General features: G+C 61.6%; 215 protein-coding genes, 1 tRNA gene, 6 pseudogenes and 3 riboswitches (2 of these 225 cut by a window edge). Of the genes and pseudogenes, 108 read left to right on the forward strand and 114 right to left on the reverse strand.

What is annotated here, in order from left to right:
• The 4 genes from RHEC894_RS11140 to RHEC894_RS11155 form a co-directional block, all read right to left on the reverse strand.
• Positions 1–14 carry the 5' end (the start) of a CTP synthase gene (locus RHEC894_RS11140; protein WP_085738940.1) on the reverse strand. Its footprint begins 1,615 nt before the window's first position, so 14 of the gene's 1,629 nt are visible here — the first part of the coding sequence; the start codon lies at positions 12–14; the stop codon falls past the left edge of the window.
• A gap of 144 nt (positions 15–158) precedes the next feature.
• Positions 159–689 (reverse strand): preprotein translocase subunit SecG, encoded by a 531-nt coding sequence (gene secG / locus RHEC894_RS11145; protein WP_085737307.1) that lies wholly within the window; start codon positions 687–689, stop codon positions 159–161.
• A gap of 138 nt (positions 690–827) precedes the next feature.
• Positions 828–1,598 (reverse strand): triose-phosphate isomerase, encoded by a 771-nt coding sequence (tpiA, locus tag RHEC894_RS11150; RefSeq protein ID WP_085737308.1) that lies wholly within the window; start codon positions 1,596–1,598, stop codon positions 828–830.
• 137 nt (positions 1,599–1,735) lie between these two features.
• Positions 1,736–2,635 (reverse strand): phospholipase, encoded by a 900-nt coding sequence (locus RHEC894_RS11155; protein ID WP_085738941.1) that lies wholly within the window; start codon positions 2,633–2,635, stop codon positions 1,736–1,738.
• Between the two features lie 222 nt (positions 2,636–2,857).
• Between RHEC894_RS11155 and parE the strand changes: the two genes are divergently transcribed.
• The 3 genes from parE to RHEC894_RS11170 all read left to right on the forward strand — a co-directional run bounded on the left by parE (position 2,858) and on the right by RHEC894_RS11170 (position 7,619).
• A complete protein-coding gene (parE, locus tag RHEC894_RS11160) occupies positions 2,858–4,945 on the forward strand; it encodes a DNA topoisomerase IV subunit B (RefSeq protein ID WP_085737309.1) in 2,088 nt (695 codons plus the stop codon).
• Positions 4,946–5,146: 201 nt separating this feature from the next.
• On the forward strand, positions 5,147–6,286 hold the full coding sequence (locus RHEC894_RS11165; RefSeq protein WP_085738942.1) for an esterase-like activity of phytase family protein: 1,140 nt from the start codon (positions 5,147–5,149) through the stop codon (positions 6,284–6,286).
• 115 nt (positions 6,287–6,401) lie between these two features.
• Entirely contained in the window at positions 6,402–7,619 is a 1,218-nt protein-coding gene (locus tag RHEC894_RS11170; RefSeq protein WP_085737310.1) for an AI-2E family transporter, read from the forward strand.
• An 18-nt stretch (positions 7,620–7,637) separates the two neighbouring features.
• Here the strand turns inward: RHEC894_RS11170 and RHEC894_RS11175 are convergent, their stop codons facing one another.
• Positions 7,638–8,096 (reverse strand): GNAT family N-acetyltransferase, encoded by a 459-nt coding sequence (locus RHEC894_RS11175; protein WP_085737311.1) that lies wholly within the window; start codon positions 8,094–8,096, stop codon positions 7,638–7,640.
• Between the two features lie 128 nt (positions 8,097–8,224).
• On the opposite strand from RHEC894_RS11175, the gene RHEC894_RS11180 reads away from it, so the two are divergent.
• Entirely contained in the window at positions 8,225–8,656 is a 432-nt protein-coding gene (locus RHEC894_RS11180; protein WP_010065220.1) for a hypothetical protein, read from the forward strand.
• A gap of 35 nt (positions 8,657–8,691) precedes the next feature.
• Here RHEC894_RS11180 and RHEC894_RS11185 read toward each other — a convergent pair whose 3' ends face one another.
• From RHEC894_RS11185 to RHEC894_RS11205, 5 genes are all read right to left on the reverse strand, one after another.
• Complete coding sequence (locus tag RHEC894_RS11185) at positions 8,692–8,985, reverse strand: type II toxin-antitoxin system mRNA interferase toxin, RelE/StbE family (protein WP_085737312.1); 294 nt, start codon at positions 8,983–8,985, stop codon at positions 8,692–8,694.
• Positions 8,982–9,290, reverse strand: a complete 309-nt coding sequence (locus tag RHEC894_RS11190; protein ID WP_085737313.1) for a type II toxin-antitoxin system RelB/DinJ family antitoxin — start codon at positions 9,288–9,290, stop codon at positions 8,982–8,984. Before RHEC894_RS11190 ends, RHEC894_RS11185 begins: the two co-directional genes overlap by 4 nt.
• 74 nt (positions 9,291–9,364) lie before the next feature.
• Positions 9,365–10,507 carry a DUF2336 domain-containing protein gene (locus RHEC894_RS11195; RefSeq protein WP_085737314.1) on the reverse strand — a complete coding sequence of 381 codons (1,143 nt, stop codon included), beginning with the start codon at positions 10,505–10,507 and terminating at the stop codon, positions 9,365–9,367.
• 108 nt (positions 10,508–10,615) lie between these two features.
• On the reverse strand, positions 10,616–11,227 hold the full coding sequence (locus RHEC894_RS11200; protein WP_085737315.1) for a flavin reductase family protein: 612 nt from the start codon (positions 11,225–11,227) through the stop codon (positions 10,616–10,618).
• Positions 11,227–11,811 carry a nitroreductase gene (locus tag RHEC894_RS11205; RefSeq protein ID WP_085738943.1) on the reverse strand — a complete coding sequence of 195 codons (585 nt, stop codon included), beginning with the start codon at positions 11,809–11,811 and terminating at the stop codon, positions 11,227–11,229. The genes RHEC894_RS11200 and RHEC894_RS11205 overlap by 1 nt, the downstream gene beginning before the upstream one ends.
• A 113-nt stretch (positions 11,812–11,924) precedes the next feature.
• On the opposite strand from RHEC894_RS11205, the gene RHEC894_RS11210 reads away from it, so the two are divergent.
• Complete coding sequence (locus RHEC894_RS11210; RefSeq protein ID WP_085737316.1) at positions 11,925–13,025, forward strand: hypothetical protein; 1,101 nt, start codon at positions 11,925–11,927, stop codon at positions 13,023–13,025.
• Positions 13,026–13,168: 143 nt separating this feature from the next.
• Here RHEC894_RS11210 and thrS read toward each other — a convergent pair whose 3' ends face one another.
• The 7 genes and pseudogenes from thrS to RHEC894_RS11235 form a co-directional block, all read right to left on the reverse strand.
• Positions 13,169–15,175, reverse strand: a complete 2,007-nt coding sequence (thrS, locus tag RHEC894_RS11215; RefSeq protein ID WP_085737317.1) for a threonine--tRNA ligase — start codon at positions 15,173–15,175, stop codon at positions 13,169–13,171.
• Between the two features lie 141 nt (positions 15,176–15,316).
• The gene (locus RHEC894_RS11220) at positions 15,317–17,209 is read right to left on the reverse strand and encodes an SEL1-like repeat protein (RefSeq protein ID WP_245339518.1); all 1,893 of its coding nucleotides are present in this window, start codon (positions 17,207–17,209) and stop codon (positions 15,317–15,319) included.
• A 120-nt stretch (positions 17,210–17,329) separates the two neighbouring features.
• Positions 17,330–17,461 (reverse strand): annotated as a pseudogene (locus tag RHEC894_RS33895) (hypothetical protein); the annotation flags it as partial.
• A pseudogene (locus RHEC894_RS33900) lies at positions 17,441–17,916 on the reverse strand (hypothetical protein); the annotation flags it as partial. The pseudogenes RHEC894_RS33900 and RHEC894_RS33895, both read right to left, overlap by 21 nt.
• A gap of 156 nt (positions 17,917–18,072) precedes the next feature.
• Entirely contained in the window at positions 18,073–18,600 is a 528-nt protein-coding gene (locus RHEC894_RS11225; protein WP_085737318.1) for a DUF1697 domain-containing protein, read from the reverse strand.
• Positions 18,597–19,010, reverse strand: coding sequence for a membrane protein insertion efficiency factor YidD (gene yidD, locus RHEC894_RS11230; protein WP_085737319.1), 414 nt, complete (start codon positions 19,008–19,010; stop codon positions 18,597–18,599). The genes RHEC894_RS11225 and yidD overlap by 4 nt, the downstream gene beginning before the upstream one ends.
• A 5-nt stretch (positions 19,011–19,015) precedes the next feature.
• Positions 19,016–19,462, reverse strand: a complete 447-nt coding sequence (locus RHEC894_RS11235) for an iron-sulfur cluster assembly scaffold protein (protein ID WP_010067392.1) — start codon at positions 19,460–19,462, stop codon at positions 19,016–19,018.
• A gap of 309 nt (positions 19,463–19,771) precedes the next feature.
• Between RHEC894_RS11235 and folE the strand changes: the two genes are divergently transcribed.
• The 3 genes from folE to RHEC894_RS11250 all read left to right on the forward strand — a co-directional run bounded on the left by folE (position 19,772) and on the right by RHEC894_RS11250 (position 21,943).
• Entirely contained in the window at positions 19,772–20,386 is a 615-nt protein-coding gene (gene folE / locus RHEC894_RS11240) for a GTP cyclohydrolase I FolE (protein WP_085737320.1), read from the forward strand.
• Between the two features lie 25 nt (positions 20,387–20,411).
• Complete coding sequence (gene hisI / locus RHEC894_RS11245) at positions 20,412–20,864, forward strand: phosphoribosyl-AMP cyclohydrolase (protein WP_085737321.1); 453 nt, start codon at positions 20,412–20,414, stop codon at positions 20,862–20,864.
• 116 nt (positions 20,865–20,980) lie between these two features.
• Positions 20,981–21,943, forward strand: coding sequence for a patatin-like phospholipase family protein (locus tag RHEC894_RS11250; RefSeq protein ID WP_085737322.1), 963 nt, complete (start codon positions 20,981–20,983; stop codon positions 21,941–21,943).
• 66 nt (positions 21,944–22,009) lie between these two features.
• On the opposite strand, the gene RHEC894_RS11255 is transcribed toward RHEC894_RS11250, so the two are convergent.
• Both RHEC894_RS11255 and RHEC894_RS11260 read right to left on the reverse strand, forming a co-directional pair.
• Positions 22,010–22,444 carry a CBS domain-containing protein gene (locus tag RHEC894_RS11255; RefSeq protein WP_085737323.1) on the reverse strand — a complete coding sequence of 145 codons (435 nt, stop codon included), beginning with the start codon at positions 22,442–22,444 and terminating at the stop codon, positions 22,010–22,012.
• A 92-nt stretch (positions 22,445–22,536) separates the two neighbouring features.
• Positions 22,537–23,328: a rhomboid family intramembrane serine protease gene (locus RHEC894_RS11260; RefSeq protein WP_085737324.1), complete on the reverse strand. Its 792-nt coding sequence runs from the start codon at positions 23,326–23,328 to the stop codon at positions 22,537–22,539.
• A 263-nt stretch (positions 23,329–23,591) separates the two neighbouring features.
• Between RHEC894_RS11260 and RHEC894_RS11265 the strand changes: the two genes are divergently transcribed.
• The 8 genes from RHEC894_RS11265 to RHEC894_RS11300 all read left to right on the forward strand — a co-directional run bounded on the left by RHEC894_RS11265 (position 23,592) and on the right by RHEC894_RS11300 (position 30,378).
• A complete protein-coding gene (locus tag RHEC894_RS11265) occupies positions 23,592–24,236 on the forward strand; it encodes a PAS domain-containing protein (protein WP_206427851.1) in 645 nt (214 codons plus the stop codon).
• 124 nt (positions 24,237–24,360) lie between these two features.
• On the forward strand, positions 24,361–24,972 hold the full coding sequence (locus tag RHEC894_RS11270; RefSeq protein WP_085737326.1) for a PilZ domain-containing protein: 612 nt from the start codon (positions 24,361–24,363) through the stop codon (positions 24,970–24,972).
• 265 nt (positions 24,973–25,237) lie between these two features.
• On the forward strand, positions 25,238–26,212 hold the full coding sequence (gene pip, locus RHEC894_RS11275) for a prolyl aminopeptidase (protein ID WP_010068614.1): 975 nt from the start codon (positions 25,238–25,240) through the stop codon (positions 26,210–26,212).
• Positions 26,213–26,256: 44 nt separating this feature from the next.
• Positions 26,257–26,529, forward strand: a complete 273-nt coding sequence (locus RHEC894_RS32385) for a hypothetical protein (protein ID WP_125460958.1) — start codon at positions 26,257–26,259, stop codon at positions 26,527–26,529.
• Between the two features lie 48 nt (positions 26,530–26,577).
• Positions 26,578–27,183 carry a transglutaminase-like cysteine peptidase gene (locus tag RHEC894_RS11280; protein ID WP_085737327.1) on the forward strand — a complete coding sequence of 202 codons (606 nt, stop codon included), beginning with the start codon at positions 26,578–26,580 and terminating at the stop codon, positions 27,181–27,183.
• 357 nt (positions 27,184–27,540) lie between these two features.
• Complete coding sequence (locus RHEC894_RS11285) at positions 27,541–28,287, forward strand: hypothetical protein (protein WP_089152711.1); 747 nt, start codon at positions 27,541–27,543, stop codon at positions 28,285–28,287.
• A 157-nt stretch (positions 28,288–28,444) separates the two neighbouring features.
• Positions 28,445–29,989, forward strand: coding sequence for a serine hydrolase (locus RHEC894_RS11295; RefSeq protein ID WP_085737329.1), 1,545 nt, complete (start codon positions 28,445–28,447; stop codon positions 29,987–29,989).
• A gap of 113 nt (positions 29,990–30,102) precedes the next feature.
• A complete protein-coding gene (locus RHEC894_RS11300; protein WP_085737330.1) occupies positions 30,103–30,378 on the forward strand; it encodes a hypothetical protein in 276 nt (91 codons plus the stop codon).
• Between the two features lie 159 nt (positions 30,379–30,537).
• On the opposite strand, the gene RHEC894_RS11305 is transcribed toward RHEC894_RS11300, so the two are convergent.
• The 4 genes from RHEC894_RS11305 to RHEC894_RS11320 all read right to left on the reverse strand — a co-directional run bounded on the left by RHEC894_RS11305 (position 30,538) and on the right by RHEC894_RS11320 (position 33,883).
• Positions 30,538–30,975, reverse strand: a complete 438-nt coding sequence (locus RHEC894_RS11305; RefSeq protein ID WP_085738944.1) for a DUF1489 family protein — start codon at positions 30,973–30,975, stop codon at positions 30,538–30,540.
• Positions 30,976–31,036: 61 nt separating this feature from the next.
• A complete protein-coding gene (locus RHEC894_RS11310; protein WP_085737331.1) occupies positions 31,037–32,440 on the reverse strand; it encodes an L-serine ammonia-lyase in 1,404 nt (467 codons plus the stop codon).
• Between the two features lie 316 nt (positions 32,441–32,756).
• Complete coding sequence (locus tag RHEC894_RS11315) at positions 32,757–33,167, reverse strand: SgcJ/EcaC family oxidoreductase (protein WP_085738945.1); 411 nt, start codon at positions 33,165–33,167, stop codon at positions 32,757–32,759.
• A gap of 275 nt (positions 33,168–33,442) precedes the next feature.
• Positions 33,443–33,883: an Rrf2 family transcriptional regulator gene (locus RHEC894_RS11320; protein ID WP_085738946.1), complete on the reverse strand. Its 441-nt coding sequence runs from the start codon at positions 33,881–33,883 to the stop codon at positions 33,443–33,445.
• Between the two features lie 133 nt (positions 33,884–34,016).
• On the opposite strand from RHEC894_RS11320, the gene RHEC894_RS11325 reads away from it, so the two are divergent.
• Both RHEC894_RS11325 and RHEC894_RS11330 read left to right on the forward strand, forming a co-directional pair.
• A complete protein-coding gene (locus RHEC894_RS11325; RefSeq protein ID WP_085737332.1) occupies positions 34,017–34,781 on the forward strand; it encodes a DUF599 domain-containing protein in 765 nt (254 codons plus the stop codon).
• Positions 34,781–35,770 (forward strand): DUF1624 domain-containing protein, encoded by a 990-nt coding sequence (locus tag RHEC894_RS11330; RefSeq protein ID WP_085737333.1) that lies wholly within the window; start codon positions 34,781–34,783, stop codon positions 35,768–35,770. The genes RHEC894_RS11325 and RHEC894_RS11330 overlap by 1 nt, the downstream gene beginning before the upstream one ends.
• A gap of 136 nt (positions 35,771–35,906) precedes the next feature.
• Here the strand turns inward: RHEC894_RS11330 and RHEC894_RS11335 are convergent, their stop codons facing one another.
• Positions 35,907–36,299, reverse strand: coding sequence for a MerR family DNA-binding transcriptional regulator (locus tag RHEC894_RS11335; RefSeq protein WP_085737334.1), 393 nt, complete (start codon positions 36,297–36,299; stop codon positions 35,907–35,909).
• A 64-nt stretch (positions 36,300–36,363) separates the two neighbouring features.
• Complete coding sequence (gene mgtE / locus RHEC894_RS11340; RefSeq protein WP_085737335.1) at positions 36,364–37,779, reverse strand: magnesium transporter; 1,416 nt, start codon at positions 37,777–37,779, stop codon at positions 36,364–36,366.
• A 240-nt stretch (positions 37,780–38,019) separates the two neighbouring features.
• Here mgtE and RHEC894_RS11345 point away from each other — a divergent pair, with 240 nt between their 5' ends.
• From RHEC894_RS11345 to RHEC894_RS11355, 3 genes are all read left to right on the forward strand, one after another.
• Entirely contained in the window at positions 38,020–38,514 is a 495-nt protein-coding gene (locus RHEC894_RS11345) for a peptide deformylase (protein ID WP_010067960.1), read from the forward strand.
• Positions 38,515–38,632: 118 nt separating this feature from the next.
• Positions 38,633–39,142, forward strand: a complete 510-nt coding sequence (locus RHEC894_RS11350; protein WP_010067961.1) for a BON domain-containing protein — start codon at positions 38,633–38,635, stop codon at positions 39,140–39,142.
• Positions 39,143–39,460: 318 nt separating this feature from the next.
• Complete coding sequence (locus tag RHEC894_RS11355) at positions 39,461–39,826, forward strand: hypothetical protein (protein ID WP_010067941.1); 366 nt, start codon at positions 39,461–39,463, stop codon at positions 39,824–39,826.
• A gap of 59 nt (positions 39,827–39,885) precedes the next feature.
• Here RHEC894_RS11355 and RHEC894_RS11360 read toward each other — a convergent pair whose 3' ends face one another.
• Positions 39,886–40,530, reverse strand: a complete 645-nt coding sequence (locus tag RHEC894_RS11360) for a methyltransferase (protein WP_010067940.1) — start codon at positions 40,528–40,530, stop codon at positions 39,886–39,888.
• A 152-nt stretch (positions 40,531–40,682) separates the two neighbouring features.
• Positions 40,683–41,402, reverse strand: a complete 720-nt coding sequence (gene lipB, locus RHEC894_RS11365) for a lipoyl(octanoyl) transferase LipB (RefSeq protein ID WP_085737336.1) — start codon at positions 41,400–41,402, stop codon at positions 40,683–40,685.
• 184 nt (positions 41,403–41,586) lie between these two features.
• Between lipB and RHEC894_RS11370 the strand changes: the two genes are divergently transcribed.
• The 8 genes from RHEC894_RS11370 (at position 41,587) to RHEC894_RS11405 (ending at position 48,274) form a co-directional block, all read left to right on the forward strand.
• Positions 41,587–41,671, forward strand: a tRNA-Leu gene (locus tag RHEC894_RS11370).
• A 97-nt stretch (positions 41,672–41,768) separates the two neighbouring features.
• Positions 41,769–42,719: a DMT family transporter gene (locus RHEC894_RS11375; protein ID WP_206427852.1), complete on the forward strand. Its 951-nt coding sequence runs from the start codon at positions 41,769–41,771 to the stop codon at positions 42,717–42,719.
• A 97-nt stretch (positions 42,720–42,816) separates the two neighbouring features.
• Complete coding sequence (locus tag RHEC894_RS11380; protein ID WP_085737338.1) at positions 42,817–43,521, forward strand: hypothetical protein; 705 nt, start codon at positions 42,817–42,819, stop codon at positions 43,519–43,521.
• A gap of 115 nt (positions 43,522–43,636) precedes the next feature.
• A complete protein-coding gene (locus RHEC894_RS11385; RefSeq protein WP_085737339.1) occupies positions 43,637–45,646 on the forward strand; it encodes an acetyl/propionyl/methylcrotonyl-CoA carboxylase subunit alpha in 2,010 nt (669 codons plus the stop codon).
• Between the two features lie 93 nt (positions 45,647–45,739).
• Entirely contained in the window at positions 45,740–46,867 is a 1,128-nt protein-coding gene (locus RHEC894_RS11390; protein ID WP_085737340.1) for an S-(hydroxymethyl)glutathione dehydrogenase/class III alcohol dehydrogenase, read from the forward strand.
• A complete protein-coding gene (locus tag RHEC894_RS11395) occupies positions 46,867–47,340 on the forward strand; it encodes a GNAT family N-acetyltransferase (RefSeq protein WP_085737341.1) in 474 nt (157 codons plus the stop codon). The genes RHEC894_RS11390 and RHEC894_RS11395 overlap by 1 nt, the downstream gene beginning before the upstream one ends.
• Before the next feature lie 10 nt (positions 47,341–47,350).
• Positions 47,351–47,818 carry a YaiI/YqxD family protein gene (locus tag RHEC894_RS11400; RefSeq protein WP_085737342.1) on the forward strand — a complete coding sequence of 156 codons (468 nt, stop codon included), beginning with the start codon at positions 47,351–47,353 and terminating at the stop codon, positions 47,816–47,818.
• Between the two features lie 141 nt (positions 47,819–47,959).
• Positions 47,960–48,274, forward strand: a complete 315-nt coding sequence (locus RHEC894_RS11405; protein ID WP_085737343.1) for a multidrug efflux SMR transporter — start codon at positions 47,960–47,962, stop codon at positions 48,272–48,274.
• A gap of 40 nt (positions 48,275–48,314) precedes the next feature.
• Here RHEC894_RS11405 and RHEC894_RS11410 read toward each other — a convergent pair whose 3' ends face one another.
• The 7 genes from RHEC894_RS11410 to crcB all read right to left on the reverse strand — a co-directional run bounded on the left by RHEC894_RS11410 (position 48,315) and on the right by crcB (position 53,956).
• Positions 48,315–48,707, reverse strand: coding sequence for a DoxX family protein (locus tag RHEC894_RS11410; RefSeq protein WP_085737344.1), 393 nt, complete (start codon positions 48,705–48,707; stop codon positions 48,315–48,317).
• Between the two features lie 140 nt (positions 48,708–48,847).
• Positions 48,848–50,380, reverse strand: coding sequence for an acyl-CoA carboxylase subunit beta (locus RHEC894_RS11415; RefSeq protein WP_085737345.1), 1,533 nt, complete (start codon positions 50,378–50,380; stop codon positions 48,848–48,850).
• A gap of 147 nt (positions 50,381–50,527) precedes the next feature.
• The gene (locus RHEC894_RS11420; protein ID WP_085737346.1) at positions 50,528–50,986 is read right to left on the reverse strand and encodes a hypothetical protein; all 459 of its coding nucleotides are present in this window, start codon (positions 50,984–50,986) and stop codon (positions 50,528–50,530) included.
• A gap of 66 nt (positions 50,987–51,052) precedes the next feature.
• Complete coding sequence (locus RHEC894_RS11425; protein ID WP_085737347.1) at positions 51,053–51,838, reverse strand: ATP12 family chaperone protein; 786 nt, start codon at positions 51,836–51,838, stop codon at positions 51,053–51,055.
• A gap of 9 nt (positions 51,839–51,847) precedes the next feature.
• Positions 51,848–52,501, reverse strand: a complete 654-nt coding sequence (locus RHEC894_RS11430) for an HAD-IA family hydrolase (RefSeq protein ID WP_085737348.1) — start codon at positions 52,499–52,501, stop codon at positions 51,848–51,850.
• Complete coding sequence (locus tag RHEC894_RS11435; RefSeq protein WP_085737349.1) at positions 52,498–53,490, reverse strand: RluA family pseudouridine synthase; 993 nt, start codon at positions 53,488–53,490, stop codon at positions 52,498–52,500. The genes RHEC894_RS11430 and RHEC894_RS11435 overlap by 4 nt, the downstream gene beginning before the upstream one ends.
• 88 nt (positions 53,491–53,578) lie before the next feature.
• On the reverse strand, positions 53,579–53,956 hold the full coding sequence (gene crcB, locus RHEC894_RS11440) for a fluoride efflux transporter CrcB (protein WP_085737350.1): 378 nt from the start codon (positions 53,954–53,956) through the stop codon (positions 53,579–53,581).
• A 121-nt stretch (positions 53,957–54,077) separates the two neighbouring features.
• On the opposite strand from crcB, the gene RHEC894_RS11445 reads away from it, so the two are divergent.
• Positions 54,078–54,344 (forward strand): hypothetical protein, encoded by a 267-nt coding sequence (locus tag RHEC894_RS11445; protein WP_010064965.1) that lies wholly within the window; start codon positions 54,078–54,080, stop codon positions 54,342–54,344.
• Between the two features lie 82 nt (positions 54,345–54,426).
• On the opposite strand, the gene RHEC894_RS11450 is transcribed toward RHEC894_RS11445, so the two are convergent.
• Both RHEC894_RS11450 and RHEC894_RS11455 read right to left on the reverse strand, forming a co-directional pair.
• A complete protein-coding gene (locus RHEC894_RS11450) occupies positions 54,427–55,440 on the reverse strand; it encodes a copper chaperone PCu(A)C (RefSeq protein ID WP_085737351.1) in 1,014 nt (337 codons plus the stop codon).
• 72 nt (positions 55,441–55,512) lie between these two features.
• Positions 55,513–55,893: a hypothetical protein gene (locus RHEC894_RS11455; protein WP_085737352.1), complete on the reverse strand. Its 381-nt coding sequence runs from the start codon at positions 55,891–55,893 to the stop codon at positions 55,513–55,515.
• A gap of 158 nt (positions 55,894–56,051) precedes the next feature.
• Positions 56,052–56,141: riboswitch (glycine riboswitch) on the forward strand.
• A gap of 3 nt (positions 56,142–56,144) precedes the next feature.
• A riboswitch (glycine riboswitch) is annotated at positions 56,145–56,225 on the forward strand.
• A 76-nt stretch (positions 56,226–56,301) separates the two neighbouring features.
• Here RHEC894_RS11455 and gcvT point away from each other — a divergent pair.
• The 5 genes from gcvT (at position 56,302) to RHEC894_RS11480 (ending at position 62,733) form a co-directional block, all read left to right on the forward strand.
• The gene (gene gcvT, locus RHEC894_RS11460) at positions 56,302–57,438 is read left to right on the forward strand and encodes a glycine cleavage system aminomethyltransferase GcvT (protein ID WP_085737353.1); all 1,137 of its coding nucleotides are present in this window, start codon (positions 56,302–56,304) and stop codon (positions 57,436–57,438) included.
• 23 nt (positions 57,439–57,461) lie between these two features.
• The gene (gene gcvH / locus RHEC894_RS11465) at positions 57,462–57,824 is read left to right on the forward strand and encodes a glycine cleavage system protein GcvH (protein ID WP_085737354.1); all 363 of its coding nucleotides are present in this window, start codon (positions 57,462–57,464) and stop codon (positions 57,822–57,824) included.
• On the forward strand, positions 57,824–60,688 hold the full coding sequence (gene gcvP / locus RHEC894_RS11470; RefSeq protein WP_085737355.1) for an aminomethyl-transferring glycine dehydrogenase: 2,865 nt from the start codon (positions 57,824–57,826) through the stop codon (positions 60,686–60,688). The genes gcvH and gcvP overlap by 1 nt, the downstream gene beginning before the upstream one ends.
• A 562-nt stretch (positions 60,689–61,250) precedes the next feature.
• A complete protein-coding gene (locus tag RHEC894_RS11475; RefSeq protein WP_085738947.1) occupies positions 61,251–62,288 on the forward strand; it encodes a GH25 family lysozyme in 1,038 nt (345 codons plus the stop codon).
• A 139-nt stretch (positions 62,289–62,427) separates the two neighbouring features.
• A complete protein-coding gene (locus RHEC894_RS11480; protein ID WP_010066077.1) occupies positions 62,428–62,733 on the forward strand; it encodes a flagellar basal body rod C-terminal domain-containing protein in 306 nt (101 codons plus the stop codon).
• A gap of 60 nt (positions 62,734–62,793) precedes the next feature.
• Here the strand turns inward: RHEC894_RS11480 and sufA are convergent, their stop codons facing one another.
• The 8 genes from sufA to RHEC894_RS11520 form a co-directional block, all read right to left on the reverse strand.
• On the reverse strand, positions 62,794–63,186 hold the full coding sequence (gene sufA / locus RHEC894_RS11485; protein WP_085737356.1) for a Fe-S cluster assembly scaffold SufA: 393 nt from the start codon (positions 63,184–63,186) through the stop codon (positions 62,794–62,796).
• Between the two features lie 93 nt (positions 63,187–63,279).
• The gene (locus RHEC894_RS11490) at positions 63,280–63,660 is read right to left on the reverse strand and encodes an SUF system Fe-S cluster assembly protein (RefSeq protein ID WP_085737357.1); all 381 of its coding nucleotides are present in this window, start codon (positions 63,658–63,660) and stop codon (positions 63,280–63,282) included.
• Between the two features lie 12 nt (positions 63,661–63,672).
• Positions 63,673–64,914: a cysteine desulfurase gene (locus RHEC894_RS11495; RefSeq protein ID WP_085737358.1), complete on the reverse strand. Its 1,242-nt coding sequence runs from the start codon at positions 64,912–64,914 to the stop codon at positions 63,673–63,675.
• Positions 64,915–64,926: 12 nt separating this feature from the next.
• Entirely contained in the window at positions 64,927–66,201 is a 1,275-nt protein-coding gene (sufD, locus tag RHEC894_RS11500; protein WP_085737359.1) for a Fe-S cluster assembly protein SufD, read from the reverse strand.
• A gap of 24 nt (positions 66,202–66,225) precedes the next feature.
• Complete coding sequence (sufC, locus tag RHEC894_RS11505; RefSeq protein WP_085737360.1) at positions 66,226–66,981, reverse strand: Fe-S cluster assembly ATPase SufC; 756 nt, start codon at positions 66,979–66,981, stop codon at positions 66,226–66,228.
• Between the two features lie 104 nt (positions 66,982–67,085).
• Entirely contained in the window at positions 67,086–67,427 is a 342-nt protein-coding gene (locus RHEC894_RS11510) for a GIY-YIG nuclease family protein (RefSeq protein WP_085737361.1), read from the reverse strand.
• Positions 67,428–67,485: 58 nt separating this feature from the next.
• The gene (sufB, locus tag RHEC894_RS11515; protein ID WP_085737362.1) at positions 67,486–68,955 is read right to left on the reverse strand and encodes a Fe-S cluster assembly protein SufB; all 1,470 of its coding nucleotides are present in this window, start codon (positions 68,953–68,955) and stop codon (positions 67,486–67,488) included.
• Between the two features lie 168 nt (positions 68,956–69,123).
• Complete coding sequence (locus RHEC894_RS11520) at positions 69,124–70,290, reverse strand: cysteine desulfurase family protein (protein WP_010067787.1); 1,167 nt, start codon at positions 70,288–70,290, stop codon at positions 69,124–69,126.
• A gap of 216 nt (positions 70,291–70,506) precedes the next feature.
• Here RHEC894_RS11520 and RHEC894_RS11525 point away from each other — a divergent pair, with 216 nt between their 5' ends.
• Entirely contained in the window at positions 70,507–71,184 is a 678-nt protein-coding gene (locus RHEC894_RS11525; protein ID WP_003568896.1) for an alpha/beta hydrolase, read from the forward strand.
• A 141-nt stretch (positions 71,185–71,325) separates the two neighbouring features.
• Positions 71,326–72,501 carry an acyltransferase gene (locus RHEC894_RS11530; RefSeq protein WP_085737363.1) on the forward strand — a complete coding sequence of 392 codons (1,176 nt, stop codon included), beginning with the start codon at positions 71,326–71,328 and terminating at the stop codon, positions 72,499–72,501.
• A gap of 58 nt (positions 72,502–72,559) precedes the next feature.
• Here RHEC894_RS11530 and RHEC894_RS11535 read toward each other — a convergent pair whose 3' ends face one another.
• Positions 72,560–73,678 (reverse strand): anhydro-N-acetylmuramic acid kinase, encoded by a 1,119-nt coding sequence (locus RHEC894_RS11535; RefSeq protein ID WP_085737364.1) that lies wholly within the window; start codon positions 73,676–73,678, stop codon positions 72,560–72,562.
• 129 nt (positions 73,679–73,807) lie between these two features.
• Here RHEC894_RS11535 and tyrS point away from each other — a divergent pair, with 129 nt between their 5' ends.
• A complete protein-coding gene (gene tyrS / locus RHEC894_RS11540) occupies positions 73,808–75,064 on the forward strand; it encodes a tyrosine--tRNA ligase (protein WP_085737365.1) in 1,257 nt (418 codons plus the stop codon).
• A gap of 82 nt (positions 75,065–75,146) precedes the next feature.
• On the opposite strand, the gene RHEC894_RS33360 is transcribed toward tyrS, so the two are convergent.
• Positions 75,147–75,419, reverse strand: a complete 273-nt coding sequence (locus RHEC894_RS33360; protein ID WP_085738948.1) for a hypothetical protein — start codon at positions 75,417–75,419, stop codon at positions 75,147–75,149.
• A gap of 198 nt (positions 75,420–75,617) precedes the next feature.
• Here RHEC894_RS33360 and RHEC894_RS11550 point away from each other — a divergent pair, with 198 nt between their 5' ends.
• On the forward strand, positions 75,618–77,279 hold the full coding sequence (locus RHEC894_RS11550; protein WP_085737366.1) for an alpha-amylase family protein: 1,662 nt from the start codon (positions 75,618–75,620) through the stop codon (positions 77,277–77,279).
• Between the two features lie 7 nt (positions 77,280–77,286).
• Here the strand turns inward: RHEC894_RS11550 and RHEC894_RS11555 are convergent, their stop codons facing one another.
• Positions 77,287–80,688, reverse strand: coding sequence for an AsmA-like C-terminal domain-containing protein (locus RHEC894_RS11555; RefSeq protein WP_085737367.1), 3,402 nt, complete (start codon positions 80,686–80,688; stop codon positions 77,287–77,289).
• Positions 80,689–80,813: 125 nt separating this feature from the next.
• Here RHEC894_RS11555 and RHEC894_RS11560 point away from each other — a divergent pair, with 125 nt between their 5' ends.
• The 5 genes from RHEC894_RS11560 to RHEC894_RS11580 all read left to right on the forward strand — a co-directional run bounded on the left by RHEC894_RS11560 (position 80,814) and on the right by RHEC894_RS11580 (position 85,646).
• On the forward strand, positions 80,814–81,287 hold the full coding sequence (locus tag RHEC894_RS11560) for a peroxiredoxin (protein WP_085737368.1): 474 nt from the start codon (positions 80,814–80,816) through the stop codon (positions 81,285–81,287).
• Entirely contained in the window at positions 81,284–82,111 is an 828-nt protein-coding gene (locus RHEC894_RS11565) for a ferritin-like domain-containing protein (RefSeq protein ID WP_085737369.1), read from the forward strand. The genes RHEC894_RS11560 and RHEC894_RS11565 overlap by 4 nt, the downstream gene beginning before the upstream one ends.
• 106 nt (positions 82,112–82,217) lie before the next feature.
• The gene (locus RHEC894_RS11570) at positions 82,218–83,537 is read left to right on the forward strand and encodes a peptidoglycan DD-metalloendopeptidase family protein (RefSeq protein ID WP_085737370.1); all 1,320 of its coding nucleotides are present in this window, start codon (positions 82,218–82,220) and stop codon (positions 83,535–83,537) included.
• Positions 83,538–83,694: 157 nt separating this feature from the next.
• Positions 83,695–85,212, forward strand: a complete 1,518-nt coding sequence (locus tag RHEC894_RS11575) for a DEAD/DEAH box helicase (RefSeq protein WP_085737371.1) — start codon at positions 83,695–83,697, stop codon at positions 85,210–85,212.
• A gap of 8 nt (positions 85,213–85,220) precedes the next feature.
• A complete protein-coding gene (locus RHEC894_RS11580) occupies positions 85,221–85,646 on the forward strand; it encodes an NUDIX domain-containing protein (protein ID WP_010066023.1) in 426 nt (141 codons plus the stop codon).
• On the opposite strand, the gene RHEC894_RS11585 is transcribed toward RHEC894_RS11580, so the two are convergent.
• A complete protein-coding gene (locus tag RHEC894_RS11585; RefSeq protein ID WP_085737372.1) occupies positions 85,647–85,964 on the reverse strand; it encodes a TfoX/Sxy family protein in 318 nt (105 codons plus the stop codon).
• Between the two features lie 34 nt (positions 85,965–85,998).
• Positions 85,999–86,457, reverse strand: coding sequence for a flavin reductase (locus RHEC894_RS11590; RefSeq protein ID WP_085737373.1), 459 nt, complete (start codon positions 86,455–86,457; stop codon positions 85,999–86,001).
• Positions 86,458–86,741: 284 nt separating this feature from the next.
• Here RHEC894_RS11590 and RHEC894_RS11595 point away from each other — a divergent pair, with 284 nt between their 5' ends.
• From RHEC894_RS11595 to RHEC894_RS32980, 6 genes are all read left to right on the forward strand, one after another.
• The gene (locus RHEC894_RS11595) at positions 86,742–87,824 is read left to right on the forward strand and encodes a branched-chain amino acid ABC transporter substrate-binding protein (RefSeq protein ID WP_085737374.1); all 1,083 of its coding nucleotides are present in this window, start codon (positions 86,742–86,744) and stop codon (positions 87,822–87,824) included.
• A gap of 64 nt (positions 87,825–87,888) precedes the next feature.
• Positions 87,889–88,566 carry a ribulose-phosphate 3-epimerase gene (gene rpe / locus RHEC894_RS11600; protein WP_085737375.1) on the forward strand — a complete coding sequence of 226 codons (678 nt, stop codon included), beginning with the start codon at positions 87,889–87,891 and terminating at the stop codon, positions 88,564–88,566.
• Positions 88,563–89,288, forward strand: coding sequence for a DUF2259 domain-containing protein (locus tag RHEC894_RS11605; RefSeq protein ID WP_085737376.1), 726 nt, complete (start codon positions 88,563–88,565; stop codon positions 89,286–89,288). Before rpe ends, RHEC894_RS11605 begins: the two co-directional genes overlap by 4 nt.
• 10 nt (positions 89,289–89,298) lie before the next feature.
• Positions 89,299–89,784, forward strand: a complete 486-nt coding sequence (locus RHEC894_RS11610; RefSeq protein ID WP_085737377.1) for a hypothetical protein — start codon at positions 89,299–89,301, stop codon at positions 89,782–89,784.
• 152 nt (positions 89,785–89,936) lie between these two features.
• Entirely contained in the window at positions 89,937–91,238 is a 1,302-nt protein-coding gene (gene purB, locus RHEC894_RS11615) for an adenylosuccinate lyase (RefSeq protein WP_010069378.1), read from the forward strand.
• A gap of 109 nt (positions 91,239–91,347) precedes the next feature.
• Positions 91,348–91,524, forward strand: a complete 177-nt coding sequence (locus RHEC894_RS32980; protein ID WP_010069379.1) for a hypothetical protein — start codon at positions 91,348–91,350, stop codon at positions 91,522–91,524.
• Positions 91,525–92,218: 694 nt separating this feature from the next.
• Here the strand turns inward: RHEC894_RS32980 and RHEC894_RS11620 are convergent.
• Together RHEC894_RS11620 and RHEC894_RS11625 are read right to left on the reverse strand one after the other, a co-directional pair.
• A complete protein-coding gene (locus RHEC894_RS11620) occupies positions 92,219–92,683 on the reverse strand; it encodes a low affinity iron permease family protein (RefSeq protein ID WP_010069380.1) in 465 nt (154 codons plus the stop codon).
• 122 nt (positions 92,684–92,805) lie between these two features.
• Positions 92,806–93,609, reverse strand: a complete 804-nt coding sequence (locus RHEC894_RS11625) for a DUF2189 domain-containing protein (protein WP_085737378.1) — start codon at positions 93,607–93,609, stop codon at positions 92,806–92,808.
• 176 nt (positions 93,610–93,785) lie between these two features.
• Here RHEC894_RS11625 and RHEC894_RS11630 point away from each other — a divergent pair, with 176 nt between their 5' ends.
• From RHEC894_RS11630 to RHEC894_RS11660, 7 genes are all read left to right on the forward strand, one after another.
• Positions 93,786–94,340 carry an alpha/beta hydrolase gene (locus RHEC894_RS11630; protein ID WP_085738949.1) on the forward strand — a complete coding sequence of 185 codons (555 nt, stop codon included), beginning with the start codon at positions 93,786–93,788 and terminating at the stop codon, positions 94,338–94,340.
• Between the two features lie 97 nt (positions 94,341–94,437).
• Positions 94,438–96,735, forward strand: a complete 2,298-nt coding sequence (locus RHEC894_RS11635; protein ID WP_085737379.1) for an EAL domain-containing protein — start codon at positions 94,438–94,440, stop codon at positions 96,733–96,735.
• Positions 96,736–97,023: 288 nt separating this feature from the next.
• Positions 97,024–97,788 (forward strand): phosphoribosylaminoimidazolesuccinocarboxamide synthase, encoded by a 765-nt coding sequence (gene purC / locus RHEC894_RS11640; protein WP_003568927.1) that lies wholly within the window; start codon positions 97,024–97,026, stop codon positions 97,786–97,788.
• A gap of 15 nt (positions 97,789–97,803) precedes the next feature.
• Positions 97,804–98,046, forward strand: coding sequence for a phosphoribosylformylglycinamidine synthase subunit PurS (gene purS / locus RHEC894_RS11645; protein WP_085737380.1), 243 nt, complete (start codon positions 97,804–97,806; stop codon positions 98,044–98,046).
• A gap of 44 nt (positions 98,047–98,090) precedes the next feature.
• Positions 98,091–98,645 (forward strand): RNA 2'-phosphotransferase, encoded by a 555-nt coding sequence (locus RHEC894_RS11650; protein WP_085737381.1) that lies wholly within the window; start codon positions 98,091–98,093, stop codon positions 98,643–98,645.
• The gene (gene purQ, locus RHEC894_RS11655) at positions 98,642–99,313 is read left to right on the forward strand and encodes a phosphoribosylformylglycinamidine synthase subunit PurQ (RefSeq protein WP_085737382.1); all 672 of its coding nucleotides are present in this window, start codon (positions 98,642–98,644) and stop codon (positions 99,311–99,313) included. Before RHEC894_RS11650 ends, purQ begins: the two co-directional genes overlap by 4 nt.
• A 31-nt stretch (positions 99,314–99,344) precedes the next feature.
• Entirely contained in the window at positions 99,345–99,740 is a 396-nt protein-coding gene (locus RHEC894_RS11660; RefSeq protein WP_085737383.1) for a hypothetical protein, read from the forward strand.
• Positions 99,741–99,764: 24 nt separating this feature from the next.
• Here RHEC894_RS11660 and RHEC894_RS11665 read toward each other — a convergent pair whose 3' ends face one another.
• Complete coding sequence (locus tag RHEC894_RS11665) at positions 99,765–100,022, reverse strand: DUF1127 domain-containing protein (RefSeq protein WP_085737384.1); 258 nt, start codon at positions 100,020–100,022, stop codon at positions 99,765–99,767.
• Positions 100,023–100,103: 81 nt separating this feature from the next.
• Between RHEC894_RS11665 and RHEC894_RS11670 the strand changes: the two genes are divergently transcribed.
• From RHEC894_RS11670 to RHEC894_RS11685, 4 genes are all read left to right on the forward strand, one after another.
• Positions 100,104–101,522: a PLP-dependent aminotransferase family protein gene (locus RHEC894_RS11670; RefSeq protein WP_085737385.1), complete on the forward strand. Its 1,419-nt coding sequence runs from the start codon at positions 100,104–100,106 to the stop codon at positions 101,520–101,522.
• A 121-nt stretch (positions 101,523–101,643) separates the two neighbouring features.
• Positions 101,644–102,222, forward strand: coding sequence for an acyloxyacyl hydrolase (locus tag RHEC894_RS11675; protein WP_085737386.1), 579 nt, complete (start codon positions 101,644–101,646; stop codon positions 102,220–102,222).
• Between the two features lie 170 nt (positions 102,223–102,392).
• Positions 102,393–104,624 (forward strand): phosphoribosylformylglycinamidine synthase subunit PurL, encoded by a 2,232-nt coding sequence (gene purL / locus RHEC894_RS11680; protein ID WP_085737387.1) that lies wholly within the window; start codon positions 102,393–102,395, stop codon positions 104,622–104,624.
• Positions 104,625–104,643: 19 nt separating this feature from the next.
• A complete protein-coding gene (locus RHEC894_RS11685) occupies positions 104,644–104,877 on the forward strand; it encodes a BolA family transcriptional regulator (protein ID WP_085737388.1) in 234 nt (77 codons plus the stop codon).
• A 197-nt stretch (positions 104,878–105,074) separates the two neighbouring features.
• Here RHEC894_RS11685 and RHEC894_RS11690 read toward each other — a convergent pair whose 3' ends face one another.
• A complete protein-coding gene (locus RHEC894_RS11690) occupies positions 105,075–106,241 on the reverse strand; it encodes a hypothetical protein (protein ID WP_085737389.1) in 1,167 nt (388 codons plus the stop codon).
• 165 nt (positions 106,242–106,406) lie between these two features.
• Here RHEC894_RS11690 and RHEC894_RS11695 point away from each other — a divergent pair, with 165 nt between their 5' ends.
• The 5 genes from RHEC894_RS11695 (at position 106,407) to RHEC894_RS11715 (ending at position 110,383) form a co-directional block, all read left to right on the forward strand.
• Complete coding sequence (locus RHEC894_RS11695) at positions 106,407–106,658, forward strand: hypothetical protein (protein ID WP_010062797.1); 252 nt, start codon at positions 106,407–106,409, stop codon at positions 106,656–106,658.
• A 184-nt stretch (positions 106,659–106,842) separates the two neighbouring features.
• Entirely contained in the window at positions 106,843–107,178 is a 336-nt protein-coding gene (grxD, locus tag RHEC894_RS11700; protein ID WP_085737390.1) for a Grx4 family monothiol glutaredoxin, read from the forward strand.
• Between the two features lie 140 nt (positions 107,179–107,318).
• The gene (locus RHEC894_RS11705) at positions 107,319–108,524 is read left to right on the forward strand and encodes a multidrug effflux MFS transporter (RefSeq protein WP_085738950.1); all 1,206 of its coding nucleotides are present in this window, start codon (positions 107,319–107,321) and stop codon (positions 108,522–108,524) included.
• Positions 108,525–108,558: 34 nt separating this feature from the next.
• On the forward strand, positions 108,559–109,839 hold the full coding sequence (locus RHEC894_RS11710; RefSeq protein WP_085737391.1) for a multidrug effflux MFS transporter: 1,281 nt from the start codon (positions 108,559–108,561) through the stop codon (positions 109,837–109,839).
• 70 nt (positions 109,840–109,909) lie between these two features.
• Complete coding sequence (locus RHEC894_RS11715; protein WP_085737392.1) at positions 109,910–110,383, forward strand: GNAT family N-acetyltransferase; 474 nt, start codon at positions 109,910–109,912, stop codon at positions 110,381–110,383.
• 96 nt (positions 110,384–110,479) lie between these two features.
• Here the strand turns inward: RHEC894_RS11715 and RHEC894_RS11720 are convergent, their stop codons facing one another.
• From RHEC894_RS11720 to RHEC894_RS11765, 10 genes are all read right to left on the reverse strand, one after another.
• Positions 110,480–111,304 (reverse strand): inositol monophosphatase family protein, encoded by an 825-nt coding sequence (locus tag RHEC894_RS11720; protein ID WP_085737393.1) that lies wholly within the window; start codon positions 111,302–111,304, stop codon positions 110,480–110,482.
• A 41-nt stretch (positions 111,305–111,345) separates the two neighbouring features.
• On the reverse strand, positions 111,346–112,173 hold the full coding sequence (locus RHEC894_RS11725) for an inositol monophosphatase family protein (protein ID WP_085737394.1): 828 nt from the start codon (positions 112,171–112,173) through the stop codon (positions 111,346–111,348).
• A gap of 48 nt (positions 112,174–112,221) precedes the next feature.
• Entirely contained in the window at positions 112,222–113,094 is an 873-nt protein-coding gene (gene ttcA, locus RHEC894_RS11730; RefSeq protein ID WP_010069314.1) for a tRNA 2-thiocytidine(32) synthetase TtcA, read from the reverse strand.
• Positions 113,095–113,153: 59 nt separating this feature from the next.
• Entirely contained in the window at positions 113,154–114,083 is a 930-nt protein-coding gene (locus RHEC894_RS11735; RefSeq protein ID WP_085737395.1) for a glutaminase, read from the reverse strand.
• Between the two features lie 72 nt (positions 114,084–114,155).
• Positions 114,156–114,773 carry a 30S ribosomal protein S4 gene (gene rpsD, locus RHEC894_RS11740; RefSeq protein WP_004676212.1) on the reverse strand — a complete coding sequence of 206 codons (618 nt, stop codon included), beginning with the start codon at positions 114,771–114,773 and terminating at the stop codon, positions 114,156–114,158.
• Between the two features lie 225 nt (positions 114,774–114,998).
• On the reverse strand, positions 114,999–116,510 hold the full coding sequence (locus RHEC894_RS11745) for an ATP-binding protein (RefSeq protein WP_085737396.1): 1,512 nt from the start codon (positions 116,508–116,510) through the stop codon (positions 114,999–115,001).
• Between the two features lie 128 nt (positions 116,511–116,638).
• Positions 116,639–117,439 carry a glutamate racemase gene (gene murI, locus RHEC894_RS11750; protein WP_085737397.1) on the reverse strand — a complete coding sequence of 267 codons (801 nt, stop codon included), beginning with the start codon at positions 117,437–117,439 and terminating at the stop codon, positions 116,639–116,641.
• On the reverse strand, positions 117,420–118,250 hold the full coding sequence (locus tag RHEC894_RS11755) for an RNA methyltransferase (RefSeq protein ID WP_085737398.1): 831 nt from the start codon (positions 118,248–118,250) through the stop codon (positions 117,420–117,422). The genes murI and RHEC894_RS11755 overlap by 20 nt, the downstream gene beginning before the upstream one ends.
• 4 nt (positions 118,251–118,254) lie before the next feature.
• Positions 118,255–120,294 carry an FUSC family protein gene (locus RHEC894_RS11760; protein WP_206427853.1) on the reverse strand — a complete coding sequence of 680 codons (2,040 nt, stop codon included), beginning with the start codon at positions 120,292–120,294 and terminating at the stop codon, positions 118,255–118,257.
• A 120-nt stretch (positions 120,295–120,414) separates the two neighbouring features.
• Positions 120,415–120,945: a hypothetical protein gene (locus tag RHEC894_RS11765; RefSeq protein WP_085737400.1), complete on the reverse strand. Its 531-nt coding sequence runs from the start codon at positions 120,943–120,945 to the stop codon at positions 120,415–120,417.
• A gap of 189 nt (positions 120,946–121,134) precedes the next feature.
• On the opposite strand from RHEC894_RS11765, the gene RHEC894_RS11770 reads away from it, so the two are divergent.
• From RHEC894_RS11770 to RHEC894_RS11780, 3 genes are all read left to right on the forward strand, one after another.
• Complete coding sequence (locus RHEC894_RS11770) at positions 121,135–122,346, forward strand: NADP-dependent isocitrate dehydrogenase (protein WP_003586206.1); 1,212 nt, start codon at positions 121,135–121,137, stop codon at positions 122,344–122,346.
• Between the two features lie 70 nt (positions 122,347–122,416).
• The gene (locus RHEC894_RS11775) at positions 122,417–122,863 is read left to right on the forward strand and encodes a GNAT family N-acetyltransferase (RefSeq protein WP_085737401.1); all 447 of its coding nucleotides are present in this window, start codon (positions 122,417–122,419) and stop codon (positions 122,861–122,863) included.
• 68 nt (positions 122,864–122,931) lie between these two features.
• Positions 122,932–123,558: a glutathione S-transferase family protein gene (locus tag RHEC894_RS11780; RefSeq protein WP_085737402.1), complete on the forward strand. Its 627-nt coding sequence runs from the start codon at positions 122,932–122,934 to the stop codon at positions 123,556–123,558.
• A gap of 46 nt (positions 123,559–123,604) precedes the next feature.
• On the opposite strand, the gene RHEC894_RS11785 is transcribed toward RHEC894_RS11780, so the two are convergent.
• From RHEC894_RS11785 to recA, 3 genes are all read right to left on the reverse strand, one after another.
• On the reverse strand, positions 123,605–124,456 hold the full coding sequence (locus tag RHEC894_RS11785) for an AraC family transcriptional regulator (protein WP_085737403.1): 852 nt from the start codon (positions 124,454–124,456) through the stop codon (positions 123,605–123,607).
• Between the two features lie 376 nt (positions 124,457–124,832).
• Positions 124,833–127,487 carry an alanine--tRNA ligase gene (alaS, locus tag RHEC894_RS11790; RefSeq protein ID WP_085737404.1) on the reverse strand — a complete coding sequence of 885 codons (2,655 nt, stop codon included), beginning with the start codon at positions 127,485–127,487 and terminating at the stop codon, positions 124,833–124,835.
• Positions 127,488–127,641: 154 nt separating this feature from the next.
• The gene (gene recA, locus RHEC894_RS11795; RefSeq protein ID WP_085737405.1) at positions 127,642–128,730 is read right to left on the reverse strand and encodes a recombinase RecA; all 1,089 of its coding nucleotides are present in this window, start codon (positions 128,728–128,730) and stop codon (positions 127,642–127,644) included.
• Positions 128,731–128,959: 229 nt separating this feature from the next.
• On the opposite strand from recA, the gene RHEC894_RS11800 reads away from it, so the two are divergent.
• On the forward strand, positions 128,960–129,904 hold the full coding sequence (locus tag RHEC894_RS11800) for a carbohydrate kinase family protein (RefSeq protein WP_085737406.1): 945 nt from the start codon (positions 128,960–128,962) through the stop codon (positions 129,902–129,904).
• An 88-nt stretch (positions 129,905–129,992) separates the two neighbouring features.
• The gene (locus RHEC894_RS11805) at positions 129,993–130,919 is read left to right on the forward strand and encodes a pseudouridine-5'-phosphate glycosidase (RefSeq protein WP_085737407.1); all 927 of its coding nucleotides are present in this window, start codon (positions 129,993–129,995) and stop codon (positions 130,917–130,919) included.
• Between the two features lie 257 nt (positions 130,920–131,176).
• On the opposite strand, the gene RHEC894_RS11810 is transcribed toward RHEC894_RS11805, so the two are convergent.
• Positions 131,177–133,780 (reverse strand): PAS domain-containing sensor histidine kinase, encoded by a 2,604-nt coding sequence (locus RHEC894_RS11810; RefSeq protein WP_085737408.1) that lies wholly within the window; start codon positions 133,778–133,780, stop codon positions 131,177–131,179.
• Positions 133,781–134,080: 300 nt separating this feature from the next.
• Here RHEC894_RS11810 and RHEC894_RS11815 point away from each other — a divergent pair, with 300 nt between their 5' ends.
• On the forward strand, positions 134,081–135,142 hold the full coding sequence (locus RHEC894_RS11815) for a flagellar biosynthetic protein FliO (protein WP_085737409.1): 1,062 nt from the start codon (positions 134,081–134,083) through the stop codon (positions 135,140–135,142).
• Positions 135,143–135,543: 401 nt separating this feature from the next.
• A pseudogene (locus RHEC894_RS11820) lies at positions 135,544–136,119 on the forward strand (DUF1062 domain-containing protein); the annotation flags it as partial.
• Here the strand turns inward: RHEC894_RS11820 and dksA are convergent.
• A pseudogene (gene dksA, locus RHEC894_RS11825) lies at positions 136,105–136,518 on the reverse strand (RNA polymerase-binding protein DksA); the annotation flags it as partial. The pseudogenes RHEC894_RS11820 and dksA overlap by 15 nt on opposite strands.
• Before the next feature lie 276 nt (positions 136,519–136,794).
• On the opposite strand from dksA, the gene RHEC894_RS11830 reads away from it, so the two are divergent.
• From RHEC894_RS11830 to RHEC894_RS11845, 4 genes are all read left to right on the forward strand, one after another.
• On the forward strand, positions 136,795–137,289 hold the full coding sequence (locus RHEC894_RS11830; RefSeq protein ID WP_085738951.1) for a histidine phosphatase family protein: 495 nt from the start codon (positions 136,795–136,797) through the stop codon (positions 137,287–137,289).
• 77 nt (positions 137,290–137,366) lie between these two features.
• Positions 137,367–138,842 carry a YcjX family protein gene (locus RHEC894_RS11835; protein ID WP_085737410.1) on the forward strand — a complete coding sequence of 492 codons (1,476 nt, stop codon included), beginning with the start codon at positions 137,367–137,369 and terminating at the stop codon, positions 138,840–138,842.
• On the forward strand, positions 138,839–139,918 hold the full coding sequence (locus RHEC894_RS11840) for a TIGR01620 family protein (protein WP_085737411.1): 1,080 nt from the start codon (positions 138,839–138,841) through the stop codon (positions 139,916–139,918). Before RHEC894_RS11835 ends, RHEC894_RS11840 begins: the two co-directional genes overlap by 4 nt.
• A 210-nt stretch (positions 139,919–140,128) precedes the next feature.
• Complete coding sequence (locus tag RHEC894_RS11845) at positions 140,129–140,680, forward strand: hypothetical protein (RefSeq protein ID WP_085737412.1); 552 nt, start codon at positions 140,129–140,131, stop codon at positions 140,678–140,680.
• A 69-nt stretch (positions 140,681–140,749) separates the two neighbouring features.
• On the opposite strand, the gene folK is transcribed toward RHEC894_RS11845, so the two are convergent.
• Genes folK through folP form a run of 3 tightly spaced genes read right to left on the reverse strand, consistent with a single transcriptional unit; the run spans position 140,750 to position 142,492 of the window.
• Entirely contained in the window at positions 140,750–141,268 is a 519-nt protein-coding gene (gene folK / locus RHEC894_RS11850; RefSeq protein WP_206427921.1) for a 2-amino-4-hydroxy-6-hydroxymethyldihydropteridine diphosphokinase, read from the reverse strand.
• Entirely contained in the window at positions 141,261–141,626 is a 366-nt protein-coding gene (gene folB, locus RHEC894_RS11855; protein WP_003569012.1) for a dihydroneopterin aldolase, read from the reverse strand. The genes folK and folB overlap by 8 nt, the downstream gene beginning before the upstream one ends.
• A complete protein-coding gene (gene folP / locus RHEC894_RS11860; RefSeq protein ID WP_010068786.1) occupies positions 141,623–142,492 on the reverse strand; it encodes a dihydropteroate synthase in 870 nt (289 codons plus the stop codon). Before folP ends, folB begins: the two co-directional genes overlap by 4 nt.
• A 101-nt stretch (positions 142,493–142,593) precedes the next feature.
• On the opposite strand from folP, the gene RHEC894_RS11865 reads away from it, so the two are divergent.
• Complete coding sequence (locus tag RHEC894_RS11865; RefSeq protein WP_085737414.1) at positions 142,594–143,220, forward strand: DUF922 domain-containing protein; 627 nt, start codon at positions 142,594–142,596, stop codon at positions 143,218–143,220.
• A 385-nt stretch (positions 143,221–143,605) separates the two neighbouring features.
• Here the strand turns inward: RHEC894_RS11865 and RHEC894_RS11870 are convergent, their stop codons facing one another.
• Both RHEC894_RS11870 and RHEC894_RS11875 read right to left on the reverse strand, forming a co-directional pair.
• Positions 143,606–143,926, reverse strand: coding sequence for a 2Fe-2S iron-sulfur cluster-binding protein (locus tag RHEC894_RS11870; protein WP_085737415.1), 321 nt, complete (start codon positions 143,924–143,926; stop codon positions 143,606–143,608).
• 222 nt (positions 143,927–144,148) lie between these two features.
• On the reverse strand, positions 144,149–144,532 hold the full coding sequence (locus tag RHEC894_RS11875) for an Hpt domain-containing protein (protein WP_085737416.1): 384 nt from the start codon (positions 144,530–144,532) through the stop codon (positions 144,149–144,151).
• 463 nt (positions 144,533–144,995) lie between these two features.
• Here RHEC894_RS11875 and RHEC894_RS11880 point away from each other — a divergent pair, with 463 nt between their 5' ends.
• Positions 144,996–151,973: a hypothetical protein gene (locus tag RHEC894_RS11880; protein ID WP_085737417.1), complete on the forward strand. Its 6,978-nt coding sequence runs from the start codon at positions 144,996–144,998 to the stop codon at positions 151,971–151,973.
• A 122-nt stretch (positions 151,974–152,095) separates the two neighbouring features.
• Entirely contained in the window at positions 152,096–152,656 is a 561-nt protein-coding gene (locus RHEC894_RS11885; RefSeq protein ID WP_085737418.1) for a cysteine hydrolase family protein, read from the forward strand.
• Between the two features lie 45 nt (positions 152,657–152,701).
• Here RHEC894_RS11885 and RHEC894_RS11890 read toward each other — a convergent pair whose 3' ends face one another.
• On the reverse strand, positions 152,702–153,451 hold the full coding sequence (locus tag RHEC894_RS11890) for an aminoacyl--tRNA ligase-related protein (protein ID WP_085737419.1): 750 nt from the start codon (positions 153,449–153,451) through the stop codon (positions 152,702–152,704).
• Between the two features lie 365 nt (positions 153,452–153,816).
• Between RHEC894_RS11890 and RHEC894_RS11895 the strand changes: the two genes are divergently transcribed.
• Positions 153,817–154,692 carry a D-alanyl-D-alanine carboxypeptidase family protein gene (locus tag RHEC894_RS11895; RefSeq protein ID WP_085737420.1) on the forward strand — a complete coding sequence of 292 codons (876 nt, stop codon included), beginning with the start codon at positions 153,817–153,819 and terminating at the stop codon, positions 154,690–154,692.
• A gap of 14 nt (positions 154,693–154,706) precedes the next feature.
• On the opposite strand, the gene RHEC894_RS11900 is transcribed toward RHEC894_RS11895, so the two are convergent.
• The 5 genes from RHEC894_RS11900 to RHEC894_RS11920 form a co-directional block, all read right to left on the reverse strand.
• Positions 154,707–155,960, reverse strand: coding sequence for a sensor domain-containing diguanylate cyclase (locus RHEC894_RS11900; protein WP_085737421.1), 1,254 nt, complete (start codon positions 155,958–155,960; stop codon positions 154,707–154,709).
• Between the two features lie 147 nt (positions 155,961–156,107).
• Positions 156,108–156,719 (reverse strand): ABC-type transport auxiliary lipoprotein family protein, encoded by a 612-nt coding sequence (locus RHEC894_RS11905; protein WP_085737422.1) that lies wholly within the window; start codon positions 156,717–156,719, stop codon positions 156,108–156,110.
• A gap of 22 nt (positions 156,720–156,741) precedes the next feature.
• A complete protein-coding gene (locus RHEC894_RS11910) occupies positions 156,742–158,112 on the reverse strand; it encodes an MlaD family protein (protein WP_085737423.1) in 1,371 nt (456 codons plus the stop codon).
• Between the two features lie 8 nt (positions 158,113–158,120).
• Positions 158,121–158,966 (reverse strand): ABC transporter ATP-binding protein, encoded by an 846-nt coding sequence (locus RHEC894_RS11915; RefSeq protein ID WP_085737424.1) that lies wholly within the window; start codon positions 158,964–158,966, stop codon positions 158,121–158,123.
• Position 158,967: 1 nt separating this feature from the next.
• Positions 158,968–160,152: an MlaE family lipid ABC transporter permease subunit gene (locus RHEC894_RS11920; protein WP_085737425.1), complete on the reverse strand. Its 1,185-nt coding sequence runs from the start codon at positions 160,150–160,152 to the stop codon at positions 158,968–158,970.
• 85 nt (positions 160,153–160,237) lie between these two features.
• Here RHEC894_RS11920 and dgcA point away from each other — a divergent pair, with 85 nt between their 5' ends.
• Positions 160,238–161,221, forward strand: coding sequence for an N-acetyl-D-Glu racemase DgcA (gene dgcA / locus RHEC894_RS11925; RefSeq protein WP_085737426.1), 984 nt, complete (start codon positions 160,238–160,240; stop codon positions 161,219–161,221).
• On the opposite strand, the gene RHEC894_RS11930 is transcribed toward dgcA, so the two are convergent.
• Both RHEC894_RS11930 and RHEC894_RS11935 read right to left on the reverse strand, forming a co-directional pair.
• Positions 161,173–162,393, reverse strand: a complete 1,221-nt coding sequence (locus RHEC894_RS11930) for an MFS transporter (protein ID WP_085737427.1) — start codon at positions 162,391–162,393, stop codon at positions 161,173–161,175. The two genes, dgcA and RHEC894_RS11930, sit on opposite strands and share 49 nt — an antisense overlap.
• 164 nt (positions 162,394–162,557) lie before the next feature.
• Positions 162,558–163,397: a UDP-2,3-diacylglucosamine diphosphatase gene (locus RHEC894_RS11935; protein ID WP_010068423.1), complete on the reverse strand. Its 840-nt coding sequence runs from the start codon at positions 163,395–163,397 to the stop codon at positions 162,558–162,560.
• Positions 163,398–163,644: 247 nt separating this feature from the next.
• Between RHEC894_RS11935 and RHEC894_RS11940 the strand changes: the two genes are divergently transcribed.
• Complete coding sequence (locus RHEC894_RS11940; protein WP_085738952.1) at positions 163,645–163,977, forward strand: hypothetical protein; 333 nt, start codon at positions 163,645–163,647, stop codon at positions 163,975–163,977.
• A gap of 277 nt (positions 163,978–164,254) precedes the next feature.
• The gene (locus RHEC894_RS11945) at positions 164,255–165,004 is read left to right on the forward strand and encodes a phosphoglycerate mutase family protein (protein ID WP_085737428.1); all 750 of its coding nucleotides are present in this window, start codon (positions 164,255–164,257) and stop codon (positions 165,002–165,004) included.
• A gap of 124 nt (positions 165,005–165,128) precedes the next feature.
• Here RHEC894_RS11945 and RHEC894_RS11950 read toward each other — a convergent pair whose 3' ends face one another.
• The 5 genes and pseudogenes from RHEC894_RS11950 to RHEC894_RS11970 form a co-directional block, all read right to left on the reverse strand.
• Positions 165,129–165,740, reverse strand: a complete 612-nt coding sequence (locus tag RHEC894_RS11950; RefSeq protein WP_085737429.1) for an ATP-dependent Clp protease proteolytic subunit — start codon at positions 165,738–165,740, stop codon at positions 165,129–165,131.
• Positions 165,741–165,787: 47 nt separating this feature from the next.
• Positions 165,788–166,159, reverse strand: a complete 372-nt coding sequence (locus RHEC894_RS11955; RefSeq protein WP_085737430.1) for an SRPBCC domain-containing protein — start codon at positions 166,157–166,159, stop codon at positions 165,788–165,790.
• Positions 166,156–166,470, reverse strand: coding sequence for a metalloregulator ArsR/SmtB family transcription factor (locus RHEC894_RS11960; protein ID WP_010066762.1), 315 nt, complete (start codon positions 166,468–166,470; stop codon positions 166,156–166,158). Before RHEC894_RS11960 ends, RHEC894_RS11955 begins: the two co-directional genes overlap by 4 nt.
• 181 nt (positions 166,471–166,651) lie before the next feature.
• Positions 166,652–169,803, reverse strand: a pseudogene (locus tag RHEC894_RS11965) (efflux RND transporter permease subunit).
• Between the two features lie 5 nt (positions 169,804–169,808).
• On the reverse strand, positions 169,809–170,987 hold the full coding sequence (locus RHEC894_RS11970; protein WP_206427855.1) for an efflux RND transporter periplasmic adaptor subunit: 1,179 nt from the start codon (positions 170,985–170,987) through the stop codon (positions 169,809–169,811).
• A 232-nt stretch (positions 170,988–171,219) separates the two neighbouring features.
• On the opposite strand from RHEC894_RS11970, the gene RHEC894_RS11975 reads away from it, so the two are divergent.
• On the forward strand, positions 171,220–171,780 hold the full coding sequence (locus tag RHEC894_RS11975) for a TetR/AcrR family transcriptional regulator (RefSeq protein WP_085738954.1): 561 nt from the start codon (positions 171,220–171,222) through the stop codon (positions 171,778–171,780).
• A gap of 97 nt (positions 171,781–171,877) precedes the next feature.
• Here the strand turns inward: RHEC894_RS11975 and RHEC894_RS11980 are convergent, their stop codons facing one another.
• Positions 171,878–173,317: an FAD-binding oxidoreductase gene (locus RHEC894_RS11980; protein WP_085738955.1), complete on the reverse strand. Its 1,440-nt coding sequence runs from the start codon at positions 173,315–173,317 to the stop codon at positions 171,878–171,880.
• 243 nt (positions 173,318–173,560) lie between these two features.
• On the opposite strand from RHEC894_RS11980, the gene RHEC894_RS11985 reads away from it, so the two are divergent.
• Positions 173,561–175,873 carry an NADP-dependent malic enzyme gene (locus RHEC894_RS11985; protein WP_085737431.1) on the forward strand — a complete coding sequence of 771 codons (2,313 nt, stop codon included), beginning with the start codon at positions 173,561–173,563 and terminating at the stop codon, positions 175,871–175,873.
• A 131-nt stretch (positions 175,874–176,004) separates the two neighbouring features.
• Here RHEC894_RS11985 and RHEC894_RS11990 read toward each other — a convergent pair whose 3' ends face one another.
• A complete protein-coding gene (locus RHEC894_RS11990; protein WP_085737432.1) occupies positions 176,005–176,538 on the reverse strand; it encodes a ribonuclease H in 534 nt (177 codons plus the stop codon).
• Positions 176,539–176,829: 291 nt separating this feature from the next.
• On the opposite strand from RHEC894_RS11990, the gene RHEC894_RS11995 reads away from it, so the two are divergent.
• On the forward strand, positions 176,830–177,921 hold the full coding sequence (locus tag RHEC894_RS11995) for a DUF2865 domain-containing protein (RefSeq protein ID WP_085738956.1): 1,092 nt from the start codon (positions 176,830–176,832) through the stop codon (positions 177,919–177,921).
• A gap of 30 nt (positions 177,922–177,951) precedes the next feature.
• Here RHEC894_RS11995 and bluB read toward each other — a convergent pair whose 3' ends face one another.
• The gene (gene bluB, locus RHEC894_RS12000; RefSeq protein WP_085737433.1) at positions 177,952–178,641 is read right to left on the reverse strand and encodes a 5,6-dimethylbenzimidazole synthase; all 690 of its coding nucleotides are present in this window, start codon (positions 178,639–178,641) and stop codon (positions 177,952–177,954) included.
• A gap of 41 nt (positions 178,642–178,682) precedes the next feature.
• Positions 178,683–178,870, reverse strand: a riboswitch (cobalamin riboswitch).
• A 174-nt stretch (positions 178,871–179,044) separates the two neighbouring features.
• On the opposite strand from bluB, the gene RHEC894_RS12005 reads away from it, so the two are divergent.
• The 4 genes from RHEC894_RS12005 (at position 179,045) to RHEC894_RS12020 (ending at position 184,615) form a co-directional block, all read left to right on the forward strand.
• Positions 179,045–180,451, forward strand: coding sequence for an MFS transporter (locus tag RHEC894_RS12005; protein WP_085738957.1), 1,407 nt, complete (start codon positions 179,045–179,047; stop codon positions 180,449–180,451).
• Positions 180,452–180,697: 246 nt separating this feature from the next.
• Positions 180,698–182,572, forward strand: a complete 1,875-nt coding sequence (locus tag RHEC894_RS12010; RefSeq protein ID WP_085737434.1) for a HAMP domain-containing methyl-accepting chemotaxis protein — start codon at positions 180,698–180,700, stop codon at positions 182,570–182,572.
• Between the two features lie 62 nt (positions 182,573–182,634).
• Complete coding sequence (locus RHEC894_RS12015; RefSeq protein WP_085737435.1) at positions 182,635–183,216, forward strand: cache domain-containing protein; 582 nt, start codon at positions 182,635–182,637, stop codon at positions 183,214–183,216.
• Positions 183,217–183,547: 331 nt separating this feature from the next.
• Positions 183,548–184,615, forward strand: a complete 1,068-nt coding sequence (locus RHEC894_RS12020; protein WP_010066404.1) for a 3-deoxy-7-phosphoheptulonate synthase — start codon at positions 183,548–183,550, stop codon at positions 184,613–184,615.
• Between the two features lie 234 nt (positions 184,616–184,849).
• Here RHEC894_RS12020 and RHEC894_RS12025 read toward each other — a convergent pair whose 3' ends face one another.
• A complete protein-coding gene (locus tag RHEC894_RS12025) occupies positions 184,850–185,416 on the reverse strand; it encodes a hypothetical protein (RefSeq protein ID WP_085737436.1) in 567 nt (188 codons plus the stop codon).
• 407 nt (positions 185,417–185,823) lie between these two features.
• Here RHEC894_RS12025 and RHEC894_RS12030 point away from each other — a divergent pair, with 407 nt between their 5' ends.
• Positions 185,824–186,252 carry a hypothetical protein gene (locus tag RHEC894_RS12030; RefSeq protein WP_245339520.1) on the forward strand — a complete coding sequence of 143 codons (429 nt, stop codon included), beginning with the start codon at positions 185,824–185,826 and terminating at the stop codon, positions 186,250–186,252.
• A 97-nt stretch (positions 186,253–186,349) separates the two neighbouring features.
• Here RHEC894_RS12030 and RHEC894_RS33365 read toward each other — a convergent pair whose 3' ends face one another.
• From RHEC894_RS33365 to RHEC894_RS12050, 3 genes are all read right to left on the reverse strand, one after another.
• On the reverse strand, positions 186,350–186,538 hold the full coding sequence (locus tag RHEC894_RS33365) for a hypothetical protein (RefSeq protein ID WP_245339467.1): 189 nt from the start codon (positions 186,536–186,538) through the stop codon (positions 186,350–186,352).
• A 716-nt stretch (positions 186,539–187,254) separates the two neighbouring features.
• Positions 187,255–188,085: a TolB family protein gene (locus tag RHEC894_RS12045; RefSeq protein WP_010066900.1), complete on the reverse strand. Its 831-nt coding sequence runs from the start codon at positions 188,083–188,085 to the stop codon at positions 187,255–187,257.
• Between the two features lie 42 nt (positions 188,086–188,127).
• A complete protein-coding gene (locus tag RHEC894_RS12050) occupies positions 188,128–189,807 on the reverse strand; it encodes an NAD+ synthase (protein ID WP_085737439.1) in 1,680 nt (559 codons plus the stop codon).
• Between the two features lie 190 nt (positions 189,808–189,997).
• Between RHEC894_RS12050 and RHEC894_RS12055 the strand changes: the two genes are divergently transcribed.
• Positions 189,998–190,528, forward strand: a complete 531-nt coding sequence (locus RHEC894_RS12055) for a DUF1003 domain-containing protein (RefSeq protein ID WP_085737440.1) — start codon at positions 189,998–190,000, stop codon at positions 190,526–190,528.
• On the opposite strand, the gene RHEC894_RS12060 is transcribed toward RHEC894_RS12055, so the two are convergent.
• Entirely contained in the window at positions 190,525–190,923 is a 399-nt protein-coding gene (locus RHEC894_RS12060) for a GFA family protein (RefSeq protein ID WP_085737441.1), read from the reverse strand. The genes RHEC894_RS12055 and RHEC894_RS12060 overlap by 4 nt on opposite strands.
• 298 nt (positions 190,924–191,221) lie before the next feature.
• On the opposite strand from RHEC894_RS12060, the gene RHEC894_RS12065 reads away from it, so the two are divergent.
• On the forward strand, positions 191,222–193,057 hold the full coding sequence (locus RHEC894_RS12065; protein ID WP_085737442.1) for an ABC transporter ATP-binding protein: 1,836 nt from the start codon (positions 191,222–191,224) through the stop codon (positions 193,055–193,057).
• A gap of 57 nt (positions 193,058–193,114) precedes the next feature.
• Here RHEC894_RS12065 and RHEC894_RS12070 read toward each other — a convergent pair whose 3' ends face one another.
• Positions 193,115–194,488 (reverse strand): 3-deoxy-7-phosphoheptulonate synthase class II, encoded by a 1,374-nt coding sequence (locus RHEC894_RS12070; protein ID WP_003579666.1) that lies wholly within the window; start codon positions 194,486–194,488, stop codon positions 193,115–193,117.
• A gap of 255 nt (positions 194,489–194,743) precedes the next feature.
• Between RHEC894_RS12070 and RHEC894_RS12080 the strand changes: the two genes are divergently transcribed.
• Positions 194,744–196,027, forward strand: a complete 1,284-nt coding sequence (locus tag RHEC894_RS12080; RefSeq protein WP_085737443.1) for a pilus assembly protein TadG-related protein — start codon at positions 194,744–194,746, stop codon at positions 196,025–196,027.
• A 15-nt stretch (positions 196,028–196,042) separates the two neighbouring features.
• Here RHEC894_RS12080 and gor read toward each other — a convergent pair whose 3' ends face one another.
• Positions 196,043–197,428: a glutathione-disulfide reductase gene (gene gor, locus RHEC894_RS12085; RefSeq protein ID WP_085737444.1), complete on the reverse strand. Its 1,386-nt coding sequence runs from the start codon at positions 197,426–197,428 to the stop codon at positions 196,043–196,045.
• 454 nt (positions 197,429–197,882) lie between these two features.
• Here gor and RHEC894_RS12100 point away from each other — a divergent pair, with 454 nt between their 5' ends.
• Complete coding sequence (locus tag RHEC894_RS12100; protein ID WP_085737445.1) at positions 197,883–198,101, forward strand: hypothetical protein; 219 nt, start codon at positions 197,883–197,885, stop codon at positions 198,099–198,101.
• Between the two features lie 46 nt (positions 198,102–198,147).
• On the opposite strand, the gene RHEC894_RS12105 is transcribed toward RHEC894_RS12100, so the two are convergent.
• The 3 genes from RHEC894_RS12105 to rpiA all read right to left on the reverse strand — a co-directional run bounded on the left by RHEC894_RS12105 (position 198,148) and on the right by rpiA (position 199,814).
• Positions 198,148–198,432, reverse strand: a complete 285-nt coding sequence (locus RHEC894_RS12105; RefSeq protein ID WP_085737446.1) for an acylphosphatase — start codon at positions 198,430–198,432, stop codon at positions 198,148–198,150.
• A 101-nt stretch (positions 198,433–198,533) separates the two neighbouring features.
• A complete protein-coding gene (locus tag RHEC894_RS12110; protein ID WP_010069517.1) occupies positions 198,534–199,100 on the reverse strand; it encodes a DUF2059 domain-containing protein in 567 nt (188 codons plus the stop codon).
• A 15-nt stretch (positions 199,101–199,115) separates the two neighbouring features.
• Entirely contained in the window at positions 199,116–199,814 is a 699-nt protein-coding gene (rpiA, locus tag RHEC894_RS12115) for a ribose-5-phosphate isomerase RpiA (protein WP_010069516.1), read from the reverse strand.
• Positions 199,815–200,084: 270 nt separating this feature from the next.
• Between rpiA and RHEC894_RS12120 the strand changes: the two genes are divergently transcribed.
• On the forward strand, positions 200,085–200,795 hold the full coding sequence (locus RHEC894_RS12120; RefSeq protein ID WP_010069515.1) for an HAD family hydrolase: 711 nt from the start codon (positions 200,085–200,087) through the stop codon (positions 200,793–200,795).
• A 312-nt stretch (positions 200,796–201,107) separates the two neighbouring features.
• Here the strand turns inward: RHEC894_RS12120 and RHEC894_RS12130 are convergent, their stop codons facing one another.
• Entirely contained in the window at positions 201,108–203,018 is a 1,911-nt protein-coding gene (locus tag RHEC894_RS12130; protein WP_085737447.1) for a murein L,D-transpeptidase, read from the reverse strand.
• Positions 203,019–203,088: 70 nt separating this feature from the next.
• A complete protein-coding gene (locus tag RHEC894_RS12135; RefSeq protein ID WP_125460960.1) occupies positions 203,089–203,355 on the reverse strand; it encodes a hypothetical protein in 267 nt (88 codons plus the stop codon).
• A gap of 61 nt (positions 203,356–203,416) precedes the next feature.
• Here RHEC894_RS12135 and fumC point away from each other — a divergent pair, with 61 nt between their 5' ends.
• On the forward strand, positions 203,417–204,808 hold the full coding sequence (gene fumC, locus RHEC894_RS12140; protein WP_085737449.1) for a class II fumarate hydratase: 1,392 nt from the start codon (positions 203,417–203,419) through the stop codon (positions 204,806–204,808).
• Between the two features lie 318 nt (positions 204,809–205,126).
• Here the strand turns inward: fumC and RHEC894_RS12150 are convergent.
• Positions 205,127–205,954: pseudogene (locus tag RHEC894_RS12150) on the reverse strand (VCBS domain-containing protein).
• Between the two features lie 258 nt (positions 205,955–206,212).
• Between RHEC894_RS12150 and RHEC894_RS12155 the strand changes: the two are divergent.
• Positions 206,213–207,820: a fumarate hydratase gene (locus tag RHEC894_RS12155; protein ID WP_085737450.1), complete on the forward strand. Its 1,608-nt coding sequence runs from the start codon at positions 206,213–206,215 to the stop codon at positions 207,818–207,820.
• Between the two features lie 155 nt (positions 207,821–207,975).
• Here RHEC894_RS12155 and RHEC894_RS32985 read toward each other — a convergent pair whose 3' ends face one another.
• A complete protein-coding gene (locus RHEC894_RS32985; protein WP_164517685.1) occupies positions 207,976–208,140 on the reverse strand; it encodes a hypothetical protein in 165 nt (54 codons plus the stop codon).
• Positions 208,141–208,489: 349 nt separating this feature from the next.
• Here RHEC894_RS32985 and RHEC894_RS12160 point away from each other — a divergent pair, with 349 nt between their 5' ends.
• Positions 208,490–209,557 carry a GGDEF domain-containing protein gene (locus RHEC894_RS12160; RefSeq protein WP_085737451.1) on the forward strand — a complete coding sequence of 356 codons (1,068 nt, stop codon included), beginning with the start codon at positions 208,490–208,492 and terminating at the stop codon, positions 209,555–209,557.
• Here the strand turns inward: RHEC894_RS12160 and RHEC894_RS12165 are convergent.
• From RHEC894_RS12165 to RHEC894_RS12175, 3 genes are read right to left on the reverse strand one after another with little or no spacing between them, the layout of a single operon-like run.
• Positions 209,545–209,772: a hypothetical protein gene (locus RHEC894_RS12165; protein WP_085737452.1), complete on the reverse strand. Its 228-nt coding sequence runs from the start codon at positions 209,770–209,772 to the stop codon at positions 209,545–209,547. The genes RHEC894_RS12160 and RHEC894_RS12165 overlap by 13 nt on opposite strands.
• Complete coding sequence (locus RHEC894_RS12170) at positions 209,739–210,350, reverse strand: pyridoxamine 5'-phosphate oxidase family protein (RefSeq protein WP_085737453.1); 612 nt, start codon at positions 210,348–210,350, stop codon at positions 209,739–209,741. The genes RHEC894_RS12165 and RHEC894_RS12170 overlap by 34 nt, the downstream gene beginning before the upstream one ends.
• Before the next feature lie 36 nt (positions 210,351–210,386).
• Complete coding sequence (locus tag RHEC894_RS12175; RefSeq protein ID WP_085737454.1) at positions 210,387–211,361, reverse strand: alpha/beta fold hydrolase; 975 nt, start codon at positions 211,359–211,361, stop codon at positions 210,387–210,389.
• A 47-nt stretch (positions 211,362–211,408) separates the two neighbouring features.
• Between RHEC894_RS12175 and RHEC894_RS12180 the strand changes: the two genes are divergently transcribed.
• The gene (locus RHEC894_RS12180) at positions 211,409–211,876 is read left to right on the forward strand and encodes a MarR family transcriptional regulator (RefSeq protein WP_085737455.1); all 468 of its coding nucleotides are present in this window, start codon (positions 211,409–211,411) and stop codon (positions 211,874–211,876) included.
• A gap of 38 nt (positions 211,877–211,914) precedes the next feature.
• Here RHEC894_RS12180 and RHEC894_RS12185 read toward each other — a convergent pair whose 3' ends face one another.
• From RHEC894_RS12185 to RHEC894_RS12195, 3 genes are read right to left on the reverse strand one after another with little or no spacing between them, the layout of a single operon-like run.
• Positions 211,915–212,277 carry a pentapeptide repeat-containing protein gene (locus RHEC894_RS12185; RefSeq protein ID WP_085737456.1) on the reverse strand — a complete coding sequence of 121 codons (363 nt, stop codon included), beginning with the start codon at positions 212,275–212,277 and terminating at the stop codon, positions 211,915–211,917.
• 13 nt (positions 212,278–212,290) lie between these two features.
• Positions 212,291–213,481, reverse strand: coding sequence for a low temperature requirement protein A (locus RHEC894_RS12190; RefSeq protein ID WP_085737457.1), 1,191 nt, complete (start codon positions 213,479–213,481; stop codon positions 212,291–212,293).
• 28 nt (positions 213,482–213,509) lie between these two features.
• Positions 213,510–213,884: a DUF971 domain-containing protein gene (locus RHEC894_RS12195; protein WP_085738959.1), complete on the reverse strand. Its 375-nt coding sequence runs from the start codon at positions 213,882–213,884 to the stop codon at positions 213,510–213,512.
• A 136-nt stretch (positions 213,885–214,020) separates the two neighbouring features.
• Between RHEC894_RS12195 and moaA the strand changes: the two genes are divergently transcribed.
• Positions 214,021–215,067 (forward strand): GTP 3',8-cyclase MoaA, encoded by a 1,047-nt coding sequence (gene moaA / locus RHEC894_RS12200; protein ID WP_085737458.1) that lies wholly within the window; start codon positions 214,021–214,023, stop codon positions 215,065–215,067.
• Between the two features lie 211 nt (positions 215,068–215,278).
• Here moaA and RHEC894_RS12205 read toward each other — a convergent pair whose 3' ends face one another.
• Positions 215,279–216,064, reverse strand: a complete 786-nt coding sequence (locus RHEC894_RS12205) for a class I SAM-dependent methyltransferase (RefSeq protein ID WP_085737459.1) — start codon at positions 216,062–216,064, stop codon at positions 215,279–215,281.
• 115 nt (positions 216,065–216,179) lie between these two features.
• Here RHEC894_RS12205 and RHEC894_RS12210 point away from each other — a divergent pair, with 115 nt between their 5' ends.
• From RHEC894_RS12210 to RHEC894_RS12220, 3 genes are read left to right on the forward strand one after another with little or no spacing between them, the layout of a single operon-like run.
• Positions 216,180–217,316, forward strand: a complete 1,137-nt coding sequence (locus RHEC894_RS12210) for an ABC transporter substrate-binding protein (protein WP_010067303.1) — start codon at positions 216,180–216,182, stop codon at positions 217,314–217,316.
• Positions 217,317–217,322: 6 nt separating this feature from the next.
• Positions 217,323–218,393, forward strand: coding sequence for an iron ABC transporter permease (locus tag RHEC894_RS12215; protein WP_085737460.1), 1,071 nt, complete (start codon positions 217,323–217,325; stop codon positions 218,391–218,393).
• On the forward strand, positions 218,387–219,139 hold the full coding sequence (locus RHEC894_RS12220) for an ABC transporter ATP-binding protein (protein ID WP_010067091.1): 753 nt from the start codon (positions 218,387–218,389) through the stop codon (positions 219,137–219,139). Before RHEC894_RS12215 ends, RHEC894_RS12220 begins: the two co-directional genes overlap by 7 nt.
• Positions 219,140–219,487: 348 nt before the next feature.
• Here RHEC894_RS12220 and RHEC894_RS12225 read toward each other — a convergent pair whose 3' ends face one another.
• The 4 genes from RHEC894_RS12225 to RHEC894_RS12240 form a co-directional block, all read right to left on the reverse strand.
• Positions 219,488–220,438 carry a sugar-binding transcriptional regulator gene (locus RHEC894_RS12225; protein WP_085737461.1) on the reverse strand — a complete coding sequence of 317 codons (951 nt, stop codon included), beginning with the start codon at positions 220,436–220,438 and terminating at the stop codon, positions 219,488–219,490.
• Between the two features lie 21 nt (positions 220,439–220,459).
• The gene (locus tag RHEC894_RS12230; protein WP_085737462.1) at positions 220,460–221,926 is read right to left on the reverse strand and encodes an FGGY-family carbohydrate kinase; all 1,467 of its coding nucleotides are present in this window, start codon (positions 221,924–221,926) and stop codon (positions 220,460–220,462) included.
• Between the two features lie 68 nt (positions 221,927–221,994).
• Positions 221,995–222,951: a transketolase family protein gene (locus RHEC894_RS12235; RefSeq protein WP_085737463.1), complete on the reverse strand. Its 957-nt coding sequence runs from the start codon at positions 222,949–222,951 to the stop codon at positions 221,995–221,997.
• Positions 222,951–223,760, reverse strand: a complete 810-nt coding sequence (locus tag RHEC894_RS12240; protein WP_085737464.1) for a transketolase — start codon at positions 223,758–223,760, stop codon at positions 222,951–222,953. Before RHEC894_RS12240 ends, RHEC894_RS12235 begins: the two co-directional genes overlap by 1 nt.
• 210 nt (positions 223,761–223,970) lie before the next feature.
• On the opposite strand from RHEC894_RS12240, the gene RHEC894_RS12245 reads away from it, so the two are divergent.
• From RHEC894_RS12245 to RHEC894_RS12255, 3 genes are all read left to right on the forward strand, one after another.
• Positions 223,971–224,951 (forward strand): ABC transporter permease, encoded by a 981-nt coding sequence (locus RHEC894_RS12245; RefSeq protein WP_085737465.1) that lies wholly within the window; start codon positions 223,971–223,973, stop codon positions 224,949–224,951.
• A 116-nt stretch (positions 224,952–225,067) separates the two neighbouring features.
• Entirely contained in the window at positions 225,068–225,997 is a 930-nt protein-coding gene (locus RHEC894_RS12250) for a sugar ABC transporter substrate-binding protein (protein WP_003540275.1), read from the forward strand.
• A 28-nt stretch (positions 225,998–226,025) separates the two neighbouring features.
• On the forward strand, positions 226,026–226,939 hold the 5' portion of the coding sequence (locus RHEC894_RS12255) for a sugar ABC transporter ATP-binding protein (protein WP_085737466.1). 565 nt of this gene lie beyond the right edge of the window; 914 of the gene's 1,479 nt are visible here — the first part of the coding sequence; it begins with the start codon at positions 226,026–226,028; its stop codon lies off the right edge, out of view.

Consider the following 226,939-nt stretch of genomic DNA (forward strand, 5'->3'; position numbering starts at 1 on the left):
ACGTATCGCGCCATGGGATTCACCGGATACCTTTTCAAAAACGATTCCACCAGCCCCAAAAATTCTTTTCCGGAATTTTCGGAGCGTGGCGCAGGAATCTGAACAAAAGAAAACCGGCAGACCCTGGGGCCTGCCGGCGGTTTATGTCAAAGCCCGGTTTATTGTGCCGTCGGGACGCCGGAAGGTTGAGCCGGCGCCGGCGTCGCGGCCGGAGCTGCAGGCGCAGTCGCCGCCGGAGCGGTGGTCGTCGCCGGTGCAGTGGCAGCCGGAGCCTGAGTTGCCGGAGCCGTCGTTGCAGGAGCTTGGGCGGCGGGAGCCTGCGGCGCGGGCGTTGCCGCCCCGCTGCTCGGAACGCCGTTGCCGGCCGGCGGATTTGCCGGGGCCTGAGCGCCGCCGCCGAGCGAATCAAGAATGCCGTTGCCCTGGCCGCCTGTTGCCGGAATGCGGTCGAGAATGTCGCTCGGGCGGCCTTCGTAACGCGTCAGAATGCCGAGGCCGAGCGAGGTCAGGAAGAACAGGGTCGCAAGGATCGCGGTCGTACGCGTCAGCGCATTGGCCGTGCCGCGGGCCGACATGAAGCCCGAACCACCGCCGATGCCGAGGCCGCCGCCTTCCGAACGCTGGATGAGCACGACGCCGACGAGGGCGAGCACGATCATGAGATGAATGACAATCAATACGGTCTGCATGGGTCCAGTCCTGCCCGCCTGGAGACGGACAAAGTTAAGAATTCTGGCGGCTCTTTACATGAGGCTTTCGTCTATTCCAAGCCCTTCGGCCCAGAATACGCCTTGGAACAAACGAATAAACTGCGAATGAACAATGCCTCAGGCGAGCAGCGCCTCATAAGCCCGGTAAATGGCGAGGAAGTCGGAGGCTTTCAAGCTCGCCCCGCCGATCAGCGCGCCGTCGACATTGGCAATGCCCATCAGTTCGGCGGCATTGGCCGGCTTGACCGAGCCACCATAGAGCAGACGCATCTTGCGGCCTTCATCGCCGAAGCGGGCCACAAGCTCGGCGCGCATGAAGGCATGCGCCTTTTCCACGTCGCCTGATGTCGGCGTCACACCGGTGCCGATCGCCCAGATCGGCTCGTAGGCGATGACGGTGTTCTCGGCGGTGGCGCCGTCCGGAACCGAAGCGGAAAGCTGGCGCTTGATGATGTCGAGGGCCTGCCCGGCGCGGCGTTCGTCCGCCGTCTCGCCGATGCAGATGATCGCCGTCAGGTCGGCGGCAAAGGCTGCTTCCGCCTTGGCGCGCACCAGATGATCCGTTTCGGCGTGGTCCGTGCGCCGCTCGGAATGGCCGACGATGACATAGGTGCCGAAAGCATCGGCGATCATTTCGGCAGAGATGTCGCCGGTATGCGCGCCGGAGGCCTTCTGATGGCAATCCTGCGCGCCGATCGAAAGCGGGCTGTCGGTGCAGAGCGCCGTCGCTACGTAGAGCAGCGTCGTCGGCGGGCAGATCAGCGCCTCGACCTTATCGGCGAGCGGCGGGCGCACGCCCTCGGCGATCGCCTTGATCTGATCGAGGGAGGCACGCGTGCCGTTCATTTTCCAATTTCCCGCCACGAGCGGTCGCACGTCAGGTGTCATGCCGGCCTTCCCAAAATCTGTCTATGCCTGCGGCAATATCAAAAGCTTGCGGCAAAGAAAAGCATTATGCCCCTGACGTAACGGGAATAGCTGCGATCGCGTGCAGATTTCTGCCAAAAAACGATGGGCAGCACGCTTTAGCCGGCGAGAATCCAGTTCAACACCCTGCGCCAGTCGATCATCCGGATCGGCGTTCCGTGGTTTCCGGTCTGAAACAGCGTGAAGCGCGCCGGGTATTTTGCCTTGTGCAGGCTTTCGAACAGCGCCTGCTGATCGCTCGCCGCATAGACCGGGTCACGGCTGCCATGGGCGAACCACAGCGGCAGCTTCGCCTTGTAGAAGGCGCTCCTGGTAAAATCGGGATCGGTGACACCGCTCATGATAAGCATGCCCTTCAGCCGCTTGACGCTCTCGCCGTCACGCGCAACGCCCCAGCAGACCTGGCTGCCCATCGAGGCGCAGGAAAGGATGATCGGCCGGCCCGGCGATTGGGCGCTGGCATAACGGATGAGGCCGGTGATCGCGGCAACGCCGTTGCTGTCGAAGCTCCTGACCGTCGGCGAATAATAGACGCCGCCATTGCCGGCGACGAGATTTTTCAGCCGGTTGAAATTGCCGCCGAAACTGTAGTCGTTGGCGCCCAGCCGGCGGTCGCCGTCGCGACCATGGATGAAAATCACCGTGAAGGCGGCATTCTGAGCCGGTCCCACCCTGGTGACATCGAGCTTGATGCCGTCGAGCGACAGCGTCTCGTCGGCCTGGCTTTTACGGATGCCGAGCGCCACATATTTCTGCTGCACCCGCTTTTGCGGGATCTGGTCGCGGCCGTTGATGTCGCGCATCTCGTCATAGTCGATGACCTCGAAATCGCCGTCGTCGCTTGTCTGCAGCACAGTCTGTTTCGAGAACAGATCGTCCTTGAAAGCTGGCAGCGCATCGCCCGCCTGCGCCGGTCCGCCGGCGGAAAACGCGGCTACGGACAGCAAAAAGGCCGCAATTGCTGATATAACGGTGCAATGACTTGTGGACATTCGCATGCGGATGGTTTCCTGAAGCCTGCCGCCGCTTGCCATTCCGCGCCCGGCAACGCAAATCATGTATGAAAAGCCCCGCCAAAACGGGCGGTGTCGCGTATAGAGGTGCTTTCTGGCAAAATCTGCCTGATTCGCAAACGTGACATGAAATGCGGTGATTTTGGGTCGGCGGAGGATGCAAGCCCCAAGCCTGACCCAAGACAGGATGAAGATCTGAACGGCTCCATGGACGATAGCAACGACCTCTTTTCCGCAGTGCCCCTCTCTGACAAACGCGAGGAGGCACAAAAGCCTGCCGTGCCGAATGAACGGCCGCCCGTCGCTGTCGCGCCGGCCCCTGCCCCCTCGGCGCCTGCGCGTCCCGCCCCCGCCGCGTCGAACGCGGATGAATACGGCGCCTCGTCGATCCGCGTTCTTGAAGGCCTCGAGCCGGTGCGCATGCGCCCGGGCATGTATATCGGCGGCACCGATGAGAAGGCGCTGCATCACCTCTTTGCCGAAGTCATCGACAACGCGATGGACGAGGCGGTCGCCGGACACGCCAATTTCATCGAGGTCTATCTCGACCTCGCCGGTTACCTTACCGTCTCCGACAACGGCCGCGGCATCCCGGTCGAAAACCATCCGCAGGTCCCGGGCAAATCGACGCTCGAAGTCATCATGACCAAGCTGCATGCCGGCGGCAAGTTTGACGGCAAGGCCTACGAGACCTCGGGCGGCCTGCATGGCGTCGGCGTCTCGGTCGTCAACGCGCTCTCCGACGACCTCGAGGTCGAGGTGGCGCGCAACCGCAAGCTCTACCGCCAGCGCTTCTCCCGCGGCCTGCCGCAGGGCGGGCTGGAAGAGCTGGGCGACGTCCACAATCGCCGCGGCACCCGCGTGCGTTTCCATCCCGATCCGCAGATCTTTGGGGATCACATGAAGTTTGACGCCGCCCGGGTGTTCCGGATGGCGCGCTCGAAGGCCTATCTGTTCGGCGGCGTCGAGATCCGCTGGAGCTGTGAGCCGGGTGTTTTGCCCGAAGGCTCCGAGGTGCCCGACAAGGCCGTCTTCCATTTCCCCGGCGGTCTGAAGGATTATCTTCAGGCGACGATGGGCAAGGAATTCACCGTCACCCGCGAAATCTTCGCCGGCAAGACCGAGAAGGTGAGCGGCCACGGCTCGATGGAATGGGCGATCACCTGGTATGGCGGCGATCCGCAGGTCCATTCCTACTGCAACACCATCCCGACCCCTGAAGGAGGCACGCATGAGGCGGGCCTCCGCATCGCGCTGACCAAGGGCCTGAAGGCCTATGCCGAGCTGACGCAGAACAAGCGCGCCGCCCAGATCACCACCGATGACGTGATGATCTCGGCCGTCGGCATGCTGTCGGTCTTCATCCGCGAGCCCGAATTCGTCGGCCAGACCAAGGACAAGCTCGCGACCGTCGAGGCCCAGCGCATCGTCGAAAACGCGCTGCGCGACCCCTTCGACCACTACCTTGCCGACAATCCGAACGAGTCGGCCAAGCTGCTAGACTGGGTGATCGAGCGCGCCGAGGAGCGCCTGCGCCGCCGCAAGGAAAAGGAAGTCAACCGCAAGACCGCCGTGCGTAAGCTGCGCCTGCCCGGCAAGCTCGCCGATTGTTCGCAGAACACCGCCGAAGGCGCCGAACTCTTCATCGTCGAAGGTGACTCGGCAGGCGGTTCGGCCAAGCAGGCGCGCAACCGCGCCAACCAGGCCATTCTGCCGCTGCGCGGCAAGATCCTGAACGTTGCCAGCGCCGGCCGCGAAAAGCTTGGCGCCAACCAGCAGCTTGCCGATCTCATCCAGGCGCTCGGCTGCGGCACACGCTCGAAATACCGGCAGGAAGACCTGCGCTACGAGCGCATCATCGTCATGACCGATGCCGACGTCGACGGCGCCCACATCGCCTCGCTGCTCATCACCTTCTTCTATCAGGAGATGCCGGAGCTGGTGCGCGGAGGCCACCTCTTCCTCGCCGTGCCACCGCTCTACAAGATCACCCAAGGGGCGAAATCCGCCTATGCCCGCGACGACAATCATCGCGCCGAGCTTATGCAGACGGACTTCAAGGGCAAGGCCAAGGTCGAGATCAGCCGCTTCAAAGGTCTCGGCGAGATGATGCCCGCCCAGCTCAAGGAAACCACCATGGATCCGTCCAAGCGCACCCTGCTCAAGGTGCTGATCGACGAGGTGGATTTCGAAGGCACCCGCAGCGCCGTCGACGATCTGATGGGCACCAAGCCGGAAGCCCGCTTCCGCTTCATCCAGGAACGCGCGGCCTTCGCCGAAAACCTCGATATCTAAAACATGCTGATAGCGCGCCGAACTGTGAGATAGACAGGTTCGGCGCGGCCCGAATTTTAGCATCGATGATTTCACGGAACTGACGAAGAACCGTAACAACTCCGTTAAACAACCGGCGCATGAAGCGGTCGGCGTGCGGCCTCCTCCGGGAGAAGCGCCCGCGCCGGTTCGACCGTTTTCAACCCTTTGCCGGATTTTGTCATGACCAAGCGTTTTCTCACGACTGCCGCTTTCGTTCTCCTGTCCAGCACCGTCGCCGCCAGCGCCACCGACATCGGCGCCACCTTCGAGACCGCCTGCCCCTTCGGCGATTGCGCCGCCGGCATTTCGCTCTGCTATCTCGGTGAATTCGTCATCCCGAGCGGCCACATGGAAAACGGCGTCGAATTCGGCGGCATATCAGGCCTCGATTTCGATGCCGCCACCGGCCACTATATCGCCATCAGCGACGACCGCTCGGAAAGAGCCCCGGCCCGCTTCTATGAACTCGACGTCGATGTCGATGCGGCGGGTCTCAAGGGTGTTTCGGTCGTCAAACAGGTCACGCTGAAGGATAAGAACGGCGAGCCCTTCGCCGCCAGGACCGTCGATCCGGAATCGATCCGCCTCGGCAAGGACGGCATCTATTGGGGCAGCGAAGGCGATGGCAAAGCGCTGCTGCCGCCCTTCATCCGGGTCGCTGCACCGGATGGTTCGTTCGTGCGCGAATTCAAGCTGCCGGAAGGCTTTGCGCCGACCGCCGATAGGTCGACCGGCATCCGCGACAACCTCGCCTTCGAGGATCTCGCTGTCGCGCCCTCCGGCGATGTTTTCGTCGGGGTCGAGGCTGCACTCTTTCAGGACGGCCCCAACCCCTCGCTGACCACGGGCAGCCTGTCGCGCATCATCCGCTACGACGGCGCCACCGGCGAGCCGAAGGCTCAATATGTCTATCCGGTGTCGCCGATCCCGCAGCCCGCCACCAAACCCGACGGCGGCAATGACAACGGCATGTCTGAAATGCTTGCGCTTGACGATCACCGCCTGCTCGCTGTCGAGCGTAGCTATGCGCAAGGCTTCGGCAACACCATCAAGATCATGATGATGGATCTGACCGATGCCACCGATGTCTCGGCGATCGCTTCCCTTGCCAAAAACGACCAGCACGTCGTCCCCGCCCGCAAGAGCCAGATCCTCGATCTGAGGGCGATCGGCCTGGTCCCCGACAATATCGAGGCGATGTCCTTGGGCAGGGCCAAGGATGGCAGCGACGTTCTCATTCTTGGTTCGGACAACAATTTCTCGGCCGCTCAGAAGACGCAATTCTACGCCTTCAAGCTTCTCAGGCGTCCGCAGCAGTAAGACATTGTCTCTGACGGCCGAATAGCGACGCTTTGTATACGCTTTCACGGTGCGCACCTTGAAACCGCGGGGGTGATGGCCCATAACCAGAGTACAAGAAAAAGAAGAGGCGCGCGTGGGTGTATTCGACCGTCAGAAAAGCAATCATGAACCGCGATGGCTCGGATCGTCGGCGCCGACACGCACGCCGCTGATACCCTCCATCTCGGCGGCACGCTGGCTGCTGGTTCTGATCGTCGCGGCCGGCGTCTACTTCTTCTACGGTTTCCTCGTACCGGTGCTTGCGGCTCTCGTCATCGGCTTCGCCAGCTGGCCGCTCTACCGCAAGCTTCTTGCCCGCGTCGGCGGCAATACGACGATCGCCGCGACTATCGCCATCATCATGATCATCACCTTCCTGGTCATCCCGATCGGGCTGGCGGTCACCTATACGACGGGTGAAGTGCGCAACTGGGTTGCCTGGACAATCCATGCCAACCGCGCCGGCGCCCCGACACCCGACTGGATCGTCGCGCTGCCCTGGGCGGGCGCCTATCTCGATGAGGTCTGGACCAAATATATCGGCAGCCCCGGCGCTCTCGGCGAGGTCATCCAGGCCGTCAGCGGCGCCAATATCGGCAACATCTACCGTGCCGTGCTTGCCGCCGGCGGTGGCGCCTTCCATCTCCTGCTGACGCTGCTCTTCATGCTGATCGCGCTGTTCTTCGTCTATCGCGATGGTCTTTCCTTCTCCAAGCAGATCGATATGCTGGGCGAGCGCATTCTGCCGAACCGCTGGGAGCGCATTTCCCGCGTCGTGCCGGCAACGATCAGCTCCACCGTCATGGGCATGACGCTGATTGCGATCGGCGAAGGCATCGTGCTCGGCCTCGCATACTGGATCGCCGGCGTGCCGTCGCCGGTGACGCTCGGCGTGCTCACAGGCGTGATGGCGCTGATCCCGGGCGGCGCACCGCTCTCCTTCACGCTGGTCTCGGTCTATCTGCTGGCGAGCGGCTCACATGTCGCCGGCATCGGTCTCTTCGTCTGGGGTACGGTCGAACTCTTCATCGTCGACAAGACGCTGCGGCCGAAGCTCGTCGGCGGGCCGATCAAGCTGCCCTTCCTGCCGACTTTTTTCGGCCTCGTCGGCGGCGTCAAGACGATGGGTTTCCTCGGTCTCTTCATCGGCCCGGTGCTGATGGCGCTGATCGTCGCCATCTGGCGCGAATGGATCCACGAGGCCCGCAATGCCGACAAGAGCGAGGCGGGACCGCAGATCCTTATCGACGAACAGGCGCAGCCGCCGTCGCCCGGAACGCCGAAAACGCTTCCCCGTATCGCTGAAGGCTGAACCGGCCTTCGTAAACCGTCATCCCAGCCGTTTTTCCATGAACAGGCTGAGCGGATCCGGCAGATAAGCGCCGAAGGCTTCGATGTCCTGGTAACCGTATTTGCGGTAGAGAGCGATAGCCTCGGGCTGGTAGATCCCGGTTTCGAGCCGGATCGCCGTCAGCCGCTTTTCCCCAGCGATCGTTTCAAGCGCATTCATCAGGCCGCTGGCGATCTTGAGCCCCCTCGCCTCGGGATCGACGAACATCCGCTTGATCTCCGCCGTGCCGTCGCCGGCCTCGACCAGCGCGCAGCAGCCGACGATCGCATCGCCGTTGCGCGCGACCAGGAAGCTGACCGAAGGCTTCTCGAGCAAGGAGAGGTCGACCAGATGGTTGCTCTCGGCGGGATAGAGCGACCCTGCATAGGCATCGGAAAGATCGAGAAGGCGGACGACGCCGTCCTGACGAGGCGGCTCCAGGGCGATGGTCACGGACATGCGGGCTCCCAATGCTTGCGAGACTCAATTTTTGCCTGACATGACGAAGAGTTAATGCTCTTGCCTTCATTCGGTTGGAATTGCGCCGTCTAAGGCGATGACATGCTCAATAGCCAAGGAGGCAAAATATGCAAGCGGTGCTGATCGCGATGACCATTCTCGGTTGCGACGATTCCGTCAGCCAATGCAATTATGTCGCGACGGTCGACAAGCACTGGGAAACGGTTGCCGCCTGCGATGCCGAGGCCGAACGCCGTCTGAAGGCCTATGCCAACGTCAATTACCCCTCGGTGATCGCCGTGTGCGAAGCGCCGAAAGCCCTCGCTGCCGCCGAACCGCCGAAGCCTGCGCCCTTGCCCACGTCCGCGCCCGAAATCGCCACCGCCGCACCCGAGGCTGCCGAAGAGCCGGTTGGAACGTTTGCCAGCTTTGCTGAAAATATTGCCGGCCAGGTCCGCGCGCATATTCCGTCGGGCAAAAGCGTCAAGGAGACGCTCTCCAAACCGGTACACTTCGTATCCGCCAGCTATTCCTGGGTGGTGACGCGGCTGAACGACTGACCTCCCTGGTCTTTCCACTTTCGCGCCGTGGCGCTCTATTCGGTAGAAATGTCCTCAGGCCAGATTTGAGCGCCATGGAGGACACGAAGGATGCGTATCCTGTCTTCGAGCACAATGTAGGCGGCTATGTAAGGCGTGTTTGGGATTACCAGTTCACGTATGCCTGCGATTCGTCCCTGCCTTCCGCTCTCTGGGAAATCGACGAGCCGCCGGACAGTAAGAGCGATTTTCTGATCGACGTGAACGGCAGCGCTTGGATTTTCGGCTTCAATGTAAGCGAAAATATTGTCTCGGTCGGATAGGGCATGTCTTGCCCAGACAAGCCTCACGATCCGGTCACCTGACTCTTTCGAAGAGCCGTTGCCCGTCGCTTCTCAAAGCTAGCCTCGACCTCGTCATCATCAATATCCGGTCGCGTATCGTTAAGAGCCTCGAGCACCTTGCTTCGAAACCATACATCGTAGGCTTCGCTGTTGGAGATGAGCTCCAGCGGAAGAGCTCCTTCATTGGCGGTGCGGGTGAGCAGAATGCGCACGACGTCCGATACAGTCAGCCCCATATTTTCCAGAACAGCCGTGGCGCGGTCCTTGACCGCCGCATCTATGCGCGTTTGGACAAGTGCGTTTGATACCATGACAGCCTCCATGAACGCCGGTTATTGTAATGCAATTGAATGACAAGCGCCAGTGAAAATGGCATCAGCTCAAGTTAGGCCGCCGCAAGCGCCGCATAGACGCGGGCCGATTGCCGTTGTTCGGCGACACCAAGCTTTTCCACCATGTCGAGCAGTTCGCCGACGGCGCCATGCGCCTCGTAATGGCGGAATTTTTCGAGAAGACGGCCGCAGATCGTGCCGGTCACGCTGCCCGGGGCTTTTCTGGCGGCGTCGCGCCACAGCATCGTCGCGTCGACGAAGATGATGCTGATGTCTCTCGGCAAGCCGGCCGATTCGTAGAGGGCGCGCACCGCATGCATGCGGCCTGTTGCCAGGATCGAACGCGCCCGGCGCTCGCCGCAGCCTGTGAGATCGACGATCGCCCCGGCAAAGAAATCCACTTTGCCGGCGCAGAGCGCATGCATCAGGAAGGACGGTGTCAGCCGGCCGTTGACGCGCAGATGCTGGACGAGGTCGGGTATCTCGCGCGGCGCGATGTCGCCGGCAATCGAAACGATGGCTGCCTCGGTCGCCTCGCGGCTGATGCGCTGAAGCCGCTGCAAGCCGATCGCCGCCTGCGCGAGCGGCAGCCCGACCAGCGCATTGCTGACATGCTGGGTGAGCAGTTGCCGGGCATCGGCGGGAAGATCGCTGCGGTCGAGAAGCAGGTTGCGGATGTCGCAGCAATCGCCGAGCCGCTCGGCGATCCGTTTCAGGGACTGGCTGGGGATCACGGCGCCGTCATTCTCGAGCAGGCAGAGCAGTTCTTCCTCGTCACCGACCTCGGCAAGTGCGGCCGAAACCGGGCGCGTCACATGCGCCCTCGCCGCGATCAGCATACGGGTGGCGCCGTTGCCGCGCGCGGCAAGATCGACCAGATCGGCATCGTTCAGAAGCGGTGAACAGGTGACGGCGTGGCAGGCGACTTCAGGCTGATCCTCGGCGAGCGAAAGAACCAGGCTACGCGGTGCATCCGGCGACCAGGCGATCGCCTCGGCGAGCGCCAGCCGCACGCGCGGTGACGGATCGTCGAGCAGAAAGGTCATCGCCATCTCGGCCGCCGCCCGCTCATCCCCTGTCATCTCGGACTGCAGATAGGCCCGCCCGAGCGCGTTTGCGGCCCGGGCCCGGTCGCCGGTCTTGGCAGTTTCGATCCAACGAAGGAAAGCTTCTACGATCACGCGACGCCCCAGCACTTGAACGCGATTCCCTCGCGCTTCATTCAATGCTGCGACCTTAGCGGCAAAAGGTTTAAGATTGGTTCACCATGTTTCTTAAGCCTTTGTACGCCTTGCCCGTTCGGCTCAACCTTGCTGCGACCTCGGCCGAAACATTTCGAAGACCTCGCTGGTTTCGCTGTAATCCATATAGCCGAGACGCGCGACGGGCCGGGCAAGCGACATGTCGATGCGTCCGTCCCGGACAATCGCCTCGTCGAGGTGAATGCCGACCACTTCACCGAAGACGAAGACATTTTCGGACGGTTGGCCCGACAATGTCTTCGGTTCGATGATCTCGGTCACTTTGCATTCGAGCACCGCGAAGGCTTCGCCGACATAGGGCGCGTCCACGAGTTCGGCCTGCTTCGGCGTCAGGCCGGCGAAGTCGAATTCACTGTCGCCATAGGGCAGCGCCGCCGAGGAAAGGTTCATCTTCTCGGCGAGATTGCGGCTGACGAAACTGCAGGTGAAAGCGCCGGTTTCGGCCGCATTGCGCTGGCTGTCCTTACGGCCGCTGGAGGAAAACATCACCAGCTTCGGCCGGTCGGAAACGGCATTGAAGAAGGAATAGGGCGCCAGATTGATCGAGCCGTCCCCTCCTTTGCTGCCGATCCAGCCGATCGGGCGCGGCGACACGATCGCCTTGAACGGATCATGCGCCAGCCCATGCCGGTTGCTGTCGGTGGAATAGAACATCAATCCTCTCCGCCGACCCAGGTCACGGTATCGGCAAGCTCCGGCCTCGGCCGTTCGATTGCCGGAAATGTCGTCGAGCCGATATGGATGAAGCCCGCCACTTTTTCATCCGTCCCGACGCCGAGCAGCGGATAGGCGCGCTCGTCATAGGCAAACCACTCCGTCAGCCAGTTGGCGACATAACCGCTGGCATTGGCAGCCAGGATGACGTTGAGGCAAAGCGCGCCGGCCGACATCATCTGCTCCCATTCCGGGATCTTGATATGCGGCCCCGCCTTGCTGACGACGGCGACGACGACAGGCGCGCGGGTGAAACGGGCGCGCTCGACCTGGATCATCTCCTCGGAAAGCTCGGGCTTTGTCTCGAGCGCCAGCTTCAGAAGCTCCTCGCCAATGTGGGCGCGCTGCTGTCCGCGATAGACGATGAAGCGCCAGGGCGCGATCTTGCCGTGATCGGGAACACGCGAGGCAAGCCTCAGGATTTCCTCGATCTCGGCTCTCTCCGGGCCAGGTTCGCACATCTGGAAAGCCGGGATGGAACGGCGCACGGCGAGATAGTCGATCAGCTTGATATCGGATTTCATGCGGGAGAAACTCTCATTTTTCTGCTGCTGCAAAGGGCGGGTCTTGAATTTGCCATCGCGTTGGTCTTGAAGTGGCCTTTGCGATTTCAGAAGTCAATCGGTTGACGAAACAGATGTTTGGCATTTCGCCTCTTGCACGCACCGGCCTCGCCATCGCCTTGATGGTCTTGATGCCCCTCGGCGCCGGCGCGCAGGATGCCTTCAAGGATTTCAAACAGCTCGATTCGAGCTCGAAGATGCCGAAGCTGAACGCCTTCATCGCACCCGGCACGGCACCCGAAGGGGCCAAGCTGCGCGACGTCGCAATGGAAGCCAAGCTGACGGCCGACAGCGCGCCTGTCGAGGATGGCCTTTCCTGGTATGTCTTCAGCCCGATCGCCGGCACCGACGGCAAGCTGCCGTTGATCGCCAGCGCCAAAGGCGGCCCCGCCGCCTTCCAGCTCGCCCCGGGCGATTATTTCGTCAATGTCTCCTTCGGCCGCGCCGGCGTCACCAAGAAACTGACCGTGCCCGCCGACGGCGAGGTCGGCAAGCAGGTGATGGTGCTCGATGCCGGCGGCCTGCTGCTCAATGCCGTCTCCGGCACCGATGCCCGCATCCGCCCAGACCAGTTGAGCTTCTCGATCTATTCCTCCGAGGTGCGCGAGGATGGCGAGCGCGGCCTCGTCATGGCCGATGTCTCGCCGAACACTGTCGTCCGGCTCAATGCCGGCACCTATCACATCGTTTCCGAATATGGCAGCGTCAACGCCGTCATCCGCGCCGACATCCAGGTCGAAGCCGGCAAGCTGACAGAGGCGACGATCCAGCATCGCGCCGCACAGGTCACCTTCAAGCTGGTCTCCGATGCCGGCGGCGAGGCGATTGCCGATACGGCATGGTCGATCCTGACGGCGGCCGGCGACAGCGTCGGCGAAAGCGTCAGCGCCTTCCCGACCATGGTCCTGGCTGAAGGCGGTTATTCCGCCGTGGCCCGCAACAAGGACAAGATCTATCAGCGCGACTTCACCGTCGTTGCCGGCAGGAATACCGATGTCGAGGTTCTGATGAAGGACCAGCAGCCGCAGCCGCCGGTGAACGACGCGGCCCGCACTGTGCAGCAGGTGCCTGTGGGAACACCGCCGCCGCCAGGCGTGCAGCCGGCGCCGGTGGCACCGCTGCCCTCCTACGAACAACTCGCGCCGCAGGGCGGCGAGGACACCAGCCTCGATTGATTTAGCCTAAGCGGTTTCGGTCTATTTGGAGAAGTGCGCTTCGCCGCCGCTGGGGATGACCAATTTCGTCTTCTCAACGACATTACGATTGTCGATTGGATTTCCGACAGCGCCGAGCCGGCGCTGTCGGAGCCCGGCGGTTTTCAGGCCACCTTGGCTTTCTTTGCTTCGGCCCTGCGGCGGAGGTCTGGCGGTGTCGCCTCGATGGTCAGGCTCTCGACGGCGGCGTCGAGCCCCATCGAAACCTGCTCCTGGCTGCCGAGACGGCGGATGTTGACCGTGCGCTCCTCGGCCTCCTTCCTGCCGCAGACGATGATGACCGGAACCTTGGTGACCGAGTGTTCGCGGACCTTGTAGTTGATCTTCTCGTTGCGGAAATCGGTCTCGACGTTGAGGCCGGCATCGCGCAGCGCCTCGGCCACCTCAAGCCCGTAGGCGTCGGCTTCCGAGGTGATCGTCGCGACCACCACCTGCAGCGGCGAGACCCAGAGCGGCATATGGCCGGCGAAGTTCTCGATCAGGATCCCGAGGAAACGCTCCATCGAGCCGCAGATGGCGCGATGGATCATCACCGGCTGCGTCTTTTCGGAGTTGCTGTCGATGTAGAAGGCGCCGAAGCGTTCCGGCAGGTTGAAATCGACCTGCGTCGTGCCGCACTGCCATTCGCGACCGATCGCATCCTTGAGCGTATACTCGAACTTCGGCCCGTAGAAGGCACCTTCGCCCGGCAGAATGCCGGTCTTGATGCGGCCTTCGGACTGCGCCTCGATCGTCTTCAGCACATCGGTCATGACGGCTTCCGCACGGTCCCAGAGCGCGTCGGAGCCGACACGCTTTTCCGGACGGGTCGAAAGCTTGACGACGATTTCCTTGAATCCGAAGTCTTCATAGACCGACAGGATCAGGTCGTTGATCTTCAGGCATTCGGCCGCCATCTGCTCGTCCGTGCAGAAGATGTGCGCGTCGTCCTGCGTGAAGCCGCGCACGCGCATCAGGCCATGCAACGCACCCGAAGGCTCGTAGCGATGCACCAGACCGAATTCCGCCAGCCGGATCGGCAGTTCGCGATAGGACTTCAGGCCATGCTTGAAGATCTGCACGTGGCCGGGGCAGTTCATCGGCTTCAGCGCGAAGACGCGATTATCAGCTTCCTTGTCTTCCGAATGCGTCATCGCATGCGCCGATTTCACGGCGAACATGTTTTCCTGATACCAGCCCCAGTGACCCGAGGTTTCCCAGAGCGAGGTGTCGAGCACCTGCGGCGCGTTGACTTCTTCATAATCGACGGCGAGCCGACGGCGCATATAGGCAACGAGCGTCTGGAAGATGCGCCAGCCCTTGCCATGCCAGAAGACCACACCTGGGCCCTCCTCCTGGAAATGGAACAGGTCCATTTCGCGGCCGAGCTTGCGGTGGTCACGTTTTTCGGCCTCTGCCAGCATATGCAGATAATTGTCGAGATCGGCCTGGTCGGCCCATGCAGTGCCGTAGATGCGCGACAGCATGGCGTTGTTGCTGTCGCCGCGCCAGTAGGCGCCGGCCACCTTCATCAGCTTGAAGGCGGTGCCGACCTGGCCGGTCGAAGCCATGTGCGGGCCGCGGCAAAGGTCGAACCATTCGCCCTGATTGTAGATCTTCAGATCCTGCCCTTCGGGAATAGCATCGACGAGTTCGACCTTGTACTGTTCCCCCTTGGCGGCAAACACGTCCTTGGCCTTTTCGCGCGACCAGATCTGCTTGGTGAAGGGCGCATTGCGGGCAATGATCTCCTTCATCTTCTTTTCGATCTTGGGCAGATCGTCGGGGGTGAAAGGCTCGTTCTTGGCAAAATCGTAATAGAAGCCGTTCTCGATCACGGGACCGATCGTCACCTGCGTGCCGGGCCAAAGCTCCTGCACGGCTTCGGCCATCACGTGTGCGGCGTCATGGCGGATGAGTTCCAGCGCACGGCCGTCCTTACGGGTAATGATCTCGATCTTGCCATCGGTGACGGCATCGGAAAGGTCTTGCACGGTACCATCGATCGCAATGGCAACCGCGCTCTTGGCGAGCGACTTGGAAATGGATTCGGCGACATCCCTGCCGGTCGCGCCAGCCGGAAAGCTGCGTACGGAACCATCGGGAAATGTCAGGGAAATGGCGTCAGACATCGAAATTTCTCCTTGTCCAGTCCCGCCAACGAATGCGGGTGGTTGAAATGGAAGCGCCTCCATTCTTTGGATGCACCGCCGCCTGATACTCAGATTTGCGGCGCTAGTAAAGGAGAAGCGAGGCGAAACGAAACACCGCACCTATCCGCCATAGCTTCCCGCATAGCTCTTGAGAGCCGATTTCAAGGGTTGATCGATTTCATCGTCGATAGACCCATCGTAAAGGCCGCGCCGTGACAGGCTCCTCTTTAGCGCCGTGCGGGTGAAAGGCGAAAACACCTTCAACTCATCGGTAATCTGCCTGTCGCCCTGCTGGATCGCGAGAAGGATGTTCTCGGCCGCATTATCGGAGCTGAAGGTCGCATCGTAAGCATAGGCAAGTCGATAGGCGGCTCTTCGGTACCCCGCGTCAGCGGCTCGGAGATACCATTTGATGGCTTCTTGCCGGTTGACAGCAATTCCGAGGCCATCGTCGTAGAAACGCCCGAGCGCGAACATGCCGCCGGCCGAATTCAGCTCGGCGGATTTCTTGTAATATTGGAATGCGATAGCTTGATCTTGATCCTTGCCGTTCTCGTAATACCACGCAAGATTAAGAGCGCCTGCCGCAGATCCCGCATCGGCCGCCTTCTGAAACCAGTTGCGGGCGATGGTCTGGTCCTCTTTGGTGCCAATGCCATTCTGGTAATAATAGCCGACGGCGTTCATCGCTTCAGGATATTGCTTGAAGGCCGCCATCATGAACCAGCTGAGCGCCTTGGAGCGATCAATGGGCACGCCTTGCCCATATTCGTACATATCGCCCAGGGAGTATTGGGCTTTTGCATTTCCATAGGCTCCGGCCTTCGTCAGCCATTCCAGAGCCTTGCCGAAATCCTTCAGGTTTCCATCCGCTCCTCGATAGAGAGTCCCGAGCCTGTACATCGCGTCGGCAGATTTCTTGTTCGCCGCGGCTTCGTACCACTCGATCGCTTTCGCATAGTCGCGAACGACCCCATCGCCATCCTCATATTTGATGCCGAGCAGGATCATCGCCGTGGCGTTATCAGCGGCCGCGCCTTTTTCCAGATAGTCGATCGACTTGCCGTCGTTCCGTGGCAGATTGGCATCATTGGCGTACATTTCGCCAAGCTCGGCGAAGGCCTCGATATATCCGTTCTCCGCAGCGGCCTTTAACCAGTGCACGGCTTCTCTCGAATCCTGAGCAGTACCTTCGCCTCTTTCATACATAAGCCCGACACAATACTGGGCCTTGGCCGAACCACTTTCGGCGGCCTTGAAATACCAGGCAAAGGATTTTTTGGCGTCGGCAGTCGTACCCGTACCGTCATAGGAGCGGTCCGCGACTTCAAGATATGCGTCCTCATCTCCTTCGTCGGCCGCCTTCTGGAACCATTCGAAAGCTTTCACCGCATCCTTTGGAAGACCGCTGCCGTTTTCATAACCGTAGGCAAGGACCCGCATGGCATAGGTGTCGCCCGAAGCAGCCGACTTCTCGAGCCACTTAACGCCGTTTTCGACGTCGCGAGGACCACCCGTTCCCATATAGAGCGATTGGCCGAAATGTCGGGCGCCGCTTGAATCTCCGAGTTCGGCAGATTTTTCATACCAGATGCGGGCTTCGCCCTCGTCTGCCGGCACACCTTTACCCTGCTCATATATGCTGCCCACATCCGCCATGGCACGGGCATCTCCGCGAGAGGCGGCTTCTTTCATCCAGTACATGGCTTGGTCATAGCGCGGATCGGGCATATTCAAGAAAAGCCAAGCCTTGCCGCGATAGGCAGCGACTATCCCTTGCGTAATTGCCTGATCCAGCAGGGCCTCTGCCTTGGCGAAGTCTCGCTCCGTTTCCTTGCCCGCGATGTAAACGTCTGCCAGCGTCCTCATCGCGCTGCCGTCGCCAAGCGCCACGGCTTTCTCGAGGAGATCGAGGGCCGTCCTTTTCTGCCCCTTGTCCCCATCTTTCAGATAAAATCGAGCGAGGGTCGTCATCCCATCGGCGGAGCCTTTCCGCACCAGATCGTCCAGCATGGTAACAGCGCGTTCGGTGTTATTTTCCGTTCCAATACCTCTTGTGTAAAGAAATGCGATGTCCGTTGTCGCCCTCTCATCACCCTTTTGTGCTGCAGCTGAAAGCAATTCAAAAGCCCGCTCGGCGTCGACCGAAACCCCGATCCCATCCAGATACATCCAGGAAAGCGATCTCTTGCCGGAATATAGCCCAGTCGTTCTGCAAGTTCGAAATAGGAGCGCGCCATGACGAAGTCCTGCGAAACGCCCCATCCCAGCTTATACATTTCTCCGAGATAATCGGCCGAGCGCGGATCGTTTGCTTCTCTTGCCTTTCGCAGCCAGGACAGCGCGGTATTGAAATCGCGCTCACGTCCGAAACCGTAAGCAGATGCCGCCGCCAGATAATCCATGGAGGGGGCGTGCCCCTGGGCAGCCAATTCCTCGAATCCGGCAAGTGCCGGCTCATATTGCTGAAGATTGAACTTGCTGGCGAGCCAGAAGTAACGGGCGTCGATGGAGCTTGGTTCTGCCTCCAAATAGGCTTCGCAAGCGGCAAGCGCATCCCGCCAGTAAGCGAGATTGTTGATATCTACGTCATCACGCGCCAGATGGCGGCAGTTGGCCTCCGATGCGGAGGTAGCTGCGTTTGCGGCAGTTGCGGGAGAATTGACAATGGAGACAGTCAGAAAAAGTGACGCGATCGCGAGAGAGTTAAATAGCTTCATCTGGGAGAATGTTTCAAAACCATAGCAGGAAATACAGTGATATCCGTCAATTATTCAACTGCAAGTACATTTTTCTTCGATGATGAAAGGTTTTGAAGACGTGTTTTCCCTGCATCTATCGGGCATCATTTCCCGCCGTTGTAGGGAATAAGCCGACTATATGACCATTTCGGCAAGGCCGCACACCGTGTTCCAGTTGCGCATCGTGCCGACGCCGAGGCGCTTGGTCGTCAGCGCGGAAAGCAGCTTGGACTGGCTCGGCTTGCCGGCGAAATCGATCCAGAGGTCGCCGCCGACGACGGCGATGCGCTGTCCTTCGGTCATCAGCGGCTTCAGCGCTTCTACCTTTTCCGGATCGACCGGCAGGCGCATAACCCGGACGATGACCTGATCGCCGCTGCCGTCCTTGAAAGGATTGGTGCTGCAAAGTGCCATCCAGGTGCAATCGCTGCGCACGATGATATCGACATGTTTGCCGAATTTTTCTTCGAATCCCTCTTCCAGCGCGACCTCGAGTTCGTGCGGTCGCATTTCATCGGCTTCGAACACGAGATTGCCTGTTGAAACCAACGTGCGCGGTTCGCGATAACCGAGTTCTTCGGCAAGCGCGCGCAGATCCTCCATAATGACGCGGCGGTCGCGCGTCAGGACAATGCTGTGCAGAAGGGCGACGAACAGGCTCATGGTGCTTCCCCTCTCTCGCGTCCGAGGGCGAGATAACGCCACGGCGTCCACCAGTGGAAGTCTTCGCCGAGCATTTCCGGCACCTGATCGAGGCCGCTGGTGCCGCCCGGGCCGCAGCGGCCGACGCGAAACAGCGTCATCCAGCCGCCGGCCCACAGGCCGTGGCGGGCGATCGACTCGTAGCCATATTCGGAGCAGGTCGGGATATGGCGGCAGGAATTGCCGACAAATCCGGAAAGCGTCAGCTGATAGAGGCGAATGAACCCCATGCCGAGCAGTCGGTCGGGGGACTTACGGAAGGGACCGGTATAATTGCGGGAGGCGCGTGCGGGTTTTTTACGCGACTTTTCCGGTCCGGCGGCACCGCCGTCGTCCTCATCGCCTGCCTGCAGAGCGCAGAACTCGCACATCTCAGTTACGCCTCGACAACTTCCGCCCGTTTCGCCTCGATCTGCCCGATCGCATCGACGACGGCATCGAAGGTCAGCATCGTCGAGGCATGGCGGGCCTTGTAGTCCCGCACCGGCAGCAGATAACGCATGTCTTCGAACCGTCCCTCCGGCCCTGCCCCATCCGCTTTCAGCATGGCAAGCATGTCCTCGCGTGCCCGGCGCAATTCGCCCGATGTGGCGCCGACGACATGGCGCGCCATGATCGAGGACGAGGCCTGGCCGAGCGCGCAGGCCTTCACCTCATGGGCAAAGCCGGTCACGATATCGCCGTCCATTTTCAGCCAGATCCTGACCTTCGAGCCGCAAAGTTTCGAATAGGCCTGGGCGCTCGCATCGGCCTCATCAAGCGTGCCGGTCAACGGAATATTGCCGGCGAATTCGAGGATCTTGCTGTTATAGATGTCGTCCATGTTGGATTTCCGCTCCAAAATCGCTGCGGATCGGCCTCAATAAGGCTGTTATTGTTATTGAAACAAAAAACACACCGTGTCATCTGAGGATACTTACATACGATGGCCGTATTCCTATATGTATGTCGTTCGAAGGCCATGAAAATGCAATGGCCTCGTGTAAGTTTGATTGGGAAACCGTGCCGGACGGGTGTTGAATACGCCCTGAAAGCCCCGGAGCCTGCCAAAGGTGCATGAATTCCCGCATGGGATTGACCAGTGGCGATTCCGACAGATCGGTCCGCGGTGCGGACCAGGAGACCATTGTTCATGGACGCCATCGTAAAAAACTTTCCGCAGACGAACCGCGACTCCGACCGCCCCTCCCAGCAGGAGGCCGAAGAAGCCGTTCGCGTCCTGCTGCGCTGGGCCGGTGACAACCCGGCGCGCGAAGGCCTCATCGAAACGCCGGCCCGTGTCGTCAAATCGTACCGCGAGCTGTTTTCCGGCTACGACATGGCGCCCGAAGACGTGCTTGGCCGCACCTTCGAAGAGGTCGCCGGCTACGATGACATGGTCCTCGTCAGGGATATTCCGTTCTTCTCGCATTGCGAACACCACATGGTGCCGATCATCGGCAAGGCCCACGTTGCCTATATGCCGGACGGGCGTGTGCTCGGCCTGTCGAAGATAGCCCGTGTCGTCGAGATCTACGGCCGCCGCCTGCAGACGCAGGAAACGATGACCGCGCAAATCGCCCGGGCCATCGACGATACGCTGAATCCGCGCGGTGTCGCAGTGATGATCGAGGCCGAACACATGTGCATGGCGATGCGCGGCGTTCAGAAGCAGGGCTCGACCACGCTGACGACGACGTTTACGGGTACGTTCAAGACCGAGCCGGCCGATCAGGCCCGTTTCATGACCATGGTGCGGAGCCGCTGATACCGGCTCCCTCAGGAGGGCCGCGATGAACCAACTGATCTTCAATCAACCATCCGAGGACAAGTCGGCGTTGGAAGACGCCGGCGATTTCACGCCGCGTTTCGATGACCGCGGCCTGATCACCGCCATCGTCACCGACGCGGGCGACGGCGAGCTTCTGATGGTGGCGCATATGAACGCGCAGGCCTTGGCGCTGACTATCCAGACCGGCACGGCCCATTATTTCAGCCGTTCGCGCGGCAAGATCTGGAAGAAGGGGGAGACCTCGGGCAATCTCCAGACTGTCAAGGAAATTCGCACCGATTGCGATCAGGACGCCATCTGGCTGAAGGTCGAAGTCGCCGGTCACGATGCCACCTGTCACACCGGCCGCCGCTCCTGCTTCTATCGGACGATCACGCTTCGGGACGGAAAGCCGATGCTCGATATCGTTGACGACGAGCTTCATTTCGATCCGCAGGATATCTACGGAAAATAAGGCCGAATTCTCCGGCATTTGCTCCTTATTGCGCCAGAAATCGCTTCTATATACCATTTGGAAACTGATCGGGCACACTATCGGAACAATGTGTTCTGCTGGGAGGAGAGCGCGCCATGCTGAGCTGGAGTCTGCATCGTCAAAGCTCTGAAGGCGAGGGTTCAGGTTCCGGCATGTCGACCACGCTGGAGACGGTCCCGCCTCCGGCACCCGTCAGGAAAATCAAGATTGCACTGGCGCTCGGCGGTGGCGCGGCCCGCGGCTGGGCCCATATCGGCGTGCTGCGCGCCCTCGACGAGGCAAAAGTCGAGATCGGCATGATTGCCGGCACCTCGATCGGCGCGCTGGTCGGAGGCTGCTATCTCGCCGGCAAACTTGATGAACTCGAAAATTTCGCTCGCTCGCTGACCATGCGTCGCATCGCCAGCCTCCTCGATCTCACCATCGGCGGCAGCGGCCTGTTCGGCGGCATGCGGCTGACCAAGCGCATGCAAGAGCATCTCGAAGGCCTGAACGTCGAGGATCTCGACCGGCCCTTCGTCGCCGTCGCCGCCGAGGTCAATACCGGCCACGAGGTGTGGATCGCCAATGGTTCGCTGATCACGGCGCTGCGCGCCTCCTATGCCCTGCCCGGCATTTTCGAGCCGGTGCGCAGCAATCACCGCACGCTGGTCGACGGCGCCCTGGTCAATCCCGTCCCCGTCTCCGTCTGCCGCGCCTACGAGCAGCCGCTCGTCGTCGCCGTCAATCTCAACTACGATCTCTATGGCCGCTCGGCCGTCGTCCGGCACAATGCCAGCCTCTCGCCGCAGGAAGTGCAGAAGCAGGAAGAGGCGCCCTATGCCCGTCTCGGCATGACGGGCGTCATGGTCCAGGCTTTCAATATCATTCAGGACAGGATCGCCCGCGCCCGCCTTGCCGGCGACCCGCCGGATATTTCGCTGCAGCCGCGTCTGAGTTATATCGGCCTTTCCGAGTTCCATCGGGCCGGCGAAGCGATCGAACGCGGCTACGAGGAAGCCAGAGCCAGGCTCCCCGAAATCAAGCGCATGCAGGAAGTCTACGCCAGCTCCCCCTGATCGACATCATCCGCAAGCCCGTAGCCGTTTCGCGGCAACGGCATCACTCGAGCGAGGACGAAAACCTCAGCCGGCGATATAGGCCTTGATCTCCTCGGTCTCGCGCTCGACTTCGGCGATACGCGATTTTACCACGTCGCCGATCGAGATGATGCCGACAAGCCTGCCGTTGTTTTCCACCGGCACGTGGCGGAAACGGCGGCTGGTCATCAGTTCCATCAGCTCGTTGACGGTCGTCTCTTCGTGGCAGCGGTAGACCTTCGCGGTCATCACCTGGGCCAGCGACTGGTCGAGGCCGTCCTTGCCATGTTTGGCGATGGCATGCACGAGATCGCGCTCGGTGAACATTCCGGAAATCCGGTTCTCCATGCCGACGACGACGATAGCGCCGATCTTCTTCTTGCTGAGGATGACCGCCGCTTCGGCGACGGTGGTGTTCGGCCCGGCGGTGAAAACGTCCCTGCCCTTCAGGTCGAGAATTGCTTTGACTGAACTGGTCATTCGAACCTCCTATGTCCGTGAACCACTTGTCACAGGCATCCGCGACGGTTTTCTCCCCCCAACGCGGATAGGTCGATGGTGCACTGCCCGGCTCAGGATTGCAACATATCCTTCTGCGTATCGGGGGCTTCCGTCACAGGTGGGCGCGGCGCCCTGTCGAACAGCGAAAACAAGAGGAAGCCGAAGACGAAACCGCCGATATGGGCGTCCCAGGCAATGGGCTGGTCGCTATCGCCGACGAGCGGGATGCCGACGGCGATCAGGGCGTTGCCGACCAGCCACAGCAGCATGAAGATGACGACGGTTCGGCTCTTCAGTGCCTCGACGATGGAAAGCCTTGCATTGAGATGGGCCGGCAGCATCGGACGGCGTTCGGCCGGAAAAGCGAATCGGCAGGCAGCCCCCATCAGCCCGGAGATAACGCCAGACGCGCCGATCAGCAGCGTCACATCCCCCCAATTCAGGACCGCATGCAGGGCGGCGGACGCGACGGCGGAAAAAAGCCAGAAGAGCACGAAACGCAGCGTCCCGATGCGGCGCACGACCGGCGCGCCAAAGGCCATCAGCCAGAAGGCGTTGAAGACGATATGCTGGATACTGCCGTGCAGCAGTGAATAGGTGACGGGTGTCCAGAACAGCTCCGGCCCCTGCTGTGAAAGGGGAATCACATAGCGGGCGGGAACGAAGCCGAAGGTAAAGAGCAGCCAACTCATCGCATCGTCGGAGAGCAAGAGCTCCTGCACCGCAAAGATGACGACGAGCAGGCACAGGCTGAAGAACAGCGCCGGCGGAAGGTTGAAGACCGGTACGCGCGGCGGCTTTGCCGGCGGCTGGACCTCGGGAGGTTCGGGCGCCTTATGCGGCTCGGCCGTCTGCTCGTTCATTTTCAATATCGCCTCGTTGAGGCCACAGCCATACAGGAGCACCTGTCAAAAAAAAAGCCGTCCGAAGTGCCGGACGGCGTGACCGGAGTTCCTGGAAAGACCTGGACCCCGCAGGTTGTGCTGAACTTCGAAAGTCGAAGCGATGAAAGGACAGTGTCACGACAGGCATCGCACCTCAACCGAAACCGTTTCTTAACCTTAACCGCCGCGGTTTGGCATGAAATCCGCAAGGTAGAGCCTGTACGGGCAATGACTGCCCGAAAATGATCCGGAATGGGACAGGTTGGTGTAAGATGCGTGTACAAACGACCATCGAGATTTTTGACTATTGGAACCGTATCCGCGGCGCAGCCGATGCGCCGCTGAAATCGCAGGTCGAACCCTCCGCCGTCCCCCATCTGCTGCAAAGCCTGTTCATCCTCGAGACGCGAGAGGCAGGAGACATCGGCTTCCGGCTTGCCGGCACCCGCATCTGCGATCTGTTCGGGCGGGATCTGCGCGGCGAACGTTTCTCCTCCCTCTGGGCAAACGGCCAGGACGCGGATATCGAGCGTACCGCGATGGGCGTGATGGACCATGCCATGCCGGCTCTGTTCAATGCGACCGGCTACAGCACCGTCGGTCATCAAGCCTCCTTCGAGATCATCATGATGCCGTTGCGCTCGCCGCACGGCACCTGCGACCGGCTGCTCGGCGCGATCGCACCGACGGCGTCAGCGAGCTGGCTGGAGATTGTACCGCTTGAATTCCTGGCGCTCGACCGCAGCCGCCTGCTGCCCGGAAAATTCGGCACGGGCACGCCGGCCGACCTGCGCCCCATCAACGAAATCGTCGCCGGCAAAAGCGTCGGTTTCGGCCAGGTCATGCGTCGCATGGTGTCTCATCTGCTGAGCGCGGAGGCGCACTGACCGTTTCGTTTCAGGACATAGCACGCACTCGTTTTCGGCTATGTCCAAATGAGGCAAAACAACCTTCTGTTAATGGATTGGGGGTAAAGATCGGTCTCTGCGATTTTGATGAAGAAGCCTTTTGATGCACTCGTTCCAGCCAGCTCAGACGCAACGACCTGCGCCGCGCCCTGAACAGGGCGTTTTCCAGCGCGTGCCGATCAATATGCAAGGCCGGCTGATGCTTGCGAATTACGAGGAATTCGAATGCATGGTGATCGACATGTCGCCTGGCGACATGTACGTCACCTGCTCCGGCCGGCCACGTGCCAACGAACGCGTCGTCGCCTATATCGATCACCTCGGCCGCGTCGAAGGTTATGTCCAGACGCTCGATGGCCGCGGCTTCGCCATGTCGATCAATGCCACCGAGCGCAAGCGCGAGAAGCTCGCCGCCCAGCTCACCTGGCTAGCCAACAAGCACGAACTCGGCCTACCGGAAGATCGTCGCCATGACCGCCTGACGCCGCGCGACACCAATACCGAGCTGACGCTGGAGGACGGCACGCGTTATAGCTGCCGCATCATGGACCTTTCGCTGTCGGGCGCCGCTGTCGATGTCGAGATGCGCCCCTCGATCGGAACGGCAGTGCGCCTCGGCAACATGCGCGGCCGCGTCGTGCGCCATTTCGTCGAAGGCGTCGCGATCGAATTCCTGTCGATCCAGTCCCGCGAGACGCTGCGCGAATTCCTCTGACAGGCTGTCGATCGCGCTGCGTTTGCCAGGTCCGGCACACACCCGGTCAGGTCACGTTGAAACCGCTGAGCGTCACGGCAAGAGATCAGCAAGCGGCGACCGACCGGGCTTCGGACAGAAGGCTCAAATTCTGTCGCAAGTCGTTCCAGCCAGTCGATAGGAATATTGTGAGTGGAACAACCTGCGACACAGGTCGGCATGCCCGCCCGTCTTCCATTCGTCATGGACATGATGGATAAAGCCCGCCTCGACCGCAGGCGCACCGATGTCAGCTCTCTATCCGGAAATCGAACCCTATGATCATGGCCTGCTCGATACGGGCGATGGCAATCTGATCTATTGGGAGACCTGCGGCAATCCGGCGGGCCGGCCGGCGCTGGTGCTGCATGGCGGGCCAGGCTCCGGCTGTTCGACGACGGCGCGGCGCTATTTCGATCCCGATATCTACCGAATCATTCTGTTCGATCAGCGCAATTGCGGACGCAGTCTGCCGAGTGCTGCCGATCCGCAAACCGATCTCTCCCTCAACACCACCTGGCATCTCGTTGCCGATATCGAGCGACTGCGGCTCTTCTTCAGCATCGACACCTGGCTCGTTTTCGGCAATTCCTGGGGCTCGACGCTGGCGCTCGCTTATGCCGAAACCCATCCCGAGCGCGTCGCCGCAATCGTCATCGCAGGCGTGACCACCACAAGGCGGTCGGAAGTCGACTGGCTCTATCGCGGCATGGCGCCGCTCTTTCCGGAAGAATGGCACCGTTTCCAGCAGGGAGCTCGCGTAGGCAGCCAGCAGCCAGATCAGGACATGGTGGCCGCCTATCATCGCCTGCTCAACGACCCCAGCCCGCAGACGCGGCTGAAGGCGGCGCGCGACTGGCATGACTGGGAGGCGGCCTCGATCCTGCTCGCCGATCCTGAAGGCCTGCCCAGCCGCTGGGCCGATCCGGCCTATCTGCTGACCCGCGCCCGCATCATTACCCACTATTTCACCCATGGCGCCTGGCTGGAAGATGGCCAGCTTTTGAAGAACGTCGCGCGACTGGCCGGCATTCCTGCCATCCTGCTGCAGGGAAGGCTCGACGTCGAGGCGCCGCTTGTCACCGCCTGGGAACTTGCCCGCGCCTGGCCGCAAAGCGAACTCCAAATCCTTCCGCATGCCGCCCATTCCACTGCAAATCCCGATATGAGTGCGGCGATCGTCGCCGCCACCGATCGATTTCGCAATTTTCTTCAAAAATAATTTGCCGGCGAAAACGCGGATCTGAGCGCTATTCCGCTTTTAAAGTGGCCGAATCGGCCGAATCCGACTTGCATCGCCGGCTTTCAGCGCGCCGCCCGAGCACATCTGATTTTACCCGGCTCACCGAAAAACCCTTAACGCCGGGACAGCAACGCAACCTTTCTGCGGCCGAAAGTCTTGTTGCGCAAATTACATTTTTAATCGATTTCGAGACAAATCCGCATCAAGTTTTAGTCGCATTCGACTTGGTTTTTAGTCAGGTTTTATCCGTATTTGAATCAACTAAACCTTTAATTCTATTACGTAATTTTGCGTGAGATAAAAACGTCTGTGCGATTGTCGCCTCAACTTACGGGGAGACGGCAATGACAAGTGCGAATATCCTGAAAGGCGGCCTGCTGGCCGGTATCATCACTATGGCAATGGCGGGTTCGGGACAGGCGACGCCCGCCAGCATGGCGCTCGCTGGCAATGCCAGCCCGCCGATCGGACACTATGAATTCTGCAAGGCGAATCCGAAGGAATGTGTCGAAGTCGGCGGTGATGCCGGACCGGCTATCCTGACCGAGGAGCGCTGGAAGGAAATTCTCAAGGTCAACTACACTGTCAATTCGACGATTCAGCCGGAGACGGATGAACAGATCTACGGCGTCGAAGAACACTGGGCCTATCCCACAACCGTCGGCGACTGCGAGGACTATGCCCTGCTGAAGCGCAAGATGCTGATCGAGGACGGCTTCTCGCCCTCAGACACGCTGATGACAGTCGTGTTGCAGCCGAATGGCGAAGGCCATGCCGTGCTGACGGTCCGCACCGATCATGGCGACTTCATTCTCGACAACATGCGCAACAAGGTGCTGCTGTGGTCGGATACCGAATACACCTATCTGAAGCGCCAGTCCGCCGACGATCCGGCCCGCTGGTCGAAGCTTCAGGATGGCCGCGCTGTCGCGGTTGGTAGCGTCAAGTAAGAACAGCCTGCCGGCCGACGCCGGCAGCCTGCGGCCCGGTCAGTCCCCGCATTCCGTCCCCGACCGGCGCCCAAGAGCCGTTCCCGCTGTCCCGGGAACGGCTCGCTTTCTTTTGGGACAGGCCTTCGTTTTCTCCCTCGCCACGCCTTCCAAATCGCAATGCATGTCGCCCGGAATGTGCAAAGGTTCCGAAGGACGACAGGCATGAAAACAAGGCGCCAAAACACCTCGGATGAATCACGTTCGACGCGATGCGCCTTAGCGAATTGTTAACCATGCCGGTCTGATCATGCCGATCAGATTCACCATCGGCATCGGCGGTCCATGTTTCCCGCGGCCGAAACGCGAAGAACCGCCATGAGCCATGCCGTGCACAGCGCATCCTACGAGCAGCCGCTTTTTTCCATGGGGTTTCTCCTGCGCACCATGGCCGTGATCGCGGTCCTTGCCGTGCTGACCGTCGCCATCAGCATTGGTGGGCGTTGGTTCGGGCGGCATATCTCGCTTGCCGGCAACACCGACAGCACCGCTGAAATTTCACTGACGATCGGCCGCGACAGCGTGAAATTCCCCGAGAATGCCATCCGCTTCCCGAGCCAGAGGCATGAAGGCGCGGCCGAGCGCGTCGATCTTTACCTCGCCTGGCCTGAAATGCAGGGTTATGGCAGGGAAAACCATCTTCGATTCGACGATGTCTCCCAATCCTCCGGCCTGATCTTCCTGCAACTCACCCAGAGCACCATGTCGCGCGACATGTCCGGCCGGCTGGAGCCGATATATTCGCATCTGCTCGAAGGAGCGGCCGAGACTTTCGGCAACGGTCTGACGCTGCATCGTCTGCGCGCCGACGCCGGTTATGGCGACGAGGTGCTGCTGACGGCGCCCGTCAAAGGTGGCCCGGATTACGTCGTGCGCTGCATATTGCCTTCAGCCCCGGACGAGGCGGCGAGCGGAGATTGCCAGCGCGATATCAAAGTCGGCAACGATCTCAGCGTTCTCTACCGCTTCTCCAGCAGCCATCTCGACGACTGGGAACATATTGATGCCGCTATCCGCACCTTTGTGGAAGCGCGTCTTATGAACCGTTCTGCGACAAGTCCCTAAAATGCTCCCCGGACAGCGAAATAAACGATTCATCATAAACGGATTGGTAACGCCCAATCGGTAGGTTTGAAAGACGAGCTGTGCGGCGGGAGGTGTGCGGTTCCGGCCGAATATCTGAAGCGCCAAATATCTGAAATGCAAAGCGAAGAGTGGAATAGTGTCAAGGTCAGTCTCCTCCGTATCATCGTCCCGATCCGGCAGTTTTTTCGCAAAGCTGCTGGCGATCCTTTCGGTGGCCGTCACGATCGTCCTGGTCGATTCGGTAAGTGCCGAAGCGGAAGCGGCGAATTCGAAATATGCAGGCATCGTCGTCGACGCCAAGACCGGCAATGTTCTCTACAGTGAGAATGCCGACCGGCTGCAATATCCCGCCTCGCTGACCAAGATGATGACCCTCTACATGACCTTCGAGGCGCTGGAGCAGGGTCGCATCCGCCTGGATACGCCGGTTCCCTTCTCCGCCCATGCAGCAGCTCAGGCGCCGACCAAACTCGGCGTTCGCGCCGGCGGCACGATCACCGTCGAACAAGGCATTCTCGGCCTCGTCACCCTGTCGGCCAATGATGCCGCAACCGCGCTCGGCGAAATGCTCGGCGGCGGCAGCGAGGATCGCTTTGGCCAGTTGATGACCGCCAAGGCGCATGCGCTCGGCATGACGCGCACCACCTATCGCAATGCCAACGGCCTGCCGAATACGGCGCAGATGACGACGGCGCGCGATCAAGCCCGCCTCGGCATCGCTCTTCGCCAGCATTTCCCGCAATATTACGGCTACTTCTCCACCCGCGCCTTCAAGTTCGGCACACGCACGATTCGCAGCCATAACCGCCTGGTCGGTTCGGTGGCCGGCGTCGACGGTATCAAGACCGGTTATACCAGGGCTGCCGGTTTCAATCTGGTAAGCTCGGTGCAACTGGACGGCAAGTCGATCGTCGGCGTCGTGCTCGGCGGCGTTTCGGGGCCGGCTCGTGATGCGCAGATGCGCAATCTGATCGCCGCCTATCTGCCGAAGGCCTCGAGCCGCGGCGGATCGTCGGCACTGATCGCCCAGGCGGCCCCTGCCCCTGCAATGATCGAGACACCTGAACCGGTCCAGCCGCAGAAGGTTCAGCAGAAGACCCAGCCGCAAATGGCAAAGACGATCACCGCTGCGCAGCAACCGGTTTCGGCAACCGTCGCCGATCTCAGCCTGCCGCACAAAGGCCCGCTGCCGGATGCGCGCGAGGTCGCCGGGACCGAGGTCGCCTATGCCGAGACCACGCAGTCGAAGTCCGACAATCCGCTGGTCGCACAGCCGATGCCGGCGCCAACCAAGGTCAAGACCACGACCTTCAAGCAGCAGGCATCGGTGCCCGCACCGAAGCCGTCCGAACAAGACGATGCCGGCGTCGATAACGTCACAACGGCCTCGACCAGCCCTACTTCTGCTGGCGCCGCTTCCAGTGGCAATGGCCCGGCCGGCTGGGTCGTGCAGGTCGGCGTCTCGCCGAGCCGGCAGATGGCCATGGACCTTCTGGATAGCGCCAAGACCAAGGGCGGCAAGGCATTGGCCTCGGCAAAGCCTTTCGCCGTCGCTTACGGTGCCGGTGGTGATCAGCTCTACCGCGCCCGCTTCGGCGGTTTCGATGACCAGCGCGATGCGGTCAACGCCTGCAAGGCCTTGAAGAAGGCTGGCGTCAAGTGCTGGGCGGCTGCCCAATGAGCTATTCGATGCTGCCTGCAAGATGGCCGGCGGCGTCGATAACGGCCGGAATCGGTGTTTGCGTTTCCGGCCACCGTTCTTGAACTCGATCAGTATTGCGTACGGGGAAAACAATGGCGATCAATGAGAATGTTCCAGGAATGCCTTCAGACCGCCGCATGACGGCCAAGGGCCGCTCTTCTCTGCATCCGTTGCACGAGGCGGCAATGCGCCTGGCCGAGATCGGCCTGCAGCGGCCGAAGCCGAAGTCTCCGAAAACAAGGGATCTCATCAATCTGCTGCTTTGCCACGGTGCCCGCGCCTGGCGCTATTCCCAGCCCGAAGCCCGCATCCATCTGCACGTGATCTCGCAGGACGGCAGCGTGCCGGTGCATCTGCGCCTGCGCTGAGAGGGTCAGAGCATGTCGTGCAAAGGTGTGCAGCGGTTTTCCCAGGCAAAGCGCGAAGCGCTTTTGCCGCAACGGCATGCGTAAAAACAAGGAGTTAAAGCGCGAAGAGCGAATCTGAAAGATCGCGACGCGCTTTAGACGTCCACCTGCAGAAAAGAACTAAAGCAGGCCAAGTTCCGTCAGCTCGCGGCGAAGGTCTGCGGGCATTTCGACAATACCGGCACCTAGGCTTGTCAGGTCGCGCGGCACGTCGTCCTCCGTGTAATAACGCCAGCCCTGGAAGGGACGCTTCGGCTGCACGGCCGTCTCGATGACTTCAGGGCCGAGCATCAGGCGGCACCGCGAAATGCCCTCGCCGTCGGTGAAGGTCTCGATGCCGAGCAGCTTTTGGCGCGCCTGCACCTGCCCCTTGATCACCCAATAGAGCGAGCCGCCGTCCAGCAGCTCCTCCATGCGTTTCGGCACCATGCGCGTCGTGTGCACGGAGTGCGGCTCAAGTCCGGCTGCGATGGCGCTGAGCGAACGTTCCGCCACCCATTCGCGCAGATCGTCTATCGAGTCGGCGCCGACACAGAGTTTGATGAGATGCAATGCCATGCCGCCGTTGAAATCCTTTTGGCAGCGGCCGTCAAGCGGCAACCACCGGGAGTCCACAAACTCAGCATTCGACCACGTTGACGGCCAGGCCGCCGGTCGAGGTTTCCTTGTACTTCTCGCTCATGTCGTGGCCGGTCTGGCGCATCGTCTCGATGCAGGCGTCGAGCGGCACGAAATGCTGGCCATCGCCCTTGACGGCGAGCGAAGCCGCGGTAACCGCCTTGACGGCGCCGAGCGCGTTGCGCTCGATGCAGGGAACCTGCACGAGGCCCGCCACCGGATCGCAGGTCATGCCGAGATGGTGTTCGAGCGCGATCTCGGCGGCGTTTTCGATCTGCTCCGGCGTACCGCCCATGACGGCTGCAAGGCCCGCGGCCGCCATCGCTGCCGCCGAGCCGACCTCGCCCTGACAGCCGACTTCGGCTCCCGAGATCGAGGCATTGTGCTTGATGATGCCGCCGATGGCCGCGGCCGTCAGCAGATAATCGCGGATGCCGTTCTGATCCCAGTCCTCGTGGAAATGCTCGTAATAGCGGATCGTCGCCGGAATGACGCCGGCCGCGCCGTTGGTCGGCGCCGTGACGACGCGCCCGCCGGCGGCATTCTCTTCGTTGACGGCCATCGCATAGACCGAGAGCCAGTCGTTGGCGAGCAGCGGATTGACGCGGTTGCTGCGCCACTCCTCCTCCAGCTTGTCGTGAATCCTGCGGGCGCGGCGCTTGACGTTGAGGCCGCCCGGCATGATGCCCTCGACCTTGAGGCCACGCTCGATGCAGGAGCGCATCGCTTCCCAGATGCGGTCGAGTCCCTGGTCGAGTTCCTCCGGGCTGCGCTGGCTCTCCTCGTTCGCCCGTTTCATCTGCGCGATCGACAGCCCCGAGCGCTCCGCCATGTCGAGCATTTGCTTGGCGGTCGAGAAAGGATAGGGCACGCGCGTGCTGCCGGCCGCGTTCTTCTTCGCCCGCATCTGCTCCAGCTCGGTGTCGGTGACGACGAAGCCGCCGCCGACCGAATAATAGATGCGCTTGAGGAGCAGCCGGCCATCCCTGTCGAAGGCGGAAAAGGACATGCCGTTGGCATGGCCGGGCAGCGGCTGTTTCTTGTCGAAAATCAGATCGGTCTTCGGCTGGAACTGATAGCCGGGATGCCCCTGCGGCGTGATGCGGCCGGTGCGCTCGACCGTATCGACGATGCCGTCCATCTTGTCGGGATCGACGCTGTCGGGCGCCTCGCCCATCAGGCCGAGAATGACCGCCCTGCCCGTGCCGTGGCCGATGCCTGTATGGGCAAGCGAGCCGTGCAGGCTGACCTTGATCGCGACGACCTCGGCGCCAGACGATGGGCGCGGCCAGTCGTCCGACAGGATCAGTTCGAGAAACCGATTGGCGGCCGACATCGGACCCATCGTGTGCGAACTCGACGGCCCGACACCGATCTTGAAGACATCGAATACCGAGAGAAACATGGATGCGCCTTCTGATGACAAGGATACAAATTTAAGCGACGCCGGTTTTCCATCCGTGCGGGCCACCGACATCGCATGCAGCCGGTGCGACATTCCGCTTGAACACCAGAACGACACAGACACCACCAAGCCAAGCAGCGATGCGGCAATCCGGTTTGGTGGCGGATTGTCCGACGACACATCCGTAAGAACGCCCAAGCCGCGTCTAACACTCTTCCACCGAACCAGCAGCTATGCAAGGCGTGGTGCCAATTCGACTCCACTGCCCCCAGGCAACTTCAATTGCGCCTATGTCATCGCCGTGTCAGTGCGCTGCTCAGGCTGTAGGACTAGTCTTGGTAGTGCAATATCGCGCAATCTGCCACGCTCCATCAGCCGATTTGCGGAGTATGAACAGCTCCTCGTATGTCGCGGGCGTGACATTGCCGGTCGCCTTGATGGTCTCGGTGCCCTTGGTAGCGCTCCGGACGAAGGCCCAATCGGCGCTGGTTTGCGCGACCTCCTTGATTTCATAGGTCATGTCGAATCCGACTTTCTCGAAGACGCCGGGATAGACCATGGCGAGCCTGTCCTTGCCCACTGCCGCCGGCCTGCCGGGAGCCATCAATACGCCGTCATCGGCGTATGTCGCTGTCACGGCGGCGACGTCGGCGCGATTGAACGCGGTCAAGTAGGAAACTGCGGTCGCTTCAATAGCGGCCAGTTCTTCATCAAATGCTTCGCTCATCACCATTCCCTCACATGCCACGCTCCAAAGCATGGCGCATCACTGTTCATCTTAAATTCGGCAAGCAGTTGCTTTAAGGATCGAACCTCGTTTGCAAGACCACGGCTTATCGCGGTTGTCTCTTCAACCACTACCTCCGGAGAGAGTGATCGCCACGTCAATTCCGTTGGCGGCGAAACGCCGCGCTAGAACCGACCCGATGATAGAGATAGCCATAGTTATTTCCTTTCAAAAATGTGTGTCATCAACACAATTACAGTTTGCGCACGAATAAATTAACTAGGGATTCTGAAATCACCTCGTTGCGCAATTTCCGCAGCTATGTCCGCCACTGTCACGCATGCCAACTCTGCTTCGAGAGCGGCTTGCGCCTTATCCAAGGTTGGACGCAGCACGTTTTGAATGTTTCGCCCAACCACGCAGACGCTGTTTGGTGGCGAGCGATGCATGGAAAACAATTCGCTGTCCTCGACGGCGCGATAAACATCCAGCAACGCAATGTGGGACGGCTTCTTAGCAAGCAACGCCCCACCGCCAGCGCCGAGTTGCGCCGTTGTGAAACCTGCATCAGCCAGACCCGACAACAATGACCTAATAACCGTCGGGTTTGTGTTCGCGCTGAAAGCCAGATCCTCCGACCGCACTGGTCGCCCCTCGTTGATCGCCAAGATCGCGAGAGTATGGACGGCCACGACGAAGCGAGTACTGGTAGGCAAGACCGGCCCTTTCGTTAGTGTGTGCGTTACGTACATACATACTCACCTATATGTCAAGGTGCTCATTGGAGTCATTGCAGCATTTCGATGCATATGTAAGGTGGCCGCACTTCATGCGGAGACTGAATCACTGATGACGACGGCGGACTATATCGCTCTGGCCTTCTTTGCCTGTGTCTGGATGGGCTATTCTTGGCTACTGCATGGCCGCACCTTCTTCGGACGCACCAGCCTCACCCATGCGATGATCGAACGCCGGCGGGAATGGATCTACAATTCGCTGCGCCGCGACCTGAAGATGATCGACACCCAGATCATGGCCGGCCTGCAGAACGGCACCGCTTTTTTCGCTTCGACTTCGATCTTCGCGATCGGCAGTTGCTTTGCGCTGCTCGGGGCGACTGAGAAGGTCGACGCCGTCTTCGCCGACCTGCCCTTCGTCTTCCACAGCGGCCATGCCGTCTTCGAAATGAAGGTCGGCGGGCTGGCAGCACTTTTCGGCTATGCCTTCTTCAAATTCGGTTGGTCCTACCGGTTGTTCAACTACTGCACCATCCTGTTCGGCTCGATCCCGATGCTGCGCGATGCCGAGAGCGACGTCATCGCCGCCGAGCGGGCCGCCGAACGCGTCATCCGCATGAATGTCATTGCCGGCAGCAATTTCAACGAGGGCCTCAGGGCGATCTTCCTGTCGATCGGCTATCTCGGCTGGTTCATCAACCCCTATGTCTTCATGCTGACGACGGCGACCGTCATCTTCGTGCTGACGCGTCGGCAATTCTTCTCGCAGGCGCGACTGGCGATCATGGACGCCGGCCCGCCATCAAATCTCCACCTTTCTGCTATTCGCCGCGACATGCCGTCGAGCGACGGACCTGATTTGCCTGAGGGATTGTGATGAGATTGCCGGCAATCGAAGCCGATGCGGCGGCAAAACCGCCGCGTATCGGCCTGTTGGACACGGCGCGCGGTGTCGCGCTGATCGCCATGGCGACCTACCATTTCAGCTGGGATATGGAGTTCATGGGCTATCTCACAGCCGGCGCGGCCGAGACCGGCTGGCTGAAGATCTACGCCCGGGCGATCGCCACGACCTTTCTGTTCATCGTCGGTATCAGCCTCGTGCTGTCGAGCACACCCGAGATCCGCTGGCCCTCCTTCTGGAAACGTTTCGGCATGATTGCCGCGGCAGCCGCCGTCATCTCGATCGCCACGCGGATCGCGATGCCGAACGAATGGATCTATTTCGGCATCCTGCATTGCATCGCGGTGTTGACGCTGATCGGCGTCGTTTTCTTGAGATTGCCGCTCGCCGTCACGCTGATCACAACGCTTGCGCTCCTTGCCGCCTGGCTGACCGATAATTTCGGTCCACCCGGCCTCCTTCGGTCATCCTTCTTCGATCCGAGATATCTCGCCTGGATCGGCCTTGCCGCGATGCCGGAACGGTCCAACGATTATGTGCCGCTGTTTCCCTGGGCAACGCCATTTTTTGCCGGATTAAGCTTCGCCTTGATCGCAATCAGAACCAAATTGCCGGATCGGCTTGCCGCCATCGGTACCGGTTCCTGGTGGCCGGCAAGGCTCGGCCGCCACAGCCTTGCTTTCTACCTCATTCACCAGCCGGTGTTGATCGGCATCGCCTACGGGCTTTCCCTGGTCATCCCGCCGCAGGCACCGGACCCGGTCGCGACTTACCTAAGGCAATGCAACTCCGCCTGCGTCATGCAGCAAGGCGAAGCGCTCTGCCGCAGCTTCTGCCAGTGCACGCTGGAGAAATTGCAGGCGCAGGCCCTGTTTACGCCGCTGCAGGCGGGGGCGATCAATATAGAGACGGACGAGCGGGTCCAGACGATCGCTGCCGAATGCAGCGCCGAGGCGCAGTAAGCCGATGCCTAAAGCATGTCGCGATCTTTCAGATTCGCTGCTGGCGCTTTAGCTCTTTGTTTTACGCATGTCGTTGCGGCAAAAGCGCTTCGCGCTTTGCCTGGGAAAACCGCTGCACGCTTTTGCGCGACATGCTCTAGGTGGTGACGCCGATCTCGGCGAGGCGGCCAAGGCAGGCCTCTTCGATATTGTCGAGTTCCGTCAGCGTATCGTCGATATCCTTGCGCTTCTGCCGCAGGTCCTCGCGCTTCTCGTCGACGCGTTTCATCAGGAGCTTCAGCTGCCCGAGTTCGCCTGGGGGTTCCTTGTAGACCTGAATGATCTCACGAATCTCGGCTATGGTGAAGCCGATGCGTCGGCCACGGAGAATTTCGCCGATCAGCCGTCGGTCGGCCTGGCGGAAGAGACGAGTCCGCCCCCGCCGCTCCGGATGGATCAGTCCCTCGTCCTCGTAGAAGCGCAGCGTGCGGGTGGAGACACCGAATTCGCGCGTCAGCTCCGTTATGCTATAAAATTTGTTCACCGGCATGTGTTCCCCGTCTTGAACGGGCAATAATATTGACTTTTACGTAATAGTCAATTTCGTCACCCGGTCAGATCCCGAACCACCATGTGGCGATGCCGAGAAAGGCGAAGAAGCCGGTACAGTCCGTCACTGTCGTCACGAAAACGGACGAGGCGATCGCCGGGTCGGCCCCGACCTTGTCGAGCAGCAGCGGCAGCAGGATGCCGGCAAGGGCTGCTGCCATCAGATTGATGATCATCGCCGCCGCGATCACCCCGCCGAGCTGGTAGTCGTGGAACCACGTGCCGGCGATCGCGCCCATGATCGTTGCGAAGACGATGCCGTTGAGGATGCCGACGCCCGCCTCTCTGCGGATGATGCGGCCGGCATTGTAAATGTCGAGATCACGGGTGGCGAGCGCGCGCACCGTCACCGTCATCGTCTGCGTACCGGCATTGCCGCCCATCGAGGCGACGATCGGCATCAGCACCGCAAGCGCGATCATCTTCTCGATCGAGGCGTCGAACAGGCCGATGACGCTTGCCGAGAGCATCGCCGTGCCGAGATTGATCAAAAGCCAGAGGAAACGCGAACGCGCCGTCGAGAGCACATTGTCGGACAGTTCTTCGTCGCCGACGCCGCCGAGACGCTTGATGTCCTCGTCCGCTTCCTCATGGATGACGTCGACGACGTCGTCGATGGTCAGCACGCCGACAAGCCGGCCGTTCTCGTCGACGACGGCGGCCGAGAGAAGGTCATATTGCTCGAAGAGCTGGGCCGCCTCTTCCTGGTCCATCTCGGCGGGAACCGGATGGTTGGTCTCGCGCATGATCTGTTCGATCTTCGTCTGCCGCTTGGTGCGCAGGATCTGATCGAGATCGACGGCGCCGAGCAGCTTGAAGGTCGGATCGATGACGAAGATCTGCGAGAAGGAATAGGGCAGATCCTCCTCGTCGCGCATGTAGTCGATCGTCTGCCCCACCGTCCAGAACGGCGGCACGGCGACGAACTCGGTCTGCATGCGCCGGCCGGCCGAGCTTTCGGGATAGTCGAGGGCCCGGCGCAGCCTGACCCGCTCGGTGAACGGCAGTTGTGCGAGAATCTCTTCCCGGTCTTCCTTGTCGAGATCTTCGAGAATGTAGACGGCGTCGTCCGAATCGAGCTCGCCGATCGCTGCGGCGATCTGCTCGTTCGGCATCTGGTCGACGATCTCGCGGCGGATCGCTTCGTCGACCTCCGTCAGCGCCGTCATGTCGAAGTCTTCGCCGAGCAGGCGCACCAGCGCCAGGCGCTGATCCGGCTGGATCGCTTCCAGCAGGTCGCCTATTTCGGATTCATGCAGGCGGGCCACGTTCTGGCGCAGGAACAGCGTGTCGCGGTCGGCGATCGCGGCGCCGACGAGCGCCAGGAAATCGCTGCGGACATTGCCGTCCTCGTCGTAAATATCGGCTTCTTCGTCGTCCGGACGCCTGCGGATGCGGTCTTCCCCGTCGGTCGTCGTCATCTGCCGCCCTCGCATCTGGTTCGAATTTCAACGACTACAGCGCCGCACTCGCAAATGTCGGCGAAAACATATTGTCAACAAGCAGATAAGCAAATCCCGCAATGGGAATTCATGCTTCTGCTAGCCCAAAGAATCCTTGCCGTAAAGGCGCAAACCTGCCTCTTGATGACAATGCCTGCGGCCGGCGATAGTTTCGCCACCCGTCCAGCCAGCGGCCGTTCAAGCAGAGAAAGCTGCCCCATGCCCATCCGTCCGATCCTGCATTATCCGCATCCTGCTCTGAAGACCGTCTGCGCGCCGGTGTCAGACTTCGGCCCGTCGCTTGCAGAGCTTGCCGACGATCTGCTGGCGACGATGCGCGCCGCCCCCGGTGTCGGCATCACCGCCGCCCATATCGGCGTCCTCAGCCGAGTCACGGTGCTGGAGCTCGACAAGGCCTTCGGCGTGCGCCTCTACGTCAACCCGGAGATCACCTGGTTCTCGAAAGAGACGATGAACCACGCCGAAGGCAGCGTCTCCATGCCCGGCGCCACCGACGAGGTCATACGCCCGCGCGCGATTCGTTTCCGTTATCAAGATGGCGCGGGCACGGTGCACGAGGAGGCAGCCGAAGGTTTCCACGCCATCTGCATCCAGCACGAGGTCGACCAGCTCGACGGCATTTTCTGGCTGCAGCGCCTCTCCCGGCTGAGACGCGACCGTCTCGTGAAAAAATGGGAGAAGGCCCAGAACTGACAATCGGAAGTGATAATCAGGGCTGGAAAATCACCGCCCGAGCCGAACCATTCGCCGCTGCTCACGTTCTCGCAAAGAACCCCAGCGTTTTTCCGCAAAGAGACGAGGAGCGAGCCAAATGGCACGGATCGGTGACAAGACCCAATTTAGCCGGGAAAAGCCTGAGCTTTCCCGGGAGGAAGACTATCGTGACCTGGAGGAGCGCAATCTTGACGACGGCTGGCCCTATGCCGACGGCACCGGCGCCGACCCGGCCAACCGCCCCTATGGCGAGACAGCGGCAAATTTCGACAGCGATCCCAACAAGGGCTTTCGCATCGACGGCACGGATGAGGACGGCAACGAGAACCGCCTGAAGGATTCGCTGCGCCCCGATACAATCGACCGGGATGAAAGCGACGACCTCGAAGCACGGGTGAACGATCGTCTCGAAAACATCCCCGAGGTCGACATCGACAGTATCGAGGTCCACGCAGACGGGCACGTCATAACCCTGGAAGGTTCGGTGGAGACGATTGGCATTGCCCGCAAGGTCGAACTCAGTGCGCTTTCGGTCGACGGCGTTCGCCATGTTCGCAACAAACTACAGCTGACCGGCGTCGACGCGCATATCCCGAACGAGGACTGATTGGTTCACAAGAGGCGCGGGAGGCGCGACGCCTCCCGGTCTCCGTCGATTTTCCCGCTCGCCAACATTACCAAAAGTTAACAATTCCAGATTGCAACATGATATGCTTATGCGGATGCCGCATTCGGCCATTTTGCTTAGGCGGCTTCTGTAACGTAAACGTCAATTTTGTTGACAACACTGTGATTTCATTTGGACAAAAGGTCGCGGCGACGTCGCCGTTTTTTCACAAAATTGCCTGAATTGGGGCGCGAACTCGGAAGTGCCGAGGGTTAGTTTATGTTGTCAAATTCAACAACAGATTGAGGAGATAGACCCATGCGCATCAAATTTGCCCTTGCCGCGTCCCTGTTCGCCGTCAGCCTTGCAGGTGCTGCCTTCGCCCAGCCGGGCTATTCCGACGACTATACCAACGATAGCGACGGTTTCTCCCCGAGCCCGGTGGCGAAGCCGGCTCCGGTCCATTACAGCAACCGCAAGGCCCCGGCCTATTCCAGCGACTACACCAACGACAGCGACGGCTTCGCGCCTAGCGCCATGGCGGCCCCTGCCGTCGACAAGACCGCAACGGCGAGCATCGCACCCCTGCCCCCATGCCACAGCATGATTGGCCCGAAGGGCTCCCACACAAAGGGTGCCGACAGCGGAGCCTCGCGCACCGAAGCCTGCCGCGCTACGCATTGATCCAACAAAAGAAAGGGCCGGTAACCGGCCCTTTCTTTTCAATCTGCTTCCTTTTCGCCTTAGAACACGAACGGAATAAGCCGGTAGCGGGTCGTAGTCATGAAGGCCGCGTAAGCAGGATCCTCCTTGAGCAGACGCTCCTCCGCCAGGAGGCGGAAACATTGGGCGGCAAGAGCCGCCGCATAAATGGCGAAATTCAAGAGCGACGGGTTGGCCAAGAAAAAGCTGACATGCGTCATCAAATAACCCGCATACATCGGGTGGCGGACAAACCTGTAGGGGCCGCCGATCTTGACGCCACGATTGGCCGGCACCAGACCGAAGCTCCGCCGCAATACCAGCTTTGCAGATATCTGCAGGATGAAACCGAGGCACATCACCATTCCACAGAGCCAAAGCGGCGCAAGCGGCTCCGTCGTCGTTGGCGATACGAGCAGCGGGAAGAGCGTGCCGATGGCGGTGACAGTCCAATCATAGACCCGTAGGGACGCATTCCTCGTCGCTCGGCGGGTGAGGATCAGAAAGGCCGCAGCGCCTTCCGAAACAAGCAGCAGGCCATCGATGATCGCCCTGTTGTCCTGCATCTGGGGCACGATACGCATGACGATCGCAACGAATAAATAGCAGATCAGAACCTTTTCGACGATATCGAGAACGAAATAGACATCGAGGAATGACCAGCTTGCCGCTGCCTGTTTTTTCATAGTTTGCAAGACTTCCACATCATAAGATCGCGGTAATCTATATCTGCGTGGCGCTAAATATAGGTTAAGGCATTCGCTCAGATCTGAAGGAGCGGCGATTCTTGCTTTGCCGATCCTGACTCAGAGTGCCGCAGCTTGAGGTCCGATCACCGTCAGCTTTCGCGTGTCGTTTCGCCGAAAACCGCCTCGAAGGCGGTGCGCAGCCGGATATCGACATCGGCCATCATCACGGGCAGGCCGAGATCGACGAGGCTGGTCACGCCATAGGCTGATATCCCGCAGGGCACGATGCCGCCGAAATGATCGAGATCCGGATCGACGTTGAGCGACAGTCCGTGGAAAGTCACCCATTTCCGCAGCCTGATGCCGAGGGCGGCGATCTTGTCCTCGGCCATCGTTCCATCGGCAAGCAATGGTTTTTCCGGCCGGCGCACCCAGACGCCGACGCGGTCCTCACGTCGCTCGCCGCGCACATTCATCATATCGAGCGTACGGATGACGACATCCTCGAGGGCGGCGACGAAGGCGCGCACATCCTGGCGCCTGCGCTTCAGGTCGAGCATCACATAGGCGACGCGCTGGCCGGGTCCATGATAGGTGTATTCACCGCCGCGCCCCGTCGCAAAGACCGGAAAACGGTCCGGCTGGACGAGATCGCTCGCATTGGCGCTAGTGCCGGCAGTATAGAGCGGCGGATGTTCGACGAGCCAGACCAGCTCATCCCCGCCGTCCGATATCGCCGCCACTTCACGCTCCATCGTCTCCACCGCCTCCTCATAGGCAACGAGGCCGTCGGAGATGCGCCAGCGCACCGGCCGGGTGCCGGCTTGGGGAAGCATGGAGAATTCGAGATCGGTGCGAAGCATGGCCATTCCTTGCCGCCCTCCCCGAAATGCCTGCGAAATTAGGGGGCGACAAGATAGCTATATGGACCCGTTTCGGGGGCAATTCAAATGCGATGACCGGTTTTTAAAAAAACTGTCATACCGCCCTTGTGCACCCCAAATCCTTTTGCTACATGCTGCCCCGCCGACGCAAATCGGCACCTACCACGATGCGGTCGTGGCGGAATTGGTAGACGCGCAGCGTTGAGGTCGCTGTGGGGCAACCCGTGGAAGTTCGAGTCTTCTCGACCGCACCATTCCCTTTCTGGGAAACGCTTTCTAAGCGACGATTTCGATTTTACCTCGAAATTATCTACGGCTCCTCGGCTTGATCGCCCGGCCATCTCATGGTTGATGGCATCATCCCCGCAAGAATCGGCCGCCATGTCAGATCCGCATCAAAATTCCCTGCAGGGCATGGCCATCATGTCCGGCGCCATGCTGATCCTGCCGACCATGGATGCCATCGCCAAGTACATGGCGACCTTCGAGGCGATGTCGCCGGGTCAGGTGACCTTTTACCGATTCTTTTTCCAGATCGCCTGCACCCTCCCGATTCTCTTCGCGCTGTTCGGGCTGAAGGCGCTTTCGGCCAAACGGCCATGGATGAACCTGCTGCGCGGCGTGCTGCATGGTGGTGCGAGCCTGCTTTTCTTCGTCGCGGTCAAATACATGCCGCTTGCCGATGTCTTCGCCATCTATTTCGTCGAGCCCTTCATGCTGGCCGCCCTGTCGGCGTTGTTCCTCGGGGAGAGGGTCGGCTGGCGCCGCTGGATAGCGATCGTGGTCGGTTTCGGCGGCGCGATGATCGTCATTCAGCCGAGTTACGAGATTTTCGGCCTGAAGGCGCTGCTGCCGGTCGCCTGCGCCTTTCTGTTCTCGCTCTACCTGTTCCTCAACCGCGCCATCGGCGAGGCCGATTCGCCGCTGACGATGCAGACCATGGCCGGCATCGGCGGAACGGTCTTCATGGCCGCCGCCCTTTTCGTCGGCAATGGTTCCGGCAATGCCGATTTCGCCGTCTCTCTGCCCTCCTCCGGTCTTGCTCTTGTGCTGCTCCTCGCCCTCGGCCTGATCTCGGGATATGCGCATATGCTTGTGGTCCGGGCGTTCCGGCTCGCGCCGCTGTCGCTGCTTGCGCCGTTCCAGTACTTCGAGATCATCTCGGCAACGGTGCTCGGCTATGCGCTGTTCAATGATTTCCCAAGCTTCTCCAAATGGATCGGCATTTTGATCATCGTCGCATCCGGGCTCTTCATCATCTGGCGCGAGCGGCTGCAGGCGCAATCGTTAAAATCTTCCTGACCCCGGGAATGTCGGATTAACTCCTCTTCTTGAGGGATCGTCAATTCGCAGGCGATAAAACTGTCTCCGGCTTCATGATGAAGCCTGGAGCTAAAACATGAGCGAATTTCGTCTCGCTTTTCCGGCCTGTGTCGTGGCCGGCAAGCATCGGCTGACGGCCGAAGATATAATACTATTGCGCAAACATGCTTTCCCGGAAGGCATCCGGACATCCGATGATGTCGTGGCGATGTTGGCGCTCAATAATTCCTGCCCTGAAAAATGTGCCGCCTGGAACACCTTCTTCGTGGAGCAGCTCGCCGGTTTCATTGTTCATTATACCTACCCGCAGGGCTCGCTCGATGAAATCAACGTCGCCTGGATCATGCGCATGTTCACGACCGACGGTGTCGTCAACTCGGCGCTGGAACTCGAGCTCATTCTCCACATCATGGAGATTTCGGCCGACGTCCCGGGTGAATTGAGGGCGCTCGCCCTCGATCAACTCCGTCTGGCGATCACCGACAATATCGGTGGCTACAAGCTGTCGCGCGCCGTCGATCGTCGGGGCATTACCCGCCAGGACGTCGATTTTGCCATGCGCATCTTCAGAAGCGTTGCCGAAAGCGGCATCATCCCCGTTTCCGCGGCCGAATACGGCGTGCTCAAGCACATCGAGCAGGTGACGCTGCCCGGTGCCAATCATCCGCATTGGACGGGAATCATGGCCGCCGTCGAGCTGCGTGACTATGCCGAGCCGCGGCGCAGCCGCTGGCTGCGTATCGTCGACGAGGAACCCGTCTGCGAAGCAGCTGTGGCCTGATCCGCATCAAGCCTGTCTGATGCTCCTCAAGTCTGCCTGATGCTCTTCAAGCCTGATTGTGCGTTCCGGTGTTTTGTGCGTAAAACTCCGGAACGCATTTCTGGGTGGAGTCTCGATGTTCAAGAAAATCCTGATCGCGAACCGCGGCGAAATCGCCTGCCGCGTGATCAAGACCGCGCGCCGCATGGGCATTCTCACCGTTGCGGTCTATTCGGATGCGGATCGGGATGCACTGCATGTCGAAATGGCCGACGAGGCCGTGCATATCGGCCCTGCCGCGGCCTCCGAAAGCTATCTGGTTGCCGAAAAGATCATCGCCGCCTGCAGGGCGACCGGCGCCGAGGCGGTACATCCCGGTTACGGCTTCCTGTCCGAACGCGCTGCATTCTGCGCTGAACTGGAAAAGCAGGGAATCGTCTTCATCGGCCCGAAGCCGAGGGCCATCATGGCGATGGGCGACAAGATTGAATCGAAGAAATTCGCCAACGCCGCCGGCGTGTCGACCGTGCCCGGCCATCTCGGCGTCATCGAGGATGCCGCCCATGCGGAAGTGATATCGGGCGGGATCGGTTATCCCGTCATGATCAAGGCATCGGCCGGCGGCGGCGGCAAGGGCATGCGGATCGCCTGGAACGAGGCCGAGGTGCGCGACGGTTTCGAGCGCGCCCGCTCCGAGGCGAAGAGCTCGTTCGGCGACGACCGCGTCTTCATCGAGAAATTCATCGTCGAGCCGCGCCACATCGAGATCCAGGTGCTGGCCGATGCGCATGGCAACGTCGTCTATCTCGGCGAACGCGAATGCTCGATCCAGCGGCGGAACCAGAAGGTGGCGGAAGAGGCGCCCTCGCCTTTCCTCGACGAAAAAACCCGCAAGGCGATGGGCGAACAATCGGTGGCGTTGGCCAAAGCCGTCGATTATCAGAGCGCGGGCACCGTCGAATTCATCGTCGACCGTGATCGCAATTTCTATTTCCTGGAAATGAACACCCGCCTGCAGGTCGAACATCCCGTCACCGAACTCGTCACCGGCATCGATCTCGTAGAGCAGATGATCCGCGTCGCAGCCGGTGAGCCCCTTCCCCTGGTCCAGGACGATATCAGGCTCGACGGCTGGGCAATCGAAAGCCGGCTTTATGCCGAAGACCCCTACCGCAATTTCCTGCCCTCGATCGGCCGCCTGACGCGCTACCGCCCGCCGGCCGAGGGCCGGACCGGCAATGTCGTCGTCCGCAACGATACCGGCGTCTTCGAAGGTGCCGAGATTTCTATGTATTACGATCCGATGATCGCCAAGCTTTGCACCTGGGCGCCGACCCGCAGCGAGGCGATCGAGGCCATGGGCCGGGCGCTCGACGGCTTCGTCGTCGATGGCATCGAGCACAATGTTCCGTTCCTGGCGGCGCTGATGAAACATCCGCGCTGGCGCGAGGGCCGGCTTTCCACGGGCTTTATTTCAGAGGAATATCCCGACGGCTTCGCGCCGATGAAACCGGACAGGATGGAAGAGGCTGTGCTGGCCGCCATTGCGCTGTCCGCCTCGCTGATCGAGGCAAACCGCCGCGAGCGTTTCGCCGACCGCCTGCGCGCCGCATCGGGCGTGCTGCGCGAGCACTGGGTGGTCAAAACAGGCGACAACCCTGTCGCAGTCAGATTGCTCGATGGCCTCGTCACCATCCCTTTCGACATGGAAGTGGCGATAGAAGGCGAGAGCATGAGCGTTGTCACCGACTGGAGACCGGGAGATCCGGTCTGGAGCGGCAAGGTCGGCGGCCGAGATATCACCGCCCAGATCCGCCCCGTTCTCAATGGGTTGCGCATCGATTGGCAGGGGCTGTCGGTGACAGCCAAAGTCTTTTCGCCGCGCCATGCCGAACTCGACAGGCTGATGCCGGTCAAGGTGCCCCCAGATACGTCCAAGCTCCTGCTCTGCCCGATGCCCGGCCTCGTCGTTGCCATCGCGGTTGCCGAGGGCCAGGAGGTCAAGGCCGGCGAGACGCTGGCGATCGTCGAAGCGATGAAGATGGAAAATGTGCTGCGCGCCGATCGCGATCTCGTCGTTTCGAAGATCAATGCCGCGGCCGGCGAAAGCCTGGCCGTCGACGCGGTGATCATGGAATTCGCCTGAGAGGAAAAGACTGGGGCGGCGGGTGTTTGCGCTTGAGCCCGGCTCGCCGACCATGGCAAGCTCAGCCCGATAAATCAGCAGGGAGACAGGAAGATGGACGTTCGCGCCGCTGTTGCCGTTCAGGCCGGCAAACCGCTTGAAGTGATGACCGTGCAGTTGCAAGGGCCGAAGGCCGGCGAGGTGCTGGTCGAGGTCAAGGCGACCGGCATTTGCCACACCGACGACTTCACCCTGTCGGGCGCCGATCCGGAAGGCCTGTTTCCGGCCATTCTCGGCCATGAGGGTGCCGGCATCGTCGTCGATGTCGGTCCCGGCGTCACCTCGGTGAAGAAGGGCGATCACGTCATCCCGCTCTACACGCCGGAATGCCGCGAGTGCTACTCCTGCACCTCCCGCAAGACCAATCTCTGCACCTCGATCCGCGCTACCCAGGGTCAGGGCGTGATGCCGGACGGCACGAGCCGCTTCTCGATCGGCAAGGACAAGATCCATCACTATATGGGCTGCTCGACCTTCGCCAATTACACCGTGCTGCCGGAGATCGCGCTCGCCAAGATCAATCCCGACGCGCCCTTCGACAAGGTCTGCTACATCGGCTGCGGCGTCACCACAGGCATCGGCGCGGTGATCAACACCGCCAAGGTGGAGATCGGATCGACCGCCATCGTCTTCGGTCTCGGCGGCATCGGCCTCAACGTGCTGCAGGGCCTGCGCCTTGCCGGCGCCGACATGATCATCGGCGTCGACATCAACCCGGATCGCAAGGAATGGGGCGAGAAGTTCGGCATGACGCATTTCGTCAATCCGAAGGAGGTCGGCGACGACATCGTTCCCTATCTGGTCAACATGACCAAGCGCAACGGCGACCTGATCGGCGGCGCCGACTACACCTTCGACTGCACCGGCAACACCAAGGTGATGCGCCAGGCGCTGGAAGCCAGCCACCGCGGCTGGGGCAAATCGGTCATCATCGGGGTGGCCGGCGCCGGCCAGGAGATCTCGACGCGGCCGTTCCAGCTGGTCACCGGCCGCAACTGGATGGGCACCGCCTTCGGCGGCGCGCGTGGCCGCACCGACGTTCCGAAGATCGTCGACTGGTACATGCAGGGCAAGATCCAGATCGATCCGATGATCACCCATACGATGCCGCTCGACGACATCAACAAGGGCTTCGAGCTGATGCACAAGGGCGAAAGCATCCGCGGCGTGGTGGTATACTGATGGCTGCAGCCAGCTACGAGGTCGATCTCAGGACGCTCGATGAGTTCCCCGCGCGAGAGCTCTACGACCTCCTGAGAATACGTGTCGATGTCTTTGTCGTCGAACAGAACTGCCCGTATCCGGAACTCGACGGCAAGGATGTCGACGCCCTGCATCTGCGGCTGCTGGAGGGGGCCGAGCTTATGGGCGCGGCGCGAATCCTGAAACCGCATGAGCCGCAGGATCCGTCAAAGATCGGCCGCGTCGTCGTCTCGCCTGCCTATCGCGGCAAGCGACTGGGAGATGCATTGATGCGCGAAGCGATCACCGCCTGTGAGCGGCTTTATCCGGAACATCCAATCGCCTTGTCGGCGCAGGCCCATCTGCGCCGCTTCTACGAATCCTTCGGCTTTGTCGGCACGTCGCAGGAATATCTGGAAGACGGCATTCCCCATATCGATATGATCAGACAGCCGGCCACTCAGCCGGCATGAGGACAGTGCCATGATCTATGTCGACGCCGATGCCTGCCCGGTGAAGCCGGAAATCCTCAAGGTTGCCGAACGCCACGGCCTCGAAGTCACCTTCGTCGCCAATTCCGGCCTGCGCCCTTCCCGCGATCCGATGATCCACAACGTCATCGTCTCCAACGCCTTCGATGCCGCCGACAATTGGATTGCCGAGCGTGCCGTTGCCGGCGATGTCGTCGTCACTGCCGATGTGCCGCTCGCCGTTCGCTGCGTCGCAACCGGCGCCTTCGTGAGCGGTCCAACGGGCCGCGTCTTCGACGAGACCAATATCGGCATGGCAAGCGCCATGCGCGATCTCGGCGCGCATCTGCGCGAAACCGGCGAGAGCAAGGGTTATAACGCCGCCTTCAGCCCGAAAGACCGCTCACGTTTCCTCGAAACCTTCGATCGGCTCTGCCGCCGCGCCAAGAACCTTTCCGGGGATGCCGGCAGGCAGGCATGAAACGGGTGGCATGGCAGCCATGCCGTTTCCTACCTTGAACCGAGCCGTTTCCTCGCGCATATAGACCTTAACGCAGACGACTGCGGCATCCTCGGATGCAACGTCGCGGGGACGGCCTCGCTCTTGAACAAGGAGAGTCGCATGGCCTGGTTTCTGCTTTTTCTCGCCGGTCTTTTCGAATGTGGCTGGGCAATCGGTCTTAAATACACCGAGGGTTTTACCCGGCCGCTGCCGACCGCGTTGACCGTCATTTCAATGGTGGTCAGCGTCGTGCTGCTCGGCCTTGCCGTAAAGCACCTGCCGATCGGCACCGCCTATGCGGTCTGGACCGGCATCGGCACGGTTGGCACCGTGCTGCTCGGCGTCTGGCTGCTGGGCGATGAGGCAAGTGTCTCCCGTCTTGCCTGCATCATGCTGATCGTCGGCGGCATCGCCGGTCTCAAGCTGACCGCTTGATGGGACCGAGGGGCGTCAGCGACGCCCCTCGGCCTGTCGTTCAGGCTGCCTTGCGGTTGTCGACGGCAAAAGCGCCGGGACCGGAGAGGAACAGGTAGAGGAAGACGAAGCAGAACAGGATCGCGGCGTCGCCCTGATTGACGGCCGGGAAGAAGCTGTTCGGGGCATGCGCCATGAAATAGGCGACCGCCATTTCACCGGCGAGCAGGAAGGCGACGGGACGCGTCAGCAGGCCGACGAGAATCAGGATGCCGCCGATCAGCTCCAGAAGGGCGGCAAACAGCATCAGCGGTGGCAGCGAGCCGGACATCTGCGACGCCGGGAAACCGAAAAGCTTCATCGTCCCGTGTTCGATGAACAACAGCGCGGTGATGATTCTGAGAGCGGCCAACCCGTAGGGGCGATAGGCAGAAAGACGCTCGAAACTTGACATAAAACCTCTCCATTTAAAACAATGCAGCCGAGCGTTAGCCGGTCCCCGACAGGGATTGAACACACGGATCGCTGACGCCCGTTCACTTTTTCGACAGCAGGTAAACAGCTGAGCGGATGATTTTATTCATCTGCCAAATCTCAGAGCGGAATGTTGTCGTGTTTCTTCCACGGATTGGCGAGATCCTTGTTGCGCAGCATCTTCAGTCCCCGCGCCAGCCGCCGCCGGGTCGAATGCGGCATGATCACCTCGTCGACATAACCGCGCTCGGCGGCGACGAAGGGTGACAGGAACCGGTCCTCGTACATTTTCGTATGCGCGGCAATCTTTTCCGGATCGGCAATATCCTTGCGGAAGATGATCTCGACCGCACCCTTGGCGCCCATCACGGCGATCTGCGCCGTCGGCCAGGCATAGTTGAGGTCGCCGCGCAGATGTTTCGACGCCATCACGTCATAGGCACCGCCGAAGGCCTTGCGGGTGATGACGGTGAGCTTCGGCACCGTCGCTTCGGCATAGGCAAAGAGCAGCTTGGCGCCGTGCTTGATGAGGCCGCCATATTCCTGCGCCGTCCCCGGCAGGAAGCCCGGCACATCGACGAAGGTGACGATCGGAATATTGAAGCAGTCGCAGAAGCGCACGAAGCGCGCCGCCTTGCGCGAGGCGTCGCTGTCCAGCACGCCGGCCAGCACCATCGGCTGGTTGGCGACGAAGCCGACGGTGGAGCCTTCGACGCGGCCGAAGCCGCAGACGATATTGCCGGCAAAGCTCACCTGGATCTCGAAGAAATCCCCCTCGTCCGCCACCTTCCGGATCAGTTCCTTGATATCGTAAGGCTTGTTGGCGCTGGCCGGCACCAGCGTATCGAGCGACATATCGACCTCTGTCACCGACTGGTAACATTCGATCTCGGGCAGCGGTGCGGTATTCGAAAGCGGCAGGAAGTCGATCAGCCGGCGCACCTGCAGTAGCGTTTCGACATCATTCTCGTAGGCACCGTCGGCAATCGAAGAGCGCGTCGTATGTACAGTGGCCCCGCCAAGCTCTTCCGATGTCACCGTCTCGTTGGTCACCGTTTTCACCACGTCGGGGCCGGTGACGAACATGTAGGAGGTGTCCCGCACCATGAAGATGAAATCGGTCATGGCCGGCGAATAGACGTCGCCGCCGGCGCAGGGACCCATGATCACCGAGATCTGTGGGATCACGCCGGAGGCGAGCACATTGCGCTGGAACACCTCCGCATAACCGCCGAGCGCTGCCACGCCCTCCTGGATGCGGGCGCCGCCGGCATCGTAGATGCCGACGATCGGCGCGCGGTTCTTCAGCGCCATGTCCTGCACTTTCATGATCTTCTCGGCATGCGCTTCCGACAGCGAGCCGCCGAAAACGGTGAAGTCCTTGGCGAAGACGAACACCGTGCGGCCGTTGACGGTGCCCCAGCCGGTGACGACGCCGTCGCCGGCAACACGGCTCTTGTCCATGCCGAAATCGGTGGAGCGATGTTCGACGAACATGTCGAACTCCTCGAAGGAGCCTTCGTCGAGGAAGAGGTCGATGCGCTCGCGCGCCGTCAGCTTGCCACGTTTGTGCTGTGCATCGATACGTGCTTCACCGCCGCCGAGGCGAGCGATGCCGCGGCGCCGTTCCAGTTCCTCGAGAATTTCCTTCATACGATCTCCTCGCCGCTGCAGGCGGCAATCCGGCGGTCAATGCTAAAGCATGTCGCGCAAAACTGTGCAGCGGTTTTGCGGCAACGACAATGCGTACAAACAAAGAGCGAAAGCGCAAAGAGCGAATCTGAAAGATCGCGACGCGCTTTAGCGCCCGCGCCCGCTGAGCGAGAATACCGAGCGTATTCTTGCTGCAACGTCGTCGGCCAATATCGCGTCGGCAAGCTTGGGGTCGGCGGCGATGCTGGTCACGTCGAAGGCGCTGACGGCGATGACCGAGCCGTCCTCGACCGAGGCAGCGTCGATGCTGATCTTGGCGACATTGCGGTCCTTCTGGAAGCCGAGGCCTTTCTCGATGGACACCACGCGGATCGTCAGCACCACCCGCGGCAGCACGGTATCGCGAGTGGTGACGTTGATCGCGGCGTTGACGCGGTCGTTGATCCCGGAAAGCAGCGCGGCCGGCATATTCGGGCCGGAGAGGACGACGGCGCTGCGCACGTCGTACATCGGTGCCTCCGGCTTTTTGGCCGAGAGGCCAGCGCAGGCCGTGAGCGCCACACAAAAGAGTGTGGCCCGGCAAAAACACGACCTCAGCCAATTCATTACAAAATCCCGCACGCCCCATTGGAGTCGCAGATTTCGTCATAATGTCCGGGAAGGCAATATGTTTCAGGCGCTTAGGGCGAAAAAAACATCCGTCGCCGCCGTGAACTCGGCAAAGCGCTTGGCGCGGCGCTCCTCGGCCTCCTCGTCATTGCCCCAATGCTCAATCGTCCAGTCTTCATCGAGATGGGCAAGCGACCAGGCCTCCTCCATCGTCACCCGGCCACAGGCGAAAGCGAGCGCCAGGATCGCCGAACCTGTGAGCGTAGTGACGGTGTGGAGTGCAGCAAGCGCCATGGGGCTGTCAAATCTGGCGAGCGTCACGGCGAAGGCGGCCGTCGCCTCGCGCGGCTGCTCTTGAGGCATCACGCCTTCGATGAGGATGAAGCGGGCGCCGAGATCATTCGCCGCCCAGTCGATCACGGGATCCCAGCGCTCGGTCTGGCGCTCGACCAGCAGTTCCGGCCCATCGGCGCGGTAACAGATGAGGTCGCTGGAGGAAAACCGCAGGATATCCTCGAAGATCGCCTGCTTATTGGCGGTCACGCCGTCGAGGGCCGTATTGACGAGCCGCGTCACCGGCATGGTCATGGGATTGATCTCTTCGCCCTGCGCCTGCCATTCGGCGGCGACAAGCCGCGCCAGCGCCTCCGTGGGAACGGCGAGAACCTGCCGTGCCGGCGTGCGCACCGTCTTGCCGTCGAGCGTAACCGCAAAACTGCCCTCGTGCTCGGTAACGGCGACATCGGTATAGAAGCGCTTCGGCAGCGGCTTGTTCATCTGGATCTGCGCCCGGCGGATGGGATCGGGATGGCTCAGGCCTTCGGAAAGATCGTTCAGCAGATCACGCATGGGCTCACCTCAGGAAAAATGGCGCAATATCTCGTTTGGATGATAGGCGATCGCGTCGGCGCCGTTGGCGATCAGCTCATCCACGCTGGCATAACCCCAGGCAACGCCGATCGCCTTGGCGCCTGCGGCCTTTGCCATCTGCATATCGTAAATCGCATCGCCGATGACAATGGCATCGGCGGCATTGATGCCGGTTTCGTCGCAACATTCCGTCACCATGGCCGGATGCGGCTTGGACGGGCAATCGTCGGCGGTGCGCGCAACGATGAAAGATCGGTCAAAGCCGTGTGTTTCCATCACGAGGTTCAGCCCGCGCCTGGATTTGCCTGTCACCGCGCCGATCAGCAGATCTTCGCGCCCGCTGATCGCGTCGATCATTTCACGAATGCCGGGAAACAGCGGCTCCCGGTAGTCGAGATCCTGACGCACGACCGAGAACAGCGATTTGTAATGCGCCGTCATGTCGATATCTTCCGGCTCGACATGCGGCTTGCCCTGCATGCGGGCGATCGCGATATCGAGCGACAGGCCGATAATGGCCTTGGTGTCCTCGAATCGCGGTTCCGGCTTGCCGAATTTATCGAAGGTGCGGCGCATGGTTTCGTGGATCAGGCCGGCGCTGTCGACCAGCGTGCCGTCGCAATCGAAAAGCGCGAGTTTCATTCGCTGTCCCTTTCAGCGCCGGCAAGGTCGAGACCGAGAAGATTCCAGGTCTGCACCATATGCGGCGGCAGCGGCGCGCTGACGCGCAGCCGGCCGCCGGAGGGGTGCGGGATGTCGATGTGGCGTGCGTGCAGATGCAGCTTCTTCTGGACGCCGCCCGGAAAATCCCAATTCGGATCATCGTCGAAATATTTCGGATCGCCGATGATGGGATGGCCGATATGCAGGGCATGGACGCGCAACTGGTGGGTACGGCCGGTATAAGGCTCCATCTCCAGCCATGCGAGGTTCTGCGCCGCCGTCTCCACCACGCGGTAGAAGGAAATCGCATGGTCGGCGCCGTCCTCGCCGTGTTTGGCGATGCGCATGCGGTCGCCGTCGGCGGTCGGTTCCTTGACGAGCCAGGTCGAGATCTTGTCCTCGTGCTTGCGCGGCACGCCCTTGACCAGCGCCCAGTAGGTCTTCTTGGTATCGCGCTCGCGGAAGGCGGCCGTCAGCTTCTGTGCGGCGCCACGGGTGCGGGCGATCACGAGAACGCCTGACGTATCGCGGTCGAGCCGGTGAACAAGCCGTGGCTTCTCGCCCTTCGGGCTGGTCCAGGCTTCGAGCATCTGGTCGATATGCCGGGCAACGCCGGAGCCGCCCTGCACGGCAATACCCGGCGGCTTGTTGAGCACGATGACCTTGTCGTCCTCATGCAGCACCATGCGCGACAGCAGCTCGAAATCGGACGAATGTTTGAGATCCCGGCCGGCGATCGGTCCGGATTTGACCTTGGCATCGACATCCAGCGGCGGCACCCGCACCGTCTGCCCGGGCTGCACGCGCGCATCCGATTTGACACGTCCGCCGTCGACGCGCACCTGGCCGGAGCGCAACAGCTTCTGCAGCGGGCCGAAACCGAGCCCGGGAAAATGCACCTTGAACCAGCGATCGAGCCGCATGCCGGCTTCGTCGGGTTCAACCTTGATATGTTCTATGCCAGCCATAAAAAATCTTTCGGAAATTGCAGCGCGGGCCGAGCCGGCGTTCTTGCCGCAGCCTTTAGAGCATTTTCACGCAAAACGGAAACCGGAATCAGGCAAAAGCGCGAATGACGGCAAGCCCGGCAATGACGGCCGCCATCGAAAGCCCGACGCTGGCAACGATATAGACGCCGCCGGCCACGGCCTCGCCGCGTTCGAACAGCGAGATCGCATCCAGCGAGAAAGCCGAGAAGGTGGTGAAACCGCCAAGGAAGCCGGTGATCAGCAACAGGCGCAGTTCCACCGAAGCGTTGAATTTGCGTGCGATCAGCTCGGCGAAAACACCGATGACGAAGCAGCCGACGACGTTGACGGCAAGCGTGCCCCAGGGAAAGGCCGGGCCCATGAGCCTCAACGACCACTGGCCGACATAATATCTGAGAAGGGAACCGATAGCGCCGCCGACGGCAACGAGAAGAGCCTGGATCATCAGCCGGATTTATCGCAACTCCGCCGAGATTCCAATCGGGACGGAACGAATTCTTACCATCCGGTAAAATGCCGATGATTTTATTATGAGGGCACCAAGATCATGCCGATACGCTGGCGGCATGACCCAACTCCTGTCCGTATCAGCCAACACCGCTGCCATTGCCTTCGAATCGCTGAGGATTCCTCAGCGTGTGGCGACCAGCACCGCCGCCCGTGATGCGCGCCGCATTGCCGACCGGCAATTGAAGGCCGACAGCGCCGATCAGGCCGAGGAGCCCTCCAGCATCATCCAGTCGACGGAAGTGGCGCTCGACCTGATGGCCAAAGGCAATCGCCAGCCGCAGGCCGGCCTCAAGCAAGCCTTGCAATCCTACGAAGAGGTCTGAGACACCGCCTCAACGGCAAGCCCGCAAGCCCGGTTGCGACACCGCAACCACCTGCGGGCTCTTCGTCATACGACGGCGTCGTTCACTTGCCCTGCGCTGACCGCACTTGCAGCACCACGTCGACTTTGCCGGCCTTTTCGAAGGTCAGCGTCACCGGCACCGTATCGCCCTGCTTGAACGGCGTCTTCACCTTCTGGAACATCAGATGCAGGTTGCCGGGTTCGAGCTTGACCGTCTCGCCGGCGGCAATCGCGACGCCGTCCTTCAACTGCCGCATCCGCATGACATTGTCCTTCGTCGCCATTTCGTGGATCTGAACCTCGCCTGCTGCAGCCGACGTCACGGACACCAGCCGATCATCCGTCTGACCGTTGTTCTTCACCGTGAAGAAGCCGCCGCCGACCGGCTGGCCGGGCAGCATCGCCTTGGCGAAACCGCCGGAGATTTCGATATCGCCGACCTTGACCGTGTCGCTGGCCGGCGCCGCTGCCGTCCCGGACATGTCCATTTCGGTCTTGCCGGACATGTCCATGCCGGCCATGTCGTCATGCTCGTGACCGTGGTCTTCGCCGGCAACGACCTTCAACAGCGGCGCCGGGCTTTTCAGGCCATGCGCGTCGCCGCCGTCCGCAGCCACCTGATCCCAGGCCTGCACCGTATCGCCGCATATCTGCGTCACCGGAAAGGCGAGCGAAGTGCCGGCCTCGACGCCCGAAACCTTGCCCTGAATGACGAAGGTGTCGTAGAAATCGTCGGAGAGATTGCCGTTCTTCCAGCGGATCTCGATGGCGCCTGTCTTCACCTTGTCGCCGTGATTGTCATAGCTCTTCTGGTAATCACCCTTGATCACCTCGAGCTCCCAGCCGGCCTTCGGCTGCGGTTTGGCGAAGACGAAGCCTTCCGGCAGCTTGACCCGCACTTCGGTGGTCGCCTTGCCGTCGCAGCCATGCGGCAGCTGCAGCGTCGCGAGAATGGTGCTCTCCTGCGTCGTCTCCCTGTCGAGGAAAGTCACATGTGCCTCGGCGCCGGCAATGGCGGTCGCGGAAAAAAGGGCGGCAAGCGTGCATGTCTTGCCGAATGTCGTGCTGATCTTCATCGGATATCTCCTCGCCGGCCGCAAACTTCTCTCTGGCGGACCGGCATGCTGCATCATAAGTGCGAAGGCAGATCAGCCGAGGGTGGGCGGCGCGCGGGAGTTCGGCCGGCTGACGGCAGAGGCGCCGGCAACGGCCGACGTTTCGACCGGCGAATTGAGCAGCGAGGCGAACTTGCCTTCGAGCCAGGCGCCCGCATCGGGCGTTGGCAGAATGATAGAGGCCGACAGCCGGCAGGCTTCGCAATTCGGCTTGAAGACGACGCTCTTGCCGTCGGCGCCCTTCACCGTGACGCAAAGCGAGGCGAAGGTGCCGTCGGGCAGCACATAGGCGCTCGCATCGTAACCTTCGGAGGCGACAGCCTGCGGCGCCTGATGGGCAAGGCCGAGCAAAGCCAAGCTCAAGGCGCAAAGCATGCGCAGGAAGAGCGTCGCTTTCAATCCGGTCCGCCGCATGAGATCCCCTTCAACAGCAAGCCGCGATAGCCGGTTTCGCCCCCGAATGCAAAAGCAGATTTGCCGCAGTTTAAGCCCTGCTTGGAATAAGACGACAAAAATTTGCTCGGTGACGACATTTGCCGCTTGCCAAGTGCCACAGCCGCCGGATAATTGCGCCAACCTTGTTGGGAGAATCCGGTGTTTGTCACCACCGGTGCCGAAGGAGCAACCGCCCCGGAAACTCTCAGGCCAAAGGACCAGCAAGGGGCAGACGGAACTCTGGAGAGAAGCGTTCTCGAAACGCTCGCCGAAGGGATAACAATCTCAGGCAAAGGGACAGAGGGGGCTCAGGAGAGAAGTGCGCAGCCGCGCCTTCAGATTTGAGCCCGCGCCTTCGTGAGAAAGCGCAAACCCCGGAGGCGTCTTTTGGACGATACTGCTGCCCTGAAGAAAACCCCGCTGCATGGCCTGCATCTTTCGCTCGGCGCCCGCATGGTGCCGTTCGCAGGCTACGACATGCCGGTGCAATATCCCGCCGGGGTGATGAAGGAACATCTTCATACCCGCACCGAGGCCGGCCTCTTCGATGTCTCCCATATGGGCCAGGTCATCGTGAGGGCAAAATCGGGCCGCTACGAGGATGCGGCGCTGGCGCTCGAAAGCCTGGTGCCGGTCGACATTCTCGGCCTTGCCGAAGGCCGCCAGCGCTACGGCTTCTTCACCGACGACAGCGGCTGCATTCTCGACGACCTGATGATCACGCATCTCGACGACCATCTTTTCGTCGTCGTCAACGCGTCCTGCAAGGAGGCCGATCTCGCCCATCTACAAGCCCATATCGGCGACCGGTGCGACATCACCCTTCTTGATCGCGCCCTGATCGCGCTGCAGGGTCCGCGCGCCGTCGAGGTGCTCGCCGAACTCTGGGCCGACGTCGCGGCGATGAAATTCATGGATGTGCGACACTGCCGCCTGCACGACGTTTCCTGCCTGGTCTCGCGCTCCGGCTACAGCGGCGAGGACGGCTTCGAAATCTCGATCCCGGCAGACAAGGCCGTCGATGTCACCATGCGGCTGCTCGAGCATCCCGACGTCCAGGCGATCGGCCTCGGCGCCCGCGACTCGCTACGCCTCGAAGCCGGCCTCTGCCTCTATGGTAACGATATCGACACCACCACTTCGCCCGTCGAAGCGGCGCTTGAATGGGCCATGCAGAAGGCGCGGCGCTCGGGTGGCGCCCGCGCCGGCGGTTTTCCGGGCTCCGGCCGTATTCTCTCCGAACTCGACAACGGCGCGGCCCGCCGCCGCGTCGGCCTGAAGCCTGAAGGAAAGGCGCCGGTGCGCGGCCATGCCAAGCTCTACGCCGATGCCGAGGGCAAGGTCGAAATCGGCGAAGTCACCTCGGGCGGCTTCGGCCCCAGCGTTGAGGGCCCCGTCGCCATGGGCTATGTGCCTGTCTCCCATGCTGCGGCCGGCACGCTCGTCTACGCCGAGGTGCGCGGCAAATATCTGCCGACCACCGTCAGCGCCCTGCCCTTCGTTACACCGACCTACAAACGCTAAAACTTTTCCAGAGAGGACGAACAATGCTGAAATTCACCGAAGAACATGAATGGCTGCAGATCGAAGGCGGCGTTGCGACGGTCGGCATCACCACCTATGCCGTCGAGCAACTCGGCGACCTGGTTTTCGTCGAACTGCCGGAAGTCGGCGCGACCTTCTCCAAGAACGGCAATGCCGCGACCGTCGAATCCGTCAAGGCCGCTTCCGACGTCTATTGTCCGCTCGACGGCGAGATCACCGAGGTCAATCCGGCCATCGTCGCGGATCCGTCGCTGGTCAATTCCGATCCTCAAGGGGCGGGCTGGTTCTTCAAGCTGAAGCTTGCAAATGCCGCCGACGCCGACGGCCTGCTCGACGAGGCGGCCTATAAGGAGCTCACCGCGTAATGACGACGCCGACCGAATTCCAGTTCACCGACTATCAGCCCTACGATTTTGCCAATCGCCGTCATATCGGCCCTTCGCCGGCCGAGATGACCGACATGCTGGAGGTGATCGGCTATAACAGCCTCGACGGGCTGATCGACGCGACGCTGCCGCCCACCATTCGCCAGAAGGAGCCGCTCGTCTGGGGCGCGCCGATGACCGAGCGCGAGGCGCTCGACAAGCTGCGCGAGACAGCCAACAAGAACAAGGTGCTGGTCTCGCTGATCGGCCAGGGTTATTACGGCACGATCACGCCCCCGGTCATTCAGCGCAATATCCTGGAAAACCCCGCCTGGTACACGGCCTATACGCCCTACCAGCCGGAGATCAGCCAGGGTCGTCTGGAAGCGCTGTTGAACTACCAGACGATGATCTCGGACCTCACCGGCCTCGACGTCGCCAATGCCTCGCTGCTCGATGAGGCGACCGCCGCCGCCGAAGCCATGGCGATGGCCGAGCGCGTCTCTAAGTCGAAGGCCAAGGCCTTCTTCGTCGATGCCGACTGCCATCCGCAGACCATCGCCCTGATTCGCACCCGCGCCGAGCCACTCGGCTGGCAGGTCATCGTCGGCAATCCATTCACCGATCTCGATCCGGTCGACGTCTTCGGGGCGATCTTCCAGTATCCCGGCACGCATGGTCACATCAATGATTTCACCGGCCTGATCGCCCGCCTGCACCAGACCGGCGCCATAGCAGTCGTCGCCGCCGATATCCTGGCGCTGACGCTGCTCAAATCGCCCGGCGAAATGGGCGCCGACATCGCCGTCGGCTCCTCGCAGCGCTTCGGCGTTCCCGTCGGTTACGGCGGCCCGCATGCGGCCTATATGGCTGTGAAAGACGCCGTCAAGCGCTCCATGCCCGGCCGCCTCGTCGGCGTTTCCGTCGATGCCCGCGGCAACCGCGCCTATCGCCTGTCGCTGCAGACCCGCGAGCAGCATATCCGCCGCGAGAAAGCGACGTCGAACATCTGCACCGCCCAGGTGCTGCTCGCTGTCATGGCCTCGATGTATGCGGTCTTCCACGGTCCTGAGGGCATCAAGGCGATCGCCCAGCAGGTGCACCTGAAAGCCGTGCTGATGGCCAAGGGCCTGGAAAAGCTCGGCTACAGGATAGAACCTGAAAGCTTCTTCGACACGATCACCGTTGATGTCGGCCACATGCAGGGCCTCATCCTGCGCGCCGCCGTCGCCGAAGGCGTCAATCTGCGCAAGGTCGGCGAAACCCAGATCGGCATGAGCCTCGACGAGCGCACGCGGCCGGCAACGCTTGAAGCCGTCTGGCGCGCCTTCGGCGGCAATTTCACCATCGCCGATTTCGAGCCTTCCTACCGGCTGCCCAAGGGCCTGCTGAGGACCAGCGATTACCTCGCCCATCCGATCTTCCACATGAACCGCGCCGAAAGCGAGATGACGCGTTACATCCGCCGGCTCTCCGACAGGGATCTGGCGCTCGACCGCTCGATGATCCCGCTCGGCTCCTGCACGATGAAGCTGAATGCGACGGCGGAAATGCTGCCGATCACCTGGCCGGAATTTTCCGACATCCATCCCTTCGTGCCATCAGACCAGGCGCTCGGCTATCGCGAGATGCTCGACGACCTCACAGAAAAGCTCTGCGCCGTCACCGGCTACGACGCCTTCTCGATGCAGCCGAATTCCGGCGCGCAAGGCGAATATGCCGGGCTGCTGACGATCCGCAACTACCACATCGCCAATGGCGAGGGCCATCGTGACGTCTGCCTGATCCCGACCTCGGCGCATGGCACCAACCCGGCCTCGGCCCAGATGGTCGGCATGAAGGTTGTGGTCGTCAAGGTGCGCGAGAACGGCGACATCGATCTCGACGATTTCCGCGCCAAGGCCGAGGAGCATGCGGCAAACCTCTCCTGCTGCATGATCACCTACCCCTCGACGCACGGCGTCTTCGAGGAGACGGTCAAGGAGATCTGCGATCTGGTGCATGCCCATGGCGGCCAGGTCTATCTGGACGGCGCCAACATGAACGCCATGGTCGGCCTGTCCCGCCCCGGCGACATCGGCTCCGACGTGTCCCATCTCAACCTGCACAAGACCTTCTGCATCCCGCATGGCGGCGGTGGCCCCGGCATGGGCCCGATCGGCGTCAAGGCGCACCTGGCGCCGCACCTGCCCGGCCATCCCGAAACCGACGGCCGTCCCGGCGCGGTCTCGGCCGCAGCCTTTGGCTCGGCCTCGATCCTGCCGATCTCCTGGAGCTACTGCCTGATGATGGGCGGCGAAGGCCTGACGCAGGCGACCAAGGTGGCGATCCTCAACGCCAACTACATCGCCACCCGGCTGAAGGGCGCCTATGACGTGCTCTACAAGTCGAAGACCGGCCGTGTGGCGCATGAATGCATCATCGATACCCGCCCGCTGGTCGACAGCGCGGGCGTCACCGTCGACGACGTCGCCAAACGGCTGATCGACTGCGGTTTCCATGCTCCCACAATGAGCTGGCCGGTCGCCGGCACGCTGATGATCGAGCCGACGGAAAGCGAGACCAAGGCCGAGCTCGACCGTTTCTGCGAGGCGATGCTGGCGATCCGCGAGGAAGCCCGCGCCATCGAGGACGGCCGCATGGACAAGGCCAACAATCCGCTGAAGAACGCGCCCCACACGGTGGAAGACCTCGTCGGCGAATGGGATCGTCCCTACAGCCGGGAACAGGCCTGCTTCCCACCCGGCGCCTTCCGCGTCGACAAATACTGGTCCCCGGTCAACCGCGTCGACAATGTCTATGGCGACCGCAACCTCATCTGCACCTGCCCGCCGGTGGAGAGTTATGCGGAGGCCGCGGAGTAGTATGCATTCGGCGAGCCCCTTCCACGAATTGGGAGGGGCTCATCTTGTGACAAACCTCGTCTTTAATCCCGCGTCACTCTCGCCCTTGAGCCTGGGCTGCCCGGTTCGCGCTGACAGTGCCCGGCAAGAGTTAGCGAGGAACGGAGACGACGCGGCATATTCTCTTCTCCCCAGCGGGGAAAGGTGCCGGCAGGCGGATGAGGGGGCCACGCGGCACGCCCGTCCCGCGATTATCTGCTCATCGCGAAGTGTCCGAAACAGGGTCAAGACCATACTAGTGCGGTCGAAGCCTGGTGAATATTGTGAGGAAGACCGGCATTGCCGGCCCCCTCATCCGCCCTACGGGCACCTTCTCCCCGATGGGGAGAAGAGGGAATCGCGACGCTGCGGCATATATCCCCGGGCCCGCAAGCGGGGTCTGAAGGACAGGGCAATCCCCGCTTTCGAGGCAATAGGCTCAAATTTAACCTTTCTTAGCAAGTCTCTGTTAGCAATTGAAAATGGACGGTTTTTCTCCAGCGGGAATATAATCGTCGACCTTTTGTTTTGCGTGCAGGTTCTCATGCGTCCATCGGCTTTGCCAGCAATCCTCCTTGCCGCCCTGGTTCTGTCGGGCTGCGCCGCCAGTTCCGGCGCCGAAGATGTGCTCACGCCTGTGCCTTCGGCGGAAACGACCAATGCGATCACTAAGCCGAACGGCCCGATACCGGCCGCCGCCGTCGGCGACACGGCACAGGCAAGCGCCCCGCAGGAAGCGTTGAGCTGGACCGGGCCGGTTCCCGAACCACAGGCGCTCGTGCCCGCGGACAGGCCGGTCGGCATGCCGATGCCGACGGAACGGCCGGTGGCGATGCTGATGCCCGCCAACCCGGAAGCCGATCCCGATACCGGCAGGAAATCGCCGTCCCGCGGACAGATCTACAGCCACCGCTTCCGCGATGCCAAACCGATCAACTTCGGCAAGACTTCGCCGAGAAAGCTTGCTGTGCACGGTGTCGACGTGTCGCGCTGGCAGGGCGAAATTGACTGGGAAACTTTGCGCAATCAAGGCGCGAACTTCGTCTACATCAAGGCAACGGATGGCGGCGATCACCTCGATCCGATGTTCAAGAAGAACTGGCGCCGGGCCAAGGAAGCCGGCCTGAAACACGGCGCCTATCACTTCTTCTACTGGTGCCGGACAGCCGGCGAGCAGGCCGACTGGTTCATCCGCAACGTACCGCGGGAAGCCAATGCGCTTCCGCCCGTGATCGACGTCGAATGGAACGGCGAATCGAGCTGCAAGCGGCGTATCTCCCCGGCCCGTGTCCGGGAAAAGATGCAGGTCTTCATGGACAAGCTGGAGCGTTATTACGGCCAGCGCCCGATCATCTACACGGCGCCGGATTTCTATCGCGACAATCTGAAGGGTGAGATGCTCGACTATCCCTTCTGGCTGCGCTCGGTGGCTGCCCATCCCTCCAAGGTCTATCCCGGTCGCAAGTGGCTCTTTTGGCAATATTCCGGTTCCGGCCTCTCCGACGGCGTCGACGGCAAGATCGATCTCAACGTCTTCAACGGCAACGAGAGCGACTGGCACGACTGGGTGGCGTCGCGGTAGCGAGGCTGGTTCCGTGCCAATCCGGAACAGATGGAATAGCAGGGCGCACATCCGGTAGGTCTTTGCTAAGGCAACGCCTTCAGCATTCTCTAAATCCTTGCGGGTAAAAGACGATCATCCAGTTCTGGGGAAACGGCTGATGAGCATATCCGGCATTACCAACACTGCTCTTTCGGGAATGCGGGCGCAGACGACCCGGATCGGCGCGATCGCCAACAACGTCGCAAACAGCAGCACATCAGGTTACGCCAGGCTGAACACCAGCCTCACTTCAGTTGCATCAGGCGGCGTCCAGGCGACCGTCAGCCCGACGGCGTCGGATGTCGATCCCGCCACCGAACTGACCGACTTGCTCGAAGCCGAACAGAGCTACAAGGCGAACGCCGTGGTTTTCGAGACCGGTGCCGACATGTGGGAAATGCTGATGAGCATCAAGCGCGACTGAGCGCGCTTTCGTAACGTGACGCGCCGCCACTGATGCAGCTCCGGTGGCCAATTTAACGGCTTACGAATGCGCCGGCTCGCTCTGCCTTTGCGCTGCAAGGGCAGCGAGATCGGCGGGTTTCAACTCGACCGATTCGCCGCAGCCGCAAGCCGATGTCTGGTTCGGATTGGTGAAGGTGAAGCCGGAGCGCAGCGTCGTCTGCTCGAAGCCCATTTCGGTGCCGAGCAGATAGAGTACGGCCGAGGGTTCGATCCAGACCCTGGCGCCGTCGCGCTCGATCAGATCGTCCTTGGCATTCGGCTCGGTCACCAGGTCGATGGTATATTCCATCCCGGCGCAGCCGCCCTTCTTGATGCCGACGCGAACGCCTTTGGCCTCCGGGCCGGAATTTTCGACGATCGCCTTGACGCGGGCCGCAGCCCCGTCCGTCATGCTCATCACTGCAAAGCCCATCGGCTTCATCTCCTTCCGCAACCGGGGTCAAGATCCGGTGCTTCGTGATTCAAATGTAGTCGTCGCACGTAAACGGATCAATACCGCGGGATGTCAGTACCAGCCGACGGCGACCTGCGCCTCTTCGGACATGCGATCCGGCGTCCACGGCGGATCGAAGGTCATTTCGACCTCGACGCCGGACACGCCTTCGACGGCGCCGACGGCATTTTCAACCCAGCCCGGCATCTCGCCGGCGACCGGGCAGCCGGGCGCGGTCAGCGTCATCATGATCTTCACCATCCGGTCGTCCTCGATGTCGATCTTGTAGATCAGGCCGAGTTCGAAGATGTCGGCGGGAATTTCCGGGTCGTAGACGGTTTTCAACGCGCTGATGACATCGTCACTGAGCCGCGCCAGTTCCTCGGCCGGGATGCTGGAATGCACGATGCCTTCGCGCACGTCGATTTTTTGTTCGGTTTCGTCCAGGCTCATCACGGACACTCCTCAGGCAAAGAACTTGCGCGCATATTCCAGCGCATCGGCCAGCGCATCGACCTCGGCGCGGGTATTGTACATGCCGAAGGATGCACGGCATGTGGAGGTGACGCCGAAGCGTTTCAAGAGCGGCATGGCGCAATGCGTGCCGGCCCGCACCGCAATGCCCTGCCGGTCGATCACCATCGAGACGTCATGGGCATGGATTCCGGCAAGCTCGAAGGAAAAGATGCTGCCCTTGTCGGGCGCCGTCCCGAAGACGCGCAGCGAATTGACCGATTTCAGCCGCTCGACCGCGTAAGCGGCGAGATCGGCCTCATGGCGGGCAATCGCCTCGCGGCCGACCTTCTCCATATAGTCGAGTGCATAACCGAGCCCGATCGCCTGGACGATCGGCGGTGTACCGGCCTCGAAGCGGTGCGGCGGATCGTTGTAGGTGACAGTGTCCTCGGCGACTTCGAAGATCATCTCGCCGCCGCCCTGGAAGGGGCGCATCTGGGAAAGCCGCTCCTTCTTGCCGTAGAGCACGCCGATGCCCGACGGGCCGTAGAGCTTGTGGCCGGTCATGACATACCAGTCGCAATCGATGTCCTGCACGTCGACCGGCAGATGCACGGCGCCCTGGCTGCCGTCGATCAAGACCGGGATGCCGCGCTCATGCGCGATGCGGCAGACCTCTTTGACCGGAACGATGGTGCCGAGCGCATTCGACATATGGGTGATGGCGACGAGCTTGGTGCGCTCCGTCAGGCTCTTCTCGAAATCCTCGATATGGAAGGCGCCCTCGTCGTCGACAGGCACCCAGACGAGCTTGGCGCCCTGCCGCTCGCGGATGAAGTGCCAGGGCACGATGTTGGAATGGTGCTCCATGATCGTCAGGACGATCTCGTCGCCCTCGCCGATCTCAGGCATGCCCCAGCCATAGGCGACCGTATTGATCGCTTCCGTCGAATTCTTGGTGAAGACGATGTCGTTGACCGAAGGGGCGTTGAGGAAACGGCGCACCTTCTCGCGCGCCGCCTCATAGGCGTCCGTCGCCGCATTGGAAAGATAATGCAGGCCGCGATGCACATTGGCGTATTCGTGGGCGTAGGCATGCGAGATGGCGTCGATCACCACCTGCGGCTTCTGGGCCGAGGCGCCGTTATCGAGATAGACCAGCGGCTTGCCGTGCACCTTCTCCGCCAGGATCGGAAAATCCCGGCGGATGGCTTCGACATCGTATGGCGTGGCCGGCACGATCTTGTCCATTGCTATATCCGATCAGGCGTGCTTTTCGAGCCAGGCCGAAATCACGCCTTCCAGCGCCTCGACCAGGGCCTCGTCTTCCAGTTCCTCGACGATTTCGGCGACGAAAGCGTTGACCAGCATCGCCCGCGCCTTGTTCTCCGGAATGCCGCGCGCCATCAGGTAATAAAGGTGGTTGGCGTCGATATCGGTCACCGTCGCCCCGTGGCCGCATTGCACGTCGTCGGCGAAGATCTCAAGCTCGGGCTTGACCGAGAACTCGGCGTCGTCGGACATCAGCAGCGTGTTGCAGGCCATCTTGGCATCGGTCTTCTGCGCGTCGGGCGCAACCCTGATCATGCCTTGGAAGACACCCTTGGCGCGGTCGAAGACGACGTTGCGGATCACTTCGGTCGAGCCGGTATGCGGCACGTCGTGGCCGAGCACCATCGTCACGTCGGTATGGCTTTCGGCGCCGAGCAGGTTGATGCCGCGCAGCGTCAGATCGGCGCCCTCGCCCGTTACCTTGATATGCAGTTCCTGGCGCACCAACTTGCCGCCGGCGTTGATGACGAACAGGCGAAGCTTGGCGTCGGCACCGAGATCGATGCGGATCTGGCCGAGATGCGTATCCTCTGCCCCCTGCTGCTGCAGGATGATCCAGGTCAGCTCCGCGCCTTTGCCGATCGAGATGTCACTGATGTGGGACACCAGCGCCGCATCACCGGTCACCGCATGGTGACGCTCGATGACGGTCGCCTTGACGCCTGCCCCGAAGGAAACCGGAAGGCGTGTATGCGTCTGGCCGCCGGCGTGAACGAATTGAATTTCCAGCGGGTTTTCAAGTTCGGTATCGGCTGGCACATCGACGACATAGCCGTCGCGCACGAAGCTGCCGTTGATGCGGCCGATCGCATCGTCGCTGCCGAGCGCGTCGAGACTTTCCGCGGCAGAGCCGTCGACCAGACGTTCGGAATATGTGGAAATGCCGAGGTCGGCGGCAGCGGCCTTCTGGTTGGAATGGCCCTGGATCACCGCCAGCACCGCGGAATCGGCAACAAGCGGCTCCAAAGCCTCGGAGCCGGCGTCACCAACCTGCTGCGGGACATTGCGCAGAAGATTCTTGAGGTCGGTATAATGCCAGGCTTCGACGCGCCGCGTCGGCAGGCCGGCCTTCTTCAGGTCGTCGAGAAGCCGGTCGCGCAGGACCGTCACCGCGCCATTGCCCGGCAGATCGCCGATCTGCTGGTTGAAGGCTTCGATCAGCGCCGCTTCGGCCGCGGTCAGGCGGCTCGTCGTCTGCATGTTCATGGACGTCGTCCTTTCCACCCGAAATCAGGCCGCCGCGCCGATGATGTCGGCGTAACCGTTGGCTTCCAGCTCATGCGCCAGCGTCTTGTCGCCCGACTTGATCACCTGGCCCTTGTAGAGCACGTGGACGGTATCCGGCACGATATAGTCGAGCAGGCGCTGGTAATGGGTGATGACGACGACGGCGCGATCCGGCGAACGCAGCGCGTTGACGCCGTCGGCAACGATCTTCAGCGCGTCGATATCGAGGCCTGAATCGGTTTCATCAAGCACGCAAAGCTTCGGCTCCAGCAGCGCCATCTGCAGGATTTCGGCGCGCTTCTTCTCACCGCCGGAGAAACCGACGTTGAGCGGGCGCTTCAGCATCTCGGTGTTGATCTGCAGCTTGGCCGCAGCTTCCTTGACGCGGCGCATGAAATCCGGCGTCGTCAGCTCGTCTTCGCCGCGCGCCTTGCGCTGCTCGTTCATCGCCACCTTCAGGAACTGCATGGTGGCGACACCCGGAATTTCCACAGGATACTGGAAGGCGAGGAAGATGCCCTTGGCGGCACGTTCGGCCGGATCGAGCTCGAGAATGCTCTCGCCGTTATAGAGGATGTCGCCTTCGGTCACTTCATAATCTTCGCGGCCGGACAGCACATAGGAGAGCGTCGACTTGCCGGAGCCGTTCGGCCCCATGATCGCGGCCACTTCGCCGGCCTTCACCGTCAGGTTCAGGCCACGGATGATCTCGGTGCCGTCTTCGGCAATGCGGGCATGGAGGTTTCTGATTTCAAGCATCTTTGTCTTTCCTGTTATCCGGCGGATTTCAAGGAGCCGCCCAATTGACCGTTCGCACCGGTCTCAATCCGTCATCCTCGGGCTTGTCCCGAGGATCTAAGCCCTCAATTGTAATCGCTCCACTCCCGCGTATTCGGATGCGGCCGATAGACATTCTCAATTTCATCGATCCGCTCGTAGAGGTCTATCCAGGTTGGATTGAGCTCCTCTATGAGCTTGATTTTCCATTCACGCAGGTAGCGCTTCAGAGACTTCTCTCGCTGGATCGCCAACACGATATTGGGATGGTACTCAAACCAGACGAGATTTTTTGCTTTGTACCTCTGCGTGAAACCCTTCTGGATTTCGTTGCGGTGCTCCCATATGCGACCGTGCAAATCACTGGTGACGCCGGTGTAGATCACGCCCCGAGGCTTGTCGGACATCATATAGACGAAACCAGTCATCCTTGTCCTCTGGCCACAGCAGATCCTCGGGACAAGCCCGAGGATGACGGAGGTTGCGTTAGCCGACACTCCCCTCCAGCGAAATGCTGATCAGCTTCTGCGCCTCGACCGCAAATTCCATCGGCAGTTCCTGCAGCACTTCCTTGACGAAGCCGTTGACGATCAGCGCGATCGCCGCTTCCGTGGGGATGCCGCGCTGCAGGCAGTAGAACAGCTGGTCCTCGGAAATCTTCGAGGTCGTCGCTTCGTGCTCGAACTGGGCCGTCGAGTTTTTCGCCTCGATGTAGGGCACGGTATGGGCGCCGCATTTGTCGCCGATCAGCAGCGAATCGCACTGGGTGAAGTTGCGCGCGTTCGAGGCCTTGCGGTGGGCCGAGACCTGGCCGCGATAGGTGTTGTTGGAAACGCCGGCGGCGATGCCCTTGGAGACGATGCGGCTCGACGTGTTCTTGCCGAGATGGATCATCTTGGTGCCGCTGTCGATCTGCTGGTGACCGTTGGAGACGGCGATCGAATAGAACTCGCCTCTGGAGTCGTCGCCGCGCAGGATGCAGGACGGATACTTCCAGGTGATCGCCGAGCCGGTTTCGACCTGCGTCCACGAGATCTTCGACCGGTCGCCGCGGCAATCGCCGCGCTTGGTGACGAAGTTGTAAATGCCGCCCTTGCCTTCCTTATCGCCCGGATACCAGTTCTGAACGGTGGAATATTTGATCTCGGCATCGTCGAGCGCAACGAGCTCGACCACCGCGGCATGCAGTTGGTTCTCATCGCGCTGCGGCGCCGTGCAGCCTTCGAGATAGGAGACGTAGGCACCCTCTTCCGCGATGATCAGCGTGCGCTCGAACTGGCCGGTGCCCTTCTCGTTGATGCGGAAATAGGTGGACAGCTCCATCGGGCAGCGAACGCCCTTCGGAATGAACACGAAGGAGCCGTCGGTGAAAACAGCCGAATTCAGCGTCGCGTAATAATTGTCCGAGGTCGGCACGACCGAGCCGAGATATTTCCGGACGAGATCGGGATATTCGCGGATCGCTTCCGAGATCGACATGAAGATCACGCCGGCCTTCTTCAGCTCCGCTTTGAAGGTGGTGACGACCGAGACGCTGTCGAAAACCGCGTCGACGGCAATCTTCGGCTTCTCGACGCCGGCCAGGATCTCCTGCTCACGCAGCGGAATGCCGAGCTTTTCATAGACCTTCAACAGCTCCGGATCGACCTCGTCGAGCGACTTCGGACCCGGCGTGCTCTTCGGCGCCGCGTAATAATAGATGTCGTTGAAATCGATCTTCGGATAGTCGACGCGCGCCCAGGTCGGCTCCTCCAGCGTCAGCCAGCGGCGATAGGCCTCGAGACGCCATTCCAACATCCATTCCGGCTCCTGCTTCTTGGCCGAAATGAAGCGGATGATGTCCTCGGACAGGCCTTTCGGCGCCTTGTCCATTTCGATGACGGTCTCGAAACCGTATTTGTACTGGTCGACATCGATCAGGCGGACCTGGTCGATCGTTTCCTGCACGGCAGCCATTTCGTTCTCCAATCTCGCCGGATACAAGGTCCGGCAGCTTGTAGCGTATGGGCAATTCTCTTGCCCCTGATGTCGGGCAAATTCTTGCCCTTGATGTAAGAGGCCAAAAGGGACTTTTCAGCCCGGTTGGCAAGCAGAAATTTGCGTTTCCGCAAGTTTATGAGGCGGTCAGGCCGCCTCGCCCGCCGACCTGCGCCGGCAGGCGATCTTCGCAAAAGCGGCAATCGCCCGGTCGATATCCTCTTCCGTCGTCGAAAAGCCGAGCGAAATGCGCAAGCCCCCGAGCTTGGCGTCGCGGCCCATCGCCGTCAGCACATGGCTTTCACCGAGCCGGCCGGAGGAGCAGGCCGAACCCGCCGAAAGCGCCACGCCTTCCAGATCGAAGGCGATCTGTCCGGTCTCGGCCTTCAGTCCCGGCAGGGTGAAGAAGATCGTATTGGCGACCCGCTCGCCGCCCTCGCCATGGATCACGACATCGGCTGCCGCCCGGCGCATGCCGGCTTCCAGCCGCTCGCGCAACGCGCCGATCGCCGCATTGCGTGCCTCGAGTTCGTCGGCAGCCGCCTCCGCCGCAGCGCCGAAGCCGATCAGCGCCAGTGAATTCTGTGTCCCCGAGCGGTGACCCCGCTCCTGCCCGCCGCCCTGGATCAGCGGCCGCGGCATCAGCGCTTCGCCGCGGGCAATCAGCGCCCCGGCGCCCTTCGGCCCGCCGATCTTGTGCGACGAGACGATCATGAAATCGGCACCGATCCTGCCGATGTCGAGCGGGATACGCCCCGCCGCCTGCACGGCATCGACCACGAAAAGTCCGCCATGGGCGTGAACGATTTTTGCCGCTGCCTCCACAGGCTGGACGATGCCGGTCTCATTGTTGACGAGCATGATGGCGACCATCGGCAGGCCGGCGGCCTTGTCATGGGCATTGAGCATGGCAGCGAGCGCGTCGAGATCGACAGTGCCGGCTTCCGTGACCGGGATCTCCGTCATCTTCTCCCTGGCAAAACGGCCGCCTTCGCGCACAGCCGGATGCTCGATCGCCGAAAAATAAAGCTGGCCGAGCCGGAGCGGCGTGCGGCCCATGCGGAAATCCGGCGTCAGCACCAGATTGGCGGCCTCGGTCGCGCCGCTGGTAAAGACCACATTGCCGGCGTCGGTGCCCACCAGCGCCGCCACCTTGCGCCGCGCACATTCGATCGCAGCGCGAGCGGCACGGCCTTCGCCGTGAACGGAATTTGGATTGCCGAAAATGTCGATGGCGCGCATGATCGCCTCGCGGGCTGCGGGGTGCAGCGGCGCTGTGGCATTCCAGTCGAGATAAAGGCGTGGCGGCGCCATGATCTTCAGTCCTGCGCTTGACGAGCTTGCTTCAGCACCCACGGCTCATTTTTCTTGAAATTTCCGCCGGGCTTGCCTTATGACACATTCACGATGCGTGGATCGCCATGCAAGTTTCGAATTGTTCTAAACTGCGTTTTAGAAAAGCTGACAACCCGAGTCAAGTCATGTTGTCGTCCGACGCAGCGCGAACGCGAAATAAAACCCGGAGTACCAATGCCCGAAGTTATTTTCAACGGCCCAGCCGGCCGTCTTGAAGGCCGCTATCAGCCCTCCAAGGAAAAAAGCGCGCCCATCGCCCTGATTCTGCACCCGCATCCGCAGTTCGGCGGCACGATGAACAATCAGATCGTCTACCAGCTCTTCTACATGTTCCAGAAGCGCGGGTTCACGACGCTGCGCTTCAATTTCCGGGGCATCGGCCGCAGCCAGGGCGAATTCGACCACGGCGCCGGCGAACTTTCGGATGCCGCCTCGGCGCTCGACTGGGTGCAGAGCCTGCATCCTGATTCGAAGACCTGTTGGGTCGCCGGTTATTCCTTCGGCTCCTGGATCGGCATGCAGCTTCTGATGCGCCGGCCGGAGATCGAGGGCTTCATGTCGATCGCCCCGCAGCCGAATACCTACGACTTCTCCTTCCTGGCGCCCTGCCCCTCATCCGGCCTGATCATCAACGGCGAAGCCGACAAGGTGGCGCCGGAAAAGGACGTCAACGGCCTTGTGGAGAAACTGAAGACCCAGAAGGGCATCCTCATCACCCATCGCACGGTCTCCAACGCCAATCACTTCTTCAACGGCCAGGTGGAAACGCTGATGGGCGAATGCGAGGACTATCTCGACCGCCGCCTGAATGGCGAACTCGTGCCGGAGCCGGCCGCCAAGCGGATTCGCTGACGCCATAGCGCTCGGATCTATCTCATGCGGCACGATCCTGGCCGCATGGGTCGATTGTCCCGAAACAGATCATCTACCGTGTTGCAATACATATTGCAGTGCGGTAGGTTCCTCGCGATCCTAACTAAAGCGAGGTCCGCAATGACCAAGTCGTTCGGGGAAGTCCTGGATAAGTATAGGGGTATTGGTCCGGGGTTCGACTTTCTTCGAATTGGGCTCGCCTTTTCTATCGTATTGACCCATTCCTTTCTGCTGACAAGGAATGATGCCTTCATCAGAGGCTCGGTATTCTGGTTCACTGAATACGCTCTTGTTCCGATGTTTTTCGCATTGAGCGGATTTCTGATCGCCGGCAGCGCCCAGCGCCTGAGCCTGCGGAATTTCCTGATCAATCGTGGCTTGCGCATCGTGCCGGCACTGGCCGTCGATATCGTCGTTTGTTCGCTGATCATCGGGCCGATCGTCACGATCGTCTATCACGCGGACTATTTTACCGATCCGCGATTTTTCAAATACTTCCTGAATATCGTCGGCTGGATCCATTACGAGCTGCCGGGTGTTTTCCAGGACAATCCCAGCCAGCGTGTCAACGGCGCTCTGTGGACGGTTCCCTGGGAGATCTTCTGCTACATCATCATGTCTTTGCTGATGATCACCGCCATCGTGAAGACCCGCTATAAGCTGCTTGGCGTGACGATCGCCTATATCGTCATCGGCCTCATCGTGCAGAAGATGCCCTATCTGTTCCCTGATACAATCAAGCCGATCGCGCGTTTCCTGTTCATGAGCCGGGGCTCGCAGCTGATAACGGCGTTCATGATGGGCATCGTCGCCTTTCAGTTCAGAGCCGTCATTCCGCATTCCCGCTGGCTGTTCGCCGCCGCCTGCCTGGTCTGCATCGCCGCCATCTTCACGCTCGACAGCCGCGCTGTGGAGTCGGTGATCAACCGGCCGATCGTCATCACCTCACTGGTTTACATCACAGTCTTCATCGGCCTGTCGGAGGTTCCGATCCCGGCCTTCTTCAGAAAAGGCGATTATTCCTACGGCGTCTATCTCTACCACGATCCCTTCCTGCAGATCTGGATCAGCGCGTTCCCCTCGGTCTTTCTCTACCCGAAATATGGGGCGCTGGCGCTCTATGCCGTCGGCCTGCCATCGGCCCTCGCCGTCGCGGTGCTGTCCTGGCATTTCATCGAGAAGCCGATCCTCGGCCTTCGCAAGAAGTTCTCGTTCATCGCCCAGGTCAGAGGTGTCGAGGATGGCAGCCAGGCTGGGCGCGGATCCAATGTCCGGCCGATGGCCGCAAAGAGTTAGGGCTTTGCCGGCCGTATATCGGCGGTGAGCCGCGGTGTCTTCAAGATGTTCGTTGCGCTCATGCGCTTGCGAGCACACCGCCGCTGACGGGAGCGCCGACCCCCGTCGTGCCTGGAAATGTCAATGGCAGCCCATCCAGCGAGCGGACGGCGAGATAGGCCCAGGCCTCGGCCTCCATCGCGTCGCCGTCGAAGCCGGCCTGCTCGGCAGTCAATACCTTCGATCCCAGCGCTTCGGCCATGGCCGAAAACTCCGCCATCAGCGTGGCGTTCAGCCGCCCGCCGCCGCAGACGATATAGGTCGACGGGCTCTCCGGCAGAAAACCGGCGCATTTGACGATCGAGGCGGCGGCGACATAAGCCAGCGTCCGGGCGCCGTCTTCGAGGCTCGCCTCGCCCTGATGAAGCGGCGCAAAATCGCCGCGATCGAGTGAGCGGCGGACATTGCCGCGGAAGAATGGGCTTTCCAGATACCGTTGCGCCAGGGCGGCCACGACCTTGCCGCGTCCGGCGATCTCGCCGCCGGGGTCATAGGTTCTGCCGGTCTGCATCTCCACCCACTGGTCGATCAGCGTATTGCCCGGCCCGCTGTCGAAGGCCGAGATCCGCCCGTCCGTGCCGATGAAGGTCAGATTGGAGATGCCGCCGATATTGACGAAACAGACCGCCTGCTCGGCCTGCTGAAGTTTTCCCGCAAGTGCGGCGTGATAGGCCGGCACCAGCGGCGCGCCCTGGCCGCCGTGAACCATATCGTTGGCGCGCATGTCATAGACGACCGATATGCCGGTTCGGCGCGCCAATTCTTGGCCGTCGCCGATCTGGATCGTCAGCCCCTCATCGGGTCGATGCAGCACTGTCTGGCCATGGAAGCCGAGAACATCGACGGCATTGGCAGCAAGCCCGAAACGCTCCAGGAATGCCGTAACGGCAATTGCATGCCGTTGGGTCAACTCAAGCTCGATGTCGCGAAGTTCAGCGGGGCGGCCGCTCCTGTCGGTCAGCGGCCGCGCCAGTTCCAGCGCCCGTTTCAGCCGCCCACGAAAATCGGCGTCATAGGGCACACCCATGAACGGCCCGCGTTCGATGAAGCCGCGGCCGTCGGTCCTGATCAGCGCGACGTCGATTCCGTCCATCGACGTGCCGCTCATCAGGCCGATCGCAGTCCTGATGACGTCCATGCGGCTTGCCTCCCTGCGATTCCCGGATGCACTTTTATAAAAACAGTGCTAAACGCGCCGCGACAGATCAACAACAACGAACTTGCGCGAGCCCCCGGGTCGTGCGCAGACACCAAGAGACGAACGCCCATGTCCGAGTTCAAGTCCGATTTCCTCCGCACGCTGAAAGAGCGCGGCTTCATTCATCAGGTCTCCGATGAACGTGGCCTCGACGATATGTTCGCCAAGGAAACCGTGACGGCCTATATCGGCTACGACCCGACGGCATCGAGCCTCCATGTCGGTCATCTCACCCAGATCATGATGCTGCACTGGCTGCAGGCGACGGGCCACCGCCCGATTTCGCTGATGGGCGGCGGCACCGGCATGGTCGGCGACCCCTCCTTCAAGGAGGAGGCCCGCCAACTGATGACGATCGACACGATCGAGCAGAATATCGCCTCGATCAAGAACTGCTTCTCGAACTATCTCGATTACGACAAATCAGGCAACGCCGCGCTGATGATCAACAATGCCGAATGGCTGCGCTCGTTGAATTACCTCGAATTCCTGCGCGATGTCGGCCGTCATTTCTCGGTCAACCGCATGCTGTCCTTCGACAGCGTGAAGACACGGCTTGACCGCGAACAGTCGCTGTCCTTCCTGGAATTCAACTACATGATCCTCCAGGCCTACGACTTCGTCGAGCTTGCCAAGCGCTACGACTGCCGTCTGCAGATGGGCGGTTCGGATCAGTGGGGCAATATCGTCAACGGCATCGATCTCGGTCACCGCATGGGGACACGGCAGCTCTACGCGCTGACCTCGCCGCTGCTGACGACGTCATCAGGCGCCAAGATGGGCAAGTCGGCATCCGGCGCAGTCTGGCTGAATGCCGACCTGCTCCCGGTCTATGACTTCTGGCAATATTGGCGCAACACCGAGGATGCCGACGTGCCGCGCTTCCTCAAGCTCTTCACCACGTTGCCGATGGATGAAATCGCTCGCCTTTCGGCACTGGGCGGTTCGGAGCTGAACGAGGTCAAGAAGATCCTCGCGACCGAAGTTACCGCGATCCTGCATGGCCGTCCGGCCGCCGAACTGGCCGCCGAAACGGCGCGCAAGACCTTCGAGGAAGGCGGGCTCTCCGAAAACCTGCCTTCGGTCGACATCCCAGCCACCGAACTCGACGGCGGCATCGGCCTGCTCTCGCTGATGGTCCGCGCCGGCCTTGCCGGCTCGAACGGCGAGGCTCGCCGCCACATCCAGGGCGGCGCGGTCCGCATCAACGACGAGGCGGTCAGCGACGAACGCCGCCTGATCGGCAGCAACGAAATCACCGCCGACGGCGTCATCAAGCTCTCGCTCGGCAAGAAGAAGCACATCCTCATCCGCCGCGCGGCGTAAACGGATTCAATTCCGAACGAGTATTGGAGCCGGCGTCCACGCCGGCTTTTCCTTGCATAATTCCTGAATTGGTGTGCAACCTTCACTCAACTCCGGGCCGAGATGTCGGGTCCCTTCGTTCTGCCTCCCGAAAAACATAGGGTGGTGGATTGACGCCGGGTGCGCGTGACCACCAACTGATCGAGAAAGTCGGCGCTGTCACCGTCGCATCGAGAGGCACCGTTAGCACATGAGCGGAACGGACGAGTTCCGGTGGCCGCAGCCGGTCGCTCTTATCTGCAGAATGCGAAGCCTCGCCAGCTGCGGCGGCGATCGCTGCGACCGATAGGAAAGTGACTGTCCGAGCGCACTGCATGGCATCCTCTGACATTGTCCCGGTGGTTTGCCCGACGGGATCCATATTACATCAGAAATACCTAAAATAGGCAAAGCATCGTTGTCCGCCTCGTCTTTTTCGGTCGGGAGCGAGCCAGCAAGCCGAACGACAACCGCGGCTTTATCGGAACCTTTTCCGCCCGCCAGGATTTGCGACCAATTGGATTGGAGCGCCGGTATGATCAACGACCTCTGGTATAAGAACGCCGTCATCTACTGCCTCTCCGTCGAGACCTTCATGGATGCGAATGGTGACGGCGTGGGCGATTTTCAGGGGCTGATGCGACGCCTCGACTATCTCTCCGGCCTTGGCGTCACGGCGATCTGGCTGATGCCCTTCCAGACCTCGCCCGGCCGCGACGACGGCTATGACGTTTCCGACTATTACAATGTCGACCCGCGTTACGGTTCGCTCGGCGATTTCGTCGAATTCACCCACGGCGCCAAGCAACGCGGCATCCGGGTGCTGATCGATCTGGTGATCAACCATACATCCAAGGATCATCCCTGGTTTCAGGATGCCAGGAGCGACCCCCAGTCACGCTATCGCGACTGGTACGTCTGGGCCGACAAGAAGCCTGCGAATGCCGATCAGGGAATGGTCTTCCCCGGCGTCCAGAAGACCACCTGGACCCATGACGAAAAGGCCAAGGCCTATTATTTTCACCGCTTCTACGATCACCAGCCCGATCTCAACACCTCGAACCCTCAGGTACAGGCCGAAATACTCAAGATCATGGGCTTCTGGATCCAGCTCGGCGTCTCCGGCTTCCGGATGGATGCCGCTCCCTTCATCATCGCGACGAAAGGCGCCGACGTTGCCAAGCCGGTCGAACAGTTCGACATGCTGCGGAAATTTCGCGAATTCCTGCAATGGCGCCTGGGCGATTCCATCATTCTCGCCGAGGCCAATATCCTGCCGAAGGACAATTTCGAATATTTCGGCGACGACGGCGACCGCATGCAGATGATGTTCAATTTCCAGGTCAATCAGGCGCTGTTTTATGCGCTTGCCAGCGCCGATACGCGGCCGCTGAAGACGGCGATGGAGACGACGAAACCACGCCCGGCGACCGCCCAATGGGGCCTGTTTCTGCGCAACCATGATGAACTGGATCTCGGCAGGCTGTCGGAAAAGCAGCGCGACGCGGTCTTTGCCGCCTTCGGACCCGAAAAGGACATGCAGCTCTATGACCGGGGCATTCGCCGTCGCCTGGCGCCGATGCTCGGCGGCGACCGGCGCAGGATCGAGATGGCCTACAGCCTGCTGTTCTCGCTGCCGGGAACGCCGGTGATCCGCTACGGCGACGAGATCGGCATGGGCGACGATCTGGCCTTGCCGGAGCGCAATTGCGCCCGCACGCCGATGCAGTGGTCGACGGAACCGGAAGGCGGTTTCACCAAAAGCAGAAAGCCTGTCGCACCCGTCATCACGGACGGCCCCTATGGCTTTGAGCACGTCAATGTCGCGGCGCAACGGCGCGATCCCAATTCACTGCTGAACTGGACCGAGCGGATGATCCGGATGCGCAAGGAAGCCCCGGAGATCGGCTGGGGCGATTACTCCGTGGTCGACACCGGTGACGACGGCGTGCTGGCGCTTCGTTACGACTGGCGCGGCAATTCCGTGTTGATCCTGCACAATCTGCATGCGCAGCCGGCGGAAGTGACTTTCGATCCGGACAGAGGCGAAGACGGCCGACAGCTGATCGACATCGCCGATGGCGCTAGCAGCGAGGCCGACGAGAAAGGCTGCCACACCGTCGTGCTCGATGCCTATGGCTATCGCTGGTACCGCGTCGGCGGCCTCGACTATCTCCTCAAGCGCAAGGAGATTTAGGTTCTGCCTACTGGAATTCAAAAATCTGCCGGAAGACACCCGGCGCGATGATCGACAGCGGGTTGATCTGCAGGTTCGGCTGGTCGAACTTGCCGGTGAGTTTGAAGGTAATGCCGATCAGGCCGCGGTCGCTGCCATTGCCGAGGATGACGCCGATCAGCGGCAGTTCGGCAAAGAGCCGGTTGAGGCCGTAGGCCGGCATGAAAGTGCCGGTCATGTCCATATTGCCCTTGCGGTCGCGCACCACGCCCTGGAAAGTCGCACCGATCTGGTCGCCGCGCAGCACGCCGTTCTCGATGCCGACCATTCCATCGCGCGACACGACGCGGGCAAAGCCGCGCTGGAAGCGCTGCGATGAGGTATCGATGTCGCGCTTGACGGCTTCGTTGAGGCTGCGCTGCTCGCTTCCGACGGGCGTCGAGACGATCGAGCGCAGCCGTTGTTCGTTGACGATCGCAAAACGGCGCACGTCGAGCGAACCGTCCCAGCCGCCCTGAGGAGAAAGCCGGATCGCCAGATTGAGCAGGCCGCCCTGCATATGCTGATAGAGGTCAGCGAAACGCGAGACGGCGCCGGCATCGCCGCTGGTGATGTTGATGACGCCGCCATCCTTCATCTGGCTGACCACCGCCTCGCCGCTGTCGGTAACAGCGGAAAAGTTCAGCGTCTGCAGCTTGTCGCCGCGCAGCGACACCTGCGCCTGGAAGTTGCCGATCTTCTCATCGTTGAAACCGATAACGTTTTTCAGCCGGGCGCGCACCGATACGCCGGTGTCGCCACCATCCCCATTATCATCGCCATCGCCCGAGCCCGATTTCAACCGCGCGATCACAGGCCGCGCATCGGCGCTGTCGCCGGAGACCGAGACATCAAAATTCCCCTTGCTGCGTTTCACCGACAGGGCGAAATCGTCAAGCGAGGAGAGTTTGACACTGTCGAAATCGGCCGAGATCAGCCCGGCCTTGCCGACGTTCAGCGATCCTGTAGCGCCGAAACCGTCGCCCTTCAGCCGGAAGTTCTTGATCTGGGTATTGTCGGCCGGGCCGGATGTTTCGAATTCGGCCGACGCTGCAATGCCGCTGCCCTTCGACCAGCCGATCCACGGCAGGTCGAGTTGCGACCGGGTAAGGTCGAGCTGCACGTCCTGGCGGTCGTCGTCGATCCGCGTCAGCACCATCTTGACGCTGCCGCCGACGATACCGGAAAGGCCGGGTATCAGCTTGTTGCGCTGCTCCTCGGAAAGCGTCGCGGTGATCACCCGCTGCCGCTTTGCGCTGTCGGATGCCTCGACCGGTTCGGCAAGATCGATATCGGCGGGGACGCCGTCGATCTGGGCCTTGGCGTCCAGCGTGATCTGTTTCGGGTTGCCGTTCAGCGTGCCGTCGAGATTGCTGATCGTGCGGCCGGAAAACGGCTTGGCAAGATCGATATCTGTGAGCTTCATGGCCGCCGTCCATTCGGCCGGCGGCGGGTTCTGCGAGGAGAGCAGGCCGAAATGCGCCTTCACATTCGCCTCGATCCGCCCCTTGAAATCCTCGGGCGTAAAGCCGGCGCGCTGCAGCACGCGGATCGGCCGGTAGGTCAGAAGCTCGCCGACGGCGTCCGCTGTCCCTGAGATCGCCAGATCGATATCGGCCATCAGCGGCTTATCGTAGGTTGCGGGTATGGCGAAGGTTCCCTGCCCGAGACCGACAGACCGGCCGGAGGGGAAAAACGACGTGCCGCTCTTGATCGCGATCGTCGCAGTGGGGCCGGTCAGGTCGAAATGGGCCGCCATGTCGCGAACCGGCGGAATGTCGCCGGCGACATTCATCCGCGCTCCCGCGATGTCGAAGCCGATGCGGATCTGGTTGGCGTCGAGCTTCAACCCCTTGCCGCCGGCCGCCTCGTCCAGCCTGCCGAAGGGAATGAAGACGGAGATGGAGGCATTGGTGACGGTGCCGCCGAAGAGGTTGCCGTGCACCCAGGTGCGCACCTTGGGCGCCATCCAGAACGGCCACAGCTGCTTGATCGCCGTCGTCTGCATCTGTGCCGACTGGCCGGCAAAACTGATCTCCGGCGATTTGCCGCCGAGCCTGACGTGCAGTGCTCCGTAAAGCGCGCCGAGCGGGCTGGAGACGGTCATGTTGGGAAACAGGAATTCCCGCCCGGCAACTAGGTAGCGCCCGGTCGCCTGGATGTCGAAGGCGATCGGCTGCTCGCCGGAGCCGCCGGGGGCTGCCGTGCCGCCACTGACCAGAAGGTCGATGCCGAAGCCCTTTCCGGCCTGCGGATCGAGCTTGTCGAGATCGATCAGCGCGCCGTTGATCGGCACGGTGGTCGCGCCGAACCGGGCGTTCGACCGGGCAATTTCGAGCGTCTGCTTGTCGAAATCGTAGACGAGGTTGATCTGCCCGCCGGACAGCTCCTGCGCATCGCCATCCGCATAGATCAGGCCGGAACCGATATCGAGCGTCGCTGCCAGCGCCGGCTGCACGCTATCGCGCGCCCTGGTGGCCGACACCGTCAGGTCGGCAAAGGCGTTGAGCCCCTGGCGTATCACGCCCTGATCGTTGCGTTTCAACGCAAAGGGCGTGAGATCGGCATGCTTCAGCGTCGCCACGACCTTCGACACGTGGCCGTCTTCCTTCTCGGCGAGCACATCGAGTTCGGCCACCTCACCGTTGAGCGCGACTTCGCCGCTCAATTGCAGCGAGGATGGGCCGGCATGGGCAAAGACGAGATTGTCGACGACAAGCGACAGCGGACCATTGGCGGTATCGGCAAGCTTGATGTTTATGCCGGAGATGCGCACCGAATTCGTCGAGCCGCGCGTCACGATGCTGTCGAACATATCGAACTGCGAAAAGATCCTTTCCATCGCCGCCGGCATGGCGTCGATGCGCAGATCGTCGAGTTTGATGGGATTGCCCGAGGGAAGAAGCGCCGTATCGAGGGCGATATCCTCCGCTTCGATGTCCGAAACGGCGATGCGGCCGCGGAAAAGCTGCAGCGGATCGAGCCCGAGGCGCACCGAACCCGTCGTCGACAGGTGCTGACCGCTCTCCTGGTCGATCATGTTGACGTTGCGCGCTTCCAGCGCCAGCCGGAAGTCCGAGGTGAAGCGGATGACGGTGGAGCCGACCTCGGCGCGATAGCGCGGTCCGGCGACGCCGTTCAACGCTGCCTGCGCCTGCTGCGAGAGCGGCTTGTCGAACATGCCGCTCTCGACGGTGAAGACGATGGCAGCAAGGATAAGCAGAATCAGTCCCAGAAATCCCAAGGTCAGCTTCGCCGTGCGCCGCATGGGCGAACGCGGCGGTGGGCAATGGACGATGATCGGATCCTCGGCCTGGGCGGACGGCAAGCGGTCCAGCGCAACGATATCCTTCTTGCGAAACGTGACCTTTTCGCCGCGGATGGCTGACATGCGCCTTCGGGCTCTCCCTTAAGTGAAGAATTGAACCCGGCAATGCTGGACGGGTTTCCATCCACTATATAATTCGGGGAGTGACAGTGTCATCCACAAACCCGGCAAAAGAAAGGTTTTCCCAAATGGCGGTTCCCGGCATCGGCGCCACGGCTCCTGATTTCAATCTTCCCCGCGATGGCGGCGGCCGCGTCTCGCTGGCCGAATTCCAGGGCAGGCCGCTCGTCCTGTTCTTCTACCCCAAGGACGACACGACAGGCTGCACCGCAGAATCACTGGCTTTCACCGCATTGGCAAGCGAGTTCGAGGCGGCTGGTGCCGCCGTCATCGGCATGTCGCCCGATTCGGCCGCCTGCCACGACAAGTTCATCAGGAAGCACCGCCTTTCGATGGCGCTGGCCTCGGACGAGGAAAAGACCACGCTGCAGGCCTATGGCGTCTGGAAGGAAAAGAGCATGTACGGCCGCAACTTCATGGGCGTCGAGCGTACCACCTTCCTGATCCGCCAGGACGGCACGATCGCCACCATCTGGCAGAAGGTGAAGGTGCAGGGCCATGCCGAAACCGTGCTCGAGGCCGTGCGGAATCTGGCGGCGTGACCGGCAACCTGACAATAACGTCGCTGCGTGGCGGCGCCATCGATGCCATCCGCTCCGCCGATCTCGACCGCAAGACGGCGCTTGCGCAGGAAAGCGCCACCCGCTGGTTCGAACGCCGGGTGTCGTTGCGCTCGCCGCTCGATGCCGCTTTGCCGGACAGGCCCGGCCGCCCTGAAAAGCCGGTTCTGACGCCGCCGACCCGGGTGGAGAAACGTTCGCTGCATACGCTGAAAGGCCGGATCGCCCTGCTCCATGCCATCGCCCACATCGAGCTCAATGCGGTCGATCTGGCGCTCGATATCGTCGCGCGTTTCGCAACGGAACAGGTGCCGAATTCCTTCTTCGACGGCTGGATGCAGGTTGCCTTCGAGGAGGCGAAACATTTCCGCATGGTGCGCACCCGCCTCAACGATCTCGGCGCCGATTACGGCGATCTTCCCGCCCATGACGGGCTGTGGCAGGCCGCTCATTCGACGCGCAAAGACCTCACCGCAAGGCTCGCCGTCGTGCCGCTGATTCTCGAAGCCCGCGGCCTCGACGTCACGCCGTCGCTGCAGGCAAAGATGCGCCAGACCGGCGATCTCGAAAGTGCTGCGGTCCTCGACGTCATCTACAACGACGAGAAAGGCCATGTCGCCGTCGGCGCCAAATGGTTTCGCTTCCTTTGCGCGCGGGAGAAGCGCGACCCGGCAAAAGCCTTCCAGGAGCTGGTGCGCGCCAATTTCCGCGGGCCGCTGAAGCCGCCCTTCAATGACCTCGCCCGCGCCGAGGCGGGGCTGACCCCGTCTTTCTACCGCTCGCTCGCATCGATCAGCCACGCTTGAAATCGCTGGTATTTTCTACACGGACAGCGACAAAGAAAGCATTTGTTAACCATAAGAGTGTCTAATTTTCCGAAAGAGGCGTAGCGCATCAATCGGGAGAGCCTGCGTGAACAGCGGACATCAGCACCGGGTATTCGGCAGGCGAGCGCAGGAACACATCCTGATCCTGGCAAGCGGCGACAAGGTCCGCCACATGACGGTGCGGCCGTGGATGGCAGCGGTGGCCTTCTGCTTCGTCGGCGTCTTTTCGATCGGCTACCTCCTCGCCACCTCCTATCTCGTGCTGCGCGACGATCTGATCGGCGCCACCATGGCGCGGCAAGCCCGCATGCAGCACGACTATGAAGACCGCATCGCCGCGCTGCGTGCTCAGGTCGACCGCATCACCTCCCGCCAGCTTCTCGACCAGCAGGTGGTCGAAGACAAGGTCGACAAGCTGATGGAGCAGCAAATGGCGCTGACCTCGCGCCACGGCAAGCTCGACAATCTGCTCGACCGGGCCGAAAGCTCCGGCCTGACGGAAAAGGACGGCGCTGCGCCTGCCCCGTCTTCCCCCATTCAGTCTTATGCTCCCGATATCAAGGACAAGCGCGCCTCGCTTGGTGGTGGCGGCATCGAGGCAATCGAAAAACAGCTGGCGAGCGGCGCGCCCGCCGATGCGACGCCCGACAACTCGACGCTTGCCTATGTGCCGTCCGCTGAAACCGTCGGCGATCGCGCCGACCGCATCTTCTCCAACGTCACGCTGTCGTTGAAGGGTGTCGAACAGGACCAGCGCAACCGCGTCGAGCAGTTGACGAGCGATGCCGGCAATGCCGCCAACGCCATTGCGACAGTGCTGACCCGCTTCAAAATCCCGACGCCGGCAGAGACCGCTGCTGAGAAGGACGACGACGCCGTCGGCGGCCCATATGTCGAGCCGGAAAGCAACGACGACTTCAACAATTCGCTGGTGGCGCTCGACAGCGCGCTGACGCGGCTCGAAGCGGTGCGCAGCACCGCCGAATCCCTGCCCTTCCGCAATCCCGCCATCGGCAAGGAAGTGACCAGCCCGTTCGGCAATCGCCGTGACCCTTTCCTCGGCCGCCTGGCGCTCCATTCCGGCATCGACTTCCGCTTTGCTCCAGGCGAGAGGATACGCCCGACGGCGCCCGGTAAGGTCATTGCGGCCGGCTGGACCGGCGGCTACGGCAACATGGTCGAAGTCGATCACGGCAACGGTATCTCGACGCGCTACGGGCATATGTCGGAAGTGCTGGTCAAGGTCGGCGACACGGTCGACCGCAATGACGTCATCGGCCTTGCAGGCAGCACCGGCCGCTCGACGGGGACGCATCTGCACTATGAAGTGCGCCAGGACGGCCACGCCGTCGATCCAGTATATTTCATGAATGCCGGCCTTAAACTCGCCACCTATATCAAGTAACAGCCATCAGGTAACCATCGCATCACTCTGCACGGGGTGCGGCCTCTCTATTTCTTGACTTGCCGGCCATTCGGGGTTATGTCGCGCTGCATTGCGGCATGCAATCCCGCCGACTCGTTCAGAGCTCGGCCGAACCGGAACGGAAACAGTTTTCCCTTTGACGACATTCGCTGACCTTGGCTTGAGCCAAAAAGTGCTATCCGCTGTTACCGATGCGGGCTACACGATACCCACGCCTATTCAGGCGGGAGCCATTCCCTTTGCGCTCGAGCGCCGCGATATTTGCGGCATCGCGCAGACGGGCACCGGCAAGACGGCATCCTTCGTTCTGCCGATGCTGTCGCTTCTGGAAAAGGGCCGCGCCCGCGCCCGCATGCCCCGCACGCTGATTCTCGAGCCGACGCGCGAACTCGCCGCCCAGGTCGCCGAGAATTTCGAAAAATACGGCAAGAACCACCGCCTCAACGTTGCCCTTCTGATCGGCGGCGTTTCCTTCGAGGACCAGGACCGCAAGCTCGAGCGCGGCGCCGACGTGCTGATCTGCACACCCGGCCGCCTGCTCGACCATTTCGAGCGCGGCAAGCTGCTGATGAGCGGCGTCGAGATCCTCGTCATCGACGAGGCCGACCGCATGCTCGACATGGGCTTCATTCCCGATATCGAGCGCATCGCCAAGATGATCCCGTTCACCCGCCAGACGCTGTTTTTCTCGGCAACCATGCCGCCGGAGATCCAGAAGCTCGCCGACCGCTTCCTGCAGAATCCCGAGCGCATCGAGGTGGCAAAGCCCGCGTCGGCCGCAAAGACTGTGACCCAGCGCTTCGTCGCCTCGCACGGCAAGGATTACGAGAAGCGCGCCGTTCTGCGTGAACTCGTCCGCGCCCAGGGCGAACTCAAGAACGCCATCGTCTTCTGCAACCGCAAGAAGGATGTCGCCGACCTCTTCCGGTCGCTGGAACGCCACGGCTTCTCCGTCGGCGCCCTGCATGGCGACATGGATCAGCGTTCCCGCACGACGACGCTGCAGAGCTTCCGTGACGGCAACCTTCAGCTCTTGGTTGCCTCCGACGTCGCAGCCCGAGGCCTCGACATTCCCGATGTCAGCCACGTCTTCAATTTCGACGTGCCGATCCATTCCGAGGATTATGTCCATCGCATTGGCCGCACCGGCCGTGCCGGCCGCTCTGGCGCCGCCTTCACGCTCGTCACCAAGCGCGACACCAAATTCGTCGATGCGATCGAAAAGCTGATTGGCGAAAAGATCGAATGGCTGAGCGGCGATGTCAATTCCCTGCCGCCGGCAGAAGAAAGCGCCGACAGCGAGCGCCCGCGGCGCAACAGCCGCGAGCGTGGCGCAAAGGGTGAACGAGGCGACAGGGATCGCGGACGCGGGCGCGGCAATCGCAGCGCTGCGGGTCATAAATCTGATAACGACATACAGGATAATGACGTCCAAGTGATTCAGGCAGCACCAGTAAAGGCCGACATCGTGAAGCACGAGCGCAAAGCAGAGCAGAAGCCGCAAAACAATGCGCGCAACAGCCGGCCTTATCCGGCAAACGACGACAGCCGCGACCGCCGCCGCCATCGCGACCATGATGACGGCCCGACCCCGGTCGGCTTCGGCGACGATATCCCCGCCTTCATGCTGATCGCCGGCAGCGCCAAGATTTGAGCGTTGCCATGGCCAGGCCCGGTCTCGATTTTCCGGGCTTCGGCGTCGGCCTGGTCATTCTGCGCGACGCCAGGATCCTTCTCTACAAGCGCATGCGCGCGCCTGAAGCCGGCTACTGGAATATCGTCGGCGGCAAGGTCGATCATATGGAGCCGGCCGAGCAAGCCGCGCGCCGAGAGGCCGAAGAAGAAACCGGCCTCAAGATCGGCCGTATCGAGCGCATCGGCATGACCGAGCAGATCATCGATACCGACCGCCAGCACTGGATTTCGCTTCTCTATCTCGCCCGCGATGTCGAGGGCGAGCCGCAATTGACCGAACCGGACAAGCTTTCGGATTTCGGCTGGTTTCCCCTGACGGATTTGCCGGAACCGCTGTCGGCCTTCACCAGGGCGGCGATCGCAGCCTTGCCGTCCGCTGAACGAAACGAATAATCATTCGGCGCGAAGCGACGCTTCATAGGCAAGCCGCACCCATTTCGCCATCAGATCGGGATCGTCATAGGCCTCGTCGGGGATCGACCAGTAGGGCATTTTCACCGGCTTGCCCTTCTTGCCCTCATAGCTCCACTGCGTGGCGCCGGCGGCGGCAAATTCCGGGGCGCTCGTCTCGTCCGCCTTCAGCAGCATCTCGTCCCGCACTTCGAGCGCGATGATGCGCCCGAGATGATAGATGCCCTTGCCGCCGAACATGCGCTTGACCGTGACGGGGCCGAGCCCCTGAAACATTTCCTCGATCCCGGCATTGTCCATGCTCTATTCCCTTGAAATCCTGTCGCCGCTCAAATCACAGCGCGTGATAATCCCGGTTCATATAGAGGAGCGCCGGGTGCTTCTCGCTGAAGCGGACGGCTGCGACCTCGCCGAAGATGACATTGTGCGTCGGCATTTCCTTGATATCGGTCACCCGGCAATCGAAGGCGGCGAGCGCATCGGCGAGCACCGGCGCGCCGGTAACCAGCGTCTCGAAACGGGCGCTGCCGAAACGGGCATCATCGGCAAGCGCCGTGCGCCCGAGCGTGTTGAGTACGAAGATGCCGCTGCGGAAAAAGATCTCGTTCTTCGGATTGGTGTTGTTGAGGCAGATCAGCACAGAGGCGGGATTGTCGGAGACCGAGCAGGCGGCGGTGATGGTGACACCGCGGCGCATGCCTTCCATCGCCGTCGTCACGAGCTGCACATGGCCGGCATAACGGCTCATGGCATCGCGATAAAGGCCAGGGTCGATATGCTGCCTGTTCAACACCTGCTTCTCCCTTGCGCTCTTCTGTCTACTGCATAGCTCCCTAAATCGGCATCGTTTAAACGACGAAAACTATGCAGCAATCGAAAGTGCTACAGCCTTTTCCGCACATCCGAAAAGACGCACGTCGCTGCCGTTCGACTTGCTATCGCGCCAATATGGCGAGCATCGGTTACCTTTTCTACAATAGGACCGGTGAAAAGCGCCGCGTTCCGCTTGTTTTTCTTTGACGATCGCGGCCTTGCGGATAAAAGGGCATGGACGATGGCTAGGGATCTCCGCCTTTCATGATCAACCTGCGAGGGATAGCAGCCTTTCTGGTGCTGCTGGGAGCGGCGGCGCAAGCCCATGCGGCCGGCGTGACGATCGGCATCGTTGCCCCTCAGAACGGCCCGCTCGCTTTGCTCGGCACCCAGATTGCCACTGGGACCGGTTTCGAGATCCAGCAATCCGGAAATACGCTCGTCGCCGTCAACGAGAGCTGTGAGGACAATAGCGGTGCGGCGGTTGCCGATGCGCTCGTCAATGCCAACGTGCAGATCGCAATCGGCTTTCTCTGCAGCGAGACGCTGGAAGGCGCGCTGCCGAAGCTGAAGGACGCCGGCATCCCCGCCATCACCGTCTCGGTGCGCTCCCGCATCCTGATGGAAGATGCCCTGAAAAACGGCTGGCCGCTTTTCCGCCTGGCGCCCGCCGACGGCACCGAGGCGGCAAAGATCATCGAAGTGATCCTCAAGGACTGGGCGGCCGATCCGATCGCGCTGATCGAGGACGGCACCATTCATGGCCGCGAACTGACGGAAGCGGTGCGCAATGCGCTGGAGCAGAACGGCCTGAAGCCGGTCTTTACCGACACCTACCGGCCGGGACAGGAGCAGCAGATCGCCCTTGTCCGCCGCCTGAAACGGGCTGGCGCCACACGGGTCTTCATCGGCGGCGACCGCAACGATGTCGCCGTCATCGCCCGCGACGCCAAGGCGGAAAACATCCCGCTGTCCATTCTCGGCGGTGACGCCATGCGCGCCGCCGACCAGCCGCTGCCGCTGAATACGGGCGTACGCGCCGTCGCTCTGCCGGAATATGCCCTGCTTCAGGAGGGCGCAGCGGCGGCCGAGACGCTGCGCGCCAAAGGCATCGAGCCGGAAGGTTATGTCCTGCCGTCGCTGGCTGCGGCACGCATTGCCGGCCAGGCGGTGGAAGCCGCCGCTCAAGCGGGCAAGCCCTTGCAGGAGACGCTTCTCGGCACGACATTCCAGACACCTGTCGGCGCTGTGACCTTCAACGGAACGCATGAGCTTTCGCAAAATCCCTACCGCCTGCTCGAATGGCGCGGAAACGGCTTTTTCCCACCCGGCGCGCCGACGCAATAAAGGGCGCGCCAGCCTTGAATCCGGCCGCCGCGGTCCAATGGCGGCCCATACGGAGTAAGACCTGATGACGCTGCCCATTCGTATTGCCCCCTCGATCCTCGCGGCGGATTTCGCCAGGCTCGGCGAGGAGGTGCGCGACGTGACGGCCGCCGGCGCCGACTGGATCCATCTCGACGTGATGGACGGCCATTTCGTGCCGAACATCTCCTTCGGCCCTGACGTCATCAAGTCGCTGCGCTCCTATACCTCTGCCACTTTCGACTGCCACCTGATGATCTCGCCGGTCGACGACTATCTCGAAGCCTTCGCCAAGGCCGGCTGCGACCGCATCACCGTGCATGCCGAAGCCGGGCCGCATCTGCACCGCTCGCTGCAGACCATTCGCAATCTCGGCAAGAAGGTCGGGGTCACGATCAATCCGGCCACCCCGCTCACCGCCATCGAGAACGTGCTCGACGATGTCGATCTCATCCTGATCATGTCGGTCAATCCCGGCTTCGGCGGGCAGAAATTCATTCCGGCGATGGCCGCCAAGATCGCCGCCGCGAAATCACTGATCGGTGACAGGCCGATCGAACTTCAGGTGGACGGCGGCGTCACGGTCGAAACGGCCCCGGCGATCGCGCGCGCGGGCGGCAACGTCCTCGTCGCCGGCTCGGCGATTTTCAAGGGCGATACGGTCGAGGATTATCGCAAGACCGTCGCCGATCTGCGTCAGGCAGCCGAAGGGGCACGAAAATGATGAAGCGTCTTGTCATTGGCGGCATGCTTGCCGTCGCTTTTGCCGGCCTGCCGGCAATGTCACTTGCCGGCGATATCGCCAGCGTCCAGCCGATCGGCTTTTCGGCCGATGGCAAGGTCTTCGCCTTTCAGGAGTTCGGTATCGAGGAGGGCGGGAATGTCCCCTATTCCGAAACCTATTTCATCGATACCGAAAACGGCCAGTATCTCGAGGGTACGCCGTTCCGCACAGAGTTGACCGAGAAGGACGCCAATCTTTCCAAGGCGCGGCGGCAGAACCTGACGGCGGCGCGCAGCCAGATGGACAAATACGATCTCTTGACCAATCCCGGCCTGATCGCCGCCTTCAATCCGCCGACCGAACTCGGTTCTCCCGCAAAGACGATCCGCTACACCACGCTTGCGACCGACGGTCCGCCGAAGGCGCCCTATACGCTTTCGCTCGGCGAGTTGCCGATAGCGGCGCCGAAGGACTGCGCGGCGGTCGCCAAGCGGGTCCTCGGCTTCAGCCTGCAGATGATCGAGAAGGAAGGCGCTCCGAACCGGCAGGCGGGGCGCCAAGTGCAAACGGTCCCGGCCGAGCGCGCGTGCTCGGTCGAATATCGGATCGGCGGCGCCGTGGTCTATCAGCCGGAGGGCGCAAACCCGGTTCACATCGCCCTCGTGCTGGCCTTTGATGCCTCAAGGAACGGCCGCTGGATCGCCGTTCCGGTTCATCCCTGAGCGCCTCAGGATGGACCGTCTAAGGGCGGCAAAGCCGCCCTATCCCGATCTGGTTGCCGGCGCATTGCTTTGGGGCACGCAGATGCTGGCCGCCGCCATGCTCGGCCTTTACCTGCGCAACGGCCTGCAGACGAGCCGGCTTGGCGAAATCGCCGCCCTCTATTTTCTCGGCGGCCTGCTCTCGTGGCCCTTCGCCCTGCCGGTCGCCCGCTTCCTTGCCTATAACAGGCCGGCGGAGGCGCGGTTCGCCGCTTTTTTCGTGACGTTGACAGCGGCGACGATCGCCATGACCGCCTTTCTCTTCGCCATGGAATACCGGATCTTCTATTCGCGCTGGCATGCCCCCTTCGGCAGCGTCGTCTGGGCCTTCCAGTTCGTCTTCACCAGTATCAGCGCCGTCTACCAGTTCCTGGTGATCGGCCTGCGCCTTTTCCTGCCGCTCGGCCTCGTCTGCCTTGTCGTCAGCAGTTATCATCTTGCCAAACGCATGCGTTGAGATTGCCGCCCGTCTTTGCTACAGGGGCGCTAAAGCAATTTCAGCAAAAGTGCCCAGCGGTTTTGTCAGGCAAAGCGCGAAGCGATTTTGCCGGGAATTGCGTAAAGACAAATCTTCGACGAACAAACCTCTCGAAATGAAGGCAGCCGCCCATGATCCCGCGTTATTCCCGGCCCGAAATGGTCGCCATCTGGTCTCCTGAAACCAAGTTCCGCATCTGGTTCGAGATCGAGGCGCATGCCTGCGACGCGCTGGCCGAGCTCGGGGTCATCCCGAAATCGGCAGCAAAGACGATCTGGGAAAAGGGTGGGGCCGCCACCTTCGACGTCGCCCGCATCGACGAGATCGAGGCCGTCACCAAGCATGACGTCATCGCCTTCCTGACCCATCTCGCCGAGATCGTCGGCCCGGATGCCCGCTTCGTCCACCAGGGCATGACCTCGTCTGATGTGCTCGACACCTGCTTCAACGTCCAGCTGGTGCGCGCCACCGATATTCTGATTGCCGATATCGACCGCCTGCTTGCAGCGCTCAAAACCCGCGCCTTCGAACATAAGGACACCGTCACCATCGGCCGTTCGCACGGCATTCATGCCGAGCCCACCACCTTCGGCGTCAAGCTGGCGCTTGCCTATGCCGAATTCGAGCGCTGCCGCCAGCGCTTGGTTGCCGCCCGCGAGGAAGTCGCGACCTGCGCCATCTCGGGCGCCGTCGGCACCTTCGCCAATATCGACCCGCGCGTCGAGGAACATGTGGCCGAGGCGCTTGGCCTGAAGGCCGAGCCGGTCTCGACCCAGGTCATCCCGCGCGACCGCCACGCCATGTACTTCGCCACCCTCGGCGTCGTCGCCTCGTCGATCGAGCGCCTCGCGACCGAAATCCGCCACCTGCAGCGCACCGAGGTGCTGGAGGCCGAAGAATACTTCTCGCCCGGCCAGAAGGGCTCCTCGGCCATGCCCCACAAGCGCAACCCGGTGCTGACCGAGAACCTCACCGGCCTTGCCCGCATGGTCCGCTCCTACGCCCTGCCGGCCATGGAAAACGTCGCCCTCTGGCACGAGCGCGATATCTCCCACTCCTCGGTCGAACGCATGATCGGCCCCGACGCCACCGTCACCCTCGACTTCGCCCTCTCGCGCTTGGCCGGCGTCATCGAAAAGCTGCTGGTCTATCCTGAGAACATGGAGAAGAACCTCAACAAATTCCGCGGCCTCGTCCACTCCCAGCGCGTCCTCCTGGCACTGACCCAGGCAGGCACCTCCCGCGAAGACGCCTACCGCCTGGTGCAGCGCAACGCCATGAAGGTCTGGGAACAGGGCAAGGATTTCTTGGAAGAACTGCTGGCGGATGCTGAGGTGCGCGCTGCGCTTTCCGAGGAGGATATTCGGGAGAAGTTCGATCTTGGGTATCACACCAAACATGTCGATACGATTTTCCGGCGGGTGTTTGGCTAGGCGTGAGCGGAGTCGCGATCGGCATTTAGGAATAGAAGCAGAGCAGGATCGATGTTTGCTTCAGAAGGGCGCGTGAAATCGCGCCAAGACAATCAGCACGGCGACGATCGTGATCGGAAACGGCCACCATATCGGCCGTCTCGTCGCCTATATGACACTTGCAACCGACCGCAGCTATATGGTCAGCGTCATAAGCTCCAGCCCCTCCCGAGCGCAGGCATGGCATCGAATCCTTCCCGCAAGGCTTGCCATCCTCGGCCGGGACGGACAGCCCGAAGGTCACTAACGCTGCCGTCACCGTCCAGGTCTTCGACCCCGCCGCCTTCGGTGGCCGCGCATAGAGGCTACAGAGAACGTTAATGCCCGTGGTCAATGTCGAAGATCGCTCGATCTTAACGATTCGGTCAGTGCGTGAAGGGGATCGTGCTCTCCGGGCATGATCCACAATCAGGGACTTAACAATGCGATGGTATTTCTTAATTTCATTAAAAATATTAATGGAAACAGAGAAAAAATACGGTCTGTACGCGATAGTTTGCGGCCTTTTGATTTCTGTACTCGCGTGGATTCCGTTGACGGTTGTTGTAACAGCCCTGTCTTCGGAGTTCGCAATTGGAGTGCTCCCGAAGTTGTGCGTTATACTGATATTTTCACCAGCAATTATTCTGTTTTATGCTTCGTTTTCCTTGTTGGCGGATGAAGTTTTTGGGTACTTAACGGGACGAGCCGCGTTTGGAACACAACCTGGTTCTCTCAAGCGCAAAATTCGACAGATGGTGGGATCTTAAAAAAATGGGTAGTGGAACTGAAGGGGCAGGCGAAGTCAGCGGAGCATCGCCATCTTTGTATTCGACGCCATTCCGGAACCGGATGCGCAGCAACTCAAAGGCCAGCCGGCAAAGGAGCTGCAAAGCGTCATTCCGATCGGCAACGCGCAGCGCGTCCAGCAGGATAGGTAAGGACTCCCGACAATGATCGGCCTATCTCTGCTTCGCCGGCTTGGCTGAAACTCGTCGCTTCCGCGCCTCCGCCTTTTTCGACGGCACCGCCTGCACTGCCTCTGTCTCCATTGTCCTGCAAGCCTCCGTCTCGCCCCTGCCCTTGGCAGCCTTGGCGACCAGTTCGTCCAAACGCTTCAACTCCTCCTCGTCTAGATTTTCGATGCCGATGAAGCGGTTTTCGGCATGGCTCGTCAGGATGATTTCGTTGAGTTTGGCCTGGATCGCCCTGGTGTCGCGCGTCTGGGCGTTCTGCAGCACGAAGACCATCAGGAAAGTGATGATCGTCGTGCCCGTGTTGATGACCAACTGCCAGGTTTCCGAATAGTCGAAGACGGGGCCAAGTGCCGCCCAGATGATGACGGCGATGAGCGCCAGGATGAAGATGACGGGTTTGCCTGCCCATTCCGATATCTTGCTCGCGAAGCGGGCAAACAGATGCTTCATCGTCACCTCCGAAATCCTCCCACAAGCCGGTCACACATAACGCGGCGAGAGGTCTTGAGGTTCCGGGAATGGCGAAGGCGTTTCGGGGATCGCGAGAGTTCGCGATCCCCGGAAACCTCTGATTACGCTGCTTCCCGCGCAATCAGCTTGCGATAGAGATGCCAGGTCGCGTGGCCGAGGATCGGGATGACGAGCGCAAGCCCGGCAAAGACCGGGATCGTGCCGATGACGAGCAGCGCTGCGACGATCAGGCCCCAGAGCAGCACCGGCACCGGATTGGCGACCGTCGCCCGGATCGAGGCGATGACGGCGGCCACTGCGCCGACATCGCGGTCGAGTAGCAGCGGAAAGGTGATCACGGATATCGAAAGCACGACGAGCGCGAAGACGAAGCCGATCAGATTGCCCCAGATGATCAGCTGCATGCCCTCGGGCGTGCCGAAGACCTGGCGGAAGAAATCCGCCATGCTGCGCGGAAACACTTCGCCGAGCAGATTGCTGTAGAGCGTCTGCGCCGTCACCAGCCAGACGACGAAAATGGCACAAAGCATCAGCCCGACCGCGACGATCGACGGCAGCGCCGGCGAGTGGCGCACGTCGAGTGCATGCGTCCATGAGGTGTCGAGACCGGCCTCGCGCCGGCGGCTGATCTCGTAGAGGCCGATCGCCGCGATTGGGCCGAGCAGCACGAAGCCCGCCATCAGCGGGAAGACCATCGGCAAAAGATTGGCCCCCGAAGTCCACAGCGTCAGGAAGACGCCGGCGATCGGGTACATCAGGCATAGGAACACGTAGTGGGACGGTTTCTCCATGAAATCGTCGAACCCGCGCTTCAGCGCGTCGAAGACGTCGGCGATACCGATGCGATTGACCACGGGCCGCGCGAAGCTTTCGCCTGCACCCGTCATGACATGAAATGCCGCCATGGCTTTCTCCTCCTCAGCCGAGACCTGGTCGGCGGCGGGCGCGCATCGGCGGGCAAGCCGACACGAAATCCGCAACCGGCACTGGAGCAATATAGCAAAGCTCAGCGCCCGTGTCGCTCTTTCCCTTCACATCGCCTCTTGACATCTTGGACAAGCTTTCTCACATCGGCGACACTATGAAAGCCTCAGACGCAGATATCCTCATCATCCCCGGCTACACCAATTCCGGCCCGAGCCACTGGCAGAGCCGCTGGGAGGCGAAGCTCAGCACGGCGCGGCGCGTCGAGCAGGCGGAATGGACAAAGCCGGTTCGCGAGGACTGGATCGCCCGGATCGCCGAGGAGGTGAACGCCTCGACCCGCCCGGTCGTGCTCGTCGCCCATTCGCTTGGTGTCGCCTCGGCCATCCACGCCATCCCGCTTTTCCGCAAGCCGGTGGCCGGCGCCTTCCTCGTTGCCCCGCCCGATGTCGCCAATCCCGACATCCGCCCGAAGCACCTGATGACCTTCGGCCCCTACCCGCGCGATCCGCTGCCCTTCCCGTCGATCACGGTGGCCAGCCGCAACGATCCGTTCGGCAGCTATGAACATGCCGACGATATTGCCAGTAGCTGGGGCTCCTTCCTCGTCGATGCCGGCGAATCCGGTCATATCAATGCCGATTCCGGTCACGGCCCCTGGCCGGAGGGCACGATGGTCTTCGCCCAGTTCCTCAGCAGACTCTCCAGCTGATGGAGGAAAACTCGCCTTCTCGCTAGTTAAGCAAGTGCTTTCTAAGTCTTTCTTAATGGAATGACAGCAAACTGCACCGAGATTGAAATAAGCGAGAATGCCCGTGAAGAAAGCCCATCCAGAGGCCGACAATCCCCATGTCGAGGCTGCAGTGGCCGAGACAGGTGCAGGCAATGGAGCGACCGACGATTCCGACCTGGCCGATCGGGAAAGCCGATGGAACCATGCGCTCGTCGGCTCGGGCCTCGGCGTATGGGATCACAACTTCCGTCTCGGCCGGAAATTTTATTCGCGGACGTGGAAGACCATGCGCGGCATGGCGCCAGACGAGGAGGCCGCCGGCGATTACGACGCCTGGCTGCAGCTCGTCCACCCCGATGATCGCGATTTCGTCGTCCATGCCATCGAGCGGCAAAATGTCGGCGATCCGGATTTCCAGATCTTCCAGTATCGAGAGCGCCACCGGGACGGCCACTGGATCTGGATCGACTGCCGCGGCGCCTGCGTGGAATGGGACGAGAGCGGCATGCCGACGCGCATCGTCGGCACGGATACCGATATCACCGCCCGCAAGGAGGCCGAGGAGACGCTGGCGCGTCTGTCGCGCCGGCTCGATCTGGCGCTGGAGATTTCCCGCATCGGCGTTTTCGAGGCGGATATCGACAATGACACGGTGGAATGGGACGATCGCCTCATCGCCATTTACGGACTGAAAGGCGCCGCACACCAGATCGCCAGTGACGCCTGGGCGAAAAGCCTGCATCCCGAGGACCGCGAGCGCGTGCTGGGCCTGTCCGACCGCAGCGTCGAAAGCGGCAGTGATTTCCAGCAGGAATACCGCATCATCCGCGGCGACGGCGCCGAACGCGTCATCCGCGCCCGCTCAGCCTTCTTCGTCGACGGCAACGGCCACCGCAAGCTGATCGGCGCCAATTGGGATGTCACCGCCGAAGTCGCGCTCCGCAACGAGCTGCAGCGCGCCAGAGATCTGGCCGAGGCCCGCAATCGCGAACTCGAGGCCGCCAAGGAGAGCATCGAGCGCCTGGCACTGCACGATTACCTCACCGACCTGCCGAACCGCCGCTATCTCGACAAGATGCTGGACGATCGCTCGTCCGAGTGCCGGGCCAAAGGCCTTGGGCTGGCGGTCCTGCATATCGATCTCGACCGTTTCAAGCAGATCAACGACACGCTCGGCCACCGGGCCGGCGATGCCATGCTCAAACATGCCGCAAGCGTGCTCAGAAACTCCGTCCGCGCCGCCGATTTCGTCGCCCGCATCGGCGGCGACGAATTCGTCATTCTCTGCACCGTCGATCCCGGGTCGAAGAAGATCGCCGGCCTTGCTCAACGCATCATTCGCGAATTGCGCAAACCCGTCAGATATGAGGGGCACGACTGCCGTTTCGGCGCCAGCATCGGCATCGCCATCGATAGCGGGCCGAAGCTCGACGCCAAGCAGGCGCTGCTCGATGCCGATATCGCGCTCTATCGCGCCAAGGGCCTCGGCCGCAACCGCTTCGAATTTTTCTCGGCCTCCGCCCGCCGCGACATCATCTCCGCCAAGCACCTCGCCGACGAGATCCTGATCGGTCTCGAGCGCAATGAATTCGTGCCCTTCTATCAGTTGCAGTTCGACGCCCGCACGCTCGATGTCACAGGCGTCGAAACGCTTGCCCGCTGGCAGCACCCGGTGCACGGGCTGCTGACACCTGATCGCTTCCTCGATATCGCCGAGGATCTCGACGTCGTCTCGACCATCGATGCCCTGATCCTGGAGCGCGCCCTTGCCGACCGCCGCGCCTGGATCAAGGACGGGCTCTCGGTTCCGAAAATATCGGTCAACGTTTCCGCCAGGCGGCTTGCCGATCCCGATCTCGGCAAGAAGCTCCGCGCCCTCAAGATTACGCCCGGCACCATCTCCTTCGAATTGCTGGAATCGATCTCGCTCGACGATTGCGACGAGGCGGTGGCCGCCAATCTGAAAAAGCTGCGCAAACTCGGCATCGACATCCAGATCGATGATTTCGGCACCGGCCACGCCTCGATCGTCAGCCTGCTGCGTTTGAGCCCGAAGACGCTGAAGATCGACCGCGAGCTGATCCGCATGCTGCCGCAATCGGCCGAGCAGCGCAAACTGGTCGGGTCGATCATCGATATCGGCCGCTCGCTTGACATTCTCGTCATCGCCGAGGGGGTCGAGACTTCAGATCATATCCGCATTCTCGAAGAACTGGACTGCGACACGCTGCAGGGCTACGCGCTCGCGCGGCCGATGCCGGCCATGCAAATCCCCTCCTTCATCCGCGCCGGAAGCTGGCGCCACGGGCAAATCGCCGCCCGCGCCCTGCAGACGCACCTTCGCCGCGCGCTGCGAAGCAGAGCCGCCAAATAAAACCTGCTGCAAGCAGCCCGTCATTTCGCCGTCATTTCACCGTACAGGAAATGGCGCTAGACTTGTCTGGCGAATTCAATCGATTCTCTTGGCGGTATTCCGTAAAATCAGAAACCGGGGCCAGAATACGGAAACCGGTGCCAGAATACGGAAACGGGGGCCAGGATACGGAAAAAAGGGAAGGAGCGACAGGCGGATTGTGAAACCCACTCTTTTCCTTTAAGGGGACGCCACGAGATCGATCCACTCGCGCTATCCCAAGAGCGCCAACAACAGAGAATGACCACGATGAACCGTCGCCGCCGTATTTACGAGGGCAAGGCAAAGATTCTGTATGAAGGTCCGGAACCGGGCACTTTGATCCAGTTCTTCAAGGACGATGCCACTGCCTTCAACAAGAAGAAGCACGAAGTCATCGATGGCAAGGGCGTCCTCAACAACCGCATTTCCGAATATATCTTCAGCCATCTGAACAAGATCGGCATCCCCACCCATTTCATCCGCCGGCTCAATATGCGCGAGCAGCTGATCAAGGAAGTGGAGATGATCCCGCTGGAGATCGTCGTGCGCAACGTCGCCGCCGGTTCGCTCGCCAAGCGTCTCGGGATCGATGAAGGCGTAGTCCTGCCGCGCTCGATCATTGAATTCTACTACAAGTCCGACGCGCTTGACGATCCGATGGTCTCCGAAGAGCACATCACCGCCTTCGGCTGGGCCAATCCCGCCGAGCTCGACGACATCATGGCGCTTGCCATCCGCGTCAACGACTTCATGACCGGCCTCTTTCTGGGCGTCGGCATCCAACTCGTCGACTTCAAGATCGAATGCGGCCGCCTCTTCGAAGGCGATCTGATGCGCATCATCCTCGCCGACGAGATCTCGCCGGACAGCTGCCGGCTGTGGGATATCGAGACCCACGAGAAGATGGACAAGGACCGTTTCCGCCGCGATCTCGGCGGGTTGCTCGAAGCCTATTCCGAAGTGGCGCGCCGTCTCGGCATCATCAATGAAAACGAGCCTGTGCGCGGCACCGGGCCAGTTCTCGTCAAGTAAGGCAGGAAAGACAAAGTGATCAAGGCTCGTGTCACCGTCACGCTGAAAAACGGCGTTCTCGATCCCCAAGGCAAGGCCATCGAAGGCGCGCTCGGCGCCCTCGGCTTCTCGGGCGTCGGCCATATAAGACAAGGCAAGGTCTTCGACTTGGAGCTTGAAGGCGCCGACAAGTCGAAGACCGAAGCCGACCTCAAGGCCATGTGCGAAAAACTCCTCGCCAACACGGTGATCGAGAATTACGCGATCGCGATCGACTGACGATCACGGCCCCGTCATCCGGCGGACTTTGAGGATTTGGCGTCATGATGAAAGCAAAGCTGGAGACGGAAGTCTCGAAATACATGAGCTATGTTTTGCGTCATGCGCCGGAGGCCGCGGGTTTGACGCTTGATGCCGAGGGCTGGGTATCGTTCGATGCGCTCGAAAAAGCGGTGGCGACGAAATATGACGTTTCCCGCGCCGATATTATCGAGATTGTCGAAAACAATCCGAAGAAGCGCTTCACCCTCGCTGATAACAGAATTCGCGCCAATCAGGGTCACACCGTCGATGTCGATCTCGCCTTGAACCCGGTCGAGCCGCCTGCCGCTCTGTTTCACGGCACGTCTCAGACGAACTGGCCGTCGATCGAGCGCGAAGGCTTGCAGAAGATGCAGCGGCACCATGTTCATCTCTCGGCGAATGTCGAAACCGCGAAAATCGTCGCAATGCGCCGCAAGGGTAAACATATCATCCTGCGTGTGGATGCGGCCCGCATGTTTTCGGAAGGTCATTCTTTCTTTGTCTCCGACAATGGAGTATGGCTCGCCGAAAGCGTTCCAGTTCAATATCTTTCGCTAGACGCAGGGACCCCATGAAATCAGCCGTCGTTCAACTTCCGGGCCTCAACCGCGACCGCGACATGATCGCCGCCTTGACCAAGATCTCCGGCAAGGCCCCCGTGACGATCTGGCAGACGGAGACCGAGATCCCCGATGTCGACCTGATCGTCATCCCCGGCGGCTTCTCCTACGGCGATTACCTGCGCTGCGGCGCCATCGCCGCCCGCATGCCGGTCATGCAGGCGATCATCGACAAGGCGGCAAAGGGCGTGAAGGTGCTCGGCGTCTGCAACGGCTTCCAGATCCTCGTCGAGGCCGGCCTGCTGCCGGGCGCACTGATGCGCAATGCCTCGCTGAAATTCGTCTGCCGCGAAGTCAAGCTCGAGGTCGTCAATGCCGAGACGGACTTCACCCGCGCCTATGCGCGGGGGCAGGTCATCCGCAGCCCGGTCGCTCATCATGACGGCAATTATTTCGCCGATGCAGCCACGCTGGCGGCGATCGAAGGCAAGGGCCAGGTGGTGTTCCGTTATGCCGAAGGCACCAATCCGAACGGCTCGATCAACGATATCGCCGGCGTGATGAACGAAAAGGGCAATGTGCTCGGCATGATGCCGCATCCGGAGAACCTGATCGAGGCCGCCCATGGCGGCTCGGACGGCCGTGGCCTCTTTGCCTCGGCGCTCGATGTCATCGCTGCCTGAAATCCTTTCATCCGGATCTGGAGCAAGATCGATGCGCCCTCGCCTTTCCGCAAACGCCGCCCTGCTCGCCGCTCTCGCAGCGATCGTCGCCGCCTGCCAGTCGTCGCCGGCCCCCACAGGTCCGGACCGCGCAGCACTGCCGACGATGGAACGCGTGGCGCTCGGCGCCAATGCCTGCTGGTTCAAATCGGGCGATCCAGCCTTTGCAGCCTATAAACTCGCGCCGGAACTCAATTCCTTCTCCGGCCGGCCACGTATCCTGCTCGTCCACAAGGGCAGCCCTGAAGCCCGGCCGCTGCTCGTCGTCCAGGCCGAGGGAAGCCCGTCGCGACTCCAGGCCTTCGGTCCGATGATGTCGGAGCCGGCCGCCGGCCGCATCGCCGCCGACGTCAACCGCTGGTCTGGCGGCAACAAGGCCTGCAGCTGATCATCCCAGCTGCAGGAAGCCCGCTCAGTCCCAGAAAAACGACTTGCCGATTTCGCGGGCCGCGTCGGACTGCGACACCCCGATATCCTTCAGTCCGGCTGCCGTAAGCTCCCTCAACGCACGCCGTCCTTCCCGCTTCTGATGCCCGAGACGAATGGCCGCCCAGATCCGCCCCAAACGCGTCGTCGCCTCAACTGGCACGTCGGGGAGGATAATTTGCCTCCTATCGTCGTAAGAGACAATTGGTACAATTGGCATTTTTATCTCAGGCAAGGCAGACATTCCAGGATTCCTTTTGGACAACCGTTGGAATTGACTCATACGCTTGACTGACACAATGCGCCAATATATACAATTGTCACCATGACAAATTGGCTTCCCGATATTTCCCGCGGTTCCGGACCAGTCTACCTCCGGCTTGCCGACAGCATCGAATCCGCCATATCGACCGGCGCCCTGCCGGCCGGCAGCAAATTGCCGCCGCAACGGAACCTCGCCTATGATATCGGCGTGACGATCGGCACGATCGGCCGCGCCTATGCGCTGGTTCACGAGCGCGGTCTCGTCGCCGGCGAAGTCGGGCGCGGCACTTATGTGCTCAACCGCTCCGAGACGCCGCCGAGTGAACAGATCGATCCGTTGACCATCTCGCTCGGCGGCACCCGCTTCCAGGATGCCCCCGCCAACAAGATCCGTTTCGATACGACAGCCGCTCCCGATCTCGGCCAGGGCAAGATCATAGCAGGTATCCTTTCCGAGATCGGCGAACAGCATCTCGCGGAAATCTCATCTTATTCCCGGAGTTTTCCGCCGAACTGGTTCGAAGCCGGCCGCCGCTGGCTTGCCCGCAGCGGCTGGACACCGGAGGCCGAAAACATCGTGCCGACGCTCGGCGCTCATGCGGCGGCAATTGCCGTCATCGCCGCCGTCTCCGCACCGGGCGACAAGATCGTCTTCGAGAACCTCACCTATACGCAGGTCAGCCGCAGCGCTCGCCTTCTCGGCCGCCGCACGCTGACGGTCGAATCCGATGAGATCGGCGTGATCCCCGAGGATTTCGAGCGGGTTTGCCAGCAGCAGCATCCCAAAGTCGCCTTCCTGATGCCTACCGTTCACAATCCGACGGTGGCGATCATGCCCTATGAACGGCGTGCGGCAATTGCCGGCATTGCCAGGAAGCACGGCGTCTGGCTGATCGAGGACGATCTCTACGGCGGCATGGCCGACGACGATACGCCGCTCATCGCCTCGCTGGCGCCCGACCGCACCTTCCTCGTCAATGGCCTGTCGAAATCGGTCGCCGCCGGCGTGCGCGGCGGCTGGGTCGCCTGCCCGCCGCATTTTGCCCAGCGCATCAGGGTGACGCACAGAATGATCACCGGCGGCCTGCCCTTCATCCTGGCAGAAACCTGTGCGCGCCTCGTCGAAAGCGGCATGGCGCATGAGATCCGCAAGCAGAGTGTCGAGGAACTCTCCCGGCGCGTTCGCCTTGTCCGCGAGCAGCTGCAGGGCTTCGATTTCGCATCGCACCCGCATGCGCCCTTCCTCTGGCTGAAACTGCCGGAGCCCTGGATGTCGGGCACCTTCAAGAATGCCGCTTTGCGCGACGGCGTGCTCGTCGACGACGAGGACGAATTCAAGGCGGCCCGCGGCGAGAAATCCTATCATCGCGTTCGCGTCGGCTTCTCTTCGCCGAAGACCAGTCAAGAACTGATCTCCGGCTTGATGATCCTGCGCCGGCTGCTGGAAAATGGCGGTTCTGCCTATGATGGTGAGATATGACCTGTTGCAAATACACGTCATAAATTAGAAAAAGCGCAGGCGTCCACGTCGAGCGCCTTCCCGACTCAACCTTCGTGCTACGTCTTTGTATTCCCGCCTGACGCGAATCAAAGGACAGCCAATGAGAGTCGATGTCGGAAGAATCGCATTGTGTTTTTTGAGTACGGCGTCACTGGCAGCGGTCGCCGGCATCTCGGCTGCAGGCTCTGCAAGTGCCGGCGAGCAAATATTCGACGAACTGCGCTTCGGGGTCTCGACCTCGGTACAATCGGGACATTCCAGGGAAGACGGCGTCTTTCCCGAAATGACCGTCCTCTTCGATCCTTTCGGATATGAGACCGCCGTCGGCTGGCAGCAGCAGCTGTTGCATCCCCGCGTCCATCTCGGCACCTCGATCGGCACATCGGGCCAAGCCACCCAATTCTTCACCGGCTTCACCTGGACGGTAGATTTCAACGAGAAGCTTTTTGCCGAAGCCGGCTTCGGCGGCGTCATCCATACCGGCGATCTCGACGGCGATGGTGACGGCCCGGAACTCGGCTGCCGCCTCCTCTTCCACGAATATGTCGGCACCGGTTACCGTTTTACCCGCAATTGGAACGTGATGGCCCAGATCGCCCACTCCTCCCATGCCAATCTTTGCGACGGTCCGAACGACGGCATGACGCGCGCCGGCCTGCAGATCGGCTACAAGTTCTGATCGATTGTCCTTTTTGCTGGAAAAGTCTGCCCGCCCCCGTGAACTGCCCCCGAAGTTGGGTGTCCAGCTTCGGGAGTCAGTTCACTGTGTTGACGGCGGGCATTTTCCTGTCGCGCGCCGCCGCTACATAAGCTAAAGACAGCGCAAAACGCGCCAGGGACCTTCCGCTCATGACCATTCCAAACACCATCCCGATCACTCCGGAACTCATCGCGGGCCATGGCCTGAAGCCGGACGAGTACCAGCGCATCCTGGATCTGATCGGCCGCGAACCGACTTTCACCGAGCTTGGCATCTTCTCGGCCATGTGGAACGAGCACTGCTCCTACAAATCCTCGAAGAAATGGCTGCGCACGCTGCCGACCAAGGGGTCGCGCGTCATCCAGGGCCCGGGCGAAAATGCCGGCGTGGTCGATATCGATGACGGCGATTGCGTCGTCTTCAAGATGGAGAGCCACAACCACCCCTCCTATATCGAGCCTTACCAGGGGGCCGCGACCGGCGTCGGCGGCATTCTGCGCGACGTCTTCACGATGGGCGCGCGCCCGATCGCCGCGATGAACGCGCTGCGCTTCGGCGAGCCTGATCATCCCAAGACCCGTCATCTCGTTTCCGGCGTCGTCTCCGGCGTCGGCGGTTACGGCAATTCCTTCGGCGTGCCGACGGTCGGCGGCGAAGTCGAGTTCGATGCCCGTTATAACGGCAACATCCTCGTCAATGCCTTTGCCGCCGGTATCGCAAAATCCAACGCCATTTTCCTGTCCGAAGCCAAGGGCGTCGGCCTTCCGGTCGTCTATCTCGGCGCCAAGACCGGCCGCGACGGCGTCGGCGGCGCGACGATGGCCTCGGCCGAATTCGACGAATCGATCGAAGAAAAGCGCCCGACGGTTCAGGTCGGCGACCCCTTCACCGAAAAGTGCCTGCTCGAGGCCTGCCTCGAGCTGATGCAGACCGGCGCCGTCATCGCCATCCAGGACATGGGTGCCGCCGGCCTCACCTGCTCGGCCGTCGAAATGGGCGCCAAGGGCGATCTCGGCATCCTGCTCGAACTCGACAAGGTGCCGGTCCGCGAAGAGCGCATGACCGCCTACGAGATGATGCTGTCGGAAAGCCAGGAGCGCATGCTCATGGTGCTGCAGCCTGAGAAGGAAGAGGAAGCCAAGGCGATCTTCGTCAAATGGGGCCTCGATTTCGCCATCGTCGGCAAGACGACCGACGACCTGCGCTTCCGCGTCATGCATCAGGGTGAAGAAGTCGCCAACCTGCCGATCAAGGATCTCGGCGACCAGGCGCCGGAATATGACCGGCCCTGGCGCGAATCCGGCAAGCAGGCTCCCCTGCCCGCCAATCTCGTCGCCGCACCGCAGGATTACGGCCAGGCGCTGCTGCAACTTGTCGGCTCCGCCAACCAGTCGAGCCGCCGCTGGGTCTACGAGCAGTACGATACGCTGATCCAGGGCAATTCGCTGCAGCTCCCGGGCGGCGATGCCGGCGTCGTGCGCGTCGACGGCCATCCGAGCAAGGCGCTCGCCTTCTCCTCCGACGTCACCCCGCGTTACGTCGAGGCCGATCCCTTCGAGGGCGGCAAACAGGCTGTCGCCGAATGCTGGCGCAACATCACCGCGACCGGCGCCGAGCCGCTCGCCGCCACCGACAATCTCAACTTCGGCAACCCCGAAAAGCCCGAGATCATGGGCCAGTTCGTTCAGGCGGTGAAGGGCATCGGCGAAGCCTGCCGCGCGCTCGACTTCCCGATCGTCTCGGGCAATGTGTCGCTCTACAACGAGACCAACGGCGTCGCCATCCTGCCGACCCCGACGATCGCAGGTGTCGGCCTGCTGCCGGACTGGCGCAAGATGGTGCGCATCGGCAGCGCCAATGACGGCGACAAGGTGATCATGATCGGCGTCGACGGCAGCCACCTCGGCCAGTCCGTCTATCTGAGAGACGTGCTCTCCAGCCGCGAAGGTCCCGCACCCGAGGTCGATCTCTTTGCCGAGCGCCGCAACGGCGATTTCGTCCGCTCCGTCATCCGCAACGGCCAGGCGACCGCCTGCCACGACATTTCCTCGGGCGGGCTTGCCGTTGCCCTTGCCGAAATGGCCATGGCGTCGGACAAGGGTTTGGCAATCGATCTTAGCGAAGGCAAAGGTGCGCCGCATGCGCTGCTCTTCGGCGAGGATCAGGCGCGATACGTGTTGACGATCCCGGCTGATGTCGCCGATTTCGTCTGCGCCAATGCCGAAGGGGCCGGCGTTCCTTTCCGCCGCCTCGGCACTGTCGCGGGAACGACGCTTACCGTCGGCGATCTCATTTCGCTGCCGATTCAGCAATTGCGCGATGCCCATGAATCGTGGTTCCCTGACTTCATGGAAGGCCGCGGCGAACTGGCCGCGGAATAATGCGCAAGGAGTAACGATCATGGCCATGAACCCCGGTGATATCGAAGACATGATCAAGGCCGGGATTCCCGGAGCCAAGGTGACGATCCGCGATCTGGCCGGCGACGGCGACCACTACGCCGCCGAAGTCGTTGCCGAAGCCTTCCGCGGCAAGAGCCGCGTGCAGCAGCACCAGATGGTCTACGAAGCGCTGAAGGGCAATATGGGCGGCGTGTTGCACGCGCTGGCGCTGCAGACCTCAGCGCCGGAGTGACATGCCGGCTTCAGCCGGTTGTAGGGGTGAGATACACGGACCTGCACCCCAATCTCCCTCATTCCTGTGCTCGGCACAGTGGAGGCAGGCGGCATAACCTACATCAAACACCTGCGAAGGGCTCTTTCTCCCGCCGACTGGATCGGCATAAATGCAAATACGTCTCGTCACCCTACCGTTACCGAGCACCACACCCCTCAAGCCGGCAGCTTGTCCTGCTCCGCATAGGCAAACACCGAGGCCGGCATCGGACCCGATGTCATCAGCGTGAAATCGAAGGCCCCCTTCATATCAGGCCCCAGCACATATTGCCGGTGGACGCGCAACTGATCCTTGCGGATCTTGCGGTAGTGCTCGCGCGTCAGCATCTGCTTGACGCGGATCAGGATCATCTTTGCCGGGGGGGCATCCGCATGGCCGCAGACAGCGACGACCGGCACCTTGTAGAAATTGATCGAATCCGTCAGGCACTGCACGTCGAGCCAGGAAATCGCCGGACACCGGGCGATCAGTCCGACACGTGCGCGCAGCAGCGTCGCCGATGACAGCAGCGCGCATTGCAGGATGGCGCTGCCGAGTGTGGCAAACACCACGCGCTTGCCGTTGAAGATCTCCGGCTCCCTCTCCAGCAATATGCCGATGACATGCGCGGCAACGCTCGACCCCATGCTGTGCGAGGAGATCACATATTCGTCCGCCTCTTCGTCAAACGCTTTGCGCACGGCCGTGGCGCGGTCTTCCAGCCAATGGTTGAAATCACCGGCGCGGTCCATGCGGCCGAGCGCCACCGCCATTTTCCAATCGGCAAAGAGATGCAGCGTATGAAACCGTTCGGCAAACGGCAGGAAGGCGAAGACGAAGAAGCAGCACGCCAGCGGTCCGCTCCACAGCATATGCCACGGCGAAAATCCGAGGGCATAGGGCAGCACGGCGATCTGCGCCGTCAGCGCGATCGCCAGCGCCGTCAGCAGGAACGGAAAGAGGAAGAACAGACCAAAGCGCCAGGCATGCCGGAAATATCCCCGCATGCCGCCTTCCCGCACGATCTGGGCGAAGCTTCGAAAACCCGCAATGATCTGGCTCGGCGTGCTGCCGCTGCGCAGCCTGCGTACGAGCGTATCGTGATCGGCCATGTGCACCCGGCTCTTCGTCCGCCAGCCGGGGGAGCCCTCCGCCCCGCTATTCGTCGTCACCTCGAAACTGAGGGGATCGCTTCCTGTCTCAGACGTCCCGGTCTCAACCGAATAGCCCCAGACGGCAGCACTCTGCCTGGCAGAGCGTTCGTAGCGCGCCCTGTGGGCAACGCCGTCAAGCGGCTCGAAGCCCGGAAAATGCAGGACGACCCGCTTCTCGATCAGTTTCATTCCACCTTCCAGCCGGCCAAATAGCCGGCATGTTGCGTGCGATCCGGCTGCCGCGCCGCGAATATCGGCGAAAAAGCAGCTATGGTCTCGAAGCCGTCTTGCTAACCGAACCCTTCCGGAATTCAATAGCGCCCATGTCGTTTCCACCATGAACGGAGGGTTTTTGTGGCCGATCTTGTCAAAGAATTGATATCAGGCGTCGTCGACAGCGTCCTTAAGGAAATCCTGAAGAAAACCACCGGTCGCGCCACAACGAAGCGCAAGAAGCGTAAAACGCGCAGTTCGTCAACAACCGCTGCAGCGCGCAAGCCCGCCTCGACCGCCCGCAAGACCGCCGCGACGACACGCAAGCCCGCCCGCAAACAGCTCAGCAAGCGCCGAACCGCCGCCGGCCGCAGCCGTCAGCGGCGCAACTGAAATCGAACAGATCCCGGCCTGTCTCGCCCTGCCACCGTCACGCGACGGCAACAATGCCGGAGTGGTCTGACCAGATTGGTCTTTTTTTGGTTCGGGCGGCTGGAATTCCTGCCGCCGCATGCTATCTAAAGGCAACGATTGAAACGGCGGGCCTTTAACCCGCCTGTTGAAAGGATCAGGTCCTATGAGCGGCATTCACGAATTCATCGACAACGAAATCAAGAGCAACGACGTCGTCCTCTTCATGAAGGGCACGCCGCAGTTTCCGCAGTGCGGTTTCTCCGGGCAGGTCGTACAGATCCTCGATTACATCGGTGTCGACTACAAGGGCATCAACGTGCTCGCCGATTCGGAAATCCGCCAGGGCATCAAGGATTATTCCAACTGGCCGACGATTCCTCAGCTTTACATCAAGGGCGAGTTCGTCGGCGGCTGTGACATCGTCAGGGAAATGTTCCAGGCCGGTGAACTGCAGCAGCATCTCCAGGAAAACGGCGTCACCGTGCGCGGCGCCGCCTGATCGGTCACCGGGCGCGTCCGCCCGGTTTCCAATTCTGTAATCTTGCGTCCGAGGCGCTGCGACCAGCAGCGCCTTAGCCTGTTTATGGGAATTTCATTGTGACAGATTCATCACAAGCCGTGTCCGCGGGCCGCCTGCCCATGGGCAAACGAGAATTCATCGCGCTCGCTGCTTTCCTGATGGCCGTCAACTCGCTGGCGATCGATATCATGCTGCCGGCCTTGCAGCAGATCGGCGCGAGCCTCGGCGTCGAGAGCGAAAATCATCGTCAGTTCGTCGTGTCCACCTATCTGCTCGGTTTCGGCTGCGCCCAGCTGTTCTATGGTCCGCTGTCCGATCGCTTCGGCCGCCGCACGCCGCTTCTGATCGGTCTCGTCGTCTATATCGCTTCCGCCGTCAGCATCGTCTTCGTCCCCTCCTTCGCAGGCCTTCTGGTGCTGCGCTTCATCCAGGGCATCGGCTCGGCGGCAACCCGCGTCATTACCGTGTCCATCGTACGCGATATCTATGGCGGCCGGCAGATGGCCGAGGTCATGTCGCTGATCATGATGGTCTTCATGATCGTCCCGGTCATCGCCCCCGGCACCGGCCAGATCGTCATGGTCTTCGGCAACTGGCACCTGATCTTCCTCTTCATCGCCGCAATGGCGACGGCTATCGCCGTCTGGGCCTACCTTCGCCTGCCGGAAACCCTGCATCCCGCCAATGTCCGCCCCTTTACCGCCCGCTCGATCTTCGGCGCCTTCAAGCTGGTTCTGACCAATCGCATCGCCCTCTGCTACACCATCGCCAGCACCTTCATCTTCGGCGCGCTGTTCGGCTTCATCAACTCCGCCCAGCAGGTCTATGTCGGCATTTATGATCTCGGCGTCTATTTCCCCTTCGCCTTCGCCGGCGTGGCGATCTTCATGTCGCTGTCGTCCTTCTTCAATTCGCGCTTTGTCGGCAAGCTCGGCATGCGCCGCCTGTCGCACGGCTCGCTCCTTGGCTTTATCGCCATCAACACCATTTGGCTGATCGTCCAGATGGCGAGTTCCGGGCCGATGCCTTTCGCTCTCTTCATCTCTTTCTTCGGCCTTGCCATGTTCCAGTTCGGCTGGATCGGCTCGAACTTCAACTCGCTCGCCATGGAGCCGCTCGGCCATGTCGCCGGCACCGCCTCCTCCGTTCTCGGCTTCATGAGCACGGTCGGTGGCGCCCTCATCGGCGCCGGCATCGGCCAGGCCTTCGACGGCACCGCGCTGCCGATGGTCGCCGGCTATTTCACCGTGTCGATCATCGGGCTGGTCTTCGTACTGATCGCCGAGAAAGGCCGCCTCTTCCAACAGCAGAACCCGGCCGCCTGAACGGCCGACTCCTCCGCATCCGGGATATCACCACATGACGCCGCCGCATAAACCGCACCAGGAAAACCAGGGCTCCCGCCGCATCGGCATGGGTTTCGGCGAATTCGTCGTCACCATCGCCATCATGACCGCCAGCATCGCCATGGCCATCGACAGCATGCTGCCGGCGCTGCCCAATATCGGCCATTCCCTTGGCGTCACCAATACCAACGACGCGCAGCTGATCATTGGCGTCTTCTTCTTAGGCTTCGGCGTCTCGCAGATATTCTTCGGCAGCCTTTCGGATACGTTCGGCCGCCGCAACATCCTGCTCGGCGGCCTGGCTTGCTACGTGATCGGGATGTTTGCCGCCGCAGCAACCGGCAGCTTCGAAATGCTGCTCCTCATGCGCTTCATTCAGGGCGTGGGCGGTGCGGCGGTGCGCATCACCACCATGGCTGTTGTGCGCGACTGCTTCGGCGGCCGCGAAATGGCCCGCGTCATGTCCTATGTCATGATCGTCTTCATGATCGTGCCGATCGTCGCCCCCTCCGTCGGTCAGTTGATCATCCTCTACGCCAACTGGCACTGGATCTTCATCCTGCTCGGCATCGTCGCCTCCATCCTGTTCGTCTGGGCGCTCCTGCGGCTGAAGGAATCGCTGCCGCCGGAAGAGCGCCTGCCGCTGTCGGTCGGCTCCGTCGCGGACGGCTTCAAGACCGTGCTCACCAACCGCATCACCTGCGGGTACATGATCGGTCTCACCATGTTCACCGGCGTCATCAGCGCCTATGTGATCTCGGTGCAGCAGGTCTTCGGCGAGGTCTATGGCCTTGGTGATTGGCTGCCGATCGCCTTTGCCGCCACCGCCGGCGGCATTGCGGTCGCCAATTTCGCCAACGGCTTCTTCGTGCGCAAATTCGGCATGCGCCGCATCTCGCATGCCGCTTTGCTGATCTTCACGGCACTGTCGGCTGTCGGCTTCTTCATTTCGCTGGCCGCCAAACCGGACTTCGCCGTCGCCTACGGCATCTTCACCATCGTGCTGATGATGTTTGCCGTCATCGCCACCAATTTTACCGCCATCAGCCTCGAGCCGATGGGCAATCTCGCCGGCACGGCGACCGCCATCACCGGCTTCGTCTCGACAACGGCAGGCGCCATTCTCGGCGGCCTGGTCGGCCAGATGTTCAACGGCACGGTGCAGCCGCTTTTCGGCGGCTTTGCGATTTTCGGTCTGCTGACCATCGCCGCCACGCTTTGGGCAGAGAACGGCAAGCTCTTCACCCATCCCGGCGACAGCCCGCAGCTTGATCCGGGTGGAGCCCACTTCTGACGCGAGCCCGCCGGCCGCAGAGATTCGGCCGGTGCCAAGTTACTTTGGAACCAAGAGCAAGACATCCGGGATGGACGACCGAATTTTGATCAGGCCGTACACGCCGGCTGACGCGGACGCGACGATTGACATCTTTCTGCGCGCCATCCGGGAAGTCTCGTTCAAAGACTATTCGCCCCCTCAGATAGAGGCCTGGGCAAAGGTGGAAGATCACGGCCTGTGGGCCGAGCGCCGGATCAGCAGGCCTGCGTGGATTGCGGAAATCGACGGAAAGCCGGCGGGGTTTTCCGATCTGACCGCTGAAGGATGTGTGGATATGATGTTCGTCCACCCGCGATATCAGGGGCTCGGTATCGCAAGCCGGCTCTTGAACACAATCGAGGCGGAAGCTCTGAGGCTGGGATTCACCAGAATTTATACCGAAGCCAGTAGAACCGCCCGGCCGTTTTTCGAGCGTAGGGGTTTCCGCGTGATATCAAGGCAAACCGTCGAGAAACGCGGGCAAAGCCTGGAAAACTTCCTCATGGAAAAACTCTACGCGTAACAGGTACGCACCCCAATGACTGTCCGGATGAAACCGGCATTCCCCGTCGCAGGGCACGGCCGCAAAATCAGCGTTCTGCGGCCGGGTCTCATCCGTTCAGACCGTGAAGACCTCGCGCCGCAGCAGGTCCCAGGAAGCCTTGTCGGGAGCCACCAGCAGCCCACCTTCGAGATGGTGCGGCAGATAGGGCGAGCCGTCGAAACGGGCGGCATACCCGCCGGCCTCCTGCGAGATCAGCGCGCCCGCGAGGTGATCCCAGGGCATCATTTTGTTATACATCAGATAATGGACATGCCCGCCGGCGAAGGTGCGGTATTCGTGCGCCGCACAGCGGTAGTTGGTGAGAAAACGCACCTTGGCGAGATTGCCGAGAATCTCCGCCCGCTTCTCCTGCCGCAGATAGCCGGTGGAGGCCATGCCGACCATCTGACCGAGTGAGACAGGCTCGGCAGCGCGCAACCGCCGCACCTCGCCGTCCGGCCGCCGCAGCCAGGCGCCGCCACCCTTTTCCGCCATCACCCAATCATCGCCCATCGGATCGTAGATGATGCCGGCAATGGTCTCGCCGCCCGATATGACCGAGGCCATGACGCCGAAGGCGGGGATGCCGGCGGCGAAGTTGAACGTGCCGTCGACCGGATCGACGACAATGGCAAGATCGGCATCTGCGAGCCTGCCAAGCAAATCAGGTTCGGCCGCGACCGATTCTTCGCCGAGGAACAGCGCGCTCGGCCAGAGCCGCTCTGCTTCCGCCTTGATCATCCGTTCGGCCCGTTCGTCGGCCTCTGTGACGAGATCGGTCGCCTCGCTCTTGGCACGCACATCATCCTCGCCAAGCCGGCGGAAGCGCGGCAGGATCTCCGTCTTCGCCGCACGGCGCAAGAGATCGGCAAGAACGGTCACGTCGACAGTCGCAGTCATGTCAAATCCTTCGGCTCGGCCTCCGGGTAAAGGGTCTCAAATCAGATGCCGACGATCTCACGCCGGATCATCTGCCAGCTTTCCCTGTCGGGCGCGGAGATGATGCCGCCTGTCGTCTCACCGGGACGATAAGGCGTACCGTCGAATTTCGCCGTATGGCCGCCGGCCTCCTGATGTGCGAGCACGCCGGCCAGGTGATCCCAGGGCATCAGCTTCGCATGGCCGATGAAATGCAGCTTGCCGGAGGCGGCTAGCCAATACTCATAGGCCGAGCAGTTGAAGGCGAAGGTCATCCTGATCTTTGCCATGTTGGCTGAGATGCGTGAGCGGTCCGGGTCATCCATGTGGCCCCACGAGATGCCGCCGACCATCTGGTTCAAGGCGGCGGGCTCCGCCACAGCAAGCCTGCTCGATTGCCCGTCCTGCCGCGTCAGGAAGGCGCCCGCTCCTTTGATCGCCGTCACCGTATCGCCGAGAACGGGATCATGAATGATGCCGGCGACCGTCTCGCCCTTGACGGTTACCGCCAGCATCGTCCCGAAGACAGGAAGCCCGGCGGCGAAATTGAAAGTTCCATCGACAGGATCGATGACGAAGGCAAGCTCGGCATCGGCAAGTGCCGGCACGACGGACCGGTCGGCCTCATAAGCCTCCTCGCCGACGACGAGTGCCGAGGGAAAGCGCTCTTTCAGCGCCGCGGTGATCCTGTGTTCGGCGAGCAGATCCGCCTGCGTCACAACATCGATCGCGGAGGTCTTTTCCGAAACATCGCCAGCACCGAGATTACGAAAACGCGGCATGATCTCGGCTTGCGCCGCTCCCCTGACGCAATCGCCGAGAAAGAGAATATCCTGATCTGAAATTGTCATGCGAATTCCTGTCCTTGATCCAAATAGCCAGCCTGCTTAGCCGGCCATTCATGACGGATCTGTGACACCAAGGGTGGAAAAGTCGAAGAGTTTAGGATCGAGCAGATGCGACGGGTTCACATGCGAAAGCGCCCGCAGCATCGTGTCCTTGCGTCCCGGCATGCGCCGCTCGATATCGGCGAGCATGTCCTTCATCGCATTGCGCTGCAGCCCATCCTGCGAGCCGCAGAGATCGCAGGGAATGATCGGAAACTGCATGGCGGCGGCGAACTTCGCGAGGTCGTCCTCGGCGGCATAAGCGAGCGGCCGAAGCACCATCAGGTCGCCCTCGTCGTTCAGAAGTTTCGCCGGCATGGAGGCAAGCCGCCCGCCGTGGAAGAAATTCATGAAGAAGGTTTCGAGAATATCCTCGCGGTGATGGCCGAGCACCAGCGCATCGCAGCCCTCCTCCCGCGCGACGCGGTAGAGATTGCCGCGCCGCAGCCGCGAACAGAGCGAGCAATAGGTCGCCCCCTCCGGCACTTTTTCCTTCACGATCGAATAGGTATCTCGATATTCGATCCGATGCCGCACGCCGATTTTGGTCAGATAGTCCGGCAGCACGTGCTTCGGAAAGTTCGGCTGGCCCTGGTCGAGATTGCAGGCAACAAGCTCGACCGGCAGCAGGCCGCGCCATTGCAGGTCGAGCAGCAGCGCCAGCAGCCCGTAAGAATCCTTGCCGCCGGAAAGGCCGACAAGCCAACGCTTCTGCCCCTTGAGCATGTCGAAATCGTCGAAGGCCTGGCGCACCTGCCGCAGCAGCCGCTTGCGCAGCTTGTTGAAGGAGACAGAGCGCGGTGCATCGGCAAACAGCGCATGGCCGATGCCGCTGTCGGCTTCGCCGCTTTCCAGGTCATCCGCGATATTGGCTGCGATATTCATGGCTCCGTCCTATCGAAGATTCATGCTTGCCTTATCAGAAACCCTTCGCCAACACAGCCTCAATCGCCGAAAACAGACCAGCCGGTGCGCGCCGCCAGCATTTCCAGCGCCACGGCACCGAGCTGCGAATTGCCGACCTTATTGAGACCCGGCGACCAAACCGCGATCGAGGCAATGCCGGGCGCAACGGCGAAGATGCCGCCGCCCACACCGCTCTTGCCGGGCAGGCCGACATGATAGGCGAAATCACCCGAGCCGTCGTAATGGCCGCAGGTCAGCATCAGCGCGTTGATGCGCCGCGCCCGCTTCGGCGAGACCACCGAATGGCCGGTCATCGGATTGCTGCCGCGCGCCGCCAGGAACAGCCCGGCGCGGGCGAGCTGCTCGCAGCTCATCGATAGAGCGCATTGATGGAAATAGACGCCGAGCACATGGTCGACGGGATGGTCGAGATTACGATAGGCGCGCATGAAATTGGCGAGCGCGACATTGCGATAGCCGGTCTGCGTTTCCGAGCGCGCCACCTTGTCGTCGATGGTGATCGATTCGTCGTCGGCGAGATACCGCACGAAGCGCAGAAATTCGCCGATCGCCTCGCGCGGCGCATGACCGGCCAGGACGACGTCGCTGACGGCGATCGCGCCGGCATTGATGAAGGGATTGCGCGGTATCCCGCTTTCATGCTCGAGCTGGACGATCGAGTTGAAGGCCGATCCGGACGGTTCACGCCCGACGCGCTTCCAAAGGCCTTCGCCGACCTTGCCGAGCGCCAGCGTCAGCATGAAGACCTTGGAGATGCTCTGGATCGAGAAGGCGATGTCGGCATCGCCGACACGGTAGACCTTGCCGTCGACGGTAACGATCGCCATGCCGAACTGCCGTGGATCGACCTTGGCCAGCTCCGGAATATAATCGGCGACCTTACCCTCGCCGACCCGCGGCAGGATATCGGTGTAGATGCTATCGAGGGTCGCCTGCAAATCCGCCATCGCTTCTCTCCTAATAACAAAAAAGCCGCCCGAAAGAGCGGCTTTTCCATAAGCGAAAACGCCTGGTTCGTCTTAACGCGAATAGAATTCGACGACCAGATGCGGTTCCATGACGACCGGGAACGGAACGTCGCTCAGCGTCGGGACGCGGCCGAAGGTAGCGACCATCTTGTTGTGATCGACTTCGATATAGTCGGGAACGTCGCGCTCTGCGAGGCTGACGGCTTCCAGAACGGTCACCAGCTGCTTCGACTTCTCGCGAACTTCAATGACGTCGCCGGCCTTGCAGCGGTAAGAACCGATGTTGACGCGAACGCCGTTGACGGTGACGTGGCCATGGTTGACGAACTGACGGGCAGCGAAGACCGTCGGAACGAACTTGGCGCGATAGACGATCGCGTCGAGGCGCGATTCCAGCAGGCCGATCAGGTTTTCCGAGGTGTCGCCCTTGCGGCGGTCGGCTTCAGCGAAGATCGCGCGGAACTGCTTTTCGCGCAGGTCGCCGTAGTAGCCCTTGAGCTTCTGCTTGGCACGCAGCTGCACACCGAAGTCCGAAAGCTTGCCCTTGCGGCGCTGGCCGTGCTGGCCCGGGCCGTATTCGCGGCGGTTCACCGGGGACTTCGGACGGCCCCAGATGTTTTCGCCCATACGGCGGTCGATTTTGTACTTGGACGATTCGCGCTTGCTCATCGCATTTCCTTTCAAAGGTTTATGGCGATTTGTTACCAAACCGCACGAAGGAAACACGCCCTCCTCTGATCTCTGCCGAGATCTGACAGGATATTCCGGTTACGCGAACTGGAACCATCCACGGGACATGTCAAATGAAACACCGGACATTGCTGCCCGGTGCTTGGCGCGGTCTTTAGAGGTCCGTCATGAAAATGTCAACAGCGGCAAAACCCGAAACAACCACTATTCCGCCGCCAGCGGCTGATCGCCGGTATCGGGCGCGTTGGCGTCGCCTGGCGCCGTCTGGCAGCCCATATCCGGGAAGGCGACGATACGCTTGCCGGAAAAATCCGTGTGCACGACGATGCTGCCCTGCTCCTCGAAATAGCCGAGCAGGCGCCGTGCCCGGCGGGCGGAATGGGTGCCGTAGGCGCGGGCGATGCGGGCGTCCGACGGGCACGGTTCGCCGCAGACGGCGGCCTTGGCAAGCATCAGGAAGACGCCCTGGAGGTCGTCGGTGACACCAGATGACAGCGATAGCGCCGTCGCCCACTCGTCGCTCGCCGCTGTCGCGGCATCGACACCGGAGCGGGAGATCGCCACACGCCGGCGGAAATCCGGCAGCGCGATCGGCGGTCCCGGCACGCGGCGCATGCGCAACCGCACGAGAAAATCCTGGTAGAGAACCGAATCGGTACGGAAGGCGGAGGTGGGATCGTCGAGTATTTCGGCAAGCACACCGGCGAGGCGCTCTTCCCGCTCCTCGGCGGAGACCTCCACCTGGCTCGCCCTCGCCTCGACAGGCGCAGGCGACGCCGCTGGTGTCGAGCGCGAAAGTTCAGCCAATATATCGGTGGTCGGCCGCGGGGCCGGCGGCGCGCGGCGCACGAGCGGACGCTGGAATTCCTCCGGATCGGGCGTGAAGATCAGGTCCTCGACATCCTGTGGCGCATCCGGCAGCGGCATCAGCTTCGGGCTGGAAGAGCGCGCGGAGGTTTCCACCGCGCCGATCTGGATCGGCAGCGGCCGGCGCGACAGCGCAGGGCCGAGGGCGACGAAATTGCCGCGCTTCAGATCCCGGAACATCTCGGCCTGGCGCCGGTCCATGCCGAGCAGGTCGGCGGCGCGCGCCATGTCGATATCGAGAAAGGTGCGGCCCATCAGGAAATTCGAGGCCTCGGCCGCGACGTTCTTGGCGAGTTTGGCAAGCCGCTGCGTGGCAATGACGCCGGCAAGCCCGCGCTTACGGCCGCGGCACATCAGGTTGGTCATCGCGCCGAGCGACATCTTGCGCGCATCTTCCGAGACGTCGCCGCCCACCGACGGTGCAAACATCTGCGCCTCGTCGACAACGACGAGAACCGGATACCAATATTCGCGATCGGCATCGAACATGCCGTTGAGGAAGGCGGCGGCCGCACGCATCTGCTGCTCGATATCGAGACCTTCAAGCGTCAGCACGCAGGAGACGCGATGCTGACGGATGCGGTTGGCAATGCCCGCCAATTCCGCCTCGGTGCGCTCGCCGTCGACGACGATATGGCCGAACCTGTCGCTGAGAGTGACGAAATCACCCTCGGGATCGATGATGACCTGCTGCACCCATTGCGCGGATTGCTCGAGCAGACGGCGCAAAAGATGCGACTTGCCCGATCCGGAATTACCCTGCACGAGCAGACGGGTCGCCAGCAGCTCCTCGATATCGAGCGTCGCCGGGCTGCCGGACGCCAATCCCATATCGATACCAACCTGCAATGCTGATCCTCGCGGCCAAGAGACTCACATGAACGAACCGCCATTCTTCCGAAACGGCAACGCCCCGTCTATCAAAGAATCTGCTGATTTTCAGGGTCGGATTTCGCCAACCCACAGGACAATTCCCTTCATGCTCTCAAGCCGAAACCCTGCATCAGCCGCCGTGTCGCGAAATCCTGGTGGCCGGACGTGAAGACCGCGAAGTCGAAATTGTCGGGATGCACCGCATCGGCCGCCGCCGGCACCAGCGTGCGGGCGCGGCGCGCGATTGCTTCGGCCGGATCAAGCCAGTCCACCGGCCAGGGCGCAAGCCGCCGGAAAAGATTGGCCATGAACGGATAATGGGTGCAGGCCAGCACGACGATATCGGTCTTTTGACCATCCTTCTCGACGAAACATTGGTCGATTTCCGCAAGCACGGCGTCGTCGGAGACGGCGTCGCCGCGAATATAGGCTTCGGCCATGCGCGCAAGGTTCTCCGAGCCGACAAGGCGGACATGGCATTGCTGCGCGAAGGACTGGATGAGGTCGCGCGTATAGGCCCGCTTCACCGTGCCGGGGGTGGCAAGCACCGAAACCAGCCCCGAGCGCGTGCGCTCCGCCGCCGGTTTGATCGCCGGCACGGTGCCGACGAAGGTCATCTGGGGAAAGGCGGCCCGCAGGTCGGCTCCAACAAGCGTGAAGGCGGTGTTGCAGGCGATGATACAGACTTCGGGATCATGTTCCGTCAAGAGCTTGCCGAAGAGCCCGATGATCCGCTCCTTCAGCGCCTGTTCCTCCCAGCCGCCGTAGGGAAAGCCGGCATCGTCGGCGACATAGATAAAGCCGCGTTCCGGCATCAGCACACGCGCCTCACGCAGCACGGTCAGCCCGCCGATGCCGGAATCGAAGAGGAGGATGGGTTTCAGCTCACGCGTCGTCGCTGTCATCTGGCAGTGTTTCCTTGGCCGGTGTCGGGAACCTGCCGCCGCGCGGGCTCTTGCGCGAGAAGCGGTCGAGGGAGGAGATGACGCCGCGCAACACGCTGATTTCCTGCTCCGTGAAAGCCCGGCGGGATAGAACTGCACGCAGATTGTCGACCATTTTTGGCTTTTTCCCGGCAGGATGGAAATATCCACGCGCATCGAGCGCCTCTTCCAGCTGATCGAATAGGCCGAAGAGCTGTTCCTTGGTCGACGGCGTCTGTCCCATTGCCTGGAAGGGCACGGCGCCGACATCCTCCATGCCTGACTTCATCCATTCGTACGACATCAGCAGCACGGCCTGGGCTATATTCAATGAGGCAAAAGCCGGGTTGACCGGAAAGGTGACGATCTCGTCGGCAAGCGCCACTTCCTCATTGGTCAGCCCCCAGCGCTCCCGCCCGAACAGAATGCCGGTGCCCTCGCCCGCCCGGAATTTTGCTCTGAGCGTCTCGGCGGCGATGACGGGGGAGCGCACCGGCTTATAACCGTCGCGTTCGCGCGCCGTCGTCGCATAGACGAAGTTAAGGTCGGCGACCGCCTGCTCCAGCGTGTCGTAGACCTTCGTTGCCGCGATCACATGATCGGCCTTGGAGGCAGTCGCCAGGGCTTTTTCATTCGGCCAGCCGTCGCGCGGATTGACAAGGCGCAATTCGGCAAGGCCGAAATTCGCCATGGCGCGCGCCACCATGCCGATATTCTCGCCCATCTGCGGCTCGACCAGAATGATGGCCGGCCCTTCGGCCAGAAGTTGACGCTCGCTGTTCGTGCCTGCCATGGTCCTATCCCTGTTTCGAGCGCGCAATAACCTCGCCCGCTGCAAACGGCAAGACGTCGGCCTGCGGATAGAGCCTTTCCAGCGCCGAACCGATCATTTCGGGCCCCAGCCTGGCGCCCTCCCGCAACAGCGGCAGGTGTCGTCCCGTTGTCCGGGATGTCTTGCGCTCGATCAGAAAACAGGCCGAACCGCGCGGCGCGGCATTGTCGATGATGGCCAGGTCCGCCGCGATCAACCTGTTCAAATTGTCGTCGGCAACAGGCGTGTCGTAACTCTTCGCCAAAATACGTGCCCAATAGGTGCAGGACAGGAAAATCGCCAGCGTCTGACGAATCTGGCCGGGCCGCGTCACCACCGACCAGGAGGAGCCGAGTGGCCGCGCCGCCACCGTCACATCGCGGTAACAGGCATCGATCTTCTGCGACAGCGCGATCAGCTCGAAACTGCTCCTGCCCTCGCCGAGCGCGCCAAGCAGGTCGCGCAGCGCCTGGAACCAACGCTCGAGTGCAGCATCGAGTGCGCCGCGCGTACGCGCGGGAAAGACGATGAAGGCGACCGCCGTTCCGGCCACAGCGCCGATCACGGTCTCGCCGATCCGCAGCTTCAACAGATCGAGTGTCAGCACACCGGTCATGCCGTAGACCAGGCAGAGCACGATCGAGATGAAGAAGGTCATCGTCGCGTAAGAGACCTGCAGGAAATAAAAGGCGAGGAAGATGCAGACGACGGCGACGGGAATGGCGATTGCCTGTTCACCCGAAATCAGCGTCGCCAGCCCAAGACCGATGGCGATGCCGAACACGGTGCCGACCGAGCGCGACAGCGCCTTCATCGCCGTATCGCCGCGCGAATTGGTGTTGGTGAAGACGAGGAAAGAAGCGAGCACAGCCCAGAACCAGCGCTCGCGCGACAAGAGCAGGCCAAAGCCCATAGCGATTGCCGAGGCGAGCGTGATCTGCAGCGCCGAGCGCAGCAGCGGATTGCCGAATGAAAAGTCGATCGGCTGGGATTGCGCCGTGTCGCTGATCGTATCGATGCCGGAAAAGCTGGAAGCCTGCCCGTCGTCGATCGCCTGCGTCAGTTGCTGCCGCGCCTCGCCGAGCCAGATCAGTGCCCGCACTGTCTCGCTCTGCGGCTGGTCCCCGATGGATTCCGCCTTCCGTTCATAGGTGGCAAGCTCAGCCTTGTCGGCCTCGATCACGGCGTGAACGAGCGCAAAAGGCGGCGGGCTCTGGAAACTCAGCACGATGGCGCTCTCGGCGGCAAGATGTGCATCGAAGAGCCGGATCGCCAGCTCAGCTGCAGGGTCGGCGGCGCCGTCGAAGACGCCGGCCGGCGGCCGCGGAATGAAGGTCTCCGCCATCAGCACCACCTCCTTCAGCCGGTCTTCCAGCTGGCGCAGTTCCTGCCGGTCGGCCTCGCCGACCTCGGCGCTGCCGGCGATGGCGGCGAGCTTGAAGAGGATCTGGTTGATCCTTCCCCTGACGCTTTCGAGCGAGCGCAGCAAGTCGCGCCGCCAATCGTCTGGCGGGAGCACCGCCCTCACCAGATGACCGACCAGCACCGAGACGACGGGACCGATCGCCACCTCCGGCAGATCGGTCAGCGAAGGCCGGAAATAGGCGCCCATGAAATAGGAGGTGAAGGCGAACATGCCGATGGCAAAACCGCGCGGCCCGAACACCCGTCCCGCAGATGCAAGCGCGATCACCACCAGGAAGACGAGATCAGAGAGAAGACGGCTATCCTCGAGCCCGGCCGCGACGGCGACGATGGCAAGGCTTGCGACACAACCGAGGAGCCGCGTCACCAGCTGGCGCGCATTTCCCCTATCGCGAACGGCAATCCCGCCTTCGATCGACAGAACGATGCCGAGGCCGAAAGCCGCAGTCGGCAGCGGCAGAACAAGGGCGTGGATGGCAAGCAGGATCAGGAACGAGAGGACGATCGCCAGCGTCACCCGCGAGGCCATGCGCAGACGCGAAAGCGCCGGATCGTTGGCAAGCAGCCAGTCGCGAAGCTGAAAACCGGAAAACAAATGCAAGAGCCCTCATGCTACGGAAGGATCGACAGATATCGCCGCAAAAGCGGAAATCAAACCATCGGAGAACCGGTCGGAACAATAGCCCGGCATCGATTCTCCGGTATCGATCGAATGTCGCGCCTATTGGCCCTTGGCAATCAGCGCCATCGTCGCCTTCAGTGAGTCTCGGCCCTGCGTTTCGATATTCTCGGTGACGATATCGTCGATGACGGCTTGGCCAGCCTCCTCGACCACCTCGAAGCGAACGGTCGTATAGTCCTTGGCGTCAGGAGTGTCCGCGCAGGCGGATTTCTTGAAGCGCACCGTGACCTCGGTCGTCCCGTTGACCGGGGGCGCAGCCGCCATCGTCAGATCCTCCAGCGGGCATGCATCCTGGCCGTTGACGATGACATCGTAATCGAAGGGCGATATGCCGTCGTCGTCGTCGCCGGCGGGAAATTGCGCGGCCGCCTGATATTTCGCGATGAAGTCCTTGCTGTAGAGATGGTCGAGCCGGCTCGCATCGAAGATGTCGGTCCAGTCGCTATTGTTGTCGGCCCAGTTGCTCCTGGTTGCGTCCATGATCTCCTTCACGGGAGCCGTGGCATCGGCCGCGTGGGCGGCGCCTGAAAAGGCGATAAGGCTTGCGATAACAACGGCGATTGTCTTCATGATCGAATGTTCCGGGGCGGGCAAATCAAGGCGGACACTAGTCAGATTTCAGCGCTTGGCAATGCCGGCAAAAACGCATTGTGAAACCCGTTGCAGCTTTGCGTTCCCGGTTCACAATGCTATAGCGCTCCTCATCACGTCACCCACCCGGGACCCCCGTCCCCATTCAAGCTCGAACGAGGCAGATACATGAACAAGATCAAGGTCGCCAATCCCGTCGCCGATCTCGACGGCGATGAAATGACGCGTATCATCTGGCAGCTTATCAAGGACAAGCTGATCCATCCGTATCTCGACCTCGACATCGACTATTTCGACCTCTCCGTCGAAAATCGCGACGCCACCAACGACCAGGTCACCGTCGATGCCGCCAACGCCATCAAGAAGTACGGCGTCGGCATCAAGTGCGCGACGATCACGCCGGATGAAGCCCGCGTCAAGGAATTCAACCTCAAGGAAATGTGGAAGAGCCCGAACGGCACGATCCGCAACATTCTGGGCGGCGTCATCTTCCGCGAGCCGATCATCTGCAAGAACGTGCCGCGCCTGGTTCCCGGCTGGACACAGCCGATCGTCGTCGGCCGTCACGCCTTCGGCGACCAATACCGCGCCACCGACTTCAAATTCCCCGGCAAGGGTAAGCTGACGATCAAGTTCGTCGGCGAAGACGGCACCGTCATCGAGAAGGAAGTCTTCAACGCGCCGGGCGCCGGCGTCGCCATGGCCATGTACAACCTCGATGAATCGATCCGCGAATTCGCCCGCGCTTCGATGATGTACGGCCTGATGCGCAAATGGCCGGTTTACCTCTCGACCAAGAACACCATCCTCAAGGCCTATGACGGCCGCTTCAAGGACATCTTCGAAGAAGTCTACGAGACCGAATTCAAGGATCAGTTCAAGGAAGCCGGCATCACCTACGAACACCGCCTGATCGACGACATGGTCGCCTCGGCGCTCAAGTGGTCGGGCGGCTACGTCTGGGCCTGCAAGAACTATGACGGCGACGTCCAGTCCGATACCGTTGCCCAGGGCTTCGGCTCGCTCGGCCTGATGACCTCGGTCCTGCTGACGCCGGATGGCAAGACGGTTGAAGCCGAAGCCGCTCACGGCACGGTCACCCGCCACTACCGCCAGCACCAGAAGGGCCAGGAAACCTCGACGAACTCGATCGCCTCGATCTTCGCCTGGACCCGCGGCCTCGCGCACCGTGCCAAGCTCGACGACAATGCCGAGCTTGCCCGCTTCGCTTCGACGCTCGAAAAGGTCTGCGTCGACACCGTCGAATCCGGCTTCATGACCAAGGATCTGGCGCTGCTCATCGGTCCGGATCAGCCGTGGCTCTCGACCACCGCCTTCCTCGACAAGATCGACCAGAACCTGCAGAAGGCCATGGCATAAGCCAGCCTTTTCGCGATAGCATTGAAACGGCGGGGATTTCCCCGCCGTTTTTTATTTGGGAGATCAGGAAATGACGGCAACCGTGCGCCCGCTCGAACCTTCCGACTGCGCCGCTTGGGAACCCCTGTGGGAAGCGTATCAGCGCTTCTACGAAGTGGTGATCCCGCCCGAAACCACCGATCTCACCTGGGGCCGCTTCCACGATCCCGACGAACCGATGCACGCGCTCGGCGCCTTCGATGAAGACGGTCGCCTCGTCGGCATCGTCCATGCCATCTTTCACCGCTCCTGCTGGCTGCCGCAATGGACCTGCTACCTGCAGGATCTCTATGTCGAAAACAGCCAGCGTGGGCTCGGCACCGGCGCCGCGCTGATCGACGCGGTCACCGATCTTGCGCGCAAAAACGGCGCAGGCCGGCTTTATTGGATGACGCACGAAACGAATGCAACGGCGAGGCGGCTCTACGACAAGATCGCTGAACGCTCGGGTTTCATCCAGTACCGCAAGGCTCTCTGAAGACCGGGGGTTGCCCAAAGACCTCGCCGCGCTATTGATTCCGAGCGACGCAACAGGAGGAGGATGTCATGACCGAAGAATTGGTATTCTACACGAACCCGATGTCACGCGGCCGCATCGCGCGCTGGATGCTGGAGGAAATCGGTCAGCCCTATCGCACCGAACTCCTGACCTTCGGCGAAACCATGAAGGCGCCGGAATATCTGCGGGTCAACCCGATGGGCAAGGTGCCGGCGATCCGCCACGGCGACACCGTCGTCACAGAATGTGCGGCAATCTGCGCCTATCTCGCCGAAACCTTCCCGGAAAAGGGGTTGGCCCCCAAGCCGGAGGAACGCGCCGCCTATTACCGCTGGATGTTCTTTGCCGCCGGTCCGTTGGAATCGGCGGTGACGATGAGGGCTCTCGGCTTCGAAATTCCGACGGAGCGCCTGCGCATGGCCGGCTGCGGCGGTTTCGGCGACGTCATGAACACGCTCGAGATGGCCGTTTCCGGCTCGACCTATGTCGCCGGCGAGCGCTTTACCGCCGCCGACGTCTATGTCGGCTCGCATGTCGGCTGGGGCCTCGGCTTCGGCAGCATCGAAAAACGCCAGGCCTTCGTCGATTATTTCGGCCGCATCAGCGAACGTGAGGCCTATAAGCGCGCCAATGCGCTTGACGATGAGGCCGGAAAGACGATGCAGGCGGCCTGATCGTCACCGGCGCGGCTCTAACGTGGCCGCGCCGGGATGTCAGCCCTCAGGCAAGCGGCATATGGATATCCGTCATCAGCTCGGCCGGCGGCACCTCGCGCGGGTTGTTGAGATATTCCTCGAACATGACGCTGTCCTTCAGCTGCCGCCCGGATTTCGGCAGCCATTCCGCATAAAGCCACTGGTAGGCCTTGTGCATGTCGGCATAGGGGCCTTTGTGGCGCAGCACGGCATAGTCGCCGCCGTCGATCGTGCGTCGCTCGAACGGCACTTCGACCGGCCCCGCGGAAACGCCGGTGACGCAGGCGATCGAGCGCAGCTGTTCGGCCGGCACGATATCGGGATCGTCGAGATAGACACCGATCATTCGCATGTCGGGCTTGGCGAGGCCGCGCGCGTAAAGCGTGCCGAACAATGTTTCGAAGGCTTTGCCGATCTCCATATAGGAGCCGGTATGGGCGACACCGATCAGTTCGGTCGGCGCGATCTCGCGTATGGTAACATCGAACATGGCTTTGGTCTTTCCGTCAGGTGAGGGTTGGAAGGCTGTATGGCTTCCCTCTTTCCGGTAGCGCGCCGGCGGCATGCCGTAGACCGACTTGAAAATGCGGTTGAAGGATTGGAGATTGGGATAGCCTGATCGCTTCGCAATCTCACGGACGGCAAGCTCCGTGCGGACGATCTCGCCCGCCGCGCGATGCAGCCGCAGCCGCTTGACGGTGGCCGCCAGCGTCTCGCCGTAAATCGCCCGGTAGATCCTGTGCCAGTGATAGCTGGACATGCAGGCGATCTCAGCAAGGCGCTCCATATCCAGCTCCTCGTCGAGGTGCTCGTGAATATAAGCCGAAACCCGTCTCAGACGGGCTTCATAGAGTGCCCATGCTGCATCACCATTCATGTCAACGCCCTTATGAAAATCGATCGGCTGCAGAGAACCATATCCCGATTTGACAAATCCTGCGGACTTGCCGGCTCCGGAACGCCAACGCTGCGCCATCGACCCGCTAAGCGACAGAGGAAAACGTCGCCATATGCCGATTTCCCTCCCTCATTCCTGTGCTCGTCACAGGAATCCAGCCACGGCGCGTCCGCGCCGTGAATAAATCAATACCTAAAGAAAAGAGTCTTTGGCGCCCAAGAACTTGGGCGCACTGGATTCCTGTGACGAGCACAGGAATGAGGAGGGCTGGAGGGGCGGCGAATAAAGAACAAGTCTATCAGAAAGGCGGAAGCCAAGCTTCCGCCTTTTCTAAACTTAGGAATGAACCCGCAGTTCACCCGGCGAGTGCCAGCGCCACCGCTTCGATCGCCTCGTCTGCTTTCGATCCGTCCGGACCACCGGCCTGGGCCATGTCGGGACGGCCGCCGCCACCCTTGCCGCCGAGGGCGGCAGAGGCGATGCGGACGAGATCGACAGCGCTAAAACGATCAACGAGATCCGGCGTCACCGCAACGACGGCGCTCGCCTTGCCATCTTCAGATACACCGATCAGCGTCACGATGCCGGAGCCGATGCTGGCCTTGCCGTCATCAGCAAGACCCTTGAGGTCCTTCGGATCGACGCCGGCCACGGCCTTACCGAGGAATTTCACTCCGGCGATCTCGCGCACGGCATCGGCAGAACTGCCCTGCCCGCCGCCCATGGCGAGCTTGCGCTTGGCGTCGGTCAGTTCCTTTTCGAGCTTGCGGCGCTCGTCCATCAGCGCTTCCACACGCGACAGAACTTCCGAAGGCTGAACTTTCAGCGAGGCAGCGAGCGTCTTCACGCGATCATCCTGCTCGGCCAGATATTCTCGCGCCGATTCACCGGTCACCGCTTCGATACGGCGAACGCCGGCGCCGACGGCGCTCTCGCCGAGGATGCGCACGAGGCCGATCTGACCGGTGGCCGACACATGCGTGCCGCCGCAAAGCTCGACCGAGTAAGGCTTATTGCTCTTTGCACCATGAAGGCCGGTGCCCATCGACACGACACGCACTTCATCGCCGTACTTCTCGCCGAACAGCGCCATGGCGCCTTCGGCGATGGCGTCGTCGACGCTCATCAGGCGGGTCGTGACAGGCGCGTTCTGCAGCACGATCTCGTTGGCCATCTCTTCGACCACCTTGAGTTCTTCGGCCGACATCGGCTTCGGATGCGACACGTCGAAGCGCAGGCGCTCGGGCGCGACCAGCGAACCCTTCTGGGCAACATGGGTGCCGAGCACCTCGCGCATCGCCTCATGCAGCAGATGGGTTGCCGAATGGTTGGCGCGCAGGCGCGAACGACGGGCATGATCGACCGTCAACACAACAGCGTCGCCAGCCTTGAATACGCCTTCAACCACGGTCCCGGAATGCACGAAGAGGCCTTCGCCCTTCTTCTGCGTGTCTGATACGTCGATCTTGCCATGGTCGGAGGAGATCACGCCGGTATCGCCCATCTGGCCACCGGATTCGCCATAGAACGGCGTCTGGTTGACGACGATCTGTACCTTGTCGCCGGCCTTGGCTTCGGTCGCAACCGCACCGTCCTTGACGATCGCCTGAACAACGCCTGCGGCTGCTTCCGTGTCGTAACCGAGGAATTCGGTGGCGCCGTGTTTGTCCTTGAGCTCGAACCAGACGGTTTCCGTTGCCTTCTCGCCTGAGCCGGCCCAATGCGAACGGGCTTCAGCCTTCTGGCGCTGCATCGCATCGGTAAAGCCTGATATATCGACGCCGATTTCACGGGCGCGCAACGCATCCTGCGTCAGGTCGAGCGGGAAACCGTAGGTATCGTAGAGCTTAAAGGCCGTCTCGCCATCGAGCATGTCGCCCTTGGAAAGGTCGGCGGTCGCGTCGGATAGCAGCGACAGGCCACGTTCCAGCGTCTTGCGGAACCGGTTTTCCTCGAGCTTCAGTGTCTCGGAGATCAGAGCTTCGGCGCGCACGAGCTCCGGATAGGCCCGACCCATCTGCTGCACCAGTGTCGGCAGCAGCTTGTAGATCAACGGCTCCTTGGCGCCGAGAAGCTGGGCATGGCGCATAGCGCGGCGCATGATACGGCGCAGCACGTAGCCACGGCCTTCATTCGACGGCAGCACGCCATCGGCGATCAGGAAGGCGGAGGAGCGCAAGTGATCGGCGATGACGCGGTGGCTGGCACTGCCGGCGGCCTTGACGCCGACGGCATCCTCGATCGCGCCGGTCAGCGTGCGGAACAGGTCGGTGTCGAAAACGCTCTGGACGCCCTGGAGAATACAGGCCATGCGCTCAAGGCCCATGCCGGTATCGATCGACGGACGCGGTAGCGGGTTACGCACGCCGGGCTCGGTCTGCTCGAACTGCATGAAGACGAGGTTCCAGAACTCCAGGAACCGGTCGCCATCTTCCTCAGGCGAACCGGGAGGGCCGCCCCAGACATTCTCGCCCTGGTCGATGAAGATTTCAGAGCAAGGGCCGCAGGGCCCGGTATCGCCCATCTGCCAGAAATTGTCGGAGGTCGGGATGCGGATGATCTTGTCGTCGGAAAAACCGGCGATCTTCTTCCACAGTCCCGCTGCTTCTTCGTCTTCGGAATAGACGGTGACCAGCAGACGATGCTTCGGCAGGTCGAAACCTTCGGTGACGAGCTTCCAGGCAAGCTCGATCGCATTCTCCTTAAAATAGTCGCCAAAGGAGAAGTTGCCGAGCATTTCGAAGAAGGTCAGGTGACGCGCGGTATAGCCGACATTGTCGAGGTCGTTATGCTTGCCGCCGGCGCGCACGCATTTCTGCGAGGTCGTCGCCGTGGAATAGGGGCGCTTTTCCAGGCCGGTAAAGACGTTTTTGAACTGCACCATGCCGGCATTGGTGAACATCAGCGTCGGGTCGTTGCGCGGCACGAGCGGGCTCGACGGAACGATTTCATGGCCGTTCTTCTTAAAATAGTCGAGGAAGGTCGACCGGATATCGTTTACGCCGCTCATTCTATGCCCTTCAATGCTGCCCGAGGCCAGTAAATACAAATCCATCGGCTTTTAACGTTCGCCTCCGCCACTGTCCAGCAGACAAACAAAACCGGCCGCATTCTCATCAGGAATACGGCCGGCCGAAATTGTCCAATGCGTTCACGCGCGAAAATTACATTTCCGCGGCGCCATCGCCGTCATCTGCATCCGGTCCGCCGTTCTGCAGGAAGCGGTCGGCGATCAAGCCGGCATTCTGGCGCAGTGACAGCTCGATCTCGCGTGCGAGATCCGGATTGTCGCGCAGGAAGGTCTTGGCATTTTCACGGCCTTGGCCGAGACGCTGGCTGTTGTAGGAGAACCAGGCGCCCGACTTCTCGACGATGCCGGCCTTGACGCCGAGATCGACGAGTTCGCCGGTCTTGGAAACGCCCTCGCCATACATGATGTCGAACTCGACATGCTTGAAGGGAGGCGCCATCTTGTTCTTGACGACCTTGACGCGGGTCTGGTTGCCGATCACCTCTTCGCGCTCCTTGACCGCGCCGATACGGCGGATATCGAGGCGAACGGAGGCATAGAATTTCAGCGCATTGCCGCCCGTCGTTGTCTCAGGCGAACCGAACATGACACCGATCTTCATGCGTATCTGGTTGATGAAAATCACCATGCAGTTCGACTTGGAAATCGAGGCGGTGAGCTTGCGCAGTGCCTGGCTCATCAGGCGGGCCTGGAGACCTGGAAGGCTGTCGCCCATTTCGCCTTCGATTTCGGCGCGCGGCGTCAGCGCGGCGACCGAGTCGACGACGAGAACGTCGACGGCGCCGGAGCGCACCAGGGTGTCGGTGATTTCGAGCGCCTGCTCGCCGGTATCCGGCTGCGAGATCAGAAGGTTCTGCAGATCGACGCCAAGCTTGCGGGCATAGACCGGATCAAGAGCGTGTTCGGCGTCGACGAAGGCGCAGATACCGCCCTTCTTCTGCGCTTCCGCAATGGTCTGCAACGCAAGCGTCGTCTTACCCGAGCTTTCCGGCCCGTAGATTTCGATAATGCGGCCCTTCGGCAGGCCACCGATGCCAAGCGCAATATCGAGGCCAAGCGAGCCCGTCGAAACCGTCTCGATCTCGACGACGTTCTCGTTGGAACCGAGTTTCATGATCGAGCCCTTGCCGAACGACCGCTCTATCTGTGAGAGTGCCGCTTCAAGCGCCTTGCTTTTGTCCACCGATTTGTCCTCTACCAGCCGCAATGAATTCTGAGACATCCGATCCACCTTTAGGTTATTGAAGCCGCCCAAGCAATGTCGAGTTTGTACCCTATTTGTTCTACTGTCGCAATAGGCGATCAAACAATTGAAAGAAAAAGGTAAAACGGTCCGTGTTCTATTTTTGTTTTATCAATGCAAAGCAATGGCTTAAGCCTGGAATACCGACATGCATCGGAAAAGACGCATCGCATCGATTCGTCCTTCGCCCCTCGGGAGAGCGGCTGAAATGAAAAAAAAGATTCTCGTTCTCGGCGGTGCCCATATCGACAGGCGCGGCCGCATCTCCGGCGAGACGGCGCCTGGCGCCAGCAATCCCGGGACCTGGTTCGAAGAGCCGGGCGGCGGCGGCTTCAATGCGGCACGCAACCTTGCAAGGCTCGGTTTTCAGGTGACGATGATTTCGCCGCGCGGCGGCGATCCGATCGGTGAGATGGTCGGCGAAGCCGCCGATTTCGCCGGCATCGACGACCGGCCCTTCGTCTTCCTCGACCGCAAGACGCCGAGTTACACGGCAATCATCGAGAAGGACGGCAATCTGGTGATCGCCCTTGCCGACATGGATCTCTACCGCTTCTTCGTGCCGCGGCGCCTCTCCATCCGCTGGGTGCGCGAGGCTTTCGCCGCGCATGATCTCATCCTTTTCGATGCCAATCTGCCGGAAGAGACGATCGCGGCCATCGTCGCCAAGGCGCGGTCGCTGGCCAAACCCGTCGCCGCAATCGCCATTTCGCCGGCCAAGGTCGTCAGGCTGAAACCCTGCGTCGAAGATATCGACTACCTGTTCATGAACGAGGCCGAAGCCGCCGCCCTTGCCGGTGAACGGCCGGACGACGCCGGCGGCTGGCCGCCGCTTCTGAACGAGATCGGCATCCGGAGCGCCGTCGTCACCCGTGGCCGCCGCGAGCTCGTCGCGCTTTGCGATGGCCGCGCCGTGACGCTGCAGCCGCCAATCGCCGAGACCCTGGCCGATGTCACGGGCGCCGGCGATTCCCTTGCCGCCGGCACGCTCGCCGCCTTGATGCAAGGCCTGCCGCTCGAGCAAGCAATCCGCCACGGCACCGCGGCAGCAGCGCTGACTGTGCAGTCACCGCACGCCGTCAACGAAAATCTGACGCCGGATCTGCTGAATGAGGCGCTTGCCCTTGTTCCCCAGATCAGAATTCTGCATTGAAGCGACCAAATGAAATAGTTGAGCATGATGTCGTCGGAAAACCGCTGACACTTTCGGCATCAGGCTCGATCGAGGACAGGACAAGATCATGACCCAGCCCATCTCCCCTCTTCTGCCGATCGCCTATTCCAAGGAGGTCGCGAGCGCCAAGCAGCGCGGCGCGCCGTTGGTGGCGCTGGAATCGACCATCATTACTCACGGCATGCCCTATCCCGGCAATATCGAGATGGCCCGCAGCGTCGAGGCGATCATTCGCGAACAGGGTGCGGTGCCGGCAACGATCGCCGTCATCCACGGCACCCTGCATGTCGGTCTTGAATCCGCGGAACTGGAACAGCTCGCCAAAGCGACGGACGTGATGAAGGTGTCGCGCGCCGATCTCGCCTTCGCGATCGCCGAGCGCCGCACCGGCGCCACCACAGTCGCGGCGACGATGATCGCGGCCGCCCGTGCCGGCATCCGCGTTTTTGCCACAGGCGGCATCGGCGGCGTGCATCGCGGCGCCGAGGAAAGCTTCGATATTTCAGCCGATCTCGAGGAGCTCGCCCGCACCGGCGTCATCGTTGTCTGCGCCGGCGCCAAGGCGATCCTCGACATTCCGAAAACGCTGGAAGTGCTGGAAACCCGTGGCGTTCCCGTCGTCACCTATGAGAGCGAAGAATTCCCCGCCTTCTGGTCGCGCTCCTCGGGCATATCAAGCCCGCTGTCACTGAACAGCCCGGCGGCCATTGCCAATTTCCAGACGGTGCGCGAACAGCTCGGCATCGACGGCGGCATGCTCGTCGCCAACCCGGTGCCGGAAGCAGACGAGATCCCGAGCGAAGAGATGGAGATCTATATCGAGCGCGCACTCGACAGCGCCGAGCGCGACGAAATCACCGGCAAGGCCGTGACGCCCTACCTGCTCTCGACCATTTTCGACTTGACGGACGGCCAGAGCCTGAAGACGAATATTGCGCTGGTCGAGAACAATGCGCGGCTGGCGGCTGAGATTGCCGTGGCGCTTGGCGAGTAAGGGATAGTAGGAGGGCAAGAATGCCCTGGCAGACAGGGCGTGCCGTGCAAGCCCCCCTCTGCCCTGCCGGGCATCTCCCCCACAGGTGGGGAGATGGGCTGGGCGCACCGGCTTTCCTCAACAATCAGCGTTGCAATCCGGCGAAACGGTAGAGAGGTGGGAGGAGCACGCCTCTTGTCGATCTCCCCACCTGTGGGGGAGATGCCCGGCAGGGCAGAGGGGGGTACCACACGGCACGACCTCTCCGACGGCCCCCTTCACCCCTCCAGCGTCTCCTTCACCACCACAGCAAGCTGCTTCAGCGAGAACGGCTTCGGCAAAAATCCGAATTTCGACTCCGGCGGCAGGTTGCGGGCGAAGGCGTCTTCGGCATAGCCGGAGACGAAGATGAATTTCATGTCGGGATAGCTCTTGCGCAGCTCGCGCAGCAGCGTCGGGCCATCCATCTCCGGCATCACCACGTCGGACACGACGATGTCGACCTTGCCGTCGAGCTCTTCCATGATGCTGAGCGCCTCGACGCCCGAGCCCGCCTCGTGCACGGTGTAACCGCGCGTTTCCAGCATGCGCTTGCCGCCGCGGCGCACCGCCTCCTCGTCCTCGACGAGAAGGATGACGGCCGATCCGGTCAGGTCCTCCGGCTGCTGCGGCGGTGCAGGCTGCGGCAGCACCTCGGCCCCGGCGATGGCGCCGTCGATCGAACCGGCTTCCGCGGCCACCGCCGGCTCCGGGATGTGGCGCGGCAGGAAAACACGGAACGTCGTGCCTTTGCCGACTTCGGATTCCGGCTGGATGTAGCCGCCCGATTGCTTGACGATGCCGTAGACCATGGCGAGGCCGAGACCGGTACCCTTGCCGACATCCTTGGTGGTGAAGAAGGGCTCGAAGATCTTGTCCATGATCTCGGGCGCGATGCCGGTGCCGTTGTCGGCGACCTCGACCAGCACCATGTCTTCGGCCGGCATGTAGGAATAGTTGAAGGCGGAGACCTCAGCGGCGGTCAGGTTTCGGGTGCGCAGCGTCAGCGTGCCGCCCTCCGGCATGGCGTCGCGCGCATTGACGCAAAGATTGATCAGCACCTGCTCGAATTGCGAGAGGTCCGTTTTGACAGGCCAGAGGTCGCGGCCATATTGCACGTCGAGCTTGACGTTGGTGCCCGACAGCAGCCGGTCGACCAGCATGCGCAGGTCGCCGACGACATCGGTGAGGTTGAGCACCGAGGGCCGCATCGTCTGCTTGCGCGAAAAGGCGAGCAGCTGGCGCACCAGCACGGCGGCGCGGTTGGCGTTGCGCTTGATCTCCATCAGGTCGGCGAAGCTGGCATCGGCCGGCCGTGCCTGCAGCAGCAGATGGTCGGAGGACAGCAGGATCGCCGTCAGCACGTTGTTGAAATCATGGGCGATGCCGCCGGCAAGCGTTCCCACCGCATTCATCTTCTGCGTCTGCGCCATCTGCGCTTCCAGCGCCTTCTGCTCGGTCACCTCCACGGCATAGACGATCGCTGCCTCCTCGGGCGCCTCGTCGCTCTGGTCGATGACGGCATTGACATAGAAGCGGAAATAACGCGCCTCGTCGGTCGGCGTGCGGGTGTCGAGCGGCGCGATGTCGCCCTGGCGGTCCTTGGCCGCCGCCAGCGCCTCGGCCAACTGCCGCCGGTCGCTCTCCTGCACGATGGTTTCAAGATGCGGCGCCTTTTCCAGGTCGTCACGCGAGACGACGCCGGAAAACAGCTTCAGGAACGGTGCATTGGTCCGCAGAATACGCCCGTCGCCGTCGACCGAGGCAATCGCCATCGGCGTGTTGTTGAAAAAGCGGGTGAAGCGCATGGCGGCGGCCGAAGCCGACTGACTGCTCTCGCTGTTCTTCTCGCGCGCCAGCACGATCGTCCGGCTTTCGCCGGGGGCGCCGTCACGCATCGAGGTGACGCTGTGGATGATCTGCACCGGCAGGCTCTGACCATTGGTCTTGCGCAGATCGAGATCGAGCGTCACGGTCTTCTTCAGGCCCGGTTCGGCCTGTACCGACTGAATCAGCGCCAGCCCCTCGCCGGCCACGACGTCGCCGATCGTCATCGAGCCCGGCACGAACTTGGTAAGGTCGAGACCCAGCCACTCGGCAAGCGTCGCATTGAGATAGAAGATCTCGCCCTTCCTGCCGGCGGAAAAGAAGCCGGCCGGCGCATGATCGAGATAATCGATCGCGTTCTGCAGCTCCTTGAAGAACCGCTCCTGGTCGTCGCGCTCGGTCGTGATGTCGGTGATCTGCCAGATCTGCAGCGGCTTGCCGCTGTTTTCCTCCGGCTGCAGCAGCCGCGCCTTCAGCCGGTACCAATGCGCGCCGGAGCTGTTGCTGCCAGGCCCGACGGCGCGCAGCAGGCGGAATTCCTCCCGGCCTTCCCTGCCCTCGCGCAGGCCGTTGACCAGCCTGTAAAGCGCCTCATTCGATTCGCGGTGGCGCGACAGCAGCGTTTCCAGGGTCTGCACCTCGGTCGCCTTGCGCGCCCCTGTCAGGGCGCCATAGGCGGCATTGGCATAGATGATCCGTCCTTTTTCGTCGGTAATCAAAGTGCCGTCGGGATGGCTGTTGAGGAAGGCGCGCGCCAGGCTGTCGGACTGGCGCTGCGGCATCACCTCGATGAAGCCGATGACCGAGGAGACCAGAAAGAAGATGCCGACCATGGCGAGCACGCCAAGACCGCCGAGCACGATCTCGTTGTCGAGCGACTTTTTGAAGAAGACGAAGCCGCCGGCGGCTGCGATCAGCACGAGCGCCAGCAGAAGAATGCGCAAAACCGTGCCAGAACGCCCCCCACGATCCACAAGCGGTGCGTTATAGTCGTCGGCCTGACGCGGTTTCGTCATGTATTCCTCACATAAGCCCCTCCCACTTCCTAGCACGAACACGAAGCGGGAATCAGGCACTCCTTCCTTCTTAGCAATTTGCCGCGCCGGCAAAAACACCGGCGGCCGGCAAGACTGCTTGAATTCACAGGCAACAGCGCCATCTGCTCCTGAAGCCCGACCTGGCTGCCCGTGAGCACGATTGCCGGGCGCCCGACAGCGGAACACGAAATCGCGTTCTCCCGTGACTGGACAGCACAGCCGGCCCTTGCCTAAGGAACGGAAAAGTCGTCAATATGTGCCGAATGTGAAATGGAGTGAGTGACTATGTTGGATGATGTTGTCGGAGCTTATGGCGGCCGTTTTCTGCTTGCCGCCGGTGGCGTCGGCCTGGCGCTTCTCCTGCTCATCCTCGTGCTCTGGGTCATCCGCCGCCGGGCGCCCTCGCCCTTCGTGCGCGGCGGCCGCAACCGCCAGCCCCGCCTGCAGGTGCTGGACGCCGCAGCCGTGGATGCCCGCCGCCGGCTGGTGCTGGTGCGCCGCGACGACGTCGAACACCTGATCATGATCGGCGGCCCGAGCGATATCGTCATCGAAAGCCGCATCCTGCCTGAAGCGGCCGAACAGCCGGAAAGCATCAACCGCCCGCAACCGGTCGAGCAGCGTCCGATATCCCCGGCGCGGCCGGAAATGCCACCGGTTTCTCCGCCTCGCGCCCCTGTCGCAGCTGCCGTCATCGCTCCTGCCGCAGCCCGAATCGAGCCGGCCGCCGAGCCTTCCTTCTCCGCGCCGGCTTCGCCGGAGCCGCGTCCACGCCCCGAACCGCCTGCCCAGCCGGCCGTCGCACCACCGGTGGCCACGAGCCCTCTTCCGGCAAACCCCGTGACAGCGCCGCTGTCGGCCGAACGCGACGCTCCTCTGCCCGTCGCCCCGCGCCCGCCGGAGCGTCCCGTCGCTCCCTCAGCCGCGCAGCCTGCACCCTTCCACGATACCGCAAGTGCGGCCGAGATCCTCGACGCCGCCCGCCAGCGCGTGCTTCCGCAGCAGCGCATCGAACCCGAAGTTTCCACACCGCCCCTCCAGCCCATGCCGGCTGCCGCGCGCACCGCACCCGGGATGGCCGAGGACGATGCGGCCGCGCAGTCGCCAGCAGCGATCCGCCATGATTTCCAGCGGGTGCTGGAAGAGGAAATGTCGAACAATCTGACGGCCGAGCGCATCGTGCCGGCGCCGGCAAACCAGGCGCCCCGCCAAGCCGTACCGCAGCCGGGCAACCTGCCGCGCCGCGATCCCGAGCTTGCCCCGATCACCGGCGCCGATACGGAGCTGCAGAAGGAAGTCGCCCGCATCTTCGGCGAAATGAGCGTCAATCGCGATAAATGAACGCCCGAACAGCAGCCTCCGCAACGCGTTGCCTCCATCGAGAAGTTGCATAAAAGCCGCAATGCCACGGCCTTTCGTTCCCGAATGGGCCGGGGGCTACCTTTGTCGTCGATGATTTGTTATCGCTTGGGTTGAAGAGCGTCGGCGCATTCGAGGTTACACTTTGCCTAAGTAAATACCGGTCTCAGTCCAGTTTCACCCCTGCCGCATAGCGACACGCTGGCGGCATGCAAACATGTTCATCGGGTGGTGGCGAGAGACCGGTTTGGCATTGTTACAATGTGCCATGTGCAGCTCCGCTGTCTCAGCTCTTCAGCCACCCGCAACATCGCCACGCCGCGCCCGCAGGGGTTTTCTCACGCACCATCTTGGTGGACTTCCGAACGGAAGACCAAGACGATATGTGCGATATGCTTCGGGTCCGATGGACCATTATTCCCAAGACAGCTCCCCAGCCTTGGATTGCATGCGGCGGATGCGGAGGCCTGAGAGCTTTCCAATCCAGCGGCAAGATCCGGCTGAACGCCAACGGCCGCAAGCTGGACGCTTGGCTCATCTACAAATGCCTGACCTGTGAAAGGACATGGAACCGGCCGATCCTCGAGCGCCGGAATGTCCGCGACATCGATCCTGCAGTCCTCGATGCGCTGCAGTCCAACGATCCGGAGTGGATCCGCGCAGAGACCTTCAACCTCGATGCTCTCCGGCACAAATCGCAGCGTGTGGATGAGTTTGCCGATTTTGAAATCGTAAAGGAGATGCGGCACGAACCGGCAAATTGGACGAGACTGGCAATCGAACTGGCGGTCCCCTTCCCGACAAGTACACGCCTCGACCGTCTGCTGGCGTCCGAGCTGACAGTTTCACGTTCGAGGCTGCAGGCTCTGCACACTGAAGGCATGGTCCGGACGGATCCTGAGCGGGCAGACATAATGCGGCGACGAATCCGGAATGGCACCCTTGTCGCGATAGACCTTTTCGCGGCGTTCGTGGCGCTCCTGCGCCTCGATCGACAGCGTCGCGATCGGGCGGGCGTCGAGACGTTTGAGACCGATCGGTTCGCCGGTTTCCTCGCAATAGCCGTAGGTGCCGTCTTCGATGCGCTGCAGTGCTGCGTCGATCTTCGAAATCAGCTTTCGCTGCCGGTCACGGGCGCGAAGTTCGATCGCCCGGTCGGTTTCCGACGACGCCCGGTCGGCGAGGTCGGGATGGTTCGCGCTTTCCTCGGCCAAGTGGTCGAGGGTTTCACGCGCTTCTCTAAGGATATCATTTCTCCATGCAACCAGCTTGGTCCTGAAGTAGGCACGCTGGTTTACGTTCATGAACTCTTCCTCTTCCGAGGGAACGTAATTGCTAAGATCGATCTTCTCACTCAACGCGATTCTCCTGAAGAACATCTCATCTGGCGGGTGTATATCCCAAGCGCTAGTCGCGATTCAAGCCAAATACGACAGGTAAACAGATTTTTAAATCTGTTACAATTTTCGGCTAACGATCTATTTTGTCATGGTTATTCCGGCCACCGTTTTTGTCTTCGCCTTCAAAACGCCGTGTTGGCGGCCACGTTTTCGGCAGTTGCGGCATGGCGGGCGATTGACGGCAGCCAATCGCAACCGCTACTGAAAAGACCCGCCCGATCCTGGATTTTGCCCATGACCGTACCGCTGCCTCCGCCCAACCGCATCTATCTCCTGCGTCACGCCGAAGCGGCCTGGGCCGAACCCGGACAGCGCGATTTCGACCGGCCGCTCAACGAAAAGGGTTATGGGGATGCCGAGATCATCGCCGACAAGGCCGCCGACAAGGGCTATCGTCCCGATCTTCTCATCAGCTCGACGGCATTGCGCTGCCGCGGCACCGCCGACGCGGTCCATCGGGCGATGGGCCTGACGCTCGACGTGCGTTATGTCGATGCGCTCTATAATGCCACGGTCGATACCTATATCGAGATCGTCGATGCTCAAGATGAGGCGGCCGTCATGCTGGTCGGCCATAATCCGACGATGGAGCAGGCTCTGGAGGCTCTCGTCGGCCATGAGGCGATGGCCAGCGCCCTTCCCGGCGGTTTTCCGACGGCAGGCCTGGCGGTTCTCGATTTCGACGCGTCCGCGACCACCTGGCGCCTCACCGATTTCGTGGTCGTCTGACGTCTTTACGGCGCCACTTCTTTTTCGGGCGGTGCCGCGTTCCTATATTGCCGGCAGTGACCAATCGGAATTGCGCCTTGCCGCCACGCCTGACATCCCTCGCCGACGACGCCCGCATCGCCCTCGATAATCTCGCCGACCGGGCGAGCGGCCTCGTCAATCCGACCGTGCGGCTTGGCGTCACCGGCCTCTCCCGCTCCGGCAAGACGGTCTTCATTTCCTCGCTGGTCCACAATCTGCTGCATGGCGGCCGCCTGCCGCTGTTCGAGCCGGTGCAATCGGGCCGCGTCTCGGCGGTGCGGCTGGAGCCGCAGCCAGACGATGCCGTGCCGCGCTTCCAGTATGAGGATCATATCCGCGCGCTGGTGAAGGACCGTGTCTGGCCGGATTCGACCCGCGCCATATCGGAACTGCGCATCACGCTGGATTATCAGAGCGCCAGCGGCTGGAACCGGCTGTTTTCGCCCGGCCGCCTGTCGATCGATATCGTCGATTATCCCGGCGAATGGCTGCTCGACCTGCCGCTGCTCGGCAAGGACTACCGCACCTTCAGCGAGGAAACGATTGCGCTGGCGCAAACCGGTGTCCGCTCCGAGCTGTCGCGGGAGTGGCTGGCGCTGACGCGTGCAGCCGATATCCACGCCGGCGCCGACGAGATGGTCGCCCGCGACCTCGCCACCGCCTTTGCCGATTACCTCAAGGCCTGCAAGGCCGACGAACGCTCGCTCTCCACCTTGCCGCCCGGCCGCCTGCTGCTGCCTGGCGATCTCGACGGATCGCCGGCGCTGACCTTCGCGCCGCTGGCGCTGCCCCCGGATGGGCGTCCCGGCCGCGGCTCGCTCTGGACGATGATGGAGCGGCGTTACGAGGCCTATAAATCGGTCGTCGTCAAACCCTTCTTCCGCGAGCATTTCGCCCGCCTCGACCGCCAGATCGTGTTGGTCGATGCGCTGCAGGCAATGAATCGCGGCCCCGAAGCGGTGCAGGATCTGGAGCGGGCGCTGACCGATGTGCTTGCCTGTTTCCGCCCCGGCACCAATTCGCTGCTCTCCTCGCTACTCGGCCGCCGCATCGACCGCGTGCTGGTCGCCGCCACCAAAGCCGATCATCTCCACCATGAAAGCCACGACCGGCTCGATGCTTTGACCCGCCGGCTGGTCGATCGCGCCATCGACCGCATCGGCATGGCCGGTGCCGGCATCGACGTCATGGCGCTCGCCTCCGTGCGCGCCACCCGCGAGGCATCCGTCACGCGCGACGGCCACGACCTGCCGGTCATCGTCGGCACGCCGATGGAGGGTGAAACCATCGCCGGCGAACGCTTCGACGGCCTGAGAAAGACCGCGATCTTCCCCGGCGACCTGCCGGAGAATCCGGAGAACCTGTTCGACCGCATCGCCTCGGGCGAAAGCGGCCTGCAACTGCCCGATGTCAACGTCGTCAGGTTCCGCCCGCCGCAGCTTGAGGAAACCGGCGGCGGCATCAAGCTGTCTGTGCCGCATATCCGCCTCGACCGCGCCATGCAGTTCCTGTTCGGAGACCGTCTCGCATGAGCAAGCCCCCGTCCGATCCGCCGCGCCGTCCGCCTGCCGCCTTCGCCTATGAGGATGAGGCAACCGAACGGCGCGACAACGGCCGCCAGGCAGAGCAGCGGCGCAAGCCGGAAAGCTTCTCCGAAAATATCGTCGTGACACCGGATGAGGACGATCCCTTCCTCAATCCCGACAAGGATCTGAGCGCGGTCCCGGGGGCAGCGCCCCGCAAACGTCGGACCTCCTTCGGCAAGATCGCTGCCGGTGCCTTCAGCATCCTGCTGTCTCTCGCCATTGGGCTTTGGACCGATAGCCTGATCCGCGATCTCTTCACCCGCGCCGACTGGCTGGGTTATTTGGCCCTTGCCGTGCTCGCCGTCGGCATCCTCGCCGTGCTCGCCCTCGTCGTCCGCGAAACTGCGGGCATGATGCGCCTTGCCGCCGTTCAGGCGATCAAGTCCGAAGCGGAAGCGGCGATTGTCGAAACCCGGCCGGCCAAGGCCCGCGCCGTCGTCACACGCCTGACCACGCTGCTTTCCGCCAATCCCGAGACATCGAAGGGCCGTGCAACGCTGAAGGCGACGGAGGGCGAGGTCATCGATCCCCCGCATCTGATTGCGCTCGCCGAGCGTGAATTGCTCGCTCCCCTCGACCGCAAGGCTCGCACCCTGATCGTCAACGCCTCGAAGCGCGTTTCGATCGTCACCGCCGTCAGCCCGCGCGCCGTCGTCGACCTGCTCTATGTGCTCTACGAGGCCGTGCGCCTGATCCGCGCCATGGCCGAGCTTTACGGCGGCCGCCCCGGCACGCTCGGCATGTTCCGCCTGCTGCGTGACGTGCTCGCCCATCTTGCCGTCACCGGCTCGATCGCCGTCGGCGACAGCCTCGTCCAGCAGGTGCTCGGCCATGGGCTCGCCTCCAAGCTCTCGGCCCGGCTCGGCGAAGGCGTCGTCAACGGCCTGATGACCGCCCGCATTGGAATCGCGGCAATGGATCTCTGCCGCCCGCTCTCCTTCCGCGCCTTGAAGCGGCCGGGAATCGGTGATTTCATCGGCGACCTCACGCCCTCCATGTCACCGCGCAGCAACAATCCTTGATCGATGAAGCGATTCCGCCGTTTTCACCTTCCCTTGCATAATGCCGAAATAATTGCAGTAGATTCAAGGATATAGCGATGATAATTTGAAATCGTCACTGTGCGAAACGCCTGCATCGTCTCGCATTTCGGCACGATCGAAAGGAAGGATTAACCATTATTCGGCAAAACTTGCAGCCAGTTCGTGAGTGGTGTTTGCCAAGGAAAATCCATGTATTCGCGCAAGTTTCTCATTATATGCGGTCTGGCCGCCGCGGCATTGTCGCCGGTCGCAGATGTCGCTCCGGCAGCCACTGCCGCAACCCGTGACAAGGCGTTCTTCGATTCCGTCGCCGGCTCATGGAAGGGCCCGGGCGAAATCGTCGCCGGCAAGTACAAGGGCACAAAGTTCACCTGCAACCTGATCGGCGAGCCGACTGGCGACAGTGGCGCCGGCATCAAGCTCGACGGCACCTGCCGCGTCGGTGTCTTCAAGCAGCCGATGACCGCCGTCATCTCGCAGTCGGGCTCGACCTACAAGGGCAAGTTCCTCGACGGCGCCGCCGGCAAGGGTCTTGACGTCGTCTCCGGCGCCGTCAGTGAAGATACCGTCGTCGTCGGCATCAACCGCGCCAAGCTGAACGGCGCGATGATCGCCCGCGTGCGCGACGACAAGACGATGAACGTCACCGTTTCGGTCAAGGTCGAAAGCCAGATGGTCCCGGTCATCGGCCTGACGCTGACCCGGCAGGTCGACGAGATGGCCGTCGGCTCTATCGAGTAGCTACATCGTACGACGGATTTTCCTGAAGCGGCGGGTTTCCCGCCGTTTTCCGTTTCAGGTCCCTTTGCGTCAGACGTTCAGCCACCAGTCGCGGGCGCTATCGGCCACCTCGATGCCGCCAATCTCGGCATCATCAAGCCAGTCGCTGACCGCCCTGCCCTTGATGAGCAGGCCCGGCGCGATATCGGCAAGCGGCATCAGCACGAAACCGCGATCGGTCATGCGCGGATGCGGCAGTTCCAGCCGCGGCGCCTCCTGGGTGACGTCGCCATAGGTCAGCACGTCGATATCGAGCGTGCGTGGACCCCAGCGCTCGATACGCTCGCGTTTCATCTCCCGCTCTATCGACAGGCAGACATCGAGCAATGCTTCCGGCTCGAGCTGGGTTTCAACGGCGGCGCAGGCATTGAAGAAGAAGGACTGGTCCGTCTTGCCCCAGGGCGGCGTGCGATAGAGCCTGGACACGGCGGCGACGCGGCAGTCGTCCCGTCCATCCAATCGTTGCAGCGCGGCGGCCATCGCCTTGACGGGATCGCCGATATTGCCGCCGAGACCGAGTGTGGCCGATTGCAATGTCGCTTCAGGCAAAGTGCTCAACGCTCACCTGCACGAAATCGAGCACGCCGGGCACAGGCGCGTTCGGCTTGCGCACCGTGATCTTCGCCCGCCGGACCTGCGGGAAGGTCTGGCAGAGCCCCTTGGCGATATCGAGCGCCAAGGCCTCGATCAGGTAGCGCCGCTTGCCCGTGACGATCTGCTCGATCACGGTGAAAGCGATGCCGTAGTTGACGGTATCGTCGATCGAATCGCTTTCCAGTGCCTCGCCGGCAACGACGTCGAGCTCGGCATCGACGAAGAAGCGCTGACCGAGGAATTCCTCCTCGTCATGGACGCCGTGGCGCGCAAAGAAGGCGCAGTTCTGCAGCGTGATCGTATAGGTGGTCATGTCGGCCGCTTCCTCTCGAATTCCTTGCGCGCATTCAGCATAGCATCGGCGATGTCGAGTGCATCCCTGTTGATTGCGACATTGTGCACCCGGAAAACCGCAGCCCCCTGAAGCCTGAGCAAAGCGCTGGTGACCGCCGTTACCGAATCCCTGTCCTGCGCCTCACGGCCCGTCACCGCGCCGAGGAAGCGCTTGCGTGACGTGCCGGCGAGCAGCGGCAGGCCGAAGCGGGAAAGTTCGGAAAACCGCGCCATCAGTTCCAAATTCTCCTCCGCCGTCTCCTTGGCGAAGCCGAAGCCCGGATCGAGCACGATGCGGTCGGTGTTGACGCCGGCAGCCGCGGCGATCGCCAGCGACCGTTTGAGAAAATGCACCTGGTCGGCAATGACGTCGGGAAGCTTCGCCCTGTCGCGGCCGGTATGCATGATGCAGAGCCCGGCCCCGGTCGCCGCGGCGATGTCGGCGATATCGGGCTCCTTCTGCAGCCCGAATACGTCGTTGACGATATGGGCGCCGGCGCCGACCGCAAGCCGCGCCGTCTCGGCGCGATAGGTGTCGATCGAGATAAGCGCCTGGGTGCGCCCGCGCAGCGCCTCGATGACCGGCAGGACGCGGGCCTGCTCCTCCGAAGGGCTGACGGCTGCGGCGTTCGGCCGGGTCGATTCGCCGCCGATATCGATAATCCCGGCCCCCTCGCTCACCGCCCGCAGCGCGTGTTCGACCGCCGCGTCGACGGTTTCAAAACGCCCGCCGTCGGAAAAGGAGTCCGGCGTCACGTTGATGATCGCCATGATCACCGAACGGCGGCCGAGTTCGATCTGCCGGCCATGGCCGACACGCCATAAACTGCCTTCGAGCCCTCTCACCAGACTTATCCCATCGATCGCGAAAAAAGCGTCATTCGATATTGCGCTTGCGGTGGCTATGCCCCAAGCTCCTGTCGATTTCAACACGGGTTGCGTTCAGAATGCCGCTTGCAGTGCGTTATATGGTCCTTCCTGCTGCCTTTTCCATTGCTCTTTCCGTCTGCAGCCCGGTGGCAGCAGAAGTGATCGCATCGAAAAGCTATTCCTATTTCAGCATCCGCGGCAAAACCGCGGATGAGCTCGACCGCGAACTCAGCCGGCGCGGCCCAACGTCGAGCGGCTCCTCGGCGCGCCATCCCGGTGCCACGAAGATCCGTTTTGGCGGTGAAGCGACCTATATTCAGGATAACGGGCGTTGCCGCGTCGGCAACGTCAAGGTCACGGTCCACACACAGATCATCCTGCCGCGCTGGAGCAGCCGCAAGGGCGCCAGCAAGGAGCTGTCGATGATCTGGGATGCCTTGTCGAGCGATATCAAGCGCCACGAGGAGCGCCATGCCGAAATCGCCCGCGATCAGGCCCGCGCCATGGAACGCGCCATTCGCGCGCTGCCGCAGCAGCGCAGTTGCGAGGCCATGCAGGAACTTGTCTCCGACGAATCAGCTCGCGGTATAGAAGAGCACGATCGGCAACAGGCGCGATTCGACCGCGTCGAGGCGGTCAATTTCCAGAAGCGCATGCTGAGATTGCTGAACAATCGAATCAACGGCCGAGCCGGCGAAAAATAAGGCTTTTTCAGCCGGGATGCGAGTGGAAAACCTTAGCTGCACAACGAAACTTGTGCGAAACCTGCGCCATCCCCAGCGATTGAATGGTCATTTTTCATCCTGGCAGACTCAACCGGAACGCGTTAATATGAACACATTCGAAAGTCCAGGCACCGCACCAAGTACGGCATCTGCTCTTTCATCGCTGGGTTCTCCTGGCGCGTTCCGAAGCCGCGGATGTTCCTCCCTCATCCGTTGGTAATGCGCCCGCCTCGCCTCGCTCGCTCTAGCGCGCGAGGCGTCTTTTTGTGGGATCCACATCTCGAGATTCTCGGCCAGCAAAGCGCAATGCGCTTAGGCCGCACCAAAGCGCGACGCGCTTAAGTCGAGCCAAAGCGAAGCGCGCTTAGGCCTGACGTTCCGGCACGTGCACCACGAGCCCGTCATAGGCAGCCTTCATGCGGATCTGACAGGACAGCCGCGAGGTCGGGCGCACATCGAAGGCGAAGTCGAGCATATCCTCTTCCATCGCTTCCGGCTGACCGACCTGTTCGGTCCATGCCTCGTCGACATAGACATGACAGGTCGCGCAGGCGCAGGCGCCGCCGCATTCGGCCTCAATGCCGGGCACCGAATTGCGCACGGCATTCTCCATGACAGTGGAGCCTTGGTCGACGTCGAGGTCGAAACGTGTGCCGTCGAAAGCAACGATGGTAAGTTTGGGCATCAGGACTATTTCCGGTCTTCAAATGATGGGCGGATTTTCTTCCGACAATTCGACGCATCAGTCAACATTGCCGAACTTCGTTATAGCGTCGCAGATCGGGCCTTTGCCCGCCGTCTTCAAAGCGTCATGGAGCAGGTCGCAAAAAGACCCGTGGTTCCGCAATGAAACAACGGGCCTCGTTCGAACGACATCTGCGACATGCACCGACCAAAGTCTTGGAGATCAGCCGCGGCAGAGCTTCAGGATGAAATTCTCGGCGTCGATGACGGCAGCACCCAGCGCTGCCGTCGCCCCGGCATCGCCGCCGGTCTCCTCGACGGCTTCCGCCGTCTGCGACACGCGGAACGCACCGACCGAACTTGCCGCGCCCTTCAGGCGATGCGCGGCCGCGCCGACGCGGATGGTTTCGCCGCTTGCAATATCCTGCAGACATGCGCGCGCCTGGCGCGCAAACATCTGAAGGACTTCGATTTCCAGCGCCTTGTCGCCCATCGTCTGCTTGGCGAGATGGACCAGATCGATCGGCCGGACCTTCGAGGGACAGGGTCCCTTTGCATTATCCGGCGCCTCGAATACGATGTTCAATGCTGCCATCTGAGCTGCCATTGCCAATTCTCCCGTCTCATGTCGTGCGCTGATGCAACAGTTCTGCGTCGGGAGGGTGGCCATCACGTTAAATTCCGGCACATTCGCAGCGGAAATCTCGCCATATGGTTAACGTCCGTTAAATATCCCTAAATTATTGGTTTTTAAGCGGTGCCGCGGATTTAAAGATGTTAACAACGGATTAACGAGCCACAAATCTCAAGCCTTCATTAATTGTGTGAGGAGCCCAGATGTGTCACTACGATACTGGTGGAGCGGGTTTATGGTACGCGCCTTTGCCGAGCGAGTGGATAATGGTAGTGTTTTGATACCTTCCGTTTGAAAAAGCGGCTATCTACTCTGAAATGACATGCTTATCCGTCCGTCGTTGGGATGGAAGGCTGGAACGGCAAAGTTGTTTCCCGGGTGAGGCGGAAGCCCGGGATGTGTTGCCGGACCGGCCACCAGTAACGAGGCATACCGAATGGCGAACAACAAATATAACGAGTCGATTGAAGACAAGGCGTTCAAGGCATTGGACGAAGCGCTCCAGATCGACTTCGGCAAAGATAACGTGCCGTCTCGCCGCGGCGATGCGCCAGAGGCCCCGGAGGCTCATGTGTCTGATCCAGTAAATGCGCGTAACCAGCAGGCCCAGGAAGAAGCGCAACGCCGCAGCCGCCGCGGTAGTGCCGGCGAGCAGGCGTCCCGGGGGCCGACCTTCGCGCCCGCCAACGATGCCAGCCGCAACACGCCCGCCTCGATCTTGAAATCCTTCGACGGCGCCTCCAGCCGCTCGGCGGTGCGCACCGCCACGCTGTTCTCCGTGCTCTGGGTCATGGCCGGCCTCGGCCTGATGTCGCTGCTTTACGCGCCGGAGATCTGGCAGATCCGTTCGCTCGCCGATCTCGTCGCCCTGCCCGGCGTCATCGCCGGTCTTGTCGGCATCATCATTCCAGTAATGATGTTCTATGCTTTCGCCATCATGATCGCTCGCGCCCAGGACATGCGCAATGCCGCCCGCTCCATGGCGGAGGTGGCTTTGCGTCTCGCCGAGCCGGAAACCATCGCTTCCGAACGCATCATGACCGTCGGTCAGGCCGTGCGCCGTGAGGTCTCGGCCATGAATGAAGGCATCGAGCGCACCATTGCGCGTGCCTCCGAGCTGGAAACGCTCGTCCATTCCGAAGTCAATGCACTTGAACGCTCCTATGCCGACAATGAATTGCGCGTCCGCGGTCTCGTCCACGAACTCGGTTCCGAGCGCGAGGCGATCGTCAATCATGCCGACCGCATCCGCACCTCGATCGGCAGCGTCCACGATCAGTTGAAGGAAGAGCTGTCGCTGGCGACCGAAGAGATCGCGGTGCGGCTTTCCACATCGGGTGAAGCCTTTGCCTCGTTGATCGATACGCGCGCCGCGGCAATCCTGGAAAAATCCGACACCGCCCTGCAGTCGATAGGCAGCCTGCTCGCCGCCAAGACCGATAGCCTGTTGCAGACACTGAACGCATCCGGTTTCGCGCTCGCCACCGAATTCGACAACCGCCTCGAAGCGCTCTCGGTCAACCTCAACGACCATGGCGAAAAACTGCTCAGCCAATTCGAGACGCGCGCCTCGACCATGGACAGCAGCACCGAGAAGCTGAACGCAGCGCTGAATGAGCGCACGCACCAGCTCAGCGAGATCCTGATCGCCCGCACCCGCGAGATCAATGAGAGCCTGAAATCCGGTGAACGCACCATCGGCGGCACGCTCGACGATGTGCTGGCGAAGCTGAACAGCGCGCTCGACGAAAAGGGGGCGAGCTTCCGCCAGAGCCTGCAGAGCACTGCCGACGACGCCGTCATGGATCTCGACGTGCGCTCCGGCTTCTTCGAAGAACGGCTGCAGACGACGGTCGCCCAGCTATCGACCGCTTTCGACGAACGCGTCGCCGAATTCACCAGCGCCTTCGACAAACGCACCGGTTCGCTCGACACCAAGCTGATGGAGAGCCTCGCCCGCATCAACGAGACGCTGACCGGCGGCTCGGAATCGATCGACGGCATTCTGAGTTCCAGCATCGACCGGCTCGGCGCCTCGATGACCGACCAGTCGCTGGCGCTCGCCACCGCACTCGCCACCGGCCATGAAATGCTGGAAAGCACGCTCGGCGCCCGGGCGGACGAAATCACCACTGCGCTCAGCGACCGCACCGGCGAACTGACCTCGGCGCTACAGAGCGCGACCTCCGACATCGCGCTAACGCTCGCATCCGGCACGTCCGAACTGCAGAACAATCTGCAGACGCGCTCGGCCGAACTCCGCGACACGCTGCGCAGCACCACCACCGATCTGACCACCGCAGTTGCCGCCGGCACCGAGCAGGTGACCGCTGCCTTCGGCGGTCGCGCCGAAGAGCTGACCGGCGCGCTTGCAGCGCGTGCGGCGGAAATCACCGATGCGCTCGGAACGGCTCACGGCCGCATCGACAGCGTCATGGCAGAGCGCGGCGGCGCACTGATCGAGGCGCTCACCACCCATCACGGCCGCTTCGAGGAAGCGCTGACTTCCCGTTCGGACGCCATTATCAATGCCGTCTCCGGCACCCATGACCGTCTGGCCGAGACGCTCGACGAAAAGGCGATGTCGCTCGCCATCTCACTGAACGAGAGCCAGGCCCGCATCGAGGATACGCTCGAGACCCGCTCCGAAGCGCTGCTGAAGGCGGTATCCGGCACCCATGACCGCCTTTCCGAGACGCTCGATGAAAAGGCGATGTCACTCGCCATTTCGCTCAATGAAAACCAGGCCCGCATCGAGGATACGCTCGAGACGCGCTCCGCGGCCCTGCTGAATGCCGTCTCTGGCACCCATGATCGGCTGTCTGAAACATTGGACAGCAAGGCGGCCGCCCTGACGACCTCGCTCGACGAGCGCCATGCCCGCATCGAGGACGCGCTTGGAACGCGTGCCGAGGCGCTGCTGAACACCGTGTCCGGCACGCGCGATCGTCTTGCCGAGACCCTCGACGAAAAGGCGACGGCGTTTGCCATGTCCTTGAACGAGAGCCATGCCCGCATCGAAGATACGCTCCAAACCCGCTCCGCGGCGCTGCTGAACGCTGTCTCCGGCACCCATGAACGCCTGGCCGAGACACTGGACGAAAAAGCGATGGCGCTCGCCATTTCGCTGAACGAAACCCAGACGCGCATCGAGAATACGATGGAGACCGGCGCAGCAGCCCTGTTGAGCGCCGTCTCCGGCACCCATGAGCGTTTGTCCGAAACGCTGGACGAGAAGGCGATGACGCTCGCCATCTCGCTCAATGAGAGCCAGTCGCGGATCGAAGACACGCTGGAAGCGCGCTCCGAAGCCTTCCTCAAATCCGTGTCCGGGACCCATGACCGCCTTTCTCAGGCGCTCGATGAAAAGTCAGCGGCGCTCGCCGCCTCCCTGAACGAGGGTCAGAGCCGCCTGCAGGACACGCTGGAGAGCCGTTCGCAATCCTTCCTCAATGCGGTGGCAGCCACCCACGACCGCCTGTCCGAGACACTCGACGACCGGGCAATGGCGCTCGCCATTTCGCTGAACGAGAGCCAGAGCCGTCTCGAGGAGACGCTGACGACAGGTACCGATGCGATCACCAATGCGGTCTCCGGCACGCATGAGGGTGTGAACGGCGTGCTCGACCGGAAGGCCGCCGCCCTCGCCGCCTCGCTGAGCGAAGGCCAGGCCCGCATCGAGGAGGCCTTGACGCACCGCACGGCTGCGATCATCGGCGCTGTAACGGCAAGTCACGACCGGCTCACCGATGCGCTCGACGAAAAGACCATGGCGCTCGCCATTTCGCTCGACGATAACCAGAGCCGCTTCGACAGTGCGCTTGAAGCCCGCAGCAACTCCATGATGGAGGCCGTTGCCAACGCCGAGACGCGCGTCGCCGGCGCCTTCGCCGACAAGACCGATGCGATCCGCGCCGCCTATACCGATAATCAGCAGCGGCTGGAAAACGCGCTTTCCCAGCACAGCGCTGCCCTCTCCGGCGCTCTGGATGCCGGCGGCTCGCGCTTCGAAGACATCGTCGGCGGCTTGACCGGCCGTATCGAAGGCCGCCTGACCGATGCCCATGCGCGGCTTGGGGGCCTGGCCGACGAGACCGCCGCCCGCATCGAGCGCGGCCTCGACTCCGCCCATGACCGCATTCGCACGACGCTCGAGGACCGCGCCAACGCCATCGACCTGTCGCTGAGCCAGGCCCACGCGCTGATCAGCGATACGCTGACCGAGCAGGCGACCAGCATCGGCACTTCGGTTGCAACAAGCGTCAGCATGCTCGAAATGTCGCTGGAGGAGCGTGAAGCCGCCATCCGCCAGGCAATCGATTCCGGCGCGCAGACATTGGAAAATCGCATGCAGGCCGGAGCCGGCCAGATCGCCGGTCGTTTCCAGGAGGCGGCAAGCGCGATTTCGAACTCCGCCCAGAGCTTCTCCGCCCATCTCGACCAGTCTGTGGAAAGCCTGACCGGCCGCTTTGAAGAAACCGGATCGCGGGTGGAAGCCGGCCTTGCGGCGATCGAGACCCGCATCCGTGACGGCGTCGGCGGCGTTGCAGACAGGGTCGAAACGGTCGGCAGCCAACTCTCCGGCGTGCTTGCCGACGGCATTTCCCGCCTCGGTGCGCTCAGCAACGACGCCACGCAGCGCATCTCCGCGACGCTCGAAGGCAGCGCCGCAAACCTCACCCAGGCGATCGACAGCCGCACCGCCAATCTGGCCGAGACGCTGGATAGCCGCGCCACGAGCATGACGGGCGCCATCGAAGGCCGCACGGCAAACCTCGGCGAAACCCTCGACCGCGGCAATGCACGTATCGAGGAACGCCTCTCCACCATGGATCGCGCCTTGACCGTCGGTCTCGATGCGGTCAATCGCACCATCGAAGGCAAGGCCGCTGGTCTCGCCTCGACGCTGCGCAGCGCCGTTGCCGAAGCAGCCCAGGGAATGGAAGGCGAAGCGACGAGAACCACCGAACTGCTCGGCAAGACCGGTCAGCAATTCGCTGAGGATCTCAATACGAAAAGCGACGAGTTCACCCGCACCATGGATGAGCGTTCGTCGCAGATCGTCACCCGCGTCGCAGAAGCCCAAAACCGGCTGGCGAGCCAGGCCGCTGCTGTCGCCCAGACCTTCTCGGAAGCCGGCAACGCCATCGTCAACAAGGTCGCCGAAGCCGAGACCATCGTCGGAACCCAGGTCAACGCCATCTCCAAGGTGTTGTCGGATGCCGGCCAGTCGCTGGAGGCACGCGGCGATGCCATCCGCTCGACGCTGTCTGGCGCCGGCAGCGAAATTTCCGCCACCATGGCCGATGTCGACCGGGCGCTCGAAGCCCGCAGCAGTGCCATTCGCTCCAATCTCGAGGAGCGGGCCCGCGAGATCGACACGACCTTCACCGACATCGACCGGGCACTCGAAGCACGCGGCAATTCGATCCGCTCGACGCTCGAAGACCGCACCCGCGATCTCAATTCGATGCTAGCTGGCCGCTCGGTCGAACTGACGCGCATCCTCGATGAAACGGCTCGCCCGATCATCGACCGCTACACCGATGCCGGCGAACAGGCCGCCGCCCGCATTACCGCCGCGGCCAATCTCAGCGCCGACCGTCTGCGCGCCGAAAACGAAGCGCTCGCCAGCGCCGTTGCCGCCCGCACCGAGAATGTCGCCAACGCCGTCAGCGCGATCGAAAACAGCCTGGTCGGCAACGTCAACGGCCTCGTTCAGCGCATGTCGGAAAGCAGTGCGGCGATGGCGATGATGATGAACCGCGCCGCCGAGCAGCTGGCCAGTGTCGACGGCCGCCTGGGCGACACGACCACGCGTTTTGCCGACTCCGCCAACAAGGCCGCCGAAATGGTCAACGCCTCGACCAGGCTTCTCGAAGGCAAGGTCGACCGCCTCTCCGATATTTCGGGCCAGACGCTGTCGCAGGTCGGCGGCATCATCGGCCGCTTCGACGAACACTCCAAGGTTCTGACTCAGGCTTCGCAGCTTCTCGGCGCCGCCCAGTCCAACCTCGCCTCGACGCTCGAGGAACGCGAAGGCGCGCTGCAGGCGCTCTCCGTCAGCCTGGTTCAGCGCTCAGACGAGATCGAAAAGACCATGCGCGGTCTCGGCGGCATGATCGAGACCGTATTCGAGCGGGCCGAACAGCGCTCCAGCCAGGTGACCGGCAATCTGCGCCAGGGCGTGCAGTCGTCCTTCGCCGATATCGGCCGCATTCTCACCGAAACCGAGAAGCGCGCCCAGGAAGCGGCCGAGACGATGCGTGAGGCGATCACCCGCGCCGGCGACGAGGCCAATACGACGATCGACGGCACCTTCGCCAATGTCGAGCGCCGCTCCGGCGATCTCTCCAACCGCATTCGCGGCGGACTGACGGCCTCGCTGTCGGAAGTCGAGCGCATGGTCGGCGAAGCCAGCCGCGCCTCCGACGGCGCTGCCCAGCACATGCGCGAAGCGCTGCGCGAGGCGATCGACGATGCCGTCGGCCGCTTCTCCGGCGCCACCGATGATATTCGCCGCTCCGCCGCCGACATCCGCAGCGAACTCGACGCCACCCGCGCCGAATTGAAGCGCGGCGCCTTCGACCTTCCGGAAGAAGCCAAGGAAAGCGCCTCGGCCATGCGCCGGGCCGTTGCCGAGCAGATCAAGGCGCTGCAGGATATCTCGCAGCTCGTCGGCCGCTCCAGCCAGCAGCTTGAGATCTCCGAGCCCGTCGCCCGCACCCTCGCCCAGGCACAGCCTGCCCCGCGTCCGGCGCAACCTGTGGTAACCCAGCAGGCTGTAGTTCAGCCGCAGCAGCCGTCAGCGCCGCCATCGATCGAAGCGACCGGCCTGCGCGGAACGATCGCGCCGACAGCACCGGTTGCCGCGCCTCAGCGCGCCGCCCCGCAGCCTGCCCCCACTCGCCAGGAGCCGGCTCGCCCGGAAAGCGGCGGTTGGATCAGCGATCTCCTGCGCGGCGCATCGCGTGAGGAGACCGCCGACGAGGCGCCTGCCCGTGCCCCGTCCCGGCCGGCGGAAGCCGCCGCACCGGCCGCGCGCAGCAATGACAGCCGCAATCCGCGCCACGTGGTCGAATCGCTGAACTCGCTCTCTGTCGATATTGCCCGCGCCATCGATCACGACGCCTCGGTCGATCTCTGGCGCCGTTACCAGCGCGGCGAGCGCGACGTCTTCACCCGTCGCCTCTATACGCTGAAGGGCCAGCAGACCTTCGATGAGATCAAGCGCAAATACGACCGCGAACCGGAGTTCCGCACTGCCGTCGACCGCTATATCGGTGATTTCGAAAAGCTGCTCGCCGACGTCGCCCGCACCGATCCGAACCAGACCGTCTCGCAGTCCTACCTCACCTCCGATACGGGCAAGGTCTACACCATGCTCGCCCATGCAGCAGGCAGGCTCAGCTGAGCCTGTTTGTAACTATCGATCGCATCTGAGCGAATGGGACAGGAAGCCGCCGCGCACATGTCGGGCGGCTTCCTTCGTTGCAAGGGCGCGACCGGAGAACGCCCAATCGTGAGGAATTCGAAATGACCAAGGCGCTGCTGATCATCGATGTGCAGAAGGCAATTCTTGCCGGAAAGGCCACGCCGGAGCGCCAGCCGCAGGTCGATTCCGCACTCGATGAGACCATCGCTCTGCTCGCATCGCTCCAGGAAAGGGCACGACAGGCGGGCGCGCCGGTCGTGCTGGTACAACATGACGGCGACAGCGGCCACCGATTGGCCGTCGGCACCGACGGATGGGCGCTGCGCGAGGAGATCGCGCCGAAACAAGACGAGGTCGTCATCCGCAAGAAAAGCGCCGACTGCTTCTTCGAGACCGATCTGACCGAACGCTTGAACGAGCGGTCGGTCACTCACCTCGTCATCGGCGGCTGCATGTCGCAATTCTGCGTCGACACGACGGTCAGGCGCGCCGTTTCCCTCGGATACCAAGTGACACTGATTGCCGATGGTCACACCACCGGCGATACGGCGACCCTCACCTTCTCCGAGATCGTCGCCCACCATAATGAAACGCTCGATGGTTTCGATGCAGGCAAGGCGACGGTAGAAATCCGCTCTGCCGCCGACATTGCTTTTTCATAGATTTGGGGCCGACGGGACCGCCAGGCGGTCCCGATCTTCCGTCTTTCACCGATCAGCCGCTATGCCCCAATTGTAAACGCAACGATCGAGGCCGATGGCGATTTCGAGGACCAGCACGTCGTGTTCGATGTCGGGGCCTTTCTTGGGCTGCGACCGGTAGCGCTGCGGAAAGTCGGTGCGCCGCGAGATCGAACAGACCTCCATCCATTTGTCGTCATTGTCGACCTCGATATCCATCGTCACCTCGGAATAGGCCGGCAGCCGGTCGGAGGGCACGATGCGCGTCGGCAGATGGATCAGCGAGGCGATCATGCGGCGGACCGGCTCCAGACAGGCAGCGTGATAATCGTTGCCGCTGTCGGCCGTGAAGGCGCATTGGAATTCGAGCTGCCAGAATTCCTTCAGCCGCATATGCTTCATAGGCTGCTCCTGCTCGCGGCGATAGGACCGGCCCGCCTGCCAGACACAGAGCGGCAGCCGCGTCCTCGAGTGATTTCCGAGGATGTGCTGCATATAGGCATAGGTGGACGGCGTGGTCTCCGGTCTGAGCACCAGCGCGGTGTCGCCGGCGGAAAGCTGTTCCTGGACCCAGATATCGGCATTCGAATAGGCGCTCGAAACCAGCGCCCGCGGCATCAGCGCCGGCGCCTCGACCCTCCTGACATCCCAGGCAGGATTGACGGATCTGAGAAAACTGCGGACCTCTTGCGAGAAGAAGCCGATCAGATGATCGCGCAGATGAATCTCGCGCTCCTCCCAATGAACGAGCGAATTGACATGATAAAGATTGAGCACGGTGCCGGTCTCCTTGGCAGCCTTGATTGACGTGGTGAGGGCTTTACGTCCAGCAGCGCGCCGGACGCCGATAGCGCCCTGACGTCACAGCGGGACGCGAAGACCTCGTCCGCCAAAAGCGCGCGCGATCGCGACCTGCAGGCAGGTGCGGTCACGACGGGAGAAAGGCGCGCTCTTTATGCTCATGACGGATTTTCTATGTGCGATGCGCGTCATTGTCAAAACCGAAGATCGCGAGGCAAAAGCAATCAACTGTGGACAGAGCGTTTTTATTTCCCTCTGTCCTTCATTTCGTCACAAACTTTCTCGATCGGCTTGCGTTTAGCCAACGGCTCTCCTCGGCCGTCCAACAACAGAGTAGCCCGATGACCAAAATGACCTCCCGGCTCCTTGCCACAGCGCTCTCCTCCGCCATGGTGATGGGCGCTTTCACGGCCGTTCAGGCCGGCCAGGCAAGTTTCGTCATCGATGCGCAGTCCGGTCAGATTCTCGAAGCATCCAATCAGGACGAGTTGAACTATCCGGCGTCGCTGACCAAGATGATGACGCTCTACCTCGCCTTCGAGGCTCTGCATGAGGGACGCCTCAAATGGGACCAGAAGCTCACCATGTCGGAAAATGCCGAGAGCAAGGAGCCGTTCAAGCTCGCCATCGGCGCCGGCCGCCAGGTGACGTTGCGCGAAGCGGTCGAAAGCATCGTCGTCCTGTCCGCCAACGACTCTGCCGTCGCGATCGCCGAACAGCTCGGCGGCTCAGAACAGGCTTTCGCCAAGACGATGACCGACAAGGCGCGCCAGCTCGGTATGACGAATACGGTCTTCAAGAATCCCTCGGGCCTCCCCGATCCGGAACAGGTCACCTCGGCGCGTGACATGGCGACCCTTGGCGTTTCGCTGATGCGGGACTTCCCGGAGGAATTCAAGCTCTTCTCCATGCGCGGCTTTCAGTTCCGCGGCATGAAGCTGCGCGGCCACAACAATCTCATGTACCGCTATGACGGCGTCGACGGCATCAAGACCGGCTATACCGATGCATCAGGCTACAATGTCGTGACCTCGGCGCTGAAGGATGGCCGCCGCGTCGTCGGCGTCGTCATGGGCGAAAAAACCGCGAGCCTGCGCGACGACAAGATGGCAGGCCTGCTGGACAGCACGCTGCCGTCATCCTCGACCGCCACGGCATCCACCGCGCCAGGCAAACAGCCGGGAGCAACGATGACGGACGCGCAGCCGACGAAGTAGACTGCGCGTTCCGACTATCTGAAAGCCACTTCCAGATGTTGCCGGTCTTGCGCGATCACCCTGCAATTCGTTTCGAACCCTTCGCCTTTGATGGCCAGGATGAATTCCGAAGGAATGCCTGTCGTATTGGAGACTGAGATGCCCGCACTCTCCGAGCCGATGGACTTGACGGTGCAATCGATGGTCGAGCGTCGCTCGTTGAACAGGATCGAACCCGCCTTCAGCACACGCCGCCGACCGCCGATGGCATGATCGGCATGAATCGAACTCCATGATACGCAGCGATTCCGGCCACCATGTTTGGCCTGATACATTGCGGCATCCGCTTGAGCCAGCAGGGTCTCGATCTCCTTGCTGACGATCGACAGCGTCGAGCTTCCCAAGCTCGCCGTGACATGCAGGACGCCGTGATCACCACGGATCGGTTGCGAGGCGATGGCGGCCCTGAGTTTTTCAGCGACGGCGACAGCCCCTTCCCGATCGACATGCGGCAGGACGACGGCGAATTCCTCGCCTCCGATCCGGCCGAACAGATCGCCGACGCGAAGGGTCGTCTTGCAGATCGCCGCCACCGCTTTCAGAACCTCGTCTCCCGCAGCGTGTCCATGCGTATCGTTTACCCGCTTGAAATGGTCGATATCGAAGACGATACAGGACAGGTCATGCTGGTGGCGCAGAGCGAGTGAAATCAGCTGATCGGCTTCCTGCTTGAAGGCGCGCCGCGTCATCGCCTCGGTCAGGCTGTCGGTAGCGGCCGACTGCATCAGCTCGATCCGGTCCATCGCCGCTCCCGCCAGTTCCTCGAGAATGGCGAGGTCTCGGCTGCCGAACGACCTTGGCCGGCGGTCGATAGCGCATACCGTTCCGATCATGTGCCCGGCTTTCGTTCTAAGCGGCACGCCGGCATAGAAACGGATATGATCCTCGCCCGTCACCGCGGAATGTTTTGAAAAGCGGGTATCCTTGGTGGCGTCCTGCACGATGACAGGTTCATCGCAGTCCACCACGCAGCGGCAGAACGTATCTTCGAGCGACACCTCGTCTGCCGACATTCCGGAGCAGGCCTTGTACCATTGCCGATGCCCATCGATCAGCGATACGATGCCGATGTCGATGGAAAATATCTGCTTTATCAGGCGGACGATCCGCTCGAAGCCTTCGTCCCTCGGCGTGTCGAGAATGTCGAGCTGCTGCAGCGCCGCCAAGCGAGCATTATCGCGTTGAATCGCTTCCGATGACGATTTTCCGAATACGCGTGCGACCACCATGCAGCATGCCTCCTGACAGCGATAACATGATGCGTTCCATAAATTCGTGAAGAAATTGAATACGATGGCAGCCCCAACGTCACGGGACCAAATATTTCCCCAAATCAGCAACCCTTGATGTCGACGCAGTGATCGCCAAGCGCCATCTCAGATTGAGCGCAGCGTCCAACTGACGATCTCGGAGGCAACGGTGGAGAAGGCGCGGTCGAGGCTCTTGACGAACCCGTCATTGTCGCCGCCCGCCGGCGCCGTGGCGCGGAACACCTTCTGGGCGCGTACCGAGCCGTTGCGGTCGTTGAGGATCTTGGCGGAGATTTCGACCACCGCCTGGTTGCCGCTCGAAGCATCGATCTCGAAGGAGCGGATATCGGTGACGACCTGATAATCGATCGCCAGCCCCTGCCCCGGCATGCCGACGCCGCCAAGCTTGCCGGAGTTTTCGAAGGCCTCCACCAGCTTCGACTGCACCATGCGCGGCAGCTTGTCGCCCCATTGCGCCCGCGAGAGATACTGGATTTCCGAAGACGAAACTCGGATGACGATCTGCTCGCTGTCCAGCGCTCGGAGTGCCGTCGGCCCGGCAATCAGGATCTGGCGGGATTTGGCGGCGGGCCCATCGCCGTCGACCGCCGCGGAGAGATCATAGGTATCGTTCTTGGCTGAAGTGCCGCAACCCGACAGGATCAACGCAATCAGCGGCAGCGCAACCACCGTTCCCTTGATCCACGAACGGCGCGACAACAAATGCGATGCGACCATATGCGCTACCCTGCCTTCCCAGTTAACGCCGCGTCCGGCCGTCATATTGCTTGACCGTGTCCCCGCCGAAAATCAGACGTTGCGGATTGCGGTCGAAGTTGGTGATCGTATCGTTGAGATTGTTCACGGTGCCGCGCATGTCGTTGACGAGTGTCTGCACGTCGCGCAAGCCGCCGCTCGAGAATTTCTGCAGATTGTCGGCGATCGGCCCGATGCGAGCATTCAGGTTGTCGGCGACTTTCTTGAAGGATTCCAGCGTATCGCGCGCCTCGGTGAACAGCGATTGCGTGTTGTCGGTTCCGAGCAGCGCATCGACCTTGATGAGAATGCCGTCGATGCGGGTCGAGGCCGAATTCAGCTTATTGGTCAGCTGCGAAACGTCCTGGATCGTCTGGTCGATGTCTTTCTTGCGGGCCGAAACCGTATCGGCGACATCGCGGATCGAGGCGACGGCGGTGCGCGCATCCTTGGTTGCCTGCGCGATGTCGTCGACGGAACCCTTCACCTTGGCGGGGTCGATCTGAGCAACCAGCATGTCGACGCGATCGAGCGTCGCCTGTGCCTGCTTGCCGAAATCGTTGAAAGTAGTGGCCGTCTGGTCGAACTTCTGGATCGCCCCCTTCAAGTCGCCCGAGGCATCGGCGACATTGGCGGTGATCTTCTCGGCGTTGGAAACGATATTGTCGATCTTCTGAGCATCAACGGCCTTGACCAGCGATTCGACAGCCTGGAGCGTCGAATCGACACGGCCGGAAACTGCCTTCACCGTATTGGAGAGCTCACCGACGCTTTGCAAGAAGGCGTCGATATTGTCGGAATTCTTGGCCAGCGCATCCGAGAAGGTCTCGGCATTCTTGAACGTCTGGGTCAGCGGAGCGCGCGAATCCTGGATAAAGCCCTGGAGTTCACCGACTGCGTCATTGGCCCGATCGAGGATCTTGTCGGCGGTCGCCAGAAGGTTGGTGACGCTCGACTGGTCGGCGACGATGACGGCGCGTTTGCCGTTGTCGATCGCATGCTGAAGGATGCTTTCCTCGCCCTTGCGGCCACCCGACAGTTCGATATAGGCGGCTCCGGTCAGGCCCTGGATTTCAAGAGCGGCCTTGGTGGAGGGGTAGATCGGCGCATCGGTGCGCACCTGGGTGAAGGCCAGCGAATATTGCGGATCGTCGGCATCGATCGACAATGTCTGCACCGAGCCGATCTGGATGCCGTTGAAGCGCACCGGCGAGCCGACACTGAGGCCGTTGGCGGAACCCGGGATACGCACGATCAGTTCGGTCATCGGGCCACCGCGGCCATATTCGGCCATCCAGTAGACGAAGCCGAAGGCCGCCGCGATCACCAGCACCGTGAAAAAACCGACAATCGTGTAATTGGCTTTGGTTTCCATTTATCCGGTCACTTCCCGCTCACGCCGTGCCGCGCGCCATCATCCTGCGGCACGATCGAGCGCGCCCGCTTACCCTTGAAATAGGCCTGCACCCAGGGATCGTCATAGGCCAGCATGTCGTCGATCGTGCCTTCCACCATTACCCGTTTCTTTCCGAGCACGGCAATACGGTCGCAGACCGAAAACAGGCTGTCGAGGTCATGCGTCACCATATACACGGTCAGTCCGAGACTATCGCGCAGGTTGGCGATCAGCTCGTCGAATTCGGCCGCACCGATCGGGTCGAGACCCGAGGTCGGTTCGTCGAGGAAGACGAGTTCGGGATCGAGCGCCAGCGCCCGGGCAAGGGCGGCGCGCTTGATCATGCCGCCGGACAGTTCGGACGGGTATTTGTCGGCGGCATCGGCGGCCAGACCCACCATGCGAATCTTCAGATGCGCCAGTTCGTCCATCAGCGAGCGCGGTAGATCGAGATATTCGCGCATCGGCACCTGGATGTTTTCCTTGACCGTCAGCGACGAAAACAGCGCCCCCTGCTGGAACAGCACGCCGAGCCGCATGTCGAGCGCGTTGCGCTGCGGCTCATCGAGTTCGTCGAAATCCTGGCCTAGGATCTTGATCGTGCCGGAACGGCGCGGCAGCAGCCTCAGCACCGTGCGCATCAGCACCGATTTGCCGGTGCCCGACGCACCGACGAAACCGAGGATCTCGCCGCGGTAGATGTTCAGATTGAGATTGTCGAGCACGACCTTGGAGCCGAAGGCGACGGTGACGTCGCGCGCCGAAAGCACGATGTCCCTGCCCTCGCCGTCTTTCTCGATTTCGTTCGATTGCTCGTCCACGCGGTCCGCCATGCTAGAAATCGATCGCTGCATAAAACATCGCAAAAAGCCCGTCCATCAGGATGACGACGAAAATCGCCTTCACCACCGAGGCCGTCACATGCTGGCCGAGCGATTCGGCACTGCCGCCGACCTTCAGCCCTTCGACGGCGGCGACGATGCCGATGACCAGCGCCATGAACGGCGCCTTGATCATGCCCGAGAGCACCGTCGACAGCGTCACCGCTTCGTGCAGGCGCGACAGGAAGTTGGCGAAGGTGATGCCGGAATACCCCCAGGCGACCGCGGCCGCGCCGGCGAGCGAGGCGAAATTTGCGAGCACCGTCAGAAGCGGCAGCGCAATGGTCAGCGCCACCAGCCGCGGGAAGATCAGCACGCCGATCGGGTTGAGCCCCATCACTTTCAGCGCATCGATCTCCTCGCGCATCTTCATCGAGCCGATTTCGGCGGTGATCGCACTGCCCGAACGGCCGGCGATCATGATCGACGTCAGCAGCACGCCAATTTCGCGCAATTGCAGAATGCCGACGAGATCGACGACGAAGACCTCCGCTCCGAAGTAGCGCAGCTGGAAGGCGCCCTGCTGCGCGATGATCGCCCCGATCAGAAACGACATCAGAAGGATGATCGGAACGGCGCGAACGCCCATATGGTCGATCTGGTTGACGATCGAGGCCGGCGAAACGCCGCTGCCGCGACCGAACTTCATCTGCGCTCCGCGCACCGCCGAGCCGAGGATGTACATGGAGGCGGCAAAATTATCCCAGAGGTCATAGGTCATCTTGCCCACAGGCGCGAAAATGCGCGCGACAAGCGAGACCTTCTCCTGCTGCTCCGGCTCGGGTTTAGCCGGCTCCTCGGAAAACATCGCCAGCATTTCGTCGATATGCGGATTGGTGCCTTCGAAGCGAACCGTCCGGCCGGCGGCCTCCTCTTCCTTCTTCAGCCGGCACAGCAACCAGATTCCGGCGGTATCGATATCCGAAATATCAGAGAGGTCGACCGTCAGGTCGCCGGCCTTCTGATGAAGGAGCTTTTCGAAATCGCGCAGCACGAGATGGATGTAGGCGCTGCGCCAATTGCCGCGGAGACGCACATACTGCCCCGAGCCATCGGCATGGTCGTCCACGTCAAGCGAGGCAGCGTTGCGATTCTCGGCGTTCAAGATACTTATGTCTTTCAAGGCTTGCAGCGACATTGCCGAATCGCGAACGACCGTTCGACGACCGGCGCGTCAATATACAGAAGCAAGCTGCAATTTCCATGCTCGCAGGACAGCAATAATGCCGCGCACCCTTGATATCCAGATGAATTCCTTTCCGATTGCCGGGACCTTCACCATCTCGCGCGGCGCAAAGACCGAGGCCGAAGTGATCAGCTGCACGCTCGCCGAAGACGGGGCGTCTGGGCGTGGCGAATGCGTGCCCTATCGCCGTTATGGCGAGACCATGGAGAGCGTTTTCGCCCAGATCGAGGCCGCCCGCCCGCTGATCGAGGCCGGCATCTCGCGCCGCGACCTGCTCTCGGCGATGCCGCCGGGCGCTGCCCGCAACGCCGTCGATTGCGCCCTCTGGGACCTGGAAGCGAAACGCACCGGTGAAAGCGTCGCGGCTCGTCTCGGCCTTGCCGAACTGAAGCCGCTCACCACCGCTTACACCATCTCGCTTGGCGAACCGGAGGTGATGGCCGCCCAGGCGCGCGAACATGCCGGCCGCGCGCTGCTCAAGGTCAAGGTCGGAACCGGCGACGATGAAAGCCGTATCCGCGCCGTTCGCGCCGCCGCACCCGATGCCGCCATCATCCTCGATGCCAATGAAGGCTGGCCGGAAGCGGTGCTGGAACGCCATCTTCATATCGCCGCCCAAGCAGGCGTGGCTCTTGTCGAGCAGCCGTTGCCGGCCGGCCGCGATGCGCTGCTCGCCGAAATCCACCGGCCGCTGCTCGTCTGCGCCGACGAAAGCGTCCACCATACCGGCGATCTCGCAAGCCTTGCCGACCGTTACGACGCGATCAACATCAAGCTCGACAAGACCGGTGGCCTGACGGAGGCGCTGGTGATGAAGGCCGAGGCCGAACGGCTCGGCTTTTCCATCATGATCGGCTGCATGGTCGGCACCTCGCTTGCCATGGCGCCCGCCGTACTGCTCGCCCAGAATGCCGATTTTGTCGATCTCGACGGCCCGCTGCTGCTTGCCCGCGACCGCGAACCCGGCCTGCGCTACGCTGCTTCCCTGGTCTTTCCGCCGGAAAGCGCGCTCTGGGGCTGAAGGTAATAGGCTGAGATGACAAGGCCGAGGCCGGTAAACGCGACCAGCGCCATGATGTAATAGCTGACGACGCCGAGCCAGGCATAGAGATAACCCGACGCCAGGGTCATCAGCGCCATCGCCATGCCGACATAGAAGAAATAGGCGCCCTGCGCCGAGGATTCCTGCGTCTCCTGCACCGTTGCCACGATCCGCCGCTGCACCCCGGTATGCACGAAAGCATAGGTAAAGCCGTGAAAACATTGCAGCAGCAGGAAACCGGCAAAGCCGGTATTCATCGGAAAAAGGATCCAGCGGCAGACGCTGACGGTGCAGCCGAAGCGGATCAGCGTCCAGGCGTTGAAGCGCCGGCTGAGACGCTTCGACAGAAAGAACACAGTCACCTCCGAAGCGACGCCGGCACTCCAGAGCAGGCCGACCTCTGTGCCCGATAGACCGAGATGGTGCCAGTAGATCGACGAAAACGCATTGAGCACCGCATGGCTCGACTGCTGGATGGCAACGCCGATCAGAAGCAGCAGCAGGTGCGGTTCACGCAGGCCGCTGCCGGTGGCGGCCGGAATGTCGAGCGGCAGGCCACGGCGCCGCGTCGGGCCGATGCGCGGACAGAAGATCGCCATGACCACGGTCATGATAAAGCCGAACACCATGACGTTAAGCACCATCTCGCCGCCCCACCGGCTGACCAGCTGGCCGCCGACCAGCGTCGAGACGATGAAGGCGATCGAGCCCCACACGCGCATCGACCCGTAATCGAGCCCCCAGCGGCGCACGCCCGAGATGACGATCGATTCGACGACCGGCACATAGGGAGCAAAGGTGGCGCCCTGCAGCGCATAGACGATCGTCACTGGCCAGAAAGTCGTCGTCCAGAAGAGCGCGATCGCCGTCAGCAGCGACAGGCCACCCGACCAGAGCAGCACGTCGGCGCGTTCCTTCAAACGGTCGGCGATCATGGCAACGATAGGCGCCACCAGCACGCGAACCACCATCGGTATGGCAAGGATAATGCCGATCTCGTGGTCGCTGAAACTGTGGGTTGCGAGCCAGACGGGAAAGAACGGCAGAACGATGCCGTTGACGAGCAGCGGCGCGCAATAAGAAAGCGCGCTGAGCAGCCGGAAGCGCGGCGGCGCTCCCTCACCTGTCGGAGAATGTTGAGCGGGAATCATCGGGGGACCTGAAGGAAACTGACCTTGTCCTAACACGGCACCCTGGAGGCGACTATTGCGAGAAATAGCCCTACTGAAACGTTTTAGAAAATAAATAGGGCCTGTCACCTGAAGGTAACGGCTAAATTCCTGAGAGCGCGGGCGCCGAGGCGCCGACACTAAAATCAGGCAGCTTGGGGTGCGAACTCCGCGTCTTCTCGCTCGACGGCGGCAACGGCCGGCACAGCGCTGGCGAGCGCCCGCCAGGTGATCAGTTCGAAGGTGCCGTCCTCATGCTCGGCGACCGCCGTGCAGCTTTCCACCCAATCGCCGGTATTGATGTAGCGGATACCGTCCATATCCTGGATGATGGCATGATGGATGTGTCCGCAGATCACGCCGTCGGCACCGCTTTTACGGGCTTCCTCCGTCACGACGCGCTCGAACTCCCCGATGAAGTTGACGGCATGCTTGACCTGGAGCTTCGCCCAGGCCGAGAACGACCAGTAGGGCATGCCGAGGCGGCGGCGCACGGCCGCCAGCAGGAGGTTGATACGGATCGCCGTATCGTAGGCCCAGTCGCCGAGATAGGCGAGCAGCCGGGCATTGCGGACGACGACGTCGAACTCGTCGCCGTGCAGGATCAGGTATTTCTTGCCGTCGGCGCCATCATGCATCATGCGCTCGACGACCTCGATACCGCCGAAATGCATGCCCGGGAAGTCGCGCAGGAATTCGTCGTGATTGCCGGGGATATAGACGACGCGTGTGCCTTTGCGCGCCTTGCGCAGCAGCTTCTGGACGACGTCGTTGCAGACCTGCGGCCAGTACCAACTGCGCTTCAGGCGCCAGCCGTCGACGATGTCGCCGACGAGGACGATCGTATCGGCCTCATGGTAGCGCAGGAAATCCAAGAGGAAATCCGCCTTCGCGGCCTTCGAGCCGAGATGGACATCGGAAATGAAGAGCGTGCGGAAATGTCTGGGTTCCATCATGTCTATCACGAGCTGCCACTCATGCCCCATCTTTCATCTAGCCTTCCAAAACCAGACTCGTGTTTCAGGAAGATGACAGGCTGGGGAAAAGCCCTGTAAACCCGCTCTTTCGGTCCAGATGGCAATGTCGATCCCGTCCGGCCCCGAAGCTCGCAATACCAACACCCGGGAATCGGAACATCTTATTTTTTGGCCGCGAGGTTCGAGATCTTTCCCGCATACCGAGAATCAAATTAACAGCAATTGCCGATCAAGGCATAACCCCAGGGGATTGATGATGCGCGCCCGCACCGCGACAATGATGATTTCTATTGCACTGCTTGCAGGCTGTGCACCGACGCAGCAGCAATATGATGCGACCGTCACGCTGCTGGAAGGCAGCGCGAGAGCGAGAAATGAGTTCGTCAAAGAGTGTTCAAAGGATTTCGACGCAAATCAGCGTCGTACCGCGGGGATCGTGACAAACGTTTCGGACAAGGACGCTCCGAGGGTCGCCTGCCAGCGATATCTGGCGGCTGCAATCTCCGGTCGCGCCACTTACCAGGATCTCCTCGACATCAAGGCCCACCGGTTTACGCCAAAGCTCGTCAAGATCTTCCAGGGCCGCTGATCTTCCCGAAGACGCTTCTCACTTTTGGAACCGAATCCTCCCGAGTGTTTAAGCCTCGGGAGAATGAAAATGGATGAAGACACCGTCGAGCGGTTCAGGATGATTATGTCGGCGCTTGCCGTGACGATGGAGGTTGCAAGATCGACGGGCCACGGCGATTGGGAGCGAGCGGAGACCAAGTGCTTCGCCCCTCTCCCTTTTCGCCGGCAGTGTTGCCCTGTGGACCCGGCGCGTTCATGATGGCGACGATTCCATATCCGACAATGCGGGATGGCTGATGCGTCTCTTTCTCGTTCGCCACGGCGAATCCCTCGGCAACATCAACGAACAGGCCTATCGCCAATTCGGCGATCACAACGTGCCGCTGACGCAATGGGGCTATCGCCAGGCGGTCGAGGCAGGTAGCGTCATTGCCTCCTACTTGAAGGGATTGCCGAGCCAAATTTCCCCGCTCCACATCTGGTATTCGCCATTCCTGCGCACGCGCCAGAGCAAGGATGCGCTGCTCTCAGCCCTGCCGGAAAGCTCCGTCGGCGATATCAGGGAGGACTATCTGTTGCGCGAGCAGGATTTCGGTCTCTTCACCGAAATCTACGACCATGCCGAGCAGAAGCAGAAATTCCCCGAGGAATTCGAAAAATGGGCGAGGCTGCGCAACAACAGCGGCAAGTTCTATGCGCGGCCGCCGGATGGCGAAAGCCGTGCGGATGTAGCCCAGCGGGTGCGGCTGTTCCTTCAGACAGTAATGCGCGACGCCGAGAACGGCGACCACAACGTCGTCATCGTCGGCCATGGCGTTACCAACCGGGCGGTCGAAATGAATTTTCTGCACCGCCCCGTCGAATGGTTCGAGCGCTCCGACAACCCTGGAAATGCCGATATCACGCTGATCGAGGGAACGCGCCTGCAAGGATACGAGTCGATCCTGCTCCACCAGGCCGCCGACCGGCAGCCCGGACAGGAAGGTGAACTGCGCGATGCCTATGGCGCCGACGTGACGATCACGCCGAAGACCGGGGGACCGTGATCAGGCTTTGAACCGAGCCGGCCGACAGGCGCACAATTTCAACATTGCGAAAATTCCAAGACTGCCTGTCATAGATTTTGGGTCGCAGATGTGCATCTGCACAGCAGGTGAAACCGGCGGCAAGTCATTGCTCGGTCGGGCCTTCCCGAACCTGCAGGATGCGGTCGATAAGGCCCCATTCCACTGCCTCTTCCGCTGTCATGAAACGGTCGCGGTCCATCGCACGCTCGAAATCCTCGTAGGTCCGCCCGCAATGCTCTGCGTAGAGCCGTGTCATACGGTGCTTCGTCCGTCTCATTTCTTCCGCATGGATGAACATGTCCGATGCCTGCCCCTGGAAACCGCCCAATGGCTGGTGAATATGGATGCTGGCATTGGGAAGCGCTGTACGCTCACCCGGCTGGCCTGACATCAACAGGAACGAGCCCATCGAACGGGCGGTTCCCATGCACAGCGTATGCACCGGCGCGCGGATGTAGCGCATCGTATCGTACATCGCGAGACCGCTGGTCACCACACCACCTGGCGAATTGATATAAAGATGGATCGGCTTCCTGGGATTTTCGGCTTCAAGAAACAGCAATTGCGCACAGACGAGCGCCGAGACGGTGTCGTTTACCTCGCCGTTGAGGAAGATGATCCTCTCTCTAAGCAGACGGGAATAGATATCGAAAGATCGCTCCCCTCTGGAGGATTGTTCGACGACCATAGGGACGAGTTGCATCGCTTCGCGCATCGGCGAACTCCAATCGTTTGGGACTATGACGGGAATGGCTTGCCGCGTCAGGCGGCGAGCATCAGGGTCGGGCTGTTGCTGTTGGCCACCGAACTCGCGAGACGCTCGAATGTCGCGCCGGTCAACTCATGGATGATCCGCAGGCTGGTGCCGCCCGATGCATTCGGCGCGATCGTGAAGGTGACGGTGCTTTCGAGAAAGGGCGGGCTGTCGTCGCGCAATCTGTAGCGAACCTCTTTACCCGGTGTCTCGGAGAGCGATCGCGGATCGGCCAGCGCTTCCTTCGGCAGCCACTTCTCCCGGAATTCCGCAATGCTGATTGCCCGCCAGACCTTTTCCGGCGGCGCATCCAGTTCGTACCTCTGTTCGAAGCCGGTTTGCTGTTGTTTGGTCTGCGCTAGGGTCTTCACCTCATTCATTGATCCATATCCTTCAGCAAGAGCTTGAGAGCATCGATGCGGGTGGGCCAGTAGGCACGATATTTCGCCAGCCATTCTGCGATGAGGGCGAGCCCGTCCGGATCGACCTGGTAATTCACGAAACGTCCCTCCCGCTGTTCGCGCACCAGTCGTGCCTCCCGCAACACTGCGAGGTGTTGGGACATCGCCGGCTGGCTGATATCCATACCCTGCCGAAGCGCGCTGGCATTCATGCTGCCGTTCGCCAGCTTCTCGAAAATCGTACGGCGGGTCGGATCGGCCAAAGCCCGGAAAATATCATGCTCCATCATGACGACACATAAGCATACACTTATGCGATTCACAAGCCCGTTTCAGACTTTATATGGATTGGCAATCAAAGTCTGCGACGCAGAGCAACCGCCCGTACCGGCCGCACTCTGTACCGGACGCACGGAGCCGGCGTGGGCCAGTCTCCGCCGGTTCCGATAACGATTGCTTGTCATGGAGACCCTATGTCGGCAACGTCACCGTTGCCGCTTCCTGCCCCGCCGGAGCCTCCTCGTTTACACTCTCCGGCCGCTTCGTCCTCAGGAGACGCAGGACGAAGACGAAGAAGACCGGAACGAAAAAGATCGCCAGCGCCGTCGCCGACACCATGCCGCCGAGCACGCCGGTGCCGATCGCATTCTGGCTGGCAGCACTTGGCCCGGTGGCGATCGCCAGGGGCACCACGCCTAAGGTGAAGGCGAGCGAGGTCATGATGATCGGCCGGAAACGCAGACGGGCGCCTTCGATCGCCGCCTCCATCAGCGATTTCCCCTCGGCAAAGCCATCCTTGGCGAATTCGACGATGAGGATGGCGTTCTTCGCCGACAATCCGATGATCGCGATCAGGCCGACCTTGAAATAGATGTCGTTGGACATGTCGCGGCTCATCACCGCGAGCACGCAGCCGATGACCCCAAGCGGCACGACCAGCATCACCGACAGCGGGATCGACCAGCTCTCGTACAGCCCCGACAGCAGCAGGAAGACGAAGAGGATGCTGAGGCCGAACAGCAACGGCGCCTGCGATCCCGATCTGAGCTCCTCCAGCGACTGGCCGGTCCATTCGAAGCCGAAGCCGTCGGGAAGCTCCGAGGCCAGCCGCTCCATTTCGGCAATAGCCGCGCCCGATGAATATCCGGGCGCCGGAGCACCCGAAATGCGTACGGAGGGATAGCCGTTGTAGCCGACGATCTGTGCCGGCCCCTTCTGCCACTCGGCGACGGCGAAGGAGGAGAGCGGCACCATGCCGCCGCTCGCATTGCGGACATTGAGCTTCATCAGGTCTTCGGCCTGCAGCCTGCTCTTGTCCTGCGCCTGCACAATGACGCGCTGCATACGGCCGGAATTCGGGAAGTCGTTGACGTAGCTCGAGCCGAGATTGGCAGTGATCGTGCTGTTGATGTCGGCAAAGGCGACGCCGAAGGTATTGGCCTTTTCGCGATCGATGACGAGCACCGTTGGGCCGAATCCGGCATGCCTTCCGGACGGATACCAGCGATGATGGGGTTCCCGGATGCCTTGCCGAGCAGCATTCCCGCCGCCTCGGTCAGTGCCGCCTGGCCCTTGCCCCCACGATCCTGCAGGCGGAAGGTGAAGCCGTTGGTGGTGCCGAAGCCTTCGATCGGCGGCGGTGACAGCGCGAAGGACATCGCATCCTTCAACGCGAACAGCTGCATATTGGCGCGGTTGGAGATTTCCTGCACCGTATTGCCGGCGCCGCGTTCGGCCCAGTCCTTGAGGGTCACGAAGACCAGGGCGGCATTCGGCCCCTGACCAGAAAAGCTGAAGCCCTGGATCGCGACGACATTGGCGACGGCCGGTTCCTTCTTGAAGATCGCCTCGATGCTTTCGAGCGAGGCCACCGTGCGGTTGCGGCTTGCCTCCGGCGGCCCCTGCACGTCGACGATCAGGAAGCCCTGGTCCTCATCCGGCACGAAGCTGCTCGGCAGGTTGACGAAGAGGTAACCGAGGCCGACGACGAGCGCGACATAAACGGCCATCACCCGCCAGGAGCGCTTGGCCAGCCCTTCGACGGTGCGGGCATAACGGCCTGTCAGCCGGTCGAAATTGCGGTTGAACCAACCGGCGATACCCTTCTTGTCGTGATGGCCCTTGATCGGCTTCAGGAAGGTGGCGCAGAGCGCCGGTGTCAGCGACAGCGCCAGGAAGGCCGAAAACAGGATTGAAACAACCATGGTCAGGCTGAACTGGCGGTAGATGATGCCGGTCGAGCCGGGGAAAAACGCCATCGGCACGAAGACGCAGGAGAGCACCAGCGTGATCCCGAGGATGGCGCCGGTGATCTGCCGCATCGCCTTTTTGGTCGCCTCCTTCGGCGACAGCTCCTCCACCGCCATCAGCCGCTCGACGTTTTCGACGACGACGATGGCGTCATCGACCAGAATGCCGATGGCAAGCACCATCGCGAACATCGTCAGCACGTTGATCGAGAAGCCGGCAGCAAACATCACCGCAAGCGTCCCGAGCAGCGCGACCGGCACGACGAGCGTCGGAATGATGGTGTAGCGGAAGCTCTGCAGGAAGATGAGCATGACGATGAAGACGAGCGCGACGGCTTCTGCGAGCGTATGCGCCACCTTTTCGATCGATGCGGAGACGAAAGGGCTGGTGTCGTAGGGAACGGAATATTCGACGCCATCAGGGAAGAAGCGCGACAGTTCCTCCATCTTCGCCTTGACCAGATTGGAGGTGCTGACGGCATTGCCCGTCGACGACAGCTGGATGGCGATCGCCGCACTCGGCTGGCCGTTCAGCCGGGTAGAAAAGCTGTAGCTCTCGCTGCCCTCTTCGATGCGTGCGACGTCGCGCAGCCTGACGTTCGAGCCGTCGGCATTGGCGCGCAGAACGATGTCTCCGAACTCCTTGGTATCGGTCAGTTGCCCCTTGACCAGCACGGTCGCCGTCAGGTCCTGGGAGACCGGATTGGGCGCCGCGCCGATCTGGCCTGCCGCGACCTGGGCATTCTGCGCCGAAATCGCCGTGCTGATATCGGATGCCGTGAGGTTGAGGCCGACCATTTTGTCGGGATCGATCCAGATACGCATCGCCCGCTGCGAGGCAAACAGCTGCGCGCGGCCGACGCCGTCGAGGCGGCGCAGCTCGCCGATGACATTTCGGTTGAGATAGTCGCCGAGCGCCACCTCATCGGTCTTCCCGTCCGTCGACGTCAGCGAGATGAACATCAGGAAGCCTGATGACGCCTCCTCGACCGTGATGCCCTGGTCCTTGACGGATTGCGGCAGCCGCGGCTCGACACGGCGGATGGCATTCTGAACGTCAACGGAGGCTTGGTCGATATCCGTGCCTGCCGCGAAGGTCGCAGTGATCGTCATCGCGCCCGAGGTATCGGAGGTCGACTCGAAATAGGAAAGATGCTCGACCCCGTTCAGCTCTTCCTCGATCTGGCGGGTGACGCCCTGATAGATGTCCTGCGGCGATGCACCGGGATAGCTGGTGGTGATGCTGAGCTGCGGTGGGGCGACCTTCGGATACTGGGCGACCGGCAGGAACGGCAGCGCGATCAGGCCGGCGATGGAGATGAAGATCGCAAAGACCCAGGCAAGGATCGGGCGATCGATAAAGAAACGTGCCATCGATCTTACTCCGGCTTCTTGGCGTCACCGGACGCGACTTCGCCATTACGCCACTCTTCCGGCGCGACCTTGGCGCCCGGCTGCAGTTTCTGCACACCGTCGACGACCAGGCGTTCGCCGGAGGTCAGGCCGCTTTCGACCACCCATTCATTGCCGGAGGATTGCCCGAGTTCGACATCGCGTGGCTGCGCCACGTCTCCTTCCTGCACCACGTAAACCTGAGCCTTGCCATCGGCCGCGCGGATGACGGCGCGTTGCGGGATGAGGATCGCCTTCTCCCGAACGGCCAGCTCGATGCGGACTCTGACGTAAAGACCCGGCAGCAGATCGCCCTTGGGATTGGGAAATTCGCCGCGTAGGGTGACCTGGCCCGTCGTCGCATCGACGCTGGCGCTGCGGAAGAGCAGCTTTCCGGCCTGGCCGTAGACCGTGCCGTCGTCGAAGACGAGTTTGATGTCGGCCTTGCCTGGTTCCGTCGAGGCGAGGCTGCCGTTCTCGACCGCCCGCTTCAGCGCCAGCAACTCGCCGGAGGATTGCGTGAAGTCGGCATAGACCGGATCGATCTGCTGGATCATGGCAAGAGCATCACCGGCGTCGGCCGTCACCAGCGCACCTTCCGTCACCAGAGCACCGCCGATGATGCCCGATATCGGCGCCCGGACTTCGGTATAACCGAGATTGATCTTCGCCTCGTCGAGCGCTGCCTGCGCCAGCGCGACATCGGCATCCGCCTGGGCAAGGGCGACAGCTGCCGTATCGTATTCGATACCGCTTGCGACATCGCGGTCGCGCAGGGACTTCTGGCGGTCGAGCTGCAGGCGGGCGTTGGTCTGCGTCGCCCTCGCGCGCTCGAGGCTTGCTTCGGCACTTGCCACCCGGACCCGGAACAGCGCCGGATCGATCCGGTAGAGCACATCGCCCTGGTGAACGAGGCTGCCTTGCTCGAAGACCCGCTCCTGCAGAATGCCGGAAACCCTGGCCCGCACCTCCGATACGCGTGTCGCGGCAATACGGCCCGGCAGTTCGCTAACGACGGGAACGGAGCGCGCCTCAAGCGTCAGGACACTGACGGCAGCAGGCGGCATCGCGCCGCCTTCCTGAGCGTGAGCCTGCAGCCCCGCACCGAGCAGCAGCGCCAGAATGAACGTGTAACGCAATGATTTCGTTCGAAGAAGCATGTTCATCAGCCTTCTGGATGGCGCATTGTGGTGCCCAAAAACACAGCCCGCCGACAATGACGTTCGGCGGGCCTCCTGAGCCGACAGGTAGTCGATATTTTTTCGATTTTCAAGATACCTACCGGTTGGTATGATAGCAAAACCGTTTCACGAGATCCCATGGCACTGCGATCCCGAGAGTGATACTGACCTCTTGGGCGCCCTCGTCACGAAGCGCCGCACGAACACGGATCGTCCATTGATAAATAGCCCCCGAAACAGAAAGAAACAGCCTGATGTCGTGCGGCAAGCGCTCCTCGATTGCGCCACAAAACTGGCGCTCGAGCATGGCCTGGCTGCCGTCAGTCTGCAGGCAGTCGCCAGTGCTGCCGGCGTGACCAAGGGAGGTTTGTTTCACCATTTCCCCAACAAGCAGGCTCTCATCGAGGCCGTCTTCGACGGGATGATGGAAAATCTGGATCGCGAGATTGACGAGGAATTGGAAAAGGACAAGGGCGGGCACGGCACATTCACCCGCGCCTATGTCCGCACTCTGTTTGCCGACCGCGCTCAAAACAACAGTCCGTGGTCGGCGCAGACCATGACGGTGCTTGCCGACCCCTACTCAAAGAGCCTCTGGCACAAATGGATCGATGACCGGCTCATCAGGCATGCCGCAACCGACACGGGAACCCGGCTCGAAATCGTCCGCCTGGCGGCGGACGGGGCATGGCTTGCCCATGTTCTGAGACCCGACGGAGATCCCGGGTCCGACGACGCGGTCCTGCTGCAGGAATTGCTCGATATCACCGACGGGTGACAAGCAATCCGCCTGTCACCAGCCGAAGACACGGAGCGCTGCGCGTTCTGCTTGACGCGCAGCGGCTCCTTCGACTTGCTGGTATCTATCGCTCCCCTCAGGCAGCCCGCACGACCGCCGTCGGTTTCACATTCTGGTTCATGCGGAACAGATTGTTCGGATCATAACGCAGCTTGATTTCGGCAAGCCGGGCATAATTGGCGCCGTAAGCCATTTCGACCCGATCGGTCTCATCCTCCGGCATGAAGTTGATATAGGCGGTGCCGACGGCAAGCGGCTTGGTTGCCTCGAACAGCTCGCGCGCCCAGCCGATGCAGCTTGCGTCCATGCCGCTTTCCCGCCAGCGCGCATGCACATTCATGACGAAATGCGAACTGCGCTGCGGAAATGCGGTAGCCTCGGTGGGGATGCGGCCCGCGGCTCCGCCGACATGGCCGACGAATATTTCGCACTCCGGCCCCGGCAGTTTGCCCACCGCGTTGAGCAAAACGTCGATTGCCGAATCCGAAAGCGAAGCAAAATCCTGGCTCTTCCAGTAATTGCGCGCACCCGGTGTGAGCAGCGGATCGAATGCCTGCTGCCAGCCGGTGAACGGCACCGGGCCAACGACGTCGGCAATGGGTTTTCCGATCGCACGCAATCTGGCCGTTGCCTTTTCCCCGGCCGCCACGTCCCCGCAGTAACACATGGCAAGCACCAGGACCTCCTTGCCATGCCATTCCTCCGGAAGAAACGGCAGCGGCGGCGCCTGGCGCATCACCACCCAGCAGGTCAGTTCATCGGGTGCGGCTTCCAGCGCCTGCCGATATTCCCTCAGCACCTTCTCCGCGTCAGTGAAAGGATGCACCACCAGCCCGGCGAGAACCTCTGTTTTGAGCGGGTTGAGCTGGAACTCGAAGGAGGTGACGACACCGAAATTGCCGCCGCCGCCGCGCAGTGCCCAGAAGAGATCCGGCCTTTCCGTCTCGCTCGCCTTGACCAGTTCGCCGTCGGCCGTCACCACATCGACCGAAAGCAGATTGTCGACGGTCAGTCCGAATTTGCGGGTCAGCCAGCCGAAGCCGCCGCCAAGCGTCAGGCCGGCGATGCCGGTCGTGGAATTAATGCCAGTCGGCAGTACCAGCCCGAAGGCCATCGTTTCCTGGTCGACGTCGGCCAGCGTCGCGCCCGGCCCAATCCAGGCGCGACGTATCTCAGGATCGACGCGCACCGATTTCATGGCCGACAGGTCGATGACGATACCGCCCTCGCAGACGGCGTTGCCGGCAATGCCGTGGCCGCCGCCCCGCACCGAAACGAGCAAGCTGTTATCGCGCGCAAAGCGCACGGCGCGCACGACATCGGCCGCCCCGGCGCAACGCGCGATAAGCCCGGGCCGGCGGTCGATCATCGCATTCCAGATCGCCCGCGCCTCATCGTAATCCACGTGTTTGCCGGTCAAGAGATTGCCGCGAAATCCGGCGGCAAAGGCATCCATGGCCACGTCATTGACCATCGTCTGCCCTTTTTGCAGGGTCGTCAGGTTCAAATTGTCCATGATTTCCTCCATGCGACCGGCGCCCCGCACCGTCGCGGCCGGCATTTTGCGCTTGCGGGAGGCGTCAAACAAGTTTTCCAAAAGGATTAGTACCGTGATGACAATACGCCAGGCCCATCCGCAGTGCCCTGCCCCTCCGCGTGCGCTCGACGAAAACTTCTCCCAGCCCTCATTTCCATACTGTCGCCCGTATCCGATTGATGTATGGAGGGAACTCCCAAAAAGACGTGCACGGAGGCGGCGATGGATAACCAAGAAAAATCCAAGACGGAAAAGAACCTGACGAGCGGCGATCTCGACGAACAGGCGCTCTTTTTCCACCGCTACCCCCGCCCCGGCAAGCTGGAGATCCAGGCGACCAAGCCGCTCGGCAATCAGCGTGATCTGGCCCTTGCCTACTCGCCCGGCGTTGCCGCACCCTGCCTTGCGATCCGCGACAATCCGGAGATGGCGGCCGAATATACCTCGCGCGCCAATCTCGTCGCCGTCATCTCCAACGGCACCGCCGTTCTCGGCCTCGGCAATATCGGCCCGCTCGCCTCCAAGCCGGTCATGGAGGGCAAGGCCGTGCTCTTCAAGAAATTCGCCGGCATCGATGTCTTCGATATCGAGATCGACGCGGCAAGCGTCGAACAGATGGTCTCCACCGTTTCCTCGCTGGAGCCGACCTTCGGCGGCATCAACCTCGAAGACATCAAGGCGCCGGAATGTTTCGAAGTCGAGCGGCGTCTGCGCGAGAAGATGAAGATCCCCGTCTTCCACGACGACCAGCACGGCACGGCGATCATCGTCGCCGCCGCGATCCTGAACGGGCTGGAACTCGCCGGCAAGGCGATCGAAAACGTCAAGATCGTCGCCTCAGGCGCGGGGGCGGCCGCCCTTGCCTGCCTCAACCTGCTGGTGACCCTCGGGGCAAAACGCGAAAACATCTGGGTCCACGATCTCGAAGGCCTCGTCTATGAGGGCCGCACCGAGCTGATGGATGAATGGAAATCCGTCTATGCCCAGAAGAGCGAGACACGCACGCTCGCCGAAAATATCGGGGGTGCCGACGTCTTCCTCGGCCTTTCGGCCGCCGGCGTGCTGAAACCGGAACTGCTGGCGCAGATGGCCGACAAGCCGCTGATCATGGCGCTCGCAAACCCGACGCCCGAGATCATGCCGGATCTTGCCCGTGCTGCCCGTCCTGACGCGATGATCTGCACCGGCCGCTCGGATTTCGCCAACCAGGTCAACAACGTCCTCTGCTTCCCTTATATCTTCCGCGGCGCGCTCGATTGCGGCGCCGAGACGATCAATGAGGAAATGAAGATGGCCGCGGTGCGCGCCATCGCCTCGCTTGCCCGCGAGGAACCGTCCGATGTCGCCGCCCGCGCCTATTCCGGCGAAACCCCGGTCTTCGGCCCGGATTACCTGATCCCCTCGCCCTTCGATCCGCGCCTGATCCTGCGCATCGCCCCTGCCGTTGCCAGGGCCGCCGAACAGAGCGGCGTGGCGCGCCGCCCGATCCAGGATTTCGACGCCTATCTCGACCAGCTGAACCGCTTCGTCTTCCGCTCCGGCTTCGTCATGAAGCCGATCTTCGCCGCGGCCAAGGCAGCAGAGCGCAAGCGCGTCATCTTCTCCGAAGGCGAAGACGAACGTGTGCTGCGCGCCGCCCAGGTGCTGCTGGAGGAAGGCCTTGCCGACCCGATCCTGATCGGCCGCCCGCAGGTCATCGAGACGCGCCTCAAACGCTACGGCCTGCGTATCCGGCCGCTGCAGGATTTCGAGGTCATCAATCCTGAGGACGATCCGCGCTTCCGCGAATATGTCGATCTTTATTTTTCGCTCGTCGGCCGCCGCGGCGTCATCCCGGAAGCTGCCCGCACCATCGTGCGTACCAATACGACTGTCATCGGCGCGCTGGCGCTGAGGCGCGGCGAAGCCGATGCGCTGATCTGCGGCCTCGAAGGCCGCTATGAGAAGCACCTGCGCGACGTCCGCCTGATCATCGGCAAGCGTAAGGACGTCCGCGATTTCTCCGCCCTCAGCCTGATGATCTCGCAGCGCGGGGCCACCTTCTTCACCGACACCTACGTCACCTTCAATCCAAGTGCCGAGGAAGTTGCCGAGGCAACGGTGCTGGCGGCCGAGGAAATCCGCCGCTTCGGCATCACCCCGCGCGCCGCCCTCGTCTCGCATTCCAACTTCGGCTCGCGCGAATCCGAAAGCGCCACCAAGATGCGCAATGCCCTGCAGCTCGTGCGCGAGACTGCCCCCGATCTCGAAGTCGACGGCGAAATGCACGGCGAAAGCGCCATCACCGAAGCGCTGCGCAAACGCGTCATGCCGGATACGACACTGCATGACGAGGCGAACCTGCTGGTCTTCCCGAACCTCGACGCCGCCAACATCACCCTCGGTGTGGTCAAATCGATGACGGACGGCCTACATGTCGGCCCGATCCTGCTCGGCACCGCCCTGCCCGCCCACATCCTCGCTCCCTCGGTGACGTCCCGCGGTGTGGTCAATATGGCGGCATTGGCCGTCGTCGAGGCCTCGCAGCCGGCGTAGGCCGGCTCCTCATTTCGTCGTGCTCGGGCTTGTCCCGAGCACCTGCAAACGGGCTGATATGAAGCAGATCACGCACGGGATCTGGGATGGCCTTTGAAACCACTTCGACACATGTCCTGATGCCACAAATATCAGGCATCCGGTAAGGACAAGCGCCCTCTGTCGGCGAGCGTATCCGCGCATTCGTTTCCGGCAATGCCCGAATGCCCCTTGCACCAGGCAATCGTCACCAGGGCGTTCAAGGAGAGCTGAAGGTCGACCGTCTTCCAGAGTTCCGCATTGGCGATCGTTCGGCTCCGGGCATTCCCATTCGGGCTGCTTTTCTTCCAGCCGTTGTTCTTCCAGATATGTCGCCGGCTGTTGCAGCCTTTGACGGCATAGACGGAATCCGACCAGATGATTGCGGCTTCGCCCTTTGCTTCGCTGTTGATCCACATGACGGCCTTGAGCACGGCGATCAATTCAGTCGCATTATTGGCCGAATCTTCGACGCCACCGAAGCCGGATGCGATTTCGGCGACATCGCGATAAGCAACAAAAGCCCAGCCCCCGCGCCCGGAAACAGGTTCATAACAACCGTCCACGAAGACCTGGAGACCGCGTTGGGCATCTGGTAGGCCGAATGTCGTTGCGGCGAGGTGAAGCTCGCCGGAAATGCCAGTCATTTCTCCGCCCTTTTTCGCCTTCACCGTGCCGCCGCGCAGGCCAGTGCGATCTGCGACCGGCCTGCTATCCCCAAGCGGACATTGAAATTGAATCGTCCGCCGAGTCAAGCATTGACGTCAGCTAGCCCCTCCCCACCTCCCGTAACGGAAGATGCCCGCAGCCGCTGGAAAAAATCGCGAAAATGCGCTAAGAATTTAGCTGAGCTTCTTAAGAGAAACACGCTAAGAGAAACCACGCGGCGAAGTGACGTCGCATCGATCTTCGACCGCATGCTCATTCCGGGACGAGCCGTGAAACGCCGAAACCTCTCTCTTGTCCTTCTTCTTGCGTTGGCATCGCCCGCCGCCGCGCAGTCCAGCGCTATCTGCAACGACCTGCGCGGCCGCCTCGCGGACCTGCCGCGATCGATCGGCAACGGCAACGGCCCGGAAGCGCGCCAATATTCCAGCGCCATGGCCGAGCAGAACCTCGAGCTGCGCAAGGTTCGCAACGATCTGCGCAGCTACGGCTGCACCTCGGGGAGCATGGTCGTGATCGGCGGCGAGAATGCCGATTATTGCTCAGAACTCTCGCAGGCAGAAGCCCGGATGATCGACAATATCCGCTATCTCCAGGATCGGCGCGACGAACTGCGCAGCCAGGGCGATGACGGCGCGCGCCGGGAACTGATGGCCGCTCTGGAGCGCAACGGCTGCAACAGCGAAAATTTCTATGCGCCGTCCGAACGCAGCGCCGACGATCCCGCCCCCAGCATCGAGGAACAGGCGATGCGCGGCGACACCTTCATTCCGCTCGGCGGCGGTGGAGAGGTCGATCCGCGTTACGGCCTGCCGCGGGCGGATATGCTCTCTCCCATCAGCACCATGTGTGTGCGCAGCTGCGACGGTGGCTTCTTCCCGATCAGCTCGAACGCCACCTCGGTCGATTTCGGCCGCGATGCCCAGACCTGCGCCAAGATGTGTCCCGGCATCGAGACCGAACTGTTCTATCGCGACGTGACCAGCACCGAAGCCTCGAACATGATCTCGGTCGCAACCGGCACGCCTTACAGCGCCATGAAGAACGCCTTCGCCTACAAGAACCGCTCGCCCGGCGAAAAGTCCTCCTGCGCCTGCAATCTCACCGCCTATTACGATGAGATGCGCGGCAAGCAGACGTTAAGCGAACCGCCGCAGCAGGGCTCGATCACCACCATCCGCACCAATCCGCCGGTAAAAGATACTGCGGCAGCAACAGCCCCGCAGCCATCCGTTCCCGATCGTCCCTATGACCCCGCACAGAACAAGGTCCGGCAGGTCGGCCCGCAATTCCTCGCCGGCGATCAGGGTTCGATCGACCTCGCCAATCCGGCAACGCCGGGGCCGCAGCCGCAACAGCAGTGATTGGCCGAGCCGGGTTCGAAGCGACGCCGTTCAGCGCTCGCTCCGTCCCCAGCCGTCGTGAAACACGAGTTCCTCGAGCGGCAGCCGCTGCCGCCAGCCTTTGACGGAAAGTTCCGGCTCGTCGTAGAGCCGATCGACGAAACCGGCGCAGAGCCAGGCGACCACCTCGACATGCTCGGGTATGCCGAGAATGGTCTTCAGGTCGCCTTCCCGAAAGATACTGACCCAGCCGATGCCGATCCCTTCGGCGCGGGCCGCAAGCCAGAGATTCTGGATCGCGCACACTGTCGAATAGCTATCCATCCTGGGATTGTGCGTGCGCCCCAGCACCACGCTGCCGCTGCGGGTGGGATCGCAGGTTACGCATATGCCGAGCGGCGCCTCGACGATGCCTTCGAGCTTCAGGGAGCGGTAGGCCTGCCGCCGCTCGCCCTCGAACATCAATGCCGCCTCCTCGTTGGCCTTGGCAAAAGCCTCCCGGATGCGCGTTCGCACAATTGGACTTTTCACCAGAATGAAATTCCACGGCTGCATGAAGCCGACGGAGGGCGCGTGATGGGCAGCCGTCAGCAGCCGCGCCACGACATCGTCGGGCAAGGGGTCGGGCAGGAACTGGCTGCGCACGTCGCGCCGCGTCATGATCGCGTGATAAACGGCCTCGCGTTCGGCCAAGGAAAAACCGGACGCCACTGACAGGGCATCCTCATCAAAGGGTCGCATCGTCAAATCCCCAACAACGCAACCGCCCGCCGTCCGCGCGGGTTGGGTCTATCTTGGCAGGCCGGTCTTCTGACTTGGCGTCATCCGTCTGCCGCAGCCTTCCCGGCAAAAGCCAGTGGCGTAATGATGCGGCAGGCGTCGGCCTTACAGCGTTGGGCACGTTCCGGTCTCGCACCGGATTCCCGATTCTCCCGCCTCACCGGCGGGCACCTGACGGCGCATCTATTTCAGGAAACGGATGCCGCGGCAAGCCGAAGCGCAATAGCGAGCCCCACCCGCGGCGGTTTGAAGCGGCTCGAAAAACCCCTTCATCGATCGTTTCTATGGCCTTATCACCGCCGAAGGCGTATGCACGATGCAGTCCCTCGCAGCATCCCGGTTGCCCGTGCCCCGCCTGACGCCCATGATCCTCGCGGTCGCCCTGTTCATGGAACAGATGGATTCGACCGTGATCGCCACCAGCCTGCCGGCCATCGCCGTCGATATCGGCACGTCGCCGATCGCGCTGAAGCTTGCCGTCACCAGCTATCTCGTGGCGCTGGCGATCTTCATTCCGATCAGCGGCTGGATGTCGGATCGTTTCGGCGCACGTAACGTCTTCCGTCTGGCGATCTTCGTCTTCATGATCGGCTCGGTCGCCTGCGCCTTTTCCAATTCCATCGCTGCCTTCGTCGTCTCGCGCCTGATCCAGGGAGCCGGCGGCTCGATGATGACGCCTGTCAGCCGCCTGCTCCTGGTCCGGGGAACGCCGCGTCATGAACTGGTCGATGCCATGGCCTGGCTCACCATTCCCGCGCTGATCGGCCCGATCATGGGGCCGCCGATCGGTGGTTTCCTCACCACCTATCTCACCTGGCACTGGATCTTCTGGATCAACGTCCCGATCGGCGTCGCCGGCGTCATCCTCGTCACGCGTTTCCTGCCGGCAGTCGAGCCGCGCAGTCCGCGGCCGATGGATTTTCCGGGCTTCTTCCTCTGCGGCATCGGCTTTTCCGGCTTCGTCTTCGGCCTGTCGGTCATCAGCCTGCCGGCCGTGCCCGTCATCTACGGTTACGTCACGGTGGCAATCGGCATTCTTGCCGGCCTCCTCTATCTCCTGCATGCCCGCCGCGCCGCCTATCCGCTTCTCGATCCGAAAATGTTCCGCTACCCGATGTTCCGGGCGGCGATCCTCGGCGCCTCCAATTTCCGTATGGGGCTCGGCGCCCTGCCCTTTCTGATGCCGCTGATGCTGCAACTCGGCTTCGGCCTGACGCCGCTGCAATCGGGCTCGGTCACCTTCGTCAGCGCGCTCGGCTCCATGGGGTCGAAATTCGCCGCCTCGCGCACCTTCAATGCCTTCGGCTTCCGCACTGTCATATCGATCACCACTTTGCTGGCGGCCATCTTCCTCGGCATCAACGGGTTCTTCACCGCTGCAACGCCGCTGCCGCTGATCATGGCCTGCCTGCTGATCGGCGGCCTGTTCCGCTCCATGGCCTTTTCGGGCGTCAACGCCATGGCCTTCGGCGATGTCGACGATGCCGACAGCAGCCAGGCGACCGCGATCAATGCCGTCGCCCAGCGCATCTCGATGGCGATGGGTGTGGCGATTGCCGGCGGTATCCTCGAAATTTCGAGCGGTTTTCACGGCGGCAGGCTGCTGGTTTCGGATTTTCACATCGCCTTCTTCAGCGTCTCGGCAATCTCGGCGCTGGCCTGCATCACCTTCCTGCGCCTGCCGCGTGATGCCGGCGCGGAACTGACGACGCGCCGCCGCAAGCATCGCCGGACCGAGCCCGAAGAGGCCATGGCGGAAAACAGCCCTTAATTCCGCATGAAAGACCGCTCTCGGCGATCAAGGCCGGCCGTCCCGGAATAGGAGCCGGTCCGTTCCCGTATCCCATTCTACTTTATGATTTATTCACACATCGCAGACACACTGCATCTGCGCGTTTTGGGTCGCAAGGGGGACATGGGCATGAGTGCTCATGCTGCGACCGCCGGCGTGGATGCCCGTGTTGATAGGCTGGTCGAGAAAGTATTCGACTGAGCCGCGTTTCGAGGCCCCCGCGGCATGTTCCAATTTTTAAAAACGATGCCTCTGACAGCCAAGCTGGCCGCGATTATCGTTGCCGTCAACCTCTGCGGCATTTCCGCCTTTGCCACCTATACGTGGATGTACGAAACCAAGGCGCTGATCGATGGCGCCAAGGCGAACTGGTCCAAGGATGCGGAGCAGTTCGCATCTCTGTCTGCCGGGGGCGTGAAATGGGGCAAGGCGAATGCCGTTCGGGAGGCCTATTCGCTCTACCGCGACGATCCCTCGCTCGACCTTGTTCAGTTTGCCGCCTTCAACGCCGAACCCGCCGCCGTCGATACTTGGACGCGCGACGGTATTGACGGTTTGCCGGCACCGGCCGATCTGGCAAAGCGCCTCAGCGCCAAGCCCGAGAAAACCACGATCGATGACAGCGGGATATCTGCCGGCGTGGTCACGATCATCGCGCCGCTTCCACTGGATAAGTCGGGCAAGGCCACCGGCTACGTCGTCACCAACTGGTCGATCGAAAAAATCGCTGCCGAAGTCAAGCAGAAGGTCCTGGTTTCGCTGCTGACTCAGTTCGCGATCACCGCCATGGCTGTCGTCGCTTTTCTTCTCGCCATGCGCGGCCTCGTCGGCCGCCCCCTCAGGATCCTCAGTGAAAGAATTAGCGCCTTGCAGAAAGGCGACCTCGCCTCTCCCGTTACCTACCGGGAAAATGGCGATGAAATCGGCTTCCTGGCGCGTGCCTTGGAAGTTTTCCGCAACGAGGCGATTGCCAAGATCGAAAGAGAGCGGGCCGCTGCCGAGCAAAGCGCCTCGTTCGACGCTGAACGGGCGCGCAACACCTTGCTAACGGAAGAGGCGAGCAACGCTCAGCGGCTTGTAATGACAGCGCTGGCAAATGAATTGGAAAAGCTTGCCGCCGGCGACTTCTCGATCCAGCTCGCCGATCTCGGTCCTGAGTTCGACAAATTGCGACAAGATTTCAACAACATGGTCCAGGCGGTCGCAGCCGCGCTGACGGAGATCAAGACAGCCTCCGTCGCAGTTGAAGGCGGCTCGAGCGAACTGGCGTCCTCCGCCGATCAGCTCGCCAGGCGGACAGAGCAACAGGCCGCCGCCCTCGAACAGACCGCCGCAGCCCTCGATGAGGTGACGACGACGGTCAGAACGTCGTCGCAACGAGCCGAAAGTGCCGGCAAGCTGGTCGAGGAAACCAAGCACAGCGCCCATGTCTCGGCAACGGTGGTACGCGATGCGATTGGAGCGATGGACAGGATCCAGACCTCATCGAGCCAGATCGGCCGCATTATCGGCGTCATCGACGAAATCGCTTTCCAGACGAACCTGCTGGCGCTGAATGCCGGCGTCGAGGCCGCGCGTGCCGGCGAAGCCGGCAAGGGTTTTGCGGTCGTCGCGCAGGAAGTGCGGGAACTCGCCCAGCGCTCCGCCAATGCGGCAAAGGAAATCAAGAACCTGATCAACGTATCCGGCCAGGAAGTGGCAGCCGGCGTCGGGCTGGTGAACGAGACCGGCGATGCTCTCTTGAAGATCGAGGAGCAGATCAACCGCATCAGCGACAGCATCGCGTCGATTGTCCAGTCCTATCGCGAGCAGGCGACGGGCCTGCAGGAAATCAACGGTGCGATCAACCAGATGGATCAGGCCACACAGCAGAATGCGGCGATGGTGGAGGAAACCAACGCGGCCTGCCAGGAACTGCTGATGCAGGGACGCCTTCTGCAGGAGTCGGCCGGCCGGTTCACCGTCGCCGTCTCTGCCGTCAGCCAGCCCAAATCCGCTCAACCCGTTCGTCAACCTCGCCCGGAACAGAGGAGCTTTTCGCAGCGCCATGCGGGTAACGCCGCCGTAGCCGCCTCTCCCGGCGCATGGGAAGAGTTCTGACGCCAACTTCGTTCGATAAGCCTTTGATCCTCAACACCCCAAAAATCGGGAAGGGAACAGTTATGAAGAAAGTTATGACCGCATTGCTTTTGGCCTGCACCGCCGTCGCCATGCCCATGGGCATATCCATGGCGCAGGATGCGAAGCTTGCTCCGATCGCCGACTACGTGACGAGCGACATCAAACCCTGGCTGAACGACCCTGCGATCATCGAGGCCATCAAGGCACAGAATGCCGCAAACGCCAATCTCAGCCAGGCCGAGATCGACGCCCTCGACAAGAAGTGGCGTGCTGAGGTCGATGGTTCCGACCATTCGATGATCGACGGCGTGCTCGGCAATGCGCTGTCGAAATTCCTGCAGGAAAAGAAGGCTGCGTCCAACGGCAAGATTGCTGAAATCTTCGTCATGGATGCAAAGGGGCTGAATGTCGGCCAAAGCGATCCCACCTCCGACTACTGGCAGGGCGACGAGGGCAAGTTCCAGAAATCCTTCGGCGCCGGCAAGGACGCCGTCTTCGTCGACGAGATCGAAAAGGACGAATCGACCCAGGCGCTGCAGTCGCAGGCAAGCGTCACCATATCCGATGACAAGGGAACGCCGATCGGCGCCATCACCGTCGGCGTCAACGTCGACGCCCTCTGATCTCAGCTTCCGCGTTCATATCGCCCGGAAATCGCCCGGAAGCAGCACGCTTCTGGGCGATACGCGTTCTGCCTCCCTGCGGCAGCGACTGGGGGGCCGCAGGAGCCGGATTTTCAGGCCGCAAATTCTGCGTGACATCAGGCGGCCGTGGCGCTACATACGCCTGATGTCGACCACTTCGATCTACGCCTCGCGATTTTATTGGTACCGCTGCTCCCAGCGGATGCGGGTCTATGCGTAACTGAAGTCAACGCGACGACAACCCGAACAGCCGCTAGTCTACCTGGCGGCTTTTTTGTTTCGCCCGGTATGACCAAACAGGAGCCATACCGTGTCCGATACCATTGATGATCTGCGAATCCTCGAGATCACCCCGCTGACCAAACCCGCCGATATCATTGCGGAAATCCACCGCGATGCTGTTGTCACCGAGACGGTGACCAGCAATCGCGATGCGATCCATCAAATTCTCCAGGGCAAAGACGATCGCCTGATCGTCGTCATCGGCCCCTGCTCCATCCACGACCCCGCTGCCGCCCGGGACTATGCGGCGCGGCTCCTGGAGCAGCGCCGCCGCTTCGCCGACGATCTCGAAATCGTCATGCGCGTCTATTTCGAAAAGCCCCGCACCACCGTCGGCTGGAAGGGCCTGATGAACGACCCGCATCTCGACGGCAGCTACCGCATCGAGGAAGGGTTGAGGATTGCCAGACGCCTGCTGCTCGACATCAATGCCATGGAGCTTCCGGCCGGCGTCGAATTCCTCGACACGATCACGCCGCAATATATCGCCGACCTCGTCAGCTGGGGCGCGATCGGCGCACGCACGACCGAAAGCCAGATCCATCGCCAGCTCGCCTCCGGCCTCTCCTGCCCGATCGGTTTCAAGAACGGCACCGATGGCAGCGCCCGCGTCGCGCTCGACGCGATCCTGGCCGCCTCGCAGCCACATCATTTCCCCGCCGTCACCAAGGATGGACAGGCGGCGATCGCCTCGACGAGGGGCAACGAGGACTGCCACATCATCCTGCGCGGCGGCAAGCGCCCGAATTATGAGGCGGCCGATGTCCAGGCGGTGGTCAGCGAAGCCCTCAAGCTCGGCGTGACCCCGCGCATCCTCATCGACGCCAGCCATGCCAACAGCAATAAGGATCCGATGAACCAGCCGCATGTGGTCAAGGACGTCGCCGGACAGATCGCCGCCGGAAACCGCCACATCAAGGGCATGATGATCGAAAGCAACCTCGTGGCTGGCCGCCAGGATCTCGTCCCCGGCAAGCCGCTGGTCTACGGCCAGTCCATCACCGATGGCTGCATCGACTGGGATATGTCGGTCGCCGTGCTGGAAGACCTCGCCGTTTCCGCCCGCGAGCGGCGCAAGGCAGCCGTTGCAGCCTGATAGACAGCATCAAGCGCGGCGGGCAGACACCCGCCGCCCAACGGGGCGGTGGAGGCCAACCCGGTTATCTCACGGATACGTCTACCGGATACGGCTTCATAACTCACGCCCGGATGATCGATCCAAGTTCCGATTTGAAAACTGGCACGAGCAACGTGAGGTTGCAAACAAACCGCCACGCCATCATGGGTGGAGCCCGAGGCCGGATCATCGGCACGCGGAATAGGAGCAGATTCAATAGAACAGCCGTGGATCCACTGAATCGGGCTCGTGTTCAGTCGCGACCCTGTAATAGGTACGCATGTTGTCACGCTCTTTTTCGTAAGTCCACTTCAAGCCCCATCTGCATTCGTCCGTCATGCACTCACGGCTCTTCGATTCGAACATATCGAGTTGAAATGCCTCACCATTGATTTCGCCGGTGATCGAGCCGGTTTTCCCCTTATCCTTCGATATGAGTTCAAACGCCCCTGCTCGACCATCCAGACAGTAGATCTTTCCGCGATAGGTTCGCTCGCCGGTCTCCAGCTTCCAGAAATTTGTCTTCACCTGCGAGACGCTGTAGCGACCCTTGCATTGCTGCCTTTCGGCCGAGCCGATCTCAATCGTTCCCCCCATCTCCTCACTCTCGTTACTTGCGGTCACCTTTCCGAGCACCGGAGTACCCGTTGCGAGGTAGCTTCCCTCGACACCACGGACAAAAAGATATGAACATCCTGCGAGCGTGAAACCCATTGCCACCACGGAGCCGGCGATCGTGAAACCACGCAGCGTCCACACGCATCTCAAGACAGCCAGCAAGTCTATACCTCCAGGTTTATCTTCATGTTTGCGGATACCAAAATAGCAAGTTGGAGCGGTGGGCGACCAGTCGTTGCCAGCCAGAATAGCGCTGATATTCAGGTCACGATATTTCCTCACAATTAAACAGATGAATAAATGCCACAGCTCATCTTGAAATAGAATACCCCGTCCGCTTCGGCGAGTTACACGGGACTGGAGGCAGCTGCTGCAATCAAACCTTAGCAGTCCTCCAATCACCCCCTCAAAAGCGTGCGCATCAGCAATTCGAAGATGAGGCCGTGCGCGACGTTGTCACGCACACTTTGACGTGCAATCCTGCCGAATAAGCTTTTTTCGATAGGGGACGCATGCCTGTAGAAACTCTTCCGTCTCCACCTTGGTGGAGAGTAGCGATTGCGTTGATCGTGGTTCCCTTAATCGCGTCCTTCGCATACGCTCTTTACAGCCCACTGTATCAGGGCCTGCCGGAAATGACCGAGCGCGTTATCCGAACAACTCAGGCCGTCGCGCTCATTGGTGCGTATCCACCAACTGCTGTGTTGGGGATTCCATTGCTATTCTACTTCAGGCGACGTGTAGGGCCGTCCCTTGCAAATTGCGCGATGGTTGGGGCCTTTGTTGCGACCTTCCACTGGATGTGCCTAGTTGCATTTTTCGGCCCTGACGAGGCTTATACTGGTGACCACATCACTTACCAAAACGGCATGCTGACATGGTGGGGATTGCTAGAGACCCTCAAATTGCTCGCAGAGATAGCTGTATTCTGCGTTGCTGCAGGTGGGCTGTTCTGGCTAGTGGCCGCCGCTGGCGTTAAAAGACAGCCCGTTTCTTAAACGGTTCCAAGCAAAGCGCTCAGGTAGGCGGTCTCTCGATATCATCAGGAACCCACCACCCCGCCATCAATGTTGGCTCGATCGCCGGCGAGGGCTTTCACGACGTGCGCCTGTGCAGGCACTTAGAGGCGACGACCATATTATAAGCGGTCACGGTTCGGATAGAGTCGAGATATTCATTCTGGTCATAAACGACATCACTTAAAAACAGGAGCGCAATCTTGTCCTGTGACTGGAGCATAAGCTCCTCTTCCGGCGAAAGCGGCAGGTCATCGAAAAAGCTCATGGCATTATAATTCCTGAAATACGTCTCGTTACCGCAAGCATATCTCATATCATTCTGTATATAGAATTTGGCGATGGGGACCGCCATCCGATTGAGAGTATGAGAGTGCTCGTATTTTCCGAGCCTCCGAAGATACTCGACCGGAAACGTGATAAACAGTAAAACAGGGCAGCAGATCATGAAGGCTAAGGTCGCGATCAATACTTTACGCACGATTGAGTAAGGTCCTATTTGAAACGCTGTTAGCTGGGTCTATCTAGGCCGATTAGCATGTCAGAGTGGCGAAGGTGCTATAGAAAACGCACCAACCCACGGCCCCATCATCAAAGGATCGGCTACATCGTGCTAGAGGCGGCCTTGCTCAATTGAAAGGCCCCCCATAAACACGAGTAGCTAGACAACGGGGCTACCGATGCGCTTGTTGAAAATTCTGGGCGGATTTTGCCTGTCATGCCTGATTGTCCTCGTTATCGCGATAGTTTGGTCAGGCCTTGCCGCCGATACCATGATCTCGAATTGTCACGACAATTCTGCTGGCGAATACATTAGCGATTACGAGGCCCGGAAAGCTTACTGCGGAGAATTCGGCGCAAGTACGGCCGACAAAATGCCTTACGGGTATTGATTGAGTCCGCGGATCAACTGCCCCCCGCACAAGGTTCAATCGTGCCAGACAGGCCACCACTACCCCATCAAAAAATGGCGGTCCGCCGCTCTCAAGAGTTCATCGGGAAATAGCGCACATAGGCAAACTCGTCGCCATCTGGTGACCAGCAGGGCACGTTGATCGTGCCCTGCCCGCCGAAAAGCTCGAACAGCGTCTTCAGGTTGCCGCCATCCATCTCCATCAGCCGCAGCCGCACGTCGAGATCGCGCGGGTGGTCGAAAACGCCGGGGTCGTAGGACAGGATCAGCACCTTGTCGTTCTTGGGCGATGGATGAGCGAACCAGTTGCCCTGATTGTCCGAGGTCACCTGTTCGAGGCCGGTGCCATCGGGATGGATGCGCCAGATCTGCATCAGCCCGGTACGGCTGGAGTTGAAGTAGATCCATTGCCCATCGGCGGAATAATCCGGCCCGTCATTGCGGCCCTCGCCATATGTCAGCCGCGTCTCGACTCCGCCGTCGACGGAGATCGTATAGATGTCGAAGAAATCGTCGCGGATGCCGCAATAGGCGAGCTGGCGTCCATCCGGCGACCAGCCGTGCCAATAGGAGGGCTGATTTTCCGTAACGAGCCGCGGCGTGCCGCCTTCGATCGGCAGGATATAGATCGACGATTTGCCGAACTCGGTCTTGTCGGAAATGACGATCTCGGTCCCGTCAGGGGAGATGCCGTGATCATTGTTGCAGTTGACGGCAAAGCCGGTATCGACCTGAACAACCTCGCCGCCATCGAGCGGCAGCCGGTAGAGCAGCCCGTCGCCATTCAACAGGAGATAGGAACCGTCGGGAGCAAAATTCGGCGCTTCCACCAGCCGATCCGTCTGCCAGACCTCACGCGCCCGGCCCGTCTTGACATTATAGATCTCGACCGAGCTGCGCATGTCTTCTCCTCTCTGACATCGACGTTAACGATCTCGATCGCTTCAGCGATCCCGAAACCGATTGGTGATGGGATAGCGCCGGTCGCGGCCGAAATTCTTCTTGGTGATCTTCACGCCCGGCGCCGATTGCCGGCGCTTGTATTCGGCAAGATAGAGCAGGTGCTCGACGCGGTGAACGGTAGCGACGTCATGGCCGCGCGCGACGATCTCCTCGACCGCCATCTCCTTCTCCACCAGGCATTCGAGAATATCGTCGAGCACGGGATAGGGCGGCAGCGAATCCTGATCCTTCTGGTCGGGACGCAGTTCGGCCGATGGCGCCTTGTCGATGATATTGCGCGGGATCACCTCGCCAGAAGGGCCGAGCGCGCCGGGCGGCACATTCTCATTGCGCCAGCGCGACAGCGCATAGACCTGCATCTTGTAGAGGTCCTTGATCGGATTGAAGCCGCCGTTCATATCGCCGTAAAGCGTGGCGTAGCCCACTGACATTTCCGACTTGTTGCCCGTCGTCACCACCATCGAGCCGAACTTGTTGGAGATCGCCATCAGGATGACGCCACGCGCGCGGCTCTGCAGGTTCTCTTCGGTGATGCCGCTGTCCGTACCCTCGAAAAGACTGGAGAGCGCGCTGCCGAATCCCGTCACCGGCTCTTCGATCGGCACGATGTCGTAGCGACAACCGAGCGCCTTGGCGCAGTCGGCGGCGTCCTTCAGCGAATCTTCCGATGTGTAGCGGTAGGGCAGCATGACGGTGCGCACCCGCTCTTCGCCGAGCGCATCGACGGCGATTGCCGCGCAGATTGCCGAGTCGATGCCGCCGGAAAGGCCGAGCACGACGGTCTTGAAGCCGTTTTTGTTGACGTAGTCGCGAAAGCCGAGCAGGCAGGCCCGGTAATCGGCCTCCTCACCCTCCGGGATATGCGCCATCGGCCCTTCGGCGCAATGCCAGCCGGCCTCGCCGCGCTTCCAGGTGGTCACCGCAAGCGCGGTCTCGAACTGGCTCATCTGGAAGGCCAGCGACTTGTCGGCGTTGAAAGCGAAGCTCGCCCCGTCGAAGACGAGCTCGTCCTGGCCGCCGAGTTGGGCGGCATAGACCAGCGGCAAGCCGGTCTCGATCACCTGCTTCAGCACGACCTGATGGCGGATATCGACCTTGCCGCGATAATAAGGCGAACCGTTCGGCGACAGCAGGATCTCGGCGCCGCTTTCGGCCAGAGTCTCGCAAACGCCGAGATCGCCCCAGATATCCTCACAGATCGGAATACCGATCCTGATGCCGCGGAAATTCACCGGCCCCGGCATGGCGCCCTGATGGAAAACGCGCTTCTCGTCGAATTCACCGTAATTCGGCAGATCGACCTTGTCGCGCACCGCGATCACCTTGCCGCCGTCGAGCACGGCGACGGAATTATAGCGCCCGGCCTCGTCCTGCCGGGGAAAACCGATGATGACGCCCGGCCCGCCATCGGCCGTATCGGCCGCCAGGCTCTCGACCGCCTTCCAGCAGGCGCGGATAAAAGCCGGCTTCAGCACCAGATCTTCAGGCGGATAGCCGGAGATGAAAAGCTCGGTCAGCACGAGCAGATGCGCACCCTCCCGGCCCGCATCGGTGCGCGCTTCCCTTGCCTTGGCGAGATTGCCGGCGACATCGCCGACCGTTGGATTGAGCTGCGCGATGGCAATGCGGAGGATATCGGAGAGAGCGTTTTCCTGTGTCATGTCATTTATTTAGCTTGCAGTTTCCCCAACGGCAACATGTTCGCTCCGAAAGCGGCTCTTCCCAGAGATGAAATTTTGATGAACGGATCGCATGGCGCGACGCGGCATCGATACGCATTGCAATTTACCGGCGGAGCGGAATACTGGCCCCGAAAGCGATCCCAGCGATAACCGGCACCGGAAACAGACCATGTCTAATCTTTCGAACTTCATGCACCATCATTTCGACAAGCCGGCCAACGAACTCGGCGATATCGAAAAACGCGTGCTAGCGAGGGCGCACGAGCGCAAGGTCATCTCAACCGACGTCAACGCCGCTCTTTCCGCCGAGGCCTCGTTCGGCGAGCGTGTCGCCGATGGCATCGCCCGCGTCGGCGGTTCCTGGTCGTTCATCCTCGCCTTCCTAGCGTTCCTTGTCGTCTGGACGCTGATCAACACCATCATCCTGGCATCAGGCGCTTTCGACCCCTACCCCTTTGTTTTCCTCAACTTGATCCTGTCGATGCTCGCCGCCATCCAGGCGCCGATCATCATGATGTCGCAGAACCGCCAGGCCGAACGTGACCACTTCGAAGCCGCCAAGGATTACGAAGTCAATCTCAAGGCCGAACTCGAGGTGCTTTCGCTGCACCAGAAGATCGACATGAGCGTGCTGACCGAACTGACGGCGCTACGCGAGGATGTCGCCCGCCTCAGCGCCGAACTTTCCGCCAGGGGCTAAACGGGAAACCTGTCATATTGCGGCAGGCCATCCGTGATCTCATAGAAATCACCCTTGTCGGCGCAATAAATGTGATGGCCGAAGGCAAGACCGCTGGGCTCGTCGAAAGCGCCAGCCATGACGGAAATCTCCGCCGATTGGTCGCCCTGCCAGAACAGCGCCGAACCGCAGTTCGAGCAGAAGCCGCGCTGGGCTTCGGCGCTCGACCGATACCAGCGGATCGCGCCGGCGTCTTCCACCGAAAGAGCGGCACGGGGCACATTGACCGCCGCATAATAAAACCCGGTCTGCCGGCGGCATTGCGAGCAATGGCAGCCGACGACGGGTCCGGGCTTTGCCCCAATTGAAAATCGCACGGCGCCGCAAAGACAGCCGCCTGTATGCCGTTCGGTCATGATCGCTCTCCCCTTTTATGACCGAAAATTGCCGCCGATCACGCCTTCCGTCAAATCCATTCCGTTCAACAAAATCATCAGAAATCTTGAAGGCCACAGGCCTTGCCGGTGCCCGGTTGCTGCGGTCATCGCTGTTGCTTGTCGACAACACCCGCCCCTCTCGTCCCTCCCGGCATTGAATCCGTTGCTGTTGTCGGCGATACTGCGGCTCCGATTTCATTCAACCTTTGGGAGACTGACATGAGAGCGACCCTGTCCAAACAGAAAGGAAACATCGCCCACAGGGACATTCTGCCTCATGAATATTCGGTTCTCCCGCGCGAGGAAAAGCTCGCGACGCCATAACGCTTTCCTGAAATTATTCCTGCACGATCCCACCGTCGACCGTGGCCGACGCTGGTTGCGCATGCGAAAATTTCTCTCCTATTATCGCCCGCACCTGCCCTTGCTGCTGGCGGATCTGCTTTGCGCCATCCTCGTTGCCGGCACGGCGGTCGCGCTGCCGCTTTGCGCCAATATCGTCACCAGCCGTCTTCTGGCCCTGCCCGATGCGCCGCAGGCCTTCACCCAGATCCTGTTGATGGGCGGCGTCATGCTGGTCGTCCTGGCAGTCCAGATCGCCGCCATCTTCTTCGTCGACTATCGCGGCCACGTCATGGGCGCCCGCATCGAGGCGACGGTCCGGCAGGAACTGTTCGAGCACTGCCAGAAACTCTCGTTCAGCTTCTACGACCGCCAGCGCACCGGCCAGCTGATGAGCCGCATCACCAATGATTCCCTCTGGCTGGGGGAACTCTTCCATCACGGCCCCGAGGACCTTTCCATCGCCGTGCTGAAATATGGCGGCGCCATGCTGGTGCTGTTCTTCATCGATCCGCCGCTGGCTGGCCTCATCCTGCTGCTGACGCCTGTCGCAGTGATCTATGCGCTCTATTTCAACCGGCGCATGAACCGCGCGCTGGAAGCCAGCAAGCACCAGATCGCCGCCGTCAACGAGCGCGTCGAGGATGCGCTGGCGGGTATCCGCGTCGTCCAGTCCTTCGCCAACGAGGCGCTGGAACAAGAACGCTTCGCCGAGCAGAACCGGCGCTTCCTGCAAAGCCGCGCCGATGGCTACCGCAGCGAAGCGTGGTTTTCGGTCGGGACCGAAACCTTCGCCCAGCTCGTCACCATACTGGTAATCGTCATCGGCGGCCTGCGCATCCTGGCAGCCGAACTGACCGTCCCCGATATGCTGACCTTCCTGCTTTGCGTCGCCGTATTGGTTGATCCGGTGCAGCGGCTCGCCAACTTCGTTCGCCTCTGGCAGGAGGGCTACACCGGCTTCATCAGAGCCATGGAAATCCTGGAGGTCGCTCCCGATATCACTGATCGGCCGGACGCCCGTCCGATGCCGGCACCGAGAGGCGAAATCAGTTTTTCCGACGTCGCCTTTGGTTATGAAGCCGATGGCCCGAGGGTGCTGGAACGGCTGTCGCTTACTATTGCCCCTGGGGAGTTCGTGGCCCTGGTCGGACCTTCGGGAGTCGGCAAGAGCACGCTCTGCGCGCTGATCCCGCGCTTCTACGATGTCGAGGCCGGCACCATCCGCATCGACGGCGCCGATGTAAGAGACGTGACGCTGGCCTCACTCCGGCGCCATGTCGGCGTCGTGCAACAGGATGTCTACCTCTTTGCCGGCACCGTGGCCGAAAACCTGCGCTACGGCCGACCCGATGCCGGGGATGCCGAGCTGGAAGCGGCCGCCCGCGCAGCCAATGCGCACGACTTCATCACAGCCCTGCCCCAAGGCTATGATACCGATATCGGCCAGCGCGGCGTCAAGCTCTCGGGCGGCCAGCGCCAGCGCATCACCATCGCCCGCGCCTTCTTGAAAAATCCGGAAATCCTGATTTTCGACGAGGCGACCAGCGCGCTCGACAATGAGAGCGAACGGGCAGTGCAGCAGGCGCTGCTCAGCCTGGCGAACGGCCGCACCACCCTCGTTATCGCCCACCGGCTGTCCACCGTCCGCCATGCCGATCGCATCCTGGTCCTGACGGCTGACGGCATCGTCGAACAGGGAACACATGATGACCTGATGGCGCTAGGCGGTGTTTATGCCAACCTGCACAGCGTTCAGGCGAGTATATGAAACCCAATAAAAACCCGGCGTTGCGCCGGGTTTTTCGTCATCAGTTTCGGGCTACTATCAGCCGTTGGCAACCATACGCTTCTCGTCGCGGCCGCCCTTCATGCGTTCGGCAAGCAGGAAGGCGAGCTCGAGCGCCTGGTCGGAGTTGAGGCGCGGATCGCAATGGGTGTGGTAGCGATCCTGCAAGTCATCGGCGGTGACGGCGCGGGCGCCGCCGGTGCATTCCGTTACGTCCTTGCCGGTCATCTCGACATGGATGCCGCCGGGATGCGTGCCTTCGGCGCGGTGGATCTGGAAGAAGCTTTCGACTTCCGAAAGAATCCGCTCGAAGGGTCGGGTCTTGTAGTTGTTGAGCGTGATCGTGTTGCCATGCATCGGGTCGCAGGACCAGACGACCTTGCGGCCTTCGCGCTCGACGGCGCGGATCAGCCGCGGCAGGTTCTCGGCAACCTTCTCATGGCCGAAGCGGCAGATCAGCGTCAGGCGTCCGGCTTCGTTAGCCGGGTTCAGAATGTCGATCAGCTGCAGCAGATCGTCGGCCTGCAGCGATGGGCCGCACTTGAGGCCGATCGGGTTCTTGATGCCGCGGCAATATTCGATATGCGCATGGTCGGCCTGGCGTGTGCGGTCGCCGATCCAGATCATGTGACCTGACGTGGCATACCAGTCGCCCGAGGTGGAATCGACGCGGGTCAGCGCTTCTTCGTAGCCGAGCAGCAGCGCCTCATGGCTGGTGAAGAAATCGGTCTCGCGCAGGCTCGGATGGTTTTCCGAGGTGATGCCGATCGCCTTCATGAAATCCATGGTTTCGCTGATGCGGTCGGCAAGCTTGCGGTAGCGCTCGCCCTGCGGGCTGTCCTTGACGAAGCCGAGCATCCACTGATGCACGTTTTCGAGATTGGCGTAACCGCCCATCGCGAAGGCGCGCAAAAGGTTCAGCGTCGCAGCCGACTGGCGGTAGGCCATGGCCTGGCGTTCCGGGTTCGGAATGCGCGACTCCTCGGTGAACTCTATGCCGTTGATGATGTCGCCGCGGTAAGCGGGCAGCGTCACGTCGCCCTGCTTCTCGACATTCGACGAACGCGGCTTGGCGAACTGACCGGCGATGCGGCCGACCTTGACGACCGGCAGCTGCGCGCCGAAGGTCAGCACGACGGCCATCTGCAGGAAGGCGCGGAAGAAGTCGCGGATATTGTCGGCGCCGTGCTCGGCGAAGCTCTCGGCGCAGTCACCGCCCTGCAGCAGGAAGCCGTTGCCTTCGGCGACATTGGCGAGATGCTTCTTCAGGCGGCGCGCTTCGCCGGCAAAAACCAGCGGCGGATAGCTGGCAAGCGTGGCCTCCGTTGCCGCCAAGGCGGCTGCATCCGGGTATTCGGGAACCTGCAGGATCGGTTTCTGCCGCCAGCTGCTCGGGGTCCAATTCTCTGCCATGTCACTCACCTCACTCACATCCGTCCCTGGGATGCACCTATCCTTGATTGCGGCGGCTTATAGACCTTTAGATCGGGCTTGCAAAGGCCAATCGCCCGATGCTCCATTGCCGCCCTGTCGCCATCGGGGAGAGCTCGCATATAGGTAGCAAAAACCGCTAGCTCCACCGTTAAACCAGCATATACCACGTCGATTTCCCTATATTTTAGATTTTGAATGTAGAACCGCAAAGGATTTCAACATTGGGGACATGTCATGGCGATCCTTCCGCCCGGCTTCATAGCGGACCGCTCGGGCAATTTCGGCATCATGACGGCATTGCTGATGGTACCGCTCCTCGGCACCGCGGGCATGGCGTTGGATTTCGCCCATGCGCTGAGCCTGAGGACGCAGCTTTACGCCGCCGCCGATGCAGCCGCCGTCGGCTCGATCGCCGAGAAATCCGGCGCTGTCGCCACCGCCATGACGATGAGCGGCAACGGCACGATCTCGCTCGGCAAGACCGATGCCCGAAACATCTTCATGTCTCAGGTGTCGGGAGAACTGTCCGAGGTTCACGTCGACCTCGGCATCGACGTCACCAAAACGGCCAACAAGCTGAATTCGCAGGTTTCCTTCACCGCCACCGTGCCGACGACCTTCATGCGTATTTTCGGCCGGGATTCGATTACTATTTCGGGCACGGCGACAGCCGAATACCAGACTGCCGCCTTCATGGATTTCTACATCCTGCTCGACAATACGCCCTCCATGGGCGTCGGCGCGACCCCGAGCGACGTTTCAAAGATGGAAGCCAAGACAGGCTGCGCCTTCGCCTGTCATCAGTTGGACCAGGCCACCAACAACTACACCATCGCCAAGAGCCTCGGCGTCGCCATGCGCATCGACGTGGTGCGCCAGGCAACCCAGGCGCTGACCGACACGGCCAAGACCGAGCGCGTCAGCAGCGACCAGTTCCGCATGGGCGTCTATACTTTCGGCACCAAGGCCGAGGACGCAAAACTGACGACGATCTCCAGCCTCACCTCCGACCTGACGAAGGTGAAGAATTACACCGACGCCGTCGACTTGATGACCATTCCCTACCAGAACTACAACCAGGACCAGCTCACCAGCTTCGACAGCGCCATGACACAGATGAACACCATCGTCGATCCGGCCGGCGATGGTACATCGAACATCAGTCCCGAAAAGATCCTGTTCTTCGTCGCCGATGGCGTCGGCGACAGCTACAAGCCGTCCTCATGCACCAAGAAGACGACCGGCGGCCGCTGTCAGGAGCCGATTGACACCTCTTTCTGCAAGCCGCTGAAGGACCGCGGCGTCAAGATCGCCGTGCTCTATACCACCTATCTGCCGCTGCCGAGCAACAACTGGTACAATACCTGGATCAAGCCCTTCCAGAGCGAAATTCCGACGAGGATGCAGGCATGTGCCTCGCCCGGCCTCTATTTCGAGGTGACGCCGACCGACGGCATCGCCGATGCGATGAAGGCGCTTTTCCTCAAGGTCATCCGCGCACCGCGCATCACCAGCTGAGCATGACTAGAGGGCTCAGACGCGCTGGCCGTCTCGGATGCGATAGCTCGGCGCATACATGGTGACGAGCTCTTCGGCCGCTGTCGGATGCAGCGCCATCGTCCGGTCGAAATCGTCCTTGGTGCAGCCGGCCTTCAGAGTGATGCCGAGCAGCTGCGCCATCTCGCCTGCATCATGGCCGAGGATATGGGCGCCCACCACCACGCGGCTCGCCGCATCGACAATCAGCTTCATGATCATCCGCTCGGTCCGGCCGGAAAGCGTGGCCTTCAGCGGCCGGAACTGTGCCCGATACACCTCAAGCGCAGCGTAACGCTTGCCCGCCTCCTCTTCCGAGAGGCCGACGGTACCGATCTCCGGCTGCGAGAAGACGGCGGTCGGGATCAGCTCGTAATCCGGCCGGGTCGGATTGTTCTTGTACTCGGTTTCGATGAAGCACATCGCCTCGTGGATCGCCACCGGCGTCAGCTGTACCCGGTTGGTGACATCGCCGAGCGCATAGATGTTCTCGACATTCGTGCGGGAATAGTCGTCGACGATAATCGCGCCGCGCTCGTCGACGGCGACGCCGGCCGCATCGAGGCCGAGGCCTTCCGTGTTCGGATCGCGCCCGAGCGCCAGCATGACGACATCGGCCTGCAGCGTGCCGCTGTTCAGCGTCTCCACCACGAGCCCGTTCTGCCCCTTCGAAACTTTCTGCATCGTGTCGTGGCAGAGGATGCGGATGCCCTTGGCAACCATCGCCTCATGCAGCCCGCGCCTCAGATCCTCGTCGAAGCGCGACAGTATCTCGGCACCGCGATAGATCAGCGTCGTCTCGACGCCGAGGCCATGGAAAATATTGGCGAACTCGACGGCGATATAGCCGCCGCCTGCGATCACGATCGATTTCGGCAGGTCTTCGAGATGAAAGGCCTCGTTGGAGGAGATGCAGAGCTCGTGGCCGGGAAGGGCCGCGTGCGGGTTCGGTCGTCCGCCGGTGGCGATCACGATCGTCTTTGCCGTCACCGTCTGCCCCGTTTTCACAAGCCGCACCGTGTGGGCGTCGACGAGTTCGGCACGCGTTTCCAGGATCTCGGCCTTGGCGCCGGCAAGCCCCTTCTTGTAGAGGCCTTCCAGCCTGGTGATTTCGGCATCCTTGGCGGCCACCAGCTTTTTCCAGTCGAAGCTGCTTTCGCCGACCGTCCAACCGAAGCCAGCCGCATCCTCGAAATGCTCGTGGAACTGCGAGGCATAGACGAAGAGCTTCTTCGGCACGCAGCCGCGGATGACGCAAGTGCCGCCGTAGCGGTACTCCTCGGCGATCGCCACCTTTTTGCCGAGCGAGGCGGCGACACGCGCGCCGCGCACGCCTCCGGAACCGCCGCCGATGACGAAGAGGTCGTAGTCGTAGGAAGACATGAGGAGCTCCGGGAGGGAATCGCAGGAAGGATGTCCCTGATATAGAGCCTTTCCTGGTTAGATTGAAGCATTCTGCCGGAGCAGGTTTTTGTCAGGGCAGAGGCGATTGGCGACGGGCATACCCCCAGGTACGGCCGAGCCGATCGCCTCTGATCCTGGCGGAAAGATGCCCGGCCCTTCGGGTTGGCTGAAACGGGCCGGCTGATCGACCGGCCGGCTTGGCCGTAGAGCTTTGCTACGACGCGCGCCGGCCGGTCGACCATCCGACTCCGTTTGAGCCAACAGAATGCTTCAATCTAACCAGGAAAGGCTCTAGGGACGATCGCCCTGAAAACAAAAGCCCGCTCCTGCATCATCCCGTTCCCTTCGCCCGAATCTTTCCGGCAAACGGTTGACCCGGCTGCCTGAGGCTGGCAGGCAAATCCACGCAGTAAAAAAGAAGCCGGAGCAAACGATGGATCAGACTCTCTTCGCCAACCTGTGCAAGGCCGGCAAATTCAAGGAAGCGCTCGGCCTCGCCATCCAAGGCCACGAGAACGACAAATACGCGCCGAGCCGCTTCGCAATGGACAAGAAAACAGGACTGCCGATCTTCTACCGCGGCAACAAGCGCGTCGAGCCGGATGAAACGGGCGAGTGGCAACTGGCCAAGAGCCTGAAGGATTGGGGCTGAGCGACGGCCGCATCTGAAATGCGCATCTCCCGGCGGATTGCCGCTTTCAACCGGTAATGCTGAAATCCGTCGGGCTCGTCTCAAGCTCGACTGCGTCAGTCTCGACGCCCGTGACCGATGACCCCGCCGGTCCGCGGCTGAAACGTTCGATCATTGTCGAGATGGCGGTATCGGGTCCTGCGAGCAACGCGACGACGGCCCCGTCCTCCTGATTGCGAACCCAGCCCGTCAAACCGAGCCGCACCGCCTCGTTGCGCGTCCACATGCGAAAGCCGACACCCTGGACCTTGCCGGATATCCGCACTCGGACAGCGTTGGAACGATCGGGCATATCTGCAGTCACCCCTGAAGCCTCGCCGACAGCATTTGCCGCATCATAACAAAAAAGCCCGGACGATGCCGGGCTTTCGCAATTCGATGGGGCAGGCCTTATTACTGGGCAGCCGGAGCGGGAGCTGCAGCCGGAGCGGTCGGGCTGTCGGTTGCCGGCGGCGGCGCCTTGATGACCTTAGAAAGCTCAGCATTGCTCTGCTTTTCCAGGTCGCGGGAAATGCCCTGCGCCCAGATGTCGGCAGCCTTCGCCGTCTCGCGCGAAGCGACCGGGCCGTCGCGCAACAGCTTCTTGCCGACGTCGGAATTATAGAAGTCGGCGATCGCCTTCAGTTCGTCGGTGGTGAAGGTCTTGGCATAGGTGAGCGCCGCCTCCTTCTCGAGATCGCCGCGGCGCGGCGCCAGCTTCAGCGCCTGCGCGTCGACCGTCGACGAAATCACGTCCTGGTAGTTCGGCGAATCCTGAATCAGGCCGGCCTTCAGGCGTTCGGCGAGACCGGGCAGGATGTTGTCGAACTGGGCCGTGGCGCCGATGGCGTCGATCGCCGCGCGAGACGCCTTCAACTGCTCCTCGGAGACCTCCTGCGCCTTGACGGCGGAGCCGAAGGCAAGCCCGGAAAGAACGACGGTCGCAGCAGCAAGACGGCCAAGACCTGCAATGTTCATCATGAGTGTATGCTCCTGTTATCTGTTTTTCTGCAGTGTGCGCGCACCCGCAGGACCGGCAATGATCGCAAGTGCCGCCATATTGATAAAGAGCCCGTGTTCGACGACGCCGGGTATGGAATTCAGCTCGCTCGAAAGCGCCTCTGCATCAGGAATGCGGCCAAAAGATGCATCGATGATGTGATGGCCGCCATCCGTGGTAAACTCTCCGTCACCGGACTGGCGAAGACCGAGTTCGCCGGAAAGACCGAGCCGGGCCGCAACTTTCTCGATCGCGATCCGCGTCGAGACGAGACCGAACGGGTTGACCTCGATCGGCAGCGCGAAGGCGCCGAGCGTGTCGACCAGCTTGCTCTCGTCGGCGATGACGATCATCCGCTCGGAAGCGGCCGCGACGATCTTTTCGCGCAGCAGCGCGCCGCCGCCGCCCTTGATCAGCCTCAGCGCCTGATCGACCTCGTCGGCGCCGTCGATCGTCAGATCGAGTGCCGGCAGTTCATCGAGTGACTTCAAGGGAACACCGAGTTCGACGCAGAGCCGCGCCGTTCTTTCAGACGTCGGAACGCCTTCGACCCTGAAGCCGCCCGCGACCTTCTCCGCCAGCAGGCGGACGAATTCTTCCGCCGTGCTGCCCGTGCCGATGCCGAGACGCATTCCGCTTTCGACATGGGCGAGTGCGGCCTCGGCGGCCTTGATCTTCATTTCGCGGGCATCCATGCGCCGCCAGCTCCGATTATTGCGTTGGATGTGCTGTTTACACGGCTCGCCTGGCAAACGAAAGTCAAAATCATCACGGAAAATGAAAAGCCGAAACAAATGCCTGCAGCCTCCCCGGCCATCACAGGACGTTGCTTTCCCCGGCGTGATCGCCTACCTCAGGAACGACATCTCATTCCGGGGCCATCCATCGTTCCCAAGAAAGACGATCGTTCCCTCGGGGCGATCCATTGCTCCCTTGGATGACCCATTGCTCAAAGAGGCAAGCCCTTGACCCCTGCTCCCGTTCGCCCGGCGCTTATCGTCTTCGATCTCGACGGCACCCTTCTCGACACCCACGCGGACCTGGTCGAAAGCCTCAACCATACGATCGCAGCCCTTGGCCTGGAAGCGGTCAGCTATGACGACCTTACCCATCTCGTCGGCCATGGCGCGCGGGTGATGATCGAGCGCGCTTGCCGGCTGCGCGGCCATCCGCTCGAAAGCGACGCCCTGCCGCCGCTGGTCGAGCGTTTCGTCGCTCATTATGCCGGCAACATGCCCGGCCGTACGGAGCCCTATCCCGGCCTGGTCGCCGCGATGGACAGGCTTAAATCCGCCGGTTACCGCCTCGCCGTCTGCACCAACAAGATGGAAAGCCTGGCGCTCGGCCTGCTCGACAAGCTCGATCTCACCGGCTATTTCGCCGCCATCACTGGTGGCGACAGCTTCGAATACCGCAAACCCGACGCCCGCCACTTGACCCGCACCATCGACCGCGCCGGCGGCGACATCGCCCGCACCGTGATGATCGGCGACAGCATCAACGACATCGCCGTCGCCCGGAACGCCGGCGTGCCGTCGATCGCCGTGCCCTTTGGTTATTCCGACGTGCCGGTCTCCAACCTCGACCCGGATATGATCATCACCCATTACGACGAGCTGACGCCGGATCTGGTGGAGAGGCTGTTGCGGGAATATGCGGTGAAAGTCGCGGTCTGAGGCTGTCGCCTCCTTTGTCGGCCTGCCGTGTGAGCCCCCCTCTGCCCTGCCGGGCATCTCCCCCACAGGTGGGGAGATCGGCTGGGCGAACCCGCTCGTTCCAACGTTAATTGTTTGGGGAGATTCCATCCGCGTGTCGATCTCCCCACCTGTGGGGGAGATGCCCGGCAGGGCAGAGGGGGGCCGGCACGGCAGGCCCTTTCCTACGTAATTCCCTCGTCGAGCCTAAGCCCAGAACGGCGCCGTTGGCATCCCGTCCAAACAAAACGGGCGGCCCGAAGACCGCCCATTCAATAACCCGCTAAACCTAAGTCAGATCTGCGCCCCACGCGCCTTGCTCGTCGTGTCGAAAGCCTTGTCGACATAGGCGTCGCGGCCATAGACGTCGTCGAAATATTCGACCACGCCATCCTTGTTCGGCCAGGCAGTGAAGTAGGAGACGTAAACGGGGATCTTCTGCGGCACCTTCACAGCATGGTTCTGCCCGGTGGCGATCTGCTTGGCGACGTCGTCGACCGTCGTGCCGAGCACAGCTGCTGCCATCGCGCGCGGATTGGACAGGCGCACGCAACCGTGGCTCAGAGCCCGCATGTCGCGCTTGAAGAAGCTCTTCGACGGCGTGTCGTGCATATAGATCGCGTGGCTGTTCGGGAACAGGATCTTCAGTTCGCCGAGCGCATTGTCGCTGCTCGGCGGCTGGCGCACCGACACATTGTCGGTCGAGCCGTACCAGTCGACGCTCGATGAGGCGACGGCATGGCCGTTCACCTCGACCTCATAACCGAGCTGGTCGAGATAGTTCGGGTCCGAGCGCAGCTTCGGCAGCATCTCGTTGATGATGATCGACTGCGGCACGCCCCAGAACGGGTTGAACTCGACCGTCTCGATCTCGTCGTCGAAGAAATAGGTCTGGTTGTTCTTGCCGCCGACCACGACGCGCATCGACAGCTGTTCCTTGCCGTCATTGTGGTAGTAGGCCATAAAGGCCGGCTGGTTGATCATGACGTAGCGGGAACCGAGGTCCTCCGGCAGCCAGCGCGCCTGCTCCATCGCGACATCGAGCTTGTCGATCTTCGAGGCATTGCTATCGCCGCCGGTCATGGCGCGCACTGTCGCCTGGCCGATGACGCCATCGGCCTTCAGTCCACGCTCCTTCTGGAAATCCTCGACCAGGGAGACGATTTCGGGCGAATAGTCGGCGCTACCTGTATAGGCCGCAAGCGTTGCCGCGTGATCGGTCTTCAGCGTTTCGGAGCCATGCTTGCCGATCGCCTTGACGATATTGGCGATCTCCGGCGAGCTTTCACCGGGCTTCAGCAGCTTGTCGAGCGAAACAACGATTCGCTCCTCATTGCCGCCATCGGCGGCGCGCAGCTTGGCGAGCTCCGCCTTCAGCGCTTCGAACTGCGGACCATCGGGCGACCGGCTGGCAATATAGGCGCCGGCATCGGGGCTCATGCGGACAAGCTTCAGCACCGGCGCCAGATTGACCGTCTTGCGCTGGAAGTCGTGATAGCCGGAGATCTTGTTGGGATCGATGCGGCCGCGCACCGTATCCTGCACGAAGGCCAGCACCTTGGCCGAGAGTTCGAGCTCGAACTGCGTCAGCGCCCGGTCGCGGGCGGCGGGATCGGGATTGGCCGGATCGATCGCCGGCGTCTGAACGGCGTAGTCGGCAGGGTCGAGACCGACGGAAGCGGCATCGGCAAGTGCCGCCATCACTGACTTCGCACGTTCGTTGATCTGGCTGCCTTCGACCCAGACGAGCGGATTGCCGCTATCGGCGTAATAGGCTTCCAGCGCCTTGGCGACGTCGGCATTGGCGCGCACCTTGGCCTGCGCCAGGAAACGGCGCTGCACGGCGGGTTCGGCGCTTGCATCGCCGCTTGCCGAAACATCGGCGACCGCGCCGGTGACGACGGGGTCGGCAAACTTGCTGGTATCGACGAACTGCAGCGTCTCGGCTTTATAGGTGTAGTAACGCGGGCCGCTCACCTTCGGCAGCGGCGCTTCCGGATCGAGCCCGCCCAGCGAACCGCCGACCGCGCCACGCGGCACCGGACGGCCGGGCGCCTGATCCATGAAGATGGTGCTTTGGGTCCGCTGCCTGTCGCCGCGCAGCATGTCCATCAGTGTATAAGCATGCGCGGGTGCGGCACTCATAACTGCCACGCCGCAGGAAATTGCCAATGCGGATGCCGCGCTTTTCAAAACGAACGTCATATATCTTCCAGTCCCGGTGTCATGCTGTTCTCAGCTCAAATAACGCGAAACTCAGCGTCCGGCTCATTGATCAGAAACCGGCCTGCGCCGCCAGCGCCGGCGGACTCAATTTTGTGTGACGGAGATCCTGCACGGCGCCGCGCAGAAGTTCACACAAAATTATGAAATTATTGGTTAATTTTTTACCCAATTTTTGTCGCCGGACCAGTGCGACGAAAACGCCCGAACGCATAATATTTTGAAAGTGGCCTAAAAGGCACGCCGCAAAACCCGCGCAAACATGAGTGTCGTCTTCAATATTTCGCGGGGCGGCCGGTTTTCTTGTCGGGCTTTCCAACCTATAAAACCTCATCTTTCTCAGATGACCGAAAACAGCATGTAAAGGGAAGGCAAGGCCGATGACCGCAACCCGCACCGAAACCGATACTTTTGGCCCGATCGATGTCGCCGCCGACCGATATTGGGGCGCCCAGGCCGAGCGTTCGCTCGGCAATTTCAAGATCGGCTGGGAAAAGCAACCGCTGTCGATCGTGCGTGCGCTCGGCATCGTCAAGCAGGCGGCGGCCCGCGCCAACATGGCGCTCGGCCAGCTCGACCCGGCGCTTGGCAAAGCCATCGTCGATGCCGCCCAGGAGGTGATCGAGGGCAAGCTCGACGAGCATTTTCCGCTTGTCGTCTGGCAGACCGGTTCGGGTACGCAGTCCAACATGAACGCCAATGAAGTGATCTCCAATCGCGCTATAGAAATGCTCGGCGGCGTCATGGGTTCCAAGCAGCCAGTACATCCGAACGATCACGTCAATATGAGCCAGTCGTCGAACGACACCTACCCGACGGCGATGCACATCGCCTGCGCCGAACGGATCGCCCATCACCTGCTGCCATCCCTGAAGCACCTGCATGCCGCCCTCGACATGAAGGTCACCGAATTCAGCCACATCATCAAGATCGGCCGCACCCACACCCAGGATGCGACGCCGCTGACGCTCGGCCAGGAATTTTCCGGTTATGCCGCCCAGGTCGGCTCCGCCATCAAGCGCATCGAAATGACCCTGCCCGGCCTCTGCGAACTCGCCCAGGGCGGCACCGCCGTCGGCACCGGCCTCAATGCGCCGGTGGGTTTTGCCGAAAAGGTTGCCGAAGAAATCGCCGCCATAACAGCCATGCCCTTCGTCACCGCGCCAAACAAATTCGAGGCGCTCGCCTCGCATGACAGCATGGTCTTTTCCCATGGCGCCATCAACGCGGCCGCCGCCGCCCTCTTCAAGATCGCCAACGACATCCGCCTGCTCGGCTCCGGCCCCCGCGCCGGTCTCGGCGAACTGGCGCTGCCGGAAAACGAACCCGGCTCCTCGATCATGCCTGGCAAGGTCAACCCGACCCAGTGCGAGGCGCTGACGCAGGTGTGCATCCACATCTTCGGCAATCACGCGGCGCTAACCTTCGCCGACAGCCAGGGCCATTTCGAACTCAACGTCTACAATCCAATGATGGCCTATAATTTCCTGCAGTCGGTGCAGCTGCTCGCCGACGCCGCCGTCTCCTTCACCGACAATTGCGTCGTCGGCATCGAGGCGCGCGAAGACAACATCAAGGCCGGCCTCGAACGCTCGCTGATGCTGGTCACAGCCCTCGCTCCGAAAATCGGCTACGACGCCGCCGCCAAGATCGCTAAGACCGCCCACAAGAACGGCACGACGCTGAAGGAAGAGGCGCTTGCGAGTGGGCTGGTCTCGGCGGAAGATTACGATGCGATCGTCCGGCCGGAGACGATGATCGGGCCGAAATAGGTTAGTTGGGGTGGTCTGCCCACCTCTCCTTTTGCTTCCTCTTCTCCACGACCGGAGCAAGAGGGGGCGGACAAGCTGGCCACTTGCTCCCTCATTCCTGTGCCTGTCACAGGAATCCAGCCACGGCGCGTCCGCGCCGTGAATGAATCAAATCGTAACGAAAAAGTCTTTCGCGCCCAAGGACTTGGGCGCACTGGATTCCTGTGACGAGCACAGGAATGAGGGAGGTTGGGGTAGCCGTTCTCGCTGAATTTTTCAGCCAACGCGGACAAACCCGCATCTGGCTGCCGGCAGCGCAATCCACAGCCCCGGCAAACGTCAAACCAACAGCGAAATATTGTCCATCACCACAGAATTCCCCATGAAGTCGAAGCGGATTTCTTCGATGTCTTCGAGATTGATCTCGAGACTGGGACCGGTGACCTAAAGCTCCTGCTGATAGACGATCTGGCCGTCGTTCAGGGCGGTAAGCGTCAGGTGAAAGGGCGCCGCCGATAGTTCGGCAATCGAGACGCTCTGAAAGGTGAACTCCCCGCCATCGAGCAATTTCAACGTTACGGGCGCAGAACCTGGCGATAGAACGGTATCGCTGAAACCGTCCTCGGTAATGGCATCGACGCCCGGAATCGCATCATAGACGATGCCGTTCAGAAGCGTCACGTCGTGGCTGCCGTTCACCGAGAGCGCAAAGCCCCGGTAATTGGGAAGAGAGAAATTATCCGCCCTCGATAAGACGCCCATATCGTCGAAATCCAGGACTTCGTGGTATTTTTCGTCTTCGTTGACGCCGTCGATCGCAAGGGTCAGCACGCCTAGGTCCGTGCCTCCCGAGCCGTCGGACATCTTGTAACTCAGCTTTTCGATGAGCTGATCGGACTTCGCCAAATTCTTCACCACGTCGAGCGTGTAGTCCAGCTCATAGGTGAAGTGACCGTCAGGTTTCACTTTGAAGGTTCCGTACTTGCCCTGAATGATCGTTTCCTGGTCAGGCCCATGCTTGGCGTCGATCCGCACGCCGTTGACGAAGCGCGCATAAATCTGCGCTCCCTCGGGATCGCTGGCGAGGCGCAGCAGATCGCCCCTGATCCAGTCATGTTCGAAAAAAACGAGAAGGTCGTCGACAGCAGTTGGCTTTGCATTCGTCATGGGAAGCCCCGGCAAGTTAACGCTGGCGGGAATATGACCTGGCCTCGAACCGAAAGCAACCTGAAGTCGTCAACTTCGCGACAAATGTCGATTTCACCTCTGCTTCACTCGCCCACCGCGTGTGGCAGTGCAGACTGCAAAACGCGGTACGACATGGCTCCATTCCAGAGTCCGGCCGCATCCAGATTGCATTTGCTGCGCTGCGGATTTAGACCGGTTCCAATTTAGCGACACACGCCCACCAGAAAGGTCACTTCGATGGCTGACGATCTCTTCCCGCTCGGCAAGGACAACACCCCCTATCGCAAGATCAGCGATGACCACGTCTCGGTCGACAGCTTCAAAGGCCAGGAAATCCTGACTGTCGAGCCGGAAGGCATCCGCCTGCTTGCCGAAACCGCCTTCGCCGACATCAACCACCTGCTGCGCCCCGGCCACCTGAAGCAGCTTGCTTCGATCCTCGACGATCCCGAAGCAACGGACAACGACCGCTTCGTCGCCTATGATCTGCTGAAGAACGCCAATATTGCCGCCGGCGGCGTGCTGCCCATGTGCCAGGACACAGGCACGGCGATCATCATGGGCAAGAAGGGCCGCAGGGTCTGGACCGAGGGCGAGGATACGGCAGCACTCTCCAAGGGGGTTCTAGACGCCTATGAGAAGAAGAACCTGCGTTATTCGCAGCTTGCGCCCATAAAAATGTTCGAGGAGAAGAATACCAAGAACAATCTGCCGGCGCAGATCGATATCTATGAGGAAGGCACCGACTCTTACGACTTCCTCTTCGTCGCCAAGGGTGGCGGTTCGGCCAACAAGACCTTCCTCTACCAGGGCACGCCCTCGCTGCTGACACATGACCGGATGATCGACTTCCTTAAGGAGAAGATCCTCACGCTAGGGACGGCAGCCTGTCCCCCCTACCATTTGGCGATCGTCATCGGCGGCACCTCGGCTGAAATGAACCTGAAAACCGTCAAGCTCGCCTCGACCCGTTATCTCGACGAGCTGCCGACCGAAGGTTCCGAGAGCGGCCACGCCTTCCGAGACGTCGAAATGGAAAAGGAAATCCACAAGCTGACGCAGCAGATGGGCGTTGGCGCCCAGTTCGGCGGCAAGTATTTCTGTCATGACGTGCGTGTCATCCGCCTGCCCCGCCACGGCGCCTCGCTGCCGATCGGCCTCGGCGTCTCCTGCTCCGCCGATCGCCAGGCCAAGGGTAAAATCACCCGCGACGGCATCTTCGTCGAACAGCTTGAAACCGATCCGTCGAAATACATGCCAGAGATCGACGAGGCGAAACTGTCGGAATCGACCGTCCGTATCGACCTCAACCGGCCGATGGCCGAAGTGCTTGCCGAACTGTCGAGGCATCCGGTCAAGACGCGCCTGTCGCTCACCGGCACGATCATCGTCGCCCGCGACCTCGCCCATGCCAAGATCCGTGAAAGGCTGGAAAAGGGCGAAGGCATGCCCGATTACCTGAAGAACCACCCGGTCTATTACGCCGGTCCGGCCAAGACGCCTGTAGGTTACGCCTCCGGCTCCTTCGGCCCGACGACGGCCGGCCGCATGGATAGTTACGTCGACCAGTTCCAGTCCTTCGGCGGCTCGATGGTGATGCTTGCCAAGGGCAACCGCTCGCGCGCCGTTCGCGAGGCCTGCAAGAAACATGGCGGTTTCTACCTCGGCTCGATCGGCGGCCCCGCCGCCCGCCTCGCCCAGGACTGCATCCGCAAGGTCGAAGTGTTCGAATATCCCGAACTCGGCATGGAAGCGGTCTGGAAGATCGAGGTCGAAGATTTCCCCGCCTTCATCGTCATCGACGACAAGGGCAATGATTTCTTCCAGGAATTGAATTTGGGGTGACTGGGCGAAGCTGTGATTGAACCTGGTGAAGGGCAATCGACGGCGTGCCGTGCAGCCCTCGTCCGACCCTTCGGGCCACCTTCTCCCCGCTGGGGAGAAGATGCCGGCAGGCAGATGAGGGGGCCGCACGGCACGCTATTCCGATATTTGCACCGTTACTGACTATCTGCGGTGCTTACCACATCTCGATCATCCACCCGCGCCAGGATCTCAGTCCGGAAAGTGCCGGCGAAGAGACCGGTGTGCTGCAGCAGCAAGGCGCCGCCGGCGATGATGGCGAAGGCGAGGATCGCAACAGAGATACGACGAGACTTTCCCATGATCTCATGTCCTATTTTGCGGACAGCGGTGGTACTTATCGCGGGAAAATATCGTTCCGAAATATCCGAACTGAAATGCGAGACGACCAAAACCAACCGCCGACAAGATGAATACGATCCTCTAGACAGAGAAGAACTGTAAGTTTTTCAGACACCGCTCCCGTTCAACGGGTAGGCACCGCCCACCCAAGATACGTTTTCTATTGCAGAATCATAGGCCTGACCGAAGCATTGCCCTATTGTGAAGTTGTCGTATGTAATCTTTGGTATATGTCGCTTTAATCTTTTCCCAAGGAATTTAAGCTAACAACTAAAATATTGCCTTTGAATATATGAGGAGTATCGCCGGATGAATACGGCTGTCGCGCCCAAGGTGCAGGTTCCCGACGTTGCGGGCCAGATCACCTATGCCATGCGCTCGATGGGCGTTGCGCCGATACCCCGCAATTACGAACTCTTCTACGAGGCCTATATCGGCTCCAATCCGGCGCTCACCCGGGAACTTGCAGCCCTCGGCTCCCAGGTGACCCAGGCCGAACTCGACGCGCTCGGCGCGCAATATTTCACCACGAGCCCGGTCCGCGTCTTCGACGACGCCCATTCCCGCATATCGGGCGAACTGGATGGCCTGTTGCGGATCCTGAGACAGGAGCAGAGTTCGCTGGAAAGCTATACAAGGCTGCTCGGCGAGACTCACAAGCGCATCACCTCCAAGAGCAATGCCAGCGTCGAACTGATCGAAAACGCCATCGAACTTTTGAGCCAGGCGACCGGAGACACTATGGCGCATGGCGAACGCACCGTCGAGGACGTCGTCCAGCGCTCCCAGGAGATGGACCAAGTCCGCAAGGAACTCGACGAATACAAGCGCATCGCCAACACCGATTCGCTGACGCGCCTTTCCAACCGCCGCGCCTTCGACGAGCGCCTCGCCGCCGTCTTCAACAATCCCGGCATGCGGCCGGTGACGGCGCTGCTGCTCGCCGACATCGACAACTTCAAGAAGATCAATGACACCTACGGCCATCCGGTCGGCGACAAGATCCTTGCCACCGTCGCCTCCGTCATCCGCAGCAACGTCCGGCGCGACGTCTTCGTCGCCCGCGCCGGAGGCGAGGAATTCGCCCTCATCATCGACGGCAATACCGCAGAGGAAATCACGGCTATCGCCGAGCGCATCCGCCGCACGCTGGAAACGACCCCGTTCAAGAATTCCCGTACGCGGGTGAACTATGGCCCGATCACCGTCTCGATCGGCATCTGCATGGCCTCCAGCGCCGAAGATGCGGGCGAGCTTTACAGCAAGACCGACATCGCCCTCTACGGCGCCAAGAATGCCGGCCGCAACTGCACCATCCTCTATCAGGACGGCATGCAGAAGGATTTCACCAAGAGCTGGCTGATCTACAAGACCTGATGGCAAGTCCGCATCACGCGCAGGTCGTCACCACCAGGTGACATCTTATCTTTCGTCATGCTCGGCCTTGTGCCGAGCATCTGCAACCGGTGCAGCAGATCCTTCGGCTCAAGGCCGAGGATCACGTCGAATAAGGGCAAGGTCTGTGAAACCTCAACCGTACGATACGATGACGGCGGTTTTACCACATCGTCTTCGCCGCCCGCCCCGGCCATTCCCGGTCGTAGGTTTCCTGGTCGAAATCGCCGACGGCTGCCTTCAGCATCTGTCCCGGCGTCGGCAGGCCTGCCGGATCGGCGAAGTGCGCCGCGTTCCAGAGTTCGGCCCGCATCACCGCACGTGCGCACTGGAAATAAACCTCGTCGATCGAGATGACGATGACGGTGCGCGGATGTTTGCCGTCCATCTCGAAACTCGAAAGCAGCGCCGCGTCATCGGAGACGACGCCGCGGCCGTTGATACGCATCGTCGTGTTGGAGCCGGGGATCAGGAACATCAGCGCAAGCCTCGGATCGCGCACGATATTGGAGAGTGAATCGACGCGGTTGTTGCCGCGCCAGTCCGGCAGATGCAGCGTCTCGTCGTCGACGACGCGCACCACGCCGCCGAGGTCGCCGCGCGGCGAACAGTCGAGCCCCTCCGGCCCGACGGTCGCCAGCGCCGCAAAGGGCGAGATCTCGATCATGTCACGGTAGAGCGGCGTCAGCCGCTTGGTCACCTTGTCGACCGAGGCCTGCGACAGCCCGGCGCCGTAGATCGTATTGAGCTCTTCGATGCTGCTGATGATTTTCATGAGGCGTCCCGCCGCAGCTTGATATCGGGACGGACGCTACAATGCCGTGCGCCTTGCCGGAAGCTCAAAAAACGGAATGATTGCAGCATCTTTTTTGATGCTTTCGCCGACGTCCTCGTCCGCGCCGCCTTCGAGAAAGGCCGCGATCGCGCCAAGCACGGGGGCCGCGGCGACGATGCGCCGGTGGCCGAAGCCGTTCGCCCAGAACAGCCGCACACTCGGACCCGCCGCGCCATAACGCCTGGCATGGACCGGCGACACCTCCTTGTCGTCCTCGGCATGAATGACGAGCACCGGCCGCCCGATCGCACCGACGGCATTGGCGGCGTCGAACTCCTCGAGTCTCCGTCCGGTGACATCATGAACCTTCTTCTCCAGTGCCATCTGCGCGGCGGGGCGAAGGCCGATCATCCGGCCGAAATCGGCAAACAGCCAGGCCATCTCGCTCGGCGCCCCGATCAGCACCAATCGCTCTGAGGTGACAGGCGCCACACCGGGCAGCAGGCCTGCCGCTGAAACCATCAGCGCCGCACCGCCGAAGGAATGGCCGATGACCGCATCGAATGCGCCGAAGCGCTGCTCCGCCGCAGCGATCGCGCCGACCGCAAGCCCCATGTGCAGGAAGCGTCCGCCCGCGCGCCCGTGACCGGGAAAATCGAGCGCCACCACTTCCGCACCCGTTGCCGAAAGCATCGAAATGAGCTCGGCCATATATTCGGCGCTCGAACCCCAGCCGTGTGTCACCAGGAATCGCTTGCGTTTGCCCCGCGCCCCGCCGTTCAGCCGGTAGGCATGCGCTTTCGCTCCGCCGGTGAGCTTGAGGGTGAAGCTTTCGGCGCCGGCAAGCCGGGCGGCGCCGGCGGCATGCGCCGCCTTCGCCCTTGCTCCTTTCGGACGCGGCGATGGGGTGCGGCAGAACAGCCGAAACGCTGCCCTGCCCGCGAGATCAGCCGAAATTGCCTGCAGAGCCGAAAAGCCGAGGCGGGTGACCTCAAGCGCAAAATTTGCCATAGTGAGAATCCAAAATACTGTTCAACACTGAACAATAAAGTACAACGATGAACAAAAATCAATCCCTTCCCTGGGATCATCCGCGTTTTCGCAGCTGGATTGCGGTAGCGCGCGCCTGCCAGCTGATGCAGCAGTCGCTGACGCGCTCGCTTGCCGATCTCGACATCAAGCCGCCGCACCTCGACATTCTCGTCAATCTCTACCGTTTCGAAGGCATCTCGCAGCAGGAACTGGCGCGCAAGCTGCTGGTCGGCCGCTCCAATATGAGCATGCTCTTACCGCAAATGGAGAAACGCCAGCTGATCGAGCGGCGCGGCGACGAACGCGACAAGCGCGTTCTGCGCCTGTATCTCACCAGCGAAGGCCGCAAAGTGACCGAGGCGGCGATGGCGATCCAGACCGATCTCATCGAACGCACGCTCTCCGACGAGCCGATCGAACAATGCATGGCGACCGCCACCTCGATGGAGCGCATTATCACTGTGCTACTGCAGGATCTCAGGGATCAGGACTGACTGTCGATCGGTTTCAGAGCGTTTATCGGCAGCCATCCTCAATGTGGGGGCAATTCACCTCTGCCGAGAATATACCCGAAAGCGCCGGCCTTTTCGAAGATAGTGCCTGTCAGGTCCGCGCCATCGAAGACGGCCGCATCGATTGCCGATCCGAAGAAGGTTGCCGATGCCAACCTTGCTCCCGAAAAATCGCAGGTTTTTACGTTGCAATGAGAAAAGTCAGCGTCCTCAAGATTGGCCCTTGCAAAGCTCGCAACAATCCAGCTTCCGGTGAAGACAGCCCCGCGAAGATCGACGTGACTGAAATCATAAACTTCATCATCGAGGTCCAGCCCTCGAAAATTGCGTTCTCCCGTCGCATAGCGCGTCAGGATTTTCTCGGATTTGGGGTGACGACGCATACCGGGCAGATCCTCAATGCAGCGTCGGCGCCGGCGATGTACCGCTCAGCGAGCGGTATTCCCAGGCGGCGACGACGATCAGCACCAGCGTCGCCAGAATGCCCAGCAGATAGATCTCGATGAAGGGGGCTGCGAAGGCGAGAAGGATCAGCAGCACGAGGCCTGCGAGATGCGACAGCGGCATCCGCCCGCTGGTCGCGCCCTTGAACCAGAGATTGCCGATCAGGAACAGGCCGGAGCCGCCGAGCACTGCCGCAGCGATGCCGAAATCGCCGGCCTCGTGCGGATGCGAGAACATGAACTCGACGGCCACCGCATGCACGATGATGCCGGCCAGGATCGGGATATGCCCATAGGTGAAGGCCTGCCGCGCCAAGGCCCCTGGCGTCGCCTCATGTTCGATGCGGTGGGCGGCGCGCCCGTGGCCGAAACGGAAATAAAGCCACCACATGGCGACCGTGCCGACGAAGCCGGTGATGAAGACGATGCCGGTCAGCCCCGAAACCGGTAGCTCCGAAAAGGTGCGTCCGGATACCAGGATCGCCTCGCCGAGGCAGATGATGACGAAGAGCGCGCAGCGCTCGGCCATATGCGCGCCGGACACATCCCAATCGCTCGGCGTGGAGCGGCCGAGCCCGGGCACCGCAAAGCCCGCCGCCGGCCCGGCATATTCGATCACGAGCGCAATCACCCAGGCGATCAGCCGCGCCTCATGCTCCATCAGCCCGCCGGCGATCCAGAAGACGGCGGCGACCACAAGCCAAGTGCTGATGCGCATGAAATTCAGCGTATTGGCCCGGTCGACGCGCGTCATCGCATAGGTCGTAAACAGCGAGCGCCCGACCTGCATCGCCACATAGGCGCCGGCAAAAAGCAGCCCCTTGTCGCCGAAGGCCTCGGGAATGGAGGCGGAAAGCACCAGCCCGAGCATCATCAGCACCACCAGCATGCCGCGCACCGGCATCTTGTCGGGATCGAGCCAGTTCGTCACCCAGGCAGTGAAGATCCACACCCACCAGACGGCGAAGGTCATCAGCGCCGCTTCGGCAGCACCGAGCGGCGTATAATGGGCGGCAAGCGCATGCGAAAGCTGCGAGATCGAAAAGACGAAGACCAGGTCGAAGAAGAGTTCGAGGAAGGTCACCTTGCTGCCGGCCGCACTCCCCTTGGCGCGCAGCCAGTTCTTTCTATTCGCTTTCGCCATATGTCCCCCGATGGCTGTCTATTGAAATTCAGCGCGGTCGTTCAGCCGTGTCGCGGCTCATGCCCTTTTCCCTGAGCTCGTCCTCATAGGCCGAAAACAGCTCGGCGCCCCGTTCGCCGAGCTCGCGCAGATAGGTCCAGGTGTAGATGCCAGTATCGTGCATGTCGTCGAAGCCGATCCGGACCGCGTAATTGCCGGTCGGCATCATCGAAATGATCGCGACATTGCGCTTGCCCGGCACCGTCACCTTCTGCCCCGGCCCATGCCCCTGCACTTCGGCCGAGGGCGACAGCACGCGCAGCATCTCGGCCGACAGCTCGAAGCTCTGGCCGTCGTTGAAGGTCACCACCAGCCGCTGCCTGTCTTTCGAGACGCGGAGTTCGCTCGGCCAGATATCGCTCATCATTTTGTCCTCTTCTCATGCGAGGAGTAGGCGTTGATCTTTTTCAGCGCAAGCTGAAATTGGAATGCGCGCGCAGCCTGTTTCCCTTGACGCGACAATAGCATATGCCCACATTGGAGAGAGTACGGAGATACAGGTGAACACCAGAGTTGGAACGATAGGCGCTGCATCGCCGCTGGTGGCGGATGCGCATCCGATGATCGACCCTTTCGGGCGGGCGGTCACCTATCTCCGCGTCTCCGTCACTGACCGCTGCGATTTCCGCTGCACCTATTGCATGGCCGAAAACATGACCTTCCTGCCGAAGAAGGATCTGTTGACGCTGGAAGAGCTCGACCGGCTCTGTTCCGCCTTCATCGCCAAGGGCGTACGCAAGATCAGGCTGACCGGCGGCGAGCCGCTGGTGCGCAAGAACATCATGTATCTGGTTCGCCAGCTCGGCGAAAAGATCGGCACCGGCCTCGATGAATTGACGCTGACCACCAACGGCTCGCAGCTGTCGCGCCATGCCGAGGAGCTTTATGATTGCGGCGTGCGCCGCATCAATGTCTCGCTCGATACGCTCGATCCCGACAAGTTCCGCAAAATCACCCGCTGGGGCGATTTCGCCAAGGTCATGGAAGGTATCGACGCCGCGGAGAAGGCCGGGCTGAAGATCAAGCTCAACGCCGTGGCGCTGAAGGATTTCAACGAGGCCGAGCTGCCCGACCTGCTGCGCTTTGCCCATGGCCGCGGCATGGACTTGACCGTCATCGAAACCATGCCGATGGGCGAGATCGAGGAAGACCGCACCGACCAGTATCTGCCGCTTTCGAAACTGCGTGCCGATCTGGAGAAGCAGTTCACCCTCACCGATATCGATTACCAGACCGGCGGCCCGGCGCGTTACGTCAGGGTCACCGAGACCGGCGGCCGCCTCGGTTTCATCACGCCGATGACCCATAATTTCTGCGAGAGCTGCAACCGCGTCCGCCTCACCTGCACCGGCACGCTGTATATGTGCCTCGGCCAGAACGACGCCGCCGACCTGCGTTCCGCGCTGCGCGCCACCGAAGACGACGCCCTCCTCCACGCCGCCATCGACGAAGCCATCACCCGCAAGCCGAAAGGCCACGATTTCATCATCGACCGCACGCATAATCGCCCGGCGGTGGCCCGGCATATGAGTGTTACGGGTGGGTGATGTTTGCGCTAGATTTTCTAGAGAGCGAATGCTGGCGTCAAGTTGGCGAGAACGCCTACCTCACCTTCATTCCTGTGCCTGCCACAGGAATGAAGGATGAGGGGGCTGCACGGCACGCCCTCTATTGCCTTCGCTAACGCTCAGCGCACTCGCTCCCTTGCTCTGCCGGGCATCTTTCCGCTAGGGAGAGAGCGAATTTGCCGCAACGCCATCACCCCGGCTTACGCGCACAAATCGCAAACCGCTCCTGCACCATCCGCTCCAGCCCCCGCAGGAACGGCATCTTGCGCGCCTGCGCCCAGTGAATATCGCCAAGCTTGCGGTCGACCACAATGTCCACGAAGCCGGCCTGACGGAGAAGATCGACGATCGCTTCGGCCGGCATCTCGCGGGAGAAATGCACGCGGGAGCGGATGCTTTGGTGCCGCGCCATCATCTCCGGTGACATATGGCTTGCCGCCGGCTTGCCCGTCACCTTTGTCCAAAACTTCTGCAGGCTCTTCACCCAGGTTTCCCGGCCCATATTGCCGTCGACGATCAGCACCTTGCCGCCCGGCTTCAACACAGAAAACCATTCCTTGAAGGCCGAAGCCGGGTCTACCAACGTCCAGACGAGATGCCGGTTGGTGATGGCGTCGTAGCTGTCCTTCGGCTCCATGGTGTTTTCGGCGTCGCCGGAAACGAAGCGGATATCGGTGCCGCGCTTCTTCGCCTTGGCGCGCGCCTGCGCCAGCATTGCATCCGACCAATCGAGGCCGGTCACCTTGAAACCGACATCATGCATCAGATGCGAGATGACGGCCGTACCGCAGGCAAGATCGAGCAGCGGGCGCCCCTGGCCTTCGCCGAGATGCTTCCGGATCAGCCGCTGCCAGCCCTTTCGCTCTTCTTCCGAAAAGATTTCATGGCCGACGCTCTGGTCGAAGGTTGCTGCCCGTTCCGACCAGAAATCGCGAATTTCGTCGCGGATGGAGTAGTTCGTGTTCATGGAATTCATCGCAGGCACCCCGGCATAACATCAGTTTGGAAATGCTCTAAAACATATAACTTGATTCACAAAGTCATATTTCTTATGCCTGCGGAAATTATTCAGACCTCGGGGGAGTTTCCAGATGAATTTCGTAAAAATGCTCGTAGTTTCCGCGGCTGCGATTGCAAGCCTGATGCCGCTTTCGGCGATCGCCCAATCCTTCACCATCAAGGATGTGGCGGGCCGTGAAGTGAGCTTCGACAAGCCGGTCGAGCGTGTGATCCTCGGGGAAGGCCGCATGCTCTATGCAGTCGCGCCGATCGAGAAGGAAGATCCCTTCGCCAAGATCGTCGGCTGGCGCAACGATCTCTGGACCACCGACAAGGACGGCTTCAACGCCTATGTCGAGAAGTTTCCCAAGGGCAAGGACCTGCCCTTCCTCGGCAACCTGACAGACGGTACGCTGCAGACCGAAACGGTCGTCAAGCTGCACCCGGACGTGCTGCTGCTGCCGATCGGCAACAAAACGGCCGCCGACGAAGTGAAGCTCGAAGACATGCTGAACGGCATCGGCGTGAAAATCGTCTACATCGATTTCCGCGAGCATATTCTCGCCAACACCGAGCCGAGCCTGAAGATTCTCGGCAAGCTCTTCGGCCATGAGGACCGCGCCGAGGCTGTCGCCAGCTTCTGGAAGGAGCAGATGGCGCGCGTCACCGATAGACTGAAGGCGGCCAATCCGCCGGAGCCGAAGGTCTTCATGTATCGCGCCGCCGGCCTGGTGGAATGCTGCGGCACGTTCGGCCCGGATAATTTCGGCCTGATGGTCGATTTGGCCGGCGGCCACAATCTCGGCTCCGATTTCCTGCCGGGTTATACCGGCTCCATCAATGCCGAACAGGTCGTCGCCTCCAATCCGGAGGTCATCGTCGTCACCGGCTCCAACTGGAGCCAGACCAAGGATGCCAAGGATTTCGTCAATGTCGGCCCGAACGCCGCTGCCACCCTCGGCGACAGCCGCAAGGCATTGATCACACTGATGGAAAACCCCGCCTTCACCGGCTCCAAGGCGGTGGCCGGCGGCAATGTCCATGCGATCTGGCACCAGTTCTATACCAGCCCCTATCAGTTCGTCGCCGTCCAGCAGCTGGCAAAGTGGTTCCATCCGAACCTCTTCGCCGATCTCGACCCGGATGCCACCTTCAAGGAATTCCACGAGAAATTCCTGCCGGTCGCCTATCAGCCGGGTTACTGGGTCGACGCCAAGGCCGGCCAGTAAATCGCAATGGCCGAGATCGCCGCACATTCGATAGACGTGGAAGCCGGGAGGGAGCGCTACCGCGCCCTCGCCCGGCGCAAGCTGCTGATCCTTTTCGCCATGACGGCAGCACTATGTCTGTCCTTCGCCGTCGATCTCGCCTGGGGGCCGGCCCGCTATAGTCTCGGCGAGGTCGTCTCCGCCCTCCTCGACCCATCTTCGGTTTCCGATCAGATCCGTGCCGTCGTCTGGGACATCCGCATGCCGGTCGCCGTCATGGCCATCGTCGTCGGCGCCTCACTCTCCGTCGCCGGCGCGCAGATGCAGACGATCCTCGCCAATCCGCTCGCCAGCCCCTTCACGCTCGGCATCTCGGCGGCCGCAAGCTTTGGCGCGGCTCTCGCGATCGTCACCAGCGTTCCGCTCCTGCCGGTCGCGGCCGGCCTGCTGGTGCCGGTCAATGCCTTCATCATGGCGCTGATCGCCACCCTCTTCATCCATTTCGTCTCGCAGGCCCGCGGCGTCTCGGTGCAGACGGTGGTGCTGCTCGGCATAGCCCTGGTCTTCACCTTCAATGCGGCCCTCGCCTTCCTGCAATATCTCGCCTCGGAACAGGCGCTGTCTGCAGTCGTCTTCTGGACCATGGGCAGCCTCACCAAGGCCACTTGGCCGAAGATCTGGGTGACGCTCGCCGTCCTGCTGGCTGCCCTTCCGCTCTTTGCCCGCAACGCCTGGGCGCTGACCGCAATCCGCCTCGGCGAGGACAAGGCCGCGAGCTTCGGCGTCAATGTCCGCCGCATCCGCCTGGAAACCATGCTCGTCGTCTCGCTGCTTGCCGCAGTCCCCGTGAGCTTCGTCGGCACGATCGGTTTCGTCGGCCTCGTCGGGCCGCACATCGCCCGCATGATCCTCGGCGAGGATCAGCGTTTCTTCCTGCCGGGCTCTATCCTTTCGGGCGCGCTGCTGCTGTCACTGACCTCGATCGTCTCGAAGTCGATCATCCCCGGCGTCGTCTTCCCAATCGGCATCATCACCGCGCTGGTCGGCGTGCCCTTCTTCTTCTCGCTCATCCTCTCGAACAGGAGCCGGTCATGGTAGCGCTTCAGTTGCAGTCGGTCGGCGCGTTTCACGGCCGCAAGCTCTTCGTCGAAGGCGTAACGACGCCGGTGATGAAGTCAGGAGAAGTCGTCGCCGTGATCGGCCCCAACGCCGCCGGCAAATCGACGCTCTTCAAGCGCATCACCGGCCTGCTCAAGGGTCCGGGCCATGTCGTCGTCGAAGGCTCGAAGGCGAAGAACGCCATCAGCTATATGCCGCAAGATACATCGGCCAACGCGGTGTTGACCGTCTACGAATCCATTCTCCTCGCCCGCAAGCAGGGCCAGTCCTGGGCGGTCGGCGATGGCGACCTGCGTTTCATCGACGACATCATGGCAGCGCTCGATATCGCAGCACTCGCCTTCCGCGATCTCGGCGCGCTCTCAGGCGGCCAGCGCCAGCTCGTCTCGATCGCCCAGGCGCTCGTCCGCGAGCCCGAAATCATGCTGATGGACGAACCCACAAGCGCCCTCGACCTTCACCGCCAGGTCGAAGTCCTCGATTTCATGCGCCGCCGGGCGCGCGCCAAAGGCGTGCTCGTCCTGATCGCCATCCACGACCTCAACCAGGCACTGCGCTTCGCCGACAAGGTCCTCGTCATCGCCAACGGCCGCATGCACGCCTGCGGCGCGCCAAGAGATGTCGTTACCGCCGAGATGCTGCGGGAAATCTACAGGGTCGAAGCCCGGATCGAGAAATGCTCGCTGGAATACGATCATGTGATCGTGGATGGGACGGCGCATTGAGGCTGGCAGGGCCAACACGAAAGAAAGCGCATCCTGAAGCGCCATGGCCCATGAAAGCCGCATTCTGAGGCGTCAACACCCAGGAAAGCCTCAGCCTGAAGTGCCAACACCCGAGCGCGCCGCACCTGAGAAACGCCCGAAAACGCCTCAGCCTAAGATGGCAACGCCCAAGAGAGCCTCATCCTGAGGCACGTAGCCCGTAGGGCGAAGCCTCGAAGGACGAGGCGGGCGCTCCCACCCCAGGCGCAAACATCTTGAATAACGACATAGGCCACGTTGCGGCAGCATCCTTCGAGGCGATCCTGCGGATCACAAGGATGAGGACCCGTGGAGGCTGCTGCTATCTCATCAGTCGATCAATCGCTGCGCGGTAAACTTGTCCGTAACAAGCATGTCGATGACGCCAACGCGGAGCGCGCCTGCGATAGCGTCGGTCTTTTTGGCTCCGCCGGCAAGGGCGATGACCCGGTCCACCCGCTCGAGATCCTCGAGCGGAAGGCCGATGACCCGGTCGTCCAGCGGCGTCTTGACCGGCTTGCCGTTCTTATCGAAGAAACGAAGCGAGATATCGCCGACGGCGCCCGCTTCCGCGAGATCGGAGAGTTCGCGGGAGGAAAAGATGTTGCCGGAGCGGGCGAGAAGTTCGGATGGTTCGACGGCTCCGATGCCGACGATTGCAAGCGTTATGCTGCCGAAGAGGTCCATCGTCTCGCGGACGAACGGGTCGGCCTGCATCAGAAGCTTTGCCTCCCTCGACGTCGTCACGCCCTGCACGGGGAGCAGTTTCGGCTCGGCGCCGGTCAGCCGTGCAAGCCGCGTGGTCAGCTGTGTAGCGTGCGTCTGCACCGAAGGATCGCCCATGCCTCCAAGGGTCTGGACGACGTATTTCACCTGAGCGCTCTTCGAAGGATGAATGTTCTCGACCATCTTGAAAATGGTCTGGCTCCAGCTCGAAACGCCGATGATCTCTCCTGGCGAAAGCGTCACCTCCAGGAGATGGGCCGCGGCCTCTCCTATACGGGCCATGATGGCGCCGTCCCGGTCTTCCGTGCATTCGACGACGATCGCTTCGGGCAGACCGTATTTCTCGCGAAGCGCGCCCTCGAGCTCGCTATAGGTACCGACCGGAGGGATCACGCTGGTTCGCACGATATCTTCGGCCTCGGCGCGCTTCAGCATGCGCGACACCGTCGCCTGCGACAGACGAAGGTGCTCTGCGATCTCCGCCTGCCGCCGCCCCTCTATGTGGTACATCTGGGCGACCCTTGAAATGAGACGGAGTTCGTTGAGGCGAGTCATCGCTAATCCCAGAGTGAATTTTTATTCACCTTTAGCCTGTGTTTCGCGGGACGTCGAGCGGGCGAGCGCATCATTCCAGGTATCGAGAAGTCCCGCCCGATCATCGGGTTGCGGCTCGATGGTCTCAGTGTTTCGCGGCAGCGCCGCGACAATGTCGAGATCGCCCCACAAACCGAGTGACAGCCCCGCCAGATAGGCAGCGCCCAGAGCCGAGGCCTCGGGTGCTTCGCATTGGATCACCGGATGTTCGATGAGGTTGGAGACGCACTGCATCAGGAAGCGGTTCTGGCTCGGTCCGCCATCCACATAGAGCGCGCCAAGTTCGCCACCGCTTTGCGTCCGCATGGCCGCAATCACGTCATGCACCTGGAAGGCGATGGAATCGGTGACCGACCGGGCCATCTGCGCGCGTGTCGTGTTGAAGTTGATCTGGGAGAACAGGGCGCGGGCATCGGCATTCCAGTAAGGCGCCCCCAGTCCGACGAATGCCGGCACGAAGCCAGGGCCGCCCGGCTCGGCGCTCGCCGCAAGTTCGACAAGCGCCGCCACATCCGCAAGGCCGAGAATATCGGCCATCCAGGGAAGACTGGCGGCGCAAACGAGAATATTGCCTTCGAAAGCGAAAGTCGGCTTTCCCCCGATACGCCATGCGACTGTGGTCGTGACGCCGTTGCGTGGGGGAATGAATTGCGAAAGCGTCGTCATGACCGAAGAGCCGGTCCCGAAGGTCACCTTGCCGTCGCCCGGCTTGAATGCTCCATGGCCGAACAGGGCTGCGTGGCTGTCGCCGACCGCGGCCATGATGGGCGTGCCGTCCGCCACCCCCGGCAATCCTTGCGTTCTGCCGAAATCGGCGGAGCTGTCGAGCACTTCGGGCAGTAGCGCGATATCGACACCGAAAATCTCGCCGAGCTCCTCGCTCCATCGCTGTTCCTTCAGATCGAACAACTGGCTTCTGGCGGCATTCGACGCGTCGCAGGCATGCCGGCGCCCGCCCGTCAGGCAGTGGACCAGCCAGCTGTCGATCGTTCCGAGCCGCACCGATCGCCCGGCTGGAATGCGGTCGAGCAGCCAGCGGAATTTCGAACCCGGAAACATCGGATCCAATGGCAGGCCGGTGAGCGCCTGCACCCGGTCAAGGCGGCCTTCGACAATCAGACGTTCGCAATCCTGCGCCGTTCGGCGGCATTGCCAGCTGACCACCGGCCCAAGCGCCTCTCCGGTATCGGCGTCCCAGGCGGTGACCGACTCGCGCTGGTTGGAAATGGCGACCGCCTCGATCGTCACATCGGGGCCGGCCTTCAGGCAGGCGTCGACCGCTTCGCGGACTGAGGCGTAGAGCCGGCGCGGATCTTGTTCGACCCAGCCCGGCTTCGGATAGGAGATGCCGACAGGAGCCGACCCTCTGCCGATGATTTCTCCCTTCTCGGAAACGAGAACTGCCTTTGAATTGGTCGTGCCCTGGTCGATTGCCAGAATTGCCCGCATTCTATCCTCCCCGGATCAGGTGACGGCCGGGCGACAAATGCGCCCCGGCCGATCACGTGATCCCCGTTTTACTTGCGCCTGATCAGCGCCTGCGCGGCGTCGGCGATTGCGGTCGGTGCCATCCCGAATTCGTCGAGCAGGAACTCGGCCGAACCTGTGGGGGCATAGACGCCGGGAACGCCGAGACGCTTCATCGGCACCGGAGCATGGTCGACCACCACTTCGGCGACCGCGGAACCGAGCCCGCCGAAGATCGAATGCTCTTCGGCCGTGACGATCGCTCCGGTTTCCCTTGCCGCCGCGATAATAGCGTCCTCGTCGATCGGACGAACCGTTGCAAGGTTGAGCACTCTGGCGTTGATGCCGCGTTCTGCGAGGATCTCGGCAGCCTTCAAGATACGATGGGTCAAAGTGCCGTTGGCGATCAGCGTGACATCGGAACCCTGGCGAAGGAGGTTTGCCTTGCCAAGTTCGAATGTGTGACCCTCCGGAAGCAGATCGGGCACACCGACGCGGGACAGACGCAGGAAACAGGGCCCGTTATAGGCCGCGGCCCACGCAACGGCGGCAGCGGTTTCGATGCGATCACAGGGCGCAATAACAGGAAGATTGGGCAGGACCCGCAGCCAGGCGAAATCTTCGATCGAGTGATGCGTCGGGCCGAGCTCGCCATACGCCATTCCTGACGAAATGCCGACCAGCTTGACGTTGGCATTCGAGTAGGAAATGTCGGCCTTGATCTGCTCCAGCGACCGCCCGGTGAGAAACGGAGCGGCGGCGCACACGAATGGAAGCCGCCCGCCATTGGCAAGACCCGCCCCAACGCCGACCATGTTCTGCTCGGCGATACCGACATTGACGAGGCGCTCTCCAAACTTCGACTTGAAGCCGCCAAGCTTGGAGGAACCGACGGAGTCGTTGCAGACGGCGACGATCGTTTCGTTTTCAGCGGCCAGCCGCTCGAGCGTAGAGGCGAATGCGTCGCGGCAATCGTAGAGCTTGGGTGGGTTTACTGGCGCGTTCATTAGAGTGCCTCCGACAATTCTGCCAATGCGATTTCGTATTGTTCCCTGCTCGGCACCTTGTGATGCCAGTCGACCCGGTCCTGCATGAACGAAATTCCATGGCCCTTGTTGGTATGGGCGACGATGCAATGCGGTTTCGTTCCCCGGTGTTCGAGCGCCGGAACGACTTCGCTCATGGTGTTGCCGTTGATCTCGGTGACCTCCCAACCGAACGCCTCGAGCTTCGGACGAAGCGGCGCGAGATCGTTGGTTTCGGCCAGCGCCGCCCCCTGCTGGAACCTGTTGTGATCGATGACCAGCGTCAAGTTGTCGAGCTTGAACTGCGCGGCCGCCATGATCGCTTCCCAGTTGGAGCCCTCCTGCATCTCACCGTCGCCGGTGACGACATAGGTGCGATATCCAGCGCCCGAAAGCTTGGCGGCTTTCGCCATTCCGACTGCCACGGGAAGACCGTGGCCGAGCGGCCCGGTATTGGTTTCGACGCCGGGAACCTTGTTGCAATTCGGATGGCCGTTCAGCCTCGAATGCGGCTGCAGAAAGGTGGAAACCTCCTCCTCCGGAATGAAGCCGCGTTTTGCGAGCGTCACATACAAAGCGCAGGCCGTATGCCCCTTTGAAAGAACGAACCTGTCGCGGTCGGGATGCCTCGGCTGATCCGGCCAGACATTCAGGACACGAAAATAGAGCGCCGTCAAAATGTCGATGACCGACATCTCCCCGCCAATATGGCCGGCGCCTGCCTCGAAGACCGCCTGAAGATCGCGCAATCGGATCTGGCGGGCGATGCGCTCAAGTTCTGTCGTATCCATGATTCCTCGCGTGCATAAATATTCACTATTCAATATTTTTGCACAAGAAGCCGATTAGTCAACCCCTTTATACCAACTACCGCCAACATCCATCCAACGAAATCTTGTTGACAGCCGGAAAGCAAGTTGTTAATGAATTTTCCAGCAGGCGTGAATATTTATTCTCACCTGAACGAATATCGGATACAGGCCTAAGCATAGGGAGGAGCAATGGTGGCGCTCGATATCAATGAACACAGGCTTTCGTCCGGCGCCTGGCTCGGCAAGCTCAAGGGAGCTACCGGCCCGCTCGTGGGATTGCTTGCGCTCTGCGTCTTTCTGAGCCTCAGCACGGACACGTTTCTTTCGGTTCGAAACGGCCTCAACATCCTCGACCAGATCACCGTTCTCGGCATCATGGCGGTCGGGATGACCTTCGTCATCCTGATCGGCGGCATCGATCTCTCCGTCGGCTCGGCACTCGCCCTGGCTATGATGGTCATGGGCTGGACTGCCAATGTCGCCGGCCTGCCGTTGCCGGTCGCGATCGCTTTTGCTCTGGTCGCATCGGGGGTTTCTGGGCTGATCGTCGGACTGCTGGTGACGCAGTTCAGGGTTCCGGCCTTTATTGCCACGCTTGCGATGATGTCCGCCGCACGCGGCGTCGCCAATATGATCACGGACGGCCAGCAGATCGTCGGGTTCCCCGACTGGTTCATGATGCTGGCAATCGATCGCCATTTCGGCGTGTTGACCGCCACCGTGTTTCTCATGCTTGCGGTGGTTCTTGCGGCGTGGCTTTTCCTGCACTTCCGCTCCGAAGGGCGCATGCTCTACGCGGTCGGAGGAAATCCGGAGGTCGCGCGGCTGGCCGGTATCAACGTCCCGCTCGTGACGATATCAGTCTACATCGTAAGTTCAGTCCTTGCGGGGCTCGCAGGCATCGTGCTCGCCGCCCGGCTGGATTCCGTCCAACCATCAAGCGGTCTCGGCTATGAACTGGACACCATCGCTGCGGTCGTCATCGGCGGCACGTCGCTCTCCGGCGGCGCTGGCGGCATCGGCGGAACGCTGATCGGTGTTCTGATCATCGGCGTGCTGCGCAACGGCCTCAATCTTCTCAACGTCTCGCCGTTCCTGCAGCAGGTGATCATCGGCATCGTCATCGTGCTCGCGGTCGGCGCGGAGACCATTCGTCGGCGTCGCGCCTGACGAGCAGGGTCCGCCGCGTTGGCGGGCCCAAAATTCCGCCCCGAAATTGGGGGCGGATCAATACCCCGAGGGGGAGGACATACCCGAGGGTTTCATCAAACAACGGAGGAAATACAATGAAAATAGCGCGCACCATGCTCGCATCTGCTGCACTGCTCGGTCTCATGCTCGGCCCCGTGCACGCGGCGGAACTGAAGAAGCTCGGCCTCGCCGTTGCCAATCTTCAGGCAAACTTCTTCAACCAGATCAAGCAATCGGTCGAGGCCGAAGCCAAGAAGCGCGGCATCGAAGTCATCACGGTCGACGCAAAGGGCGACGGACCGACGCAGGTCAACCAGATCCAGGATCTTCTGACCCAGAAGATCGACGCGCTGATCTACATTCCGGCAGGTGCCGCGGCTGCGACCGTTCCGGTCAAGCTCGCCAAGAGCGCCGGCATCCCGGTCGTCAACGTCGACCGCAACGCCGAGGGTGCACCGGGCGATACCTTCCTCGCAACGGATTCCGTCGCCTCAGCCAAGGCGGTGTGCGACTACATTCTGAAGGAAGCCGGCGGCAAGGGTAAGATGGTCATCATCCATGGCCAGAAGGGCACGACCCCGGAAGTCGATCGCTCGAAGGGCTGCGCTGAATCGCTGAAGGCCTATCCTGACGTGAAGGTCGTCGCCGAGCAGTTCTCCAACATCTGGAGCCAGGACGAAGGCTTCCAGATTATGCAGAACATGCTGCAGGCAAACCCTGATGTTTCGATCGTGTTCGCCCAGGCCGACGGTCTCGCTCTCGGCGCCGCGCAGGCGATCAAGGTCGCCAATCCGTCGCAGAAGATCGTGGTCGGCGGCTTCGATGGCGACACCGCAGCACTCGAAGCCCTCAGCAAGGGCGTCTTCAACGTGACGGCGACGCAGCAGACGCAGAAGATGGGCCGCGATGCGGTTGAAAATGCCGCCAAGCTTGTCGCCGGAGAAAAGGTGCCGCCGGTCCAGCTCCTGGATGCCACGCTGACCACCAAGGAAAACGTGGCAGGCTTCATCGCCAACCATCCCTGATAAAGTTGAGGTCTTGAGGAGGTGTGCCGTGACTGATCCCGTTCTTTCCCTGAGGGGCATATCCAAGTGGTATGGGCCGCTCCAGGTTCTGAAGGATGTCAGCTTGGACGTCTATCCGGGCGAAGTGGTTGCACTTCTCGGTGAAAACGGAGCGGGCAAGTCGACGCTGTCGGGCATTATTGCCGGCTCCCGCACGCCCTCCGAAGGATCCATGACATGGCTGGGGCAGCCTTATGCCCCGGCCACCCCAAGAGAAGCGATCGACAAGGGTGTTGTCCTGATCCACCAAGAGCTGCAGCTTCTGCCGCAGCTGTCGATCGCGGAAAACGTCTTCATCGGACGCTGGCCGATGAAGAACGGCGCCGTCGACCGCGCTCAGATGGTTCGCCGGGCCCAGGACCAGCTTGCTCGCTTGAACCTTCATATACCGGCAACACGGATGGTTTCCGGCCTTTCCACCGCCAATCAACAGCTCATCGAGATCGCCAAGGCGCTGGCTCTCAACGCAAAACTGCTGATCCTCGATGAGCCGACAGCCGCCCTTGGCGGCGCGGAGACGGAAGCTCTCTTCGAACAGGTTCGCAAGCTTCGCTCGGAAGGCGTGGGCATCGTCTACATTTCCCACCGAATGGAAGAGATCAAGCAGATCACCGACCGCATCGTCGTTCTTCGCGACGGCGAGCGCGTGCAGGAATTCTCCGACAGCGCGACCCCGGTGCGAACGATTGTCGAGAGCATGGTCGGACGCCCGCTTGACCGTTTGTTCCCCACCCTGCCCGTTCCGACAGATCGTCCGGTGCTGCAGGTGTCCGGGCTAAGCTCGCCTGATGACTCGTTCCGTGACGTTACCTTCGAGGTGCGGGCCGGCGAAATTCTCGGCATCGCCGGGCTGGTCGGCGCCGGCCGCACCGAACTGGTGCGGGCGATTTCGGGCGCCGATGC

The organism is Rhizobium sp. CIAT894, from assembly GCF_000172795.2.
Classification (GTDB): Bacteria; Pseudomonadota; Alphaproteobacteria; order Rhizobiales; family Rhizobiaceae; genus Rhizobium.

Coding starts and splice junctions, on each gene's coding strand:
- secG (WP_085737307.1), bottom strand. CDS start 689: ATGCAGACCGTATTGATTGTCATTCATCTCATGATCGTGCTCGCCCTC.
- tpiA (WP_085737308.1), bottom strand. CDS start 1,598: ATGACACCTGACGTGCGACCGCTCGTGGCGGGAAATTGGAAAATGAAC.
- RHEC894_RS11155 (WP_085738941.1), bottom strand. CDS start 2,635: ATGCGAATGTCCACAAGTCATTGCACCGTTATATCAGCAATTGCGGCC.
- parE (WP_085737309.1), top strand. CDS start 2,858: ATGGACGATAGCAACGACCTCTTTTCCGCAGTGCCCCTCTCTGACAAA.
- RHEC894_RS11165 (WP_085738942.1), top strand. CDS start 5,147: ATGACCAAGCGTTTTCTCACGACTGCCGCTTTCGTTCTCCTGTCCAGC.
- RHEC894_RS11175 (WP_085737311.1), bottom strand. CDS start 8,096: ATGTCCGTGACCATCGCCCTGGAGCCGCCTCGTCAGGACGGCGTCGTC.
- RHEC894_RS11180 (WP_010065220.1), top strand. CDS start 8,225: ATGCAAGCGGTGCTGATCGCGATGACCATTCTCGGTTGCGACGATTCC.
- RHEC894_RS11190 (WP_085737313.1), bottom strand. CDS start 9,290: ATGGTATCAAACGCACTTGTCCAAACGCGCATAGATGCGGCGGTCAAG.
- RHEC894_RS11200 (WP_085737315.1), bottom strand. CDS start 11,227: ATGTTCTATTCCACCGACAGCAACCGGCATGGGCTGGCGCATGATCCG.
- RHEC894_RS11205 (WP_085738943.1), bottom strand. CDS start 11,811: ATGAAATCCGATATCAAGCTGATCGACTATCTCGCCGTGCGCCGTTCC.
- RHEC894_RS11210 (WP_085737316.1), top strand. CDS start 11,925: ATGTTTGGCATTTCGCCTCTTGCACGCACCGGCCTCGCCATCGCCTTG.
- thrS (WP_085737317.1), bottom strand. CDS start 15,175: ATGTCTGACGCCATTTCCCTGACATTTCCCGATGGTTCCGTACGCAGC.
- RHEC894_RS11220 (WP_245339518.1), bottom strand. CDS start 17,209: ATGCTGGACGATCTGGTGCGGAAAGGCTCCGCCGATGGGATGACGACC.
- RHEC894_RS11225 (WP_085737318.1), bottom strand. CDS start 18,600: ATGAGCCTGTTCGTCGCCCTTCTGCACAGCATTGTCCTGACGCGCGAC.
- yidD (WP_085737319.1), bottom strand. CDS start 19,010: ATGTGCGAGTTCTGCGCTCTGCAGGCAGGCGATGAGGACGACGGCGGT.
- RHEC894_RS11235 (WP_010067392.1), bottom strand. CDS start 19,462: ATGGACGACATCTATAACAGCAAGATCCTCGAATTCGCCGGCAATATT.
- folE (WP_085737320.1), top strand. CDS start 19,772: ATGGACGCCATCGTAAAAAACTTTCCGCAGACGAACCGCGACTCCGAC.
- hisI (WP_085737321.1), top strand. CDS start 20,412: ATGAACCAACTGATCTTCAATCAACCATCCGAGGACAAGTCGGCGTTG.
- RHEC894_RS11250 (WP_085737322.1), top strand. CDS start 20,981: ATGCTGAGCTGGAGTCTGCATCGTCAAAGCTCTGAAGGCGAGGGTTCA.
- RHEC894_RS11255 (WP_085737323.1), bottom strand. CDS start 22,444: ATGACCAGTTCAGTCAAAGCAATTCTCGACCTGAAGGGCAGGGACGTT.
- RHEC894_RS11260 (WP_085737324.1), bottom strand. CDS start 23,328: ATGAACGAGCAGACGGCCGAGCCGCATAAGGCGCCCGAACCTCCCGAG.
- RHEC894_RS11265 (WP_206427851.1), top strand. CDS start 23,592: ATGATCCGGAATGGGACAGGTTGGTGTAAGATGCGTGTACAAACGACC.
- RHEC894_RS11270 (WP_085737326.1), top strand. CDS start 24,361: ATGCACTCGTTCCAGCCAGCTCAGACGCAACGACCTGCGCCGCGCCCT.
- pip (WP_010068614.1), top strand. CDS start 25,238: ATGTCAGCTCTCTATCCGGAAATCGAACCCTATGATCATGGCCTGCTC.
- RHEC894_RS11280 (WP_085737327.1), top strand. CDS start 26,578: ATGACAAGTGCGAATATCCTGAAAGGCGGCCTGCTGGCCGGTATCATC.
- RHEC894_RS11285 (WP_089152711.1), top strand. CDS start 27,541: ATGAGCCATGCCGTGCACAGCGCATCCTACGAGCAGCCGCTTTTTTCC.
- RHEC894_RS11300 (WP_085737330.1), top strand. CDS start 30,103: ATGGCGATCAATGAGAATGTTCCAGGAATGCCTTCAGACCGCCGCATG.
- RHEC894_RS11305 (WP_085738944.1), bottom strand. CDS start 30,975: ATGGCATTGCATCTCATCAAACTCTGTGTCGGCGCCGACTCGATAGAC.
- RHEC894_RS11310 (WP_085737331.1), bottom strand. CDS start 32,440: ATGTTTCTCTCGGTATTCGATGTCTTCAAGATCGGTGTCGGGCCGTCG.
- RHEC894_RS11315 (WP_085738945.1), bottom strand. CDS start 33,167: ATGAGCGAAGCATTTGATGAAGAACTGGCCGCTATTGAAGCGACCGCA.
- RHEC894_RS11325 (WP_085737332.1), top strand. CDS start 34,017: ATGACGACGGCGGACTATATCGCTCTGGCCTTCTTTGCCTGTGTCTGG.
- RHEC894_RS11330 (WP_085737333.1), top strand. CDS start 34,781: ATGAGATTGCCGGCAATCGAAGCCGATGCGGCGGCAAAACCGCCGCGT.
- RHEC894_RS11335 (WP_085737334.1), bottom strand. CDS start 36,299: ATGCCGGTGAACAAATTTTATAGCATAACGGAGCTGACGCGCGAATTC.
- mgtE (WP_085737335.1), bottom strand. CDS start 37,779: ATGACGACGACCGACGGGGAAGACCGCATCCGCAGGCGTCCGGACGAC.
- RHEC894_RS11345 (WP_010067960.1), top strand. CDS start 38,020: ATGCCCATCCGTCCGATCCTGCATTATCCGCATCCTGCTCTGAAGACC.
- RHEC894_RS11350 (WP_010067961.1), top strand. CDS start 38,633: ATGGCACGGATCGGTGACAAGACCCAATTTAGCCGGGAAAAGCCTGAG.
- RHEC894_RS11355 (WP_010067941.1), top strand. CDS start 39,461: ATGCGCATCAAATTTGCCCTTGCCGCGTCCCTGTTCGCCGTCAGCCTT.
- RHEC894_RS11360 (WP_010067940.1), bottom strand. CDS start 40,530: ATGAAAAAACAGGCAGCGGCAAGCTGGTCATTCCTCGATGTCTATTTC.
- lipB (WP_085737336.1), bottom strand. CDS start 41,402: ATGGCCATGCTTCGCACCGATCTCGAATTCTCCATGCTTCCCCAAGCC.
- RHEC894_RS11375 (WP_206427852.1), top strand. CDS start 41,769: ATGGCATCATCCCCGCAAGAATCGGCCGCCATGTCAGATCCGCATCAA.
- RHEC894_RS11380 (WP_085737338.1), top strand. CDS start 42,817: ATGAGCGAATTTCGTCTCGCTTTTCCGGCCTGTGTCGTGGCCGGCAAG.
- RHEC894_RS11385 (WP_085737339.1), top strand. CDS start 43,637: ATGTTCAAGAAAATCCTGATCGCGAACCGCGGCGAAATCGCCTGCCGC.
- RHEC894_RS11390 (WP_085737340.1), top strand. CDS start 45,740: ATGGACGTTCGCGCCGCTGTTGCCGTTCAGGCCGGCAAACCGCTTGAA.
- RHEC894_RS11395 (WP_085737341.1), top strand. CDS start 46,867: ATGGCTGCAGCCAGCTACGAGGTCGATCTCAGGACGCTCGATGAGTTC.
- RHEC894_RS11400 (WP_085737342.1), top strand. CDS start 47,351: ATGATCTATGTCGACGCCGATGCCTGCCCGGTGAAGCCGGAAATCCTC.
- RHEC894_RS11405 (WP_085737343.1), top strand. CDS start 47,960: ATGGCCTGGTTTCTGCTTTTTCTCGCCGGTCTTTTCGAATGTGGCTGG.
- RHEC894_RS11410 (WP_085737344.1), bottom strand. CDS start 48,707: ATGTCAAGTTTCGAGCGTCTTTCTGCCTATCGCCCCTACGGGTTGGCC.
- RHEC894_RS11415 (WP_085737345.1), bottom strand. CDS start 50,380: ATGAAGGAAATTCTCGAGGAACTGGAACGGCGCCGCGGCATCGCTCGC.
- RHEC894_RS11420 (WP_085737346.1), bottom strand. CDS start 50,986: ATGAATTGGCTGAGGTCGTGTTTTTGCCGGGCCACACTCTTTTGTGTG.
- RHEC894_RS11425 (WP_085737347.1), bottom strand. CDS start 51,838: ATGCGTGATCTGCTGAACGATCTTTCCGAAGGCCTGAGCCATCCCGAT.
- RHEC894_RS11430 (WP_085737348.1), bottom strand. CDS start 52,501: ATGAAACTCGCGCTTTTCGATTGCGACGGCACGCTGGTCGACAGCGCC.
- RHEC894_RS11435 (WP_085737349.1), bottom strand. CDS start 53,490: ATGGCTGGCATAGAACATATCAAGGTTGAACCCGACGAAGCCGGCATG.
- crcB (WP_085737350.1), bottom strand. CDS start 53,956: ATGATCCAGGCTCTTCTCGTTGCCGTCGGCGGCGCTATCGGTTCCCTT.
- RHEC894_RS11445 (WP_010064965.1), top strand. CDS start 54,078: ATGACCCAACTCCTGTCCGTATCAGCCAACACCGCTGCCATTGCCTTC.
- RHEC894_RS11450 (WP_085737351.1), bottom strand. CDS start 55,440: ATGAAGATCAGCACGACATTCGGCAAGACATGCACGCTTGCCGCCCTT.
- RHEC894_RS11455 (WP_085737352.1), bottom strand. CDS start 55,893: ATGCGGCGGACCGGATTGAAAGCGACGCTCTTCCTGCGCATGCTTTGC.
- gcvH (WP_085737354.1), top strand. CDS start 57,462: ATGCTGAAATTCACCGAAGAACATGAATGGCTGCAGATCGAAGGCGGC.
- gcvP (WP_085737355.1), top strand. CDS start 57,824: ATGACGACGCCGACCGAATTCCAGTTCACCGACTATCAGCCCTACGAT.
- RHEC894_RS11475 (WP_085738947.1), top strand. CDS start 61,251: ATGCGTCCATCGGCTTTGCCAGCAATCCTCCTTGCCGCCCTGGTTCTG.
- RHEC894_RS11480 (WP_010066077.1), top strand. CDS start 62,428: ATGAGCATATCCGGCATTACCAACACTGCTCTTTCGGGAATGCGGGCG.
- sufA (WP_085737356.1), bottom strand. CDS start 63,186: ATGGGCTTTGCAGTGATGAGCATGACGGACGGGGCTGCGGCCCGCGTC.
- RHEC894_RS11490 (WP_085737357.1), bottom strand. CDS start 63,660: ATGAGCCTGGACGAAACCGAACAAAAAATCGACGTGCGCGAAGGCATC.
- RHEC894_RS11495 (WP_085737358.1), bottom strand. CDS start 64,914: ATGGACAAGATCGTGCCGGCCACGCCATACGATGTCGAAGCCATCCGC.
- sufD (WP_085737359.1), bottom strand. CDS start 66,201: ATGAACATGCAGACGACGAGCCGCCTGACCGCGGCCGAAGCGGCGCTG.
- sufC (WP_085737360.1), bottom strand. CDS start 66,981: ATGCTTGAAATCAGAAACCTCCATGCCCGCATTGCCGAAGACGGCACC.
- RHEC894_RS11510 (WP_085737361.1), bottom strand. CDS start 67,427: ATGACTGGTTTCGTCTATATGATGTCCGACAAGCCTCGGGGCGTGATC.
- sufB (WP_085737362.1), bottom strand. CDS start 68,955: ATGGCTGCCGTGCAGGAAACGATCGACCAGGTCCGCCTGATCGATGTC.
- RHEC894_RS11520 (WP_010067787.1), bottom strand. CDS start 70,290: ATGGCGCCGCCACGCCTTTATCTCGACTGGAATGCCACAGCGCCGCTG.
- RHEC894_RS11525 (WP_003568896.1), top strand. CDS start 70,507: ATGCCCGAAGTTATTTTCAACGGCCCAGCCGGCCGTCTTGAAGGCCGC.
- RHEC894_RS11530 (WP_085737363.1), top strand. CDS start 71,326: ATGACCAAGTCGTTCGGGGAAGTCCTGGATAAGTATAGGGGTATTGGT.
- RHEC894_RS11535 (WP_085737364.1), bottom strand. CDS start 73,678: ATGGACGTCATCAGGACTGCGATCGGCCTGATGAGCGGCACGTCGATG.
- tyrS (WP_085737365.1), top strand. CDS start 73,808: ATGTCCGAGTTCAAGTCCGATTTCCTCCGCACGCTGAAAGAGCGCGGC.
- RHEC894_RS33360 (WP_085738948.1), bottom strand. CDS start 75,419: ATGCAGTGCGCTCGGACAGTCACTTTCCTATCGGTCGCAGCGATCGCC.
- RHEC894_RS11550 (WP_085737366.1), top strand. CDS start 75,618: ATGATCAACGACCTCTGGTATAAGAACGCCGTCATCTACTGCCTCTCC.
- RHEC894_RS11555 (WP_085737367.1), bottom strand. CDS start 80,688: ATGTCAGCCATCCGCGGCGAAAAGGTCACGTTTCGCAAGAAGGATATC.
- RHEC894_RS11560 (WP_085737368.1), top strand. CDS start 80,814: ATGGCGGTTCCCGGCATCGGCGCCACGGCTCCTGATTTCAATCTTCCC.
- RHEC894_RS11580 (WP_010066023.1), top strand. CDS start 85,221: ATGGCCAGGCCCGGTCTCGATTTTCCGGGCTTCGGCGTCGGCCTGGTC.
- RHEC894_RS11585 (WP_085737372.1), bottom strand. CDS start 85,964: ATGGACAATGCCGGGATCGAGGAAATGTTTCAGGGGCTCGGCCCCGTC.
- RHEC894_RS11595 (WP_085737374.1), top strand. CDS start 86,742: ATGATCAACCTGCGAGGGATAGCAGCCTTTCTGGTGCTGCTGGGAGCG.
- rpe (WP_085737375.1), top strand. CDS start 87,889: ATGACGCTGCCCATTCGTATTGCCCCCTCGATCCTCGCGGCGGATTTC.
- RHEC894_RS11605 (WP_085737376.1), top strand. CDS start 88,563: ATGATGAAGCGTCTTGTCATTGGCGGCATGCTTGCCGTCGCTTTTGCC.
- RHEC894_RS11610 (WP_085737377.1), top strand. CDS start 89,299: ATGGACCGTCTAAGGGCGGCAAAGCCGCCCTATCCCGATCTGGTTGCC.
- purB (WP_010069378.1), top strand. CDS start 89,937: ATGATCCCGCGTTATTCCCGGCCCGAAATGGTCGCCATCTGGTCTCCT.
- RHEC894_RS11620 (WP_010069380.1), bottom strand. CDS start 92,683: ATGAAGCATCTGTTTGCCCGCTTCGCGAGCAAGATATCGGAATGGGCA.
- RHEC894_RS11625 (WP_085737378.1), bottom strand. CDS start 93,609: ATGGCGGCATTTCATGTCATGACGGGTGCAGGCGAAAGCTTCGCGCGG.
- RHEC894_RS11630 (WP_085738949.1), top strand. CDS start 93,786: ATGAAAGCCTCAGACGCAGATATCCTCATCATCCCCGGCTACACCAAT.
- RHEC894_RS11635 (WP_085737379.1), top strand. CDS start 94,438: ATGCCCGTGAAGAAAGCCCATCCAGAGGCCGACAATCCCCATGTCGAG.
- purC (WP_003568927.1), top strand. CDS start 97,024: ATGAACCGTCGCCGCCGTATTTACGAGGGCAAGGCAAAGATTCTGTAT.
- RHEC894_RS11650 (WP_085737381.1), top strand. CDS start 98,091: ATGATGAAAGCAAAGCTGGAGACGGAAGTCTCGAAATACATGAGCTAT.
- purQ (WP_085737382.1), top strand. CDS start 98,642: ATGAAATCAGCCGTCGTTCAACTTCCGGGCCTCAACCGCGACCGCGAC.
- RHEC894_RS11660 (WP_085737383.1), top strand. CDS start 99,345: ATGCGCCCTCGCCTTTCCGCAAACGCCGCCCTGCTCGCCGCTCTCGCA.
- RHEC894_RS11665 (WP_085737384.1), bottom strand. CDS start 100,022: ATGTCTGCCTTGCCTGAGATAAAAATGCCAATTGTACCAATTGTCTCT.
- RHEC894_RS11670 (WP_085737385.1), top strand. CDS start 100,104: ATGACAAATTGGCTTCCCGATATTTCCCGCGGTTCCGGACCAGTCTAC.
- RHEC894_RS11675 (WP_085737386.1), top strand. CDS start 101,644: ATGAGAGTCGATGTCGGAAGAATCGCATTGTGTTTTTTGAGTACGGCG.
- purL (WP_085737387.1), top strand. CDS start 102,393: ATGACCATTCCAAACACCATCCCGATCACTCCGGAACTCATCGCGGGC.
- RHEC894_RS11685 (WP_085737388.1), top strand. CDS start 104,644: ATGGCCATGAACCCCGGTGATATCGAAGACATGATCAAGGCCGGGATT.
- RHEC894_RS11690 (WP_085737389.1), bottom strand. CDS start 106,241: ATGAAACTGATCGAGAAGCGGGTCGTCCTGCATTTTCCGGGCTTCGAG.
- grxD (WP_085737390.1), top strand. CDS start 106,843: ATGAGCGGCATTCACGAATTCATCGACAACGAAATCAAGAGCAACGAC.
- RHEC894_RS11705 (WP_085738950.1), top strand. CDS start 107,319: ATGGGCAAACGAGAATTCATCGCGCTCGCTGCTTTCCTGATGGCCGTC.
- RHEC894_RS11710 (WP_085737391.1), top strand. CDS start 108,559: ATGACGCCGCCGCATAAACCGCACCAGGAAAACCAGGGCTCCCGCCGC.
- RHEC894_RS11715 (WP_085737392.1), top strand. CDS start 109,910: ATGGACGACCGAATTTTGATCAGGCCGTACACGCCGGCTGACGCGGAC.
- RHEC894_RS11720 (WP_085737393.1), bottom strand. CDS start 111,304: ATGACTGCGACTGTCGACGTGACCGTTCTTGCCGATCTCTTGCGCCGT.
- RHEC894_RS11725 (WP_085737394.1), bottom strand. CDS start 112,173: ATGACAATTTCAGATCAGGATATTCTCTTTCTCGGCGATTGCGTCAGG.
- ttcA (WP_010069314.1), bottom strand. CDS start 113,094: ATGAATATCGCAGCCAATATCGCGGATGACCTGGAAAGCGGCGAAGCC.
- RHEC894_RS11735 (WP_085737395.1), bottom strand. CDS start 114,083: ATGGCGGATTTGCAGGCGACCCTCGATAGCATCTACACCGATATCCTG.
- rpsD (WP_004676212.1), bottom strand. CDS start 114,773: ATGAGCAAGCGCGAATCGTCCAAGTACAAAATCGACCGCCGTATGGGC.
- murI (WP_085737397.1), bottom strand. CDS start 117,439: ATGACAGCGACGACGCGTGAGCTGAAACCCATCCTCCTCTTCGATTCC.
- RHEC894_RS11755 (WP_085737398.1), bottom strand. CDS start 118,250: ATGGCAGGCACGAACAGCGAGCGTCAACTTCTGGCCGAAGGGCCGGCC.
- RHEC894_RS11765 (WP_085737400.1), bottom strand. CDS start 120,945: ATGAAGACAATCGCCGTTGTTATCGCAAGCCTTATCGCCTTTTCAGGC.
- RHEC894_RS11770 (WP_003586206.1), top strand. CDS start 121,135: ATGAACAAGATCAAGGTCGCCAATCCCGTCGCCGATCTCGACGGCGAT.
- RHEC894_RS11775 (WP_085737401.1), top strand. CDS start 122,417: ATGACGGCAACCGTGCGCCCGCTCGAACCTTCCGACTGCGCCGCTTGG.
- RHEC894_RS11780 (WP_085737402.1), top strand. CDS start 122,932: ATGACCGAAGAATTGGTATTCTACACGAACCCGATGTCACGCGGCCGC.
- RHEC894_RS11785 (WP_085737403.1), bottom strand. CDS start 124,456: ATGAATGGTGATGCAGCATGGGCACTCTATGAAGCCCGTCTGAGACGG.
- alaS (WP_085737404.1), bottom strand. CDS start 127,487: ATGAGCGGCGTAAACGATATCCGGTCGACCTTCCTCGACTATTTTAAG.
- recA (WP_085737405.1), bottom strand. CDS start 128,730: ATGTCTCAGAATTCATTGCGGCTGGTAGAGGACAAATCGGTGGACAAA.
- RHEC894_RS11800 (WP_085737406.1), top strand. CDS start 128,960: ATGAAAAAAAAGATTCTCGTTCTCGGCGGTGCCCATATCGACAGGCGC.
- RHEC894_RS11805 (WP_085737407.1), top strand. CDS start 129,993: ATGACCCAGCCCATCTCCCCTCTTCTGCCGATCGCCTATTCCAAGGAG.
- RHEC894_RS11810 (WP_085737408.1), bottom strand. CDS start 133,780: ATGACGAAACCGCGTCAGGCCGACGACTATAACGCACCGCTTGTGGAT.
- RHEC894_RS11830 (WP_085738951.1), top strand. CDS start 136,795: ATGACCGTACCGCTGCCTCCGCCCAACCGCATCTATCTCCTGCGTCAC.
- RHEC894_RS11840 (WP_085737411.1), top strand. CDS start 138,839: ATGAGCAAGCCCCCGTCCGATCCGCCGCGCCGTCCGCCTGCCGCCTTC.
- RHEC894_RS11845 (WP_085737412.1), top strand. CDS start 140,129: ATGTATTCGCGCAAGTTTCTCATTATATGCGGTCTGGCCGCCGCGGCA.
- folB (WP_003569012.1), bottom strand. CDS start 141,626: ATGACCACCTATACGATCACGCTGCAGAACTGCGCCTTCTTTGCGCGC.
- RHEC894_RS11865 (WP_085737414.1), top strand. CDS start 142,594: ATGCCGCTTGCAGTGCGTTATATGGTCCTTCCTGCTGCCTTTTCCATT.
- RHEC894_RS11870 (WP_085737415.1), bottom strand. CDS start 143,926: ATGCCCAAACTTACCATCGTTGCTTTCGACGGCACACGTTTCGACCTC.
- RHEC894_RS11875 (WP_085737416.1), bottom strand. CDS start 144,532: ATGGCAGCTCAGATGGCAGCATTGAACATCGTATTCGAGGCGCCGGAT.
- RHEC894_RS11880 (WP_085737417.1), top strand. CDS start 144,996: ATGGCGAACAACAAATATAACGAGTCGATTGAAGACAAGGCGTTCAAG.
- RHEC894_RS11885 (WP_085737418.1), top strand. CDS start 152,096: ATGACCAAGGCGCTGCTGATCATCGATGTGCAGAAGGCAATTCTTGCC.
- RHEC894_RS11895 (WP_085737420.1), top strand. CDS start 153,817: ATGACCAAAATGACCTCCCGGCTCCTTGCCACAGCGCTCTCCTCCGCC.
- RHEC894_RS11900 (WP_085737421.1), bottom strand. CDS start 155,960: ATGGTGGTCGCACGCGTATTCGGAAAATCGTCATCGGAAGCGATTCAA.
- RHEC894_RS11905 (WP_085737422.1), bottom strand. CDS start 156,719: ATGGTCGCATCGCATTTGTTGTCGCGCCGTTCGTGGATCAAGGGAACG.
- RHEC894_RS11910 (WP_085737423.1), bottom strand. CDS start 158,112: ATGGAAACCAAAGCCAATTACACGATTGTCGGTTTTTTCACGGTGCTG.
- RHEC894_RS11915 (WP_085737424.1), bottom strand. CDS start 158,966: ATGGCGGACCGCGTGGACGAGCAATCGAACGAAATCGAGAAAGACGGC.
- RHEC894_RS11920 (WP_085737425.1), bottom strand. CDS start 160,152: ATGTCGCTGCAAGCCTTGAAAGACATAAGTATCTTGAACGCCGAGAAT.
- dgcA (WP_085737426.1), top strand. CDS start 160,238: ATGCCGCGCACCCTTGATATCCAGATGAATTCCTTTCCGATTGCCGGG.
- RHEC894_RS11930 (WP_085737427.1), bottom strand. CDS start 162,393: ATGATTCCCGCTCAACATTCTCCGACAGGTGAGGGAGCGCCGCCGCGC.
- RHEC894_RS11935 (WP_010068423.1), bottom strand. CDS start 163,397: ATGGGGCATGAGTGGCAGCTCGTGATAGACATGATGGAACCCAGACAT.
- RHEC894_RS11940 (WP_085738952.1), top strand. CDS start 163,645: ATGCGCGCCCGCACCGCGACAATGATGATTTCTATTGCACTGCTTGCA.
- RHEC894_RS11945 (WP_085737428.1), top strand. CDS start 164,255: ATGCGTCTCTTTCTCGTTCGCCACGGCGAATCCCTCGGCAACATCAAC.
- RHEC894_RS11950 (WP_085737429.1), bottom strand. CDS start 165,740: ATGCGCGAAGCGATGCAACTCGTCCCTATGGTCGTCGAACAATCCTCC.
- RHEC894_RS11955 (WP_085737430.1), bottom strand. CDS start 166,159: ATGAATGAGGTGAAGACCCTAGCGCAGACCAAACAACAGCAAACCGGC.
- RHEC894_RS11960 (WP_010066762.1), bottom strand. CDS start 166,470: ATGATGGAGCATGATATTTTCCGGGCTTTGGCCGATCCGACCCGCCGT.
- RHEC894_RS11970 (WP_206427855.1), bottom strand. CDS start 170,987: ATGAACATGCTTCTTCGAACGAAATCATTGCGTTACACGTTCATTCTG.
- RHEC894_RS11980 (WP_085738955.1), bottom strand. CDS start 173,317: ATGGACAATTTGAACCTGACGACCCTGCAAAAAGGGCAGACGATGGTC.
- RHEC894_RS11985 (WP_085737431.1), top strand. CDS start 173,561: ATGGATAACCAAGAAAAATCCAAGACGGAAAAGAACCTGACGAGCGGC.
- RHEC894_RS11990 (WP_085737432.1), bottom strand. CDS start 176,538: ATGACTGGCATTTCCGGCGAGCTTCACCTCGCCGCAACGACATTCGGC.
- bluB (WP_085737433.1), bottom strand. CDS start 178,641: ATGCGACCCTTTGATGAGGATGCCCTGTCAGTGGCGTCCGGTTTTTCC.
- RHEC894_RS12005 (WP_085738957.1), top strand. CDS start 179,045: ATGATCCTCGCGGTCGCCCTGTTCATGGAACAGATGGATTCGACCGTG.
- RHEC894_RS12010 (WP_085737434.1), top strand. CDS start 180,698: ATGTTCCAATTTTTAAAAACGATGCCTCTGACAGCCAAGCTGGCCGCG.
- RHEC894_RS12015 (WP_085737435.1), top strand. CDS start 182,635: ATGAAGAAAGTTATGACCGCATTGCTTTTGGCCTGCACCGCCGTCGCC.
- RHEC894_RS33365 (WP_245339467.1), bottom strand. CDS start 186,538: ATGAGCTTTTTCGATGACCTGCCGCTTTCGCCGGAAGAGGAGCTTATG.
- RHEC894_RS12045 (WP_010066900.1), bottom strand. CDS start 188,085: ATGCGCAGCTCGGTCGAGATCTATAATGTCAAGACGGGCCGGGCGCGT.
- RHEC894_RS12050 (WP_085737439.1), bottom strand. CDS start 189,807: ATGACACAGGAAAACGCTCTCTCCGATATCCTCCGCATTGCCATCGCG.
- RHEC894_RS12055 (WP_085737440.1), top strand. CDS start 189,998: ATGTCTAATCTTTCGAACTTCATGCACCATCATTTCGACAAGCCGGCC.
- RHEC894_RS12060 (WP_085737441.1), bottom strand. CDS start 190,923: ATGACCGAACGGCATACAGGCGGCTGTCTTTGCGGCGCCGTGCGATTT.
- RHEC894_RS12065 (WP_085737442.1), top strand. CDS start 191,222: ATGAATATTCGGTTCTCCCGCGCGAGGAAAAGCTCGCGACGCCATAAC.
- RHEC894_RS12070 (WP_003579666.1), bottom strand. CDS start 194,488: ATGGCAGAGAATTGGACCCCGAGCAGCTGGCGGCAGAAACCGATCCTG.
- RHEC894_RS12080 (WP_085737443.1), top strand. CDS start 194,744: ATGGCGATCCTTCCGCCCGGCTTCATAGCGGACCGCTCGGGCAATTTC.
- gor (WP_085737444.1), bottom strand. CDS start 197,428: ATGTCTTCCTACGACTACGACCTCTTCGTCATCGGCGGCGGTTCCGGA.
- RHEC894_RS12100 (WP_085737445.1), top strand. CDS start 197,883: ATGGATCAGACTCTCTTCGCCAACCTGTGCAAGGCCGGCAAATTCAAG.
- RHEC894_RS12105 (WP_085737446.1), bottom strand. CDS start 198,432: ATGCCCGATCGTTCCAACGCTGTCCGAGTGCGGATATCCGGCAAGGTC.
- RHEC894_RS12110 (WP_010069517.1), bottom strand. CDS start 199,100: ATGATGAACATTGCAGGTCTTGGCCGTCTTGCTGCTGCGACCGTCGTT.
- rpiA (WP_010069516.1), bottom strand. CDS start 199,814: ATGGATGCCCGCGAAATGAAGATCAAGGCCGCCGAGGCCGCACTCGCC.
- RHEC894_RS12130 (WP_085737447.1), bottom strand. CDS start 203,018: ATGACGTTCGTTTTGAAAAGCGCGGCATCCGCATTGGCAATTTCCTGC.
- fumC (WP_085737449.1), top strand. CDS start 203,417: ATGACCGCAACCCGCACCGAAACCGATACTTTTGGCCCGATCGATGTC.
- RHEC894_RS12155 (WP_085737450.1), top strand. CDS start 206,213: ATGGCTGACGATCTCTTCCCGCTCGGCAAGGACAACACCCCCTATCGC.
- RHEC894_RS32985 (WP_164517685.1), bottom strand. CDS start 208,140: ATGGGAAAGTCTCGTCGTATCTCTGTTGCGATCCTCGCCTTCGCCATC.
- RHEC894_RS12160 (WP_085737451.1), top strand. CDS start 208,490: ATGAATACGGCTGTCGCGCCCAAGGTGCAGGTTCCCGACGTTGCGGGC.
- RHEC894_RS12165 (WP_085737452.1), bottom strand. CDS start 209,772: ATGGCCGGGGCGGGCGGCGAAGACGATGTGGTAAAACCGCCGTCATCG.
- RHEC894_RS12170 (WP_085737453.1), bottom strand. CDS start 210,350: ATGAAAATCATCAGCAGCATCGAAGAGCTCAATACGATCTACGGCGCC.
- RHEC894_RS12175 (WP_085737454.1), bottom strand. CDS start 211,361: ATGGCAAATTTTGCGCTTGAGGTCACCCGCCTCGGCTTTTCGGCTCTG.
- RHEC894_RS12180 (WP_085737455.1), top strand. CDS start 211,409: ATGAACAAAAATCAATCCCTTCCCTGGGATCATCCGCGTTTTCGCAGC.
- RHEC894_RS12185 (WP_085737456.1), bottom strand. CDS start 212,277: ATGCGTCGTCACCCCAAATCCGAGAAAATCCTGACGCGCTATGCGACG.
- RHEC894_RS12190 (WP_085737457.1), bottom strand. CDS start 213,481: ATGGCGAAAGCGAATAGAAAGAACTGGCTGCGCGCCAAGGGGAGTGCG.
- RHEC894_RS12195 (WP_085738959.1), bottom strand. CDS start 213,884: ATGAGCGATATCTGGCCGAGCGAACTCCGCGTCTCGAAAGACAGGCAG.
- RHEC894_RS12205 (WP_085737459.1), bottom strand. CDS start 216,064: ATGAATTCCATGAACACGAACTACTCCATCCGCGACGAAATTCGCGAT.
- RHEC894_RS12210 (WP_010067303.1), top strand. CDS start 216,180: ATGAATTTCGTAAAAATGCTCGTAGTTTCCGCGGCTGCGATTGCAAGC.
- RHEC894_RS12215 (WP_085737460.1), top strand. CDS start 217,323: ATGGCCGAGATCGCCGCACATTCGATAGACGTGGAAGCCGGGAGGGAG.
- RHEC894_RS12220 (WP_010067091.1), top strand. CDS start 218,387: ATGGTAGCGCTTCAGTTGCAGTCGGTCGGCGCGTTTCACGGCCGCAAG.
- RHEC894_RS12225 (WP_085737461.1), bottom strand. CDS start 220,438: ATGACTCGCCTCAACGAACTCCGTCTCATTTCAAGGGTCGCCCAGATG.
- RHEC894_RS12230 (WP_085737462.1), bottom strand. CDS start 221,926: ATGCGGGCAATTCTGGCAATCGACCAGGGCACGACCAATTCAAAGGCA.
- RHEC894_RS12235 (WP_085737463.1), bottom strand. CDS start 222,951: ATGAACGCGCCAGTAAACCCACCCAAGCTCTACGATTGCCGCGACGCA.
- RHEC894_RS12240 (WP_085737464.1), bottom strand. CDS start 223,760: ATGGATACGACAGAACTTGAGCGCATCGCCCGCCAGATCCGATTGCGC.
- RHEC894_RS12245 (WP_085737465.1), top strand. CDS start 223,971: ATGGTGGCGCTCGATATCAATGAACACAGGCTTTCGTCCGGCGCCTGG.
- RHEC894_RS12250 (WP_003540275.1), top strand. CDS start 225,068: ATGAAAATAGCGCGCACCATGCTCGCATCTGCTGCACTGCTCGGTCTC.